The sequence below is a fragment of the Enterococcus sp. 9D6_DIV0238 genome, assembly GCF_002174455.2.
GTDB classification, from domain to species: domain Bacteria; phylum Bacillota; class Bacilli; order Lactobacillales; family Enterococcaceae; genus Enterococcus_L; species Enterococcus_L dunnyi.
In genome coordinates this window covers 2,031,615-2,262,300 of record NZ_CP147246.1, presented here as the reverse complement: position 1 = coordinate 2,262,300, position 230,686 = coordinate 2,031,615, and the positions used below count along the sequence as shown (strand labels likewise).

The window sequence follows — 230,686 nt, the reverse complement described above, 5'->3', positions numbered from 1 at the left end:
AAAAGCATAACAGTCAATCCATCAGTTTGGATATTCAACGCGTTGTTTTCTTCGACACCTTCTGCTTCATACAGATCGACCATTTTTTCGATGATCGTATTTTGAATCGCAGCTGGTTTCTTCGCATTACGTAACTTCACTTCTTGACGCAACTGGTCCGTGATCTTGATTGCTGTATCAAAGCCAACATCGGCACCGATCAAGGTTTCTTCCAGCTCTTCAAAAAAGTCTTCATCAACGGAACGAAAATTAGCAAATAATTCATTTAAACGTTCGCCAAAGGTTTTTCGAGTTTTCTCCAGTCCTTTTTCATACTTTTCCTGTACAATGATCTCTTCCTGAATTTCTTCAGCTGCTTCTGTTTCAGGGACCTCTTCCGGTAGCACGTCATCTGTCATAGGCTTTGGTTCTAATTCAATTTCAAGTTCTGGTTCTACTACTGAATCGACATCTATTTCTGCTTCTAGTTCTGGCTCAGATTGCTCTGATAAAGAATCAACATCAGTCTCTTCTGGAACAGAAACTTCTGAGCCGGCTTCTGCTTCTTCTAATGTCTCATCTGTTTCGACTTCAGCCGGTTTCGTTTCTTTTTCATTCATAAAAGCTTTTTTTATTTTGTCAAAAAATCCCACTTAATTTCCTCCTTTCAATGGTTCTAAAACAAATTTCTCTATTGCTTTAGCCACGCCATCATTATCATTCGTATCTGTGATCACATCTGCTAATTCTTTTACACGAGGGACCGCATTTTCCATAGCAACACCTAGGCCAGCATATTCGATCATCGGCAAATCATTCTCCTCATCACCGATCGTCATGATCTCTTCCTGCTCAATAGCTAAATCTTTAGCTAATAGAGAAATACCGTACGCTTTTGTGATTCCTTTCGGCATGAATTCTAATAAATTACTTCTCGTTTTGATGACTTCGTATTTATCATAGAATTCACTAGGAATTTTCTTGATTTGTTCGTCCAGATAATCCTCATCGATTGCTACGACCGCTTTGTTGTATATGCGTTCAGCTGTCAAATCAACCAATTCAACAGGTTCGAAGGTCAATAGATTATTTAGCTGACTGTATAAGGAAGTGTATTCTTTAGAAACTGGTAATTGAAGAACTATTCCATCAGATAAAATATCCAAAGGGACATTCAGAGTTTCAGCTAATCCATGCAGAACGTGAATATCTTCAAGCGGCATTGGATTTTTTTCAATGATTTCACCCGTATCATTTTTTTGGACTAGTCCACCATTGAATGTAATACTATAATCACCATTATCACGCAGATCCAATGTTTCAAGATATCCTTCTATCGCAGCTAACGGACGCCCTGTACAAAGAACGACCTTAACACCTGCTGCCTTTGCTTGTGCTAAAACAGCTTTATTCCTAGATGAAATTTCCTTCTTACTGTCTAATAACGTCCCATCCAAATCAATGGCAACCAATTTAATCAAATAAAAACCTCCTTAATTTAAAAGCGGAACAGGCTCTTCAAGCTCTGACAGAAAAATAGGAAAAATCGATTGAGACGCTTTTTGTCTCACTCTATTTTTATCTTTTTTCCGAAGAGCTAGCCTGTGTAGCTGGACAATTTAAAAGCGGAACAAATCGTCTAATCCTGTAGAAAATTAGGAAATTGACTTTGAGACGCTCTTTGTCTCACTGGCAATTTATCTATTTTTCTAAGGATTGATTTGTCTAGCTGGATAAGACAAAGGGTCAACACTTTCTTTCCAAAGTCTTGTACTATTCTATATCAGCTTTCCGCCACGATCGCTCCGCCTTCTTTGACTTCTTCCAATCGAACCGAAACAATTTTAGACACACCTGATTCCTGCATCGTAACCCCGTACAGTACATCAGCAGCCTCCATTGTTCCTTTACGGTGCGTGACAACGATGAACTGAGTATCGTCTTCAAACTCACTTAAGTAGTGACCAAATCGTGAAACATTCGCATCATCCAACGCCGCTTCCACCTCGTCAAGGACACAAAACGGTACTGGACGTACACGGATGATCGAGAACAACAAGGCAATTGCTGTTAAAGCACGTTCTCCACCTGAAAGTAAACTTAAATTCTGCAGCTTCTTGCCTGGCGGCTGCGCTTCGATTTCAACACCTGTATTCAGCAAATCATTAGGATCTGTCAAAATCAACTCTGCCCGACCACCGCCGAACATATTTGGAAATACGACTTTGAATTGTGCACGAATCGCTTCAAATACTTCACTAAAGCGTGTTTTAACTTCTTCGTCCATCTCACTCATCGTTTCAAATAATTGATCTTTAGCATCCAGCAAATCATCTCGCTGTGAGACTAAGAATTCATGGCGTTCATTGACTTGCTCATACTGTTCGATCGCATTCAGATTGACTGGTCCTAAACGTTCGATCTCTCGTTTCAATCGTTTTACTTCGATTTTAGCCTGATCCTGCTCCATCGTTAGTTCATAATCTTCAAAGGCGCGTTCAAAAGTTAAGCTATATTCTTCCTGCAAATATTGCAGAGAATTATCCAATTTGATTTCAGAACGGTTCTTCTCGACTTCGATCTTTGTTTGTTCTGTCAATAGATGCTGTTGTAGTTTATTTTCTTCAGCTAAACTAGTATCGATTTGATCGACCTGCTCTTGCAGTTGCTGACGATTCGTTTTAGCTGTTTGAATGCTGTTTTGCAGCTGTTCTCTTTTTCCAGCTAACTGTTTCATTTGAATTGCCAAGCTCTCCTCGGTGACTTGGTGATCCGTCGAGTTGTCATTCAATTGCTGTAATTGTTGCCGTAAAGCTGTTTCTCGTGCTAAAAATTCATCTAGCTGTGCTTGCTTCTCTGATAGTTGTTCATTCAAATGAGCAAGCTGCTCCGCCGCAACTGCCTGATCAGCCTGAATCTGATTGTATCGTTCAAACGCCTCTGCCCGTAAAGTTTCCATCTGGCTCGCTTCTTGATCGACCTGCTTTATTTCCTGATCTAAGCTGTTTCTCTGTTGATCAAGTTTTTGCTGTTGTTCCGTCAATTCTTCTTTTTTCGCTTGATATTCCGTTAAAAATTGATGCAGCTCGCGTGCTTCAAATTCAAAAAGACGCTGTTCTTTTGTTAAACGAGTGATCGTTTCTTCCTGATTGGTCAATTTATTTTGAAGTTCCTGCTGTTTCAAACGGCTGATTTCACCCGTTGAACGCAATTGCTCAAGCTCTTCATTCAACTGCTTGACTTCATCTGTCAGCTGCTGCACTTCTTTTTCAGTCGCTGCCAGCTGTTTTTCCACACGTTCCATTTGTTCAGTCAACGTTTGAAGCTCTTGTGTTTGAGAAAACAGACTCCCTTGATTGCCGCGCTTATTTGCACCACCGGTCATTGAACCGCCGGAGTTCATGACATCTCCTTCTAAAGAAACCACGCGATATTGATAATTGACCGCTTTTGCTAGCTGATTGGCGCTTTCGAGATTTTCCGCTAATAAAGTCACACCCAAAAGATTTTGGATAACGTTGCTGACTTCATCGGGAAAACGAACCACTTCACTCGCAATTCCTAAAAACCCTGTTACATTGCCAACACGGTCACGAACAGCACTAGAGACACTTCTAGGCTTGATTGTCGTTAATGGTAAAAAGGTGGCACGGCCGCTATGCTGTTGCTTTAAAAATGTAATTCCAGCACGGCCATCTTTTTCCGTTTCAACCACGACATGCTGTGCCGCACCTCCTAAAGCTGTTTCGATCGCAACTGTATATTCTTTTGGAACATCGATCAATTCTGCTACAGCGCCAACGATTCCTGTCAATTGCTCTTTATGTTTTAAAACTGCACGAACACCTTGATAAAAACCAGAGTAATTTTCTTGGATTTCCTGCAAGCTTTTTTGACGAGCTTTGACTTGTTGGACTTGATTCATTGCTTGATACATTTGTTTTTGTTTAGCTGCCAACTGACCTTGCTTTTGATCCAGCTGATGTTTCAGCTGAGCATATTGCTCTCTTTGCTCCGTTAGTGACTGTTCTGAAGCCGCTAAATCAGCAGTCACTTGTTCTTTATCAGCTAAAGCTTCCGTCATTTGTTTTTCTAACGCTTCATGCTTTTGGATCGATTGCTGATTTTTAGCTGTTTCCTGCTGATATTGGCGTTCCAAATACTTCAAATCATTCGTTGTATTTGCTTGTTCCTGCATCACTTCAACATATTGACTACGCAGTTCTTCCAGTAATTCTTTTGACGATTTGCTATATTTTTCAACTTCCAGCTCTGAAGCATTGATCGCTTCAACGAATGCTTCACGTTGAGCTTTTTTTTCTGCTACTTTATTTTGCAGCTCCTGCACTTCTTCACGATAACGAGTGATTTTTTCAGCATTTTCTTCTAAAGATTGCTGATATTCACTTGTTGTCTGCAACGTGTGTTTTGAGCGTTCGACTAAAACGTCTTTTTGTCCTTCTGTTTGCTTCAATGCTTCTGTGATTTGCAGCAATTGCTGCTGCTCTTGTTCAATCTGTTCATCCAACTTATTGCGTTTCCCTCTAAGTTGGAACAACTCATCTTCTGAATCACGGATTTTTTTACTTGCTGCATTTAGCTTACTTTCGATTTCCGTCAATTCTGCTGTTTTGACTTCCCACACAGCCTTGGCCGACTCGATTTCTGTGACGGTCAAGCTTACATCGATTTCGGTCAATGTCTCTTTCAGCTTTAAAAACTCCTTCGCCGCTTCGCTTTGGGCAGCTAGAGGAGTCAGTTGGTCTTCTAATTCATAAATGATATCTTGAACACGGCTTAGATTATCTTCTGTTTCAAATAATTTCTGCTCGGCTTTTTTCTTACGCTGCTTGTATTTCAACACACCCGCTGCTTCTTCAAAAATACCGCGGCGGTCCTCTGGTTTACTATTAAAAATCGCTTCGACTTTCCCTTGGGAGATGATCGAGAATGACTCTTTCCCTAATCCAGAGTCCATAAATAAATCATGAATATCTTTTAAGCGGCAGGCTTGTTTGTTGATGAAAAAATCACTCTCACCTGTCCGGCGAAACCGACGTGTTACACTGATTTCAGTAAAATCCAATGGTAAAAAATGATCACTATTATCCAATACAACCGTTACTTCGGCTATATTCAATGCTTTACGACCTTCTGATCCGGCAAAAATAATATCCGGCATCTTTCCGCCGCGAAGACTTTTTGCCGATTGTTCGCCTAAAACCCAGCGGATCGCTTCGGTGATGTTGCTTTTTCCACTGCCGTTTGGACCAACGACAGCAGTCACTCCATTTTCAAATTCTATAACGGTTCGATCCGCAAAGGATTTAAACCCTGCGATCTCAATTCGTTTTAAATACACGAATAATACGGCTCCTTCCAAGCTTACTCAGGATGTTTTTTCAGCGCTCGTTCAGCGGCATCCTGTTCTGCTAATTTCTTCGACTTTCCTTGTCCCGTTCCAATCAATTTTCCATCGACATACACTTCGATCGAAAAAATCCGATCATGTGCGGGTCCTTCTTCATTGACTAAACGATAGTCGATCGTTACATCTCCTTGACGTTGTAATACTTCTTGTAGATGTGTTTTATGATCCATCTCATGTGAAAAAGCACCAGCATCGATTTTTGGGAAAATCACTTCAGCAATAAATTTCTTCGCTGCGCCAACTTTTTGATCTAAGTATAATGCTCCTAAAAAGGCTTCAAATAGATCACATAACAAGGCAGGACGTTGACGGCCGCCAGAATTTTCTTCCCCTTTTCCTAAAAGGATATATTGGTCGAAATGACATTCTTTTGCAAATTTCGATAAACTGTCTTCACGAACGATCGCTGCACGCATTTTCGTCAATTTGCCTTCCGGCATTTCTGGAAATTGCTGATACAAATATTGAGAGACTAATAACTCCAATACTGCATCTCCTAAAAACTCTAATCGTTCATTGTCAGACAACTTTAAATAGCGATGCTCATTCACATAGGATGAATGCGTAAAAGCTTGTTCTAATAGGTTGACATCATGGAAAACAATGCCGTAACGTTCTTTTAGTTCGGTAGTTAACTGATTGTCCATTTTCTACATTCCTTTAAGTTTATTTACAACCTTCTCTATTATACTTTTTTTTCCAGTATTTTTAAATGGTTAGGGGAGATTTGCCGTAAATTCACACAAGGATTCATCAGATTCGAATGGTTTTTTCATCATTTTTTGGTTTCAAACAGCTTTTCTGCCATTTTTACGATAAAACATCCTGTCTCTCTTCTAGATAAAAAGAAAAAGCGGATAGGATTCTCAAATCCTATCACGCTTTGTAGTCTAGCTAGCTGCCAAAAAACCGATTGATTTCGATACGAGCTGCTTCTAGGGAATCTGAAGCATGGATAATGTTATGATAGCTATTATTACCATAATCTCCACGAATCGTCCCAGGTGCAGCTTCCAAACAATTGGTCGCTCCAATCATCGTTCTAACTGTCTTTATGACTGAGTCCCCCTCTAAGATGAGGTAGACCACTTCAGAAGATGTCATATACGTTATCATATCTTCAAAGAAGTCAAATTTTTTCACATGGGCATAATGTTCCTCTGCTAAATCCCGAGTCATTATTCCCACTTTCAGTTGGCGGATAATCAACTGCTTTCTTTCAAAGCGCTGCAGGATTTCTCCCACTAATTTACGCTTCACTCCGTCTGGCTTGATAATGATCAATGTTTGTTCCATTCAACTTCCCTCCAATAGTTACAACGCGATAATGAAAACGCTTAACAAAGAGATTACCACCACTCTTGGAATCTGTCTAGTATATAAGTGACAAAAAAAGAGTAGCGTCTTGTTCGGAATGACTACTCTGTATACCTTTTATTCATGTAAATAAACACTAAAGGGACGAGCAAAGCCATAAAACGGCTCTGTTCATCCCTATTAGTTACTCTTTAGCGTTTTTCAGCTGTAAGTTCAATCCCATAAAAATCTCTTGTATCTTCATAGTTCCAAGTGAAAGATTTTACACGATTATTCACTGGCATAACTTCGTTTCTGTATAGTGTTGGAATAACTGGTGCTTGTTCAAACATATACTCTTGCCAAGCGTCATAGGCTTCTTTCCGTTTTGTATCATCGAATGATTCTTTTGAATCAATTGCGCTCAATAATTTGTCATTTTCTTCTGAAACAAAACGTGAATAGTTGAATGCCGCATTTCTACTGTATAATCCAGCTGGCGAAGGCGCGCTATTTACACTCCAAGCTGCTTGGAATACATCGATCTCAGGATCATCATTTTTTACTTTATCATAAAATGCTTGGAAATCGATCAAGCGGCCGGTAGCCAATTTCACATCTAAACCGATTTCTTTCCATTGTTGTAAATAGTAATCAGCTAATGGTTGAGCCGTTTCCCCACCTGCCATTGAAGCAAAATTGATCGTTAATTTTTTACCATCTGGATCTTCTCTTAGGCCATCATCATCCGTGTCTTTATAGCCTGCGTCATCCAAAAGTTTTTTCGCTTTTTCTATATCATATTGATAACCTTTGATATCAGAATTGTGCAATGTTTCAAAAATTGGCGGGATCAATGTTGTTGCTCCTGAACGCAAGCCGTTGTAGAATTTTTGTCCGATCGCATCATTATCTACCGCATAGCCCATTGCTTGACGTAATTTCACATCAGCCATTTTTGCGTCAGGGTTTAGAACGGATTCACCTTTATCTTTATCGTATGTTCCTAATTTGAACCCAATATAGGTATACGCTAACTCTTCACGACCCAGCATTTGATAATCTTCCGTATCTTTATATGTTGGGTAGTTATCTGTTGGCATTGAGTAAACCATGTCATATTTTTTCGCTTTCAGCGCTTCAACGATTGAAGCTGTCGGTACATTTGTAAATACGATTTTATCTAGTTTAGGTTTACCTCTATAGTAGTGTTCATTCGGTAAATATTCTACTGATTCACCTGTTACGATTTTACTAATATAGTATGGACCGAAAGTGACAGGATTTTTTCTGACCGCATCACTTTTTTCTTGGTCTTTGATCGGTATATCTTTAAAGATATGCTTTGGCATTGCATTCGTATAGACGCCGCCGCTCAACTGTAGCATACCTGGGTTCATCTCTTTGTAAGACACTTCAATTGTTTGATCATCGATTTTCTTGATTCCAGAAATCGTATCTGCTTTACCATCATGATATTCTTCCATTCCGACAATATTGGTAAAATCATCATCGTAACGAATACCTGTATATTCTTTATTCCCGATCACTTCATAAGGATAGATCAGATCATCTGCTGTCACAGATTCGCCGTCTGACCACTTGATATCATCTTTTAACGTGATCGTTGCTTTTTTATTATCGACATCTAAATCTAAGGTCGCAGCGCCATCTTTCGTAATAACAAAGTCTTTATCATACGAGAATAGCCCTTCATGAGATGGTCTCATGTAATAATTATCATAAGCATCTTGATAGTAAACTTCAGAAAACAATCCTTTAAATTGTGTATCTGATGCTACAGCAACTTCCAATGTTCCGCCTTTGATCGGATCCTGATCATTTTTTACTACCATCGTAAATTTACTGATGTCTTCTGTATCAACGTTTTTATTCCCTGAATCAGATTTTTTACTGCCACCGCATGCGGTTAATGTCATTGTTAAAGCTGCAGTTACAGTAAGTACGCCCAAAAATTTCTTGTTTATCACACTTTTTCCTCCTCATTTTAGCCTAAACGTTGTCTGGCATCCGCTGAACGCTTAAACGCTTGACCGATATAATTTATACATAACATCATTACTAAGATCAGCACTGATGCTGGTACCCAAATCCATGTTTTATTAGCCAAAACATCTCCATTACTGGCATAACCGATCAAAGTCCCTAAACTAGGAACATTGGTTGGCAAACCAAACCCTAAGAATGTCAATGTCGTTTCAATACCGATATTCGCTGCAAAGTTGATCGTTAAATTCGTAATGATCAACGAGCTTAGATTCGGCATGATTTCACGAAACATAATTTTGAAATCGCTTGTACCTAATGTTTTAGAGGCACTAACGTAATCTCTGCGAACTTCCGACAATGTTTTACTTCTAAACAACCTGGCTTTTGCAACCCAATAAAAGGCACTCATAATCCAAATAAACGACCAAGCATTATATTTAGGTATTATCGTCACAAATACAATGATGATCATCATGATCGGTAAAATCATGATAAAGTCCACGACCCTCATCACAGCGTTATCAAAGAACCCACCATAATAACCAGAAATGATCCCAATTCCAACACCAATGATCGATGTGATGATCGTGATTGCAAAACCGATCACTACTGAGTTCCGGGCACCGATGATCAATTGCCCAAATACATCACGGCCGCCTTCATCTGCCCCTAATATGAAATTACCGCCTGGTTCAGCATATTTATCTAAAATACTAACGGTCATTACCTTATCTTGATCAGTCAACAATGCACCTATAAAAACAACCAGCAAAATAATGATCAATAACGTCAGCGAAAATATAGCTAATTTATCTTTTTTAAATTCTCTTGCGATCATGCGAAAGCCCATCGGAGGAATTTGTTCAGTAATTACTGTTACTTGTTCATCTTTTTCCATTTTATTTCATCCTTTCCTTAAAATTGATTTTTACTGCACCCGAATTCGCGGATCTACAATACTCATCACGATATCTGAAACCAGATTTCCGATAAGCGTCGCAACACCTAAAATCAATACTAAGGATGTAATTACTGCATAGTCCCGTTGACCGATCGAATCAATAAACAACTTACCTATACCTGGATACCCAAAAATCCGTTCAATAACGACTGATCCACTGATCAAAGCTGTGATCTCATAACTTAATTGAGAAACAATAGGCAAAGAAGCATTTCTAAAAATATGTCGAGTATAGACTTTATTAGTAGGCACACCTTTGGAACGAGCAGTACGCACATAGTCCAATGATTGCGAATCGATCACTTCATTACGCAAATATTGAATCGTTATCGCGGTCCCTAATAAAGCTTGAGAAAGTGCGGGTAATATCAAATGATAGAAACGGTCCCAGACATATCCTGCTGTTCCAGGATCAACACCACTAGAAACAGAGCCTGTTGTTGGAAACCAGTCCAAACGATAGCCAAAAATAAACAACATCACAAGTGCAAAAATAAATGGTGGTACAGCAAAACTAATAAAATTATAAATAACGACAAATTTATCTAAAATAGAATTTTGATAGCGACCCGATAGAACCCCAAGCGGTAAAGCGATCGCATACATGATCACAACCGTCAATAATGACAAAAGAATCGTATTGACTGCACGATTACCGATCAAAGTTGCTACTGGTAATTTAAAAATAAAACTCTCTCCAAAGTCACCATGGAAAACATTTCCGATCCAGCGAATATATTGTGTTGTCCAAGGATCGTTCAACCCTGCAGCTTCCCGCATTTTTTCAATGACTGCTGGGTCCGTGTTCGGATTGATCAACCCAGTAAATGGATCGCCCGGCATCATTTTAGCAAGAACAAAAATCAAGACACTTAAAATCAGGATTTGAGGAATCATGAAAAGTACTCGTCGTAAAATCGTTTTCCACATTACACTGCACCTCCATCTTTCAACGCCACTTGATGTGTTGGACTGATTTTACGCAAATCATAAACACGGCCGTTTTCATCATAATACTCACTTTGACGAGCAATATACTCCTGCTCAACTTTACGACGCTCTGCCTTGTGTTCTTCTCGATGAGCAACATCGATTTTAGGGATCGCAGACAACAGACGCTTTGTATAAATATGCTTTGGATCATTATAAATGTCTTCACGGGTCCCGATTTCTACAAATCGGCCTTTATACATGATCGCAATATTGTCACACATATGTTTTACAACACCTAAGTCATGAGAGATAAACAAATAACTCAGCCCGTATTCTTCCTGAATATTTTTCATAAAATTCAATACCTGCGCTTGAACAGATAAATCTAATGCTGAAACTGGTTCATCCGCAATGATCAATTTGGGATTAGTCGCAACCGCACGCGCCACTCCCAGACGCTGTCTTTGACCGCCTGAAAATTCGTGCGGATATTTATATAATGCGTCTTCAGGCATTCCAACGATATCTAGTAATCCTTTGACTTTCTTTTTCTCTTCTTGATCACTTAAACGTTCAAAATTTCTGATCGGCTCCGCAATAATATCCAAAACTCGTTTCTTAGGATTTAAACTGGACATTGAATCCTGAAAGATCATTTGGACATCTTTGTTGTATTTCATTGCTTTTCGTGTTCTCGCTTGTGTTACTTCCTTATTTTGATAAAGGATACTGCCGCTAGTGATTTTCTCCAAACCGATAATCGCTTTACCTGTTGTGGATTTTCCTGAACCAGATTCTCCAACCAAACCATAAGTCTTGCCTTTTTCGATAATAAAATCGACACCATCAACTGCTAAAACATGATCTGTCACCCGATTAAAGAAGCCGCTGCGAATAGGATAGTGAACTTTCAGATCTTTGATTTGAATAATTTCCGCCATTACATTTCCTCCTGTTCATCTCTAAATTGAAAATGTTGATAACAGGTGCAACGAACGAAATGATTTTCTTCAACCTCATGCAAAACAGGGGTTTCTTCATGCGCATCTTCCGGTATCCAAGGAATTCTGGGAGCAAAGCGACAGCCTGTCCGCGGTAGTTTACTTAACGAAGGAACAACTCCTTCGATCACATGTAATTGACTATTTTCAGAATTTTCTTGTGGGATCGACTGTAGTAGTGAGCGAGTGTATGGGTGCTTTGGATTGTCAAATAGCTCTTTAGCAGAAGCTACTTCTACGAACTGCCCTGCATACATCACAGCAACTTTATCCGCCATCTCAGCCACGACGCCTAAATCGTGTGTGATCAAAATAATGCCGGAACCTGTTTCTTCCTGTAGATCTTTGAGTAGGTCCAAAATTTGTGCTTGAATCGTCACATCCAATGCTGTGGTCGGCTCATCTGCAATAATGATTGCTGGTTTACAAGCGATCGCAATTGCAATGATCACACGCTGACGCATTCCGCCCGAAAGTTCATGAGGATATTGTTTGCCTACTCTTTCAGGATTAGGTATGCCAACTTGTTCAAGTAGTTCGATCACGCGTGCCTGCTTTTGTTCAGCTGTCATATCTGTATGATAGGTTAGACTCTCTTTGATTTGATCTTCGATCCGCATTAAAGGATTCAATGCAGATAAGGGATCTTGAAAAATCATTCCGATATCGTTCCCGCGAATTTTATTATACAGTTGCTCATTAAATGTTGTTAAATTCAAATCTTTATAGATGATTTCTCCGTTTATGCGTGTGTTTTTCGCATCATGAAGTCCCATGATCGTTGTTGCTAATGTACTTTTTCCACAACCTGATTCACCTACGATAGCTAAAATTTCATTTGCTCCTAATTCAAAAGATACATCATCTACTGCATCATAATACTCGTCCTTTAAACGAAACGCTGTATGCAGGTGTTGAACATCTAGAAGTTGATTTTCCTTACTCACATTTGTGCACCCCTCTATAAATTACCTACTTTAAACTCTTTCTACATTACACGAGGATTTATGCTTTTAATCTTCCTGTAATCATTTTAACCAATTGTATATAACTATTGAAAGAATTGCAACATTTTGGCAAGAATAAGAATATATATACTAAAAAAGCGAAACAAAACGGATATCGTTTTGCTTCGCTTACTTTTGTTAATTATTATAAGTGATTCATAATATAATCTACAGCAGCACCAACTGTTTCGATTTGCTCTGCGTCTTCATCTGAAATTTCTGTACCAAATTCATCTTCAAGCTCTAAAACAAATTCCATTACACTAATCGAATCTGCATTCAAGTCATCTTTAATGTTTAATTGATCTGTCACTTTTTCAGCTTCAATATCAAAGTGGTTTGAGATAATCTTCGCTACTTTTTCCAATACTTCTTCACGAGTCAACTGTGTTCACCTCCACTGTTTTTGAACAACGTTTTGCTTTTAGTGTTAAACGCTATGATACATTGTACTCACAAATGATCGATTTGTCCATCTTTTTTTGCAACTTTATTACAGAATGGTTGCATTCTGGTTGCGAACCCTCTTATTCTTTTGTTTCATAATAGCTTACAAGCTGCGGTACAACCTCTGTTTTCAGCATTGTATGAATTTGACGGATCGTATAACGAACTGCTTCCGGTCCGGTCGATCCATGCGTTTTGATGACAGGTGCTTTCAATCCGAAAAGTACTGCACCGCCATGTTTTGAATAGTCCATTTCACTTTTCATCCCACGCAAAGCATTCTTTAAGAGCAGTGCGCCCATTTTCCCTTTAACACCTTCAGCTAAAATAGACGTTTTCAACAAGCTCATCATGTTTAGTGCTGTTCCTTCGATCGATTTGAGCACCGCATTCCCTGTGAAACCATCAGTAACAACAACATCCGCAGCCCCACTCAATAAATCACGCGCTTCGACGTTGCCAATAAAATTGATCCCTTCTTCTTCTGAAAGCAGCTCAAAAGCCTTTTTCGTTAGCTCGCTGCCTTTTGTGGCTTCTGTTCCATTGTTTAAAAGAGCTACACGGGGATTTTTTACATTTCTTACTTTTTCGGCATAAAAAGAGCCCAAAACTGCGTATTGTACTAAATGCTCCGGCTTATTATCAGCATTCGCTCCTAAATCCAGCATATCAAATCCGCCATCCGCCTGACCCATTATAGGCAAAGTCGACATCAACCCCGGACGCTCAACATTTTTGATCCGTCCGACAATAAATAATCCCGCAGCTAGAAGTGCTCCTGTATTCCCTGCAGAAAAAATCGCATCTGCTTCACCATTTTTTACTGCCTGAGCAGCCAAAACCATCGATGCTGTTTTCTTTCGACGAATCGCCTTGACCGGTTCATCATCACTACTGATTTTTTCATCCGTATGAATGATCGTGACATTCTTTTCATCTGTTACATATTTTTTAATTTCAGTTTCTTTCCCATAAAGTAAAAACTCAACATCAGGAAAATCCTGTTTAGCCAGCATAACACCTTCAACAATAGCCTGAGGTGCATGATCGCCTCCCATTGCATCAACAGCAATCTTCATAAAAATAGTCCCTCCTAGATAAGTACAGTAAGTAGTATAACATATAGAAAAGCGGAACGAGCCGCTTAGACCTTGAACAAATTAGGAAAATGATGGAAAGATGCTTTTTATCTTTTCAACATTTTATCTATTTGTTGAAAGGTCTGGCTCGCGCAGCTGAATCATAGAAAAGCGGAACAAAGCGTTTTACTCTCTTGAAAATTAGGAATCTGGCACTGAAACGCTCTCTGTTTCATTGACAGATTATCTATTTTCCTTGAGAGTTGCTTTGTGTAGCTGGATCACGAAAAGCGGAGCGAGCCTGCTTAGTCTCAAAAGAAAAATAGAAAATGATGATTGAGACGTTCTTTGTCTCACTCCTCATTTATCTTTTTTCCGAGAGACTGGCTCATGCAGTTGGATCGAGAAAAGCGGAACGAGTCGCTTAGACCTTGAACAAATTAGGAAAATGATGGAAAGATGCTTTTTATCTTTTCAGCATTTTATCTATTTGTTTAAAGGTCTGGCTTGTGCAGCTAGATCATAGAAAAGCGGAACAAAGCGTTTTACTCTCTTGAAAATTAGGAATCTGGCACTGAAACGCTCTCTGTTCCATTGACAGATTATCTATTTTCCTTGAGAGTTGCTTTGTGTAGCTAAATCAAAAAAGAAGTGCAAGCCCATTTAGTCCTTAAACAAATTAAGAAAAAGACAAAAAGAAGTTCTCCATCTTTTCCTATTTTTTCTATCTATTGAAAAATCTGGTTTGTTCCATTCAGGTCATTTATCAAAAAATTCTAATCAAAAAACTGTTGCTCCGCTTCATGAGGTTTAATTTTCTCAGCCGCTCCACGATACTCCGGCAGCAGCCACCACTGTTCTTTTTTCCAAATCGCACTTGCTTCCTGCCGTGCTACTTCCAGAATATTGAAATCTGTGACGATATCACCGACGGCAAATTGCGGAATCCCAGATTGTCTCGCACCGAATACTTCTCCCGGTCCACGCAACTCTAAATCTTTTTCACTTAGTACAAAACCATTATTCGTTTCCGTCATGATCTTCATTCGCTCAACGCCCATTTCATTCTTAGGATTGGCGACTAAAATACAGTAGGATGCATCCGAGCCACGACCAACACGACCACGCAGCTGATGCAGCTGCGCTAAACCAAAACGATCTGCGTCCATGATCAACATGACCGTAGCATTTGGGACATTGACGCCGACTTCGATTACCGTCGTGGAAACGAGTATCTGCAGATCATTCTCTTTGAACTCCTGCATGATCTCATCTTTTTCTTGGTTCTTCATTTTTCCATGAAGCAAACCAACTTGATAGTCAGGATTGAAAAAAGCAGACATGTGTTCAAAAATCTCTGTTGCATTCTTGACGTCCAGTGCCTCAGATTCTTCGATCAAAGGACAAATGACATACGCTTGATGACCGCGCGCGAGTTCTTTTTGCATCCATTCCAATACCGTATCTAACTGTGGCGGGCGGATCCAACGTGTTTCGATCGGGATTCGTCCAGCGGGCATTTCATTGATGATCGACACATCCATTTCCCCAAAAGCTGTGATAGCCAACGTTCTAGGGATCGGTGTCGCTGTCATAAATAGAACATCCGGCTTCAATCCCTTTTCTCTAAGTATCCGCCGTTGATTTACACCAAAACGATGCTGCTCATCTGTGATCACTAGTCCTAAACGATGAAAAATAACATCTTCTTGAATCAATGCATGTGTGCCAATGATGATGTCGATTTCTCCTGATGCCAGTTGTGCTAAAATGTCACGTCGTTCCTTTGTTTTCGTCGAACCTGTCAATAAAGCTGTACGTACCTCCAAAGGATCGTATAGTTGTTGGAGACTTTCCATATGCTGCTGAGCTAAAATTTCAGTCGGCACCATCAGTGCGCCTTGAAAACCAGCTGTCATCGTTGCATACAAAGCAATCGCCGCAACGACTGTTTTCCCGCTTCCTACATCTCCTTGAAGCAAACGCTGCATATGGTTGGCACTCATCAAGTCTCGGCAAATCTCATTTGTCACTTTCTTTTGTGCCGCAGTCAATTCAAATGGTAATTTTTTTGTAAATTCCTTTAAACGTTCAACATCATATTGAATACTTAACCCGTTCTTCTCTGCTTTCTCCTGCCGTTTCAACCCTTGCATTTTTAACTGGAAAAAGAAAAACTCTTCAAAAACAACTCGACGCTTAGCTTGATGACTTTCCTCTGGATCACGCGGAAAATGCATCGCAAAAATCGCTTCTTTTCTTGAAATCAGGCGATATTTCTCTAACAATTCTTCTGGTAAAATTTCCTGGATCAGTTCTCCATAGCTATCAAAACCAGCACGAATAAGCTGGATCAAACTGCTTTGCCGGACCTTTTTGTTCACATGATAAATCGGCGCAAAATCTTCCCCTTCATTTTTCGCAGCTAAGATCTTCATGCCGTTCAATGACTTTCTTTTTGCATCCCATTTTCCATAGACTGCAATCTCTTCTGACATTACGATTTTGTCTTTTAAGTATGGCTGATTAAAAAAGGAAACGTTGATCACTGCATGGTCCTGCATCATCCGGAACATCAGACGGCTCTTTTTGTACCCATATCGGCTAACAACAGGTTCAGAAACAACGAGGCCTTTAAGCGTCACTTTTTCTTGATCCTGAATGTCATTTAACTCTTTTTCCTGAATGTCTTCATAGCGAAAAGGATAGTAAGTCAGCAGATCTTCGATCGTTTGGATCCCCAGCTCTTTCAAATTCTCAGCACGCTTTGGTCCTACACCCGATAAGACACTGATGTCATCTGATAAATCCACTTACGTCCCTCCTCTCATCTTTAAAATACGAAATTTTTCTTCATTGATATTAATATAGCATTTTTATTCCTTTAAAAAAAGGGACTGAGACATAACTCTACGAGTTACAACCCAATCCCTTTAAAATGAATGAATGACGGAAGCAGAAGTAACTACTTCGCTGCGCTTCGATCATATCAGCTAACGCATCCAGCTTCACTATTGTTCAAACAGCAAAGTGAAACGAGCAAAATTCTAAGTGCTAAAGCACTAAGAGTCGAACATTTCTGTCCCATTCTCTTTTAGATTTCTTGATTATTCAGCTGAAAACAAGTACGGATAAACCGGCTGTCCGCCTTCGTGAAGTTCTGTTTCCAGATCTTCAAATTCAGCAGTCAACGCTTCTGCAAATTGCTCAGCTTCCTTCATTGTTCCGCCTTCACCGACAATGATCGTGACGATTTCAGTATCTTCGTCGATCATACGTTTTAGCGTATCCAATGAAGCTTTGGCCATATCTGGCTCGGAAACGACGATTTTTCCATCGATCATTCCTAGGTAGTCATCTTTTTTGATCTCAACGTTATCGATCGTTGTATCACGTACAGCTGTCGTAACTTGACCACTGACAACACTTTCGATCATTTCTGTCATCGTTGCTTTATTCTCTTCAAGAGATTGTTGATCATTGAAAGCAAGCATCGCTGTCATTCCTTGAGAAATTGTCTTCGTAGGGACAACGGCTACAGGAATATCAGCTACTTCAGCTGCCTGATCGGCTGCCATAAAGATATTTTTATTATTTGGTAAAATAATCACTTGATCAGCATTGACTTCTTTCACTGCTTTCAAGATATCTTCTGTACTTGGGTTCATTGTTTGACCACCGCTGATGATGTAGCTTGCTCCAAGGCTGCGGAATAATTCCTGAACGCCTTCTCCAGCTGCGATCGCAATTACCGCATAAGGAACACGTGCTTTTGGCGCAGCTGCAGCTTGTGCATCATGCTCAACCAATGTTTCATGTTGTAAACGCATATTATCAACTTTGATTTTAACTAATGATCCGAATTTTTGTCCGTAGTTCATGACTTCACCAGGATGTTCTGTATGAACATGAACTTTGATGATTTCATCGTCGTTGACAACCAGTAAAGAATCGCCTAGTTCATTCAGATAATTTCTGAATGTGTCATAGTCGAAATCACTATCTACAGTTGGACCTTCACCGATTTGTACCATGATCTCTGTACAATAACCAAACTTGATATCTTCTGTGGCAACGTGTCCGCTAACCCCGCGATGATGTTCAGCATTGACCATTTCATCCATTTCGCCTGGTGTTGGTTCATATACTTCTGTAGCTAAAAAGTTACCAGATAATGCTTCTAAAAAGCCTTCATAGATAAATAGTAACCCTTGACCTCCACTGTCTACAACACCGACTTCTTTTAACACAGGTAAAAGATCTGGTGTTTTAGCTAACGCGCGTTTAGCACCTTTAACAACAGCTTCCATCACTTCAATACAATCATCTGTTTCTTTTGCCTTACGTTCACCTGAACGGGCAGCTTCACGAGAAACAGTCAAAATTGTTCCTTCTACAGGTTTCATTACAGCTTTATAAGCAGTTTCTACTCCATGAGTAAACGCTGCGGCTAGGTCTTGTGCATTCAGCGTAACAACGTCTGGAATTTGTTTAGAAAAACCACGGAATAATTGCGATAAAATAACCCCAGAGTTTCCTCTAGCGCCCATCAATAATCCTTTTGAAAGGACTGTTGTTAGTTCTCCAACTTTTTCAGAACGAGAATCTGCTACAGCTTTTGCTCCACTTGTCATGGATAAATTCATATTTGTTCCTGTATCACCATCCGGCACAGGGAAAACATTCAATGAGTTGACATACTCTGCATTGACATGCAGACGACTCGCACCAGCCTGAACCATTTCTTGGAACTGACTTGCACTGATTTCTGTTACATTCACCTAAAAATCCTCCTTTAGATTGCTGCTAATAGACGAAAAGTATTTCTTCTATTTAACAGTCGGCTGCCTAGTCAGGTAGCACACGAACACCTTGTACAAAAACGTTGACAGAATTAGCAGTGACACCAAGTAATGTCTCAAGGTTGTATTTGACTTTTTCTTGTACATTTCGAGAAACTTCTGAAATCTTTGTTCCATAACTTACGATTGTATATACGTCGACCGCTACGCCATTTTCTTCTTGACGTACGACTACACCTTTAGAGAAATTCTCTTTGCGCAAAATGCCATTTAAATTATCTTTGATTTGGTTTTTACTAGCCATCCCGACGATTCCGTAGATATCTGTCGCAGCTCCGCCAACTACAGTAGCGATAACCTCATTGGTAATCTCAATGGTGCCTGCTGGTGTTTTTATTTTTACAGCCATTGATGAAAGCCTCCTTAAAGAGCATAATTGCCCTATTTTCTTCTATAATATTTTAACATAGCAATCTCTCAATGAAAAGGAAGTTAATTAGAATATTATAGAGTGTCTCACCATATTCGCCAATATTTGTATAATTTACATCGTTTACGGTAAATTGTCAATTACACAAAAAATACAAGAACTGACTCTATTCATCAGATCTTGTATTTACATTTTTATAAATTTTTCATTGCTCTCACGGACACTAAACATTCTTCACCATTACTCATCTCGACGATCCGCTCACTTTTTATAACTTTATTGATATGATTCCGATTGATCAAATAGGATTTATGACAGCGGTAAAAGTCGGTACATTGTTCTTCGATATCTTTTAAAGAACCATAAAATTCAATCTCTCCATTTTCCAAATGGAGAACGATTTTATGAGAGGCAGAAGAAGATTCAAAAAAAATGATTTCTCCCATATCCACAGAACGAATCGTGTCACCATCCTTGAGCTTAAATAATCTTTTTTGGTTGCCTCGCTCATTGGTCACCCGTTCGTGGGCTAATTGGATATTTTCACAAATTTTTCGCTGAAGATCATCTTTATTATCCTTGATGATGTAATCCATAGCCTCGACTTTATACGTAAAAGTCAGATATGATAGTTCCCCATGCGTAGTAACAAAAACAATTTTGCCTAAATCGTCATACTTTCTGATTTCAGCTGCTAGTGTTAATCCTGACATCTCATGCTGTAGATCAACATCCAAAAAATACAGACCGATGATCTTAGGATTACTTTTGACAAACTCGATTACTTCTAAGGGATTCCCTGTAGAAAATGCCAATTCCATATCCAGACTTTCCATCATTATATAATTTTTGACATACATCTCAATCGTTTGGCGTTGCCGCCAGTCATCCTCACAAATAATAACAGATATCACTTTACTCACACCCTTTCACTATGTTCTATTGTTAATTTTTGTGTAAACATTCCATCACTGATGGACGTAGCCAGCCGAACATTTTTCAAAGTTCGAATCAGCTCTTGAACATTGCTCAATCCCTCTCCTCTGCCGGCACCTTTTAGTGAAAATCCTCTTTGCTTGAGTATATGAAACTTAGGTAAATCTGATCTACAAGAATTTTGGATGATGATATGAACAGCCGATACATCCTTGTAGACTGCCACTGCAAGCTTACCTTCACCTAAAAATTCAAGTTCTTCTATAGAATTATCTAAAAAGATACCTAAGATTCTAACTAAGGAAATTGAGTCGATCGATAATTCTTCTATGATTTCATTCACTTCCAGCTGTGTATCAATTCCTTTTTCCTGCATTGAAATCAATTTAGAGGCAAGGATACTTTTTACTTCTCTAACTCTGATATTCCCAATCGCTTCCAGCTTGAAATCATTTTGATCAATAAGTGTCGAAGTCTTTTTTATTTTGTTAAAATAGTAATCACTAAGACCTTCATAATCCCTGTCTACAATAAAATCTTCTAACGAATTCAGTATATTTTTATAGTCATGCCGAAATTTCCGGATTTCCTTGTATTGATTTTCCATTACCTCCATGTACCGTTGATTTTCTAAATATTCTCTTTCTTTTTGTTGCGTATCATATTTATTTTTCAGTGAGCTGATATACATAAAAAAAGAGACCAATGAAGCGGCTAAATATAATAGGAAGAAGATCAAATTGACGGTTACGATTTCATTATTATTTCCTAGATAAACACCGAAAAAAATACTCACATAGTATATGATCATCGTAACTATTCCAATCACATGAATCAACGGAGCACTTTCGTTAATGACAGGAAATTTTTCTCCTAGCCTTTTTGCCTCTTTAGCAATCATGAATGTGATGACTACAGACAGCAACAAGCTAAGCACTACTTGTATAAACATATTTAAATTCCCAGAAGAGCTCATTTCTGTACCGAATATATTTTTTCTTATAATTGACACACAATGATCACTTATAACTGAAATAATAACCACATAAGAATTCACACCTAGCACCTGAATAAGATTTTTAGAAATAAAATGGTAGCCTAAGATCGTTATACAAAAAAACATAAATATGATGCCGTAAACACCTAGAATAGAGAACACTTTTCCATTCAGGATAGTAACAACTACTAAGCTTAGGATTTCAGAAAAACGAATCTTTTTATTAAGCATCAGTAATTTGAAGTTTATGTAGTTAAAAATCACCTGTAACATCGCCATAACATTACTTATAATAAAGATGAATTCCAATACATTAGAACCCCCTTACATTTCTATTAGTAAAAAAATTATATACTCTAATAAACTGTAAAGCAAGTATTCTTCAAAAATCAAAGAGAGCCTGGAACAAAACTAAACATCAGTTTGTTCCAGACTCTAATTCCGAATAAATATGTCTCGGCCTTTTTTTAGTTCGATTCACTTTCTTTGATCAAAAGGTCAGGAACTTCAGGCTCGTCATAAAAGAAACTACAACACATTGCAATATTCATTGTTCCATAATTTCTAAAAAACCTTACCAAAAATGCTTTCATATTTTATCTACTCCTTTAAATTTATTTGGTATAACATACATACTGGCAAAAAACATCCCTAAAACAATCAAATTTTCAGTTAGTGCAGATGCTGTAATCAAATATAGACCATTCAGCACGCCCCAACTGACTATAGATTTAACTCGCAACGCCTTCTTCCGATTCGATTTTGATAATTTGTTTTTGTCGGTAACACCTGGAGAGAATTTTAGCAATACGACTAGCGATAGTAGTCGTATGTAAAATAATAGATAGGTAGGAATCAAGATCCCACTTTGGCAGAGCACTGGTAACCCTACAAATAAAAGCAAGCTGCTTGATACACATCCTAAACTCGTCTTCGCATGTTTCCCATAGGAAAAAGTTCTTATCAAAAGAAAACTTGCGTGAAAAATAGAAGTAGCAATAGCGACCTTAAAAAGGAGAGCCGCCGTATATACAATCAAGAACTTTGTTATATTGATAACAAACGCTTCTAATCCTAACTTGCATTTTAGAAAATCGATTTGATCCATTTCTTCCTTAATGATCAAGTTCAATATTCTTTGACTCACTGTTCGTTCAATATTCCATAAATTCCATATATTCGCCATATCCTCTCCTCCTTCGATACTATAATTTTATCAAGTGTTGATCACGACAAACGTTTTTTGCCTAAATTAGCTTAAACAGATCATAATTGTCAGAATATTCTTTCTTGTTCGCCTAAACGTTTATTTATTTTACTCAAGTGTCAACAGACTAAAACGCTTTGATTTTTGTAGAGGCTACCTAAAATCTGAAAAAACACTATAAAAAAAAGGCTGTTTCTTCAGCAACTTCCTAAAAACCGCGCAATGCATAAAACACATTGAGCAGTTTTTAGTTTAATTACTCAGATCCAAACGATTTTTATTACACTTTATTTTCCCCTGAGGATACTAATAGCCTAAATCTGTTTCAAGCATTCGCACAATCCTCATTCCTTCTAGCGTAGTTACAGGAATTTTCTCCCTTTTGACCTCTCGGTAACTTTGTCCGAAGAATGTCAATATATTTTGAATTGCCTCTACATATTTGTCTACAGCAATAGAGGCTAGGTCTTTTTTCAAGAACATCACATATGTTTTACTGGTATCTAATAGTCGGTGTTCTTTATCAAAAACCAAAATATTATTGGAATATGGGTCTTTTTTATAGAGACGATCTTCTAATAATAAAAATATTTGCCAGGTATTTTTTTCAACAGCTTTCTGCTTCATTTCATCTAGACATTTAAAAATAGCATAAAACAAGACTTCTTCTCCATTGGCTGTTTGAATCATTTCTAACGTCTTATAGGGAATGATCGCGACTGGCTTTTTTTTATATTTATCGGGCATAATACTTTCCTGATTTAAACGCTCTTTTGAATACATTGGTAAGCTTATCTCCGCTATAGATAAATACTCCGCCTTGATAAACACTTTTTCCTAGAAGCGCTAAAATCACAGTAAATGCTATATTGATGCCCATTGCCAGAATAAATGCATTTAGAGATGCATCTCCAAGCATATACCGAGCATACATTACGATTGGTGATAAAAACGGCACATATGATGAAATGATAATGGCTTGGTTACTTCCAGATCCTGTCGCCAGAATAACTACCATAAACAAAGCAATGAATAAAGGGATGATCAAGATATACATCAATTGCTGAACCTCTTGAACAGATGAAACCACTGAACCTAGAATAGCCGCGGCAACAGAATAAATCAAATAGCCTAGAACAAAGCAAACAATAGCTAAAATGATTGCTTGACTGTTCTTGCCTTCATTCAAGAATTTAAACAGTCCTGTACTATCCCCAAAGATTTTATAGGATGCATAGGCAGCAGCCCCGACCGATGCTGCCTGGGTCATTCCCACCAAACCTATGCCAATGATTTTACCTGTTAAATGCTGAACGGGCGTAATCGTTGTTAATAAAATTTCCATTACTCTTGAACTTTTCTCTACTGCGATATCTTGTGCGACCATAGTAGAAAAAAGCATAACCGCAATGTATAGAATAAATCCTACAATATAGACTAACAATAAAGTCTGCCCAGAGTCATCTTGGTTTCCAGCTAAGGATTCTAAGGATAAACTTGTACTTTCGTTCAGAAATTGCTGCTGTGTATCATCAAGATTTAATCGATATAGTTTAATTGATTGATTGACGGCAGTTACAATGCTTTGCAGTTGTTCAGAAATATTATGTTGAAGGGCTCCCTCGTAATAAATTTTCCCTTGATATAGGCCCGCGTTGTTCTTCTCAAGTTTTAAAATAGTTTTACTCTCTGTCTCCTTCAGTTCTTTCTTAGCGTCTGCTAAGCTTTTTCCACCGTTGACAAAATTCAACTCGGCTCCTTTACCGATTTCTTTCAATGTCGTAACGATTTCTTTGTCATTTGAGGCAACAAGTATGGTCTCTTTACTCGGTTCAGCTCTTTTAAAAATCCCTTCATAATTCATGCCAAAAAATGTGCCCAGCACCAAAATCAACAGCATGACAATGAATACTTTTGATGTGACTTTTTGTTTGTATGTTTCTAAAATGATCGTTAGTGTATTTTTCATTTTTACTCACCTACTCTTTCTAGAAAAATATCGTTTAATGACACAGGCTCAATTCTGAATTGTTGAATATTTTCAGATTGAAAAATAAATTTCTGAATTTTTTTTGCACTAAATTCATCTTGTGCATAAAATGAAACAACATTATTTTTTTCTTTATAAGAAGCTATTTCAAATTCTCGTTTGAGTGCCTCTCTTTCAAAATCAGCCTGCACAATGACTTTTCTCTTATCTGTTCCATTCTTGATCTCCTGTAAATTTCCTTTTAACAGAACTTCTCCCTTTTTGATCATACAAATATTTTCACAGATTTCCTCTACATTCGCCATTTGATGGGAACTAAAAATAATCGTTGAGCCTTTTTCTTTTAAAAAGAGAATGGCTTCTTTTAATTGATTCGCATTGATTGGGTCTAAACCAGAAAATGGTTCATCTAAAATAACTAATTCTGGACTGTGGATGATCGAAGCGATGAATTGAATTTTTTGCTGGTTTCCTTTTGATAACTCGCTGATTTTCCGGTCGATGTTCTCTTTTATATCAAAAAAATCAAGCCAAAACGCTATGCTTTTTTCGATTCCTCTTTTATTCATCTTATGAAGTTTGCCAAAGAAGGTCAGTTGCTGTTTTACCGTTCTTTTAGGATATAGTCCACGCTCTTCTGGAAGATACCCGACTTTTGCGGCATCGAAACGGTCGATTTTACGGCCCTTCCATGTAATTTCTCCTGAATCAGGTGTGTAAATTCCCAAAATATGTCGAAAAATAGTTGTTTTTCCGGCTCCATTCGCTCCTAAAAAGCCGTAAATTTCTCCTTCTGGAATAGTTAAATCGACTCCTTTTATAATGTCTCGCTCATTCATTCTTTTTTTTAGTTTTTTGATTTCTAAACTCATCTTTTCTTCCTCCTTCTTTTAAACAATCGTATAACCGTAATCTACAATGATGTTTTGCCCTCTAATAGCTTTACTGCGGTCCGATAGTAGAAAATCGATGGTTCCCACAACGTCTTCTAGCTGAACAAATTTTTTCAATGGTATTTTCTTTAATAATTTTTTTCCTTCAAAAGATTCTGTCAACAGCTGTTTATTACTCTGATTCAAAATATAGGACGGCGAAACGACGTTCACCTTGATATCTTTTTCTTTATCCTTTTCAAAATCCAAAGTCAAATTTTTAGCTAATTGAATCAATGCTGCTTTAGATGGTCCATAATCGATCCTCTGTTCATGTCCAACAACACCATTTTGAGAACCGATCAAAACGATCGCCACTTGCTCTTTAAACAACGGATAAAATTCTTTGATCATGAATACAATGGATTTTAGATTCACAGAAAATGTATGATCCCACATTTCTTCATCAATACTATAGAAACTTTGAATCGGGTTAATCCCTACTGAAAATAACAAGCCATCTAATTTGACCCTTTCTTGTTCAAGCGCTTGTTTTATTTTACGAATGCTTTTTAGATCGGTTACATCTGCAACAAATTCCTTTTTCATAAAATCTGTACAGATAGTATTTTTTACTTTATCGATTCCCCAAAAATGATAGTTGTCTTTATTTTCTTCTATATAGGATTGGCCTAAATAGCCGGCAGACCCGATAACCAATAAATTTTTCATACTTTCGCTCCTTTCTTTCTTCGTTTAGAGAAACAACTGTACCAACTGTAGCACTCCCGTTAGAATGATATAGAAAATAACACTAACATTCACTAAAGACAACAGAATTTCTGATCGTTTGATGTCCTTCTTTTCTCTTTTGAGCCAAGATTTAAACGAGCTCATATAGTCCTGAGAATCAATTAGCAGATTAATGATCCAATAACCATCTGTCTTTATAAAAGGAACCAGATTGATCAAAATATTCAAGACATTCAAAAAAAACAACAAAGTTAATATGCGTGAAGAAACATAGAGCATCAGTAAACAGATGATTCCACTGATCATCAGCTGAATTTGCACACCGGCCAGCATGATTTTCAGCTGTTTTTTCTTTGACAGCTGATCCATAAAATTTACATTCGTATAAAACATGAATAAGAAAAAATATCTTAATAAAAAGCCAAAGCGAAACTGATCCGAACGAATATATTTCTGATAATAATAATAATGTCCGAGCTCATGGATCATCGTGATCATCAATTGACTGATATACACGATCACCAACACTTTCCAATCGATTCGTTCTATCTCTGTAAAATAGTCCGCGAGTCCTCTTTGAAAAAATAGCGGTAAAAGAAGAATACCTAGTCCGGTCAAGATCAATCGGATCGTTGTTACAGCGGGTGCATCCATAAATTTTAAAAATACTGAAAAAAATGTTTTAGAAATAGAAAAACCTTTCAATTTGAACTCTAGTAATTTTCTTTTTCCTGCACCAAAAATGAATTTATCAATAGCAGGATCATTTGTATTATTTCCCGGCTCATACTCTCTTAAATAGTCAATCATTTCACTTGTCGATTGGACCATTCGTTCATTGTTTGTATTAAAGATATATACCTCTTCGTCACATTCTATATAGTCAAAAAGAACTTGCTCAACCTTTAAATGACGCACATCAAGCATACGATTTCACCGCCTTAGCTATACGTTTTAAGATCTGCTGCATCTTTTTATGATCTGTATAAAATGATGGCATCAGCGTAAGCCCATTATCTTCCACAGAATTGAAATATTGATAACACAATATTCCAGCCTGCTCTAATGACTGCATGATCAAAGACAGCGCTTGTGGATCATCTATCGGCACTGCAAACATACAGCCGATTCCTCTAACAGAGATGCCATTAAAGCTCATTTCAGCTAAAATAAGTTCATTTAGTTTTTGGATATTTTGAGCAATCTCTGCTTCATGCTGCTGATAGTAACATAACGTTTCATGTGCACTGATCACACCAAGCAAGTTACCATTTTGTGTAGAAAAATGCTCTAGCTCTTCTTTTTTCAATTTACACACAATGTCATTAGACAACAAGACCACACCAAATGGTAATATCCCATTATTGATTCCTTTACTGAGATTTATCATATCTGGTTTAAAATCTAAATAGTGAAAATAAAATGGTTTCCCAGTCCGATAAAAGCCCGTTGCTACTTCATCAAAAATCACTGTGATCATATATTTTTGGAGTAATCTTCCCAGTTTATTCAAAAAACGAATCGAAGACACTTTTACTCCTGCAGAGCCTAAGATAGGTTCAATGATCATTGCACCGTACTCCCGATGATGCTGTTCAATATGTTCAAAAAAGGCTTTCTCTTCTAGATCATTCTCTGGTAATTTCATAAATTCCATATTACTCAATTTAGGCGAATAAACTTCTGTTACTTCTTGATCTAATCCGCTGATTGACATGCCGCCCCAAAAAGTCCCATGATACCCTTGAGAAAAAGCTAATGTTTTTTTCTTTCCTTTGTTGATTTGTCGCGATAATTTTAATGTTAATTCTGTGCACTCAGAACCGCTATTTGTATAAATGATTTGCGTATATGTTCCTTCTTTATCAACAAATGTGGAAAGTCCCTCCGCATATTCTTGATAAAGCGGATGATGAAAGGAATGGATATCCAAGTAGGTTAAATTTTTTAATAGCTGATTTGTGAATCGTCGGCTGATTGCTGCATGCAATTCCTTTTTATAGCCTAAATTGACATTCCACAAACCACTTCTTAAATCTACAAATCTCTTTTGTTCTCCGTCAAATACATACTCCTCTTCTGCTCGAACAATAGTGATTTTATCGTCGTTGACGGTTGTAATATCGCCCATTGGGACTAGATAATCATACCTCATTTTTTGCACCTCCATCATGACGTAATCAGGTCGATTTTTTATGATGTTTGCCATACAGCCAACCTCTTCACTTAAGCGCTTGATTTGATCGATGGTATAAATATTTTTTACTGAGTATCCTAGTTTTTTACTGCCGTCAGCTGTTTTCGTGTAAATATTATAGATAAACTTTTTCCCTTGAACAAAGTTTCCAGACATAAATAACTGATTTTTGATTTTATCGATAGAAACCGCTCCGTCTAACTTATCGATCTGATTTGGATTGATGAAGTCAAAGATGATCTTGCCATCACTAGCTAACACTTTTTTTGCTTCATATAAAAAATTTGTAAAGCATTGCTCATCAAACAATGAAACAGATGTGGCCGGAATAATAATGTAACGATACTTTGAAACATGATCGAACTGGGCTATATTTTCAATGCCTCCAACATACACACGGGACTTTTCTTCTTCACTCAAAAATGCCAGCATCGCCTGTTCTGGTTCGATTCCGTAGATATCGATTCCCCTCTGCAGCAAGGGCTTCATGACTCGACCATTTCCTGTTCCTATTTCCAATACTCGATCACCTTTAGAAAAAATAGTTAAATAGTATTCAATATCTCCACTTATGGATTCATGCGCCACTGCTTCATAGTATTCTGCAAATTCAGCTTCTTTATAGATATTATCTGTAATATCTATTTGGTTTTTATTTTTCAACTTCTCTTTAAATGTTCCGAAAAAGACAGCCTCCTCTTTATACACTGAGCATCAACTCCTTTTGTTCTTCAATTACTGTATCTGTGATTTCTCCATTTTTACTTTTAGCTAGTTCAATGCATTCTTTGATTTGAGCTTCGAAGATTTCTACAAATAACTGATTGACCTCAAACGTTCGATTACTGGGTACGTGTAGCGCAAAGTAAGTATCGCTTGCAGAAAAAACTATCCATTCACTCGGGTAATTCTCTAGCTGGATGGAATCAAATCGATGTTTATTGAATGGCGTAATAAATGTTAGATGCATATCTTCCAATGATTTAGCGATGCTTACTAATAATGGATAAACTTCATAAAGTCCGTTCTTTTTATTTTTATGACTCAATCTACTGTTTGCTAATTCAATTTCTGAAAATGTAGAGTTAATTAGAGACGATAACTTGCTCGTTCTTTGATAATCTAAGTAGATTCCATCAGTATAGATAAATAGCCTGCGTTCTAATCCGAGTGACAGCATTTGAGCATAATCAATGATTCCATTTTTCCGTTCTTGCCAAGCGATAGTTCCATTTTCCTGAAAATTTTCTAATTGCTTTAGTAACTCTTTTTCGGAACATTCTTCTAATTCACTTTCTTTGCTAAAGGTTTGCAAAGAATCTTTAAATGTAATAATACTTGGGATTTCACTGCTCCAATCTTTTTCCAATTCGTCGATATACAATCCATGATTGATTGCGCAATTGAGATACACTGATGAATGAAGATGCTCTACATCCGACAATTGTTCAAAGTAAATATGTTTAATTATATTTTTTCTAAATATTCTCGGATAGATTCCTGTAAAGAGTGCCATTAAACCATTTTTTAAAATTAGTTCCGATGAATCACTTTTCTTTTCGTAATTCTGTAGTTTGGTTCGATCAACGTATTGATCCGCAAAGTTGCCTCCATCTTCTATAGAAATAGAATGAAATCTAGTTGACTCACTGAATGTGTTCAAAAAAGAAATGATTTTAGGTACTCGTTTTGACTTAGAAAAGTTGACAAAGATATAGTCCGTGTACTCTTGAAACTCTGTATATTCTAATAAGTCCAAAAAAGTGTTTGTATCAAAATCATACGTATCAAGACTCAATTCTTCTATAGAAACATCTTCTTTCACAATATCTGACAGTGCTGCATCTTCAACATTTCTTAAAACATGATTACTTTCTTCTACTAAGGTTATTCCAATCATTTCGACCACTCCTTTTATTTAACTGACCTAATTATAGCGACGCAATATGCGCTATTGACATTTTCTCTTAAGTCCTTAAATTTTTGTCCGCACTGTTTTTTCAGACGTTCATGAATGCTTAAACGTATAAGAAAGATCAATTTCAAACGAATAAGGGAAGGAAAAATGAGTTAAAGAAAAAGAAGAAATTATTCTCCAATTCCTCCTATACTTTAAGTGTGCACAACAAAAAAATATTTAGGAAAAGAGGAAACAAGATGAACAAGATTGAATTTAAAGAAACAGAAAGCAAAGTAGTAAATGGTTTTTGGCAAGGTGTGGGCGTTGGAATTGGTATTGGTGTCGTTGTCGCATTGACATAGGAGGAAAAACAGATGAACAAAATCAAGTTTGAAGAAACAAATAGTAAGGTATTGAATGGTTTTTGGCAGGGTGTTGCTGGTGGAACAGTCGCCGGAGTAGTGATAGGTTCTATCATTGTTTTAACTTAATAGATAGCCGCATTAATTGATCAGGAGGTGAGTCAACATGAGATGGATTTTTCCTATTTCAATTATCGTTCCGCCAATTTGGCGGTTTTAAAAAGGAAACACGCTGTCATCAGCAAAAAAATTCACATTATAATAGGAGTATCTTAAAATGACAAACATTCACTTTAAAGAGATTACTACAAAAACACTTAATGGCGATGGACTACTCTTATGGGGCGGTTTATCCGGACTCGGACTAGGTTTTGCTACTGGAGCAGCTATAGCGATATTGACCTAATAGCCAATGAAGAAAAGAGGAACGATATGTATTTTAAAGAAAAGGAACTGAAACGATTGACGAGTAATTATGGAGATTACCTTGGGATTTACTTAACAGCTCTAGGTGTAGGTTTTGGCATTGGCATAGCACTTACGTAACCATAAAAGAGGGAGGTTTTCTAGCGATGAATCGAAAAGAAATAAATTTTGTCAGTCTATTTCTACTTCTTTTAGGAATTGGCGTACTTCTTATCAGCCTATTGGAACATCGGATCATTTTTGTTTGCTCTGGAATCATGCTTCTCTCTTTAAGTATCGCAATCAGGTCTTATTTACTCAAAAAATAAAGAGGCTACATTAGAAAGGAGCAAAACATTATGAAATGGGCTATATATCCAATTTCCATCATTCCGCCAATTTGGTTTTGGAAATTCTAAGCATTTTCTATATAAAATATTACAATTAATAGGTGAAAGGAAGGTATAATAATGAAATTAATCAAATTTGTAGAGGTAGATCAAAAAACATTGAATTCACACGGCACTGATTTTTGGACTGGTGTTGGGATTGGCGCTGGCGTTATTGCAGCTGGTGCAGGCTTAGCCGTTGTGTTAACTTAATCGATGAGGAGGAAACATATATGAAAGCAATCAAAATGACTGAATGTACCGTTAAAAATCTGAATTGCGGCTGGTGTATGGGTGCTGGAGCACTTGTTGGAGCTGGCGCAGCTGTTGGGGTCGCAATCATTGTCACGTAAAGATGAAGAAAAGAGAAAGAGGGCGTTCACTATGGACCAAAAATATATTCCTGTAATAATTGGCATATTATTTCTACTTATAGCAGCAACGATTTTTGTTAAACCAATAGCAATAAAAGTGATACTGGCTATTATTACAGTTGTTCTTAGCGGCTATTTTTGCTCTTCATGTTTATCGATCGGATCTATAAAAAAATAGTATAGCCTAAAAAAAACAGTGATCCAGCTTAGATCACTGTTTTTTTATACTTAAACTTATTTTCTTTTTTTGTTACAGACCAAAAAATACGCTTGCCAAAATCTACTTTCTATGATAAATTAAGTTAGTATGAGCTGAAAACTATCGCTCCGAGATCAAAGCAAAGGAGGAAACTAAAAATGGCAAAAGTATGTTACTTTACTGGTCGTAAGACAAGCAGCGGCAATAACCGCTCACATGCAATGAACGCTACTAAACGTACTGTTAAACCTAACTTGCAAAAAGTTCGTGTATTGATAGACGGTAAACCTAAAAAAGTTTGGGTGTCAACTCGTGCTTTGAAATCTGGTAAAATCGAGCGTGTTTAATAGAAAATAATGCAAAAAGCTGAACGTTTCCGTTCAGCTTTTTTTATTTAAATCTCTGCTTTGAATCACAGCGATCATCCCTGAATCAAATGAAAACGATGCGCTGTTACCTACAAACTCATTACTGGCATAGGATGTCGGTATCGGAACATCCACATGATCCAAAGTATATTTGCTTTCTGTCAAGGTTAAGTTGTTGACTGGTGTCAAACAACAATAAGCGAGGTACGTCATTCCAACTTCTTTTGTGATCGAATAGCTTCCAGGACCGTAATACGTAATACTGTTTTGCCGATCCTTCAACTGAATTTGTGAAGCAAACGCTTGAAATTCCGGCTCTAACGGCAACCAAAGATTTGAAAGAAAATGATCCGCTCTGCCGCCTGTCGCACCAATGATCGTCATTTCCGCTTCAGGAAATTTTTCAAACGCCCTCATCAACGCTAGCTGAGTATCTGTAAAATCCTTTTCAGCTTGTGCCTGCTCGATTTCTCTTACTTCTTTTTTTACACGTTCAAACTCTTCCTGCCTCAACGAATCGAAATCGCCTACAGCTAAATCAAGTTTCCAGCCACGCTCTAAGCTATACAAACTACCACGATCGATCCCTATGATAAAATCAAACTGCTCGAGCGAAAACTGCGGCCATTCTTTCGGCGAGCCGCCAGCCACAAGTAGTATATTCATCAGTCCAATACAGCTCTCAATGCTGCAATTCTATCTTTAGGACTTTCAGAGTTATAAATATATGATCCCGCAACAAAGACATTAGCGCCCGCTTCTTTGCAGCGTCTCGCTGTTTCCGGCTCGATTCCGCCATCGACTTCAATATCATACGTATAGCCTTTTGTATCTTTCCATTCTTTTAGCTGGGCAATTTTGTTTAATGAACTTTCAATAAAACTTTGACCACCAAATCCTGGGTTCACTGTCATGATCAATACTTGATCCACTAAGTCCAACACATATTCAATCGCTGATAATGGCGTTCCGGGATTAATAACGACTCCAGCTTTTACACCTGATGCTTTGATCATTTGGACAGCACGATGAATATGAGGTGTAGATTCTTGATGAACCGTGATGATATCTGCACCCGCTTTAGCGAATTCTTCAATATAATTTTCTGGTTGAACGATCATTAAATGAACATCCAACGGCAATTTTGTAGTTGGACGGATCGCAGAAACTACATTTGGGCCTAAAGTGATATTGGGAACAAATTGCCCATCCATCACATCAACATGGATATAGTCCGCTCCTAATTTTTCAACCAATTGAATATCTCTTTCCAAATTTGCAAAATCCGCGCTTAAAATCGATGGTGCTAATTTCATAAAAAAATCCTCCCTCATGTTCTGATTACGTGATTTGGTTATTTCTTTTTATACATTGGTTTGCGATTCTCGATCTCTGATAAAAACTGGAGATAATTATCATAACGTGTCTGCGCGATCTCACCAGTTTCCACGAGTGCTTTTACCTCACAGCCTGGTTCTTTTCGATGCATGCATTCACGAAACTTACATAAATGTGCCGCTTTGACAAATTCAGGAAATTGCTTTGGCAGCTCGGTTGTTTCCATTTCTAAAAAGTCAATTGAACTAAATCCTGGAGTATCGGCAACTAAACCATCAAACAACGGTAAAAGTTCTACATGGCGCGTCGTATGCTTTCCTCGCCCTAACGCTTCAGAAATTTCATTCGTTGCTAATTGCAGATCTGGAGAAATTTTGTTCAGTAATGTTGATTTTCCGGCACCAGACTGTCCCATAAATACAGTCAGTCGTTCTGGGAAAAACTGCTCCAATTCACGAACGGCTTCTTCATCTCCTGTACTTGTTGCTGCAATCACTGAGTAAAGCTCACCATATACTTGTTGAATGTCTGCTACCTTGACTGTCTCATCGCCAGTAAGCAAGTCGATTTTCGTTAAATAGATGATCGGTGTGATTTCCTTCTCCTCAAGCGTCACCAAAAAACGATCCAGCAAATTGTATGAAAAATTCGGTTCTACCATACTCATAACGATGACACCTTGATCCACATTTGCAACAGGCGGACGTACTAATTCATTGTGTCTGGGAAAGACTTCCAATAAATACCCGTCTATTAAACTATCACTTTCAAACATCACCTCATCACCGACTAATGGTGTGATTTTACGGTTCCGAAAGTTGCCGCGTGCTCTTGTTTGATATGTCTGACCGTCAGCATAAATGTAATAAAATCCGCTTAATGCTTTTCTTATTTGACCTTTCAGAAATGCCACCTCCTTAGTTTTTGTTGGTTTCATTTTACCACATTCCCAAAAGTTATTGAACTTCTTCTCATATCGATATCATTCATTACTCAAGAATGGTTTCTTTTTACTTTTTAAGAGTTTGTAGACATACTATATTTATGATTCGTTGTATAATTGTTTTATTATCAATTAGCTTGGAGGAAAACATATGTGCACAAGTTTAACTTTTGAATCAACACAAAAAAATCATTTCTTAGCTAGAACGATGGATTTTGGTTTTGAGCTTGACGGAAGACCGATCGTCATGCCTAGAAATCATGCTTGGACAACTCATTTCGGACAAAAACAGCAGTCACCATACGGATTTGTCGGTACCGGCCGTAAATTGGAAGAATATTTCTTTGCTGATGGTGTGAATGAAAAAGGGCTTTCCATTGCTGAGCTATATTTTTTAGATGAAGCAAAATACGTACCTGAACCTGTAGAGAACAAACTAAATCTTGCTCCTCACGAATTCATTCTTTGGGTTCTTGGTGAAATCGCAACGATCGATGAGCTAAAACAACGTATAGATGAAATCGTACTTGTGAATGCACCTGTCTCTCTTTTAGGGATCACCGTTCCATTGCACTTTATCATTACCGATCGAACAGGAAAATCAGTTGTCGTAGAAACAAATAGCGGAACGATCGAGATCAAAGATAATCCGATCGGCGTAATGACGAATAGTCCTGAATTTGAATGGCACTTGAAAAATTTGAATAATTACATTTTTATCAAACCAACAAATAACCCAGCGACTTCTATTGACGGCTATGAGCTTAAACCTTTTGGACAAGGCTCCGGCACTTTTGGTTTACCTGGAGGATATACCTCACCTGAACGATTCGCCCGAACTGTTTATACACGTCATTTGACTGAAAAAGGCCAAACAACGGGAGATGCTGTTAATGCCGTTTTTCACATTTTAGATAATGTCACGATTCCAAAAGGCGTCAATATCAAAAATGATGGATCTGTTGATTATACTCAATATCGAGCGATTATGGATGTTGATGATCTTGTTTACTACTTGAATCCTTATAGTACCCAAGATGTATTTTCAGTTACCTTGACTGAAGAGCTTTTGACAGCAAGCGAGCCTACGGAATTTGGTATCGAAGCTACATTTAAGGCAACTTCTTTAAACTAAAAAATGAAGCAATCCTCTGAAAAGAGATTGCTTCATTTTTATTTTAGCTATTTTCGTCGCTTATAGTTTCATAATTCACAGTAACTGTTTCACCTTTTTTTAGTGTTCCGCCAGATCCTGGTGATGTGCTGATTGCTTTTCCTTTTGCTGCATCTCCAGAGCCAATTGCGTAAACAAACCCGCTGCTTTCGATCTTAGCTTTAGCCTCAGCAGCAGTCAAACCGCTGACATCTGGTACCGTCCCGTTTCCACGACCGGAACTTACACGTAGAATAACTTTATCGCTTTTAGTATCAAACGAAGCTCCTGACTTAGGTTCTTGCGAAATAACGACGCCTTCTTCTACCGTATCGCTTGCTTCGTCGACTTGTTCATACTTGATTCCAAGTGCGACTAAATCAGCCACCACATTATTGTAAGAACGTCCTTCGTAATTATCTAAAGAAATTTTACTTGATTCAGAGGAGCTTGTTTGCGTCGTTTTATCCGGTCCAGAGCTGACCACTAAGGTGATTTTGCCTTTTTTCGGATTAAATGGATTACCTGGTGCTGGATTTTGTTCCATAACAAAACCTTTTTCTACTGTATCACTAGCCTTATCCACACGTGTGATCTGATTTGATTTGATGCCGTAGCTCAACAGTTCTGCAACAGCACTATCATAACTGTAGCCTAGACTTGCATAGTCTGCCAAATAAACATCTTCCGGTCCTTCACTAACGACTAATGTCACTTCATCTGTTTTCGGATCGACTTCTTCACCAGCTTCCGGCGATTGACTGATAACTTCATCCTCATCTGCATCAGTATCTGTCTCTCTAGTGATCTTGATTTGGTTTTCTTTGAACCCTTGTTCACCTAACTTTTCGATAGCATCTTTATAACTATCGCCTGTCACGTCAACTAGCTTGATTTTTTTATTCCCAGAGCTGATATAGAGCTCGACTTCTCGATTTTTCTTGACTGTAGAGTCCATCTCAGGATTTGTTTTGACTACTTTTCCTTCTTCGATATCATCACTTTGTATTTGCTTCGATTCTGATTTAACTTTCAGACCAGCATCTTCTAAAGTCGTTCTAGCTTGCGCTTCTGTTTTACCTGACACATCTGGAATTTTGACTTCACTACTTCCTTGACTGGCTAGATACACAACTCCACCAATCAATAAAACTAGAAGAAAAATGACAAATACAATGATTCGATTTCGTTTTCTTTTCTTCTTTTTCACTTGTGCTTCTGCTTCTTGCTGCTCGATTTCTTCATGTTCATTGCGTTCTTCTGGAGGTGTCTCCATCGCAGCAAATGCTGAAGGCATGCTCATTTCATCAGTGATCGGCGTTAAGATCTTTGTTTCGCCAATCAAGCCCGTAGGTTCCCACTTTGGTTCGTTCAGACGATTTGCCGCAAGTACCGTATATAGATCTCGGGACATTTCTTCCGCAGTTTTATAACGATCTGCTGGATCTTTTGCTGTTGCATGCAACACCACATTTTCTAATGATTGCGGAATGTTTGGATCGACCATTTTAACAGAAGGGATTTCTTCTTGAAAATGTTTTAACGCAATCGTCACAGCTGATTCTCCATCAAAAGGGACATTTCCAGTCAGCATTTCATATAAAATGATCCCAACTGCATACACATCGGATTGGTTTGTTGCCATACTACCTCTGGCTTGCTCTGGTGACAAATAATGAACAGAGCCCAGCATCGTGTTTGTCTGTGTAATCGATGTTTCAGTCAAAGCAATGGCAATCCCAAAATCGGTGATTTTCACTACGCCACTTTCATCCATCAAAATATTTTGCGGCTTTAAATCTCTATGAATGATCCGATGTTCATGAGCCAGAGAAACTGCTGATAAAATTTGCTCCATGATATCTACGATTTTTGCATATGGAATCGGATATTGTGTCTGGATATATCGCTTTAAGTCCATTCCTTTGACATATTCCATGACTAAGTATTGAAGCCCATCTTCTTCACCAACGTCATACACACTGACGATATTCGGATGAACCAATTCGGTAGCTGCTAAAGCTTCTCTTTGGAAACGGCGAATCGCTGCCTGATCGTTTTGGAAGTCAAAACGCAGTACTTTGATTGCGACATCACGATCCAAAATCAAATCATGAGCTAAAAAAACATTCGCCATTCCGCCACTACCGATATTGCCAATAATGTGATATCGACCATTTAATTTTCTGCCGATTTCGATCATTGGTTTGCCTCCTTCTGTTCGTCAAAATGGATTACTAAAACGGTAATATTATCCGCTCCGCCTGCTTCATTGGCTTGAGTGATCAACGTTGACACTTTTTCTTTTAGTGGTTTATCTGAAAGTATGATCGCTAATATATCCTCTTCAGAAACCATATTCGTCAACCCATCTGAACACAATAAAATATAATCATCCGGCACCCAAAGATGATTCGTTACATCTACTTCGACAGTCCCCGGCATGCCTAACGAGCGGGTCAAAACATTTTTCCGCGGATGATTGGCTGCCATTTCACGGGTAATTTCACCAGATTTTACCAATTCGTTCACTAATGAATGGTCTTCTGTCAGCTGAACCAACTGCTCATTACGTATTAAATAGGCACGGCTATCGCCAATATTCGCCAGTACAAAGGATTGCTCCAACAACACTGCGCTGACGATCGTTGTCCCCATCCCTAAATATTCTGGTTGAGACTGTCCTTTTTGATAGATCCGCTCGTTTTCATCTTGAATTTCTTTGATCAGCCACTGTGCTGCTTTTTCTGATGTTTCAATTTGACTTTCCTGCCAGCGTGCCCCTAGATTATTCACTGCCATTTGGCTAGCAACATCACCAGCTTGATGGCCGCCCATTCCATCAGCCAAAATCGCTAAAGCTAGACCTGTCTGATTCTCAAATAGACCAGCATAATCCTGATTCGTATTTCGTCTCCGTCCGACATCTGTTTGAAAATTGATTTCCACTCTGCTTCACCTCGTTTAACAAACTTTCTGCATACAACAAATAAAAAAGCCATCTGTCCCTAATTGATGCGGATATAATGTCAGCATTTGATCTTTAACAGCAGTCTGTACAAGGTCATTGGCTTTCACTTCGATTTTTTTAAATTCAGGGTGCTTCTCTAAAAATGCTGCAACAACTTCTTGATTTTCTTCTTCGGCAATCGTACAAGTGCTATAGACCATTATACCCCATTGTTTCAATGTTGGGGCAACACTTTCCAGAATTTCCAGCTGGATTTTTGGCAGCTGTTCAAAATCTTGTGCTGATTTATGGTACTTGATATCCGGCTTTCTGCGCATCAAACCTAACCCAGAACAAGGTGCATCGACTAAAATTCGATCAAAATAGTCAGCAGGAAACTCTTCGCCAACCTTACGTGCATCTAGTTTTTCAGTGTCTACTACCTCTTTCACATGAAGACGTTCTGCATTTTGTTTGATCAATTTTATTTTATGATCATGAATATCTAATGATTTTACGCGTCCACCTTGCTTAGAGTCTAAAAAGGTAGCAATATGAGTCGTTTTTCCTCCCGGTGCTGCACATGCATCCAGCACAACATGATTTTTTTCGATTTGCATCGCTGGTGCCACCAACATTGAACTTTCGTCCTGAATGGTCAGCTGTCCAGCGCCAAATAGATAGCTGCCGGCTAAAAAACCTTTGTCCGCCACCACACCATAAGGCGAAACCCGACTCGCTGAAGCTTCGATATGATCACGTTTCAACTCATCCAATGCCTCTTCAACGCTGATTTCATTTGTATCAACACGGCCGCTGACATGGCTTTTTTCAAACAGAGATAAGCCCAACGTTCTTGTTTCTTCCACGCCCAATTGCTTGATCAGTTTTTCTGTCAGCCATTGCGGCATACTGATCTCGATCGACAAGCGTTTGATAGGATCTTGGATTTTCTCTAAGCTTGGCGCGCCTTCACGTTGAAACGCCCGCAATACACCATTGACAAATTTACCGATGCCGCTATTTCCACGATGTTTTCCAATTTCGACAGCTTCATTGATGATCGCATGATCGGGTATTTTATCTAGAAAAACGAGTTGATATACGGACAAACTAAGCAAATTCTTGACCCAACTATCGACCTTTTTAGGGTTTTGAATAAAAGGTGTTAAATAGTATTCTAATAATAATTTGCGGCTGATCGTGCCGTAAACAAGCTCTGTAAATAAACGACTGTCTTTTTCTCCTAATGCAGAGCTATTGATCATTTCATTTAATAATAGATTGGAGTACGCTCCTCCATTATCCACACGTTCGATGGTTCTCAATGCCACATAACGTACGGAGTTCTTCACTCGTGCTGGTATTTTTTTACCCATTCTGATCAGCCCACCTTATCTGCTTCTGCTACTGTTTGACCTACGCCATTCAAGAAATCTTGAACAGAGAGTTTTCCTTTACCAGAGGGCTGAAGGACATTCACAGAAAGCACTGTGCCTTGACCACAAGCGATCCATAGCTCTTTTTTACTACGTTTGACCACCGTTCCAGGAGCAGCTTTTGTCGTCTCCGTTAAAGGTGTAACATCCCAAATTTTCCAATTGCTCTCTTTATACGTAGTGAAAGCTGTCGGCCAAGGACGCATTCCACGCACTTGATTATCTACTTGTTCAGCTGTTTTATTCCAGTCGATCCGTTCTTGCTCTCTTGTGATATTTGGTGAGAAAGTCACCTGATCTTCTGCCTGAGGTATCGGCGTGATTTGGTTGTTTAAGAGTTTTGGTAATGTGTCCAGCAATAATTCTTTGCCTACAACACTTAAACGTTCAAACATTGTACCGACATCATCTGATTTAGTGATCGGAATAGCTTTTTGCGAAAGGATGTCCCCAGCATCCATTTTTTTTACCATTTCCATGATCGTCACGCCTGTTTCTTTTTCTCCTTCAATAATAGAATAATGAACAGGTGCTCCGCCACGGTATTTAGGCAGTAAAGACGCATGAACATTGATCGCACCAAATTTAGGTGTTTGTAGAATCTTTTCTGGTAAAAACTGTCCAAAGGCAGCTGTGACAATTAAATCCGGTGCCAGTTCGATGATTTTATCCATCTCAGCAGATCCTGAGATTTTTTCCGGCTGTAAGACAAGCAATCCATGTTTGACTGCAGCTTTTTTGACTGGTGTTGGCGTGATTACTTTTTTCCGTCCTACTGGGCGATCAGGCTGTGTCACGACTGCTTGGATCTCATAGCCATTTTCGATCAAGCCTTCTAAAATAGGGACTGAAAACGCTGGTGTTCCCATAAATATAAGTTTAGTCATCTAAATGTTCCTCCATATATGCATCTAAATCTTCCGGTTTGATCGGTTCGATGATCTTATCGATAAATAATTCTCCGTTTAAATGATCGATTTCATGCTGAAAAGCTCTAGCTAAATAACCATAGGCAGTTACTTCGATCTCATCTCCTTCACGATCGAAATACCGAACCGTGACTTCTTCTGCCCGCTCAACCGTTCCATAGGTGCCCGGAATGCTTAAGCAGCCTTCAACATCGACATCCGTTCCTTTACTTTCAATGATTTCAGGATTGATCAATTCAAACAACCCCGTTTCCTCGTCGACTTCGATCACTGCAAGTTGAATATTTTTACCGATTTGCGGCGCTGCCAGACCAATTCCGTCATGAGCAATCATTGTTTCATACATATTTTCTAAAATAGTGATGGTTTCATCCGTGATCATAGTGACCGGCATTGCTTTTTGCATCAAACGTTCATTGGGATGTATCACAATAGGATAGCGCATAAAAATTCCTTTCTATTTGACTGACTTCATTTTTGTACTCAGTCTTTTTCTTTTGATTAACAGTTAGCTTTTGAAGCCCTAGACAACATCAGATAAAATTCATCGGTTCTGCATCGATCGATAGTTTCAGTCCGTGTGCTGTAGCCTTTTGAGTATCTGTCAGTATTTTCTTTAACATATTCTGTAAATTAGGCTCATGCTTATATTTGATGATCACTTGATAGAAGTAACGATTATTGACACGCATGATTGCATTCGGCGTTGGTCCCAGCAAAATACTTTGATCAGATAGACCAGCCTTTAACTCCTTAACGATTTCAAACATCTGCTTTGCTGCTTGGTTTTCCTCTGGATGGCTGGCAGTGATTTGGACGGTAAAATAAAAGGGCGGATAGTCGCCACGATGACGAACATACATCTCTTTTTGATAAAAGTCTTCATAATCTTGTGCTTTAGCCAGCTGAATTGCATAATGTTCTGGATTAAAAGACTGGATGATCACTTCACCTGGTTTTTCAGCTCGGCCTGCTCGACCACTGACTTGAGTCAATAGCTGAAACGTTCGCTCACTGGAACGAAAGTCGGGAAGATTCAATGCGGTATCAGCATTCAATACACCGACCAACGTAACATTCGGAAAATCCAGTCCTTTAGCGATCATTTGAGTTCCTAATAAGATGTCTGCTTCATGGTTGCCAAATGCTGTCAAAATTTTCTCATGGGCGCCTTTACGTCGAGTTGTATCGACATCCATTCGTAAAATTCGACTTTCCGGAAATAACTGCTTCAATTCTTCTTCTACCTTTTGCGTCCCAGTTCCATAGTAACGAATCTTATCCCCGTCACAATTTGGGCAGCGGTGTGGAATCCGTTCTTCATGACCACAATAATGACACTTCATTGTTTTCGTATCCATGTGCAAAGTCAATGAAATATCACAATTTGGACAAGGTAAAACATACCCGCAATCACGGCACATCACAAAAGAAGAATACCCTCGGCGATTCAACAATAGAACACTTTGTTCCTTTTTAGCCATACGATCCCGTAGCTTTTCTTGAAGCGCTAATGAAAAGGAAGAGGTGTTTTTCCTTTGTACTTCTTCTCTCATATCTACGACTTCGATCGTCGGCAGGGATGCGGTCTGGTTTGCTCTTTTCGTTAGGACCAAGCGTTCATAGACATTTTTTTGTGTCCGTGCTCGAGACTCTAAGGACGGTGTCGCACTCCCCAAAACCACTGGACAATGATGATACTCCCCACGCCAAATTGCTAAATCACGTGCATGATATCGCGGCGTTTCTTCCTGCTTATAACTAGCTTCATGTTCTTCATCGATAATAATGACACCAACATTTTCTAACGGTGAAAAAATAGCTGAACGTACACCTACTACTACTTGCGCTTCACCGCGTTCGATCTTACGCCATTCATCATATTTTTCCCCTTGAGATAATGCACTGTGCATCACTGCCACTTGATCACCAAAGCGGCTCTTGAAGCGTTGGACCATCTGTGGCGTCAACGAAATTTCCGGTACAAGCATCATTGCCGTTTTTCCTTGATGTAAAGCTTCTGCAATGATTTGTAGATAGACTTCTGTTTTACCACTTCCAGTAATTCCTTCTAACAAGTAGGTCTTACTTGTTCCCTGATTCATCGAACCCAATACTTGATCAACTGCGATCTGTTGTTCTTCATTCAATGATAATGCCGTTGTTTGTTCAAAGGTATGATCTGCAAATGGATCACGATAAGCTTCGGTTTCAACAAAAATCAACCAACCTCGTTTTGCTCCATCATTTAACACAGCTGTACTAAAACCCAATTCTTTCATTTCTTTGACGGTCGTTAGCTGTTCTGTGCCCAACTGCTGTAAATAATTGATCAGCTGTTCTTTTTTTTGTGCCCCTTTTCTAAGCGCCATTCGCGCTTCTTCCAGCTGTTCAAAGCTTTTGGTCGCTTGGATCTGCCGAATCGTTTTGACTTTGTTTCTAGTATTGACTTCATAACGAATATCGACTTTCTGCAGCTTTCTAAGCTGCATCAGCTGAGGCAAAATATTGCGTGCTTGTGCATCTTCCCAAGCGATTTCATCTAATCCATAGAATAGTTCATCCTGCATTGCTTCTTCTAATTCGTCAGTCAAATATATGTATTTTCGGTAATCTGCTCTCATCACACTAGGTAACATCGTTTGCAGGCAGGTGATTTTAAAAGCGAATGTTTTTTCCTTCATATAGTCTGCTAAGGCTAATAACTCTGTATTTAGTACGGGTTTCAAATCTAATACAGAAAGGATTTCCTTCCATTGAAATGTTTGCTTTGCTATTTCAGCTTCAGAAACGGTTCTGATTTCTAGAACAAACCCTTGCAAATGGCGATTTCCATTGCCAAAAGGAACTGCTACCCGCATTCCTACTGAAAGTTGTTCTTCTAAGTCTAAAGGAATCAAATAAGTAAACGGTTGATCCGTCTGCATCGTTGGAACATCAACAATGACCTGCGCCGTTTTTCTCATGTCCATTCCTCCTTTTATTCTTGTCAGTTGATTCTCTGTTTTCGCTTTTCTTTGCTTATTGTACTAAAGAATCCTTGATTTGTCTTGCTCCTCTGATTTCTATTGCAAAAAATTAACAGATAATAACGGAACATGTGTATACATAATCATATAAAGAGGGTATCTGAGTAGTCCTGAACATTGCAACTGGTCGATACATCACTTAAATCAAAAAAGTTCTGAATCATAATGGTTCAGAACTTTTTATTTCTCTATTTAGGCGGTCCTGCTTCATTTTGAAGATCAAAACGACCAATTTCTTCCAGTGCTTCGCCGGTAAAATCATCTGCCTCGTTTAGCTGAATGGTATATACTGATGTTGTATCCAGTGCACTGAAATCGAATGAGATGTTTATTTCACCCTTTTCAAGATCATATATCATCTGATCCACTTGATTTTCACTTTTGACACCGTTCTTAAAGAGTGTTACTGACGGATTACTCTGTTCATTTAATGGAGCAATAAATTTCACAGACGTTTGCAATGCATCATTTTTCACTCTGATATCAGTAATATTGTTGATATTCGTAATGTTCGTTTTCGCTGTTTGTGTCAATGGTTTATACTCAATCTCAAAGCGCCAATCTCCCTCATACTCCAAGGCTGTATCTACGCTAAACGGTTGTGGATGAACCGGATCTGCAAAAGCTGCTGCTTGTGCAGCCATGAAATCATCATTATCCTGCCACCATAATCTATTAATGACCAATGTCAACTTTGCATCATCAGGGATTTTTTCTCTTGTAAATGTCGATACTACAGAGCCATAAAACATATTTCCTTCAATGCGGAAAGTAGGATATTGTGTTACCCCTCCAAACAAATCTTCTGAACTTCCTTCAGCAAATAGACCAAAATCAATAAACTGCATGCTATTCCCTACTGCAATATCTTTTTCTAATAACGCCCTCAATTTTTCATCATTCAGTTCAAATTGATAATCAAACGCATACTTCTTCTTCGTTGAGACAAATTTTGTCAGCTTGATTTCTCTGCCGTTAGAAACGCTTGTTAGATCCAGTTGTGTCGGAATCTGATTGTTCTCTACTATTTCAACACCAGAATCTTTGCTGATTCCAAAGGCTTGCTCGATTGCTGCACCAACAGGCGTTTTCGTTATGATGAACAACAACGCGAGCGCTGCAAGTGCGATTGAAATGATGATTTTATACATATAGCTTATTTTGATTTTTTTATCTTGTTTTATTTTATTATTTAAAATAGCTGTTCGACTATATGTCAATTTTTCCATAACTTCTTTTGGAATTTCTTTTTCGTTTTTAAGTGTATCGATTATTTTTTTATCCATTGTTTTCCTCCTCCAATAGATTTTTTAATTTCACTCTGCCACGCATCAGTCTTGTTTTCACTGTGTTCGTTGACATTTTTAATTGTTCTGAGATTTCTTTGATGCTAAAACCTGCGTAATAGTATAAAACAAGCGGGATTCTATAGTTCTCTGATAATGCATTCAATTCTTGGATTAAATCAGGTATTTCACAATCGACTATTCCGTTTTGTACATGCTTTTCTTCGAATTCGATTCCTTTGACTCTCTTTTTTAAAATATCTTTCGCACTGTTGACCATGATTCGAAAGATCCACGTGTTAAATGCAGCTTCGTTTTTTAAATTTGTAATTTTCTGCCAAGCACGAATTTCAGTTTCCTGTAAACAATCAGCAACATCTTCATCATTTAACAACAGCTTATAAGCTGCATTATATAAAACAACTTGGTACATCTCGCAAAGCTGTACAAAGGCGTGCGCATCACCTTTCTTTGCTTTTTTGACCAGCTTGATTTGCAAATCTTTTTCCATTTTTCTCCTCCCTTACACCTATTAGACGGCAACTTTGTCCTAAAGGTTTCAAAATAGTTTATTTTTCTTCATTATTTTTGATCAGGTCTTCTAAGCTTCTAAACTTTACAATAGAATAGAAAAATTTTCATCCTTTCTGGAAAATAAAAAAGTTTGAACACATTCCTTTCGGTATGTTCAAACTTTTTTTATTCAATCAAACGTCAAAATGTAGCCTTTTGAACGGACTGTTCGGATCGGCTTGGACGTTCCTGTCTCAGCTTCGAATTTCTTTCGTATATGAAAAATCAAATTACTGATGCGATATAGCTTCCGGTGTTCACTTTCTGGATCTCCCCAGATTGCATTATAAATTTCTTCATAGGTAACTGTTTCACCCATATTCTGTACTAAAAGATCCATCGCTTTATATTCAAGATTCGTTAATTGAACCTCTTCATTATCATTAACGATGACACTTCTATTTTTAATATTTAAAACAAGCCCATCATTACTCGTTTCACCTGATTCTTTTTCTCTTATTTTTTGCGGATGATTTTTTTTGCGCCGTAAAGCATTGGACACGATCAAGGTCCATTCTTCTAAACTTATATTTTCTGTCATCACACCGTCCGCGCCAAGTCTTAAATACACCAATCGATTCATTTCATTTTGCGTCTTTGACCAAATCCAGATCAATGAACCTGTTTCTTTGTTTATCTGTAGTAATCGAGCGCAAGTTGCTCCAACTTGTTCCAGCGTGTTTTCTAGCAAAATGAGCAGATCAAAAATAGTCTCTTTATCCAAAACTGCTTGATGCAGTTCCCAATCATTCGGCAGTTGCGCCTGTAGCTGCGCCCATTCTGCCGCATCGCCTTCAAAGTTTACCACACCAATACGATACATACTTTCTCCTCCCATAGAAAAAATTCACATTTACTTGATACCTTTATCGGTAGCTTCTGATTTGATAAAACGGCCACCAGCGCAATTCAACTGTTCCTATGATCTTCTTTTTATCAACAACTCCATAATAGCGGCTATCTGTTGCATATCCACGATTATCACCGAGAACAAGATAGTGACCATCCGGAATGGTCCCATCATCCGTTTTGAGAATATCAGTTGAATCAAAATCTTTTGTGATCACTTCATCAGCCAATTTTGCTTGAGCCAATGACTTTTGTAAAAAACGTTCTACTACTAGTCGATCATTTATATACAGATCATCATTGGTGTAACGCACCTGTTCTCCCGGCAAGCCAATGATTCGCCGAATGGCTGTGCCTTTTCCATCCGGCTGCTTAAAATAAATCAAGGAAAAACGCCGCAGTTTACCTAAACGATTGACATAAACACGATCTCCATCCCTTAGACTGTTCATCATTCCATACCCAACATTTTCAGGCAAGGAAAATACAAATCGTGAAAGCAATAGTCCGATCAAAATGACGATCAAAAAAGTGATCGCTACTTCTCTTCCAAGTTCTTTGTGCTTCTGACGTTTACGATTTTTCTTATGAATTATTCTTTTTCTATTCATTTCAGCCACAGCCATTTCCTAAAACACTATTTCTTTTGCTCAAGTGCCGATTCGTTGACGTTAAAATAAACAAAAATCTTTTTTTGAGTCGCTTGAACTTTTTTGATATCTGCTACATAATCATCATAAATTGTTTTTTCTTGTAAGCTTTCAGCAGATTGATTATTCAAATTCAATCCCAACTCTTTCATTTGAGAATAATAGCGATTTAACAGCTTTTGTCCTTCTAAAGTAAGTCGTGGATCTGCGTAACGAACACCAAAGCCGGATAATTTAGCAGCCAGTTCCCGTAAATTTTTACTTGTCTTTTCTTTATTCGTCGTTTCTTTTACTGCTGCCAGCTGCTGCTCTGTTTTATTTAATAAAAAATACCCTTCTACAATCCCATCAGAATCTCGATCACTTAAATTTGTTGCTTGGTGATAACGGGAAAATACGGTCCCTCCCGCTAAAAGCCCTCCTAGCATGAAAAGGATCAGACCTGACCGAAGTCGTTTTTTCCGTCTTTTGCGTAATTTAAATATCTTCTTTTTAAGAAACTTCCTTTTTTTCTTGCTTTTAGGTTTACGTTGTTCTAACTGCTTGATTTTTTTTCGTATAAAGAAACTAGAGACAAAAAAGGCACTAGCGAAAATCATACAGAGGATAGCTGTCGAAAGTATCCCAATAAATAGCCCATCCAGTATCGTCATGTTTCTATCCTCCAATATTCAACAAAATCAAAGAACTGTTTGGGTCATTCTGCTCTTTTTTTTCTTGGTTTCATTCCTTTGCGCCTTTTCTTCGCTCTTTTTTTCTTCCGATTTAAGAAATGCACCACAAAGAAGATCCCCAAAACCATGCTTAATGCACCAGCTACCAAAATTAAGATCAACGGCCAGTTCACACGACTTTCCTGCAGTAAACTCACATCTTCTTGGTTGAACTTATCTGCTTCTTCATCTGTGATCGTAAATTCTTGCTCCCATTCCCATCTACCATCATTGTCTGTTGTGACCAATACATGTGCCCGATAATCACCAGCTACCATTTTTTCACCATTCATCAAGACAGGAAAATTGATTTGAGAATTCGGAGCCATCCGCATTTTATTTTGTTTGGTGTCATATAAGACTTCATCTGAACCTTTTGCCATAATTTGAACATCAACTGTCATGTTATCGATATACGCCTGCTGAGTGTTGGAGTAATTGATGAATACAGCATTGCGGTAGTTCTGCTGTTCTGCAAAAACTTTATTTAATTGCAGCGATGGTTTTATTGCTATGTCTGTTTCCGTTAAGATCATTCCAACCAAATAACCATACTCATTTTTGATCATCGCTTCTTGATCCTCTGTTTGTCCCTTTTGGATCATATAAATACCACCAGAAATCACACCATCAAATTGAGTTGCCGGCATTTTGATCGTCAGTGGATAATCCACACTTTGCTTTGCTGGAATCTTGACCGTTGTATCCCCTTTGACTAAATCAGCAAAATCATATTTCAGTGATTTGTCCTTTTCCAATTTCGACGGTCCGTATTCGATGACTCCATTTGTATTTGTTTTGGCACTATTCAATGAAACATTTACAGTGATCTCTTTATCAGAACTATTATTCATTTTGATTATGACTGTTTGTTCCTGATCGGGTGTCATCCGTAAATCGAAATAACCGACTTCTTTATTATGTTGGTTTTCTGGCTGAATTACTTTGTAAGTGAAGCTGCTGCCGTCATCGTCTGATGCCTGAGCAATAATAGATAAAAAGCCACTATTGATCCCTATGTATAGAATAACGATCAGCCACATTGAAAAAAATTTTTTCATTACTACTGCCCTTTCCTCTCAAAGAGAATCAGGGTTCGGACAGAAGTAATCAACTTCCGTCCACCCTTTTTTCAGGCATCTAAGGACAAAACATAAGTGTATTTGTATTCGTCGCCTTATTCTCTTCTTAAAATTTGACTCGATTTATCTTGCGTCTGCGATCGTCCAAGTGATCGTTGAAGAATAACCACTGTTTGTTGATAACTTGTTCCCTGCTGAAGGAACCCATAATTTTACAGAGTCTCCTGCAGTATTATCAGCTACATCACCGAATTGAAGAATAAATTGACCAAATCCTTTATCTGCTGCATCTTGTGTGACAAAGGTCGTCGGTGTTGTACCATCTGTTTCAACCGTTTGAGTTGCTGGAACTCCTGCAGCATTTACTTGATTTTGATCTGCACCATTGACTAATTTGATATTATTGAATTTTAATTGAGCAGATTTCAATTCGTTTTTATCCGTATTCGTAAAGGTCGTCGCTTTAGCAGTCAATGTGTGTTTATTTGGTTGATTGTCTGCACGTGTATCTTTAAATTGAACGAAGTTAGGACTAGCTACTTTCACGCCGTCTTTGTATTCTACTTCAGCAGCAGCGGCTGTATATTCCCAACCATTTCCTGTCGCTGGTGTTACTTTGTTATTTCCGAAGTTTAAATCAGTCACTGCGATCACTTTTAACGGCCCTTTAGCAGGGTTTACCGGTGGGTTAACGATTGGATTTTCAGGATCGACTGGTTTCGTTGGATCTGTTGGATCGACTGGTTTATCCTCTCCATCATCTTCGCTGAAGTTGATCGTTCCTTTACCGCTCCATTCCAATGGATTCTCAGCAGCAGATGCTCCTGTTGGGAATGCTGCAGCTGCTCCAAATGCTGCGACTAAAGCTGCAGCGCATAATTTGTGTGTGAATTTCATGTGTGTTTCCTCCTAGAATTGTTTGATTTATGGTAGCTCGGATAAAATCCAAGTTAACACCGTTTGATAGTTGCCAGGCTCTTTTGCTCCTTTTGCAGGAATGAATAAAGAGACGGCTTGATTCTCGTAAATTGGTTGATTATTAAATGCTGGATCCAGTATTGGATTATTTTTTTCATCCAGTTTAGGTCTCAGTGTATCTGCTCGATTTTTATCGTTCGACACAGATGCGCCGAAAATGATCGACCACGTTCCTTCACCCTTTTGCGGTTTCGCTTCAGCCAAATTGTATGTTTCTCCAATATTTAACAGGCGGATGACTTCTTTAGAAACAGTCGGTGCTGTTGCTGGATCATTCAATGAATTCGACCAAGATTGGTCAAACGATAAGACTGCACCTTTCAGCTTTTGATTTTTCGCTGATTGATTCTGAAATTGTGTCTCCTGTTTGATCTGCAGCGCCCAACCTGTACTCTTGTCTCTAAAATCCGATACTTGAATGAAATTTCCGCGTGCACCTGTATCATCTTTAAAAAGTTGTGCATGGCCATAGTATGTTTGATCAGTATCACTAATTTCCGCTTCTCCAAAATTTATTTGCGGAACAAAGTCAAAACGCAGTTGGCGATCCGTACTGGGACTATCACCAGGATCAGCGGGATTTCCGGGATTTTCTGGATCCATCACTTGTTTAGGATGGTTCCCAGTGAATTGAACTGTCGCATCGCCAGAATAGGAGGTTGCCGTTGCCGCAGTATCTAACGGCTTCAACAACAGGCTGACTATCGATAAAGCCAACAATAAACCTGCTTTTTTCATACTAGTCTCCTCTCCTTTCGGCATTCCCTTTTAAGAAAAGCAACGACAGCGTGACAATCAAGACGATTCCTCCGCTAATGAGTAAACTGATCGTTACTAAATCCCCTGTTTGCGGCAGGCGACCTACTGGTTTTTCTTTCGGTGTCAGCGGTTCATTTGATGAATCACTCGTTTGGCTTGACGTTGTTTTAGCCTTACGCAGAACAACACCAGCATTCGTTTGTACTTGTCCACCCTCCTCAACAGCCCAAGCTTCATTGATTGTTCCAAAAGATAGGGCAAGAAAAATGATGGGGAGTAGGACGAACTGAATCTTATTTATTTGCTTCATCACAATCTCTCCTCCATCAATATGCTTCTTCGATCTGCCAAGTAAGAGTCGTTTCATAGTTTCCAGTTTGTTTGATAGAGCCTATCGGTGCGTTAAAGCGTAATCCTTGTTTATTCGGTCCCCAGGTCTCTTCGCTGATATCATATTTTCCAGAAGCTTGATGCTTGGAACGAAAGACTTCCTGAGCCTCTGTAGAGATTATCTTTTCTGCATCCGCCGTTTGGTAACTCAACGCATTCGGAAGTCGTTGTTGCTCATCTCCTGTAAGACTAAAATCCTGCGATTGTTTTAAGGTTATTTTCCATGTACCTAACGTTGAGCGGTTGTCCCAGATCACTAAGTGTTGATCGTAGATTGGATCCGTAAATTTTTTATTTTGCCCACTTACTTTTTGATCGCCAAAATCGATCGTATTCGGTGCTGACTCGATAAATAACGTTCCTTTAAAGGTATATTTCCGTGACACTCCTTCTGGTAAAATCAATAGATTCTTCTCATCAGATGGTGTTGTATCTTTGACATAATTTAATGCTTTTACAGCATTCAGTTTTTCCAAAAGTTCCTGATTTTTTGTTAAATCGATTTGTTCTGATACATTTGCTTCAAATGAAAAATCTTCAATGATCGGCTGGTCATTTTCGTCAACAAAGCTAATTTTAACGGTGGCAAAGCTTTGTATCACCGTAACATTCAATGGCTTTTCTACTTTCTCTACACCAGTACCGTAAAATGCGGTGATTGGATATACTCCTGGACCTGCTAATGCGGGCGGTTTGGGCAACGTGCCCAGTGAAAACGTCAATTGAGTGCTGTCTAATTCATTTGCTGCTACAACATTGTATTGCCAAAGCCTAAGTGCTCCTCTTTGATGAATAAGCGTCTCTAAATCTTGTTGTGTTTTCGGATACTCTTTCGCAGTTACACTGAGATCTTTTCCTTGAATAATATACTTATTGCTTTTGACCGTTGTTTGATCTTCTATAAAGAGTGGGATCGTTATATCACGAGCGTTTCCCTTTTCGTCTGTAAGCGTCAGTATAAAACTGCTAGGACCAACAGCGCTAACTATCTTTTCAATATCCTGTCCTGTTTTTAAACGAATATCGATATTTTCCTTAGAGCTATAATCATCCTGATAATCCCAAAAGAACGGATCATACTCTTTCGCTTCAGTGATTGCTTGTGTATCTCCGCGTTCAATAAACGTTAGCTTCCCTAGACCAACCGGCGGGTCCAAGTCGTAGTTGATATCGTAGAATACCTTTTTCTCTGAGATCACATTTTTAGCCGTTGCTTTTGCAGTAATCCCTAATTTCGCACTGGTCGTCAGTTCAGTATCCTTTACTTTAAACTGAATATCGATTTTACTGTCGGCACTTGATAGATCTTTTCCTAACGAAAGCTCCAATGTATTATTAATATAAGTAGGCGTAACGGCTGCCCCATTTAAACGAAATGTTCCTTGCTGATAGACCTGATTTTGGTCTAATTCAAATGAGAATACAGGTTTTATCATGTTTTGTTTACCACCATTGTATTGACCTGTGTAATGAACAGTCACTTCAGAATCTTGTGTGATACTTTGAATTTTCTGGCCATTATTATCCATGAAATCCACATTTTCAGTATAGTTGACTAAACCTGGAACTGATTTGAATGCAACGATCGCTTTTTCCGAAAGAGCACCAGTAGATCCTGTAAAGCCCCAATACACATTATCCGTACCGAAAGTATCTTTTGTTATTGATACTGTGACAGGATCTAGATCCCCAAATGTATACGTAAGCTCACCAATATTGCTTGCATTCCATGCTTTCCATTGCAGCTTCAATAAACGCCACTGCCCATCTCCAAGCTTAAACGTTGGATACTGCAGACCCAAATGGTTAATTCCTGTAATCGTTGTATAAGGACTTGTATATTTATAGGAAGAAAGCTTATCTGGAAAAGAATAGGCAATATGTCCTTTATCCGTATTTTTGTTAAGTCCAGAGTCATAGCTATCGCCGTTATAATATGTGTCAAATTCAATCGCAAAACTATTTTTCAATTGTTGTCCACCGATTTTATTGGGGGTACCATAAATAACTCTATCCCCATAAATCGACAAACCATTCCCAACTAAGCCTGAAAAGTTAATCAGTTTTTCAGGATCATTGTGCATCACAAACGCGACACCATCTGCGTCTCCATCAAGATAGACGTACATTTCTGAATAAAAGTCTTTAGTCAAATCGATTTTATTCTGCTCTGTTGAAAAGATACTTCCGATTTGGCTAGCCTTTTTATCAGTGATCACTACATTATTTCCTTCAACATAGCTATTCGCGCCTTTTGGTGTGACAAAAATCTGATCTAGAGGTATACTTTGAGGCGCATCAACATAGCCTAAAGCTTCTGCTTTTAATGGCACACATAAAATTCCTGCAACTATAGCCACAAAGAAAGCTTTTTTGATTTTCTCTAACACTTTTCATTTTCACCTCCTTTCTATAAAAGGTGGTTCCAATTTTGTACATAACAAATAAACCTCCTTTAATCAGAATAATTGACTTCAATAAGTGTCTTTGATTAAATAAATAAAAGATTCTTATTTTTAAATCAAACGAGAAATGTAGTGAACCATTCTTGATCTGCAGGCATTCATTGATCAATTTGACGACGATTTTGACGGCGTAGAAAAATATATTCCAATATACTATGTGAGTTGCTTCATTACATTCAGGCTTTTAAATAACATTTGTTATTTAAAAGCCTGAATAAATCTACTTTGGCAAAAAACACCCAATCTAGAGCACTGCTAATTTATCGATTGCCGCTCGTTGTTCTTCAAAAAAGGAATTGGTATACGTATCCAAGGTTAGTTTTATTGATGAATGACCTAACAAAGAACTGATCGCTGCAATGTTTACCCCCAATTCGACACACCGAGTCGCAAATGTATGGCGTAACGCATGGAAGGGTACATTTAATAAGCCTATTCTTTTTTTTATTTGTTCAAACCTATAACTAACCGTTCTTGGTTCAACAGAACCTTGACTGCTTGTTACAACAAATTCAGAAGTAGATCGTTCTTTACATCTCAATAATGCTGTTTTAACTTTGAGCGATAGCGGGATCAATCGATCGGCGTTCATTGTTTTTGGTACTGTCTCGATGATTTTTGTACGCATTTCTGATGATTTCGGCATGGCAATCCGCTGTTTCGTCCGTTGAACGTGAATCACTGACTCTTCAAAATCGATATCTGACCATTTTAATGCACAGATTTCACCGATCCTCATCCCTGTTTCTAATGCTAATAAAATTGGTAATCCTTTTTCTGACTTCATGCTTTCAGCCTCTACCGCTTTTTGCTGTTTACGTGTCAAAGCATGAACTGTTTTCTTTTGGCTTTTAGGCAGTATTGTCCGTTCACAAGGGTTTAAGTAGATATAGCCGCGTTCTTTGGCAGCTTCCAAGCAACTTTTTAAAATTCGAAAAACAATCTGAATGGAACTTGCAGATAGTGAGCTAGAGAGCTGATTTACTAATTTATCCATATCGAACGGTGTCACTTTTTCTAGTGGACGATGTCCTAACATGGGGAAAATATGTATTTGAAGATTATTGCTATAGCTAGCATATGTGCTCTCTTTTAATCTAGGCGTCATGATATCATTTAGCCAAATATTCGCCCAATCACCGAGGGTTCCGCGAAATTTTTTAGAAGAACCTAAATAAAACACAGTTGTCTGCGCTTTTTTCTCAATCAATTGTTCTTTAACTAAGCGGTAGGAACGTGCGTAGATATAGCCATAATGAATCGAGCCGTCTTCTTTACGCCCTTTAGGATAGCGACCTTCCCAACGTCCATCTTTCCTTTTATAAATATTCTCACCTTTAGCCATAATGATCATGCCCCTTCATAAAATAGTGACGGCGGATTTGACGGCGGGAAAAAATACTCGCTCCAGAACTGAAAAACCGCCCGTTTTATCATTTTTTTAATAAAAATCGTAAAAAAATGATAAAATAATTGATTACTTTCTCTCTTTAAGCTATTGATTTATTTTTAACAAAGCCATACAATGTACTTAGCTTGTGATTATTTATTCTCAAATAAAAATGTTTCTCGTTTGATTTAAAAACAAGAAATATTTTATTTTTTTACAAAAAAATTTAACTTATTATTCTTATCTAACGAATAAGCTATGAATTCTCTTTTTTAAATCTAAAAGCAAACCCATAACAATGATTATATAACAAAAAATAATAAATAAAATATCGTTTCCTGTCGTTTCATGTCAACTTACAAAAATGATAGATGCAGATATGCTTAAAAATAAAAAAACGAAGAATGAAAATCATAAAAAGATTTTCATTCTTCGTTTTTTAATCTTGAAACTTATTTTTAAGTTTAGGTATATTAAAGACTTTTCTCTTCGCGAATACGATTTTCAAGTTCCTTTTGTTCTTGTTCATGTCTCATTTTTTGTTCTTCTTTTGCTAGACGCATTCTTTCACGCTTCTCTTCTGGTCTAGGATCATTGATCACTGTTGCTGCATCGATTTCTTCAAGTGCTTGTCCAACGCTTTTTACTGATTCAAAGCTTTCCAGTGTTGGCTGTGCTCCTTCGTCTAATTCGTGCGCACGTTTACTCGCTAAGATCACTAGTGAGTATTTTGATGGTACTTCTTTCAATAATGAGTCAATAGATGGTTTTAACATCATGAGGCTACATCTCCTTCAACATTTTAATATATTTGCCAATTACTCGATCAACACGAAAATGTTCACTCGCAATAATTTCCTTGATGCGTTTTACAGCTTTGGGTACTTCGTCATTTACAACTGCATAATCATATAATGCCATCATTTCGATTTCTTCACGAGCAACACGCATGCGCTCTTCGATCACATCATGAGCATCTGTCCCACGTCCGACGATTCGTGATTTTAGTTCTGCTAAATCTGGCGGCGTTAGAAAAATAAAGACACCATCCGGCACTTTCTCTTTGACCTGTTCGGCTCCTTGAACCTCGATTTCTAAAAAGACATCTTTTCCTTCATCCAGCGTTTGATTGACGTAAGATAGCGGTGTCCCGTAGTAATTCCCTACATATTGGGCATACTCCAGCATCTCACCTGCTTCGATCATCGCTTCAAATTCCTCTTTCGTTCGGAAATAGTAGTCGACACCTTCCACTTCTCCTTCCCGCATTTGACGGGTCGTCATAGAAACTGAATACTGAAAATCATTCTCTTCACTATCAAAAATTGCTTTACGTACGGTGCCCTTCCCCACTCCAGAAGGTCCTGATAGTACAATTAATAATCCACGCTCTGACATGATGACTTCCTTTCATTAAAAACTATACAAACTCTGTTCATATAGCTAGACAATTTAGCATTATACTAGCAAATGCCAGCAATTAATAAAGTATTAGTTCTATAATGCACTTTTTTCCCATAATTTTCAAGACTTTATGATTAAGGTTTGCTAAGAAAAAGATATTTTTCCTCATATAGACAATTTCTCTGCACTAGATAAAAAAACATAGATTGATTAAAAATTTTTAAATGACTTTCTAAATTCTCAAAAAAAGTATGCATGAACCCCATTTTTCTAGTAAAATGAATATAATATGCATTGAAACAACAGAATAACCCACCTTTATTATATAACAAAAATAAGAAAGGAATTACACCATGCTTACGCCCAAAAAACAATTACCTCTAATCATTTTTTTCTCATTGCTCCTTTGCTTTTTGATTGGAACTTTCCAGCAAACAGTGGAAGCTGTCACTAACGAAACAGATTTTACAGAAAATCCTAAATATCCTATCAAGGACGGCTATCGGCCAAAAGCCTCGATCGTTATCGACGCCGGCTCTGGACAAATCTTATGGGAAGATCAGCCTGATTTATCTTGGAGTCCGGCAAGTATCGCGAAAGTCATGACCATGTACTTAGCATTTGAAGCAATGGAACAAGGTAAATTCTCACTAGATACCACTGTCACAGCTACAGAAAAATATGTAAATATTTCTCAGCTTTACGCTTTGAGCAATAACAAAATTTCTTTAGGCGTTGAATATCCTGTTCGAGATTTGCTGACCATGATCGCTGTTCCTTCTTCAAATGTCGCAACATTGATGCTGGCAAATCTAGTAGCTGATGGTGATGAAACAAGCTTCATTCATCGAATGAATGAAAAGGCAGCTGAGTTAGGTATGGAGAATACGACTTATTTTAACTGTAGCGGCGCACAAATCAGTGCTTTTGACGGATATTACCAAGCAACTGGAATCGATCCTGATGGCGATAACAAATCAACTGCACGTGATTTGGCTATTTTAGCTTATCATCTAATCAAAAAGTATCCCGATGCACTGCAGTTCACAAGCAAACCTGTAGTCACAACGATGGAAAATACACCCTACGAAGAAACATTTGAAACCTATAATTATTCTTTACCAGGTGCTAAATATGGCTATGAAGGAGTCGACGGGCTGAAGACCGGTTCAAGTCCAACAGGCGGCTTCAACTATATTGCTACCGCAAAAAAAGGAGAGATTCGTCTCATTGAAGTTATTTTAGGAGTTGGTGATTGGTCAGATCAAGAAGGAGAATATGAACGTCACATTGCTGGAAATGCCATTTTAGATAATACCTTTTCTGCTTACGAGTATAAAAAATTGCTGAACAAAGGTCCGAATACAGTCAATCAAAAAGAAATCACTTTGGAGCAGGATTTTTACGGTTTCGTAAAAAAAGGAACCGAACCTCACTTCATCACAGAAAATGGTGCCTTGAGCCTTGCAAGCGAATTGGGACAAGTTTCTCCAAAACTACCCGTTCAAACTGTCAGCTACCAAGAAAAACAAACGGCCGTTCAAGAAAAGACTAAGAGACAGCAAAAACAAACGAAAACCTCCCTCTTCCCGTTTGAGAAAGATAAAATCAACTATTGGATCAGCGGCAGTATGACCTTTTTAGGGGTGCTATTCTTTGTGCTTTCCCGCTTATGTAGAAAACGTGTTTCAGGACCACGACGGGGTAGTCGTACAGTAGGTACGTTTATGACTCGTTCATTCGTCATTTTCGGCTTTCTCTTTATCATTGGCGCTGTCAGCGTTTGGTTCTTTTTATAGACTGGAATATCCAGAGAAAAAGTGGATCGGGCTCTTCTTATGTTGCCGTATGTCCTTTTGACCATTTTATCTCTTGGGATCATTAGAAAAAGGGGCTGGGACATAACTCTACGAGTTACACCCCAGTCCCTTTGAAAACGAATAAACGGTGGAAGCAGAAGTAACTCCTTCGGAAATAAGCTAAAATTCACAAAAATTTGAAGAACAATTTTCGTGAATTTCTTCTTATTTCTCGGAGTTGAACACTTCTGTCCCATCCTCTTTTCTTATAGGATTTTTTTTATGCCTTAAAAGCCCATATTTGACAATGTGTTCACAACACCCATGATTTCGTCATGGCGTTTGATTTGTTTGTCTACAGGTCCTTCGACTTCCTCTACATCGATTCGAACAACAAAACGACGATTCAATGATACGAAAGTATCTTCATTGATTCGGATATTCAGCATCTCATCTGTAAACGACTCACAAGCATCCTGCCAGACATCAAACGTGTCTTTTTCTGATATAATTTCTCTTTTTACAACAGACTTCCCACTTAATTCATGGAAAGTAACATCATAGTAATTCGACATACACTTTCACCTCTTCTTCATTATACTGCTAATTGGCTTAATCACCAAAAATTTATCTTATTCGATATTTTGAATTTGTTCACGAATTTTCTCTAGGATCGTCTTCATCTGAACCACAATGTTCTTGATCTCGATCGGGCTTGATTTCGAACCGATCGTATTGACTTCACGGTTCATTTCCTGGATCAGAAAATCTAGCTCTCGACCAACAGGCTCTTCCTGCAATAATAGTGTCTGCATTTTGTCGATATGGATCATTAAGCGATCCAACTCCTCATGGATATCCCCTTTTTCAAGAAGAATCGCCATTTCAGTCAATAGACGGTTTTCATCGACTTGAGTACCTAGCCAATCATTTAAGCGGGCTTCAAACTTTTCTCGATAGTCTTTTTCATAGACATCGACAAATCCAGTCAATTCTTTGACTAACTTGATAAATTCCTGCCCATAACCAGTTAGTACTTGCTGAATTTGTTGTCCTTCCTGCAGTCGACTAGCATCGATCTTCTCTACTGCTTGTTTCACGATTTCTAAGACAAGTGTGCCGAACGCTTCGTCAGCCTCCTGTTTTTCTGTTACTTCAACATAATCAGGATTGTTTAGCAGCTGTTCAATACTTCTACCAGGTTCAAAAATCGCTTTTGGGTATGTAGCAGATAACTCCTGTTCAATTTCACTTAACAGCTGATGAATCAGTTTCCAATGAACTTGTACCTCTTGATTACTACTACCTGTTTGTTTGATAGTGATATATGCTTCTACTCTACCACGCTGTAATGTTTGCTTCATTAACTGACGAATCGCCATTTCATGCGGATTGAGTTCTTTAGGCATCCGTAATTGGATATCTAAAAAGCGTTGATTGACGCTCTTGATCTCTACATCGATTTGATAGCGATCATTTAAGAATGTTTCTTTTCCGAATCCAGTCATACTTTTCATTGACAGGGTGTCCTTCCTACATAGATTTTATTGCATTAGATAGGGCTTCAAACTCCTCGTTGGTCAAGGTGATACCTTTTCCCATCTTCTCATGACCCGCAGACCAATCTCTTAAATCAAATTTTGGCGGGCGTCCGTTCCAGCTGACCAAATTTAATTCTTTACGCCAACCTTTTTGATTTTCAGATAGTACGGCGATTTCTTCTACGATTTCATATGAAAATTCTTGTGCCATTATTTACCACTCCTTGTTTGAATAAATTCGATCATCAATAATTGTAATACTTGAACAGGCAGTTTATCCACTAAAGTTGCTAACCATTGTGCTTTTTCCTGTTCATTTGATGCAAGTAAACTGGTTAGTGCGGCTAATTGCTGCTTCTCAGATAATAAAAAATAATCATCATAATACTTTTTCAGCCATTCTTGTACTGAAATCATACCGATCGTCTCAACTAAATCAGTCTTCATTTCTTTTTTCTGCTGTAAAATTCCGATCATTTCTTCGATCGTATAAAGCTTGGCCGCAGAGATTCCCTGATTTTTTGCTAACAACTCCACTAACACTAACCCAATATTTTCAGTGAACACCCTGTCTTTATAAACTTTACGCATTTTCTTACAGATCTTATTTTTTTGTTCAACTGACAGCCATAATTTCAGCTGATAGGTCTCTTTGATATACGTAAAAAACTGTTGCTGAAACTGTATTAGGCTATCGAATGTCTCATCAAAAGTATACCAATGACCTTTATACTTTTCCCCGATTATTTTCATCGTTTCCAAATAGCCCAGCTTAATATTCTGAACAGAGCGTGCACCATCAAATAAAAGCACTGCCCCCATTGACCAAGGTGTCTGTAAAGTCAGACAGGTGATTTCATCACGAATTTTTACAGGCTTCGTGATACCTGGCCCCTTGACATCAACAATGATACATTCTGTTGCTCCATGTTCGATAGCAACATCCACTGGAATATTGTTGCGGTAACCCCCATCAACATAGTATTTATCTGCTATTTCGGCCGCGGCCATGGCTGGGAAAAAGGAGGCTGATGCTAAAAGCCAATTTTGCCATTTGGATTGTTGCTTCCCGTTAAACCGGATCACTTTTTCCTGAAAGTTCGGCAGCTCTGTGGTCACTAAATAAAAATCAGTACTCACCTGCTGCATTTTTTCCGCAGAAAAAGTATCCCGGATCAATTCTTGTAAGGGTTTTGTAGACACACCTTTTGTTTGAATCGCATTTATCGTGAAGGCTCCTACCTGACTAAGCACACCACCAAATGTATCATTAGTGGTTTTATTGACGGGAAAAGCTAAAATCTTTTTAGTGTCAATTTCTTCCCACATCTTTTTAGCCGCTTCAAAATCCCCTTGTAGGATCAACGCTCCATTTAATGCCCCGACAGAGGTTCCAGTAATAAGTTCGATCGGTATCTCTAATTCTTTCACCGCTTGCCAAACACCGATCTGATATGCCCCTCTAGCACCGCCGCCACCTAACACTAAGCTTGTATGATAGTCCAGCACCTTACTAAAACGATTCTCCTCTATCTCTTTATATCCATGCATTAAAAAGAGCTCTTTTAAATGAAGTGTAAGATGATGTGGAAAATGAAAGCTGGCTGATCCCTGAAACGTCCGTTTAAATAAGTGCTCGATCACTGTGAAAATAGACGACCAACCTGTTTTTACCGTTTCCTGAAGCAGCAGTAAATTGGTTACCCGCTCTGATTCAGTCATTATAAATAGATAGGGAACTTTCCCGGCATAAGCAACATAAGCATGTCCAGTATTCTTACGCACACTTCTAGTAAATACTTCTCTTGCTGAAGAATGTGTCTCAAATAAAGGGAACAATTGGCGACTTTCAGCTACCTGAGCGGCAAAGTTATGCCATTCAGATGCAACCATCGTTTCAATTTTCATCAACAGCACCTCCATCTCTTTAAAGTATACCAAACTTAACTGGAAATTACTTTTTTCGAGGAATCGTTCGTTAAAGTACCTATAGCAAAAAAATAAAGGAGGAGCTTAGTTTCCTGCAATCATTACTTTTTATTAAAAATCGCCCAAAAACGTATCTCTTTCATTCATTTTCACGTAAAATGAAAATAGTTACTTTTATAATATTTTACATATTGTTGGTAAGAAAGAGAGTTTTGTGGGCATAATAAAGAGTGATTTCGCACATAAATTAGTGATGTTTTATATTGAAAAAAATAGAATCGATTGTCTGCACGATTATGTTGTCCTTTTTCTAAAAAAAAATTTATTTTCGGACAACAAGAAGTAAAATCTGTTACAATACATTTTTGAACACACATAATTTAGAAAAAAGAAAATTCAGGCTCCAATTAGAATGACATTTAAAAATATTCGGTCGCTTTTAGCTGAACCGGAGGAATAACAAAGGATGTTTATATTTATTATGAAGAAAAAAACAATTTTATTAAGGATAAGCACTCTGCTTTTAGTCTTTGGTTATGCTGCAAGTATTTTTGCTGCTGTAGATGCTTATGCGGAAGAAGATATATTGACGATCACCCAAAATGCTGGCTACGAAACAAGCGATTATTATAAGCCTAAAGCCTCCATTGTGATCGAAGCTCATACGGGACAGGTTTTATGGGAAGATAATCCTGATCTTGCTTGGAACCCTGCCAGTATCGCTAAATTGATGTCTGCTTATCTTGTTTTTGAAGCAATCGCCCAAGGAAAATTCACTTTAGATACGACGGTCAAAGCAACAGACAGTGATCAGGCGATTTCACAAATCTATGAGTTGAGCAATAATAATATTGTCTCTGGCGTCGATTATCCTGTTCGCGATTTACTTTATGCTGTAATGGTACAATCCTCAAATGTTGCCACGGTGATGCTCGCAAACCTGGTCACAGCAAATGACGAAGCAAAATTCATCCATATGATGAACGATAAAGCAAAAGAGCTAGGTATGACTAAATCGACGTTTTATAACTGTAGCGGTGCTGACACAGCTTCATTCAATGGCTATTACAATCCCGCTGGCATCGATCAAAATGCAGACAATGTTTCAACTGCACGTGATTTGGCGATTTTAAGCTATCATTTGTTGAAGGAATATCCAGAAACAGTGACATATACAAGCCCCACCCAAATCACGATCATGGAAAACACACCTTACGCTGAAGTGCTGGAAAATCATAACTACTCTTTACCAGGACTTGCTTACGGTTACGAAGGCGCAGATGGCTTAAAAACTGGATCAAGCCCAACTGGCGGCTTCAACTATGCAGCAACTGCTGTCCGCGGTGAAACACGTCTGATCGAAGTGATCCTCGGTGTCGGTGACTGGGAAGATCAAAACGGCGAACTACAACGTCATGCCTTTGGTAACGCCATTTTTGACCGTGCTTTTTCAACTTATGAATATAAGCAGCTGCTAGCTAAAGGAGAGCAAACCATCGATCAGGAGGACGTTATCTTGACACAAGACCTCTATGGTGTGATCCAAAAAGAAACACAGCCGAATTTTACCTTGTCTGCCAATCAAGTGACTTTTGATAATGGGCTTAGCCAAGTATCTTCTACAATTTCTGCCCCAAGTGTTGAATTCCAGTATGCTAAAAAATTAAAAGCTCTACAACATTCAACCTTTTTAAAAAATGCGAACCAAAAGAATGGACTATCGACTTTCTTCGTAAATGGTTTGTTGATTATTTTAGGCTTACTATTCATGGCTTTATCAAAATTATTTAAAAAGGAACCTGCCGCAGGAAGTGCTAAAAAATTCAATCCTTTATTGATCTTAGGCGTTCTTTTAGCTCTTGCGGGAGTTGGTCTAAGTATTTATACATTGATTGTTGGACCTTGGCTTTAAATGATAGAAAATGCAAAACGCAGTTGCTTTTTATGACAACTGCGTTTTGCATTTTTAAAATCAGACAATAATCTTAAAGCCACTATCACTAAAAAGTTATTAATTTCAACTCTTAGTTATCTCCTCACTTTGATTGAGCTATTCTTATCAAAGAGACCTTATTTTGCTCTCAATTTGTTCTATCTAGAAATGTTATTTACAAATTTTTTTTATTCTTATCATTCCACAAAAATGATACATCTTTCATGTCAATCTCTTTTACTATAATATTTTTGCAAACTATTTCCATTGTCATAATTGACAAGTCAATCACACATTTTACGAATTCGGCCTCTTCAGAATACGATTCTAATAAAATATCTTGACCATAATAAACCAATTGGCCACCGCTCATAATCTCTACTTCATCTATTCTTCTCAGATAAAATTTTTTAGAATGTTTTTTGTATTGCTGATAAGCATATGAGCATTCTTTGTTCCAACGTTCACTTACTCTAGGAAAGTCATCAGCCCTAACTCATCTAAATTCATAAATTTCTTCCTTCTCATACTTTAATTATGGTATTAAAAAATCACACCATAATTAAAGTATAGTGAATATTATTTAACTAGCAAAAACGAATGTTTTTGGAAAAGATATTTTTATAGACAAAATAGGATAGATAAATCCTTTATCCTAAACTTTTATTTTAAGCAACTCTATTGGACTCTCCCTTAACAAAAAAGCACCATGATTTTCATCATGATACTTTCGTACTTTAAAGTTGGATACTCGTCATAATCTACATTTGATTTCCATTCAAAATTAACGCTAAAAAACTACAAGTATCAGTTTAAAGCAAAAATATAAGCATAAACAAAAATTAAAAAGTTATATAATGAATGAGAAAATATATTGTACCATATATTTCTTTTGTGGAGATAAACATAACTTAAAAATAAGCTTGAAACAAATACTGGAATAAGTGAAATTAAATTATAATTTACACTTGCTAAATGACCAGTTGAAAATAAAATACTTGATAAAATAATACATAAAAATTGAACACTTATCTTTCCTTTCAAATTTATAAAGCAGTACCTATACAAGCTCTTCTATGAAAGGAATAATTATACTTGATTGTAAAATTTCTAAGAATCCGTAAGAATAGTATCGAATTATAACTGGCTTAGACAGTAACATTGCATATGAAATGTCTATTAAATACATTATAAAGGTTATTCCTATCACAAATCCAAACATTTTTTTAGTGCGAGCATTTTTTAACCCCTTAAGTAAATCTTGTTTAAAAAATAAAAAACCTAACACTGCTAAAAATAAATTCTGAAAAAGGACAATATTACTATCAAAAATATCCCAACTTGCTCCTACGGCTGGGATAAATTTTTTAATAAATAGATATATCGCAATATAGATTATCTTGTAAATCTGTATATTCATCAGCTTCTCTTAAATTCTTACGTAATCAGTGTATGAAGTATTTGAAGTTACCGTCTTAGTATCAACATATTTGTTATCAACTTTTCTATATCTCTTGTACTTTACTGTAATAGTACAATTCTGTTTATATTTTTTAAATTTTCCACTTTCAGAGTATTCATTTTTCAAGTTCACAACTACTGGGCCAGCAGTAACTTTTACGCCTATTGTGGATTTTCTGTTTGTAGTATATGTACCTAAGTATGTTCTACTACCATTTTTGATTTTATAGCTCTGTGTTTTTGCCCATGTTCTAGACTGAATACCTGAATTGTCATCAATAACATAATAAAATTCATCATCCTCAGGCAGTAAACCTACTGCTACTTCATTAATAATTTCTGGTTCAACAGCTTCTGTGATGAGGTCATTTCCTATGACCACAAATAGAAAACCACTACAAACAATACTAAAAATTAATTTTTTCAAACAAAGCACTTCCTTTCATTAATTTATTTTCAATAACATTAACATCAAATACTCTATTAGTCAACTTTTTTTTCCATATTGATTAACAACCAATTCAATAGACGATCAATACAAATTGATCCCTTACATTTATTGGGCGTTTTGACATCATTTCTTTCTCGCCTTTTTTAAAACGCTATCAATATGTTGAATATAAAAAAACTGTAGACATCATCCCTTTTTCGGGACTTTGTCTACAGTCTGACGCAGTTACTTTTTATGGTAATTGCACTTTTCTCTTCGTCAAAATGACTTAACGAACAGTTACTTTTTATTATATTCACACAAATTCGGGTAAGAAAGTTGAAATTTAGTAAGTCTGTTTAAAAGATATTATTTGTTTTTCTTCAATTGTTTGATTTCTTTTTCGATTGCATCGATTTGTTTACCTAATGCTTTTTGCTCGTTTTTATCACGAGAAACTTTTTTCTTGTTTACTAATTCTTGTTTTTCTTGGATCAATGCTGCGATTTTTGCTGCATTATCTTCTACAGGTGTAGATGGTGTTGTTGAACTTCCAGTTGAACTACCTGTTGAGCTGCCGTTTTTCAATGCTTGGATTTCACGTTCGATTTCACCGATACGAATTCCTAGTGCTTGTTGTTCTTGCCAGTTCGTGCTGATTTTTTTCTTGTTGATCAATTCTTGTTTTTCTTGGATCAATGCGTTGATTTTTGCTGCTGTATCATTAGCAGGTGTAGATGGTGTTGTTGTGCTTCCAGTTGAACCACCTGTTGAACTGCCATTTTTCAATGCTTGGATCTCACGTTCGATTTCGCCTAGACGGATGCCCAAAGCTTTTTGTTCTAAACTATTTCTGCTAACTTTCTTCTTATTGATCACTTCTTGTTTTTCTTGGATCAATGCGTTGATTTTTGCAGTTGTATCTGCAGATTGAACTGAAGCTGCATGTGCTTGAGTTGTTACAGCTGTAAATCCTGCTCCTCCAATTGATAACGCTACCCCAGCAACTAGTAAACCTTTTACAAATTTGTTCATTATTGATTCCTCCAATTTATTTTTCGTTCGAATACTACTGTTCATAAAATAATAGTTCCGATACACAGATTATAACCACTCTTTTTAGAAAAGTAAACTATTATTTTATAAATAATAGTCAAAAGTTTTTCGAAAAATGCTCTAACTACTGATATATATACATTTTAGAGCTAAAAATATTTTTTATAAAAAAGAAAAAACCAGCTTTTCCGCTCAAAAAAGAGCAAAAAGTCTGGTTTTTCATTCTGGTTTATCTTTACTTTTTTACATTGATCCTTTAAAAACATCTACATTTTTTACGAAATAATCAACACCTGAATAGATTGTAAAGATCAAACAGATGTATAGCATGATTAAATCAACTGGCAAGCCAATAGCCGTAAATGGAATATTATTGATCAATAATAGAATGATCGCCACCATTTGCGTCGCTGTTTTGATTTTACCAGGCCAGGCTGCGGCCATCACTTCGCCGCCTTCAACCAACAATAGACGTAAGCCAGTAACTGCTAACTCTCTACAAACAATGATCGCAACGACCCAGGCTGGTGCTTTTTGCTGTGCAACCAACACGATAAAAGCTGTCATCACTAACATTTTATCAGCCAATGGATCTGCAAACTTACCAAAGTTTGTTACTAACCCACGTGAACGAGCAATTTTTCCATCTAGCCAATCTGTGATACTAGCAACTGCAAAAATCACAGCACCAACCAGCTGAGTGATCGCTAACGATGCTCCTCCAAAAGTAATCGTGCCCCAATCCATCGGAACACTAACAATAATAATAAAAATCGGAATCATAAAAATTCTAAGAACAGTTAATTTATTTGGTAAATTCAATGCTTATTGCCCCTCTCTTTTCCTACTCATTTTACGGTATCTAATGACGACTGTCACGAAAAAAGTCATTTCATAAATAACTTATCTATTCTCTCCGTCATCGATTTCAATAAATGAGCGAGAAAACATCTACGATGAGCTTTAGCTCTTCTGTAAATTCTTCCCGCTCATTCTATTGAACCAGCCTTCTTTTATTATGCTGGCGGTGTTTGTTGAACTTGTTCTGATGACTGTGACGATTGCTGTGTTTGTGCATACTCAAGACTCATGTTGATATTTCTAGGACCAATGCCTGTATTATTCGGATTGAATACAGCAGCTTGTCCATCTACTTTAAATTCCATGTACTCAGAAGCACCCAAACTGATCGTAAACTGAGTGGTTCCCTCTGGAATCTCTACAGATTGTGTTTGGCCTGGCTGAACTGTTTGTTGGAAGAAATAACCATTGTCATTATTTTCAGCTGTTGGGATATATACACCAACCCAGCAAGGAGCTATAATTGCTGAAAAATCAAGTTTAGTCGGCGTCGCAGCATTTGTCGCACTCATATTTACAGTTGTACCCGATTCACCCAAAAAGCTGACTACTGTCGGTTCTTTAGGTTCTGACGAACTAGAACTAGTTGTAGAAGATGATTCTGTCGTACTTGAAACAGGTGCCTGACTTGACTCAGTGCTAGAATCAGACGAAGATTCTCTGATTATCGCAGTATCCGGCTTTTGAATGATTGGATTTGCCTGACGGTCCTGCCAGGTAATATAAAAAACAACAACTGCGATCGCTAGACCGATCAAAGAAAAAATAATTGCCGGCAAACTACGTGTAAAGCGTTTAAATGAGCTTTCTTCATCATACATCTGCGTACGTGACTCATCAAGTGTCTCATACTGAATCGATGATTCCGCTGCTGCTGCTTCCGTTTTTCCATCATAAACTTCAACTAATTCATTTCCGTCTAAACCAACTGCACTAGCATATTGGCGAATGAACGCACGCACGTAAAAAGTGCCCGGCATTGAGTCAAAGTCATTTTCTTCAATTGCTATCAAATAGCGTTTTTGTGTTTTTGTAATTTGCTGCAGCTCGTCTAAAGACATATTGCGCTGAAGCCTTGCATCTCTTAATTTTTTTCCTATATTTACGCTGGCCACTCGTCCATCTTCTCCAGTCTCTCTAATTTATCGATCGTTTCTTTTGGTATTGGTGAAGGGATTGCTTTGTCCACATTCACTCTTTTTATAGCGTTTCGATTTGTCTTATTGACTTTTAGTAGTAAATCGCTTAGTGAAATAGTCACATTTTTCGATTATTCAACTCTTTTAAGAATACCACAAAAAAATACTGATGAGGATAACATTTTTGAAAGTTTTTAACGAAATATCGGACTTTTTTTGTTTAAGATAGAAATATTTCGACTCCTAGTTTCTAGTACGAGGAAATCACTTCTGCTTACTCTTTCATTATTTCTTTGGGTGCATATAAAACCGGCTCAAGCCTTTTTGATCAATGAATTTTTCAGCCAGCTCTTTTATATCAGATAATTGAATGCTTTCAATAACTTCAGGTGTATCGAACAATGTCGTTTCTCCATAAAGTGATTGTGAAAATTGATTGGCAATATACTCAAGTGAATTTAGCGATTGGAAATACTTACCGATCATTTTTTTCTTCAATAAAGAAAGATTTTCTTCTGTCAATTCCTCACTTTGAGCAACAGTCAACAGAATTTCTTCAATTCGCTCTGCCAATTGCTCAGGATAATCACTATCGCCGCCAAAATCAGCAAAATGGAAACTTCGATCTAAGCTAAATTCGTAACCAAAGCTGTCGTCCAAAAGACCTTCGTTATACAAAGTCAAATAGTTTTGAGACGTGTTTCCGAATAATAATTGCAGCAATAAATTCGCTGTTAGTTTGTATTTCAGTAACGCTTTGCCCTCTACAGGTACCTCATCCAGCCCTTTTAGCCCAACAATCACTTTTGAACGACTGATCGGCATTTCGATCGAACTTTCCTTTAGGATATCTTCTGCTGTTTCTTTTGGAAAGTGACGTCTGATCGGTACTGCTTGCGCAAATGTTTTTTCTGCTTGATTCTCGCGAATAAAGGTCATCATTTCTTCCGGTTCCATTTTACCAACGACAAATAACGACATGTTACTTGGATGATAAAATGTGTTGTAGCAAGTATAAAGATCCTCCGCAGTAATTTCATCGATGCTTTCAACAGTCCCAGCGATATCGATATGGAGCGGGTGTTTAGGGTATAAGTTACCTAATATGCCGAAAAACAAGCGCCAGTTTGAATCGTCCAAATACATTTGGATTTCCTGACCGATGATGCCTTTTTCTTTTTCGACCGTTTCTTCTGTAAAATAAGGCTCCTGAACAAAATCAAGTAATGTCTTCAAGTTCAGTTCCACTTGATCTGTCGTTGAAAAAAGATAGCTGGTTTTCGTAAAGCTCGTAAAAGCATTGGCAGATGCACCTTGACGGCCAAATTGTTGGAACACATCGCCGTCTTCTTTTTCAAACATTTTATGTTCAAGAAAATGAGCGATCCCATCAGGAACTTTGACAAAATTTTCTTGCCCAAGCGGTACAAATTCATTGTCGATCGATCCGTAATTTGTTGTGAATAAACCATACGTCTTATTATAGTCTTGTTTCGGAAGCAGATAGACTGTTAGCCCATTTTCTAAGATTTCTGTATAGAGAACTTCGTTGATTTGAGGGTATTCTTTTTTATGCATCCGTTTTTTCTCCTTCCAAAAAGAAAATAGCTTGCAGCTGGATTCGCTTAGCCACTCGTTGTACATCTGCTAACGTGACAGCTTCCATGCGACGGATCCATTCGTCGTCTTCTAAACGTAAATGAGGGATCAAATCATCCAGATACTCCGTTTCCAAGACAGCTCCAGCGTTGTCTAAAGAAAGTAAATATTGGTTTTTCAGCATCGCTTTCGTTTGTTTGATTTCAAGCTCAGTCACATTTCCTTGACGAATATTTTCTAATTCCTGTGCGATCAAGTGCAGTACTTGATTCCGGTTTTTACCATCAATCCCTGTTTGGACACTTAAAAAACCACGAAATGTATCGATACTGCTTGAGGCATAATAGGCAAGATTTTCTTTTTCACGTACATTCATAAATAGCTTGGAATGTGGAAAGCCTCCAAAAACACCATTAAAAATCTGCAAAGCAAAGTAATTTTCGTCCCCATAAAAAATATCCGTGTGATAGCCTAAATTTAGTTTGGACTGTGCTAATTTTTCTTGTTCTGACCGTTCTTCGATCACATTTCTAGAGGGTTGCGTATAGAAAATATCTGCTTTACCAGCACTGCGATCTTCAAAAGGTAACGTTTTGAAAAGAGCGGCAACCGTTGTTTCATCCACATCTCCCAAAACAAAAATGTCGACTTGATCTTCCTTGAGCATTTGCTCGTGATATGCTGCGAGACTTTCAGCCGTTTCGAGTTCTAAATCAAAACGCGTTCCAAAGCTAGGGATTCTTTGATCCGCTGATTGGCTAAAATAAAGGTTTTGCAGTGCTAAAGAAGAATAGACTTGTTTATCTTCTGAAACACTTTCATAATAGGCAAGCAAATTTTCCTTTTCCCGCTGAAACGTTTCAGCTTCAAATTTACCATCAATGATATTTGGGTAGAAGATGATTTCTTTGATAAAATCAACTGCATCTTCTAAAACATGCGTATTTTCTAAATAACGATCATTCACAAAATTCATTGAAACATTCAGCCAGTGCAGATTACCTTTTTTGTTGACGTTGATTCCAAAGCTAGCTCCGTATAATTCTGCTAACTTACCGCTTAATTTCACCTGATCAGGATAATTCAGGCTATTTGTTTCTAATAAACTAGATAAAAGTGTTCGTTTAGTGATTGTTTCTTTATTTAAACGCGTATTGAAACGAACCAAAATACGTACCGTCTTATATTTTTCTGTTGGGACAACATGTAAGTTGACTCCTTGTGCTAATGCAATCGGCATCTTGTCAGCTCCTCTTTGTTTTTTCATCATAATAAAGCCCAGCATGAAATACAATCATCTGGCTGTTTTTAAACCTTTTTTTAAGATTTTCCGCATCTATTCAATTATAGCACAGCTCTGTAGTGTTTCCTTGATGTAAGAGTCTTTCATTTCAAAATTTTTCATTTTTTCTGTATACTGGATTTGAGAAAGGGAGGATGATCTTATGATCAAAGAATTTAAAGAATTTATTATGCGCGGCAGTGTCCTTGATTTAGCCGTTGGGGTCGTGATCGGTTCTGCTTTTACTGCCATCGTCACAAAAGTCGTTGATGGGTTGATCACACCTCTAGTTAGTCTAGTTTTTGTCATGACTACAGGCAAACAAAGTGCTGATGATGCATTAGGTGCTTTAGTCTTTTCAGTCAAGGGTGTACCTTTTAAAATCGGTGATGTGATCAGTGCTATTATTACCTTTTTAATTACTGCGTTTGTATTATTCCTAATCGTGAAAGCTGCGAATCGAATGAAGAAAAAACCAGAGGCTGAAGCAGATAAGACAGAAGAGATCCTGCTTACGAGTGAAGATTACCTTGAGCAGATCCGTGATTTACTAGCTGCACAAAATGCTGAAAAAACATCAGGTTCTAGTAAAGAATCACCAACGAGCAATGAATCATTAAATACCTAAAAAAATTGGCAGATACTTTGCTGACCTCTAAAGAGTTAAATCAAACCTTTAACTTTTTAGAGGTCTTTTTATATGTCGTAAATCATTTTTGAAACTCACTCAACTCATAAAGCCTTTCTTTGAAATAAATCTGCTACTACTCACTATTAAAGAGACTATTTTTTCCCTAGGACCATTTACCCAATCATCATCACTATAAAATTTTTCTTGAGATCGTTCCAACTGTTCTAAGCTATCAAATTCTCTTATTAGACAATAGGAATCTACATCGTGTAACGATTTTGCACAATATATTATTTTAAGCCCTTTACGTTTATGCAACGGAACGCTCTCTTCGGTCATAATCTTATGAAATTCATGTCCTGTATTTTCCTTCAGTTTGTAGATCAATATTTCTTGCACCTTATTTTCCATGTGTAAACCTACCTTTATATTTTTTATGATCGTTTTTAGAAAATCTCGAATAAGTTCCCAACACTGAATATAAGCTCTCTTCCACTCTTGAATCACTACGATCGAATCAGTTACTATTATAGTAAATTAAGGCTACTACCATTAGCAAGAAGAACATTGGCTCCAATTATGCAAATCATTTTTAAGAATAACGGAGTTTTCTTTGGTGACCTTTTTTAAAACTGCAGCTTGTTTTAATATTGGAGCCAAAATTCGTGTGATTTCTTTTAGAAGAGAATAAACTGCTAGTGAGACATTATCTCAACGGGTTGCATGATCACTTGCCTTTCCTTCTTATGATCATATTCGTCCTTTGGAAACATCACAAGAAATCCATCTACTATACTTAATTCCATATAGCCTTTATCTGATTCAGAAGAAGAATTAACAAATACTATTTGTTGTTCTAATACATTTCCCACTAGTTTGTATTTAATTTCATCAGGCTTTTTATAGTCGTTTATCGGTTCACCTTTATCATTAGAATAGATTTTGTCCGCTTCGAGAGTTTCTTGACCTGTTTGTACATTAAGATACGATAAACCAATCTCATTTCGATAAAATCTATGAACAATGACCTCTGATTCGACTACATCCATTTGAAGTTCACCTGATTCAGAAGGCAACAAAGGGACCCATGCGTAATCCATTAATAATTTTTGAGTAATTTTAGTATTTTTTTCTAGTTTGATCGGTTTGATCATTTTATACTCTTCACTGTTGCCGTTATACTCAATCTTTTTAGGTGTTGTCTCACTGGTCTCTCCATACGTTTCTTTTGTTTGCTTTGCCCCAAATATAGCTTCGATTGCATTGGTTACTGGGGAACTAAACATTATAATGACCGCGAGGCACATTACTGTAACTAACTTAACTACAAATAGATATCTTATTTTTCTTCGTTTGCGCTTTCCGAGGGACACTCCTTCTTCTATAGCATTGTAGGTACTCTCTTTTGGAACATCTATACTAGAATTAATTTTTGTGATTAGATTTTTAGTATCATTTTTCAAAATAATCTCCTCCTAATATTTGTTTTAATTTTTGCTTACCTCTAGATAGATTTGTTTTTACTGTTCCAGATGGAATTTCTAGAATATTACTTATTTCTTGAATCGTAAAATCTTGATAGTAATAGAGTTGCAAGACATCTGCATACTTTCGTTCAATTTTATTGAAGGAATCATTTAAATCTATCTCTTGTTCTATTTCGTTACTATAATCAATATCCGCTACCAGTGACGTCTCATCTTCTATTACTATTTTTTTAGTTTTACTTCTCATTTTATACGCCGTTCTGATCAATATTCGAATATACCAAGTATAAAAATATTGATCATTTTTAAGCTTTCGTAATCCTTGATAGGCTATGGAAGTAGTTTCTTGAATAATATCTAGAATCTCAAATTCAGATTCAGCATAATGATAAGCTGTCCGATAAATGTATTCATATTGATCTTTTAAAAGTTTCTCGAACGCGTTATCATCTCCCTTTCTCGCTTTTTTTACTAATTCTAGAATCTCAGTTGTCATTTTTACCACGGTTTTTGCTCCTTTCATAATATTAGTGCAAAAAAGTGCGATAAAAGTTTCAATTCATTTATGGTTATTGCTCATTAAATGGAATAATTTTGACTCAGCTAGCTTATATCTACTGTCAATGCATAAAGTGATTAGGATATGGGCATAAAAAAAAGAGTGGTCAGCCCACTCTAATAATTCTAACTGCTTGAAGTTTCTACAGATTCCATCGGCATTTTTATTTTCTCATCTTCACATGAGGAATATCATCTTCCAAATAAACCTCTGAAATTTCTTTGAAGCCAAATCCACCATAAAAATCGGTCAGATGCGCCTGAGCCCCAATAATGATCGGTTTCTCTGGATATCTTTCTGAAATCACGTTTAGCGTGTTCTCTAAAAGAAGATTTCCTAACCCATGCTTTCGATAATTAGGATCGATCAGCACTCTACCAAAAGATACCGTCTCACCATTATCGATGATTCGTGTATAACCAACGATATCCTTCTCTTCCTGCAACCACGTATGCAGTGCATGCTCATCGATATCATCGATCTCTTGATACGGACAATTCTGCTCGACCACAAAAACTGCAGTCCGCAACTTAGCAATCTCAAAGAACTCTTTTGTCGTCAGCTCTGAAAAATCCTTTACGTGATACTTCATCTCTTAGCCCCTTGCTTTATTCATTCATTTTTAGTGATCCTGAACCTGAGCGATACATGATCTTCACGCTTTCACTGTCCATCGCTGGATACAAAAAGTCTACCAAAACGATATTCCCTTTTGTTTTAGACTCTTTGCCTAATTGAATCAACGTACCTTCTTCTGTTTGTTTAGAATCTAATGTATACACGTAACCCTCTTTTTCTCTTAAATACTCGATATACTTTTGTAATTCTTTTTCACTGATACTGCCTGCTTTATACGTCAGTGTTGTCATTCGTACTTTATTTTTCACTTCGCTATTTGTACCAACGATTTTTTTCTCTCCGATCACTGAGTAAACAGATGGAACCTTATCATCATTCACTTCAATATTTTCGGCTGTATTGGATGCACATCCCACTAATAAAAATACCAAACCAGCCCACAGTATAACCTTAACAATTTTTTTCATTTCAATCCTCCTTTTTTTATCTAAAATAATTATAGCATAAATAGAAAAAACACCTAAAACCTGTTGCTGACAAGCTTTAACTGTTTTTCTTCCTTAGATAAATAAGCGAAACCCATTCCAAACATTCAACAGTAACACAAGTAAAATCACTACTTGATAAATCTGAGTCACTCGTTCAGAGGAGACTTTTCCACTGATCAGTGCTCCTATAAAACCACCAATGACTGCCGCAGGAATCACATAAAGCAACAAGCTCAAATCAAAACGTCCGAAACCACTTCCTTGTGCGATCGTTATTAACTTCGCGGCTTGTGAAAAGAAAATCGTAATGATCGAATAAACAGTCGCTTCTTTGATCGGTATACCAAAGCATAACATCAACAGAGCAACATTGATCGGTCCTCCGCCAATCCCTAATAATGTAGAAATAAATCCTAAAAACACTCCAGTTATCACATACCAAAAAGAATGGCTCAACTGCAGCGTCCGTTCCTTACCAAATTTGGTGTAAATGAAGGCAAACAGCAACGTCATGATCGTTAAAACAATCTGGATCAGCTGCACATATTTCTCATCCGAGAACCACTTAAGTAAAAATTCGAAGCTACTATTTCCAGCAATACCGCCAATAACGGATCCCAAAGAAACAAGTAGAGCAATCTGAACGCGTAACGTCAATCCATTCTTTAATTGCCTTAATGTCGAAACGATGGACATGGTGAAGACTGCGACACTAGAATAAAATGAGATTGCCGCTAAAGCGTGAAAATGAAAAGCATCTAATACCGGCTTGATGATCACACCGCCACCCATACCGGAAATAGCCCCAACTGTATTCGCGAATATAATCACGAGAAAATAGATAATCCCTACATACAAAGCGTGTCATCCCCTAGCTATCCATACCTTTTTAAGCTTTTCTTCGTCTAGCAAAATCAACAAACTTAAACTTATCTAATCTATGCCTAGATTCAGTGTACTCAAAGCAACGAGTATCTTCCAAACTGACCACACTACGGACGACGACAATATATGTGTCCTCATTTAAGTCCATCAAACGCTGATCATTTTCTGTCACTGCTTCAACTGTAATCTCTTTTTGAGCATAACTAATCTCTAAGCCCAGATCATTTTCAAAATAATCATAAATCGAATCTGCCGCACGCTCTTCCGGAAGCTCTGCAATGATTTCTTTTAAAAGATAATCAATATCGATGATCACAACTTCTCCGTCGATTTCCCGCTGCCGTACCAAGCGCCAGACAGCTGCATCTTTTTTCCAGCCCGTTAAGCGTGCCAAAGCGTCATCAACTTTTTCTTCTTTCAATTCGACTACTTTTGTCACACTATGTATTTGCTGCGCTTTTTGTAACTCTTTATAACTGATCACTCCGGAAATCGGAAAATCAAACTTTCTTACATTCAATACGATAGAGCCTTTGCCCTGTTTCTTTTGGATATACCCTGCATTGATCAAGAGGTTCAATGCTTTGCGGATCGTCTCTCTTGAAACAGAATAGTGTTCAACTAATTGATTCTCACTTGGTAATAGTGTTCCCGGCGGATAATCACCTTCTAAAATACCTTTTTCCAATTCTAAAAATATATCATGAAATTTGTTCACTTTCAGCCCTCCAACCTAGGATACTCAATCAAAATGATAGCATATTCCACCTTAAAAAAATAGCATCTGCCGTAACTAAGCCTTTTATTTTAGGCAATTCTTTTCTATTACCACACTTGTATTTACAAGCGTTTCATACTATAATGAACACAACGCTAACATGTCTATACAAGTTAAGAAAACTCTTTAAGGAGCGACAACTATGAACTTTCTACTTTTCACCTTCACTAAAAGCAACTTGACCGTTCAGGAAAAACAAATGGACCAACTTATATCGGAGCACACACTGCCACTTACATCAATGATCTTTCCTCAATCATTTGAGTCGCTAGCACTGCAGATCAAAGAAAAATCCCCAACGATCATTGGTGCTGTTTGTGATGGATTGTCTGCGGAATTTTATGCTGCACAACCTCAGCTCTCTCCTTTAAACGCAGGAGCTGAAGCTATCACCAAACTTTTATCCGAAACATTGAACATCCCTGTGTTGACCGCTGAAGAATCAGCTTCAGCAGATGATTTAGAACAGGCATTCAAAGAAAAAAAAGAACAGCTATGCTGGAATTTAGATTATTTTGGTTATACTCCAGGTAAAGAAGAGTATTCTGTAGAATCTTTATTGACGATCGGAAATGGTTTTATGGGTTTACGCGGGACAACTCCAGAAATGAGCTTGTCAAAAGACCACTATCCTGCAACCTATATTGCTGGACTTTATAATGAAGAAAAATCAGAAGTTGCAGGTCAAATCGTTGAAAATGAAGACTTTGTCAACACACCAAATAACCAGTATATCAGTGTTCAGGTTGAAGGTTCAAACGAGTGGCTAACTTTAGAACATTCAAAACTAAACGCTCTGCATAGAAACTTAAACTTAAAAAATGGGTTGTTCACTGCTCATATGCTTATTGAAGATTCACAGCAGCATCAGCTAGAAATTACAGCTTTAAAGATCGTCAATATGGCAAAAATGAACAATTATAGTATCAAGTACATGATCAAACCGATCAATTTCTCTAAGAAGATCATTGTTAAAACAATGACTGATGGTTCTGTCTATAATTTTAACGTTGAGCGCTATCGTAATTTAACAGCAAAACATTTTCATATCACTGAATTAGCTGCTGATCAGAACAAAACAAGTATCACGGTCCAAACGAATCAATCTAAAATCGATGTTCAGCAAACTTCTGCTATCATGGGCGATTTCTTTACCGCCAACGAAGTTACAAATACAGTGAACGAAGAAACGATCGAACAAACAATGACTTTTTATGCTGAACAAGATGTGCAATATACCCTTGAAAAGCATGTTCAAGTAACTACATCGATCGCTGAACAAAGCTTCAAACAACCAAGTCCATTGGCAACTTCCTTTGATATTGAGTTTGCTGAAAGTACAAAAGCTTGGGAATCATTGTGGGAAAAATCTGATATTCAAGTATCTGGCGATTTAATGTCGCAAAAATTACTAAGGATCCATACCTATCATCTTCTAGTTTCTGCTTCTCCTTTTAGTAACAATGAACTGGATGTCTCAGTAACCGCCCGCGGCTTGCATGGTGAAGCATACCGTGGTCATATCTTCTGGGATGAAATTTTTATTTTGCCGTTTTATATTCTTCATTTCCCACAAACAGCGAAACAGTTGTTAATGTATCGGTATAATCGTTTAGGGAAGGCAAAAGAAAATGCGATCGAAAGTAATTATGAAGGCGCCATGTTCCCTTGGCAGTCTGGACTTGACGGTAGTGAAGATACACAAAAGCTTCATTTGAATCCTCTAAACGGCGAATGGGGTGAAGATCATAGTATTTTGCAACGGCATGTCTCACTAGCGATTGCTTATAATGTCTGGATCTATTGGAATAACACAGGTGATGATCTATTTATCAAGGAATATGGTGCAGAAATGTTACTGGAAATTGCGAATTTTTGGCGCAGTGCAGCGACATTCGATAAAGAAACAGGCCGTTATTTCATCGATAAAGTCATGGGTCCTGATGAATTTCATGAAGCCTATCCTGACAGTACTGAAAGCGGCCTAAAAAACAATGCTTACACCAACTTGATGGTTGTCTGGTTATTTGAAGAGATCGAAACGATTCTTTCATTATTAAATACGCAAGAACAAGCGAAATTATTTACTAAAACAGGAATCACACAAGAAAATCTAGAAAAAATGAAAGATATCCGTAAACACTTGGGGATCGAAATAAATGAAGATGGGATCATCGCGCAATATGAAGGCTATTTTGATTTAAAAGAAATCGATTGGGAACAAGCAAAAGCAACTTACGGTAATATTTACCGAATGGATCGTATTCTAAAAGCAGAAGGTCAGTCACCGGATGACTATAAAGTTGCGAAACAAGCGGATACGTTGATGCTGTTTTACAATCTAAATAAGGAAAAAATCGATGAAATCTTAGATGAATTAGGCTATGAGCTTCCTGCCGATTATCTAGAGAAAAATCTTTTATACTATTTAAACAGAACATCTCATGGTTCTACTCTTTCAAGAATCGTACATGCCCAGCTCGCAGAAGAGGTCAAGTTCCATGATCTCTCATGGAAACTATATCAAGAAGCCTTATACTCGGATTATCAAGATATTCAAGGCGGAACAACTGCTGAAGGTATTCATACTGGTGTGATGGCTGCAACGATCTATGTCACATTGACTACGTACGCTGGAATCGATATCAAAAAAGAACAGCTTTCCATCAAACCAAATCTGCCTGAACACTGGACAGAGATGACCTTTAATCTGTCCCGCAAAGGAATCGATTATCAATTGACTGTGAATAAAACAGCCGTTCAAGTTACAGCGTCTAAAGATACTGTACTGACAATAAATGACCAACCCTATCCGTTACACGGAAAAGAAACTCAAACAATCAACTATTAATCAATATGACTGGAGAATGTTCATGAAAAAAGGATTTGTTTTTGATTTAGATGGCGTTATCACTGATACCGCCAAATTCCACTATATCGCGTGGAAAGAATTAGCTGAAAGCTTAGGCATTACGATCGACGAAGTATTCAATGAATCTTTAAAAGGCATCAGCCGAATGGATTCTTTAGATAAGATCCTGGCTTATGGTCAAAAAGAAAATGACTATTCTCCAGCAGAAAAAGAAGCTTTAGCTAAACAGAAAAACGATGAGTATGTAAAATTATTGGCTGATCTGTCTGCTGCTGATCTTTTGCCCGGCGTCCATGATTTTCTGATGGATGCCAAAGCTCACCAAATCCCTTGTGCGATCGCTTCAGCTTCAAAAAACGCGCCCATGATTTTAGAAAAACTGGGGGTCCTAGACTTTTTTGGTCATATCGTCGATCCTGAATCATTAAAAAAAGGGAAACCTGATCCAGAGATATTCGTAAAAGCCGCACAAAGTATCGCTGTTGCACCTGAAGATGCAATTGGTTTTGAAGATGCACAAGCGGGAATCGAAGGAATCAAAGCTGCTGGCATGTATGCTATAGGAATTTCAGCAACAGAAACGCTAGCCGGTGCAGATTTACAAGTTGGTTCGATGACTGAATTAAGTGTTGAACAACTTATCGAGCGTTAAGTATTCATTAAAGTCAAAATAAAACCAGTCGATGCTACACGCGTCAACTGGTTTTTTATTTTATCCATCTCTCGACTCTGATTCATTCTGTTTTCTCTACAGAACGACTTAGAGGTTCTTTTTCATGATCAAATCGATCTGTTCATCTGTGCCCATAAAGAAAGAATGCTGCCCAGCTTGTACAAAACCCATTTTTTCATAAAATGCAAGTGCTGGAACGTTCTTCTCCCATACACCTAGCCAAAGAACCTCTTTTTTCAATTCTTTCGCTCTAGAAATAGCTTTTTCATATAGCCTTTTTCCTAATCCAAGTCGCTTAAACTGAACATCGACATAAATACGCTCGATTTCCATTCCATTATCAGCGATCGGCTCTGTTTGTGCCTCACCTACATTCAGTTTTAAGTAACCTGCCAATCGATCATTGGTGTATATAAAATAAAATTCTGATTCTTTCGCCGCTAGTTCTTTGGATAATTTTTCATTAGAATACGCATTTATCAGGTATTCATTCAGATCATGAGGGTCATTGTCTTTCGCAAATGTATCTGAAAATGTTTGGATACTGATTTGCTTTAATTGTTCTAAGTCACCTGTTCCGATTTTCTTGATTTCTATCATGATACATGCTCCTTCAGAAGTCTGTCATACAATAAGATTCTATTCTTTAGTGTAACAATAACTTCTTATCTTATCAATTTCAATAGCATTATCACACTGAAAAACGTGAGCGATCAATAAACTTGAAAATCTTCCAATGGCAGGACTTTCATTTTCACTACGCCAACGATCATCTGAACATCCACTAATCCATAGTGACGGCTATCTGTGGCATAGGAACGATTATCTCCTAACAAAAGATATTTCCCTTTCGGAATCATTTGCTGAGAAATCATATCAGCAATCGTAAAGTCCTCGGTGAAATTCATCCCGTTTCGTTGACTTTCATTGACCTCATCGACAATGAACTTTTCATCTATCTTTTGCCCATCTACATAGAGATGATCCTCCCTATATTCTATTATCTCACCTGGAAGTCCGATCACTCTACGAATCTGCGTTGTATTTCCTTTTTTAAAAAGAACTAGATCAAACCGTTTGAGCTCTTTGGTCTTGTTGACGATCACAACGTCATCATTACGCAGAGTTGGGGACATGCCATAGCCTGTGATCGTTGAAAATTGGATAAAAAAAGAGACACCTAAAGGAATCAGCACACTTGCACCAGCAATTGCCAACAAAAGATCTTGAAGCAGCTGCAATCTTTTTTTCCGTTGTCTCTTTTTCTTTTTTTCTTCCAGCAAACGTTTTTTAGTGGGTTTAGTTGACTGTGTCTTCGTTGTTTTTTTTGATTTTGAACGGTGTTTCTTTCTTTTCTTCGACTTTCCCCATGGAAACAAATTACTTAAGCTTGTGATTATCGACGTTTTGTTCCGCTTCTTCCTCTTTTTCTTCATCTTCAATCAACCCATTATTTTTCTTCTTTCAACGTAGCTTCATCAACTTTATAATATTTAAATACAGGTTGCTCATAATTTTGTTCAATTTTCTTGATGCTTGCAATATACTCTTCTGATAATGCAGGATCTTCAAAGAAATTTTTGTATTTCATATTGGCGTTTTGCCCAAGTTCCATGATTGCTTTATAGTAACGGTTTAGCGCAAGCTGTCCTTCTTTTGTATTCACTTCACTTGCTTTTTTTGTGCCATAACTTGCCATGGATCTAGACAAATATTGGATATTCTGATTGATCTTGTCCTGATCATCTCCTTGAGTTTTTGCTAATTCTACTTGATCATTAAAATCTCGCAGAAGATAATATGCTTTAACGATCGAGTCAGAATCGGTTCCTGTAAGGTTCATCGATTGATAGTATTTCACATAAAAAGAGCCGCCTGCCATGATTCCGCTCATTATGACTAGTGTAATAAATCGTATCAAAGCGCCTTTTCTAGCTTTTTGTAATCTACGTCTTCTTATCGCGAATTTTTTATGCTTTTTGGGATTCTTGATCCTTTTACTAGGAAGTTTTTTTAAGTTTTGTGAATAGGCAATCATCCGCAAAAGAGAATAGATAGCAAAAATAATTAATAAAATCGTAGTGGCTATCCCGCCTATAAATATCCATTCTAGGATTGTCACATGATCCCCTCTATTCTACCTGTCTATGTTTTTTATTTATCTGATTACTGTTTGCTTTTTTTGTTGACCTTTTTATTTTTCTTTCTTGAGCTTTTTTTCTTTTTACGTAGGCTGTAGATCAGTAAGAATAATACAACAATGACTGCTAATACGCCGCCCACGATCGCAGCAATTATTTTCCAGTCGATCTCTTTTTCTTGGACTAAGCCAACATCTCGTTCATTGAATTTCCCAGCTTCTTCTTTTGTGATTTTAAAATCTTTCGTCCATTCCTTTTTGTATCCTTCGGAGCTGGCTAAAATTTTCGCTGTATACTCACCTGGAACCATCTCTTCCCCGTTCATACTTACAGGAAATTCTAAAAACGTATTTGGCGCCATACGCATTTCTTCTTTTTTCGCTTCATATAAAACAGTTTCACTGCCTTTTTTAGTCACTTGTACTTCAACCATCAGATCATTCACATAATCAGCCACAACATTAGATAAATTAACGAAAATCGTATTACGATAATTGGATTGTCCTGCACTGACACTATTGAGTTTCAACTCTTTTTCTAGTTTTTTGTCTGTTTCTGTAAGAACCATCGCGATCGCATAGGCATATTTATTGATCACGATCGAACCGCTTGCTTTTTTTTCTTTTTCTGAATCTTGTTTGATCATATAAATACCGCCCAAAATCACACCATCAAAGCTTGTTTCAGGCATTTTGATCTTCATTTCATAATCAATGGTCTTACCAGCTGGCACTTCAACCGTCTTTTCACCTGTTACGATATCTTCAAAAGGAAATTTTAGCGACGCGTCATTTTTTATCTCAACTGGACTATATTCGATCACGCCATTACGATTGGTTTTTGCACCAGTTAACGCGATATCTACTTTAATATCTTCATCACTTGGATTCGTCAGCGTCATCGATACTGTCTGCTCTTGTCCTGGAGACATTTTCAACTTATAATAACCTGTTTCTTCTATTTGATTTTCTGGATAATTGATGGAATAGGAAAATCCTGCCCCATTTGCTTCTTCTGCTGCAAAGACTTTCGCTGTAGAAAAATTGAACATGATCAGCAAACCTAAAATGATTCCTGTTATATATTTGGCTAATTGTTTCATCAGAATACCTCTGGCTTTCCATAATATTTAAAAAGTGGTCCTGGATACATGTATCCAGTCCCTATGTAAAATAGGCAAACCGGCGCAAGTGATCCGGTCTGCCTAAAAGACAACCTAAAGTTGCAGTGCTAAATGAATAATAATTATTGAGCAACCATTGTCCATGTAACTTTAGCAACGTAATCCCCAGTTGGTGCAGAAGCTGCTACCGCTGCTGGAACAGTCAATTTAACAGATGATCCTGTTGTATCTAATGTATTTTCAATACCGTCAACACCAACAAAACCAGCACTTTGTCCGTATTCTGCAAAGTATTCACCTTTACCAGCTCCAGCGTCTGCTGTAGCAACAACAACTGCTGATGCTGCTGGGTCTTCAGTCAATTGGAATACTGTAGCGCCCATTTTTGGCATAGTGCCTAATTGTGCAGTGTTGTAATTTAAAATACCATTTGAATAGTCGATCGTTGCACCAACTAATTTATTTGAACCGTTAGCAAATTGTTCTGTCATTTTAGCTTGGATTTGGTAGCCATTTCCACCATCACGCAAGTCTGCCCATTGAACATATTGACCACGTAAACGTTCGTCGTTCATATCAGCAGTCAGTTTTCCATCTGTAATAACTGGGTTGCCTAATGCATCTTTTTCAGCTCCGTAGATTTTAACTGGCTGTGAAAATTTTTCAACTGTTGCTGATTGTCTAGAGAAAGTACCAAAGTTTAAGTTAGATACAGCTTGGATGCCGTAAGGACCTTTGTTTGGTTGAGTAGTGATTTCTCCACCGCCACCATCTGTAATAGGTTCTGTTGGTTTTTCCGGGTCTTTTGTATCTGTTCCGCCGCCGACTTCCCCTTCTGTAACTGTTACTTTACCAGTTGAGTCTAATTCTGTTGCATCGTCTGCCGCAAAAGCTTGCGTGCTCCCTAGTGTTGATAACCCGATAACTGCTACTAATGAAGCAGCGCATAATCTTGTAAATTTCATTTCTTGTTCCTCCTAATTTCTTTTTGTGTTTTTTTCATCTATTGAGGTATCTCGGATAAAATCCAAGTTAACTCCGTTTGGTATTGGACCGGATAGATTTTCGTCGAATCCGGTATGCTCAGACTGATTGCTGAGTTTCGGTAAGCTTGCTTTTGATAGGTTTCATCAATCAGCGCTTTTCCAGCTGCATCGGTTTCTGGTGTGAGTGTGTTTGCTTGCGCTTTTTCAGTACCAGATGAGCCGAATTCTATCGTCCATGTGCCTGTTCCGCCGCCGGCATCTGCTCTGGCAACTTGATAGGCCTGTCCGATTTCATTGATCGCAATCGTATCTCTTGTCACGGTCGGTGCAATGCTTGCGCCAAATGAATTGGCCCAACCTTTATCCAAAGAGAGGACTGCTCCTGTAAGTTGTTGGTTCTCTTTATCTTGAATCACTGAATTCGTAAATTGAGTGGTTTGTTTCACTTGTAAGGTCCAGCCATAAACATCATCTCGTTCATCCGTGATTTGGATATAGCTGCCTCGTGCTGGTGTATCATCCTTAAATAATTGTGCCCTTGCATTATACGTTCTGTTTTTCTCCGTAATTTTGGCACGTCCGAAGTCTAGCGATGACGCATAATCGATCCGCAGTGTTCCTTCTGTAGAAGGTCCTTCACCTGGATCAACATCTGTTCCTGGGTTTTCTGGATCAACTGGCTTAGTCGTACCGCTTCCTTCTACAGTCACTTTACCTGTCTGATCTAGTGCATCTGCTTCTGAGGCAAATGTTATTTCAGACACAGCAAGGCTACTTAAAGTCATAAGAAGAATCAAACTTAGCTTATTCTTTTTATTCATTACTGCGCCTCCTTCTTTTGTCGTTTCTTATAAAGAAAGACAAGAAGAATCAACAGCAGCAATCCGCCGCCGATCAACCCATAATTTTTAACGAGCTCACCTGTGCTAGGCAGCTTTCCAACTGGCTTAGCTACAGCTTTTTCAGAAGTCACTGGTTCAGAAGAGCTTTGCTGCGGAGGCTGCGACTCTGATAAACTAGTTTCTGTTTCATAAAAGGTGATTTTACCTTCTGTAATGACTTGTCCGCCGACACCAGATTCGGCAAATGCCGTACTAGTGCTGAACAGTACCCCGACAAAAAGAACGGAGAAGATTGCGAATAAAACATTTTTTCTCATTTTCAAAGTTACTCCATCCTTTCGTTATGGGCCTGCTTCAAGAGACCAAGTGATTTCTCCTTGATACTCGCCTGTTTTCTGTGCATCTGCTCCAGCGACTGCAAGTTTGACCCCATCACCATCTGTGTTCCATTCTTGACTGATGTTGTAGTCTCCGCCTTTATCCTTTTTGAAGACTGTTTCCGCACTGGTTTCGCTCAGCTCAATATCATTGTCGCCGTATTGATAATGGATCGCATTTTTTAAAATATTCGTATCACCTACACGAGTCATTGGTTTCGTCACACGTGCTTTCACATCCCAAGAGGATTTTTTAGTTGAGCTTCGTGTGTCGCGAACCGTTAAATCTTTCCCCGTGAGCGTTGGATTTTTTACATGTACATCCAATGCGGTAAATTGAATCGTGCCGAAATCGATCATATCTGGTGCAGAGGCAAGGTAAACGATACCGCTATAATGATACTGAACAGTCATGTTAGAAGTGACCGTTATATTTCCTTCATTCGCTGGGCGTTGGGTGATTTTATAGCCATCATTTTCTAATGCAGTCAAAACAGCTTTGACGTCGTCATTTTTAGTTAAATCAATCACCGTTCCGGTAAGTGTATCGATCGTGATGGTTTTACTTTCATTGACGATGCCATCTTCATCGATGAACTCAATGGTGAGAATTGAATTTGTTTCACCTACTGTGATCGGTACTTTGATTTCTTTTGATACTCCTTGAGCTGTCGTGATCACTACGATGACTTCTGTTACGTCTCCTGTTTTAGAACCGGATGTGATTGCTCCTGTTTCTTTATACTTGATAGAAGTGATTTCATCTAATGGTGAATCCGTATCTACTCGTAAGTTCTTGATCAGTTCTGCTGGATCAGGATAGACTGTTTTGATGTCGATGTTTGGATCGACGGTCAAATCTGGTACAGGATCGGCATCAGGAATCCCTTCGTATTTGATCAGTGACATACTTTCTTCCGTAATATCTGATTTAGCTTCCGTTGTTTTTCCATTGAAAGTAGTTGTTAATGTTACTGTTGGTGTGGATGTTCCTAAACTATCCGATAAGAAACTGTTTTTCCCCATTTCAAGATGTAGATACCCATCTGTTGGATCATAACCATAGTCACTAAACACAAAATCAGCGTTTGGTTTCGCAACGACTTGATAGCGAATGTTTTTTCCATCAAATTCATCACTCGTTGAGTCTTTTGCTTTGATTTGCCATTTTTGATCTGAAACTTTGACTGGCGCTTCAAATAAATCAGACAAGTCGACTGTTTCATCTTCGTGTAAAACAGGTTTAACAGATTCAATGTCATAGCCTTTTGGTACATTTATCTCCATTACATAAGAATCTGAACGGTATTCTTTTGGATTGAATGCATTTAATGAATCGACACTAAATTTTAGTTTCGTGTAATCAGCTTCCGTATGGGTCGCATCATTTCGTTCACCAATGACTAATGGAATTCCGGCTTTATAACGTACTAGGTCGTTTTCTCCCAGCGGCCATACAAAGTTTATGCTTCCAGCAGAATTTGCTGTTCGCCACTCAGAAGTCCTAAAGCTTTGCTTTATCTCACTCTTTTGATTTATCATTCGCCCGAGAGATGTAATTGGTTCAGCGGTTGGGTATACTGCATCCCTCGAACCAGTTATATCCAGCTGACCCTCAGTTGTTGTCCGCCCCCAAAGTAAAGCATCATTTCTTATATACATATCTCCTAAACTTGCTTCATAAGGAGTCACCACCTTAGCCGCATTAATACGGTTATGCATCCATAATCCAGTTACCTCTATTGGTTCACCTGTCTCTGAGTAACTGAACTCCCAAGAATACTCGTAAATATCTGATTTCTTAGTATCTATGTTCTCGAAGACATACCCTAAGAAATAAGATCTTCCATAAATAGATGGAAACAAAGTTGTATTATAGCCATCACTTTGTACGATGGCTTTATTATAAAAATCATACGTTGGAGTATGAAAAGTTAGACCCTCAGAAACACCACTTCTCGCTTTTGGTATATGCTTAAAAGTCACATCTATATCTTTTCCTTTGTATGTCCCTGCATATTTTACTTTAATCCAAAGTTCTTTTCCTGCAAGTTTTCCCATCTGAGAAACAGTATAGGACTTCATCCCACCTGTCCCAGCTGTCTGCGTACTAAATTCTGGACTAGCTTCATAACTTGTTTTAGGATTAAGTCTCAGTTGAAGAGAATCCTCATAACCAAATTCCATCGGATTTGCAGGATCAATGACTGTAACTCCTGGCATATCAGCTAAATAAGTATAGCCATTTTTTGTCATATACTCTGGTGTCAAATCCGCTGCATATCCTTTTTCAGGGCGAATCCCCACTAAAACAGCCAGTAATGTCAAACTTGAAAGGATAAACAGTAACATTTTTCTTTTTTTCATTGTCTCACCTCCTTTCAATTGACTCAGATAAATGTGGATTTTATAGGTAGATACCTTAGTCTAAATGCATTTTGTAGCCGATACCGTGTGCGGTCTGAATGTATTTGTCTGCCGGATAGCCATTCCTATCTAACTTTTCTCTCAAACGGAAAACGACATTAGCAACTCTTGGCTTTTGATCGTTGTAGGCCTTTTTCCAGATCGATTGGTAGATTTCCTGATGGGTGAATGGCTTGCCTATATCACTTTGTAACAAAGATAGTAGCTTATATTCGATACGAGTCAGGTTAACTTTACGCTCAAGCTCAGAAATCGGCTCTAATCGATTGTCCATTGGACTATCTTTATAAAACGTAGGCGTCCGTCGTTCAAATTCGATCAATCCAGATGATTTATCCGCGCGATACTTCATTTCATTTTGAATGATCAGCTGTACTTCCTTCGCTTGGGATTCTTCTCCAATATTCAAATTCGCTCCTAATTGTAAATAAACTAGTCGATTGACCATATCTGTTTCTTTTTGGTAGATCACTATGTATGCATTCGTTATTTCTCGAATTTTAATGATTGTTGAGCATGTAGTACTCATTGAAAAAGTTGAAGAATCACTGAGCATAAACACTACATCTATGTCCGAAAGTTCTTGTGTAAGATTCTTTATATCTAATCTTAAAATCTTACAGTCAAGTCCACCAAGAAACTTAGTGGAAAGTTCTTCGATCTCTTCTTCTGAGTATGTCTGATTTAGTACACCGATTTGATGCATCTTTCTTCCTCCTCTGCTATTGAAAATAGGGGCAAACTAACTTATCTCACTGATCTTGTCAGTCGAATCATTTGTTTCTTTAATTTGATTCCTTTATACTTATTTTTGTACCTTTTGATAAAATTATTAAAAAGGCTCATTTTATAAAATACAAAATAAAAAAGAAATAATACGTGCTGTTTTTTTGAAGATAAGCGATATAAATATTAGAATTTTAACTTTTTATTTCGTATTACTATTACTAATAAGTAGAAAACACAGAATCCATTGATAGCTAACTATCTATCAGAAATTTTGACTACAGTGTTGACGGCTAATGAAAATAAAAAAAAGAAAACTTCGATCGTTTTCCTTTTTTTATTTCTTAGTTTATTCAGTTGAAATCGTGCGAATTATTTTTGAGATAATAAATTGTCTACTTTTTGCATTTCCTTTTCTCTTTGTTCAAATAACGAGTCTGCATATGTGTCCAATGTCAATTTGATCGACTGGTGCCCCAAGATCCTGCTTAAGCTGGCAATATCCATGCCCTGTTCTAAACACCGAGTAGCAAAGGTATGACGAAGGGAATGGAAATGAATAGCTGAAAAGCTGGTCGAATCAATCATTTTTTTAAATCGATAATTGATTACTCTCGGTTCTGCGAAGCTGTTTTTACTTCTAATAATATAAGGGCTAGTCGCGTGTGCTCTTCTTGCTAGTAAATAGTTTTTTAAATTTTTAGCAAGAGGAATGATCCGTTTGGATTGTGCTGTTTTAGGTGATCCTGCAATCAATTCTGTTTTAGCTTTGGTGCTATTCTCGTCTATGACACGAGTGATCGTTCGATTGACTCGAAGCAAATTTTGTTCAAAATCGATATCCTGCCATTGCAGACCGCTGATTTCTCCGATCCGCAATCCTGAATAAAGGGCTAAAATAACTGGTGAACACTCTGGATCTTTGAAGGCTAAAGCCTCGAGCTCTTGTTGCTCTTTTAAGCTTAGCGCATGGACGGCTGGACGGGTTTGTTTAGGTAGTTGAACGAAATTACTGGGGTTGTTGATAAGATATTTTTGCTTGATTGCTTCATCAAAGGATTGTTTGACTAAATTCATTACTAGCCGAATCGTTCCAGCCGATAAACCTTGTATTATCAGGAGATCCACAAAGTATTGAATATTTTCTTCTTTGATTTCTTGTATGTATTTTTCTCCTAAATGAGGAATGATATAACGCTTGGTCAATCGAAAATAGTTGGTATAGGTCGTAGGTTTCACTTTACGTTTGACCGTGATCGATAACCAGTTTCCAAGCCATGTTTCGTAAGTACCTTGATAGTGGCTAAAATCATAGGAGGTGTGTAATCTTTTTGCTTTTAACACTGTCAGCTTGTCTTTGACATCTGTGTATTTCTTTCCATATACATATCCGTATATAATTTTTTTCTCAGGTGTCCGCTGCTTCACATAGCGACCTTCCCAACGCCCATCTTTACGTTTGTAAATGTTCTCCCCTTTTTTTACGATCGTAATCAGTCCTTTCACTTTTGACGGTTTTTTTGACGGCTATCAAAAACTAGATATAAATCGCTTAAAATCGTCAAAATAATTTATTAATTTTTATATTTAGAGACAAAAATTAATATTAAATAAAAAAAAGTCGTTGACATCCACATTTTTTTTATATAATATTAATGTGAACTAACATTTATCAAAAAAAATAAGCTACTTCTTATTAGTAATAGTAATAAGAAGATAGCAACTCGTTTCAGCTGAAACTGTTTCTCATAATTTATCATTTTTATATCTTTTTCGCTAGTTTATTTGTGTAATATAAAATTACACAAATAATTTTATATTCTAAAGATATATATAATTAGAATCTACAATTTAATCACTGCACTCTGACGTTTATCTATATATTTTATACAAATAAAAAGAACTTGGAACACGACGATATGATCGTGTCTCAAGTTCTTTTTTTCTGAAACGACCTATTGATAGATTCTCTTTAGCAAGTTCCTTATAATACACATGCACGTATTTTTTATAAGGGGGATCTTTATTATGTATGCGTTTTTTGATCGCGAAACTAGAACGATGCTGACACTATTACGGACTTTATATCTTGAAGAGCATTGGTGTTCAACAGAAGAGTTGATGGAGTGGGCCAAATTAGACAGAAGAACGGTATTAAAATATCTAAAATTGCTGCAAGAAATTGCTCAAAATCATGAGCATAAAGGATTGATTGATACAAAAAAAGGGGCAGGACATAAGTTTGTTGGAACAAAAATAGAGTATCGAACGCTAACATTTCAACTCATTACTATGTCTATCCCTTTTTCATTTATTTCTGATCTTTATTTTCTAAAAAATATTGATATTATAGATTTTTGTGAAAAGCATTTTGTCAGTGACACTGTTGTTAAAAAGATCATCACTGACCTAAACAGTTTTTTTTCACCTTATCACATTCAATTGGTCGTAAAAAAAGGAATTGTGACTGTAACTGGCGAGGAAGTTTCCATTCGCTATTTTGCTTATCTATTTTTCTGGGGCTTATTTAGAGGAATCACTTGGCCTTTTGATTCAGTTATTTCAGAGCAGGACATAGATAAATTTCTAAAGAAGCAATTTCCAAACTGGACTCTTACAAAAAAAGTCTCACGTTCACAATTTGCTTTTATTCTTGCTATCAATCTTAGCCGTATTAAAACCGGACATTCCTTATCTTATGAGCAATTGCCACCTTTTACAAAAGATTTGAATAGAGAGGTTTTCTTCTCTACCACTAGTCAAGTTGATTTTGAAACGCTGCATTCCGAATTCAATCTGCTTTTTGATATACCTGAAGCCGAAGTTGATTATTTCATATTAGTAGCTCAAACTCGTGTTCAAATGTATCTATTGAATGACTTTCTGAGTAAAGCACTTGATTTTCACAAGAACAATCAAACAGTGACTTTTGACATATTCAATTTGATCAGTGAACAATTTTCAGTAAAAGCAAAAATTACTGATACAGAGACATTCAATATCATCACCAGCTTGATCCTGTCTACTTGTTTAGCTGTCATTCTTTTTCCTAATTTTGATACAACGATCACTAATTATGATTATAACAACTACCTCTATAATACTTATCCATTTCTAAAAGAAGAAATGAAAAAAAGATTGAATAAAATAAACGAATCAGTAGAGTTATCGTATCTTTCTAATCATTCTTTATTGGTTCCCAGATTATGTGAGTTATATTGTTTAGTTGGACACCCAACTGACTTTAATCCCGAAATCGTGATAAAAATGGAAACAGATCTACCCATTGTTATGGAAAAGATCCTTTCAAATCAATTACATTCAACTTTATCTCCCTTTTTCAGGACATCCTTTTTATCACCAATAATGCCAAATGAAAAGATTACACCCGATCTGATCATCGCTTCAACTAAAATTCATGGAATTGAAAATTCAGAGATTTTTGTTAGCTATATCAATCCATCCTTTGGTACGAAGGACATAAAAATAATTGTAGATAAAATCAATTTGATCAATACTATAAAAGTAAAACAAGAACAATACTCTAATCACTTAGAGTAGATAAGAAAGCTAGGCTGATCTAATAAATGCATGCTTGAGAAATTGCTATATACGTTATTTCTCAGGCTTTTTCTTATGAATAAGCCAAACAAAGATACTGAGGAAGTTAACAGAGAAAAGGTTATTCGGATAGAAGGATCGCTCTCATCACACCTATCGCACAATTCTTAAGATATTCTAAAATATTTCATTTTCATTTCTAAATAAAGACATTTATGTTACGATATCATTACAAAAAAGGAATTGGAGTTATGAAAATGAAAAGGAAACTGTTTAGCGAACTATCACCATTGACTTACGAGATATCGATCCAAAAGAATATTCTGCAGAGAAAGCTGCAAGACTTTATTGTCGCAGAGCCGCTTGCTCAAACAAAGCAGCATGCGCTGTTACCTGTATCCGTTTACAAACACACCTCACTCATCCGTAGAAAGTTAGGGAATACAGACCTGACTTTACAGGAAAATAAAGCTATCAACCTTCGGATTGCTGCACCTAAGGTATCGAATATTCTGATCAGACCAAACGAAACATTTTCTTTTTGGCATCTTGTTGGTAAATGCTCAGAAAGTAAGGGCTATAAAAATGGTGTGACCATTTTTAACGATACCGTTCGTCCTGGTCTTGGCGGCGGTCTTTGTCAATTTACAAATTTGATCCATTGGATCATACTTCATTCACCACTTGAAATTACGGAGCACCATCATCACGATGGGCTGGACCTTTTTCCAGATTACGGTCGTAAAATCCCTTTTGGAACAGGAACATCGATCGTTTATAATTATCTAGATTACCGTTTTAAAAATAACACTGAAAATACTTATCAGCTCGTGATTTCCGTCAGTGATACTCACCTCAACGGCGAACTTCGCTCAGATAATGAACAAGCATACAGTTATCATATTCGTGCTGAAAATGAATATTTTTCAAGAGAAAATGGAGACGTTTTCCGAAATGGTCAGATTTTCAGAAAATGCATTGATAAACGTACTGGAAATGTATTGGAAAAAAGGATGATCAAGAATAATCATGCTCGTGTGATGTATGACACGTCAGATCTGACTATCATAGAAACGAATTGATTGAACGAATAGAATCATTTAAACAGAGCAGATACCTAAAAATCGGTCTCTGCTCTTTTCATTGATTCGCTATTTAGGTACTGTTAACTTTTTCCACTTTCTGATTTTCGTTCGAAAGTTAGTAAATGGAGCTACTGTATTGATGTGTACCCATTTATAAACTGGCCACATGGCCTTTGTTGTAGCCCAGCTTCTTTGTCCTGGTTCAAATACCTTTTCTTTCGAGAGTGTTTCCAGCCAAGTACATAGTTCATCTACGCTGTTTTTCAATATCTGCCTCTGCTCGATCAATGTATAGCTTCCATAGGTTTCATATGATGGAAAAAAAGGACAACACGTTCGAACGATGCCATCAATTTACCGATCGAAACAAAATTTATGTATCCAAAGACTGTACTGTCTTATCGTCAAACGGTCACTTCTTATTATCAAGAAAATGAGCTCTGGGAAACATTATTTTCAACGATTCCAAAAGAAGATTTTGCTGAACTAGGTTCTTCTATCGCTGTCTTTCATAATAAAAAAAGTGAGCCAATACAGTAAAATCTGTCTGTTATTCAGACGATTCGCTGTTTTTGGATCACTTTTTTTTGACGATCGATCATATATAGCATTGGCTGACTATAAACATACACATAATCGTATTGTCTTTTTTTTCGTTTTCGATAGATATGTGTCGCCAACTGCTCAATACTTTGTTCATCATTGCCAAAGACAAAAATAAAAAGATTATTCTCCTTATAAATCGTATAATTACCGCTTTGCAGCTTTTTCACTTTATTATCATAGGCTTCGATCAAATTAAACAAGGAATGCCAGTTTGCGATCGAAATACCAACTTTTTTCTGATTATTATCCGGCAGCGGCAATTCTACACGCAAAATACCTGTTCCGTATTTTTTCTTGATCACTTCTAAAATTTGTCGATCATCGTGAACACTGATGTCATCTAGCTGCAATACCTTTAATACGCTCTCTTTTAACGATTGTGTCACTTCTATACCGATATCTTTTGCTGGATTTTGAATATCAGGCTTATCCAACAGACGTGCATCACGATACTTGTCCGGCTCTGCTTTTTGAAGAATATCTAGCGCTTTTCGTTCATCAGGACGTTCCATCGGTTCCATGTATTCACTCCTTGCGTTGACTTGATATAGATACGATATACTAAACTGAGAAATAACGCAATGTAAAATCAAGCCGCTCAAGGCTATATCTTCTGCGTCCAAAACTTGAGATGAGTACAGCAAAAAGCCTGCATATCAATAACTGCAAGCTCTTTACTATCTGATTTTATTGATTTGTAAGAGATTTCTTAGACCAGCCAGCTAATGTTAGAATCAGTAACATCAGCCCTACTGCTAAAATCCAACTTTCTTGGCTTGCTTCATTCGTTGCCGGCAATTGCTTGCCTGTAGGTTTTGTCGTTCCAGCTGGCTTCGTAGAACTGATTGTCCCATCAGTAATCGTAACCTTGACTACCTGAGCAAGTTCTTGGATGGCAAACTCATAGCCTGGATATTTTTCTGACAGCTGCTTCATTGTTTCCTCTGACCAAGTATACGTATAAGTAAATTCCGTCGTTCCAGCTTTTAGTGCTTTCCAATTGCCGTCTTTATCGATTTCGATGATCGACGGATCTTTGATTGAGAATGTGAACAAACCTGTTGGATTTTTCATTCCTTCGATTGGTTTGACTTTTAGCTGTCCTGTATCTCCGACTTTCCCTTCAATAGAAGCAATATCAAGCATCGGTGTAATATTCATTGTACCCACAGGTGTTACTTCCGCTTTGATTACTGTAGCAATCGAATTGGCTCGTAATATACTTCCAGGATTTTTATCTTGGATCGCCTTGTATGATTCATCGGAAAGTTTATAGTCTAAAACAAATTCTGTTGTTCCAGCTTTTAATGCTGTCCATTTTCCGTTTGCATCTACAGAAATAACATCTTTGTGCTCATCCTTGATGTGTGCTGTAAACGTTCCTTTAAGGTCACTGACACCGCCCATTGGTTCTACTGTAAATTGCCCTGTGTCTCCAATTTTAGCTTTGATTGCACTTACATTATATTTAGGCGTTATTCCTACTATCTTTTCTTCTGCTACTGTTACAGGTACTTCCTTGGCAATTGATTTTTGAGCTAACTCATGCTCTGGAAATTTCTCCTGAATCTTTTTCAAGGAATCCTTTGACCATTCAAAATCGATTGTGGCTTTAGTAGTACCAGCTTTCAGTCCTTGCCAAATTCCTTTTTCATTGATAGAAAGAACGCTAGGATCTGCTACTGTGACTTTAAAGGTTCCTTTGAGATCTTTGATCCCTTCTACTGGTTTCACTTCAATACTTCCTTTTTCACCGACAGTTGTTTTGATGGTTGAGACAGTAAATTCTGGTGTAATGTCCAACACTTTAGCTTGTTTCTCTGTTTGTACAGTACTTCCAGAACTTGTTGTCATTAGCGTTTCTGTAGAAGAACTAGCTTCTTCTGCGAATGAACGACTTACAAACGACAGTGACACAGTGCAAAACAACAATCCCAACATCAAACATTTTTTATTGCTCATCTTACTCCTCCTTAAATTCTCATTATTGAATCCAAGTCAATCGTAGCAAATTTCTAACATCCAGGCAATCTTAATTTTAGCTAATATGAGTTGGAAACATAAAAAAGCAAGAAATAAGACGCGTGTATGCTTATCTCTTGCTTTGTTTTAATATTTTATTTTGGCATTACATCTGCTGGTATAGCTGATTGATATTTTTGACCACCAACCGTTACTTGATGTTCTGCTTTTGCTTTTTCAACTAATTCAGGATTCGTCAATAAATCGTATGCTGTTGTAGCGATCGTTTTACCAGCAGCTAACAACCCTTTATGAGCTACAGACGACTTTCCATTTGCGACCCATTGCCATGAATGAGGCGGTGTTCCTTGCGGCTCACAGCCGATCAAGACTTGTGCTGTTGGACAAACCCAGCTGACATCCCCGACATCTGTCGAGCCTGATGTTGCATTTGAAAAGGCCAATGGTCCAATTTGATCTAAAACTGGTAGTGTTCCTAAGCGTTGGATTTCTTCTTCGCTTGCTGTTGGATTCATTTGACGAGCTCGTGTGATCAACCCAGCTTTAGTAGCATCGTCTAGGCTATCATAATATCTTTGGCTATATTCTTGATCCTCTTTCGTTAAGTTCAGATCACCGAATTCTTTTAGATTTTCATACATTGCCGTTGTCATTGCTTGGTTTGGCAAGTAGTTAGCGCAGGCAGAATCAAAAACGATTTCTAGTTCTGTTTCTGTCATCAATGCTGCACCTTCTGCGATTTTATTGACACGTTTATAAATCGCTTCAGCCTGATCCAATTTTGGTGCGCGGATAAAATAATAGAGGCTTGCTGTTGGTTGAACTACATTTGCTGATTCACCCCCAGCATCCATGAATGCATAATGGACACGCCCTTCATCAATGATATGCTCACGTAAAAATTGGACGCCGATATTCATCAATTCTGCAGCATCTAATGCACTGCGTCCTTGTTCTGGTGCTGCAGCGGCATGTGCCGATCTTCCTTTAAAATTATAATAAATTTGATAGACTGCTAAGCTGCTTAACCCCCAAGCCATACTTGTATCCATCGGATGCCAAGCCAATGCGACATCTAAACAATCAAACACACCGTCTCTAGCCATGAATGCTTTTCCGTAGCCGCTTTCTTCTGCTGGACACCCAAATAATTTGATCGTTCCAGTTAATTCTTCCTGCTCCATCAAATCCTTGATACCGACCGCTCCTGCCAAAGCGCCGGTTCCCAATAAATTATGTCCACAGCCATGACCATTGCCGCCCTCATGTTCTGCTTTTTGTTCGCCAAGATCTGCAACCTGACTCAAATTTCCTAAAGCATCATATTCCGCTAAAATACCGATAACAGGATTTCCGCTGCCATAAGTCGCGACAAACGAGTGCTCCATATTCGCAAGACCTGTTTCAACTGCAAATCCTTCTTTTTCTAAAATTTCTAAAAATGGTTTCACTGATTCAGCCGTCGCAAATCTTGTCTCCGGTGTTCCCCAAATTTGATCCGCTGCAGCGGTAAATTGTTCTTTTTTCGCATCGATCAGTTCTGTGATCTTTTGTTTTGCATCCATCATATTCTTCCTTTCTTTTTTTAAATCAACATTTCTTTACCCTAACAAAAACTCCTTTAACGTTCAATCCCAAATAACTCTTTTGCGATTCGTTTACCCGTTTTGGTCCCAGCTAATCCGCCGATCCCAGTTTCCCGAATATCTGCCGGCATACTGCGGCCTACACGATACATTGTTTCTACCACTTCATCTGCTGGAATCTCGCTTTCAACGCCTGCTAGCGCCATCTCCGCCGCACTGATTGCATTCGAAGTGCCTCCTGCATTTCGTTTGATACATGGAATTTCCACCAGTCCTGCAACAGGATCACAGGCTAAGCCAATCAGATTATTCAACGCGATCGCAAAGGCATGGCTTGCTTGTTCCGGCGTACCTCCTGCCATTTCAACTAAGGCTGCCGCTGCCATTCCTGAAGCCGAACCGATTTCTGCCTGACAGCCGCCTTCAGCTCCTGAAATCATGGCGTTATTGGCTGTAACGAAGCCAAACGCTGCTGCAGTGAATAAAAATTCCAGTTGTGTTTCTTGACTCGCCTGCAGTTTTTCTCTAAAAGCTAACAGCACACCAGGAACGACCCCAGCAGAACCGGCTGTCGGCGTTGCACAGATCATCCCCATTGCTGCATTGACTTCATTCGTCGCCACTGCATAACACAGCGCTTTAACAAAGGTAGTATCTGTCAACACTGTTTTGCTATCTAAATAGGCTTGTAGTCTTTTTGCATCATAACCAGTTAAACCTGAATGAGAGCGTACCCCTTGAATCCCTTTAGCCGCAGTTGCTTCCATCGTTTCCAAATTCAAAGTCATCTGATTCATGATCTCTGTCCGGCTACGTCCGGAGGTTCTGATCTCCTGTGCGATCATGATTTCTGCGATCTTACACTGATTTTTTTTTGCTAATTGTACTAATTCTTCAATCGATCCAAACAAAAAATTCACGTCCTCTAATTTAGCCGGTCGTCGGCATTACTGCTGTGATGCCCGGTATTTCTTTGATTTTTGCTACTAATTTTTGACTAATGTCACTGACCGTTTCTACAAAAAAGACAGTCTCTTGATTCAACTGCTGAACTTTTACAAATTCAGGGCTTTCCAAAGCATTTTCAACACAAGGAATTGCTGTGTTCGGCTGATCCGCAGTAAGAACCAATCCGTTCCCCTGTTCTTGGTTCAAAATGGTGGAATGGTGATTGATTTCTGTCAATTGAATGCTGCCGCCGCCAATCGAAATGGCTGTTAAATTTAGCTTCTCCTGCTCATCGATCAATTCTAAATTGACAGTATTCGAATGTTCCGTTTCTTTCGCACTGACAAGGAATTCAATTTTTACTCCCTGTTCTTCCGCGATCTCGATCGCGTCTGGAATCCGTTCATCATGTGTTTCAAACCCAAGAACACCAGCGACGATCGCAACTGCCGTTCCATGTCCTTTATAGGTTTCTGCAAAAGATCCGAAAAACGTCACGATCAATTTTTGAGGCGTATGCTTATAAAGTTCCCTTGCCATATTACCGATCCTGACTGCTCCTGCTGTATGTGAACTAGAAGGTCCGACCATGATCGGACCTATGATATCAAAGGCACTTTTATATTTAAATTTTCTCTCTGACATTATGCTTCTTTTTTCACTCCTAGTACGCAAAGTCCGCAAAGTAAGCTAGCTGCTGCCATAAAGCCGAAAGCTAATGTAAACGAACCGCCTGCAGCTTTGATCAATTGACCTAAGATCATTGGTGCCAAAAAGCCTCCTAGTGTTCCTCCGGTATTGATGATCCCGATAGAAGAACCAATGATCGACTGATCCATGATTTTGTGCGGCCATGTAAAGATTGCTGTAAAAGCGCTGACTGAAACCATGCTGACTGCGATCAAGCAAATCATGGATAAGACTAGATTATTCGAAGCAACAAAAGCAGCAACTAAAATCGCAGCTAAAACAGTAGCGCTAATGATGAAGATACGTTCTTTTCCTAAGAAAAGTTTTGATAAAAGAGCCCCGGCAAACATTGTTGCTGCTGTTTGGAATACAGCATTCACCGCTAGTAAATAACCGATCGTTTTAATATCGATCGCAAATTTCTGTGCTAAATAGCTTGGCAGCCAAGACATGTTTCCATAAAGCAGGAAATTCAGCAAGAGCATCGCTACAAATAAAACCAAAACATTTCTGTTAGTGATCACCTGACTAAATGTAATTGCCGGTTTATCCTTTGCCCCAGTTTTTGCACTGGCTACTTGATTAGGTACAAAAAGTCCTACTAAAACTAAAGCGACAGCGAACAATGTACCTAACGCCAAATATCCGTAACGCCAGTTAGCATTGATCAAGTTTGTCCCTAAAGTAAAGGCTAAAATCCCACCGATCCCAGACGTAGAAAGAATCAAAGACTGTACGAAGGTTCTACGCTCCTGTGGAAAATTATCAGCAATCGATTTAGAACAACTTGGTGGATAACCACCATGACCGATCCCCGCAAAAAAGCGGATGACCATAAACAACATCAAACTACTGACGGCACCGAATGCGAATGAAAAAATTGAAATAATTGCTAGTGACAGCATCAATACTTTTTTTGCCCCGATTTTATCTGCTAACCAACCACCTGGAATTTGCATCAACGAATAACCAAGGAAGAAGAATGACATGATCATCCCTGTTTGTCCTGCGTCTAAATTAAATTCCTTGGTGATCGGTAAGACAGCGGTAGAAATCATACTCTTATCCATATAAATCATCGAATAACCCGCCATCAAAGCGAAAATCAGCCCAACACCACTTTTACTTGTTGTTTTTTCAACTTGTGTTTCCATTTTTTTCCTCCATTACTAAAATATAAGAAAACGTTTTCTATGCATTCATTATATAAAAGCCTCGGCACATAGAAATTACTTTAATTGCTCGATACAAGGTCAATATTATTGATTTTTTGATAAAGAACAAAAAAAGAGCAAAAATAGCGATGCTACTTTTGCTCTTCGTTTTTATTCTCAGTACAATGGCTGCAATAAATATAGTTGGCAAGCATTCAACGTCAGCGTTGCCTCCAACTGATAGCCAGTGTTGGTAATCGATTCTTTCTTCAATTCAAACTTTGGGGCAATTTTCTGCTCTAAATAGCTTTGCAGCTCCCTGTCTAATTCAGCTTGACCACCAATTCTGATCCAGTCATTATAAATTCCGCCATGATCTTTGTCCAACACATATTCTCTGATCAAATAATTCCCCTGCGGCAATCCATCCAACTGAATCAACAGCTTTTTCGTTTGGTATCTCACTTGAAAGGTATCCACCGAATAAAGTGGATCTAAATAGCTAGAATTGTAGAGCAACAATTGATATTGTCCCTGATTTTGAGTCAGCATGTACCCAGAACCACTCGCTACTATCTCACCTTTCAAATGATTTAAAAATCGAAGTGAAAAGAACAGTGGACGACGCAGTCCTTCATAAAAAAAGACAGATAAGCTACTATCTTCCCGTACATAAGTCTGCCGCTCCTTCACTTTAATATTCAGCCAAAAAGCAATCCCCGTTACTTCTTTAGATAATTCAAGGATCGATTCTAGAATCAGAGCCGAGCGGAAAAAGGTTCCTGAAAAGGTGTTGCCTTCACCAACCAGCGTATTCCAATCCGTTAAAAATAACTCCGGCTCCCAAGTAGATGCCTCCTGCTTTTTTCCTTGTGCATAAGTTGAAACCACTGACTTTACACGTGCAAGCAGTTCCTGCTGATAGTCTTTAAAATGCAGTGCGTGCTCGTCTTTGATAGCTTCTGTTGCATACGGATCTGCATGAAAGCTAATAAAATCAGGTAAACAACGTTGCTTACTCTGCTCCTCAACAAATGTCTGATATTGTTGATATTCTTTTTCTGCTAACGAACGCAAGGACATCAAGCCAATCTTGACTGAGGGAATCAGCTGCTTCAATTTGCGGTAAAAATAGTGATAGCCCCATCGATTCTCTTCACTCCACTGACCACTGTCTTTTGGAAACGACCACTGAACATACCATTGCCCCACTTCTTCACGACCATAACGATTCAAAAAATGCCGAATGATTTTGATTTGTTTATCACACCAGAGCTGAACCTCTTTTTTATCCGTATAATCCTCTGGTAAAAGTAATTGGATCATTGGCTTCAACTGAATCTTGATCAAAAAATCAAACCACTGGTTATTTAAAATATACTCAGATACCAACAGGACATCATTTTCAAAATTGGTTTCTTCACAAAAGCCTTCAAATTGAACAAAATCAAAAGCTAACTCTTCTCGTAAAATACACAGCTCTCTTTGAACACCTCTGGCTAGACCCTCACTAGCTGGACCGATCTTGATGATTTTTTTACTAGCTTGATAGGCTGATTCCGGCGTATCTGTCACCGTCAATTCCAGTTTTTGTTCGATTGTCGCATTTTCATCTTCGATATCTTTTTCGACTAGGTATTTTGCCAACTCCTGCAATGCCGCAGCACCAGTGATTTCTTGGTAATCTTCTGATTCTATGGTTTGATCCTCTTGAGTTTTTGCTAAAGAATATTTTTTTCGGTAGCTTGCCGGCGTTACTCCATGTTGTTTTTTAAACACTTGATGAAAGTGTTTAGGATTTGAAAAGCCGCTATCCATAGCAATTTTGATCACCGAGTTTTTTGTTGAGACTAAGGCCTCCGTCGCATGCATCAAGCGAATTTGATTCAAATAATCTGTAAAGGTCATTCCTACCTGCTTTTTGAACAAACGAGACAAGTGATAATAAGACATTCCACTGTTTTCAGCAAGTGACTCTAGAGAAATCGGCTGATCATATTCTTTTTGAATTTGTTCCAGCACTTCATTTATTCTGTCATCAGTTGTTTCTTGCTTAAGCTGAGGAAGTAGATTTCGATCTTTTTTAAACGTCTTCACCAAATAATTTAATACGCTGAATAGATGCTGATACACTTCAAGCTCATTTTCGCCGCTTTTCTTAAAATAGGCAGCCATCAAATGAGCCAGTAAGGCCCGTAGCTTATTAAACTCCTCCTTACTTTTGTCTTCCGAGCTTGAACAATCGATATACGGCAGCCAATTTTCTTTAAAATTAGTAGTCAGTGGTTTTCTGGAAATACGTAAATATAGCAGGAGGTTTTTGTCAGAGCTCTTCACCTGATACTGATGCAGCGGATTGATCACTAATAGATCATCTGACTCTAGTCTATATTCCTTTTCTCCGGTAGTTACTGTCATACTTCCGCTCAGCATAAGAAACAGTGTTAAATCTTCACTCATTCGAGCCGGTACATCACTCACTTTCATTAGTGATAGATGAAATGGACGTTGGTTATCTTCTCCCATGATCTTGACCTTCCTTATTCGCTCTAGTTTATTGAACAAAATATATCATCAAACGGAAGGGGAAACAAGTTGTCCTTTTTTTACTATATTGTCTATACTAAGAGTACTTTAACAAAATAATCATACGTATAAGGAGGAAGTCATGAAAATCAGTCAAGGAGATATTTTCAGAAGGCGGGAGCAATTGATCGATTATTTACAGCAAAAAGAACAAGCTTCAGTCATTGAATTAGCTGAATATTTTAATGTTTCAACGGTTACGATCAGAAGAGACCTGCTCTTTTTGGAAAAGAAAAAAATGATCGAACGTTTTTATGGCGGGGTGAAATTGGTTCCTGTATCGCAACAAAAAATCGACCACACACTTGAAAAAAGTCATTTTCCAGTCACTGCGTTCATCGATAAATTATCACCATTTTTAACTGATCGGCTACAGCTTTTTGTTGGTGCTGGACTATTTTCCACCGAGATCATCCATGCGCTATCTTATTTCGACATCCTTATTCTAACAAACGATGCATCGGCGATTTCTATCTCTCATCCAAATAAAAGAGCCCTGATTTCCATTTGTGGGGGTGAATTAGAAAAAAATACCCATGCACTTGTAGGCGATTTTGCTACCTACGCATTCACGAAAGTCGAAGCAGATCTTTGTATCATTGAAGCAGCTGGTTTCAATACTCATGAGGTCACGACAAATACATTGAATGAATCATTTGTTTATCGCACAATGCTCCAGCATACGAACGGACCTAAAATCGTTTATACTCCTGCTGGCAATCTCGAAACCGTCGGATCGTTTATGATCGATCGAACCTTTCTATTTAGTCATCTTTACACGGATGCATCGATTCCAGAGGCTATATTAAACAACTACATGACACACTCGATCGCCATTGACGTCTTAACTGAATAAAAAAGGTATACTAAAGAAGCTTGTTTTCTTATGACATTAGATTCCTTTTGAAACTCTCGAACTGTTCATAAAAATACTTTCATGAACAGTTCTTTTGATTGCATTGAATTCCCTGGACCAATCGCTTATTCTAAGTTCAAAGAAAACGCTTTACAAAAATAATAGATTGGAGACACTTATGACTACATTTCCTAAAAATTTCCTATGGGGCGCATCGATTTCCGCCCATCAAACAGAAGGTGCCTATAAAAGCGACGGCAAAGGCCTAAGCGTGCAAGACACACGCCAAAGAGATAATCATGATATTGCTGATTTTACGGTCGCAGTTGACCATTATCATCATTTTAAAGAAGATATTCGTTTATTAGCCGAAATGGGCATCAAAGTTTTTCGTTTTTCAATTGCCTGGACACGAATTTTTCCTGAAGGTCGAGGCGAGGTCAATGATTTAGGATTGCAGCATTATAACGATGTGATCGATGAGTTACTAAAATACGGGATCCAGCCTTACATTACCTTGAACCATTTTGATTTGCCCCAAGCGTTAGAGGATGAAGGCGGCTGGAGCGTTAGAAGTACCGTCGATGCATTCGTCCATTACGCAGAAACAGTTTTTGAAGCTTATGGTGATCGAGCAAAACACTGGCTGACGATCAACGAGCCGAACATCATGCTGCTAGTCGATAAAAAAATCTTAGGGAAAGAGATTCCTCTACAAGAAAAATATCAGCAGTTTCACCATTTGATGATTGCAGAAAAATATGCATTCAAACGTTGCCACGAGCTGATCGAAGATGGGAAAATCGGACCAGTACCGAACATCTCACTTGTTTATCCAGCAACTAGTAAGCCAATGGACAACCAAGCAGCACTTTATTTTAACAGCGTCAGAAATTGGGCGTATCTCGATTTTTCTTGCTTCGGCCGCTACAATGCCGTATTCAAAGATTATCTGAACCGTAATGATGTATCGATTTCTTTTGCACCTGAAGATCAAGAATTGATGGAAAATCACTTCCCAGATTTTGTGGCGATGAACTTTTATACGACAGTTACCGTAGAAAAACCAACAGAAAGAGATGGCATGGCTAACGGCATCAGCGATCAGCAAAGTGAAGATATCATGGAGTGGGGCTTTTATAAAGGCTTTACTAATCCTTATTTGAAGAAAAATGAGTTCAACTGGACGATCGATCCGGACGGGTTGAAGACAACTTTACAGACATTGTATGACCGCTATCATTTACCCATCATCATTACTGAAAACGGCTTAGGCGCCAAAGATGAACTTACAGAAGACGGTAAAATCCACGATGCCTACCGAATCAACTACTTACAGCAACATATCGAACAATGCGGCTCAGCGATCGAAGCTGGTGTAGAGCTGATTGGCTATAGCCCTTGGTCAGCGATCGATTTGGTGAGCGTACATGAAGGAATCAGCAAACGATACGGCTTTATTTATGTCGATCGTACAGAACATGATGCAAAAGAAATGACTCGCTACAAAAAAGACAGTTTCTACTGGTATCAAACGTTGATCGAGACAAACCAACTGCCCTCATAAGGAAAGGAGAAAAAAATGAATAAAGTATTTACCTTCTTGGAGACTAAACTAATGCCGCCGTTGAATAAAGTTGCAAATCTGCGCTTTATTCGAGCAATCATGCAAGCCGGGATCATTACAGTGCCATTTACAATTGTCGGATCGATCTTCTTGATCATTAATAATTTACCTCAGATCATTCCGCCATTAGCGCCATTTTTTGAGAACACGATCCTGAAATTCGCACCGATTTACAGCGTGGCAACAACCATGTCGATTGGTTCGATCGCTATTTTTTATTGTTTGGCCACTGCCTATTATTTAACAGACATTTATCGCAAGGAAGAAAATGATGGTTTGAGCAGTTTTGTCGGCGCAATTCTAGGGTTGTTCGCATTCTTGATGACGATCGTTCAAACAGATATCGTCGATGGCAGCGCACAGCTCATACAAAATCAAAGTGAAACGGCCATTACGTACAACGGGATCGCACTTGGCGGCTGGGTCACTCGTTTTGGCGGAGTCGGCATTTTCATCGGGATCATCACTGCTGTCATCGCTACTCAAATTTACCGCTTATGTGTAAAGAAAAATATCACGATTCGGATGCCGGAAGGCGTTCCAGATGGTGTCAGTAAAGCTTTTGCATCACTGATTCCAGCTATTTTCATTGCTTTTGTCATGTTGTTTATCAATACGATTCTAGCTGTTTTCCACACTGATTTGCATGGATTACTTTCAAAACCCTTTGAATTCGTAAAAGAGTTGACTGGTTCTTGGCTGGGGATCATCGTGATCATGTTATTGATCCATTTATTATGGGCAGTCGGCGTTCATGGGACGGCTGTCATTAAAAACAGCTTCATCAATCCGATTTTACTTGTTGCTTTAACGGAAAATATCGATGGCGGATCTAATATTTTCGCTGGTGATTTCGTGAATATGTATATTTTTATTGGCGGCGCTGGAAGTACCTTAGGATTAGTTTTGTTGATGATTTTTGCGGCAAAATCAGATCAACTGAAGGTTTTAGGCAAAGCGGCTGTTTTACCTGGCCTGTTCAATATCAATGAACCAGTGATTTTTGGGGCACCGATCGTCTATAATCCTTACTTGATCATTCCATTTATAGTGACACCTTTGATCAATGTTACGATCGCTTATTTTGCCACTTCTTGGGGATTGGTCAATAAAGTCATTACTGGGATTCCTTGGATCTCGCCTGTGGGGATCGGGGCATTCTTGGGAACTGGCGGCGATTTTCGTGCGGTGCTAATTGGGTTTATTAACCTAGCCGTGTCGATTATTTGCTATTACCCCTTCTTTAAAATGTATGATGGAAAATTGTATGCGGAACAGACAGCTGATTTAGAGAAAAAATAATTTAGCCACTGTATTCACCATTATAAATAAGTAATATTTATAAAAGCTTCCTGATTTCATAAAAAAATAAAACCTAGAGGATGATCCTCTAGGTTTTATAGTATTTGATCTGATATTGATCTTCCCACTAATGATATTTATTTTGAAATCAATCATGGCTAATACAAAACGGCTTTTATTTCTCTCTGACCCAAAAAGCATCATCTGAAAGTAAGTCATTTTGTGGCTCCATCATTTCTTCAGTAAATTTTCCAAATGGATAGTAATGATCAGATGGATAGAATATGAAGTTAGCATCTGTATTAAAATATGTTTCTTGCATAAATAGAAGATTGTCATCTCCATTAGAATTTACATAGTGATTGACACTCAATTGTCTTGGTTCTGTGTTTATCACATTTCCAGCTAATTCAGCAGTGTAATAATAATTAACAGTAGTAGCTCCCGAATAGTTTTCATCTACAACAAAAGGATCATCCGAGGATAAATCATTTCTTGGCTCTTCCATAACCTCAGTAAACTTTTCAAATGGATAGTAATGATCAGATGGATAAAAGTTGAACCCAACATTGATGTTGAAATATTGTTCCTGCATAAACAAAACATAGCTTTCTCCATTAAAATTGACATAATGATTGACCGTGAATTGTTTTGGCGCTTGAAAATCAGTCGCCTCCAGTTTTTCATTTCCTAATTCTGCTACGTAATGGTAATTGATTACCTCATTTGTTTTTGTCGGTTTATTAGCTTCATTTGCATAAGTTTTGATTCCTAAAATCGATAACACTGATAGAAGTGCTAATCCTAAAAACAAATATTTCTTTTTTTTCATAACTTCTCCTCCAAATAGATATATATTTAATTATTTTATCATCAACATTTCTTCCCAGCAATACCAATTATCAAAATAACATTCTATTTAGATTGAAAATAATAACATATGGAGAATTTTTAACTTGTGCTATTTTTAATTTTAAGCTAAATATGCCCCGCATACTAAATAGTACGCGAGGCATATTTACTTATTTACACATTCACTTTATATAATAACTCTTAGCGATGTTTCGTTTCAAACAATGGACTTACTGGTTTATTTTCATGAATACGTTTGATTGCATCACCAATCAATTCACCAACGCTGACTTCATCGATTTTCTCGATTTTACGGTCATCTGATAAGTAAATAGAATCTGTTACCACTAAACGTTCAATAGCAGAATCTTCGATACGCTGTAAGGCAGGACCAGATAATACTGGGTGTGTACAAGACGCATACACTTCCTTCGCTCCTGCTTCTTTCAATGCGTTCGCTGCTAGTGAGATAGTACCAGCTGTATCGATCATGTCATCGATCAAGACACATGTTTTCCCTTCAACGTGTCCAATAATATTCATCACCTCAGCAACATTTGCTTTCGGGCGGCGTTTATCAATGATCGCGATCGGTGATTTCAAGTACTCAGCTAACTTACGGGCACGAGTCACACCACCATGGTCAGGTGAAACGACAACCACATCATCGCCTTTGATGTCACGTTCTAAGAAGTAATCTGCAATTAATGGCGCACCCATTAAATGATCCACTGGGATATCGAAAAATCCTTGGATTTGAACCGCATGTAAATCTAGTGTCAACATTCTTGTTGCTCCAGCTTTTTCAAGCATGTTTGCAACAAGTTTAGCTGTGATCGGTTCACGAGCACGAGCTTTACGGTCTTGACGTGCGTAGCCATAATACGGCATAACCACGTTGATTGTTTTTGCACTTGCGCGTTTCAATGCATCGATCATGATCAATAATTCCATTAGGTTATCATTGACAGGACTACTTGTTGATTGGATGATGTAGACATGTGAACCACGAATACTTTCTTCGATATTCACTTGAATTTCACCATCGCTGAATTGATTTACAGAACATTTTCCTAATTCGACACCAACAGCTTCTGCAATTTTTTCTGCTAAAGGACGATTCGAGTTAAGAGAGAAGATTTTCAATCTTGGATCAAAATAATGTTTTGACATGGGGACCTCCGCTTTCTTTTACTGAACAATAGTTTCCTTATAAATAGTAGTCACTTTTCTGAAATAAATCAAGTGATTTTAAAGGATTCCTCAAAATTAAGAAGATTTTCTAATAAAAGCAGAACTTAAGTCGTTAGAAAAAAATACCCAAAATATAAATATGTTAAATTTGCCATTTTCTTTTGAACTTTTATAGGATTTTCTAATGACAGCACTTAAAATATATATTACTATTTAGATGAGTTCCAAAAATGAAAGCGCATTATATTTATGGGGTGTTTTTTATTATTTATATTTTTGCTGAGAATCACAGTGAGAAGAATTTAACTGATGATGAACAGTACAAGATATTTATTTGAAAGTATCGACCATTTGTCATTATCTAGCTGTACAAATCAATCCTTATGAAAACAGACAAATGTTCAGTGAGACTGAAGGCGTCTCAATTCTCATTTTCTACTTTTCTATAGGATCAAACGATTTGTTCCGCTTTAAATTTAAGGAGGAATTTTGTGAAGAAGTCTGTTTTGAAGAAAGTTCATCTAGGGTTACAGGTATTAATGGTTTCCGCATTGCTTGTAAGTACGAGTGCTCCAACCGTACTGGCAATTGAAAACACTTTAACTAATGATACAGGGACGACAGAAACTGCAACAACTGAAAATCCTACTGTATCAAACGCTACTCAAAGCGAACCACTTGCAGAGCAACAAACAGCAGATGTTGCTGAAACTTTACAACGATTAACTATTTTGGGAACTTCGGATGTCCATGGGCAATTATGGAACTGGTCATATGAAGATGACAAGCAAACACCTGTTGGTCTTTCTCAAGTCAGTTCAGTCGTAGCCAATGTCCGCTCAGAAAATCCTAACGGCACGATTCTGATCGATAATGGGGATATCAATCAGGGAACGATCTTAACTGATGATCTGTATAACAAAGCACCACTGATCGATCAGCCAAATCCAATGATCAAAGCAATGAACTACATGAATTATGATGCAATGGTTTTGGGGAACCACGAATTCAATTTTGGGTTAGATTTGATCAAGAAACTGAATAACGAAGCAAATTTCCCTATTTTGTCTGCCAATACGTATGTTAAAGAGACGAATAACCGCTTTGTCGGCGGAACCATGAAAAAAGATATTGATTTAGATGGCGATGGTACGAAAGATTTAACTGTCGGCATCATCGGTTTGACCACCCCGCAAATTCCTTTGTGGGACGGTGCTAAAGTCGATAGTCTTTATTTCAATCCTCTAAAAGATGAGGCGGAGAAAGCCGTTGCTGAATTACAGGATGACACCGATGTCATTATTGCATCGATCCACGCAGGTCGTGAAAATTCCGACCCGACAGCTGCTGCTGATCAGGTAATCAATAATGTTGCTGGAATCGATGCGTATATTTTAGGGCATGATCATCGCTCATTCGCAGAAAAAATCCAAGGACCAAATAGCCTAGTTCCTGTCGGCGGACCCAAAGATACAGGAACTGAACTTGTTCGAATCGACCTTGACCTAACAAAAACAGAAGACAAATGGCACGTTGCCAATAGTACTGCTGCAATCGTCGATACAAAAACAGTCGCTGCAGATGAAACGCTCAAAGAACAAACAAAAGAATACCACGAAACTACAAGAGCATTTATTTCTGAAAAAATCGGAACAGCTACAGCTGACTTTTTACCGCCGGAAGAAGTCACGGGAATCCCAGAAGCTCAATTACGCCCAACAGCAATGATTTCGTTGATCAACAACGTTCAACGAAAAGCCACAGGTGCACAATTAGCTGCTTCTGCATTGTTCAAAGCTGACAGTAAGCTAAACGCTGGCGATATTTCTTATTCAAATATTTTTGATATTTATAAATATCCGAATACATTGGTCAGCGCGAATATCACTGGAGCAAATCTGCTAACATTCATGGAGAAACAAGCAGATTACTACAATACTCCTGGACCGGATGATTTGACGATCAGTTTCAACTCAAATATTCGTGTCTACAATTATGACATCATCTCTGGTGTTTCGTATAAAATCGATATTTCCAAACCAAGCGGTGAAAGAATCATAGATCCAACGATCGATGGTCAGCCGATCGATCCAAATGCAAAATACACAATGGCAATGAATAATTACCGCTATGAGGGTCTGCTGGCACAAGGCTTGATAACAGAAGAACCTCTCGTATCGACAGACCCAGAAACATTACGAGGGTTGATCGCTGAGTATATTCGAGAAAAGCAAACACTTGATCCAGAAGAAGAAATCGAAAAAAACTGGGAAATCATCGGATACAACTTTGACAAAAAGTGGCGCGACCTTGCTGTTCAATTAGTCAACGATGGTATTTTGCACACTGAACCTGCTGCCGATGGACGCACACCAAATGTCAAACCGATCACGAAGCAAGATGTAGTAAACGCTGGTTATGAACCAACTTCGATCACGATCATGCATACCAATGATGTCCATGGTCGTTTAGAAGGCAATGGTAAAGATGTTTTAGGTATGGCTCGTTTGAAAACATACAAAGAACAGATTCAGCCTGATTTGCTTTTGGATGTCGGTGATGTGTTCCAAGGATTGCCGATCTCTAATTTCTCAAAAGGCATGGACATGGCTAAAGTCATGAATGAAGTCGGCTACGATGCGATGGCTGTCGGAAATCATGAGTTTGATTTCGGTTTTGACACAGCAATGGCCTACAAAGATGTCTTAGACTTTCCGATCCTTTCCAATAATACATTCAAAGATGGTAAACTAGCCTTTGACCCGTACAAAATTATTGAAAAGAACGGTAAAAACTACGCTGTCATCGGTGTTACTACTCCAGAAACAGCAACTAAAACACATCCTAATAATGTTGTGGGTGTAACATTTGCTGATCCGATCGTAGAAACAAAAAAAGCGATCAAAGAAATCAACGAATCTGGAAAAACGATCGATGCTTATGTCGTGATCGGTCATTTAGGCATAGATGAAACAACACCGCATGAATGGCGCGGAGATACTTTGGCTGAAAGTCTAAGTAAAGAGTTTACTGATTTGAACATCACGGTTTTAGACGGTCACTCTCATACTGCAGTCGATGGTGGTAAACGCTTCGGTAATGTGATTTATACTCAAACTGGAAACTATTTAAACAATGTTGGGCTAGTAGATGTCGACTTAGTTGATCATAGTAAAAAGACAGCTTCTTTGACCGCTGCAGAAACTTTAGCAGAGTTGCCGGAAAATCCTGCAGTCAAAGCATTAGTTGATGAAGCTAAAGCGAACTTTGAAGAATGGGGCGCTAAAGTCGTTATTGAAAATAATCCTTATCAGTTTAATGGTGAACGTGATAATGTACGAACTAGAGAAACCAATTTAGGAAACTTGATCGGTGATGCTATGCTTGATTATGGTCAGGAAGGCTTTAACCATCAAACTGATTTTGCAGTAACGAATGGCGGTGGTATTCGTGCTAATATCGAACCAGGAAAAGTAACATTAGGTGACGTGATCGCTGTATTGCCATTTGGAAATAGCATTTCTCAAATAAAAGTAACTGGCGCACAGGTGAAGGATATGTTTGAGTTGTCTCTTCGTTCTATGGCGCAAAAAGATGAGAATGGAACGATCATTCTTGATGAATACAATCAGCCAAAACTAGGAGCAAACGGCGGCTTCCTACATGTTTCAAGTACGATCCGTGTATATTATGATTCAACTAAAAAAGGTTCATTGTTGCCAGCAGATGAAGGAAATGGCACTGATAAGACTATCGTAGGAGAGCGTGTCCTTCGTGTGGAAGTACAAGACCGAAAAACAGGAGAATTCGCACCTATAGATGAAGGAGCAACCTATTACATGGCAACCAACGACTTTTTAGCAGCCGGTGGAGATGGCTATGATATGCTTGGTGGCGAACGTGAAGAAGGACCTTCGTTAGATACTGTTTTGATCGATTATTTAAAACAAGCATCCAACTTGCGGTTATTTAACGCTGCGACAAATATCGATCTTGCTCAATATAAGGAAGCTTTCCCAGGTGAACGAATCGTTTCGATTTCAGAAGCTGATTTCAACGAGAAGTTCAAACCAGAACCAACTCCTGAACCAAAACCTGAGCCCAAACCAAAACCGATTCCTAATCCAAATCCAAAAGATCCAGAAAAAGAAAAAACTCCGGATAAAGAAAAAACACCTGACAAGAAAACTGCTGACTATCCAAAAATGGGTGAAAAAGTGGCAGCTTATGGAAGTTTAGGTGTGATACTCATCGGACTTTCTGGATATGGTGTTTATGAATATAACCGAAAACGTAAAGCAAGTTAAAAAAAAGAGAAGTGCTGTTATTATACAGCACTTCTCTTTTTTTATTCATTCATATAAGGAAGCTTTTTCGCATACCCTGCTTTATTTTCTTGTCTCGCTCTAGCAATGGCTAAATCGTATTCCTTTACATCTTCTGTAATCGTCGAACCTGCTGCGATCACTGTGTTTGCCTCAATTTGAACAGGTGCGATCAAGTTCGTTGCCGAGCCGATAAAGGCATGATCGCCAACCGTAGTGCGATGTTTATTTTTCCCATCGTAATTCACAAAGACAACACCACAGCCCACGTTGATATCTTTCCCTAAATCTGCATCACCTACGTAGGTCAAATGCCCCACTTTGGTATGCTCTGCAATCGTTGCATTTTTCACTTCTACAAAATTGCCGACATGAACATGTTCACCGATCTCAGCTTTCGGACGAAGATGAGCAAATGGACCGACATCTGCATTTTTACGTACAATACTTTCTTCAACAACTGATTGAGTGATCTTAACATTGTCTTCAATGATACTATCAACGATCTGAGAATGTGCCCCAATGAAGCAATCCTCACCAATGACTGTTTTTCCTTTTACATGAACACCAGCTTCTATCACCGTATCAGAGCCGATCACAGCACCTTCATCGATATACGTTGTATCAGGATCGACAAATGTCACTCCATTCATCATATGCATCTTATTCAAGCGTTGGTACATGATTTTATTAGCCAAAGCTAAAGCCACGCGGTCATTGATTCCCATCGCTTCTTCAAAGTCAGACATTTGATAAGCCGCGATCGCTTTACCTTCTTTTTTCAGAATTTCAATAATATCTGTTAAATAGTATTCCCCTTGCGCATTGTTCGTATTGATTTTAGATAGAGCATTGAACAGCGCTTCATTGTCAAAACAAAACGTCCCTGTATTGATTTCCTGAACACGCGCTTCTTGTTCTGTAGCGTCTTTTTGCTCGACGATTTTTTCAACGATCCCAACATGATCACGAATAATACGTCCATAGCCTGTTGGGTCTTCTGCATGAGCAGTTAAAATCGTTGCGCTGGCATTTTTTCCTTGATGATAGTCAAAAAGATTCGTCAATGTTTCAGCGGTCAAGAGTGGTGTATCCCCTGTAATGACTAACGTTGTCCCAGTTTTTCCTGCTAAAAGTGACTCAGCTTGTAATACAGCATGTCCTGTCCCTAATTGTTCTTCTTGTAAAGCATATTGGCTACGCTCACCTAAATGGCTTTTGATTGCTTCAGCCCCATGTCCAACGATCGTTACGACTTCACTTGGATTCGTTTTTTCTACTTGATCCATAATGTGTTCCACCATTGGCTTACCTGCGACAGGATGTAATACTTTGTATAGTTTTGATTTCATACGCGTTCCCTTACCGGCAGCGAGGATGATGACATATCTGTTTTCCAATTGCTTCACTCCTAAAAGTTGTTTTATGTTCATTTCATTACTTCAATCTTCATTCGAATCATGTTTTAGTTTAGCTTACTCCTCGTTCTTTTTCAACTGAACCAATTTGTTTTTTACTATACCAATTAGGCGAAAGTGCGTTATAATAGGTTAAAATTTGTAAAAACTGCTGAATAGCTTGTTCCGTTTTTGCTGAGAATCACAGCGAAAAACTAAGCTGGATAATCCAGTTGCTCAAGCCAGCCTCTCGGAAAAAAGATAAAAATAAATTATGACAAATAACGCCATATTTTATTTTTCCTATTTTTCTGTCAAGGCTAAACGGCTTGTTCCGCTTTTATTGCTATCCAGCTACTCAAATCAATCCTTAGGAAAATAGATAAATTATCAGTGAGACAGAAAACGTCTCAATGTCAATTTTCTAATTTTCTACAGGATTAAGCGATTTGTTCCGCTTTTATTTTAAGGGGGTGATAATATGATACTAATTCAAACACGCGTATCTCAATCAAAAGCCCAGTCTTGTTGCTGCATATAAAGTACTTTGGTTGGTTTAAGGATCTCCTTTGACACAAAGTACTTTATCACTTGACTGATAGAGAGGAAATCCATTATGACTAAAAAAATACAACCATATCAATTTAATTTTATAAGAAAACAAGCGAATATTTTACTGCAGGCTCATTTATCTGTAAATGATAAAAATACAGTAAAAACACTCCAAGCGATCGTTCTTGAAAAAATCAATGAACAATTTGGGGAAGACCAGGAAGAATTTCAACCACTGCTGGATGGTTTTTTAGACGCTGCAACTTCAAAGCCAAAACTTGATCAATTTTTAGAAGGTCTTAAAGAAGCTGTTCTGCCGTTTTCACCACCATCAAAACAGCAATTGACAAAGCTATTCAAAAAAACAAAGAAATTAAAAATCCCTGAATGGGATGAATTAGATCTTAGAGACTATACTTTTTATAGCTGGAATGACAGTGGCAAGCAGCAAAAATTTATTGTTGCTTCGATCGACGGAAAATTCGTAGGCGTCCAAGGAAGTATTTCACCGACTGTCCAAAAGGGCATCTGCCCGATCTGCCATGAAACATCTGAAGTTTCACTTTTCATGTCTAAAGTAAAAGAGTCTGGTGATGGCATGTACACGAAACGTGGAAACTATATCTGTTATGACAGTGACAAATGTAACCACAATATTGAACGAAGAGAAGAATTAGAAGCATTTGTTCAGAACGTGCTGTTTACAAAATAATTCTGATATTCATAAAGGAGGCTGAGACAAAAGTGATTAGCTCCGAGAAATAAGAAGGAATTCACGAAAATTGTTTTTCAAATTTTTGTGAATTTCGGCTTATTTCCGAAGGTGCTGCTTTTTTCTCGCCGTTTATTCAGATTTAAAGACCGAAACAAAACTGATTTTTAGTTGTGTTTTGGTCTCTTTATTTATATTCTAATCATTTTATTCTATTTTAAATCCTCTTTCGTTCAGTTATACTTAATTCTAACGAGTATAGCAATAGGAATGAAAGAGGGTTTTTAGGTATGTCAGAATCATTCTCTGCACTAACTGACTGGTGCAAGAAAAACAAAGCACTCCTGCTTATGACAGTGATTATCTATCAAGCAGTGACAGTGGCAATTGGAATCGTCAATTTCCCATATATGGATGACACCGTTCGTCAGCGCGTTGGCAACACAGATTTCGCCAGCACCTATTCAAGATGGGGCAGTGAACTAGCTTCTTGGTTCGTGCAGGGAAGTCGTCATTTAACAGATATGGGGCTTTTCACGCACATTTTGACTGGATTCATATTAACAGTCGCCAGTGTTATCGTCGTTTACACCTTGAATAATAAAAAATTAAGTGCTCTCTCTTTGATCGTTTCTACGTTGATTGGATTGAATCCTTGGTTTTTGCAAAGCATCAGTTTTAGATTCGATAGCCCTTATATGGCATTGAGTATTCTATTTTCTGTCCTGCCGTTCCTTTGGTGGGAAAGTAAGGCACGGATCTTTTTTATTCTATCAGCTTTCAGTATTTTCATGATGTGCAACACGTATCAAGCTTCTTCAGGTATCTATATTGTTATGGTCTTAGCACTTTCCTTAAAAATATTATTGGCTGGCGGAAAAATAAGTCCAGTGCTAAAGAAGAGCCTCTTATCAGCAGGAGCTTACGTCGTTGCTATGATCGCGTATTTGATCGAAACAAAATTCAACCCTGATTTGGCAAACCGCGGAGGTAACGTTGCGATTGCTGCTTTCAAAGATATCCCCAAAACTTTGGTTGCTAACATATCCATGTATCTGCACAGCATCATCGATCAAAGTACAAAAGTTTGGGTGATTTTATTCGTTCTTTTGATTGTACTATTCATTGTAGTGAGCTTTGTTCAGGCTAAAGAGCGGTCGTTAAGTCTTCTGTTTATCGGTCTTTATCTGGTCTTGGGAGCCATTTTAAGTTACGGTGTATTTTTGATTTTCCCAGAAAAATTAGCACTTGCTGCACCTCGATATGCTTACGGCTTTAGTGTTTTCACAGCAATTACTTTGATTCTGCTTTTAGATCATAAACTGTCTCCACAATGGAAAAATATGGCAATAAAAGGAACGATCAGCTTATTCTGCTATTATTTACTATCCTTTCCATTTGTTTATGCTTCGGCGTTACACTACCAAAAAGACGCCTTTGTACGTCAAAGTATGATGCTGGCGATATCTTTAAAAAATCTAGTTACAGCAGATACGAAACAAGTGTATGCAACAATGTTGTTTAAAGACTCACCCGTTTTTAACAACACGAAACAGAATTATCCTATTTTACAAGAAATGGTTCCACCCAATTCAGCCATCTTCTTTCCTAATCAGGTAGTATTCAAAACCTATACAGGCATGGATATAATGATCGAATCGTTTGATTTTACTACCTTTGATAAAGAACATAGTGAGTTGAAATCTTCTGACTACTATTATGATATTTACGAAAAAGATAACCAGCTTTACGTCTTAGTAAAATAGTTAAAGAGTGCGGGACAAAACTAATAATCAGTTTTGTTTCGCACTCTTTAACGTAATAAACGATAGATAACTGGCAGATTCTTCAATAACTTCCCCAAAAGTCGAACCTGATCGACAGTTATCTCAATCTTGCTCTTGTTCTAAAACATCACCAGTTTGAGCATTGATCTTCACCGTATTTTCTGACAATAGACCTTTTTTTACAGTCACTTCCCAGTAAGTCGTTGCTAATTCTTTCTCCAATGACCACTCGATCGCTTCCCCATCTTTCACTGTTCCTTCAGCTATTTCAGTCGCTTCTTCCAATGAAATGAGATCTTTCAGATCCAAAGCATTATCTTCTCCTTGATCGTCACGATCAACCGTTTCTTCACGCTCTTTTGTTACTTCGCCTGAATCTGCATCCACTCGAATATCAAATTCTTTCGTTCCCTCAATCCCTTGTATTTTATAAGAATATGATCCAAGAGAATCTTCTAAATCAATTGAAGTGATGGCTGCACTTGGATAGATTTCTTCAAACGCTGCGATTGCATCCGGCAAACTGATTTTGATCGTTTCCAATCGACTACCCACTGCAGTACTCGTCTCATTTTTTGTTTCCAAATTACTTGTCCCAGTCTCTGTTTTGTTGTTGTTCGCACAAGCACCTAGTGTCAATAACATCAAGGCCATGGAAATGATTATTTTTTTATTCATTATTTTCGTCCTTTCATATAGGTTACGCATTTCTACTTGTCATTTTCGGCTTATTTATACTTTTGATCATTTAAACCAAATTCTTTACCAACACCTCCTTTAATGACCTATCTCATTTAATTTAGTGTTCAAGCTTGTTCTAAACTACTTTTTAAGTGCCTCTAATTTTTAATCTTTTCAGAAGCGTAAACGCCTGAATCAACTCGCCTTTTGCATTTTTTTCGAAAGTCGATAAAGGTCCTTACCATTCCACGAATGATCGTATACATCGGAAGCGCGACAATCATTCCTAAGAAGCCTAAAAGATTTCCTGCAATCAACAATAGAAATACAGCAATAATTGGGTGGATCTTACTTACTTTGTTCATTACGATCGGTGATACCAAATAAGATTCACCGAATTGAATAGCTGTTATAAATAGGATCAACAATATGGCCGTTTTCAAATCCTGACTCAACGCATATAACAGTGCTGGGATAACACCGATAAATGGGCCAAAATAAGGAACGATATCCATCAATCCGCAAATCAATCCTAACAAAAGAGCATTGGGCAACCCAAGTATTTTAAATACCAGATAGCTGCTGACGCCTACGTACGCACATACCATCATTTTTCCACTGATATAAGTAGAAGCAGCGTTATGAAAATCCCGACACCAATCCTTGACCAACTGCTGATAGTCTTCAGGTGTTATTTCCTGCAGCTTACTTGGAATTTTTTCACCATCTTTAAACATATAAACTAGTAATAACGGGATTGTAAAAATAATGATGGCGGAATGAGAAATGACCTCTACGATACCGCTCAAACTCGATCTCGCACCAGAAATCACTTGAATAATGACTCTCCCCATTTGATTTAAGTCCAAAGATTCCAGCAAAGGAGCCACTTTTTCTTCCAATACAGAGCTTTCAACCAGCTGACTGATCGAATAAATAATCGTCGGAATTTGAGCTACAAATTTACCAATTTCTGTAATGATCATAGGCATAACAACTTGGATCCCTAGGAAAACTACCGATAAAATCAATAAAACGATCAAAAAGACGGATAGATTTCTTCGTTTAGTTATTCGTTCCAGCTGCTTAAAAATAGGTAAGAATATATAAAAGATAAACACTGAAATCAAAATAGGTAGTAAAATACTTGATACGATCGCCTCTAATGGTCTAAAAATGAACGCTACTTTGGAAAATATAAAGATCGTTGTTCCGATCAAAATTAAGACAGCCAGTATAGCAACCATTTTTGACTTTTTTAAAAGATCCATTTGTACATCCTTTCCCTATCATTTATGTAACTATTTTTTTGAACCACCCTATTGTTCCCCTATACCATCAAAATGATTTCAGATTTACACAAGACTGAGTATAAATAGTTACTTTTTCACTCATATTTCCAAATAAAACTCCCACTATTTACTACATCACAAACGCTTCTTATCTACTTCAATTTGACTCGTTCTAGTGCCCCATCTATTATCTTTTAAAGTCAATAACGCATAAAAGCGAACTAGATGGATAGTAAAAAAGTGAAAAATACCATATAACGGTGCTAATAAGTAGCACAATGGGTGTTTGAACATGTAATGAACATTCCGAGCATATGCAGAAAGACAAGCCAACAGTAAAAAGAACAGCCAGTCTTTCAATGTTAAATTACCGAAATGCCAAATGATATTATATGAAATAGCACCTAAAAATACGATCCAGAGGAAAATTTCGGTTATTGACCAAACAAAAACCATCGGACGTTTTCTCAACAATTTCATAGACAGAAAGCTTTCTCTAAAGAACGATTTACTCCATCTTGTTTGTTGTTTTAAAAACACACTAATTTTTTCTGGAACGTCAGTGATACATTTAGCTGACTCCTGATAAACTGTTTTTCCACGTTCATTCGCGTAATTTGTGAGACACCGATCGTCTCCTACATGGGCAAGTGAGCCAAATACGGTTTGATTCAAATAGCGATCCAAATTGTTCATCACAACAGTGCGTCGGTAACAACTGATCGGACCAGAGCAGACCAAAATATTTCCTGTGACAGATTGTGACGCTCGTTCTACACGAAAGGCATTATCATACCTCATATCCAATAGATACGATAATAATGAATTCTTTCGGTTTCTAGCGTTGATATGTCCTGTCACAGCTTGAACGTTTGTATCCTTAAACGGACGCATCAACTCATATAACGTCGAAGGAAAAATTTCTCCATCTGAATCCATCGTGAAAAAAATGTCTCCAGTGCTACGCTCAAACGCATATGCTTGCGCAAATCTCTTCCCTTGGTTATGAGGCAATTGTCCGACAAAAACTTTTTGAACAAAATCTAAAGGAAGTAAATGGTGAATTTCTTCTAAAACAGTATCCAATATATATCGTTGACTACCATCATCAACAATAAATACTTCTTTGATCGGATAGGTTTGTTTCGATAGGCCCTCTAATAACTTTAAAAGCGCTGATTTTGATTCATTATAGACTGGAATGACTACGGTCACTTCTAAGTCCGGTGGTGTGCTGGTATCTACCCGATAAAACATCGATAAGCCTGTCTTGATAACTAAATATGTGATCATAAACCAACCATATATACTAAATGCACTCGAAATATGACCTGTTCTCCAAAAACCAATCAATCCTATCAATAAGGCGCAAAACAGAAAAGTAATACACGACAGTATGATATGCTCTCTACGTTTCTTCTTAAATTCCACTAATTTTGCTCTCCTTGATCCTAAGTTTTCTACGTAGATGATGGTTAGATGACCCGCCACCTATCCTAAATACTTTTTCTTCATTTATCGTATACGTTCGACTCATATCGACGATCGCTTTACTTTCGCTCAACAATAATTGATAGTCGATCGAATCATGTTTTGTCAAAATAACGACACAATCATAGATCGAATACATACAGTTATTTTCTTGCATTACCGAAATTATTTCTCCCTGTGAATCTCTAAATGAAGGAACAAATGGATCAAGAATATCTATTTTCGCATGTTTTTGCTTCAATTTTTCGTAGATGTCTAGTGATGGAGATTCTCGAATATCACCAACATTTGGTTTGTAAGATAGACCTACTATCAATATCCGAGCATTTTTGATCGATTTTCCTTGTCCGTTTAAGCTCTCTTGGATTTTAGTTAGTACATTGAAAGGCATGTTCATATTAATATCCTGAGAAAGTTCAATAAACTTGTTGAAAAATTTATTTTGTTTTCCTTTCCAATAAAGATACATAGGATCTAACGGAATACAGTGCCCTCCAACGCCAGCGCCTGGATAAAAAGGCATAAATCCAAACGGCTTAGTTGCTGCTGCATCGATGGATTCCCAAATATCGATACCCATCCGCTCACACATCATAGCCATTTCATTAATGAAGGCAATATTGATACTTCTAAAGGTGTTTTCAAGCAGCTTACTCATCTCCGCTGTTTCCGGGGAGCTAACTATGATGACTTCTTCTATGATTGAGCCATAAAGAATTTTTCCAAGTTCTGAGCTTTCAGCAGTTATCCCACCTAACACTTTAGGGATGTTCTTAGTTTGAAATTTAGCATTCCCTGGATCGACTCTCTCTGGTGAAAAACATAAGTAATAGTCTTTCCCAATTTCCTTATCCCCTTGCTCAAATTTCTCATAGAACAATTCTCTTGTAGAACCTGGATATGTAGTACTCTCAACAGAAATCAACAACTCAGACTCCATATACTTCTCAATTTTGTTCGCTGTAAATTCTAAAAAACTAATATCCGGCTCTTGATTTTGATTCAAAGGAGTCGGCACACAAACACTCAATGCATCCAACTTACAAATATGTTCAAACTCTGTTGTCGCAACAAATTTCCCTTCTTCTACTGCAGACGCCACTACCTCTTCATTTATGTCTAGAATGTGGGAGTATCCATCATTCAAGCTCTGGACTATCTTTTCATTGGTGTCGATTCCGATAACCTCAAAACCTGCGGATACAAACTCCATTGCTAACGGCAATCCGACATAGCCTAACCCAATTACACCAATTTTAGCTTCTCTATTGTTGATTTTCTTTACTAATTTTTCATTCAATGGATCGAGCTCCTATTCATTTTAATTTAGGAAATAAAAGAAATATTGTAGGTAATAAAAAATAATAGAATAGTTGCCCGCTCTTTTTTTCAAGTGACTTTCCTTGTTATTCAATTATGTTTATTTCATTTGAGACTAAACCTAAAAACTTCATCTTAACTTTCCGTATGTATTCTCTTGTATCTGTTTTTCACTTTCGATTTCTTACCTCTTGACGTTACTCAAGCTCCAATGAAAATCTACTTTTCCAATCATATTTTCAGCCGAGATCAATCCGTATACTCGACTATCCGCAGCATACGGTCGATTGTCTCCAAGTACTAAGTAGTAACCTTCTGGAATTGTTTTTGTCGAAGTCAGATCCTCACTCGTAAAATCTTCAGTGAAATTTTTACCATTGCGTTGACTTTCATTGACTTCATCTACTATGAATTTTTCGTCAACAGGCTGATCATCAACATATAACGTGTCCTCTTTATAAACAATTTTTTCACCTGGTAGTCCGATAAGTCGCCGAGCCTGAACATTATTTTTTTCATTCATAAAAGTAACTAGATCGAAACGCCTCAAGTCCGTTCTTTTTTTGATAAGCAATATATCTCCATCTCTTAAATTGGGAATCATACTATGTCCCTGAACAGTCGTCACTTTAAAGAAGATGGAACCGATCGCCAGCGATAAAAAGATCGTAAAAACGGTAGTGAGAATAATGTCCCGAAGTACCGTCTTCTTTTTCTTTCCATTCTTCCTTCGAATGGATCCTTTCGTCTTCCTTTTTCGTTGATTTAAGGACTTAGAGACTTGCTTTTTCTTGTTATGTTGATGTGTATCAGACGTTTTTCTTTGTTTCTTTTCTTGATTCATTCTTTTTTTCATCGCAAACAACTCAAATCATTTTTCTTCTGAAAATGCGTCTTCGTTGACCTTGTAATAGGCAAATGCAGCCTGCTCATATTCTTGTGCTTTGGCAATATCCTTCAAAAATTCTTCGACTAATGTAGGATTGTTATAAAAATTCTTCGTCTGTGTACTTGCATTCATCCCTAATTGTTTTGTGGCATTATAATAACGATTCAACACAAGCTGACCTTCTTGAGAATTGACCGTACTAGCTTTTTTCGTTCCATAACTAGCCATGGCTGTAGCAAGGTAACGGATATTTTGCTGTAGCTTTTCTTCTTCATCGCCTTGATCCCTTGCTAAAATCAGCTGCTCTTCAAAGTCTCGAAGCAAATAATAGCCTTTGACAACAGAATCAGAGTCATCTGCGGTTAGATTCATCGATTGATAGTAAGAAAGATAGCCCGAAGCACCTGCAAACGCCACACTTATGATCATTAAAAAAATCATTAGTTTCAAACTGCGTTTTTTCTTTTTTTGAAGGAGTTTTCTTTGTCCCGCAATTTTTTTATTTTTCTTTTTGCTCTTAAATTTTTTCTTTGGTAGTTTGGCAATTTTTTTCTTCTGTGTAAAGTACTGAAGCAAGAAGAGGAGGCTGCCGATAAGTGCCAAGATTGCTGCTGCAACTCCTCCTATAAATATAGTTTCCAAAATAGACATTTGCCTCAGCCCCTATTCATCTAGCGGTCGCTTTTTACTCTTGGTTCCGTTCGCTTTTTTCTTTTTTCGTGCTAGTTTTTCTGCTTGTTCTTTCTTTTGCTGTTTTTTACGTAGAAATACGATCAATCCGTAAACTACTCCACCTAATGCTAAAACAGCACCAACGATCATTACGATCAACTGCCAGTTAAAGCCTTTTTCCTGTACTAAACCGACATCCCGTTCATTAAATTTATCTGCGTCTTCCTGTGTGATTTCGAACTCTTCTTTCCACGCCCACTTTTGATCACCAGAGGTTACTAAAATATTGGCCACATAAGTACCTGAAACCATTCTTTCCCCGTTCATACTGATAGGAAATTGGATAAAGGAATTTGGCGCCATGCGCATTGCGGTTTGTTTACGTTCATATAAAACAGCTTCATTCCCCTTTGCATTGATTTGTGTCTCTACTGTCATATCATTTAAGAATGCTGGGATCACATTCGAAAAATCCACGAAAATCGCATTTCGGTAATTATTTTGTCCGGCAAATACTTTATTCAGCTTCAAGTCTGGCGTCAGGTCCTGATCCGATTCTTGAAGTAAAAGACCAATGATATAGGCGTATTGATTAATAATTCGAGAACCGCCTTCATTAGACACATTTCCATCCTGGTCAGCTTTCATCAGCTGGATTCCTCCAGCAATCACTCCTTTTGTTCCTGTTTCAGGCATCTTGATCTTGATTTCAACTGTTTTTGTTTCACCAGCTGCTAAGTCAACTGTTTCTGGACCTGAAACAATATCTTCAAAATCAAACTGTAAAGAAGCGTCATTTTCTATTTCCGAATCACCATATTCGATCACACCATTTTGATTAGTAACAGCGCCATTCAAGCCAATATTGACCGTAATTTTTTCAGCACTAGGATTCGATAAGGTGAGCGTAATCGTTTGTTCCTGTCCTTTATTCATCTTTAATTTGTAATAACCAATATTGTCTTCCATTTGATTTTCTGGAAAGTTAAGGCTATAGGTAAAACCTGTAGCACCGGCAACATCGTCTGCCGCTTCACTACTGTCATCTGCATAAACCGAACGACTAAAAAGAACACTCGGCAAAAACGTCAACATGATCAATAAAACAATTCCTATTACTCTTACTCTTTTTTTCATCTCTATAACCTCATGTCTTTTTATTTTTTCTATGTATATTACTATTGATTCGAATCATAAGCCCGAATAAACGGTGAGAAAAAAGCAGCTACTACGCTACGCTTCGATCACATCAAATTCTAAGTGCTAAAGCACTAAGAGTTGAAGGCTTCGGGAATAAGCTGAAATTCACAAAAATTTGAAAAGCAATTTTCGTGAATTTCTTCTTATTTCTCGGAGCTAAACGCTTTTGTCTCAGCCTCTTTAGGAAAAGCTGATATTATTGAGCAGCTACGACTTTCCAAGTCACTTTAGCTGTATATGTGTCAACAGCCATGTTTGATGCTGTTGCTGCTGGAACAGTTAATTTAACAGAGTTTCCTTCTGTAGCATCTGTACTGTTACCAAAAGCCATGATATAACGTCCTTTTCCTTCTTGTGCTGCTTGATTTGCAGTCACAATTGTTTGAGCGCCACCATTTTCAGTCAATTGGAAAGCTGGTGTTAGATTTGAAGGAATTGCATTTGTGTTATCGCCTTGCGCTGCTACAAATCCATTACTGAAATCAATAGTAGAACCGCTTAATGCGTTTGAGCTAGCCCCCGTAAATTGTTGTGTCATTTCAGCAGTTACAGTGTAGCCAAATGTTCCCCCAGCACGGATATCACGCCATTGTACATAAGCACCACGTGTTGCTGCTTCTGGGCCTTCACCGAAGCTTGCTGCTGTTGCATAAGCTGTTACTTCGTTTGCTGAAGTTTTGATTGTGCCAAAGTCTAAGTTAGAAGTTCTTTCAATCATCAATGGTCCTAAATCTGGGTTTACAGTTTCGCCTGGTTCTGGATTAACAGGTGGTAAAACCACATCTGGATTTTCTGGATCGACAACGCCTGGGCTTTCTTCGTCGCCACCTTCTTCAACTTTTACAGTTCCAGTTGATTCTAATTCTGTTGGAGCTGCCATTGCTGCTGTCGGCGCTAAAGCACCTAGTGTTAGTGCAGCTACGATCGCTGCTGATGATAGTGTTGTTAATTTCATTTGTATTTCCTCCTGTATGTTTCTATATAATTTATTTGATAACCTGGACGAATCCAGAAGTATCACATGGTTAAGGTAACTCGGCTAAAATCCAAGTCAGTTCTGTTGCATATTGTACTGGGTAGATTTTTGTTGCATTCGGAATAGCCAATCGAACAGCAGAATTGCTATAAGCCGGCTTTCCAGAAAAATCATCGATCAGCGCATTGCCCGATGAATCTACCACTGGAAGTAATGTTGTCTCCATATTGTTGCTATTTGTTTCAGAAGCGCCAAACGCAATCGTCCAGACACCACGGCCACTGCCTGGGGAAGCTGTTGCTAAGTCATAGGCTGTGCCGATTGAGTTTAAAGCAATCGTTTCCCGGGTAACCGTAGGGGATTCACTTGTTCCACTACTATTTGCCCAGCCTTTATCTAGAGATAAAACGGCGCCATTCAACTCTTGCTCATTGGCATTTTGAATCACTGTATTTCTAAACTGATGATTCTGTTTGACTTGTAAGGTCCAGCCAGTTGAATTGGCACGCTGATCAGTGATTTGGATATAGCTGCCTCTCGGACCAGTCTCACTTCGAAATTGTTGTGCTAATGCATGATAGGTGCGGTTTGTACCTGAAATTTTAGCTTTGCCAAAATCAAGCGACGACACATAATCAATACGTAGAGGCCCTTCTGTGGACGGCCCTTCACCAGGATCAACGACTTCTTCAGGATTTTCCGGGTCTATCGGATTTGATATTGCACTGCCTTCAACAGTTACTGTCCCTGGTTGTGTGATAGAACTATTTGTCGCTTGAGCAGATGAACTAAAAAACGTTAAGCTTGTCAACATAATGATCATGCTGGTAATGATTTTAAATTTCTGTTTCTTCATCTATTTCTCCTCCTTTACTCGTTTGCTTACTAAGAGTAAAAGAAGGAAGAGCACGAGCAGACCTATTCCGACAAAACTAAAGTTACGGATAAGTTCCCCTGTACTTGGAAGCTTGCCAACTGGTTTTACGACGACCTCAGACTCTTGTTCAGTGGATGACCCTACTTCTGGTAAATTTTCACTTGGTTCGAGAGAATCTTCATAAAACGAGATCTTTCCCCCCGTAGTTACTTGTCCGCCAGCTCCTTCTGTTCCATAAACAGTCGAAGGTACTACGGCTATGCTGATCAGCAAAATCAAAGAGCTGAGTAAAATAATCAATTTGTTCATTCTCATTTTCTCTCCTCTTACGGCTGTCCAGCCATTACTTTCCAAGTGATCACACCAACATAGTTTCCTGTGTGGACAATATCTGATGATTCAATTTGCAGTTTTACACCGTCTGTGCCAGTTTGTGATCCCCAGCTATTACTGATATCGATGCTTCCAGCAGAGCCGTCAGCATTTAGAAAGACTGTTTGTGCATTCGTATCTAAAATCGTTTCTTTCCCTCGATACACGTAACGCAAAGCATTAACCAACTCTTGTCCTTCTGTATTTCTCATTGGGGTCGATAGTGACGCTGTTAGTGTCCAGCCATTTGCTGTATCTGCTCTTGTATCAGTAACGATCAACGGCTGGTCGATCGATGGATCATCCACACGTTTTGTTGTTGCGTTGTAAGTAAGTGAACCAAAATCTAAAGCATTCGGTGCTGACGCTAAACTCAAGATACCTTGTAGTTTGTATCTGACCGTTACTTCTGTATTATTGATCACTACCTCCGTCTCATTGTCAGGACGTTCGGCGATTTCATATCCTGCACTTTCTAAATCAGTTAATTGTTTTGTCACACGCTCTTCTTTAGTCAAATCGATTTTATCTCCAACCTGACTGTCGATCGTGATCGTATAGCCAGGAAGTACTTGACCGAGTTCATTGATAAATTCGACCGTCAATACAGCATCTACATCGACTACTGTCACTTTGATCGTCCCAGTAATATCTTGTGCTAAGCCAGAATCTGCAGCTTTAACTGTTAATGTGACTGTATATTCTTTAGGCTGGATATTAGCGATGTCATTTAACCCGCCAAAATCAGTGACTGTGACCAACTGACTTAAATCTGTTCGTACTCCTCCAGAAAGCATAAATGCTTCTGCCTTAGAGTTCTCCAGAATATAGGTAATCAATTCCGGTTCGGATAGGTCACGAATATCGACGTATGATGCTTCGAAATCTGACCCAGAAACACCAGCACCCTCATCGTATACGATCAAAGTTGAATCAACTACTGTCGTATTAGGATCAGCTTGCCCATCAGCATTGACTGCACGATCTGAAACTTTGATTTTAACTGTATGTTCTCCAGGTGTCTGTGCAGCTTGCGCGGCAGTCTCAGGATCGTCATAAGCAAAATCAAATCCTGTATTAATTGGACTGGTATCTGCCACATCCTTGACCATATCTTTTGGATCAGGTAATCCATCATTTAAAGAAATGTAATAAGTCACTCCTGACGCAGTTGGCGGTGTTTTATCAAGAACCGTTTGTGTCACTTCTTCTGCCTTCAAACTAGCAAAACCGTAAGCATGAATAACAGATCCTGCTGTAAAATAATTTCCAGAAGGAACGGTGATCGACCAGTCTCCGTTAGCATTAGACTGCGTTGTAAAGTTGTTTCTAAATTCTATTGGCGTCGTCGTATCCTCTACTGGTGAAACCACCTTATCTGTAGATGGATCCAATGCAGGTGAAATAGAATTATCAACAGGTACATCCCATAGACGAATATAAGCATTTGGGATTGCATAACCATGAACAGTTATTGAACTTGAATCTCCATGATTATCTGTAGCCACACTATGAATGGCAATATTTGGATCAGGAACTCTCGTAAAAAGAACTCGCTGTGCTTGTGTTGTAAAATTCTGATTGAAATTATTCAATATTGCACTGGTCATAGCATTGGACAGAGTGATTGTCGGCTGTGCATTTCCCCCATAAGTAAGACGCATATTACTCATTGGTTCATATTGAAAATCTGATCCACTATCATCTGCAGAACCATTCATGTTGCCATAATTCCATTGATAAACATTTTGGACAGATACGTCCAAAATTCCTCCGGAGGAAATCAATCCGCTACTTGCATTATTAGTCCCTGTTAGAGTTCCATGCTTTTGTAAATTTACTCTAACTGCGTCGCTAAATTGGAATTTCGTTGTTGTTGCTGTTCCTCCCATATATATAAGGTTCTGAACATAACTCGTACTATCACTTTGAACATCTAATGAACCTTTTGCATTAATCGTAAATGTAGATGCTGCATTGGCATGAATTAAATTCGTATTAGAGGCTCCCATGTTTTCACCTTTAACATTTAATGAGCCGTCAATTGAAATTGTTCCACCACTCATCCAGATCGGCGTTTGAGAAGATCCCGTTCCCGTCCCGGGATTTGAATTACCAGTCCCGTTATATGCGGTTGTCAAAACATTCAACATAGCGCCTTCTTTTACTGTTAAAACAGACGTTGTTCCTTGAAGATTAATCACTGTTCCATTGGTCGCGTGGTTATTGATCATGTTTACTGTTGCGTTTTTACCAACAGTCAGTGCAGCAGAATTTCGTAAAGTTACGTTTGTATTCCCGCCTTCTGCCGTAGTAACCGCATTGCCACGTTCAAATGTTACTTGTGCACCTTCTCCTACATCAAAGTTTCCGCCATTTATATCTAAAACATTACTTCCCCGTGATGATAGATAGAACTTGGCATTATCTAAAACTTTGGCAGATGACACACTCAATGAGGATTGGCGTTCATTGTTTACCGACCAGGTTCGTATTGTATCGCCATTTTTGCCAATCGACGTATACGTAGCTTGCTGCTCTAAATGAGTGTCTCCATCAATATATAACTCTGTCGTACCAGCTTCCATAAATTGAGAACCATATCCCTGATAGTCCTTCAGCGTCATCTTACCGCCTGAATCATAAATCAACGCTCCCCAATAGTTTCCATGATAAACATCCATATTATTGAAGCTGATGTCCCACGAACGCCCACCATTATTATTTGCAGAAACAAAGTGATGCACGATCGCACCAAAATCCAATGTATAGCCATTGCCCTCTACAACTACTTTTCTTGCTGTACCAGCAATGTCAAAATAGTTATGCACCATTCCACCACTCGTATTTGCCCGCGTCGTACTTCTAAATATTTGTTGAGAAGCACCTCCAGATGGACTAAATGCAAAATAACTTGTAGCAAATGTACCTGCTGTAGTAAATAAATCTGCTGTAATTTCAATGTTTGGTACATTATAGTCATGAAGTGCGACTAAATAACCAAGCATTGTCTCAACTTGACGAGTGTGGGTGGCTTCACTGCCAAAATTTATTTGAGTATTTGTTCTTGCCGCACCCGTCAATCCATTCGTTGTCGCACTAGCTGCTGTATGAGAGGATTTATAGATTGGTCCCGAAAAGTTTTTCGATATGACATCAATATTTACAAAATCAAAAATCCAAAAACCTTGAGAACTGCCTGTAGTAGAGGCATTCAGTAATCCTATTGCTAAATTTCCAAAGTCAAAGGTATGACCATTTCCGTTAATTGTGATACTACGGGAACTCGCAGCCTTATTAATATAGAAATATACATTCTCTGCACTAGCCATATCCACAGTATCTGTGCTAAATAGACCATCGTAATTTTGTAAAACACCTGACAATCTAATATCATTCTGTAATGAAATCGTTGTGATAGACGTATCCGCTAAAGCTTCAACAAAACTTTGCCAATCTGTGATTTCAGCTGTGTTCTCAGCATTCGGGCTAACTGAAACTTCGTCTGCTAAGGGTTTGATTCCCTCGAGTGCTTTTATTTCCGATGATTCCTCGACAGAAATTTTCAACTCTTGTCGTTTCGCCGAATCTATAGTGTCACTCAATTCAAATGTATATTCACCACTAGCATCTGCGGTAAGCATCAATCGTACATTTTCTTGTTCTACATCCATTGAAATAGTCAATACTCGTTTTGTTTCATTCCAACTAAAAACTGGCAGTTCACTTTCTTTTTCTTCTTGAAGCATATTCTCTTCAGCTTCAATATCAAAAGTTATACCTTGCGGAATGAATAGATTTAGTTCTCTTTTGATTTCTGCCGGAACTTGTTCTATTGCATCTGACTTTTCTTCAACAGTCGGTTGAGGTATCTCTAACTCTGTCTTTTGCCCGAGTTCCTCCATATCTCGTGTATCAGAAATATCTAAATGGAAAGCTTGATTTTCACTAACCTTTTCTTCTACCAACGTAAGAGAAAGGGGCTCTTTAGCAAATAGCTTAGTCGCTGAAAAATAAACCTGTCCAAATACAGCCAAACAAAGAATTGAAACTGTAAGGATGTTGATATACATTAATCGTTTTTTTCTTGTTTTATTCATTTCATTCATTTTCCCTCCTTGTATCTTAAATTTTTAGCTATTATACGCGACCACCTCCTTTAAAAAATTCGTATCTTTATTTGAATCAAGTAGATATCCAACTGAACGAACCGTGCGTAAAATCTTTGGGTCAGCACCGCCTTGCTTTAGCTTATTTCTTATATGGAAAGCAACATTTGCTATACGATAGGTTTTTATAGAATTATCCACTTCTTCCTTCCCTCCCCAAACATAATCTGAAATTTCTTCATATGTAAATGCCTGATTGACTCTGCTCGCTAACAAAGACACCATTCGATACTCCAAACGTGTAAGGCTCACTTCTGACTTATTCGGTAGTTTCATGCTACAATTTAAGGAGTTCAATTCGAGCTCATTGCTGGCTTTTGATTCACCTATGTTTTTTTCGTCTGTTCTGTGAATCAATTTTAATGTGTTCTCAATGATGACAAACATTTCATCATCCGATATATTTCTGCCAAGATTACCTAACACACCTAATTCAAGGTTGATTTTCTTACTGATTTCATTGTCAGTCTTTGATTTCACCCATATCGGTAAAAGTGATTGTCTTTTGATCGATAGAATCAATTCAAGGACTTGATTTTGATTTTCCTCTGAGCTGTAAATCAATACGCCGTGCATCGTATCTAATTGCGCCAATAATTGTTGTTCATCAGAAAAGTGAAAGTCACATATTTTAATAGAAGTTGGTATGAAATAGTCTTTAGTATTAAAAATTGCCAAATTATACATAATTTGATTTCTCCTTTCTTTTGTTTGTGCACAAAAAATATATTATATTCCCCTTTTTTACACAAACTAGGTTTGTCTAGCCAAAGGACAAATCAAAAAGAACAAAAACAGCCGATTCGAACCAAAAACTCGTCGTTTTTTAATTATTATTTAATTTAAATATATTTTTTTAATAAAAATATGAGAATTTTCTTTATGTTTTTTCTTCAAGAGGAGAAATTTTAGATAAAATCTGCCTTACTTTTTTTGTTATGATTCTAGAATATTATGATTTTGGAGGAAATAATATGAATGAAATAGGTTATAAATTATTATTAGACACATCAACTAAACGAAAAATTACTATTTTAAATTTATTATTGGAATCGGAATTACCTATTCTAATTTCTGAATTAGCTGAAATATGTGAAGTTTCTCAAAAAACCTTAAGAAGGGATATTCAAGCCTTAAGTAAGCTGTTTCCAGATTCATTGATTTTAGAAAACTCTTCATTGATTCTAAATATCTCGACAGATATGAATCCGATTTTGAGCTATATCGAAGAAGAGGTGAAAAACAATATTTTATTTTCTATCGTGGAAGATACTTTCTATGGTCGTAGTGAAACGATCGATTACTTATCAGAAAAGTTCTTCATCGCTGAATCTACTCTTCGTAAATATTTATCTGTTTTAAAAGAGGTATTAGAGGATTTTGATTTGACCCTGAATCTTTCACCAATTGAAATACTTGGAGATGAAGTCAATGCTCGTTACTTTTATTTCCATTTTTTTGAACAAGTGGCAGAATACAATCAACATTCTTATTTAAAAAGTAGGCATATGGACTTGTATGCGATATTGAGGAGTCTACTCCATAATTATGGCTTGATCCTTAATGTTGACTATCATCGATTCGTCCGCTGGATGACCGTCAGTGAACAAAGAATACGGCAGCAAAAGTTAGTCTATCTAGACGCAAAAATTTTAGATAAATATCGCCATAGTGATACATTTATTATGTTGAAAGCAGCAGCGAAAAAATCATTACGTCCAGATTCTTACAACTTGATTACGGACTCTGAAATCGTGTTTGCATTTCTGATTTCCTTAGACACGATCGTTTATGATGAGAAAAGCCACTTTTTGCCAAATAGCTTTTTACAGGCAACAGAGGATTTCGAGCACTTAGTCACTAAATTTTTCCAACATTCCGGTTTGAGTTACCCCTTAAATGTTGAACTAAAAGCAATCATCAAGGCCTTTCTGGTGAATGAAAAAGCATTACAGGAACTTTCTCCTTTATTTCAAAAAAATGATTCTAAATTCAAAGCCTTGATGGAAAAAAAATACCCAAAAACAATCGAAACTTGGACGACCATTCTTAAAGATAATCATGATTTCTTATATAAAGAAGATTTAGCGATCAGCTTAGCTTCCTTAACTGAAGCGAAAGTCAATCGTAGTAGTAAAATCCTTTTTGCTTTGAGCGGAACTTCTGCTGAAACAGCTTATTATAAATATTTGGCGCATAAATATGTACCGAAAACAGCGGAATTGGCTTTCGTATTCAACCAGCCGATCGACAATAATTTGATCGAACGGCTGGATATCGATGTCTGTATTTGTAATTTTCCTTTGCCTTCATCGGATATTGGCTGCACCTTCTTTAAATTTTCTAGTGTGCCTTTAGATCGGGAATGGGAAATCTTAGCTAAAAAGCTGACCACTATCTAAGGTATTTTCTACAGCTAAAAGGGACTGGTACATAACTCTACGAGTTACGCCCCAGTCCCTTTTAAAACGAATAAACGGTGGAAGCAGAAGTAACTACTACGCTTCGCTTCGATCACATCAAATTCTAAGTGCTAAAGCACTAAGATTTGAAGGCTTCAGAAATAAGCTGAAATTGCTGTAAAACACAACGAGGAACGAGTTGATGTCGCACAGTACCTACTTGGTCACAAAAATTTGAAGAACAATTTTCGTAAATTCCCTCTTATTTCTCGGAGTTGAACACTTCTGTCCCATCCTCTTTCTGATTTTATCTATTAATTGCTATCATTCAAACGATAGATCTCTGCCAAATCCTCCTCATCAAATGGTCGATCTTTATAATAAAAGGCACGATCTCTACTATTGATTTCCCGCAACACTTTACACGGATTCCCAACAGCAACTGAATTAGCGGGGATATCTTTTGTTACAATACTACCTGCACCGATCACACTATTTTCACCGATCGTCACGCCAGGACAAATGGTTGTATTTGCTCCGATCCAACAGTTATCTTCAATAGTAACTGGATCTGCATACATCAACCTTCGATGATCCGGATGAATCGGGTGCCCAACCGTAGCAATCGTTACTCCTGGTCCAAACGCTACTTTATTTCCAATAGTAATTTTTCCATCATCAATAAATGTACATCCCATATTCAAATAGCACTCTTCACCTAACTGAATATTACGGCCGTAACAAAAATAAAATGGTGGTTCGATCCATGCATTGACTTTTGTCCCAAAAATGTCATCCAAAAGTTGAAAACGTTCTTCTATTTTATCTGGTGACAGCTGGTTAAACTGCCTCATCTTCTTTTTGGCCTGCATCCGTTCCTCCGGCAGGTTTTCACAGTTATCTAAAAACAATTTTCCAGCAAGAATTCTTTCTCTCATCCTCATAAAAAATGTCCTCCCTTATGTACCCATTCTTTAGTATACGCTATCATTTCCATTAAATACGTGTTCATCTACTAAAAAAGAAGCAAAAGAAAACTTCTGCTCCACTTTAACAATTGTTTTCAATTAGATTGTCTGCTTGACCAAGCCAGGGTGAACGACCATCACCTGTCTTAAAAATGGGAATTCGCTGACCATTTGATCAAACTCATCACCTGAATCAAGAAACTCCGTTGTTCCTTCAATATAAAAACCAGCACCAGCACCGATCGTGCCTTGAACCTCTCTAGAAGCTAATGTTATTTTGATTTGATTATTTATCGCTAAATCTGCTTGTGTTGAATGCATGCCAGCCATTGGCAGTAAAATACGATCATCTTCTGTCAATTTCAAATAACTATTCCACGTATTCGTCACGTGCGCATCATTATTCGCCCATGTCGTCAAAGAAACGGGTCCTTCATGTGCTAAAACTTCTTTAAATTTTTCATTGAACATACCTTTTCCTCCTATTTATATATTGATAAAAAATAAGAATAAACCATTATTCTAAGAGTACCACAAAACGTTGATTTTAAAAGGCGAACAAAAAGTAAAATAATCAATAGCTATTTTAGCAAATACATGATAAATGATCTTCTCTTTAAACAAAATAACTGCTAATTAGTATGACGTAAAAAATAACCTTTAATATCTTCCAGCATGAAATCCTTAATTAAGGTAACCTCCTGTATTCGAGCACCTTTTTGCAAAACCTCTTCACAAGAAATAAATGACCAGTTCTCTTCATTGCCGCGATATTTAGGATTATTTGCATAGACAACTCCTGTGATTCCTGACCAGATAATTGCTGAACTACAGAGTGGACAAGGTTCAAAAGTAGAATAAAGCCAGTAATCTTGAGGGAGTTTATCTACGTTTAACTTATCACAAGCCTCCCTTATCGCATTGATTTCGGCATGTGCAGTCGGATCATGGGTTTCGGTCACCGTTGTCTCACCCTGTGCGATGATATTCATTTTTTCATCAATAACTGCTGCGGTAATCGAATGGTTTGTCCATTGATTGTGGATCAACTGTGTCATTATTTTTTCATTGGGATGTTCAGACATGTTTTCATCACACTCCTATACTTTTGTACTGATTGTCTTTACGAATTTCTTCTGCAGCATTCTCATGGTATGCTGTTCCCATTAAGTAATAATACATATCCGTATTCTTTTCAGACTGCGGCATGTTCTTCAAACCATCTTTCGCATAATTTTGAATTTCTTCGACACTAATTTCTAATTTGTCTAATAGTAATTCGTTTAAAAATTTGACACTTAACAATTCCATTCTAGCTCTCGAATTTTTTCGTCCATCTCTATCGCCTCTTTCCATGTAGCTAACGCTTCATACAATCGCAACCGTTTGTATCCTTTTTTCGCCGATATTGTTCTAAATGTTACTTCTATTATCATCTTCAAATTTCCTACAACCACCTTTTCCTTAATGATGTATTTTCTTTTTCAACAATCTAGTTACCTTTAAACCTTCCTCAATCTCTTCTTTTGCTACTTCTCTTTCAAAATTTTCATAAGATAAAATCAATTTAATTGCATTTTTCAGTATAATTTTCTGTTATTTCTAGAAGTTTTTTATTATCCAATTTTATTCTCCTATTCATCACAACTGAAGGAGGAAAACAGAGTGAAAAAAGGGGAGTCAGCGTGTTGATATTTATGATAGGTTTTTCTCTATTAGTAATATTCAGTGTTTTATTGATGAAACTATCAAATTCTGATTGTCTAACATGCGTTGGGATAATTACTCCGTTTATTTTGCCGATTGGTGCTATAGGAATTATATTAGTGATTGTTTCATTTGTTAAAGCAAAGAATATCAAAAACGATCCTTTTTGACAACTTACTCACCAATCAGAGTTCCTTGATGAAAGATCATTTTCCACTCACCAAATTCATTTATCCATACATTGCTCCTCATTGAAAGACTATTATCATTATCATCTTTAAGTTTGTAAATGGATATCACTGTCTTGTCATCAATGATTTTTATATCATACTCCAGAATCACAAAATTTCTAACCCCTTGGTCTAATTTCTTTAGCTCTTTATAATCCTCATAGTGTTTTAATTTTCCAGAAGAAGTAATTTCACTAAATCTACTATCTAATAAGCCTAGAATAGACTTCATATCATGTCTAACATCGCTGTCAAGGTGCTGAATATCTAATTTTAAAAAAAGTCTTTCTCCATAGCAATATTCCTTTCAAGTTGACGTTTTTACTGAAAAAAACAAAGTGTTAACGCCTGGAGTTTATTTTAGATTCTTTTTGATAACTGCTATTTCTACTTTAATTTCAGAAATTCTATACTAATTCATCACAGATTATTTAAATTTCAATTGTATTATATATTCATAATAAACAAATAGCCCTAACAAACAAAACTTTTTCATTTTTAACTCCTTTTCCTACCTTACCTAAAGGTAGGTCTCTTTTTTATAAAGAATTATTTATTTATTTAAAATTGACAAAGCTACTTCATTCACTTAACATTGAATAGAAGAAATTGATCTTTTATACCAAAAACGAGTGTTTTCGATAATTTGCTTAATTAATAATTCAATGAATATAGAATACTGATATTGCTGGAAGTTATCCTAGTTTTGGGACAGCTTTTTTATTTTGCCAAAAACGGCGTTTTTGGTAATCCTCAGAACGCCCACTCAAGATAATACCTCAGTTTATAAACTGAAATGATCTTAGAATCGCTCTGCAATAACGTAGGTTTACGATATATAGATTTAGTTATAAGTTTTGGTGATTTTTTAGCTTTTTTTACTGACTATAAGTATTCAGTATTATATTCTGTATATCCTTCATAGTAATAACTAACATCGATACCTTTCATGTATGTTTCCCGATCGCTTACTAAAGACATTAGTGCTTGCTTGATTAAAAAAGCAATTTCCAAATCATTGACCGGACTTCTTTCCATTGCAGAAAGATAGTCTCTTTGTTAATCAGATTCCAATCAATGACTTTTTTGATTTATTGTTTAAGAATCAAATACAGCCATATTCTTGTACTACGACCATTCCCCTCACGAAAAGGATGTGCAATGTTCATCTCAACATACTTTACTACAATTTCATCGATTGTTGATTGAGGCATTTGATCAATATGATCTAACGAGACGTTCAAATACATTACTGGTGCAAACCTAAAATTTCCTTTATCAATATTTACCATTCTAATTTCACCGGCAAAATCAGAAATATCAGAAAAAAGGTATCGATGAATATCTGCTAGTCCTTTGAAGGTTCCTACTTCTAGTTTATCAATATTCCCACTATCGTATAATTTCTTTGCATTCGATTTACTGATCTTTTCTTCTACTCTTGCCAATTCAACTTGATTTGTAACGCCTAATTTATTCGTTAACATCTTTTCCCTCCTGGTCTTCTCCTTTTATCTCAGAATAGTAGCAAACTATTGATAAATAGATCGCAGTCACTTTTTCAAATGAATGATTCTTGGATCCTACCCAAAAAGGGTTATCTTTTCATATTTGCCAAAAAAATGACGTGTTTCTTCTATAATTACTATAACGTATTATAATAACTATTAGAAAGGAGTTTTTTTATATTAAACATCCGAAAAATTGAAGAGGAACTTGAAAAAATTCTCTCCAAAGAAAAACGCTCTTGGGTTCGATTATTTGAGTTGATCCGTGTAGTAGAAATTGGTTCTCTTTGGAAACCAGAACATAAATCATTTACACACTGGATTCAACACTTAGCTTATGAGTCTGGAGTAACAGAATCTTTAATCTGGAAAAGAAAAAAACTGGAGAAGTTTACTATGAGTACCAAATGAAGGGCAAAGGTGTTACTGTACCACGTATTGAAGACGTTGATATCAGTCCAGATAACTTTGAACTTGTGAGAAAATCAGTTAAGACAATTCGGCAGGAAGACGAAGGCAGCATAATAAAAAAGAATAGCCACACTGAGATTGGCTACTCAAGAGAAGAACAACATTTAGCTTTATCTGTTGCAGATATTGCGATTTCATCAACATACAATTCTTGGTTAAAGGATTTTTCTAATTTGAATGTCGATTTGCTTACAAGTACTTCACAAAAAAAGATATATAAACTTTTACCAAATTTTTCATTTTATTCCTCTCTAAGTGATCGAGTACAAACCATAGACTTCTTATTACTTGAAAACCACACTAGTGAACCTCATCAACTAAATTTGAATTCGATCGAAGTCGTACTCTCTGAAGAGTAATTGCAGCGCTCTTTCAAAAGCCAGCAATACTATCAACACGTGAATTATTTATGGTTTGCAATTCCTTCTGTAAAAATAGCAGACATTGGTTTTAAAATATCTGGTGAATATGGCATACTTGAGGTAAAAGAAGGGATGGTGACTTCTGTATGTAGAGAAGTTCCATATGTGGAAGCTTCTAGTAAAATAGATGTCTATCAGGAGGCGTTAATCAAATCATTCCAAAGATAGTACAGAGCAATCAATAAAAATATAGCCTATGGAAGTCCACTTATATAGAATTAATCCAACCAAACATAAAGACCAAGCTATGTAAGCAACTGCTCACAATGCTTGGTCTAATTATTTTTGATCAATATAGCTTCTCTCATTTAGGCGTAATATAAGTTAACATACTTACATAGTCTACTGGAATTATACGTGTAGATACAATCCCTAAACCAAGAACATTCATTTCAGATATACTAATTGATCCATCCTCATTTACCTGTTCCACAAAAGCTACATGACCATAGACTTCATCTGCTCCCAAAAATCCTGCTGAAAAAGATACTGCACTACCTGCTCTAGGAGTATTAGTTACTTCAAACCCTCTTTCCTTTCCAGTAATTCCCCAATCTTGACCATTTCCCATCGTTAAATCAATGTCCCCACCTAATTGAGTAATCCGATTATACACATATTGTGTACAATTTCCTGAAGCATAGCTATTGTAGACATCGTGATTCACTCCATCAAATGGTTTGAAATCACTACTACTACCTAGTATCTCAGACGTTTCCGCATTATCATATTGAGTAAGGTTGTAGGCTTCAATAATTCCATTCAACTTTTGATTATACAAGACATCAGTAGCATATGTTCCTGTTAATGCTAATGTCGCATTATCATAGGTATTAGCCACACTTTTTCGTGTACTCTGATATAATTCATTATTCGTTAATAGTTGTGCATAATCTGTTATGCTTTCATTCATACTGGGATATTGTCTAAAATTTGATTCAACTTGATATAAATTTCCTGTACCATCATCTTCATACGTTGGAAAAACAACAAATTGGCCTTCAAAATCCCCTTTAATTCCAAATAAATTATTGTATGGTTGCTGACTTAACTGACTACTTCCAGATCCCGACTCTAAAATGGCTTGTGCTATCATTACAGATGCAAACAAATCATATTCTTTCCCGATATTTTGAGCTTGCTCCCAAATGCTATTAATAAATGTTGATGTCGCTTCATCTTTCTCATAATGAATGCTCCCTACTTCTGAAAAAATAATTGTACTTTCAGACTCTGTTTCAGAGAATTCTTCTGTTATTTCTTCGTTATTATTGATTGCCGTAGATTCATCAATAAGTGCACCTTGCTCAATTGATGTAGTAGATGGAACTTCTTCATAACTAATTGTAGCTTCTTTGTTTATAGATTCATCTGCAAACTCTTGCGATTTCAAATCTCCTATTTCAGCTTCTTTTGATTCCACTTCAGAATCTTCTTTCACTCCTTTCAGATCATTCTTAATATTGTCGGTGTTAGTTGTCTCAATTGGATAATACTCTATATTAGTCTTTTCAGAAGCCAACACTACATGACTTGATCCAACTGCTCCTGTAAAAGCTAGTAGGGCTATTGAAAGTAGTGACATTGTTTTGTTCATTTAAATTCTCCTTTATTTTATTAATCAATAACTCATTATGAAACTCTTTTATTACTGATAAATCTGATCCATCAATGATCAATACATCTAATTCTCTTTAGAATTCTTTATTTGATAATTTTATAAGTTAAAGAGGTTGGTTTCCCTTATACTTTAAAGCAATGCTAATATTTGAAGTAGTTTCATAAATATGTATCAATATAATACTAAGTATAAAAGAAATATAGCCTTATTTTCAGTCAAAAAATATAATACATGACAAATCTTTTGAAAAAATGTCGTTTATAATACTAGCTGATTACTTTTAACTTAAATTCAAATCTATGTTTTGTTATACAAAAAGACCCCCAAAAAGTTAGATTTTCAAATCTGACTCTTTAGGGACGGCATAATTATTAAAATAGTGCTCCAGCTTCTTTGTTACTAGTAGGGGAAATAAAATTCTGCAGTATATCCGACTGTTGTAAGCCCTTTTTTAATTACATACGTTTGACAGGCAATTGCTTTTCTATTTACATCTTTCAATTCTCGCTCAATGTAAGCATTAATTGATTTAGCATCTTTAAATAACTTCAAAGAGTTACTTAACATTGATTTTGGAACGCCTACTGATTGATAGTTAATCTCACCCGTGAATGTTCTGTTATCTCTATATGACATTTTTCCCATGTAATCGATTCTTGTGTAACTTTTCTTAGGAACTAATTTTACTTCAATTGCTTCTAGTCGATAAGAGTATTTTGATGTTCCTGAAGGTATTCCACCTTTTTCCCAACCCATCCAACCAAATTCTTGAGCGTGAACACGATAAAATACATCATATACTTGGCCCAGTTGACCTGTTAGTTTAATTTGAATCGCCTCTAAGCGTTTTTTCTGCCCTGATGTTCCTGATGATTGACCATTTTTCTTCCAAGTTTGCCACCCGATATCTTGTACATGTGTACGGTATTCAATATCTCCGCTGTATGGTGAATTTTGAACTTTCAGTTGAATGGCTTCCAAACGTTTTTTTTGACCTGATGTTCCAGACACTTGTGCATTGCTTTTCCATCCTTGCCAACCAATATCTTGTACATGTGTACGATAAGTAACTCCTGCCGATAATGCAGCACGCTCTTTTGGAACAAAAGCTTCATTTATTTCTGAATCATTACTTGACAGAATATCTACGCTCTGTATTTCTCCATAGGGCTCTGTTGTAATTTTTTCTGTAGCCTTAGCTGTTGTTGTTCCACCAATTAATGACAGCGAAAATGATACTCCTAACAATAATAAACTAATTTTTTTCATTTTCTCACTTCCCTTTCTTAGTTATAAAATAAGTGTATCTATAATAGATTATAGCGAACAACTTGCCCCTATTTCTACTATGGGATCCATAAATATATATTCTATTTATATCACACTATCCTTTTGGACATTCCCCCACGTTGCTTCATCACGTTTCTCTAATTTAAACTGTTGTGCTTCAGCCCAATCAGTTGGTTTTTGCTCATATGTTTCAAAATCAAGCTTTGAAACAAGCCATTCTTTATTGTAGTTATCATAAGTTAACGCAACTATTGCATTTTTACTATCATCTTGAATAGAGGTATTTGAATCGCTCCATTCCTTTTTTAACTCAATAGAAATTTTTCGATCAATGTACATATCAAAATAGACAGTTTGCTGATTTTCATCAATTTTTAAACTCTTACTGTCCATCACAACAGTTTGAAAACTTTGCGAATAACTTACAATATATGGCTGTATTGTGCTCATCATTTCATTTAACTCACTTCTTAGATTTTCACTTGCTGACGAAAGTGAATTAAAATCTAGCCCTTTCCGTATACAGACATTATAGGAAAGATAAAAATCAGAAACAACAGTAACTAATTTTTTTTGAAATGATTGATCACTTAAAAATGTCATTCTATCGGTTAAAACTACATCCCTATCAGTTTCCAATGATACCTTTTCTTTTTTCAGTATTTTCCCCAATGTTGGATGGTCAACCTCAAATTCAAATGTGTATTCATATGGAATTAGTGGTCCTAGTGTAGTGCTATTTAATTGTAGTTCCTTACTGTCTTGGAAAACAGAAATCTTTTCATAATCGCTACCAGTTTCTAAATTAATATACCTTTTTTTAGGCAAAAATACTGTTTGCGCTAGATAGTTGTTCGTTTTTCTCGTTTCAAAATTAGAGGTGTTCAATAAAAAGCTAATATCCTTTGTTTTAGACATCTGTTTAAACATCAACATATAGCTTTCTTCTGAAATAGTAGAACCATCTACATACTTAGGAATGATTTTTTTTGCTGTTACAAAATCATCATTAGTAACAGCTGTAACAAGACGAGTCGCTGTAGTTTTTGGCGATACATAATTTGACCACATTACAAATACAACAATCCAGAACAAAAAGATACTAAAAAAAATACCACCAACTAAATACTTTTTCTTATCCTTCATTAAGAGTTTATATCTCCCATAAATGCTTTTTTAAGTGACTTAAACGAATAATTATCACTGGAATCTGAGGTGTCAACCTTCCATTTCCCATTTTCTTTTGTGAAGTGAATTTCATAGCCCTCACCACTAAAACTATCATTAGAACTCACTGAAGTCGTTTCATATTTTGAGGGTAATTGCTCTAACAAATATTTTTCTGCATCTGTTTCAGCTTTTTCATAATCTGAATATTTCCCCTCATTTTTATCAACAAATTCAGAAATAATTGAATCTGTATCTAAATTATCAAAATGAATCGTCTCAGGTTTAACATAAATAGTTGCAGATTCAGGATAAAATTCTTTAATAGAATAGTCTATTTTTGCTTTTTTAGCATTTGCATTTTTAAATGCATCAATATTAGTCATCAGTTCCGCTTCAGAAGGCTTGTAATAATAGAATTCTTTTTCTAATGCTTTAGAAAACATGACGTTAAACGAAGTTTTTTCTTCTTCAATATTATTTGCAATATCTTTATTTTCAGATTTCTTATTTAAGAAAACGTCATTAACAAAGCTTTCAGCTATTTTTTGTATATCTAAAGATGTATCTTTATATTTTTTTGTTTCTACTTTTATTTGAATGTCCTCTTTTTTATCATCCAAATAACTGTTTGGTGTATAGTGAAGCTCATATTCCTTATTTTTATCAACCTTGAAAATTACATAACCATTTGTACTTTTTCCACCAGAAATTGATTCAAATTGAAGTTTTTTGAAGTTTTCATCATCAGTGTAAATATCTTTTTGAGAAATTTTGTTATCATCCTCATCATAAAGATTAATTTCTTCCAAAGATAAATTTAATGTATCTTTACCAATGTTATTGATTTTAACATCTAATGCTAAATAACCAGTATTTTCTGTCACATCTCCATCCTCTGGAAGAATATACGTCCCATTTTCAATCTCAATAGATGCAACTTTACTAGAAGCAATTGCTTTTTTGGAACTATCTTCTTTCATATTTTCTTTACTACAAGCACCTAAAGTAAAAACGACACAACATAGAAGTAATCCCAATATTGTACCCCTCTTTTTTTTCATATATTTTCTCCTCTAAGTTTTTTTATACTTACTTTCATCATGTAATTATTTAAAAATCTGCCAATCTAAAAGTAGAATCGGCGAGATCTTTAAATAATATACTAAATAACTTTGTTTTTTGATTATCCTTTATTCTTTTGTTTTTCTTTTTTTGAAAAACAGAGCAATTATAAGAAGTGTTCCACCTAAAATACTCATTAGGAAGTTAGTATCTTCACCTGTTGAAGGTAGTTTTGAAGTTTGTAAACCGTTTTTCCCAAATAAAGTTTGTGAATTATTCTTCCCTTGGTCTTTTGGCTGATCTTTTGGCTGATCTTTTGGTTGATCTTTTGGTGATTTTCCTTTATTTTCCAAAACTGTAACCGTTACAGTATCAGTTGCTTCTCCATTGGTATACGTTACTTCATATACTCCCGGTTTGCTGGTATCAACTGTCGTCACTTCTTTTCCTGTTGCTTTGTCTACGATCTTGTCTACCATATCTTTTGTAAAGGTGACTGTATTCCCATCTTTGTCGGTCGCTGACACGAAGTTGTCTTCTTTATCCCACGTGCTTCCCACATAGATCGTTGAGTCTTTTCCTTCTACTGCTTCTTTGTTTTCTAGAACTGTTACGGTTACAGTGTCAGTTGCTTCTCCATTGGTATACGTTACTTCGTATACTCCCGGTTTGCTGGTATCGACTGTCGCTACTTCTTCTCCTGTTACTTTGTCTACGATCTTGTCTACCATTGACTCAGTAAAGGTGACTGTGTTTCCATCTTTGTCGGTCGCTGACACGAAGTTGTCTTCTTTATCCCACGTGCTTCCCACATAGATCGTTGAGTCTTTTCCTTCTACTGCTTCTTTGTTTTCTAGAACTGTTACGGTTACAGTGTCAGTTGCTTCTCCATTGGTATACGTTACTTCGTATACTCCCGGTTTGCTGGTATCGACTGTCGCTACTTCTTCTCCTGTTACTTTGTCTACGATCTTGTCTACCATTGACTCTGTGTAAGTGACTGTGTTTCCATCTTTGTCGGTCGCTGACACGAAGTTGTCTTCTTTATCCCACGTGCTTCCCACATAGATCGTTGAGTCTTTTCCTTCTACTGCTTCTTTGTTTTCTAGAACTGTTACGGTTACAGTGTCAGTTGCTTCTCCATTGGTATACGTTACTTCGTATTCCCCTGGTTTGCTGGTATCGACTGTCGCTACTTCTTCTCCTGTTACTTTGTCTACGATCTTGTCTACCATTGACTCTGTGTAAGTGACTGTGTTTCCATCTTTGTCGGTCGCTGACACGAAGTTGTCTTCTTTATCCCACGTGCTTCCCACATAGATCGTTGAGTCTTTTCCTTCTACTGCTTCTTTGTTTTCTAGAACTGTTACGGTTACAGTATCGGTTGCTCCTCCATTCGTATACGTTACTTCGTATTCCCCTGGTTTGCTGGTATCGACTGTCGCTACTTCTTCTCCTGTTACTTTGTCTACGATCTTGTCTACCATTGACTCTGTGTAAGTGACTGTGTTTCCATCTTTGTCGGTCGCTGACACGAAGTTGTCTTCTTTATCCCACGTGCTTCCCACATAGATCGTTGAGTCTTTTCCTTCTACTGCTTCTTTGTTTTCTAGAACTGTTACGGTTACAGTGTCAGTTGCTTCTCCATTGGTATACGTTACTTCGTATACTCCCGGTTTGCTGGTATCGACTGTCGCTACTTCTTCTCCTGTTACTTTGTCTACGATCTTGTCTACCATTGACTCTGTGTAAGTGACTGTGTTTCCATCTTTGTCGGTCGCTGACACGAAGTTGTCTTCTTTATCCCACGTGCTTCCCACATAGATCGTTGAGTCTTTTCCTTCTACTGCTTCTTTGTTTTCTAGAACTGTTACGGTTACAGTGTCAGTTGCTTCTCCATTGGTATACGTTACTTCGTATACTCCCGGTTTGCTGGTATCGACTGTCGCTACTTCTTCTCCTGTTACTTTGTCTACGATCTTGTCTACCATTGACTCAGTAAAAGTGACTGTGTTTCCATCTTTGTCGGTCGCTGACACGAAGTTGTCTTCTTTATCCCACGTGCTTCCCACATAGATCGTTGAGTCTTTTCCTTCTACTGCTTCTTTGTTTTCTAGAACTGTTACGGTTACAGTGTCAGTTGCTTCTCCATTGGTATACGTTACTTCGTATACTCCCGGTTTGCTGGTATCGACTGTCGCTACTTCTTCTCCTGTTACTTTGTCTACGATCTTGTCTACCATTGACTCAGTAAAAGTGACTGTGTTTCCATCTTTGTCGGTCGCTGACACGAAGTTGTCTTCTTTATCCCACGTGCTTCCCACATAGATCGTTGAGTCTTTTCCTTCTACTGCTTCTTTGTTTTCTAGAACTGTTACGGTTACAGTGTCAGTTGCTTCTCCATTGGTATACGTTACTTCGTATACTCCCGGTTTGCTGGTATCGACTGTCGCTACTTCTTCTCCTGTTGCTTTGTCTACGATCTTGTCTACCATTGACTCTGTGTAAGTGACTGTGTTTCCATCTTTGTCGGTCGCTGACACGAAGTTGTCTTCTTTATCCCACGTGCTTCCCACATAGATCGTTGAGTCTTTTCCTTCTACTGCTTCTTTGTTTTCTAGAACTGTTACGGTTACAGTATCGGTTGCTCCTCCATTCGTATACGTTACTTCGTATTCCCCTGGTTTGCTGGTATCGACTGTCGCTACTTCTTCTCCTGTTGCTTTGTCTACGATCTTGTCTACCATTGACTCAGTAAAGGTGACTGTGTTTCCATCTTTGTCGGTCGCTGACACGAAGTTGTCTTCTTTATCCCACGTGCTTCCCACATAGATCATTGAGTCTTTTCCTTTGACCGTTTCTTTGTTTTCTTTTGGAGTCAGAGGAATTTTAAACTCATTTAGGGCAGTATCTTCCACAATTTTAAGTTCTTTGCCAGCCAAATATTCATCTGGAACAGTATAACCATCTGGGACTTCTGTTACTACTAAGCTATAGTTACCTGTTCGAATTCCTGTAAGAGCCTGAAGTCCAGCTTCATCTGTTGTGTACGATACTTCTGTTCCTGTATCGAGATTTTTCAAGATGAATGCTACATTCCCTAAGGGAGCTTCTGTAACTGTATTGTATGAAAGTACTTTTCCTGATACCAATTTTGTAACCATATCTCCTGCTACATATTCAATATCAACGCTATTACTTAGCTTACTTAGTTGATAGTTATCATATCCAATCAAGCTGTCTGATTTTACCGATGTAGTCGTAGAAACTTTTCCAGACTGAGAGGAGATTGAATTGTAAGTTAATGTTACATTTTCTGTCAATACATATCCTTCTTTGAACTGGATAGAGATCCCTGTCCCATCTGCTTTTGGAACAATAATGTATTCATCTTCAGGGATAGTTGCTCCAGAACTAGTTACGATTGCTATAGAAGCCGTTTCGACTACTGCTTTACTTGACCCAGAAAGAGTGATATCGAATGACGGACTAATCAACTTATATTTATCTGCATCCACATTTTTTGTTGTAAATGTATGTTGAACTACATTTAAGAACGTATCATCTTTTTCAAGTACAGATGTATCTATAGGAGTTACGGGCGTTGTTTGAAACGATTGAGTAACCGTTTCTTCTTGTCCTGTTACTGTTGATTCAATTGTATCATTAGACCTATTGACCCAGTTATTCGTTCTTTCCCAAACAATTAGATAACGATTAGACGTCTCTCCAAAATCAAACGTATAAGCTTCCTTATCCTTATCATAAGTAACTGTAGGATAGTCAGCATCCCCCAACTTCACCTCAGTATTAGTCAATAAACTTGAATAATCGTAAAGCTTCCAGTCTGGATGTGCAATTGATTTTACTTGATCATTAGAAATATTATATATTTTGTAGCTCGCTGCTGTATCTTCCATCCTAGAAATATCTGATGTTACAATCAATGAATCATAAGAATCATTACGTGCATTCACTAAAAACCCTACTGAGTTTACATTCCCAACAGATTGAAGAGCTGCTTCACTATAATCTCTTTCTTTTAAGTAAGAGTGAACTAACACAGGTGGGATATCTTCATACCCATCGACTGAAAATGTGACAGTAGATTCTACTGCACTATCACCACTTGGAATAGTCTCTGTTTTATCTAACCCATCTGGAACATAATTGAAAACTAATGAATAATCTATGCTACTGGTGATAGGTGTAGTAAATGCAATTATTGTTTCTGTGTCACTAATTTTTTCTATAGTATAATCCTTGCCAAGGGTATAGCTTTTTGGAGATGATCCCAACGATTGCATTTCTCTAACTGAAAAATAGGAAGGGTGATCAATTTTGATTTTGACATTGTTTAGAGGTTCTGAAGTTGTTCCCTCCAAATGAATCTTAGCATTTTTGGAATTAGTACTTGCCGCATTACTATTTCCCCACGCTGTTCCGCCAAAATCAGCATTGATTACAGAAATTTTCTCAATGTACGGATTGTATAGTACTTCATATTTTGCTCCAGCATTAACCATTGTATTCTCAGCAGATAATACAACTGCTTCTTTATTTTGTGGAACAGTTGCTTCAACATACATCTGACTCAATACTATATCTTGTTTTGCTCTGATTGTGAGAACGTTTTCTGATCCTGTAGATACAATTTCAAAAGAAGATTCTGCTACATTTGTATTATTTACATCATAGATGCTTAATAAATAATCAGTAATTGGTTGCCCATTATCGCTTGTGATAGTAAAGGTATCTCCTGCCTTGACGGCGTATTTAAACCGATCATTCTTATTTAACAAGTCCACTCTATATTTATCTCCAGAAATGAGCTGCGCAGAAGTCATCGTTCCAGCTATACCATCATTTTTTAAATTCTGACTTCCTTTATTACTAATATTTGCAGAGTAATATGACGAAAGTACAGAACTAGAATCAGCGTTATAGTAGGTTAAATTTCCAGATGACCATCTTCCTAATGTTTTGTCTGGTGCAGTATACTTTGATGCCGTAGTTTCTTGGAGTGCATACTCTTTACTTGTTGATACAACATATGTTTTTTCTTGGTCCATATTTGTCACTTTAACTGAAAGCTTCTTATCACTGTTTTCAACAACAACATAATCCGTACCATCAACTAAAATCTCTTCAGTATCTAAAATAGGATTCCCTTTAACATCCACATAATAAGACTTTACGGTAATACCCTTATCTGGATCTGTTAAAGCCAGTTGAATTCCGTTGTTTTCTATAGTTGTAAAAGCACTATTAGTGATATTTAAAAATTGTTCTCCTGAAAGTGATCGAGATAAGTTATAAAAAATATCTCCAGAAATTCCCCATACATTTTTATCACTAATAAACTTAATATCCTCTACTTTTTCATACGCATTAAACGTATAAGTTTTAGCTGTCTTTCCAGCTGTATCAAGAGTTACAATTGGTTTGATGCCAGCCTCTACTTTTAGATAAGTTAAAATGTTGATTGTAAAATTAGGGTCTGTAGTCGTTTCTGTAAAGGTAACCACTAATTGACGATTGGCTGCGTCCACTGTTGCTTTAGCTGATGTACTTCCTGTAAGTGTTATATCAATTCCACTTAATCCGATGTAATCAGGTAGTGGTACCGTATACGTATCTCCGCTTTGATACGTACCAACTTGATTGAAATCCAATTGCAACTTAACTGCTGCACCATTTTCTATACGATTTATACCATTAGTATTGTATTCAGCGCCTACATTATCTGTCATATTATAAATTTTAATTTCCTGAAGTAATTCATCTGTAATCTCCATACCAGCTGGTACTGCTCTAGCATGCGGCACCACATTTTCGTCGACATGTTCTTCTTCAACTGGAACGTCTTCACTTTCAGACGAATCCTGTTGAATCGGTGTTTCTGTTGTCTCTTCCGTAGCAGTCTGTTCTGATTCAGAGGATTCTGATTCAACAACTTCTGAACTAGTTACGTCTTCCGTTTGTACATTTTTTTCTAAGACTTCAGCAGCTGCTGATAATGGTAATATATTTTGTGACAATAATGCTGCAAGCGTTATACATGTTAACATTCTATTTTTTTTCATAAAATAATTCCTCTCTCTTTAAAAAAACTTCTATTTATTTTTTTGAATACTATTAATTATTCATACTCAACAAATAGAGTGCGTTCACAACTATTCTTTATATACATAACCGATTGAACGAGTTGTTTTAATAAAATTTGGTTTACTTGGATTTTTTTCAATTTTTTTTCGTAATTTTGAAATAAGATTGGCGATTCTATAATTTGAACATTCCCTTTGATATAGTTCATCAGGCCATATTGTTTGAAACAACTCTTTGTAACTAACCGTTTGATTAGGATGATTTTTAAGTGAATAGAGCACTTTGTATTCATGAGTGGTCAACAAAATCTCTCTTCCATTCACTATCACAGAAATGTTTTTTTCATCTAAAACTAAAGATGTTTCATTGGTTTGTTTTCTAACAAAAGTTTTTGTCAGAGCAATCTGATGTTTTTGAAGTGTATTCTTTACGAATTTCCCTATACTTTCAAAAGAATAATTATTTGTTACTATTCCAGTTACTCCTATAGAAGCATACAGATCAATTATTGATGATTCAGCTTCTTTCATATAAATCCAGACCATCGGTAGTGTTTCTTGTACTAGCCATTGAATGATCATCAACTCTTTGGTTGGGGAGTACCCTGATCCATCAATAATCAGAGCATCCAATTCTTTTCTAGCATCTCTATCAGGAAGTCCTACAAATTGAACAACTGAAATAGATTCTAATTTTTCCATATCAACATTTTCAACTGAGTTTGCCGCTGACATTTTAATCCAACCAACTTTATACATACTCACTCCTCCTTTTTTCATCATCATTAACATGAGTCAATACTTTTCAAAATATAAGTTTTTATACTATTTATTATAAAATGAAAATCATATCAATTTTCTGCAATATATATACTCCACAATAAAGTTTTTGACTCACATTTTTTATTCTATAGTATATAAATTAAGCAATTCACAATTCAAGCGGTCATATAAAATCTATACCCTCTAGAACGAACTGTCTGGATATATTCATGACTTACTCCGGCTAATTTGAACTTTGTTCGTAAATGAAAGACCACATTTGCGACTTTCGTTTTCATATCTTTTAAATCCACATTTCTTTTCTTCGATTCACAATTCCATATCTCATTAAACAGTTTTTCATAGCTAAAAACAGTAGCTTTGTCAGAATAGATTGTAGAAAGCAACTTGTATTCGATTTTTGTTAATCCAACTTCGACTTCTTCATTTAGAAGTACACTTCGATTCCCCTCATCTAGTTGAAATGAAATTTCTCCTAGTTCTTTTTCCTCACTCTCAAAATTCAATTTTAAATTTAAATTATTTTCTGCGGTAAGTACAAGCTCCTCTACATCATAATCCAAATCCACAAAAGCAGTCACTCCCATTTTTAATAAAATTAAGCGGTCTATCTTAGATACAGAGTTGATCATGAATATTATTGGAATCATTTTCTTTTTCCTGATTTTCAAAATGCAGTCACAATACTCACGAATATCCAATTTGTCTTTATCATATACATAGATTATCTCTGTTTGTTCTATAGGCAGTTCTTCTAGATTTTTTAAAGTTACATGTATAAATTCAACCTCTTTATTAGTATAATTCTCTATTTTTTTAAAATCAGAATTTTCTGACAAACTAATGATTCCTATCCTCATTCGAATCATTCTCCTTTTCAATATTGAAATAGTTAGTGTTAATACTTTGAGCAATCCGTCCTATATCTCCAAGTACTGAATAATCCTCAATAATATAGACAACAGCATTACTAATGCCTTCCAGATAATAATCTGTTACAATGATATCAGGCTGTTCAACGAACGATTGAATGAAGAGAATAGGATAAAATATCAATTGTGCAAGCTTTTCTTCTATAATTTCTTTGTTTCTGTCTCCAAATTTACTGTAAACTAGTAATTTTAGTGTCCTTCCCTTCTTTTTTAACACTTCATTAAACAGTACCTGCAACGTTCCTATTCCCAAAGGAATCTCTTTTTGAGTATTCATTTCAAAATACTCTATAAACTTAGAGTAAAGTTCATTTAACTTTAGCGATTCTACTGTTAAGCTGTATTCCAAGTCTGCAGAAATAAAAAAGAGTGCCTGTTTTTTCAAAACCAAGTACAAATTAGCAATTAGATAAAAGTATTCATCCGGATGAAACTCTATGTCTATAAAGTGGCCCATATGATAAACAATTAGATTTGCCATTTCAAAAGCTTGATCCTTGATTGTACTAGGTGTTAAATAGGCAGAGACATTTGATACTGTCTCCATGTCGAGTAAATTATTTGTACTTATAAAAAAAAATAGGCTAGCTAGTTCTCTATCCAAATCCTCTTCTGACAACATTGTCAAGTAATACTTACGTATCATAGTTGTGAATTTTTCTTTTGAAATTAATCTATTCATAATCAAAAAATCTCCACTATTTGATTCAACTAAATAGCCTTTTGATGCTCTCAGTTTACTAATACTAAAGTATAGAATAAAAGAATCTATAGAATTTTGAGTCATTTTAGGGTATAACATTTTGAATGACTCGCTTATCTTCGATACTATTACTCCGTCCTTTGGAAAACTTCGACTGGCACGAAAGAGTAGATAGTAGAAATAACGTATTCGTTCTTCATTCCCATCTAAGTAATACACACCATTACTCTTAATTATTTTCATCCCTAACTTTTGAATAAATGTCCTTAAGTGTCTGAATTTCCTGGCTAACGATGAATTACTTATAAAAAATTCTTGGGTATATTTTTCTGTGGTTATTGTTTTTCCATAAAACAAATCCTGAAGTATCTGGAAATACGTACTCTTTTTTATCATTTTGCTGAAAAATAAATCTAAAGAAAAATTCTTTCCTTTTTTAAAATAGTAAATATTCTTGCCAAGTACATTTACTTCCAAATATTCTTTAGTTCCAAGCTGATCAATCTCATCACTCAATTCTTTTATTACCTCGCTCATAGTAATTGGTGATAAATCAGCTACAGTAACCAACTCCTCATAGGTCAATTCAGAGGTTGTTGATTTGCTGATATATTCTATAATGTGACACAAAATTTTATCTTTCTTTTCTAAAAGATTTAATATGTTTTCTTTGTTAAGAATCAATCTTTCAACACCCTCTAAAAATCAAATATCTATCTAAACGATTTGATGATCTTCATCTCCTTTATTTTTGTTTTCTTAATATAATCATAATAATATAATTACCAAATGTTTTTGCGTCAAAAAATATATGAAAAAAAATAATTTTTGACACAAAAAATCTTATAGTCTATTATATTAGCCATTTTCACTATAATAAAAACAACATTAGGTAATTTATTTTATAAAATTTTTATGCTTTTTTTAAATAAAAAATCACACATAGTTTCAAATAATTCCATTATTATGTATACTTAATATAGATTTGTAGAATAGGCTTACAGGAGGAATCTACTATATGCGTAACATTTTATCTAAATCTTTGCAAAGACGTTTAAGTTTAATAGACTATTTATTTGTTTACCGTTCCAATAGTTTAAAACGTATAGAAAATGAGCTAGGTTATAATACTGTCACTTTGTTGAAAGACATTTCAGATATTAATGAAATGATATCTCCTTGCAAAATAACTAAAGCACCAAATAATGAATATATGATTTTTTTCCCTAATGATACCAACATAGAGTATATTTACTCTTGTTTTCTAAAAAATAGCCCCGAGTTCTCATTACTTCACAAATTGATAACTGGCTCTTTCGATTCACTAGAATCACTTTCTACAGAACTGTTCATTAGTGAATCTACTCTAAGAAGACTGATTCGACGAATCAATTCTCATCTGCAACCTGATTACCATTTTGAAATAAGTACTTCTCCAGTTAAGTTTGTCGGTGATGAGAGCAGTATCATTACTTTTACTACTTATTTTTTGAAAGAATACTATCTGACTTCTGAGCAAATGCTTCTAAAAGACCAATTAGACATACTTTCAGAGCTTTTTAAGATATTTTCCCTTTCATCACATCCTGTACCACTAAACCTTTTAGACGCTGATAAATTTAATTTCTATGTATATAGTACTTTACTTCGATCTAAACAGATTCATCGATTTGAATCCTCTGACCAAGAGTTATTATTTTTTAAGGAATTTTTACCTTTAAAAATTCCTTTCAAACGAGCATTTAATGTTGACTTAACTTACGATTTAATTTTTAGAATAGAATTACTAATCAACAATGACAATTATATGCTTACTTATAATGAGCTAATTGCAGCAACTCACTATGATAAAAACAAATCTATGATTGTGAAACAATTAAATGAGCTGATTGATTATCTCTGTGATACATTAGGTATTCAATGTACAAATTACGATAATCTTTTATTAACTTTATATAATTTTACAACCCTTACCTACGGTATGGAATTTGTTCTTTTTTCAAGATACAAATTTTTTTTAAATGCCATGACAGACTATTATCCTTCTTTTTTCAACTCAATAAAGAATAAAGTAAATGAACTTTTGTCATATACACATTTAGAAAAAGCTCATGAATTTGTGTATTACTTACTATTGAACTGGATTGAGCTTCAGAAAGCTTTATACAAGTTCAATCCTAAAATGAATGTTGGTATCTATTTTTATACAGATATAGATCATAATTATTGGATGAAACAATTCCTCAAAGAACATTTTTCAGAAAAATTATCAATAACAGTGCTCTATGAAAAACAGAGCTCCATTATCCGACAAAACTTCAAAACATATGATTTAATATTAACTAATCAACCTCTTCTTGCGAAAAAATATAGCAATGTTCTCTGTTGTTCTGTCTTTCCTACAGAAGAACAACTAGCCAAAATCAAAAACTTCTATACTTCTTGGATCCAAAATCACATATAGGAGGATACGACAAAAGTGTTCAGCTTATTTTCGAAGAAGTTACTTCTGCTTCCACCGTTTATTTGTTTTTAAAGGGACTGGGTTGTAACTCGTAGAGTTATGTCCCAGTCCCCTATATGGGTGCTGAAATCAAGTTCCAATTAAGGGTTCCCTCATAAGTTCCTTGAATCATTGAATTAGTTGGGTTAATATAGAATCCATTTTCTCCCTCCTGATCCAAAGTGTACTCACCATCTGCATCCTCTTTACTCTGTAAAATATCAGTGGGAGTAGTTGTTATCGAAAATTTTTCTCCATTGATTTTATAGTATAAAAAAGAGTCATGCGCAAAATAATTTTGACTTGTTACATTATTTTTATTAACAAAGTTTGAACCTACTAAATTCACTTGTAATTTCCATTCTTCATTAAATAGACGTTGATCCAAAACAGTGACAGGACTCATATCTTCCACCTTTACATCACCACCTCCAATTTTAATAGGACCACTATTAAAAGAAGAGGGAAATGATGTAATTGATAATGTACCTTGAATAAATAGATCATTCAATCTAGCAATATCCGATTCATTTTCTTCAGCATCTACACCCCAAAGTTCAAAAGTATATTTCCCAAACTCTAAATTTGATGTATCAACCTCCAATGCTACATCTTTTTCTTCTAACTGTGACAGCTGATATATACCAAAATCAATCAATTCATTATTCGATAGTTTTCCGAAAAGCCTAATTGATTCACTATCACGATCTGAAATCGATACGTTTAAAGGTATCCTTTCTCCAACAGTAAAGATTGACTGGTTTTCTAAAGGCGAAATAGATACTGTTGGTGCATTCTGTTTGTATAATGCGATTTTGGCCGAAGAAGTTGCTCCTGTTTCTTGATTTGTCACATTGTAATGAAGGTTAAATTGGCCATAAGGTAGTTGAAGAAAACTTTCAAATATATCATATGTAAAACTACCACTTACTTCTATCTCTGTCCCTTCAAATTCTTTGATCAGCTCAAACTGTCCATTTTGCTCCAGTTGTATAGAGTGGGTTAACAACAGACTATTCTCATTGGTCCAGCCAAACTCTACTAAAAAAGAATCGATATCGTTGTCAAGGATAACTTCATCATTTTGATGAGAAAGAATTTTTGCTTCAATAGTGACATCGGCTACATTAAAATTGAAAGGAACTGATTCATAAACTGCATTTCGTCCAGCCAACCTACTAGTTATACTCTGTGAGTAAAAATCATCGTTAATAATCTTTGCTTTAAATGTAATAGAAGCTTTGTTTGTTGGATTATTATTGTGTTCTCCTAAATTAGGAATAATCCCTGATGGAATGTTTAAGCTGTTGTCTGCCCAAATAAGACTATCTTCGATTATTTCATCATTGACTTTAGTCGTATTCTCAACCAAATTCATTCCATTTGGAATAATTGTAGTTAAATCAATGTCTGTCCAATTCTGTTTACCACTCAGCCATTCAGCTTCAATAGCAATTGTCACTTCAGAACCACCATTGACTGTCCCGTTTTCAAGGATTTCTTGTCCATTTCCATCAAACATTCTAATGGATGTGTCTGCATTTACTAAACCAGGAACTCTTTCAAAAATCACTCGCTGGTCTGCTTTATAGGTTGGTCCAGTTGAACCTGTAAATCCCCAAAAAGCTTCTGAGCTTAATCCATTTTGAAATATTTGAGAATTTAAATATTCTGGGCTAATTTGTATAGGTTCCTGATCATTTATTTTAAAAGTCAATATTCCTTTTGTATAATCTTGTTCATTCGCCTTCCAATTCAATTCTAACCTTGTCCAATTTCCACTCGCTAAATTTACATTTGTGATTAATGAATGATGGTTAACATAACGTGTAGAACCAAATATATTAAAGTTATCCGTATACCCCGTCGAGGTTCCTGGATATACGACTGCTATGTGATTATTATTAAATGGACCAGTAATTCCATTATCAAAAAAGCCATCTGCAGAAGCTTTATTACCATATAAATCGAATTCAATCCCAATCGAATTAGGTATGCCCAGAGCACCTTGATATCTGTTCTCTCCCAGAGCACCCATTGCAGCACCAGACGAAGTAAAGGTATTACCAGCACTTTTTAACAGAAATACTAATCCATCACCAGAAGCTGCAGCTGCAGCTCCTTGATTTACATATGAAACCATATTAAAATCCTGTGTAAAGTCTAACAAATTCTCTGGTGTACTCCATAATGCTCCAACTTGATTAGCAGAACCATTAGTGATGATTGCTGTATCATCAACTACAGTAGCAGAATTACCTGAAACACCTACATCGGACGTAAATATCCCATCAAGTGAAACTCTATCAGGAATATTGGTAGATGCTTCAGACTGAAATCCCCATGAAAAAAAAGGTATTGACAATAGGATTCCCAGTAACATACGTTTCAACATTTTCATCCTCCATCTCCTTAGTTTTAATACTTGTTATGTCTCTTCTGCTCCTTAGTTCCTATTCGCCAACTGGTAATGCTGATAATGACCATGTAAACGTACTGTGATAGGCTCCAGCAACATTTCCATCACTTATTGTAACTTCTGCATTTTGAAATTCTGTGACCCAAGTTCCTAGTCCCTCACCTGACTCAGCAACTACAATCGGACCTGCATCGAGACCATTAGTTGTGTCAACAATACCTTGTATATTGTTTACTATGCTGGGAGCATTTGAGGCATTCCCATTCACAGGGCTAACTGAGACTGGTATAGACATAGTCATTCCTCTAAGAGCTGTACCATTACTTTTAAATGGTGAAATATTCAAGCCTAAACTCCAACCTTCTCCTGTCCCTCTTCGATCAGTAACTTGCGCATTACGGGTATAATTTGCTGCTGACTGGCTAGCTGTCAATGTATCAGTGAATGTACCTGACAATCCTTCCCCTTTAAAATCAAATTGTGGAACAGCGTCAATTGTCAATAATCCTGTTTGCCCAGTGCCGCCAGAATTGTCTGGATCTGGAAGTATAGGAGCTACAGATCCTGCTTCTCCTTCTTCTAACGCTTCAAGAGTTGCCGTCCCTTCTGTCGTTACTGACTCTACTGCCATCACCTGTTCACTACCTACAAATACACAACTTATAAGTAATGATGTCAATATCATTTTTTTCATATCATTGTCCTCCTAAATCAAAAAATATTTATTCAAAAAAACTAGTTTTTATGCTTTTTCAATTGTATTAAGATAAGTAAAACAGTGATACTTATTATCAATACTATTGTTAGCAATAACCAATTTATTTGCGTTTTTTTACGATCAATACTTTTTTCTAATACTTTATCCTTTGCATCTGATTGAATTGTGAACTTTTTTTGTAATTTCCATTGTTCTTCTCCACGAGAATGTATATCTATTTTCATAACATACTCGCCAGGGTCAAGCTTAGAATTATCTATCCGTTCTGGTAAGCTGAAAATACTATTAGGTGCCATAGAAAAGGTATCTTTCCTAAATTTGTGAATCGTTTCTCCTTGATCATTTTGTATTTCCCCAAGTAAGGAATAGAACGAAATCAATTGCGACGCATTATTATGAATATCGGTAACAACTGTAAAGTATCCTCCATAATTATCAAGATATATTTTTTCCAAAGAAAAATTTTTCTTAACACTCTCTTCTGACATTCGCATTTGACATCCAATAATCATTGAAAATTGATTCGCTATATGTATTCCTTCCTTTGAACTTACAGTTTCTTCCTCATCAATTTCTTGAATATAGAAACCGCCCAAAATAATTCCTTCAAATGGCTTTTTTGGTATTTTAATAGTAAAAGTAACAACCTTTTCAGAATTTCCAGCCAGTTCAACAATTTGTTCCTTAGAGGTAATCTCTTCAAACGATGCTATTAAGTTAGGTGTATTCTCTAATTCCATTCCGGAATAGTCAACAGTTCCATTTGACGTAGTTTTAGCCGTGTTTGGACTAACTTTTAGTTTAATCATCTTGTCACTTGCATTATTAAGTTTAATGGCTACTTGTTGCTCTTCTCCTGGAGTAACTAATAAATCAAAATACGACTTTTTTTCATCGATTTGATTTTTGGCTGGTATCATTGTTGCTGTATAAGACAGCGTTGAAGGCGGTGTTGCATATACGGTGTTAGTTATTCCTAAAAAGAGTACTAGTAGTAATCCATATATCAATAAACTATATTTCCTCATCTATTCCCTTCCTTTCTACCATGAAATTAATTAAGTATCTGACCTTGTAAATATAGTATCAAAAAATTTTATCAAGATTCTTTCATTAGCTTTTGAGTGAAGTTTACTTTTTGACTCTTGACTTTTTTTACAACTCATCAATTTTTATACAAAAAAATTGAGACTATCAAAGAGACTATTCTTCTTTTTTTGACACAGTCTAAGATGATGAAAGTATTACTCCACCTGATATTCTGTCTTCAATTAATGTTTTTGAGTTAAAGAAAACACCCTGAATTTTTTCATGATGTTTCCCCTCCTTTTTGCTATGCCAAAAACCAATGTTTTTGGTATAGATGCTTTAACACACAAAATAGGATAGAGAAATTCTCTATCCTGAATCTTTATTTTGAACAACTCTATTGAACAAACAAAAAGAAGGTATAAGAATATACTCATACCTTCAAAGCCTTAAGATATCAAATTTTATTTTTTGACAAGTTTTATTTCAAGTGCTTCTATTCGAAGTTTTTTTCCACTAGTTCCAGACATTTGATTATCTTTAGAATACGCAGTCCAACCAATATCTTGAACATGGGTTCTGTATTGAACTGAATATTTTTTTGAAAGATCTCCAGTAAGCCTAATCTTTATCGCCTCAACTCGTAACTTTTTACCATTGGTTCCTGCCATTTGTCCGTTTGATACCTCTGGCTGCCAACCAATATCTTGAACATGAGTACTATATGCTATTCCGCCCGAAATACCACTTGCTAATCCGGATACATTAATCTTAATAGCTTCAACCCTTAGACCTAAACCAGTTGTTCCTGAAAGCTGCCCATTTTCTACCGTCGGTAGCCATCTTTTATCTTGTACAAAAGACGAATATGATACTGCCGGTTTCATTTCTTGAAAATTATACATTGTATAATACCACTCATATTTATCTTCTCCTAAAAAAATGTAAGGTGAATTACTGGAAACAACGAATGTATCTTCCCACCAAGGATTCCAATAATGATAGAATGGTTTAAGGGAGGGATTTCCCTGTACTGCTGTATAGCCCATTTGAACAATTGAATGAGCTTCTGTTGTATCAGATTTCAAATTTGTAATAACAGGCCTATGATTATCTATTTCAGCTTTTACTTTATCAAATGATAATAGACCTGGAGTTCTTTTTAGGTCTTTATCAAACGTTTTATTTACATAGTTCATTGATTCATTCACACTATTACTAATAATCCAACTAGTATCTTCTTTCTGCTCATCTGTTGCTTGCGGATATGTGCCATCAATAATTTTTTTTGCTGAAGTAATTTCTTTTCCAGCTTGATTATTTATGACCGCAGCATACGTATAATATTGACACCAAGGTTTATCTGTTTGAGTTTCATATACAGTCCACGGCAATATATTACTATCAATTTCTGTTGATAATCTAGCTTTTCGAGTTTTCGGAAACGCAATTTTTTCTGTAATATCATAAACAGAACGTGTTGAAGGAAGTATTTTTTTATCAATAGTATCTTTCTCACCAGTGATCAATAGTGAGTTAATTGTATCTTGATACGTATAAAAGATATTTTGATTTTCTCCTTCTAGAAAAATAGCTTGATCCTTGTTAGTCACAATTCCTGTACTAAGTTCTTCTAGCTTTGCTGCCAAAGCTTTTGAAAGAATGTATGTCTCTCGATTTTGGTAATCTGATTGATCCATCTGCAACGTATATTCAATACGTTTCTCTTTGTTATTGATAATTGGGAAATTATACTTAATATTTTTGGAATAGCTAATAGTAAAGGGTGTTCCTAGGTAATAGTCTGAAATATTTTTATCTTCAGAATAAATCATATTCGATAAGTACTCTTCCCATGATTGAGAAGCGAGTTCTGTTGCCTCCTTTGGAATCTCAGTTAATTCAACATATAATGAAGCTGCTTCTGTTTTTAAGGAAAAAGTTCCTAGAAAAATAGTACATGAAAATGCTGCCACCAACCCAATTTTTTTCATTAGTTTCATTTTTTCAACTCCTCGCTTTTATTTTGTAAACCCGTATAGTGTTGAAATCCAGCTGTAGGTAACATTTGCAGACGGATCTATTTGGCTTTCTTTAATTAATAATGGTATTGTATTCTCATTACCACCATATATAGCCCCATTTCCATGGTTCACACTTTGATACATATACACTACTTGAGAAGGTCTCCCTGGAAAAGTCACCTTTTGATAGCCATAGATAATTATAGACGATTCTTGTTCTATCCAATAGTCACCATTTGCTGATAAATACGCAATAACTGGACGTCGGTTTGAAAGCTCCTCCTTCAATAAAGACATATCTAATTGTCCAGGATTAATTTTGGTTTTATATCCCTGACTATTCAAAAAACTATTTGATTGTTCCAGATTTGCCGTTACAGATTTTAATTGAGCATCACTATACTTAGGATAAACATATTTAAGTAATTGACTTGCCTGCCTAGTCGTTGATCCTTCCACAAAATTTAATACATTAACTACTGATAACGGTGTAGGTTGCAAGGTAAAAACTTGCTTTAGTGGCTGATTATACTCAGGAATCATAACTGTCTCTATTTCAGGTGGAACAAAATCAGCTTCAGCAACCTCATTATGCATAATAATAGTGCTAGTCCCTAGAATAAACACACATAGAACAAAAAAATTGTTTGCCCATTTTTGAATTTTCATATTAATTCTCCTTCTTATATGAACTTAATTTAGAAAAGCCTAGTTTATAAAATAGGGGCATAGAGATCTCATATTCCTTTGCATTGGAATTTCAAGTTCTCTATGCCCTTATTTATCAATTTCCATTAATTTTTAATTATTTTGATATCGCTTAATTAAACGATAAACACAAGCTAATAAAAGAATCACTGCACTAATCAATGATTGTATTGCATGACCTACAAATAGATAGGAGTATAGGAAAAACAATGCAACCATAAAAAATAATAGTGTCAACCAATTATACATTGGGGACATCTTCACCCGTCCTTTTTGACTATTTCTTTTTTAGTAAGTCTAACTATACAAACCATTACTAATATTGAAAACACTATGATACCAAATATAGAGTTCCAATTCCTATTTCCACTTACATAATCACTAAGAAGGTATATAAGAACTAGTGAATATATACCTACTGGAATGAATCTTTCAAGTTTCCTCATACTCTTCTTTCATCTCCAAATTACTGATATTCCTTGTAGTGTAAATAATTAAATAATTAGGTCTTTGCTATCTATTTTTAATAAGTCTTGTTATCAAGACTATTAGTAAAATTGAAAACATTACTATACTAAATAAAAGTTGCCAACTTTTTCCAATACATAAGTAACTATAAATAGCATATAACAGAACTAAAAAGATAATTACTTCTGGAATTACTTTTTTGAATTTCATTTTGATTGCTCCTGATTATTAAGTATCTTAGTTTTTATAAACAAAGTACGTCTAACTCCAACAGCTATTAATATGATTTCATTTCAAGTGTTTTCTTACTATACGATAACCACAAACAACAAAAAGAAATATCGCACATAATAGAAATTGAATTTCGTGCCCTACATAAAAATATGAGTACATAAGAAATACTACTAAAATCAAAAGAGACAAGGTTATCAAACTATCCATTTCTTTCACTTCCACTCAGTCTACTTTAAATTCTTCAATCTTTTTTTCGAAATAAATAAATTGAAACAAAAAAATATATCATGGAAACAAATAGGAATGTAAAGAATGAATTTACGTATACATACATGTATAAAAATATTAATGCTGCTATAAAAAGCATAAAACTCACAATTTTATTCGTTTTCATAATTAGTTTGGATATACAGAATATGTTGGTACCCAGTTATTTATATCTACTGATATACCTTTTTTATCTGTCCCCTTATCTATTTCACCTTGTATTGAATTTGCAATCATTCCATCATATGCTCCTGATATAATAGGAAACACTGATAATACTGCTGCCGGAGTAAAGGCTAGAATAGCAACTACAGCACCTTGAACTAAAGTACTATTTAAAAACATAGTTTTCAAATCTATGGTTCCTTTTGGTCCAAATGATTGAAATTTTATCCCCCACCAATGAGAAGTTAATTGATATGGTTTTTCGGGGGCCGGTTTTCTCACTGCTAAAGTATTTTTCCCAATTCCATTGTCAGCAGTTACGTGAAAACTTCCACCTGCTAACTTGGCATTCATATCTTCAATATTTTGTGTAATATAGTTGAAATACTCTGCACCTGAAAATTCTGAACCAATTTCTAAGCTGATTTGACTTTCATTGTTAATTAAGACTTCTTTAATTTCCTCTGGATCATTAAGAACAAATTTCTTCCCATCAAAACTGATCTTACTGTCTACGAAACTCTTAAAATTTTCAAAAGTACCTTGTGAGTTATCAGCTGTAGATACCTCCACTCTCGATTGAGGTACCGATTGTTCACTTGCTAAAGATACTGTTGGTGCTACAAATCCTACTGCAATTAAAGTACCTAATACTAGACCTAACATTTTTTTCAATTAACTAACCTCCATATTTTTATTATTTGTAAGCGTTGTACATAATATAAAATAACATTAGTTAAACTAAATGTAAATATTAATCAAAAAAATATGCTTATTAGAATAATATTTTTATCTATAAGCATGGTTTGACATTTATTGGAAATTATATAAAGAGTGGTTAGCCAATGAAAATCACATTAAATGTTTTTTTTTATGTTAGATCTGACTCAACAAGGTTATGTCAGATCTCAACTGTTTTACTTGGATACTTTACACAAAAAAAGTGATCACTATGCAGTAGCATGTAATCACTTTTAACTATATTTCGTTGTATACTATTGCTTATGATAGCCAATCAAATCGAAAATGATCCAAACGGCTAATAGACTAAAAATTGTTAGAATACCTGTAATTAGAATAATTGGAGAAGCCTCCCCTTTTACTATTGTTCAAGTTTATGAAAATACACCAAAGTTGTAAAGCTTTTTTCATTGATTCTAAAAGTTTTCTTATTTTATTTGTATAGGTATTTTTTACACTTATTCTTTACTCAATGTTTTTTGCATTGACACTTTATTATACAAAACAGGAAAGAGAAATTCTATTAAACATCTAAAATCCTTATCATAGTTACACTCTCACAATGTTCAACTGCCTATACTCTATCGAGGACGATTGCTACAAAAAAGCCATTCAATATCATTGGGATATATCTTAGATAAACAACTGAATCGCCATAAATTTTTCCAAAACAACTACTACACTTCTTATTTCAGAGCTCTCAGAGCTACTATTTTGATTTTCTCCTTTTTGATGCTGTTTATTAGCAAACTTTTCAGCCTCTTCTCTAAGATCATTGGTAATTTCTAATGACTGGTCTTTATCCATTTTTTCAGCAATATATTGAACATAATCATACGCTTCATAAGGTACCTCAGACGTATCATTTTCTTTTTGATATTTCTCTACATAATAAATATACTCATTCACTTCTTTTTCTGTCATTGCTCGGTTGATCTGAGTTGGCGCATTTGGATCATCTTTAAAGTCTTCTTTTTCCTCTTTCGTCATCTCTCTGTAGAGATTAGGATGCATCAGTTCACCCGTGCCATTTAAAACATGATCTTTCATGGAATCAAAACTTGCTGCATTTACTTGGACTTCAAAAATTAGAACGCCCATACAAATCAATCCAAAACTTATGATCAGTTTATACCAATTTTTTCTCATTACTCTTCTCCTGTCTCTCATATCATTCTACGTATTTTGAATCTTGAAGCTGCCAATTTCCTGTAACAAAATCATATACAACTATTGATTGATCATCTTCCCACTCATGTCCATTTTTATACAGCCTTATAGCTATCCTATTCGTTCTTTTGGGATCGATTTTAGAGTTGGTTGTAAGGATCGTTACTCCGTTTAATACCGTTGTCCGACTCGCATTCTTTCTACTGACAAGCATATCAGATTTTCCATTCGATTGTTAGTAATTTTTACATAATGTGTATAAATGATTATGGGTACCCCTGTCGTATTAGAAAATTTATTTTTTCATCAATATTATTCTATAATTTTAGCTTTGGCTTATGCTATTCTTGATCTACAAAGGAGAACGCTATGCTAGAAAACAGACAAATCGTTTATAACTCACAACTAGAAATCGAAGCGCTAGTCTTTGATGGTATCCAGCAAAAATTTCCAAATCATTTCCATGACTACTATGTGATTGGTTATATTGAAAAAGGCAGCAGAAAATTATCTTGTAAAAATAAAGAATATATTCTTAAAGAAGGAGATTTTATTTTCTTTAATCCGTATGATAATCATGAATGTGAATCCATAGATGGTAAACCGCTGATCTATCGAAACCTGCATATTCGCCCAGAGATCATGGAAAAACATGTGCAGGCACGACTATCGTTAACCAAAAATCCGATTTTTACTGTAACTGTTCCTGAAACAATGCAAGAAAATCAATTATTTTTACAATTACACGAACGGCTGATGAATGAACGGGCAAATGATGCTTTTGAAATCGAAGAATTATTTACCTTGCTGTTGAATGATCTACTATCAAATTATTCAAGTCTTGAAGAATCAAAACATCCGACCATTCCACACAAAATCAATGAAACAAAAGAATTCATTGAAGAAAACTATGCACAAAAGCTTTCACTTGCTGAATTGAGTGTATTCGCAGAAACGAATCAATATACATTCATTCGGCTATTTACAAAATACTTTGGTTTGACCCCTTTTCAATACCTGATCACGACTCGGATCAATCAGGCCAAACGATTATTAAAAAGCGACATTTCCATCACTGAAATCGCTATGGAAACTGGTTTTAGTGATCAAAGTCATTTTACTCGAGTATTCAAAGCGCAAATCGGTGTTACACCAAAAATGTATCAAAAAATTTTTATTGCTTAAAGAAAGAATGTACATAATGGTACCAGAACAAAAATGTGTGATGCTCATTGATGAAGCATTGCCTATAGGCTTGATTGCCAACACGACCGCTATATTAGGCGCAACGTTAGGAAAAGAATTTCCCGCTGGTATAGGCTCTGCTGTTTATGACTCTAATGATCAAGAACATCTCGGAATCGTTAATTATCCGATTCCTATTTTGAAATCCTCCGAAGAGTCATTGAGCACTCTTAGAACAGTTTTAAATGATGAGCGTTATTCAAGTTTGACTGTCATCGGTTTTTCTAATATTGCTCAAACCTGCGGCTCCTATGAACTATATACCGAGAATATGAAAAATACAGCTCCGGAACAGATCCATTATTATGGCTTATGTCTACATGGGAGCAAAAAGTTAGTGAATAAATTGACTGGTAGTTTGTCTTTATTACGTTAAAATACTCTAAAAGAGGTTTGCTATAGCTGCTGATAAAAAATTAGAAGTAAACAGCTTCTTTGATACTACACAAAAAAAGCTGCACTATCTGATCTTAAAACGTCAGATAGTACAGTTCTTTTTTTATTATCAAGCTTTTATTTTGAATTACGTTTATTGATCCAATCCGTCGATACATCCATCGCTGCTCGAGTCGCATTGCTTTGATCCATCGAATTGACCATAACAAAGTCATGAATCATTCCTTGGAATCTAATTTGTGTGACATCAACACCTGCTTCACGTAAATGGCGGGCATACTCTTCTCCTTCATCTCTCAATACGTCTGCTTCACCATTTAAAATCATTGCAGCAGGCAAGCCTTCAAGATCCTCTTTTGTAGCTTGCAATGGAGAAATCGTTTTGATCGTAGCGTCTTGTCCTTCTGGTAGATAGTTGTCCCAGAACCATTTCATTCCATCTTTTGCCAAGAAATAATTTTCAGCAAATTGATTGTATGATCCTGAATCAAAGGAATGATTTGTCACTGGATAGTACAATAATTGTTGACTGATTTTAGGGCCTTTACGATCTTTTGCCAACATCGTTAAGACAGTCGCCATATTTCCGCCGACACTGTCTCCTGCAATCGTCAAGCGGCTAGTATCGTATTCGTCATTAGCATCATCAACTAGTTTTAATAATGTTGCATAACATTGTTCGATCGCTACTGGATATTTTGCTTCTGGTGAACGATCATATTCAGGAACGAACACAATAGAATTTGTTCTAACAGCTAATTCTCGAACTAACTTATCATGTGTATGTGCACTGCCTAATACCCAGCCTGCACCATGAACATAAAGGATCACTGGGAGTTTTCCTGTTGCTTCTTTTGGTTTTACGGTGCGTACATTGATCGTACCATGATCACCTAGATCCCATTGCTGATCGTTGATGTCAGCTTCAAGTTTTTCCACTGGTGAACTTTGGACTTCTTCAAGTAAATCGCGTGCATCATTAACTGGGAGCTGATAGATAAATGGTTCTTTTGCATTTGCCTCACTGAATTCAAGTGCTGATTGTTCTAAAGAAATTCTTTTTACCATACTGCTACCTTCTTTCCAATGTTATACCCTCATATTAAGCCCATATTATAACTAGTTCAAATAGTACGCTTTATTAAAAAAAAATACAAGCAGAATTTAATAGAATTCTGCTTGTATTTTAAGCTATTATGCTAAATAGACCGTAGCCATTTCTTTATAGATATCGATCATTTCCAAATAGTTATCAATATCGACATATTCATCGACTTGATGGGGTGTTTCATTGCCTGGACCAAAAATAATCACAGGAAATGCTTGTTTCCCTTTTGTAAATTCTGCCGCATCTGTGGTTCCAGACACACCGACCATCGGAATATCTACATTTACTTGTCTTTTAGCTACTTGCTGCGCAATTTTAGCAATATCCGAGTTCTTTTCACTTTTCACCGAAATTTTATTGGCTTCGATCGTTAGCGTTAACCGATAATTTTCTTTTTGATTCAACTCATCGATCAGCTCATTCATTTTTTTGATGACTAAATCATTATCATACCCTGGAATCGTTCTGATATTCCCTTCCAGACTCGCTTCACTTGGGATACTGTTGATTTGTTCCCCGCCAGAAATCATCGTCACATTATAAATGAAGTCGCCTAACACTTCATCAGTGTGTGTTTCACTGCGGAATAATTCATTGGCTCTTGTATAGAAATCATTTAAATGATCGATTGCATTCACACCTAATTGCGGCATAGAACTGTGGGCATTTTTCCCTAGAGAAGAAACTTTAAAATTGATCGATCCTTTATGTGCATAAACGATTCCGGCATATCCAGAAGGTTCACCGATGACCATAGAAGTCACATCATCAACATATCCTTCTTTGGTCAGCTGTTCAGCACCAAGCTCACCCACTTCTTCACCGACTGTGGCCAATAAGCGTAAACGACCATTAAAGTCAGCTGCTTCTTCTTTCAACTCGATCATAGCAATTGCCATAGCTGCCAAACCACTCTTCATATCACAAGTACCGCGTCCAAATAGCTTCCCATCACGAATTTCTGGTTTAAATGGATCTGACGTCCAGTCTGCAGCATTTCCAGCTGAAACAACGTCCATATGTCCTGAAAAAGCTAAGACCTTCTCACTTTTCCGATTGCCGATTTCAACAATCAAATTATCACGATCCTTATCATATTCTAAAAATGAAGAATCGATCCCATGCTTTTTAAATAGCTTGCTTAAATACTCTGCAACTTCCTTTTCATTACCGTTGACTGATTTGATTGCAACAAGGTCTTTTAAAATTTGAATCTTTTCTTGTTTTTCCATTGTGTATGCCTTCTTTCATTAGATACATCCAAGGTTCTTCATTATGTGTGGAAAAAGGTTGGATATTCCATTTCACACATCTACTATACACCTATTTAAGATTTTTGTTAAATTAAAAAAGGCTTTACTAAGTACCATTTGTACTTGAGTAAAACCAAAGTCAAAGCTATTTTTCTTCGTCAAAATAATTCCCAGGAACTACATTGATCGTCTTCGTTTGAGTGTCTACATCTTTCACATACAACAATGAAGTATAATCTTCGATTGCCCGTTGACCATTGAATTTTGATTCTGCAAAAACAGTGATGCCAACAAGTTCAGCTTCAAACTCTTCGATCAAGCTCTTCATTCCGTTGACTGTTCCGCCACCTTTCATGAAATCATCCACAACCAAGACTCTAGAACCGCGTTTCAAGCTGCGTTTTGATAATTCCATTTTTTCGATCCGTTCAGAAGAACCAGAAACATAATTCACACTAACCGTTGATCCTTCAGTGATTTTTGAATCGCGGCGCACGATTACAAAAGGTACATTCAAATAGTAGGAAACTGCTTGAGCGATCGGTACACCTTTAGTCGCTACAGTCATTACTGCATCTACCTGCTCATCTAAATACTTGGAAGCAATGATTCGTCCAACCTGACGCAATAATTCCGGCTGTCCCAATAAATCAGAAAGATAAACATATCCTCCCGGCAGCAAGCGATCCTGTTCTGACAAGCGATCACACAAAGATAAAACCAATTCCTTAGACTCTTCAAATGGGATTTCAGGAATAAACTGAACGCCTCCAGCAGCGCCTGGAATCGTTTCAAGAATCCCTGTTCCACGCTCTTTAAATGTTTTTTTGATAATTGCCAAATCTTCACTGATCGATGACTTTGCTGACTTGTAGCGTTGCGCAAAATAAGTCAATGAAACCAATGTATGTGGATGCTCTAACAAATACTGCGTCATATCGATCAAACGCTCACTTCTCCGAATTTTCAAATCCGTCACTCCTTTTTCTTTTTATAGATCTATTCGTCATGCTCTTTATGAGTATACCTGCTTAAAATTTAATGGTACGTCCTTTCAATCTATCGTTCCCTATTATAAGGTGTTTGATGAAAAAATTCGAGCATTTTTTGAAAAAAATGAAAAATAGTTCGCAATTTAGAAAACAAAAAAGAAGATAGGAGAAAAAACTTTCGTTTTTCCTCCTATCTTCACTAAAATAAGTTGTAATCAACCTCGGCTCATCTTCTTATTTCGCTGTATCGTCACGATGATCTTTTTGAATACACTGACCAATATAAACAATCCAATAAAAATCAATGTGATGCTGGCACTTGGCGGTGTCTCTAAATAATAAGAACCCGTCAATCCTGTTAACATGCCAATCAATCCCATGATCACACTAATGATGATCACTGTATTAAACCCTTTACCGATCCGCATACCGATCGCAGCCGGCAATACCATGATCGCTGAAATCAACAACGCTCCAGCAATCGGAATCATCACTGCGATCGCAACCCCTGTGATCACGTTGAACAACATCGACATCCAATGGATCGGAAGACCATCGACATGCGCTGTATCTTCATCAAAAGTCAGTACATACATCGGTCGTTTGAATAAACAAAATAAGACCACTAAAACAACAAATAAAACTGCTAAAATAATGACCTGCTGCCAGGTGATCGTCACGATCGAACCAAATAAATAGGACTGGATGCTGGCTGCAGAATTACCGCCGCTCAAATTCATCAGCACAAGCGCTAATGCCAGACCTCCTGACATCAAAATAGCAATCGAGATTTCAGAATATGTGCTATAGATCATCCGTAAATATTCCAAGATCACTGCTGCGATGATCACGACAACCAATGTCATGATATCCGGGTTCCAATTCAGGAAGAATCCTAAAGCAACTCCTGCTAATGATACATGAGATAGTGTATCTGCCATCAGCGATTGTCTTCTGATCACAAGAAATACCCCCAGCATTGGAGCTATCACTGAAATGAAGGTCGCCGCTAAAAAGGCTTTTCTCATGAACTCATATGAAAGCATCTCCACTGTGAATCCTCCTTCCGAACCAAACGAATTTGTCGATCCGCGTATGATTTTATATCTTCATGGTCATGAGTGATCATTAAGATCGCTTTGCCATGGTCGTGCGCATTATGCCTTAACAGGCGATAAAACTCGTTTCTGGACGTTTCATCCATTCCTGTTGTTGGTTCATCTAAAATAAATAAGTCCGGATCTGTCGCAAAAATACGAGCTAAACTGATTCGTTGCTTTTGTCCGCCAGAAAGTTCCCCGATCCGTTTATGACGCATTTCCCACATACCGACAGCTTTTAATGCTTTTTCTACATGCTGATGATCCCGTTTAGTCAATGGCTTGAACCAGCGACCACGCGGAAAACGACCTGATCGGACCAATTCGATCACCGTACTTGGAAAACCCGCATTAAATGAGGCGACTTGCTGAGGAATATAACCAATACTCAGCTTTTCCCCTTCACTATTTTCTTTAGAAATCGTGATCGTCCCTTTAGTTGGTTTCAACAGTCCTAAGCTACTCTTGATCAAGGTTGATTTTGCTGCGCCGTTTTCTCCAGTCAAAATCACAAATTCACCTGGATCGACATGATAAGATACACCTTCTAGTACTGGCTCATCATCATAATAAAATGTGAGATCTTTAACTTCTAGATAATGCATGATCTTGCTCCTTTTTGAGGTTGGAGCAGAAGTATCCATAAGAAGAAACTACTTCTGCTGCCACCGTTCATTTGTACTCAATAGACTAGATGGTATCTCATCTATTTAATGCTTTTTTTCAAGGCTTCAAGATTGGCTTTCATAACAGAAATATAATCTTCCCCTTGTTCTTGTTCTTTTTTCGTGATGCTTTCCAATGGATTAAGTACTGAAAGTTCCACACCTGTTTCTCTAGATAATGTTTCCGCTACTTTTGATGAAGCTGAGGATTCAAAGTAGATGACAGCAACATCATGTTCTTTGATATATTTTTTTAATTCAGCTAAACGACTTGGTGAAGGCTCTTGATCTGGAGAAATTCCTGCAATCGATTCTTGTGTTAAACCATATTGTTTTGCCAAATAACCAAAAGCAGCATGCTGAGTCACGAATGTTTTGTTTTTTGCATCAGCAAAAGCCTCTGTATACTCTTTATCAAGAGCAGCAAGTTTTTCAAGATACTCTTTTGTATTTTGTTCAAATGTTGCCTTTTGCTCTGGGTATTTTTTGATCAATGCATCTCGGATGGTTTCAACTTGCTTTTGAGCCAATACAGGATCCAGCCACACATGAGGATCTAATTCGTGATCATGATCGTGTCCTTCATGATCTGATTCTTCTTCCTCATGGTCATGTGCCGCACCTTCCATTAAATCGATAGAACCAGCAGCTTCAACAACAGCTACTTTTTTTTGATCGACATTTTCCAAGACAGCTTCGACCCATGTTTCTAGTTCATGACTATTATAAATAAACGCATCTGCATCCGTTATTTTAGCAATATCCTTAGCACTTGGTTCATAATCATGCGGTTCTGTTCCTGCCGGGATCAATAATTGAACGTCACCAGCATCCCCCACAACATTTTTTGCAAAATCGTACATTGGATAAAAAGTTGTGACAACTTTTATTTTACCATCTTTTGCTGCTTTATCAGTTTCTTTTGTTTGTTCGCATGCAGTCAATGTCGTAACTGCCGCTATCAAAAGAATTCCTGCCATATATAGCCATTTATTTTTTCTCATTTCGTATCCCCATTTCGATTTATCTTATTTAAATCGTAATATTTACGATTTGGTAGCAAGAACTAATTTAACAGAAGGAAAGGAGTACGTCAAGAGAAAATAGTAAAGTAAAAAAAATCTGTAACCGATAGTGGCTACAGATTTTTTCTCTATTTCAACGTTCTCACAAGATAAACCTCATCACAAAAACCTTTCAAGCCATTGTAAATTCGCTGAGCACGCGTCTTTTTCTCACATAGAGCAAAAACGGTCGGTCCGCTACCGCTCATCAGTGCTGCATCTGCCCCATAATTGATCATTCGATCTTTGATTTGCTGAATGACTGGATATCGTTTGATCGTCACACCTTCTAGAGCATTACCGATTTTTTCAGTCATCAATTGATAATCGTCTGTTTCCACTGCCTGTCTGATCCCAGCAATATCAGGATGTTGAATACTGTTGAAAGACAAGCTGCCAAAAATCGAACTTGTCGAGACACTCATCCTTGGCTTTACTAAAACAACCCAACATTGAGGCATCGAAGGTAAAAACTCGATTTTTTCTCCCCGACCTGTAACAAAAGCTGTCCCGCCATGAATACAATAAGGAACATCTGAACCGATCTGACTACCTAATTCAGCTAATTTTTCCAACGATAGATCCAGATTCCACAATCGATTCAACCCACGAAGTGTCGCTGCACAATCGCTGCTGCCGCCAGCTAAACCTGCAGCAACTGGGATTCTTTTTTCTATTGTGATTCTGACCCCTTGCGTCAGATCAAACGTTTTCTTCAACAGCTCTGCTGCTTGATAGACATGATTTCTTCTATCTACAGGTAAAAAAGAACTGTCTGTTTCGATCACGATCTTATTTTCCGACAGCTCTTCAAATAGCAGTCGATCTGCTAAATCCACACTAGCCATGATCATCTCTAATTCATGATAACCATCTTTTCTTTTATAGAGAGCATCCAACCCCAAATTGATTTTTGCGGGTGCTTTTTCTATGATTTCCATTATTTTCACCTATCTAACTCTGTTCCTTCAACCAACTTCACAATCTTTTAAATTCTAACATATGTTGTTTGAGATGTATAGATTTGTAGAAAAGTATTCAATTTTCCTCAGAAAATACACCCTTTCTTTTATACAAATAAAAAACCTAAAACAACCAAACTGAGGTTATCTTAGGTTTCATTACAGATAGATAGTCAAATTATGACATTTTCACTTTTACTTGATTTCACTTCTATTTTTAATAATTTTATTTACGATCCCATACTCTAGAGCCTCTTCAGCGCTCAACCAATAATCTCTAGCGGTATCATTTCTCACTTGTTCAATATCTTTACCAGTTTCTTTCGAAATCAGTTGGTTGATTTTTTCTCTTGTACGGATAATTTCCTTAGCAGTAATTTCCATATCACTGGACTGACCTTGTGCGCCACCTGAAGGTTCATGAATCATAAAACGGGTATTAGGAAGACAATAGCGTCGTTCCTTTTCGCTGGATAAATAAATAAGTGCTCCAGCACTGACCACCCAGCCTGAACCTATGATATTTACTTTTGGTTTGATAAAATTGATCATATCAAAAATCAGATAGCCTGAATCAACATGACCTCCATTACTACTAATAAACAAATTGATTGGTTCATCATTGATTGACTCTAATAATAGCAGCTGATTACAAACTTCTTTCGCCATCTGCTCATTTATTTCTCCAGAAATGATCACGGTTCTCGTTCCAATCATTTTTTCAGTCAATACATCTTGTTGTTTTGTTTCTTGCTTGGTGTTTTCTTGCTCATTCATCGCATATCCTCCTTTTTTACCTACCACAATACTACCATAATTCTCTTTACTTATCATAAGTATTACGGAAAAAGAGAGGAGATATCACTCTTTGAGCGATATCTCCTCTCTTTAAATTCCAGATAAACGATGGTAAAAAAGTAATGATTGCTTGAAGTTAAGCACTTCTGTCTATCTTCTTTGAACTATTTTTAGACAGCTTCACTAACAAACTCAATTTCGACTGTGCGAGTCAGCACATCAGAGTAACTATAAGAAACTCGTTCGAATGAGTTTTCATCTGGATCTAAATCTACAACGAAGACAGATGGATACGTTTCTGTCAAAATACCTTTACGTTCAGTTTGACGCTTTCTGCCGGTCTGAGCAACTAATGTGATTTTGCTGCCGATACGACATTCTAAATCTTTCTTAATTGACGCTAAAGTTGTTGGCATTGCATTCACCTCAAACTCCATTGTAACACATACAGATAAAAATTTCAAGTTTACCATAGCAGAAAATGAAATGCAACTAATTCTATCTTATTTTTGATAATTATTTCATGTGAATTTTTCTATAAATTCTCATTTTAATCATAAATAATTGATTTCAATTTCTTTTTTGCTCGATCATAAGCACTTCTGACTGTGACTTCGCGGCTTGCAGTTGCCTTTGCGATTTCTCCAATCTCTTTACCATTCATAAATTCCTGAAACGTCGTTCGTTCAAACGGTGACAGAATCTGAGGTAATTCTTCCAGCTTTTCTCTGATGATCATCTGTTCCAATGCATCTGCAGCTTCAACGCTTGCATAATCAAAAAAAGATTCTCCCTGACTTTCCATTTTTTGATCTAACGAAATGGATTGCACATCTACAGTCCGTTTCACTGCACATTGTTTTCGCACAAGACTACGAATATGATTTTCAAAGTTCGACTTGAAAAATTTCCCGATCGAAACGCTATAGGTTTCTTCATATTTTTCCAAAGAACGGTAAAAAATGATCCGCCCTTCCTGCAGCCAGTCTTCTTTGTCGAAATCTTTCAAATAGTACTTTTTTCGAAAGTTGTATACAAGCGGATGATACTTTCGATACAACCGATCAAACGCTATTCCATCTCCTTTTAAAATGTGTTCATACTTATCCATTCCCTTTTCTCCTTCCAAACATTTTCTTTTGCGTAAAATGTTTGGAAAAATCGTACCATTAACCCCAAAAAAGATAGAAGCGAACAAGTGTTTAATCTTTCTTTTTAGACAATTCGTCCATTTTTTCGGACAATTTTGACAATTGCTCCAAATTCCAAGGAGAATTTCTACGAAAATCTTGAAAATGGATATCTGTTGCATGAATCGCTATCGTACGCTCAGATTTTTTTACGCTTTTATACAACTCATTTGCAGAGGTTCGTAAAGCACCCTTAGAAAAGACTAACCATTGCTCTGCCAAATCACTTGTTGCCACGGTGACTTGAGTTAAACGATCATTTTTTTCTCCTGCAATTCGTTCAATATAGCTATCGGCCGTTTCATCTTCTTTAGTGAAAATAACTGTTAATCGATACTTTTTATAGGTTTGCTGGATTCCTGGAACCAGCTGAGCATCAAAGACAACAATCACTTCTAGATCTTCGTATTTTGCATAATTAGAGAGACGATGCAGCAAAGCTTCTCTAGCATCTTCTAGTTTGTTTTGATTCTTCAATTTCACTAGTTCAGGCCAAGCACCGATCATATTATAGCCATCAACGATGAGTAATTGCTTTTTCATCTTTTATTTTCACCTTCTTTATCATTAGAATAGACGGTCGAAACAATTTTTTTCAGCGCTTGATATAATTTATAACGGATTACGTCCACGATACACTTCATACATCAATAATCCCGCAGCAACTCCCGCATTTAAACTTTGTACATGTCCAGTCATCGGGATCGTCAATAGCTCATCTACTTCTTTATGCAATCCCTGACTCATCCCACGACCTTCATTGCCAATGATCAATGCAATCGCTCCTTGAGTATTCCACTGGCGGTAGTCCGTGCCTTTCATATCTGTGCCAAAGATCCAAAAATCATGCTCTTTTAAGGTTGCGATACTTTGCGCTAAATTCGTCACACGAGCAACTGGAATATATTCTACAGCGCCTGTTGATGCTTTGGTCACGACTGGCGTGATGCCAACTGCCCGATGTTTCGGGATGATGATCCCATCCACTCCTGTTGCATCAGCTGTTCTTAAAATAGAGCCGAAATTATGCGGATCTTCCAAACTATCCAATATCAAGAAAAATGGTGTCTCAGTCTTTTCTTTCGTCTTTGTTATCAAATCATCCAGTGTCAAATATTCATAGGCTGTGATCGCCAATACGATCCCCTGATGCACACCATGATCTGTCAATGTATCTAATTTTTGTTTAGGTACCCATTTTACTGGTACTGCATGTTCTTTTGCCAATATTTTAAGCTGCTCGACTTTTTCGCCTTTGCTGTCTTCTTGAAGGAACAATTTGTTGCCGCGTCCTTGCTGAATCGCTTCGATCGTCGCATGGTTTCCGAAAACAAAATTATCTTCAACGGCTTCTTCAGTTGGTTTACGGTCTTTTTTGACGACTTCTTTTTTAAATGACGGCTTTCTTTTTTGTTTGCTATCTTTGAATGAACGTTTTTTATCATTACGCATCTTTTTCACCTACTTTTTTGATACACCAGTCGATCAATTCTTCTAGGCGCTCTGTTTGTTTTGTTAAATGAAGATACCCCATCAATGACTCAAACCCTGTAGCTATACGGTATGTTGTGATATCTGCATTTTTTGCTGAGGTATGGCTTTTGGTATTACGCCCTCGTTTATACATTGTTTCTTCTGTTTCATTCAAAAGCTTTTCTTCCAGCATCGCCTGAATCAAAAAAGCCTGTGCTTTAGCTGATACATAATGTGTCGCCATCCGGTGCAGCGTATTGGGTTTTGTTTGACCTTGCTCTACTAAATAATCTCGAATGTAGATTTCATAGATTGCATCGCCTACATAAGCCAGCGCTAAACCATTCAATTGTGTATAATCTCTCATTCACTTCTTCTCCATCTAGTCCCCTGGGCAGTATCTTCCAAGGTTATTCCTTTATCCTTCAATAAATCACGAATCTCATCACTGCGGGCAAAATCACGGTTCTTACGTGCCTGATTCCGTTCTTCGATCAATTGATCGATATCGTCATCCAGTAGTTCATCTGAGAGGAAATAAATCCCAAAAATACTCAACCATTGTGTAAACTGATCTAGCGCCTTCTCTGTAACTATTGCTGATACAGTTTCTTGTTCGCTATATTGGTTTAGCCATTTTGAAAGCTCATAGACCACTGTGATCCCATTTGCTGCATTGAAATCGTCATCCATCTCTGCTGTAAAACGAATTTCCAGCTCAGCCAATTCCTGTAAGCGACGTTCGTCTTCGTCTAATTGGGGAGCTGCATTTTCTTTTCTGAAGGACAAATTCTCAAATGCATTTTTCAGTTTCTGAAGATTGACACCAGCTTCTTTGATCGTTGCTTCACTATAGCGGATCGGACGGCGATATTGTGTCGTCGCCATAAAGAAACGCAGGATTTGCGGATCGATCTGTTTTGCTAGTTCATGCACAGTTACAAAATTTCCCAGTGACTTACTCATTTTTTCATCATCTTCGCCAATTGTTACATAGCCGTTATGCATCCAATAATTAGCAAATGTCTGCCCTGTTTTTGCTTCACTTTGAGCAATTTCATTTTCATGGTGAGGAAATTCTAAATCTTGACCACCGCCATGGATATCAATTGTATCACCTAAATGCTTCGTTGCCATTACAGAACACTCGATATGCCAACCGGGGCGTCCTGCTCCCCATGGTGAATCCCAAGAAATTTCGCCTTCTTTAGCACCTTTCCATAAAGCAAAATCCAATGGATCTTCTTTTAATTCTTGTTCTACTCCTGTACGCTGACTGGCTCCGACTTCAAGTTCATCGATCGATTGGTGACTAAGTTTTCCATAACCATCAAATTTACGTGTTCGATAATAAACATCACCCTTTGATTCATACGCATACCCTTTGTCGATCAACGCTTGGATAAACATCAGGATATCCGGCATATGATCCATCACCCGAGGATGGCTAGTTGCCGGCTGCACATTTAACACTTGTGTATCTTCTTCAAATGCCTGAATAAACCGATCTGCCACTTCCGGCGCTGTTATTCCTAATTCATTCGCCGCACGAATGATCTTATCATCGACATCGGTAAAATTGGAAACATAGTTCACTTCATAGCCGCGGTATTCTAAATAACGTCTAATCGTGTCGAATGCAATCGTACTTCGGGCATTGCCAATGTGGATATAATTATAAACTGTTGGTCCGCAGACATACATCCGGACTTTGCCTTCTTCTATTGGTTGAAAGGTTTCTTTTTCCCTTGTTAATGTATTATAAATTTGAATCATCGTTCTCCTCCATTCTCTTTCCCTTGATCCTAACGACTTTCGCCGGTACTCCTACTGCAGTTGCATCATCAGGAATGTCAGTCAATACAACCGCTGCTGCACCGATTTTTGCCCGTTCCCCGATTGTGACAGGTCCCAGAATCTGTGCATGTGCGTGGATCATTGCCCCTTTTTTGACTGTCGGATGACGTTTCCCTGTGTCTTTTCCTGTACCGCCTAGGGTAACGCCATGAAACAATACAACATCTTCCTCAATTTCCGCTGTTTGACCGATCACAATACCCATACCATGATCAATAAAAACTCCTGATGCAATCCTTGCTCCCGGATGAATCTCTATCCCCGTTAAAAAACGCCAAAACTGTGCGTGGATTTTTGCCAGCAAATACAGCCGATGCCGATAAAGAAAATGTGAAAAACGATGCCAAAACAATGCATGCAGCCCTGGATAGGTAAGCAATGCTTCCAATGTTGAACGTGCTGCAGGATCATTTTTTTTGATTGCTTCAACCGCTTTTTTTAACCAACCCATAACTTTTACTCCTTTCCTTTTAATATCAAAAAAAGCGTCTTTTAAACGAAAATCATTCGTTTAAAAGACGCTTTTGCGTGGTTCCACTTTTTTTCGCAGGTCTCCCTGCCTCAAAACAGATAACGGTTGTTGGCCGTTTTCAGCTACTTGTCGCTGAAACTATTCAAAGATGCATTTCAAAAAGAGCTGACAACTGTTCTCACCATCCACAGTCTCTCTAAAGACACGCGCTTTTTTACTTCTTCTTCTCAATATATTTTGATTATAAAACTTTGTTTAAGTGTTCTAACGCTTTTTCTTTTCCTAAAAGCTCAATTGTATCTCCTAGTTCAGGACCATGCATTTGGCCTGAAACTGCTACACGAATCGGCATGAATAAGTTTTTACCTTTGACACCTGTTTCTTTTTGAACAGCTTTGATACCAGCTTTAATATTCTCAACATTTACAACATCCATTGCTTCCAGTTGCGCTTTGAATGCTGCTAGTACTGTCGGTACTGTTTCTCCTGCCAAGACTTCTTTAGCGGCTTCATCTAATACTGGATGCTCATTGAAGAATAAGTTTGATACTTCAACGATTTCTGCAGCATAACTCATTTGTGGCTGGTATAGACTAACAACTTTTTTCAGCCATTCAATTTTTTCTGCACTTGGATCGGCTTCAATGCGTCCATCTGCTACTAAATAAGGAATACACATAGCTGTAAGTGTATCAAGATCCAATTGTTTCATGTACTGGTTATTGACCCATTCAAGTTTCTTGCCATCAAAAGCAGCTGGCGATTTACTTAAGCGTTCTGGATCGAAAATTTTGATCAATTCTTCTTGTGAGAAAATCTCATCTTCGCCAACAGGTGACCAGCCTAATAATGCAGTAAAGTTGAACATTGCTTCTGGTAAGTAGCCAAGCTCACGATACTGTTCAATAAATTGTAAAATCGATTCATCACGTTTGCTCAATTTTTTACCTGTTTCAGAATTGATGATCAATGTCATATGTCCAAATTCAGGAGCTGTCCAGCCAAACGCTTCATAAACCATTAATTGTTTTGGTGTATTCGCGATATGGTCATCTCCGCGTAAAACATGTGTGATTTTCATCATATGATCATCAACAGCTACAGCAAAATTGTACGTCGGCATGCCATCGCGTTTTTGAATAACGAAATCGCCGCCGATATTATCTGATTCAAAAACAATTTCACCTTTGACCATATCGTTAAATGTATAAGACGTATTTCTTGGTACACGGAAACGAATAACTGGTGTAAGTCCTTGCGCTTCTTTTTCCGCTTGCTCAGAAGGTGTTAAGTCTGCACATTTACCAGAGTAATGTGGCATTTCCCCACGGGCACGTTGCGCTTCTCTTTCCGCTTCTAATTCTTCTTCTGTACAGTAGCATTTATACGCACGATTGCTGACTAATAATTGATCGATCAACGGTTGATAAATTTCGCCGCGTTCTGATTGGCGGTACGGTCCGTACTCACCAGGTTTTTCGGGAGACTCATCCCAATCCATCCCTAGCCACGCTAAGTTTTCTAATTGGCTTTTTTCGCCGTCTTCAATATTTCTTTTTTGATCAGTATCTTCAATACGGATGATAAAATCGCCATCATTGTGACGAGCAAATAAATAATTGAATAGTGCTGTTCTTGCATTTCCGATGTGTAAATGTCCCGTTGGACTTGGTGCGTAGCGTACACGTACTTTTGACATTGTGCATTCCTCTTTCTATTTTTCAAGTAAAGCGACCGCGATCGCTCCCATACCTTCTTCATGACCAATAAAGCCCATTTTTTCCATTGTTGTTGCTTTTAAATTGATTTGGTTTGTTTCAATCTGGCAGGCAGCAGCAATATTTTCTTTCATTTTATCTAAATGCGGCTTCATTTTTGGTTGTTCAGCTAAAATTGTACAATCAATATTGCCAATAGTAAAGCCAGTAGCTAAAACTTTTTGATTTGCCTCTCGCAGCAGCTTGATCGAATCCGCATCTTTAAACTCTAGATCTGTATCTGGAAATAAATGACCAATATCTCCTAAGCCAGCAGCACCTAAGATCGCATCCGTTATTGCATGTAATAAAACGTCTGCATCAGAGTGTCCTAATAAGCCTTTTTCAAATGGCAGTTCGACACCGCCGATAATCAAATTGCGTCCTTCTACTAATTGATGGACATCAAATCCCTGTCCAATTCGTATCATTTTTTTCACCTAACTTCTTTTTCTTTTCACGATAGCTTCACCGATCAACATATCTTCTGGTGTAGTAAGCTTAATGTTTTCATAGCTTCCCAATACCATAGAAACAGGTAGGCTACTGTATTTTTCGATCAACGAAGCATCATCCGTCCCTAAATATTGCTCTTTTTCCGCTTGTTCATGAACGGCCATTAAGTCAGTCCCATAAAAAGCCTGTGGTGTCTGTATTTGCCATAATGTTTCACGTGGAACCGTTTCTTGAACGAATCCGTCAACGACACGCTTGATCGTATCTTTAACTGGAACACCTAAAATTGCAGCTCTAGTTTCAACAACCTTGCGATGGAGTGCTTTTAACTGTGCCAAAGTAACAAAGGGTCTAGCACCATCATGGACCATCACGATATTCTCTGGGTCGATCAACATCTTTAGTCCGTTATGAACACTGTACTGACGCTCACAACCGCCTGGTACGATCGTTACAGGACAATGCTTTTTCTTGGTTTCTTTTTTGACCATAGCCGTTAATAAATCCTGCTCATCTTCTTGCGTCACTAAAATAATGTGCTTACAAGCTGGATCATTTAAAAAAGTTTCTAACGAATAGGAAATGACAGGCTTGCCGATTAGATGAAGCAAAATTTTATTACGGCTTGCTCCCATTCTCTTACCTTGCCCTGCCGCCAATAAAATGACTTCGTAATCCAGCGTTTTGTCTCTCGTTTTAGCTCTTTTCATGGGCTTTGTTTTCTTCTCTACTATCATCGATTCCTCTGCCGGAATGTGCTGGTTTTGCGAAAATCATCCGACCGGCAGCCGTTTGCAATGCACTTGTTACAACTACTTGGATATGTTCATTCATATAATGCTGTCCATCTTCCACGACTACCATTGTACCGTCATCTAAATACGCAACGCCTTGTTGACGCTCTGTTCCGGCTTTTACGACCATAACATTCATCGTCTCACCTGGAATTACCACTGGTTTGACTGCATTAGCTAAGGCATTGATGTTCAAAACAGGGACATTTTGAAATTCAGAGACTTTATTCAAGTTATAATCATTCGTTACAACAACACCATCTAATAGTTTTGCCAATTTGATCAGCTTACTATCGACCTCAGAAATATCTTCAAAATCACCATCGTACATTTCAACAGAAATGCCATCTTCTTTTTGTAAAGCATTTAAAATATCCAGTCCACGACGTCCGCGCACGCGTTTCAAGCTATCACCAGAATCGGCAATATACTGCAATTCATATAAAACAAAGTTAGGAATCAAAATAACCCCTTCTAAAAAGCCTGTTTTAGCAATATCGTAAATTCTACCGTCAATAATGACACTTGTATCCAAAATCTTATACTTATGGAAACGATCTTCCACTTTGCGCTCTAAAACTTCCCCGTCATTTTCATTCTGCAGTTTCTTTTGTTTCGGAGTAAAAATCTTGCGCCATTCATCGATCCGCGTAGTTCCCATCCGAAAACCAAGATATCCAAAAATGATCATGACTAAGATCGGCAGCACGCTATTCACAAAAGGAATATTTAAATTGTACATCGGAATCGAGATGATCGCTCCAATGATCAGTCCGATGATCACACCGACACTACCAAATAAAAGATAAGTCAAGCTCAATTCATTCAATGCTGCTTCTATTTTTTTGACACCTGATACAATATACTTCGCTAACCCTAACGATAAAATAAAGAAAATAAGTGCACCAATCAAACTGTTAGTAAAGTTATTGTTCAGCCATGTATTATCCGCTTGCTGCGCCATTTCCCAAGCCATCGGTAATAACGAAATACCCAGACTTGCGCCAACGACGATCATCAGCAACGTGACGACACGTTTTTGCATAGATCCATCCTCCAATATAGTCTTATTTAAAGAATACAGGCAGCCTCCGTCTAAATAGATAAACCGAGCGCTACCTTATACTCTATTGAAATACTTTTCTTAATGTTTCACCGATCGTAGCCACACCGACGATTTCGATGCCTTCAGGCGGTGTCCAGCCGCCTAAATTATTTTTTGGTAAATAGATTTTAGTAAAGCCCAGCTTTTGCGCCTCACGCACACGCTGTTCAATACTATTTACACGACGAATTTCACCTGTCAAACCAATTTCACCAATAAAACACTCTGTCGGCTTTGTGCCATTTTCTTTATAACTTGAAGCAATACTGACGGCAACAGCTAAATCGATCGCTGGTTCATTGATTTTCACACCGCCGGCAGCTTTCAAATACGCATCTTGATTTTGTAATAATAATCCTGCCCGCTTTTCCAAAACAGCCATGATCAATGACACTCGATTGAAATCTAACCCTGTCGTCGTTCGTTTGGCATTTCCAAACATCGTTGGAGTAACTAGCGCTTGAACTTCAACTAAGATCGGTCGTGTTCCTTCCATCGCTACGACGATCGCAGAGCCTGTCGCATCAGCTAAACGCTCTTCCAAGAAAACCTGAGAAGGATTGGCGACTTCTTCTAGTCCGTGTTCTCTCATCTCAAATATTCCGATTTCGTTTGTAGAACCGAAACGATTTTTAACGGCTCTTAAAATTCTAAATGTATGATGCTTATCTCCTTCAAAATACAAGACCGTATCAACCATATGCTCCAACATTCGAGGACCGGCAATCGAACCTTCTTTCGTCACGTGACCTACGATAAAAATAGCGATACCGTTGGTTTTTGCTAGCTTTAAAAGTTCTGCTGTCGTTTCTCTCACTTGACTGACACTGCCGGCGACACTGGTCACATCCGGCTGTGTCATCGTCTGAATAGAATCAATGATCACATAATCTGGTTCTAATTTTTCAATTGCTCTTGAAATTTCATTCATATCAGTTTCTGCATATAAATAAAACTCTGTATCGATCGCACTTAAACGCTCTGCCCGCATTTTGATCTGCTCAGCACTCTCTTCTCCAGAGACATACAGCACTTTCCCGCCGCTTTCAGCGAGTTGCTGAGAAACCTGTAGAAGTAACGTGGATTTTCCGATTCCCGGATCGCCGCCGATCAAAACTAATGACCCTGGAACAACTCCGCCGCCTAACACACGATTCAGCTCCATCAATTTTGTTTTGACTCTCGGTTCTTTTTTAGGAACGACCTCAGCCAATCGCTGCGGCTGTGTCTTTTTACCTGTCAAGCTTACTCGAGCTCTGCGGTCTGTTGTATCCTGAATGACTTCTTCCGTCATTGTATTCCATTGTCCGCAGTTCGGACAACGTCCTAAATATTTTGGGGAGATATATCCGCAAGTTTGACATTCAAATTGAACTTTTGCTTTTTTTGCCATCTGTCTATCTCCTCGTTTGTTCTATTCCTTTATTTTATCATACAATAGGTACCTTATACTAAGACTAGCCACCAAAAAGTTGATCGAAAAAGGAGTACTCATGATTGTTATATATCCACTGATCTAATTTTTACCGGAAGAGCCAAATCCGCCAGTTCTTTCTTTGTCTACATTATCGATATCAGCCAATAGAAATGGTTTAAATATTCCTTGTCCGATCCGTTCACCTTTTTCGATCACCATATCTTCATAGCCAAAATTAATAAACTGGAACATGATATGTCCTTCATTACCTTCATTATTATAATAATCGCGGTCGATCACACCAACACCATTGGCCAGCATCAAAAAGCGTTTCAGCGGATTAGAGGAACGACTCACTAACTCTAAATACTCATCTTCTGCCATGTAAGCTTTGATCCCAGTTTTCACCAAAACTGGTTTTGGAGCAGTTCCTTGTGCTTGTAACTTCCAAATGCTTGGTACTACTACTTGTTCTGCTGCTTCAAAATCATAGCCAGCAGCGCCTTTTGTTGCACGCTCCGGAAGTGATATCCCTTGATCTTTATAGCTAGAAATAATTTCAAATCCTCGTTGTTTCATTAAAAAGCTCCTCTGCTTGTAAACTATTTTTATTTTACCATATTCCCCATGCACCTAGGCTAGTTTTATAACATCTTTAATATTCTCACATGCTTTTTTACTGTTTTCACATCATTCAAGATGATTTTGTTCTATTTTTGTACCTGAATTGTCTTTGATTACAATAAATCCAATGATCAAAAAGAACAGCATGAGACCGATCAAGCTAATGACATGCACTGTTTCAACAAGATGAACAGCAGCCAAGCTTGCCGTTCGATGTCCCGTGATCTGCAGTACTGTTTTTACTGGCAGCTCCTCTTGTCTAGCCAATATCCACATCAAACTCATCATCAACAGTTGATGTGTCACACTTCCTTTCGTTTGTGTACTGTATTTTGTGATGATCCGCTGATCTTGAGGCAACATTTCATCTTGATAATAATTTCGATTCAAAAATGCACCTGTTGCATTGATCGTACAACTCAACAGAAAAATCCCTACTGGAAATAGCGTTGAAGATAAAAGAAACATCAACGACACTATATAGCTGCCTAAATGAACGATTTTTGGATCGACTGTAGAAAACAGACGGTACAAAAGTTTGATAAAAGCAGCTGCACCAATGATACCCAAAACATAGGGCAAATATAAATTTACTAATAAGCCGTTTGCTCCTAAGCGTAAAGCTACGTAAAGCGTCCCAAACAGCATCAAGAAATTCATACACATTCCATTAGCAAACGTCAACAGATTCAGCCATAACGGTAGTTTCCAAGCCTTTCTTTGACGATTCAAGTACCATGCGGCAATCACAAACAACACTGAAAAGCCAATGATCCCAATATCTAAAAGCTGAGAATCAAAAAGTAAGCGTGCTGAGCGAATGAATAACAATAGAATAAAAAAGCTGATGAATAAAAAGAACTCTTTGACTGAAATGACTTGCTGGTCCACCTCATTAAAATCAATTTCATAATCAGGATAATGTCTCACTGCATAATATGCAGATGCATAAAGTAAAACATACTCACCTAGAACTAAAGAAGTCCGCCATTCTTTAGTCAGCGTCAATGAAGCAACGATACCGCCTAAAATCAATAAAATAAACACATATTTCCGAGCGATCGGTGTCGAATGCCCTTGATACTTCTCATGATAATTGACTGTTGTATTAGCGGCTGGAAGCCAAGAAGCACTAAGCCCAATCAGGACAGCTGCCAGCAAATAAGCCGGGAAATAAATCTGTCCTAGAACACCAATGAAACAGCCTATCCCACCAATTAAAATAGAAATGATCAAAACATTAAAACTCGTCAGTGCCAACTTAAAGCTTTTCAATAGAAAAATTCCTGTCATCCGAAATGTATAAAATAGGACAAAGGGCAATGCCTTCTCCCACGTTAGTCCATCATTCAAATTCAAAAATAGAAAATAAGGGATAATAATAAGTGTATTTGCTAAAATAAACGGCGCTACTTGTACAGCACTAAGCGCGATTTCTTTTAATTTCGTCATGTTGCGTTCTCCTTTAAAACTGTTTGTATGTAGGTAGTCTACCACGTTCATCAGAAAAGTAAAATCAATGACGGAGCAAATTTACTCAGCTACTGATAGATACGTAAAAATAGAAGGTTTTCATTTTACTTTGACAGAAATTTTGGCTTTTTTTACTCCTTTTGAAAATATTTGTGAAAAAAATATCGAAACTTACTTTTTAATCTTTTTTTAATTTAAGCTTTCTGTTATAATGGTTTTCACATTTACTATACATAATAGTGAATGAAAGAGCATATCAAAGGAGAGATAGATGTATGAAAACTGTTTATAATTTTTCAGCTGGTCCCGCCGTTCTACCAAAAAGTGTTTTGGAAAAAGCCCAATCCGAATTGGTGAACTATGAAAACAGCGGCATGTCCGTAATGGAGTTGAGTCATCGTTCCTCCCTTTTTGAAGCTATTATTGAAGATGCTGAAACTTTACTCAGAGAATTGATGAATATTCCCGATAATTATAAAGTACTATTCTTGCAAGGTGGTGCTAGTACACAATTTACGATGGTTCCTTTAAACCTTGCGCAAAACAAGAAGGCCTTGTACGTCAATACAGGATCTTGGGCGAAAAAAGCGATCAGTGAGGCTAAGAAGATCGACAATGTAGCCGTTGAAGTGATTGCTTCTAGTGAAGACCAAAATTTCACTTATATCCCTGAAATCCGTAGAGAAGATATCCCGCAAGATGCTGCTTATGTGCACATCACAACGAATAATACGATTGAAGGAACAACCATTTATGATTTACCAGATACTGGTGATGTTCCTATTGTTGCCGACATGTCATCAAATATTTTATCTATCGATTACAATGTAGCTGATTTTGGCTTGATTTACGCTGGTGCACAAAAAAATATTGGTCCAGCTGGTCTGACAGTTGTGATCGTTCGTGAAGATCTGATCGGTCAGGCAGACGTCTTAAGCGCTATGTTAGATTATGATATTCATGCGAAAAATGGTTCTATGTACAATACACCGCCAACCTATAGTATTTATATGGCAAAGCTTGTCTTTGAATGGATCAAAGAACACGGTGGAGTTAGTCAAATGGAAAAACAAAATAAGGAAAAAGCCGCACTTTTATATGACGAGATCGAGGCATCTAGCCTATTTTCTTCTCCAGTTGTTAAAAAGGACCGCTCGATCAATAACATTCCATTTGTGACTGAAGACGAAGTTCTTGATAAAAAGTTCAATCAAGAAGCTTTGGCAGCTGGATTTGAAAACCTCAAAGGACATCGTTCTGTCGGCGGTATGCGCGCTAGTCTTTATAACGCATTTCCCAAAGCAGGTGTTGAGGCCCTAGTTACATTCATGAAAAAATTTGAAGCAGAAAATGGAGGAACGAACTAAATGTATGATATTAAAACATTCAATGCCATTGCTCCAGTTGGGCTAGCCCGTTTTGATGAGCAAAACTTTACGATAAATCAAACTGAAACCCCTGCTGGTATCATCCTGCGTAGTCAAAAACTTCATGATTATGATTTTCCTGACTCTGTGCTAGCAGTTGCTCGAGCAGGTGCAGGCACTAACAACGTCCCTGTTAAACAATGTACAGAAGACGGAATCGTCGTCTTTAACACACCTGGCGCCAATGCTAATGCGGTAAAAGAGTTGGTCATCGCCTGCTTATTATTATCTGTCCGCCCGATCCTAAAAGGGGCAAACTGGGTCCAAACCTTAACAGGAGCAGACGCCGAAGAACAAGCAGAAGCTCAAAAAAAGCAATTTGCTGGAACTGAGCTTGAAGGAAAAAAATTAGGTGTCATCGGGTTAGGCGCCATTGGTGCCATGGTCGCTAATGACGCTTACCGCTTGGGGATGGAAGTAACAGGCTTTGATCCTTTCGTTTCTGTTGATACCGCGTGGAGTATTTCTCGACGGGTCAAACGAGCGCAAAGTATGGAAGAAGTATTAAAAACCTGTGATTTTATTACTATTCATGTTCCATTATCAGAAAATACCCATCATTTGATCGGCAAAGAACAATTGAAGCAAATGAAAAAGACAGCCGTTCTTTTAAACTTTGCCCGTGGTGAGTTAGTTGAAACATCTGCGGTTCTTGATGCTATCGATCAAGGAGAAATCAGCAATTTTGTCACTGATTTCGCAGACGAACGTTTATTGAACAACGAAAACATTTTAGTTTTACCTCACTTAGGCGCTTCAACAGAAGAAGCAGAAGTTAATTGTGCTAAAATGGCGGCGCGAACATTGAAGAAATTTTTGGAAACAGGCAATATCAAACGTTCTGTCAACTTCCCAACGGTAGAAATGAGCTTCAATTCACCTTATCGTTTAACGATCATTCATAGAAATGTGCCAAATATGCTTGGTCAAATTTCAACCAGCATCGCTACATTAGATATCAATATCGACAATATGATCAATCGCAGCCGAGATGATTATGCATACACCATTCTTGATATTGCTGAAACAGATGAAGAAAAAATTGCAGCTGCGGCCGCAAAAATCCAGTCATCAGAAAACATCATTCGTGTCAGAACCATCAAAAATACTGAGGCGGTGAGTTATTAATGGTCATGATCCATCCATTCAAAGGGATTCGTCCTTCGGAAAAATTTAGCGCACAAATCGCTACGCTGCCTTATGATGTTCTAAGCTCTCAAGAGGCAAGAGAACTGGGAAAAAACAATCCCTATTCTTATCTACACATTGATAAAGCTGAAATCGATTTGCCTGAAAGTTTGTCTCCTTATGATGATCAAGTCTATGCAAAAGCTGCCGACAACTTACAAGCCTTTTTACAAAAACAATGGCTTATACAAGATGATCAGCCACTCTTCTATCTTTATGAATTAACCATGAATGGTCGAGCTCAAACAGGGCTTGTCGCTTGTACAGCAATCGCTGATTACACTGATGGAAAAATCAAAAAACATGAATTTACACGACCAGAAAAAGAGGTCGATCGCATCCGTCATATCGAAGCTTGTGATGCAAACACCAGCCCGATTTTTCTAACCTATCGCCGTAATCAAACGATTCAAGAATTGATGGACTTCTGGAAAAAAACACAAACACCAGTCTATGATTTTACTGGCTTCCACGATGTTATTCATCGAGTATGGCTGATCAATGATACCCATGTGATCGAGCAACTAGAAACAGCATTTGCCCAAGAAGTTCCTGCATTATATATTGCTGATGGTCACCATCGGACAGAGTCCGCAGTCAAAGTAGGACAAAAGAAAAAAGAAACACAACCTAACGCACCTGAAACAGCAGAGTTCAACTATTTTTTATCAGTGATTTTTCCAAAAGAAGAACTCGAGATCCTAGACTACAATCGAATTTTGAACGTTCCGATCAAGGCTGATTTCTTTACGCGTTTAGAAAAGATATTCACTGTAGAAAAAGTTGAAGCAGGTAAACCTGATCAACCAAAAACATTTGGCATGTATATAGCTGGACAATGGTATCAATTAACAGCCAAAAACAGCATCTTGTCAGACGATCCAGTAGATGGATTAGATGTTTCTCTACTTCAAAATCACGTATTCGCCGATCTTTTCGGGATTCAGGATATCCGAACAGATAAACGAATCGATTTTGTTGGAGGCATTCGCGGAATGAAGGAATTGGAACAAGCGGTAGATAGTGGTGAATGGACAGTTGCTTTTTCAGTTTATCCGACAACGATGGATGACTTGCTGAATGTGGCAGATGCTGGAAAAATCATGCCGCCAAAATCAACTTGGTTTGAACCAAAATTATTAAGCGGATTATTTGTTCATGATTTAGAGACAAAATGAGCAGAAAGCTGTAAAATAGAATTAATTTAGATGTTGAGACAAGACGAACCGTTTTGTCTCTTCATTAGTATCTATGTGAGGTCAATCATGCGAAAACAATTAAAAGAAGCAAAACGAATCGTGATCAAAGTCGGAACAAGTACTTTGATCTACCCGAATGGAAATATCAATTTAAGTGCCATCGACCAACTGGCGTTTACCTTGACTGATTTACAGAATCAAGGGAAAGAAATCATCTTGGTTTCCTCTGGTGCCATCGGGGTCGGCTTAAATAAATTAAATATGGACAAGCGTCCTCCAACCATCCCGGAACAACAAGCGGTGGCTGCTGTAGGACAGGCTGAGCTGATGAACATTTACAACCAACGTTTTTTAACATATAGTCAGCAAATTGCTCAATTATTATTGACACGAGATGTCATTGAATTTCCAGAAAGCCGCCAAAATGTGATCAATACGATGGAACAATTGCTTAAAATGGATATCATTCCGGTCATCAACGAAAATGACACTGTGGCAATCGATGAATTAGATCATTTAACTAAATTCGGAGATAATGACCAGCTTTCAGCTATCGTTGCACAACTCATTCAAGCAGATGCCCTGATCATGTTATCAGATATCGATGGTTTCTTTTCTGACAATCCAAATACGAACAAAGAAGCCACTCTTTTTTCAGAGATCAACGAAATCAACGAGGAACTTCTAGAATTGGCAGGCGGTAAAGGCAGCCGTTTTGGTACCGGAGGCATGTACAGTAAATTGAAAGCTGCTGAACGAATCCTTGAACACAATGGTGCGATGATTTTAGCAAATGGCAAACAACCCAAAATAATTTTTGATATTTTAGACGGCGAAATGATCGGCACATTATTTATTTAGTTTGAAAGGAGATTGCTTTATGACTGACCTAAATATATTAGGAAAACAAGCAAAAGAAACAGCTTATCAGCTCAGCCTGATGGACACAAAAGTAAAAAATGAATTATTGCTGCATATGGCGGATGAACTAGAAAAAAATACTGACATCATTTTGACTGAAAATCAAAAAGATTTGCTTCAAGCCAAAGATAACGGTATCACTGATACCATGTTGGATCGCTTACGTTTGACTAGTGATCGGATCAAAGAAATGGCAGAAGGCATTCGCCAAGTTGCCACTTTACCTGACCCGATCGGAGAAGTCGAGAAAATGTGGAAAAATGAAGATGGCCTGATGATCGGAAAGCAACGGGTTCCATTGGGCGTTATCGGAATCATCTATGAATCTCGGCCAAATGTCACAACGGATGCTGCCAGTCTATGCTTTAAAACGGGTAATGCTGTTATTTTGCGTGGAGGTAAAGAAGCGTTCCACTCAAATAAAATTCTAGTCGAAGTATTACAACATGCGCTAAAACAAAAAAATGCTTCTCCTTTTGCGATCCAATTTGTTGATGATACTTCTCGTGAGACAGCACAGCAGTTGATGAAGTTAAATGACTATCTTGACGTGTTGATTCCTCGCGGCGGTGCCAACCTGATCAAAACTGTCTTAACAACAGCTACTGTTCCCGTGATCGAAACTGGTACAGGGAACTGCCATGTTTATATCGACAAAGATGCACAACTAAAAATGGCAACAGATATCATCGTCAATGCCAAATGTCAACGCCCTTCTGTTTGTAATGCTGCAGAAACGTTGTTGATCCATCAGGATATCGCTGCTGAATTTTTACCAGTGATCGAAAAAGCGCTAGCTGAATATGAGGTCGAATTACGTGCGGATGAACGAGCAGGAGCGATTTTTTCCCGTTCCATCCCTGCAACGGAAATCGATTGGGAAACAGAGTTCAATGACTACATCTTAGCTGTCAAAGTCGTGGATTCTTTAGAAGAAGCCATCCAGCATATCAATCATTACAATACAAAACATTCTGAAAGTATTGTTAGTGATAATTATTTTGCGACACAGCAATTTTTGAAGCAAGTGGATGCTGCAGCAGTCTACGCAAATGCCTCAACTCGTTTTACAGATGGCTTTGTTTTCGGATTTGGGGCAGAAATCGGGATCAGCACTCAAAAGCTACACGCTAGAGGACCAATGGGCTTAGCTGAGTTGACCTCTACGAAATATATCGTTTATGGCGATGGTCAATATCGCAAGTAAGGATTTACGCATATCTGAGTAAGAAAAAAGTGCCAGACAAACCTAAACATCTATTTTGTTTCGCACTCTAATTCCGAATAAATGGTGAGAAAAAAGCAGCTACTACGCTTCGGTCACATCAGCTAACACATAAAATTTCAAGTGATGATCACTACGTTGGGAAGGCTTCTTATTTCTCGAATCTAAACGCTTTTGTTTCAACCTCTTATTTAACAAATGATCAAGGAGGATTTTTTTCATGAAACGAGATGGACATACACATACTGAATTTTGCCCTCATGGCAATGTCGAGGATACAGAACTGTTGATTCGCAGAGCTATCCAATTAGGATTCAAAGAATATAGCATCACTGAACATGCTCCTTTGCCTCCAAGCATACAGGAAAAAGCAGCCGGAGATCCTTTAGTGTGGACAACTGCTTCAATGGCTCTTAACGATGTGGATAACTATTTTAAGAAGATGAATTTATTGAAGAAAAAATATGCCTCTGATATTCTTATCCACATTGGTTTTGAACTAGATTATTTTTCTGATTATCAGGACTGGACAAAAGACTTTTTAACAGAGTATGGTCCCCTAACAGATGATGGTATTTTATCTGTTCACTTTCTTGAAGGCAAGAGCGGGCTGCGCGGAATCGACTATTCTTTCGAGGAATATAGAGATGGTATTGTAGAACACTCGGGCAGCTTTGAACATGCGCAAACTCTTTATTATCAAACAGTTTTAGCCTCCTTAGAAGCAGATTTAGGACAATGGAAGCCTACGCGTTTAGGACATATCTCTCTATGCCAAAAGTTCCAAAATTTCTTTGATGAAGCAACGGACTATTCTTTAGAAAACCAGGCACTTGTCCACACCCTTTTGTCCCGAGTAAAGCAAGAAAATTACAGCCTTGATTTAAACACTGCGGGATTTTATAAACAAGGTTATCAACAGAGTTATCCACAGGTGTGGATAATTAAAAAAGCCCTTGAACTAGGTATTCCTTTGGTTTACGGATCTGATACCCATGCTTTAACAGATATAGGTCGTAGTTATTCCGATGTGGAAAACTTTCTTTAAAAAGTAAACAGCATTTTCTGTATGGAAACAGAAAATGCTGTTTTTATTTTGATTAGATAGCATGTGCATTATCATAATGTTCTTGAATTTCTTCAGGTAATTGATCCGGCAGCATTGTTGCTATGCGCATTTCATCTCCATCTTCAATAGCTATATCATAATACCAGCATTTGTATTTAAGCATATCCAGTACTTTTTCTAATTTTTCTATTTCATTTTCAACTACTACACGCTGCTTCTCAAACAGCTCTTTCCGTTGGGCATACGTTTGACTGCCTTGAGTACTCCAATCCATAAATTTTTTGATATCTTTTATTTCTAAACCTGATTTTTTTAAGCATTCGATGACCCTTAATGCTTCTATTTCTTTTTCTGAAAACCGTCTTGCACCAGACACTCTTTGCATATTAGGGAATAGACCTTCTTTATCATAGTATCGTAACGTCGATATTGGTAAATGAAACATTTCTGACACCTGTCCGATCGTAAACATCATTTTTCCTCCGTTTTTCATTTTCTCCCTTGACCTAAAGTCAAGTTTAGGTTTTATCATTTTAATATACAGAAAAATCACTGTCAAATACAGTCAAAGGAGAAATGATATGATGGAACATTTAACAATGACACAAAGCTGGGACAAAGTTTTTCCGAAAAGTGATACGGTCGATCACCGAAAAGTAACTTTTCATACGCGATATGGGTTAACCTTGGCTGCAGATCTTTACGAGCCCAAAAACTCCACTGGTAAATTAGCTGCGATCGCTGTTGCTGGACCGTTTGGAGCAGTTAAGGAGCAATCGTCAGGATTATACGCACAAACAATGGCTGAAAAAGGGTTTTTGACCCTTGCGTTTGATCCGTCTTTTACAGGTGAAAGTAGTGGTCAGCCCCGCTACGTTGCTTCTCCTGATATCAACACAGAAGACTTTCAAGCAGCAGTCGATTTTCTTTCTACACTAGACCATGTCGATCCGGAAAAAATCGGTATCCTCGGAATCTGTGGCTGGGGCGGTATGGCATTGAATGCAGCTGCCATCGATACACGAATCAAAGTGACTGTTACCGCGACAATGTACGATATGTCTCGTGTAAATGCCAATGGCTATTTTGATGGGATGAATGAAGATGCCCGATATGATCTGCGTAAAAATTTAAATGCACAACGAATAATAGATTACAAAAATGGATCTTATACAAGAGCCGGCGGCGTGATCGATCCGCTACCTGAAGATGCTCCATACTTTGTCAAAGACTATCATGACTATTATAAAACTGCTCGCGGCTATCACGAACGATCCCTCAACTCAACGGACGGCTGGAACATTACTTCATCGCTTTCTTTTATGAACATGCCTCTTTTGCAGTACAGCAATGAAATTCGCAGTGCTGTTTTAATGATTCATGGTGAAAAGGCCCACTCTCTCTATTTCAGTCAAGATGCGTTTAAACGATTAACTGGTAAAAACAAAGAGCTGCTGATTCTACCAAATGCATCCCACACAGACTTGTATGACCAGTTGGAGGTCATTCCATTTGAGAAAATTTCAGCTTTTTTTGAGAAACACTTTGATTAAACGTTTATAAAAAATGATAAAAGAGGAAGATATTACTCTGCAAGTTTATCTCCCTCTCTTTATTCTATTTAGGTATTCCTTTTACAACAACTAGCTCCTAAAGACGATCTTTAGTTGCCTTTCTTTATAGCCAAATACTTTTCACGTGCTTCTTTTGATTCTTCTTTCATCGTTGGATAAGCTTTTTTTATATCATTTGCGGTAATGAAAAAGAAAATAATGGCTATAACTTCAATCGGAAATACTGTTAATCCAATTAATATTAAAGATGCATCACCTGTTCCACCCATTGCAAGTTCTGACATCATTACGATCGCCAAGATAAGACCAACTATTTCTGCAACATACATCAATATCGGTGCGATATACTTTTTTTTGGATACCAAATTTAATTTACTTACGCCAACATGAGCTAAAATAGTAAACGCAAGTATAATCGTGCCTACCGATTTTATATTTATTCCTAAAAAAGATAACACGAATACTACTATGATAATTAGAGGGATCGAAATATAATAACCGTATATTTGATACGGTCTCATTTTCTCTTTCATCTCTTGCTTTGCATTCCTCAACTCTTCCTTCAATGTTTCTAGCTCCTTTGATTTTATTAGGATCAATCATTTAATCCTGCCTTTTAGTATAGAATTCTTTAAGCTATTATTTTATCATATAAAAACAGTTGTTCTTATCTATTTATTAGGGAAAATCCTAATTTTTTGACGTTAATTATTTTTAATCGTTAGGAGATTTTCTGCTACAGTTAGACAAAGCACAAATAAACGTTTAAATTTTTTTAGATTTTCTACCTCAAGCAATCAATTTTTCTAGGGATATGCTACACTATAGTTAGTCTATTTATTACGTTGTGAGGTCGATTATGAAGAAAAAAATTCGTGCATTTACCAAAGAAAACTGGCCTTATATGACCGCCAGCTTTTTCATTCCTTTTTTTGTAATGGTCATTGTTTATCTAAGTCTTGGTATCTATCCAGGGAGCAGCCGCAGTGTGATGGCGAGTGACTCCTTTTCACAATTTTCTAATTTTCATGCAAGCTTCAATAATGTTCTTCATGGAAAACAAAGTATTTTTTATACATGGAATGCTTCTCTAGGTCTAAATTATCTTTCTTTGATTTCTTATTACCTTGGCGGACTTTTTACACCGCTTGTATTACTTTTTAAAAATCAAAATATTCCTGATGCACTCTATCTGATTACCTTACTAAAAATTGGATCAGCGGGTCTGTCTTTTTGGGTCTTTGCAAGAAATACCTATAAGATGCCAAAATGGGGCCATGTCATGCTTAGTGTTCCTTATGCACTAATGTCATTTGCCACTGCTCATTCTGAGATCATCATGTGGCTGGATGCCTTTACATATTTACCGTTGGTCATATTGGGGATTCATCGATTGATGGATAAACAAAAACCAACATTGTTATTCGTCAGTTATTTGCTATTGTTCATCTCTAATTTTTACATGGGCTTTATGATCGGTGTCTTTTCATTCCTTTATTTCATTGCTCGGACATTGACCAATTGGACGCTATACAAAAAAAGGATCGTTTCTTATGGGCTGACCTCTTTACTAGCAGGCGGCGCATCGATGATTTTAGTCCTACCAGCTGTCCTTGATTTAAGAGCAAATGGGGAAACCTTGTCTCAAGTGACTCAATTCAGAACAGAAGCAACTGCTTTTTGGGATATTGTCATGAAAAATATGATCGGTGTCTATGACACGACTAAATATGGCTCGATCCCTTTCATTTATATTGGTTTACTTCCATTGATTTTCTGTGTCTTTTATTTTGTCACAAAAGAAATTCCTTGGAAAAATAAAGTGCTGTTTGGTAGTTTATTCGTTATTTTGATCGCTAGTTTTTACATTACACCACTGAATTTATTTTGGCATGGGATGCATGCACCGAATATGTTTTTATTCCGTTACAGCTTCTTATTCTCTTTTCTGGTGGTGCTTCTAGCTGGATATGGCTTTGAAAAATTCAAACAGGATGATTTAGGTTTGCTGGCAGGAACGACGATTATTTTGATCGCTATCTTTGCTTTAGCAGAAGGTACAAAAAGCGCAACGAGCTATGACTATATTCCGATCACTACGTTTATCTTGACGGTCGTATTTTTACTTTTATATTTAGCTGGGATCGTTTTTTACCAATTGAAAAAAATTCCGATGAACTATCTGATCATCTTATTACTATTATTGGTATCAACCGAAGCATTTATCAATACAAATGCCATGTTAAACGGTATTTTGGAGGATTGGAACTATGCTTCCCGCAGCTTGTATAGTGAGCCGTATCCGTCACTCAAGCAGCTAGTCGATAAAACAAAAAAAGACAATGATTCCTTCTATCGTCTGGAAAACCTGAACCCTGTTTCATCGAATGATAGTATCAATTACGGCTATAGTGGTGTCAGCCTGTTTTCTTCAATAAGAAATCGTCATTCCTCTTCTTATTTGAATGACCTAGGTTTTAGAGCAAGGGGAACTGCACTGAATATTCGTTATCCGAACAACACACTATTGATGGATTCATTAGTCGGGATCAAATACAACATTTCTGAAAGTGATCCTTTGAAATTCGGCTTTTCCCCAACGGATAAAGCTGGAAAATTCTCATTATATGAAAATAGCAATGCACTGCCTTTAGGCTTTTTAGCAGACAAAGACATTTATTCTGTAAAACAGCCAGCCAATGACAATTTAAGTAGTCAAACTAATTTATTCAACGCATTAGCTGACCAGAAACAAAACTATTTTACATTTTATCAACCAACGATCCTCAATAAAAACAATGTGAAGATCGAACAAAATGGAACATCTGTGACTTACCGAGAAGTTCAAAATAACGTCGCTAAAGATATTACATGGACGGTCGATGTACCAGCAAACACACAAGCATACCTTAGCTTGTTCCCGACAGACTTTGCTCAGCTTGAAAGCTCAACAGCAACTATGTCGGTAAATGGGACAAGTCAAAAATCTCAAATCAACATTACTGGACAATACTATAATCTAGGATATTATGACACTCCTACAACGGTCACATTCACGGTCAGCTTCTACGGTACAACAGCTGTGAGCTTTATGGAGCCAAAAGTGGTTGGAATGGATACCAAGGCCTTTGAACAATCTGTTCAGGCGATCCAGGATAAAGGTGCTGATCTATCTGCTAAAGGCCGTAAAGCAACTGGAACGGTCACCGCAGATAAAGACCAAGTGCTTTTAACAACGATTCCATATGATAAAGGCTGGAAGGCTTATGTCGATGGCAAAAAAGTTCCTGTAAAAGCATTTAAAAAGGCCTTTGTAAGTATTCCTGTAACAAAAGGTGAACACACGATCAAATTCGTTTATTTACCGGAAGGCTTTATCCTTGGTACAATTTTATTCGTTACCTGTATTGGTGGTTTTGTATTTTATGTACGCGTGATCAATAAGCCTAAACTGGCTTTGGTCAAACCTCGGAAACGGAAGAGAAAATAAAAAAATGGGACAGTATTCGAGGAAAACTTGATTATTGTCTCATTTTTTATTGAAAGGTACATAAAAACTCACCATCTTAAACTATTTTGAGTAATTTTATCAAACCTCTGAAAGTATTGTTCTAGCAACAGTTTAAATTTTTTCCATTTCACACTAGATAAACGAGAAGATAAATTTTTCTAAAGAACATAAATATTATATTTTTTATAACAAGTAACTTATTTTTTGAAAATAAATATTTACATCACTTAGTTTCATCGGTATGATTAGATTATAATTAGAAAAGGAGGAGTAAAATGAAACTAAAAAGTATATTTACTAAATTGTCAGTTGCGGTTTTACTTTTTTCATCATTATCGTTTGGGGGGCAAACTGTTTTAGCTGAAACTAGTTCACCCACTGAAAATGAATTGGTGGAAGTCAATGAAGAAACAGTTTCCAATCTTGCTTTAGAATTAGCAAAAATAATTAAGCCAGAAGTAAAGGTTACTATTGCTGATATCACAAAACTTTATGATAAAAATGAATCTGCTATTGGGTTTGTTGTTAGCTATAAGTCAGAGGAAACACCGTATGGTTATGCTGTATATGATTTCCGAGTACCTGGATACCTAATGGAATGTTCAATAGATGAAAATGTTGGTGATATTGTAGACAAAACAGTTGAAATGGCAGAAGCAAAGGGAGTGGATGTTGACTCAACTGTTGAAAATAAGGATGTAAAAGTTATTGAAGTTGAGCCCTTAAAATATTCTGTAGAAGTTAATGATACTGTTACAGTTACTTCAGATAATGAAATTTTGACAACAGAACAAGAAGTCATTGAAATGGAAAAGAACGCTGAAGATGTTACAGTAACGAACTCAGAATTTGTAACAGATTCTGAATTGGATCAATTGGTTTCTACTAGTAAATATGACAGCCAAGATAAGGTATTACTGAGAGAAACAGCTAGAGGGCTAACTAATATTCAATTTAGAAGCTGGAGACAGTTCATTCCTAGTATTGAGAGTGAAGTTGAAAGCCAAACGGGCATTTGGGGCTGTGCAGTTTCTGCAATGGATATTTTGGCTAAAGGAACGAATTTGGAACATAATACTAAAGTTGCCTACCCTAAACTTTGGAAATATGCAAAAACAACACAATATAAGGTTCAGAATGGCATTAAATATGGTTCTACAAATAATGGAAACATTGGTGCTGGGTTTGCTCAGTTTGCTAAAGAGAAGAAAAAAAATATTTCATATCAAAATATTTCTTCACCTAGTTTTGGACAGTTTAAATCAGCGATTGATAATAAAAAGCCAGCTATTTTTGCTTATGGGATTATAAAAGCTAATACTAAAGAAAGAACAGGCCATGCAGTGGCAGTTGAAGGCTATATGTCGTCTAAACAAGCTAATTATTTAGTAGTAGCTGATGGATGGTTTGCAGCTGCAAAGTATGTAAATTATATACCAGGAAACTTTTTAGACACATACGGTATTATTTGGTCAGGAATTCAAACAATTTAAATATGTAAAGGAGTATTTCATGAGACTATTAAAAATAAGTATTCTATTTTTAGTACTCTGCTTTATCACCGTAGGTTGTGTCAACAAAAAGGAGGAGGAAAACTTGAACGATAGCTCCGGAGAAAACTCTGCACATATAAATCATTTAATTGGGTATGTTAAAGAAATAAGAAGTGAGTCTTTTGTAATTACAACAATTGAAGAAGCAAGTTCTACACAAAATTCTGATAGCTTAGATATTCCGCGATCAAGTAAATTATATGTTTTTATACCATTTGAAGATACCTATGAAGAGATACAGAGCAAAATAAGAATTGGAGATAAGATACAAGTTTCTTACACAAATATTGCAATAACTAATGGAATTTATACATTAACCATGATTGATAGTAGCCAGTTAGTGATAAAGGATAAATAATAAATGATGCCAGAAGAATAGTTCATCGGAGAAAATTAAGATGGATTATTCTTTTGGCATTTCTATTGTATAGTAGGAAACATTGGAGAAATGTTTTTGTTTTTTCAAGCTTTGCAACAACACCATGATTTCTTCCGTCTAACCGCAAACAAAAAAGAGCTGGTTTGATTACCAGCTCTTTTCATTACAACAATTATTTTGTTTAATCTAGTTTTATTTAGGATCTTCAGCAAATTTCGCTGATTGTGTACCTGCTTGACGTCCAAACACTATAATATCTGCAACAGCATTCCCGCCAATTCTATTTTGACCATGAATTCCACCAGTAACTTCACCAGCAGCATATAATCCATTGATCACAGAACCATCTTCTTTTTCGACTTGCGTATCTGTATTGATTTTCACGCCACCCATCGTATGATGGATCCCTGGTGCAATTTTAATTGCATAAAATGGCCCTTTTGTTAAATCATAATCCATTGCTGTTTTACGTTCAAATGCAGTATCAGATTGACTTTCTACTGACTTGTTCCATGTATTCACTGTATTTTCTAAAGTCTTAGCATCTACATCGATTTTTCCAGCTAATTCCTCAATTGTTTTGCCTTCAACGACTACTCCTTGCTCTTTATAAAAATCAACTTGTTTTGCACGTTTTGCCAATTCTGAGTCAAATATCAAATAAGCATAGTGCTCTGGAAGTGCAGTGATTGCAGACGAAACATTATCACGTGTTTCAAGTTCATTGTAGAAACGCTCGCCTTGCTGATTTACAAGAATAGCACCTTCACCACGTACTGTTTCGCTAATAAGCATACCTGTTTCTTGAACAACGGTTGGATGCACTTGAATTTGTTCCATATCGACAACTGCGCCGCCAAGCGACTCGATCATTTTGATACCGTCTCCTGTGCTTCCTTCTGAATTCGTGCTGACATATCCTTTTAAATCTGGACGATATTTTTCGATCATTTCTTCATTGGCACCAAAACCACCTGTTGTCACAACAACTGCTTTTCCTGAGATGACTTTCTCTTCCCCATTCACTTTAGCAGTTACTCCGTTCACTTGACCGTTCTTTTCGTTTATTTTTACCACATCAGTGTTTACAAATAAAGGTATTTCTTTTTCGTGAATATTTTTAATCAAGCCATCTACTAAATAAGTGCCGACTGCGCCTCCATCATGTGGTCTGTGGATACGCTTCTGACTGGCACCGCCACTATAACTAATGTTGTCTAGAGTAATTCCCATAGAATCCAGCCAATCAATAGCGGAAGCAGAATGATCTACTAAATAATGTAGTAGCTCTTGATCATTAGTGCCTTTTCCACCTTTTAACGTATCGTCAAAAAATGATTGATTACTATCTTCGATTTTTTGTTCTTTTTGAAATTTTGTCTCTGAAGCATTCATTCCGCCTGAAGACTTCAGTGTATTGCCGCCTGCAACTGGTAATTTTTCAAGAATGACTGGATTCATACCCGCATCTTTTGCAGACAACGCTGCTGCCATACCCGCACCACCAGCGCCGACAATAACAACATCATATTCGTCTTTTAATTTTGATGGGTCTGTGTATTCTTGTGCAGAAGCCCCAGAATTCGCTTCAATAGAACTTCCTGTGCTCTTTTCTGTGCTTGATTTACTTGTTGAAGAACTATCTCCTCCACATGCACTCAATGCTAGAACCATTGTTAACCCCACAAAAACAGATTTCATTTTGTTTTTTTTCATGATTATCCTCCTAAATCAATTACAGCTATTCGCTTGAGAAACAGTGAACAAGTATATTTAAAATAAAATATCCCTTTTTACTCAATACCGTTTATCAAATAAAAAATTTGTTCATCATTTCACTATTTATATTAAGTCATTTAATAACATAAATCAATGCTTTTATCACAAAAATAAGATCATTCTAAGCGATTAAAAATCTCTTAGAAAGTTAAATTTTATCAAAAGAAAACTATTTCAATCTACTTTATAAATCAATCGAAAAACAAACTAAAATTTTTATTTTATATGTATAAAATATGAAAGTGTGTCCTTAGACCGTCCTCTTCTTAATAAGAATTAGTGATTCAATGAACTATTAGTGCTAATCATTTCACTATGCTTAAATCTTTAGAAACTATTTTCCCATTGACATTCTAGTTCACTTCAATGTTATCATTTTGGCATAGGAGAACAGGAGGTCTTTATATGAAAATAAGTGAACTATCTAAACTTACAGGGATCAAGAAAGAAACCATAAGATACTACGAGTCTATTGGTTTACTTACGCCTGATCGAAATACAAACGGCTATAGAAAGTATACAGAACAAGAATTAAAAGATCTTAGCTTCATTTTAAAGCTCAAACGTTTATCGATTCCATTGAATGAAGTAAAGATGCTGATGGATATAAAACGTCAGAAGACAAGTATCGCATGCAAGGAAGAAACACTGCACTTTTTAGATCGTTACATCAAAATAAGTCAGGATAAATTAGCATTTTTAACAAAATCCATTGATATTTTAGTTGATATCAAACACATTGTTGGTAAAAATAACCCGAATGAGGAAAATGAAATCATTCAACGCTTAGCATTATTTGAGGAGGAATTCTAAATGAAGCTTATTCTAAAACTTGAATCTATCTTCCTCCTTCTCATTGCTTTATTCTTCTACTTTTCTGTCTTTAAATTTAGCTGGGTAACTCTCTTCGTTTTTCTATTTGTACCTGATCTATCGATGATTGGGTATCTCTTGAGTGATCGAACGGGCGCGTATATCTACAATATTATTCACAATTTAGTATTACCAGCGATTCTGCTTGCACTAGGTCTTTTTTTCGATTCTTCATTTTTATTGATGTCATCGTCGATCCTCTTCATTCATATTTTTATGGATCGTTCCTTAGGCTACGGGTTGAAGTATTTAGATAGCTTTCACCACACTCATTTATAATGAATACATTAAAAAGTCCGAGAAAAACTAGAAAACAGTTTTTTCTCGGACTCTAATTCTTAAAAAACGGTGCCTAAAAGTCAGGTGCTTCTCTTTCCTTAAATGCATTTCCCTATCGCATCAAAAAACCATTGTTTAAACTGACCACTATCTAAATCCACACAAACACGGCAATTCGCAGTTTTTTCTAAATAACCATTCAAATCAACCAATGTCGCACCAGCAGTCAGTGCACCTTGTGTTTCAACCGCCACATAGGTCTCTCGCACGTCAAACATTTCTGGTGCTAGTAAATAGGCAATCGCACAGCCATCATACATATGCAGCCCAACATCCAAGTTACCGCTGCGGTAGCTTTGAAACAGCTGATCGATCATCTCTCCTGTCTTATTCATCTTCTTAAGCTTCTTGCAATCTACAGCTGAGATCAATGCTTTTTCACCAACATCTAAACCAACCATCGTCAAAGGTAAACCACTCTCAAAAACAATTTTAGCTGCTTCTGGGTCTGCTGCGATATTAAACTCCGAAAGAACACCAGTATTTCCTCTTGCCAAAGAGCCGCCCATCAAGACAAGCTCCTCGATTCTTTCAGAACATTCCGGGTACATTCGAAGCAGCAACGCGATATTTGTCAATGGTCCAATGGCGACAATCGTCGTCTTTTCTTTTGTTTCCATCAAAGTCTTATACATATCGATCACTGCATGATTTTTCGTCAACAGTTCATATTTAGATTCTGTAAATTCATAACCATCCATCCCTGTACTCCCGTGAATTTCGCTCGCATCGATCGCATCGCAAAGTAACGGACGGCCTGATCCGATCGCCACTGGAACCTCTTTATCCCAAAACGCCAACAGCTTCAGTAAATTTTTTGTCACCTTATCTACACTGACATTTCCTGAAACCGTTGTAAATAATTTTACATCCAACCTTTCATCAAATAATGCAGCTGCAATCGCGACTGCATCGTCGATTCCTGGATCTGTGTCGATAATTATTTTTCTTTTTTTATTCACTCTACCTTGTCCTTCCTTTAGACCTTAGCGCCATCAAGCCCTTCTCCCAAATAACCTTAACTTAGCCAAAGCACTCCTTTTTGTATAAAAAACAGGAAACAAAAACATATCTGCCTCCCATCTCTTTCTATTTTTAATAATCCAATTGTTTTAAATGTAATAAAAATGTATCTGCCTTTAGATGTTTGATCGTATATAAACGTTCAATCTGTCGGCGGAGTTTTTTATCTTCTTTCGCAGCTGGATCAAACGCTTCCAATAGCTTACTGATCCCATATTCAAATAACACACCGCTGCCGCCACTGCCAATAGCAAAGCCGATCGATTCCGTGTCATTTAGCTGACCTTTTTTTATTTCTGCCACTGTTTTGGTAAAATCACCTTCAACGATTATTTCATCGATTTTCTTATCTAATGCGGCAATTAATTCCGCCTTTGTGCATACCTTTACTTGCTCTATGATCATCATAAAAAACCTCCTTTTTTAATTATTATACGCTATTCTATCATTTTTACTAGTCGTACTTAAGACTGAAAATAAAAAAATTTCTCCGATTTCTGTCTTTTATTCGGTACAAAAAAAGCCAAAGACATAACTTATTAAAAGCTGTCCTCGACTTTTCTATTATGAAATGATCATTGCTTCTTCGACAAGGGAAACTCTTTCACCCTTCCCACGCTCGACCAACAACGCTAATTGGATACACGCAAAGAGTACATTGCTTTGCTTAGAGTATGCATAATATCTTGCTTCCCAATGGCTGACATAGCGTTCTTTTTCTTGTCTTGTATCTTTAAAACCATATACCTGATCACCATATTTATAAAAAATATTGACCAAACGTTCTTCTAAAAATGAATATTTTGTTTCTCCCACATTTGAAAGCGGTGCTGTACCTAAATCGATGATTTGGTAGCCCTGTTTCTGATACTCTGAAATGAAATGGGTCAAGATAAAGTCAGTTAGATGCTCAGGTGCCTCGTTAGAAAAACGTAAAAGATCATAAGAAACCTTATATTTTGGCTGGATCGGTTTCGCTGTAATAAAACCAACAACCTCATGATGTGCATTTCTTACGATACCCACATCACTCAATGACAAATACTCTCGATCAAAGCTGCCGCCGACAAAGTTCCGTTCTCGTTGACTGCCCAACCATTCTTCAGAAACGTTGGCCAACGCTTGAAACAACTCCTCAGATACTGGATCATGATACATCGTGAATGTATAACCCAAATTAGATAAATGCTGTAATTCCATGCTGTTCGTTGCCAAAGAGGTCGGAATCAAGTCAGAAGAAGAGAAGTCAACCAGACCTTCTTCCCCTATCTTCATAAAATTATAGCCTAAATCATGTAAAATCATCGTGTATTTCTCACCAATTCGATAAAAGGCTGCCTGATAGCCAAGTAAATCCGCTGCATCCATAAATGCCAGCGTAGCTTCTGCCCATTTTTGCTCATTACCGATCGGATCGCCTAAAATGAAACATTTATTCGCCTTTATTTGATAAGCGAACAAAACTTCATCCTGGTTGTTTTCCTGATAGTAAAAGTATTCATAGTTTTTTAAATAAAGGAGATGACTGCCTTCTGTACCGCCATATTTACGAATCAGCTGGGTCAACCGTTCTTCCTGAAAAGGTTCGCCCAAACGCATAGACGTATCTGCTAAATATTGATACAACGTAATCAAACCGATCATTGATATCCCCAACCCGATAAGTCCTGAAAACCAAACATCGTCTGATGGAAACAATAAAAACATATGCGGCAACGGACCAGTCTTATCTGGGTGAGAGCTATAATATCCTGCGACTGCATAAATAATAAAGAGAAAACTGAACAACACTCCGTCTAAAACTAATGCGCCCCAAGAATAAACAAATTTTTCTCGATAAAATTCTTTTCTTGCTAAAAATACAGCGGAAAGAATCACAAGGTAAACCAAGATCAGCTGCCATGAAGCTGTTCTCGAAATCGTATTGACGATTCCAAAGATCAAAAGACCGATCGTTGGTCCGTAAGCCTTTTTTACCTTCATCGAAATCCCTCGAGCTAGTCCCAGCAACAAAAAGCCAATCAGCATATTAAATGTTTGATCTAAGAAATCAAACGAAAATGGCAATAAAAATTTAAATAGTCTGCTGACATTCGATAGATTCGTAACGGTGGACAGTAAGACCATCATGATCCCAGCAAAATAAAGGGCAGTCACTAAAATAAAATGTGCTACTTTTTGTGAAAAGATCTGTGGTAAATTATCAAGGAACCGATTGATTTTCACACCTGTTTGATGGACAAATAAAAGAATTCCCGTGATAAATGGCAATACATAATAAAATAAACGATAAAAAATCAGCCAAACAACCGCTGTCGATTGACTCACGCCAAGTTGGGAAAGCCCTAAGATCATCAATACATCAAATGTTCCCATACCACCTGGCACCATCGTCAGCATCCCTATCAAGGTCGCAATCACAAACATTGGGTATACAGAAATCAATGAAACTTTGACCTGCATCAGTGCCCCAACACTCAAAAAAACGAACATCGCACCTAGCCATTGACCTAATGAAGCACCAAATAAGAGAAAAATGCCTCTTGGAAAAAAATCCTTAAATAATGTATATTTCTTTAATTGAGTAAAGAAAAATAATGCTGGTGCAATCAAGCTTCCTGCAAGCAGCCACACCCAATATTCTCGAAACAAGCTGTCTGGACGTATAAAAAAAACATCAATAAATGCAATAAACGATAAAATCGATAAACCAGAAATCATGAATAATGCTACTTTAGAAACCGTAGCAACAACTTTTTTTCGAGACGCATCTTTTCCATAAAAATTGGCCCGAAGCGTTGCGCCAACAACTCCGCCGAAACCCGCCAGATTATTGATCGTATTTGTGACCCATGCAGAAACAAACCACTCCCAGCGATTCATTTTCGGTTTTCCTTGCTCCTCAAGCACATTGACAACGACTAGATCATAAAGCAGCATCGGCAGTACTCCGATCATCCCAACTAAGATCATCCCTAGTAGACGAAACCGATTTTGCTGTCCCATCGTCTGAAACACATCTTGCCATGTCATTCCCTGTACGATATGAGTAACTTGGTTCGCAACAAAAATCAAAACCGAACCAAGAAAAATCAATTTCAATAATAAACTATGCTCCTTCATCCAATGAAGTAGCTGATTGAATCTCCTTTTCATTGATTCACCGCCTTTCTAATAAACATCCACTTCCCCATTCAGCTCAGCAGCCCAATGAGGTGTCCTAAATACTCATTTTTAGTTTTCTTTTATATGTTAGCGTAAAACCGCTTATTTTTCCACTATTGCTTAAAATGCAAAAAATATGATAGAAGCGCATCAGCACACTTCTATCATATCTTTTCTTTTTATGTTGTCCACTTACTATGTTATCTAAAGATACACAAAACAAATAGGCATTATGGCTTTAGAATATATCCTTTGGATCTGATCGTTTGGATCATATATTTTTTATTCTCAGGCAACTTGTTTCGGATGTGAAAAATGATATTCGCTACGCGATAAATCTTCTTATCCTTCGAGCCATTCCATAAGTATTGAAATAACTCATCATAAGTGACTGTATCATTCATATTTTGATATAGAATTTCAAATGCGCGAAACTCTTTTCTTGTAAATGCGATTTCCTGCTCCTTATCAACAACAATACACTGCTTATTGTGATCTAAAATAAGTGAATCCAAAGCATCTTTTGGCAAACTGTCAGATAAAGCACAGCCAGTGCACAGATAGTTGTGCATCGTCAATAACAACTCCTTCATTTCTGTTGTTTTAGATATGACCCCGTTAGCACCCAATTGGAGATAAATCAGTTTCTCATCTGTGACATAGTCTTTAGCAATCACCCAAATAGGCAACTGTTGTTCCTTGAGATTAAGTAGATATTCTATCGTTTTAGAAACATCATTTTCTTTGTTTTTATCTATTAAAATGATATCGATTCCTTCTACGTGATCACTGCCTTGAACCTTCGTAGCTTCATAGCCATTTTGAATCAACAATGTCCGTAGATCTGTATCATAGCTAGATGTTGAAAGCAAGCCAATACGTGTCATTTTTTTCTCCTTTGTAAAAGATATCAGTCTTCGTCAAAATGTATCTTCACTTGTTCTAAAAATTTATAGTGTATCCTCCAAAGTCCAAGTCAATGTACCATTATAAGCACTTCCGTTGACCTTTGTCAGCTCTTGAATCTTTAATCGAATATCATTGACTTCAAGCGCATAGTAGCCCGAAGCGCCTCCGTTTTTGGCGGATAATATCCCTGTATCCGTTTCAGTACTAGAAAAGTTGGAAGGGACGAGTGAGTTTTCCTTTAGTCTATCTGACGGTTCAATGATCGTTGTTTGACTCGGAGGAATCGAGACATCATCAGTATGATATTCTTTTAATTTATTATCTGTAAAAAGATACTCCACAGTCTCTAAACTATCGCCTGATTTACTCTCCGTTAAATGTGAAGCCGTTAATTGTACTTTCCAGCCATTTGTCTCTTCGGTCCCTCTCATATCACTTACAACTACATATGCCGGCAACTTGGTCGTTGTCTTAAATGTTTCTTCTAAATCAGCTAAATGATGCGAGCCAAAATCAAAAATATCAGGAACCCACAGCAAACTCAGTCCAGCTTTTTCCTCTTTGATTATTTCCACGGTGAATTTATCTGTATCATACAAGCTAGCGGAAAGAATCGATCCTTCAAATGATTCGCTTTCCATCGCTTGTTCAGCTTTACTATTTTTAAAATGGATTTTGACCGGAAAGTTTTTGATATCTTGAGCATCGATCCCAGTAACGAGAACTGCTCCGCTTGTGCTCAGATCCACTCGGGCATTACCAGTAATATCCTGCCCGTTCTGTTCGATCCATAAATCGCCCAGCGTCAATTTGTCAGAAGGATAAGCAATGGTAAGCTGTGCATCTTCTAAATTGAGCTGATCTTCACTCGCAGCAACATCTGTCACGAAATCGACTGCTGTATCTCCTTGTTTCGCATAAATATCATGAATATCCAGCATCACTTGATTCACAGGCTTTTCTTCTCCTGTAAATAAGACCATGTTGAATGCAACAATATCTGTCGTACCTGAAACAGAAGTACTTGAAGGGATCGTCCAATTCAAATCGGCAATACCTTGATAAAAACCCGGCATCAAAATAGTAGCTGGCGCCGATGGATCACCGATCGTAATAGAAACCTTTTTCTTCATAAACGTTTCAGGCTGAGAAAAAATATTCCATTGCAAGCCCCAACTCGGTGTATAGGTTTTGTGCATTTGATAATACATAGAATGATCTGCAGGCTGTTTCAATACAATGTATTTGTATAATGTTTTTGTATCTTCACTCGTCATATCCTCATCCCGATAAAACTGATACTCATACGTTTCACCTACATTCAAAAATCGATCACTATACTTTTCGTAATCAGGAAAAGCATACAATAGCATCTCTTTAGGTAAATTAGCTCTGACAGCATCTGTATCTGAACTATATAGATTACGCAGTGAAGTTAAAATACCTTTAAACATACTATTGCCGGAAAAACTATCTGTTTCAATTCTTTTTATCACTGGAAGTGCAATACTGGTCAGTGCGCTTCCCGCACTAGTACCGGATTTCATTGAGAAAATAGAATGACCGATCACTTCAACTTTCTTTACGAGTAAACGTCCTAAAGAAGAACAATTGTAAAAGGCTTCGTCACCGATCGATTTTGCTTCTGGTGCACTTATTTGCATGAGTTTTGTACAATTATAAAAAGCTCTAGCAGGAATAACTTTTAATTTAGGTAAAAGAAGAGGATCACCGCTTGAATTAAGACTAAACCCGTAGGCATTTCCTCCCGTTAGATCGGCACATTCTTCAAAGGCGCCTTCTCCCATTTCAACTAAACTATCAAGAGTAAGATATTTTAGAACCTTGGCATTTCTAAATGCTTGCTTTCCAATTTTCGTTACTTTTGGAAATGATAATAGTGTCGTTGAAGTCGTACCGCTCTCATCCGGACTAACCAATGTACCGCGTAATAATGATTGACCATGAAAAGCATAATCACCGATTTCCTCAACTTTTGGTGCATAAATACCGATCAGCTTGGCATTGACATTAGCTGATGGCGGTGTGATCTCACCTGCAACCACAGCAAAAGAATCACCTATTCTTTTTATTTTAGGCAGTATTAGGTTAGCAATAGGTACACTCGCAGTAAGACTCTTTAAGACACCGTCTCCCGCTACCATATCCGGAAAAGTCAGACGAGCCATATTTCTAAAATAAGCTGATTTATTTGCTAGTATCGTTACGATTGGGCTTCTATCATAAGCAGAAAAATCCGCAACCGCAATATTAGATACTTTGATCGATTGGACTTGTGCCAAATCAAATTGACCACCAGCCTGACGAGTAGCCTCAACCAACGCCGTAAAAGCATCTTCTAAATATGTATTTGCTTGCGCCTTTTTATCCGGATCCTTTAAGTCTAGGTCGATCAACGTTTTGGCCGCTTCTGGAGCGATAACTTCTGCAGAATAAATTAAACTATTCGTTGTAACGGGAGTCATATTTACACGATACGTCTCCTCATGTACGACAATAGCATAGCTTAGCGTATTAGTTGCAGCAGCTCTGACAGCGGCCTGTTTTGAATCCTCGATATTTGTAGTACTACTTATTTGGGTTTCTTGATCCCCCTTAGTCACTGATTCAGTAGAATCATCAACACTCAGCTCACTTTCGCTCGATTCACTCATCGTTGTCGCTGTCGTAGCCTGTAGATCTTGGCTGTTCATTGTTTCTTCTTGTCTATCGGATGTATCAGCTGATACTGCTAAATAACTTTCCTGACTGGAAAATGCCAGAACAACAAATGCTGTTCCCAATAAAACATATAACCCTCTATTCATACTCACACCTCTTTTTATCACAATTCATCAGCTCATCAATTGACTTCTTATTACAATGAAGGTATACATGCCCAAAGCAATCCAGCCAACAGATAAAGCCGTTAGAAACAAACTAACCACAAGTTCTTTAGAAAGTCCTTTTCGTCCGGATGCTATCCTAATAACCAAAATAAGCGAAGTAATAAATAGTATTACGCCAAGTATCACGGGTAAATAAATCCATATATTCATTGTATTTTTCCTCCTACTAAAACACTCAGATTTTCCGTCTTAACCTTTTGAATAAAAACAATCCTAGAAAAATGAGCAGTACACCAAGTAAACCAAAAAATTGGCTTTTCTTCTCTCCAGTGTTAGGAAAATTCTTTTTTCCGCTCCCAGAAACATCTGACGGCATTTTACTTTCAGAAGTAGCAACAGTAGTGGAACTTTGTTGAGTACCCGTGAATGTGATACCTACGTCAGTAGGATCGTTTTGAGAAGCCGAGGCAAAAAGAGGACTCGCTTGAAAAATGATGCTAACGATCCCTACAATCAATGGATATAAAAGTTTACGTCTCATGCGTTTTCCTCTTTTCTCTTTTTCCTTTACGTTTATCTATTTTCTTTTTTTGTTTCTTTTTATTCTTAAGCGAGAAAAATTGTAACAAAGCAATTGCTGCTATAGTTAGACCTGCCAATAGAGCAAACAAATAATTATACATTTTGGGTAAGGTCAATTTATACACTGATTTTTTATTCACTTCAGATGCTTGCTTTGGACTGACAGTAAATTCTTCATCCCAATTCCAGGAATCTTGATCATTTTGAGCAGTGATTTTCACCCTATAGGAGCCTGCTTCAAGATTACCTAAGCCTAATTGAATAGGAAAATCAAAAGATGTGTTAGGCGCAATAGACATATTCTCTAAATTCTTTTCTCCGATCACTTTACTACTGCCTTTTTTATACAGCTTTGCAGACATCTCCAAGTTTTGAATCACATATGGATTAGGATTTTGAAAATTGACTGCTGCTGTTTTATAGCCATTAATAATTTTTGCTGCTGCCGTTTTATAGAGTAAATCACCACCGACATTGTATGGCTTTTTATCCTCTGTTAACAAAATGCCTATAGTATAGCCATAATTTGTCGCAACGCCTTTATTTTTTTTCCCTTCATCTAGATGTTTCAATACTCTGATCGCACCCAGCTTAACACCTGAGAAAGCCTCTGCTGAAGGACTGATTTTAATTTCAACGACTTTCGTTTCATCCTTTTTTAAGGTCAGTGATGGATCAGCGATCGATACCAATTTAGTCAATGGCGTTTTTAAGCTCTCATCTAATTGGGCGTTCACCTGACTATAATCGATATTTCCGTTGATGCTGGTTGAAGCATTCACTATATTAAGATCTAAAGCAAGCTTTTCACCGCTAGTATTTACTATTTTTAGCTGTAAAATTTGTTTTTCACCAGGAACGACTGCCGGATAAAAAAAGCTTAAGCTTGGATCTACTTGTGTTTCAGGACGAATAGCTTGAACAGAAAAACCTACATTTTTTTCTACAACTGTATCTTTTTCGGCAAAAGTAAAAAGCGGAAACCCGCTGCCTAAGATAAAAACTATTGCTCCTATAAAAAGAGTTCTTTTTATTTTTGAATTCATAATACTTACTCCTAAGTAAAAGCTAAGTGAGCTATCAAGACAGCTCACTTAGTTCTAAGATATAATCAAAATTACAGTGTATCTTCTAGTGTCCAAGTGACCGTACCAGTATAATTTCCTTCTTTTGCCTGACTTTGAGGAACTTGCAGCGTAACATTTCCAAATTCAGCTGCATATTTCCCGTTTTCAACAGCAGAACCTGTTGCTGTCATTACTTCTTGTGCAGCACCGCCAGCAGCTAACTGGATGTTCGATGAAACTGTCACATTTGACCATGAACCCGGTGCGTCAACGATTGCTCCAGTTGACTCTGGGACAACAGTATTATCTGTCGGTGTATATTGTTTTACTGCCGTATTTGTGATATTGATTTGTGCTCCAGCTAACGAATTAGAACCAGATTTCAATTCACTTGAAGCAGCTTTTACAGTCCATTGACCGTGAGCATCTGTTCTTTTATCTTCAACGACTGTATATTTTGGTAATGGATTTTGCATTTCGTACGATGTACTTGCAGTCGCATTATCTGCCACATCATGATTACCAAATTCAAACGTTGTTGGAACCCAAATCAAATTCAAGTCGCCCTCTGGATTAGGATTTGGTGTGTGTCCAGAAAATTCGATGTGTGTGTCTGTACTCATTTCACCTTGAGGTGCTGCTAAAGCCTTAGTTCCTCCAACACTAGCTAAAATCACTGTTGATAAAAGTAGTGAAGAATAAATTGCTGTTTTTTTCATAAAAAGTCTCTCCCTATTTGTGTTTTTTTTGTAATTTCTATTACAATTTAATTATACAAAAGTTATTTCATTATAAAACGCCGTTTCACGCAGTAAAAAAGGCATTTTATGCATTTACTCGGTACAAATCCTTTAATTCTCTTTTAAGTTTCAACATCACTTTTGTGCTAAAATATATTTTTTGTTGATCTAAAAATTCAATATAATTATCATCTAAATTTACTTTTTTTACTTTATTAAGATTAATAATATATGATTTTAAATCTTTATAAATTTGTTTAGATGATATACTCTCTTTTAATTTCCCTAAGGTGCCTTTCGCAATGTGTTTACCATGTTCTGTGTAAACCATCATATAATTACGTTCCTCTTTGATTGTCTCGATAAACGTAATCTCCTCCCAAGGAATAATGATATCTTCTTGTTTGTAGCTGATCAGCAAATTATTGTTACTACTCATGCGTTCCAGCAGATTCTGCTCTATTTTTTTTAATATTTTTTGAAATTGACAGCTGATATCCTGTGTATTCTCAAAGATAATAAATGATTCCTCACTATATCCTTCGTTCACCATTTGAACTAGGTCAAACCCTTCTTTACATATGTAAATAAATTGGAAGGAACACTGCATTCTTTTAATTTTACTAGTCAGCTTTTCCCATCCTTTTTCAGTTCTCATCAAGACGATCGTATTTCCTTGTGCAACGTTTACTCTTTTTAAAAACTTGTCTGCAGAGTCATCAAAATACGCTTTGATTTTTAATCGACCATTATAATCGGCCAAGTGCTTTGCCAATTTTTCCTGAGCAGTTTCATTTTCTTCAAACATATACAAATTACACTTCACCTGCTCTAGCATTTTCTCAACTCACCTCATATTTTTTTATTTATCTCATTTTCTTAGATACAACATGAAAACATGTTTATAGTAAATTCCAAAAAAATAAAAGTAAATATTTTTCAAGAATTTACTATGCCAAGTTTCTTGGCACCGCGGTATTATAAGGGTTTTTAGAAAAATTAAATATTTTAAAATAATAAAAATATTATAAATTTACATTGACAAGTTCATTTCGATTTGATAGATTATTAAAACATTCTAAATAAAAATAAAGGATATTTTTCATGAAATTAGGAAATTATTTGAAAGAAGAACGAAATAAGAAAAATTTGACCCAACAACAAGTTGCTGAAAAGATCCATGTTTCTAGGCAGACGATCTCAAATTGGGAAAACGAACATAGCTATCCCGATTTAGAAAGCCTGGTCTCTTTAAGCGATTTATATGAAGTTTCATTAGATCGATTGCTAAAAGGAGACCAACAAATCGTCACCTTTTACAGTGATTTAGCAAAGGTGAATAGAAAAACGACAATTATTTTTTATTTCTTTTACTTTCTTAATGTACTTCTAGCTCCTATGACTATTTTTTTTGACTTTTTTTATGATAATACTGGAGTAACGCCCTTTTCAGTATTGTTACATGGGGGCTTAACGATCAATCTCTTTTTTCTAATTATGTTTAAATTACTACTAACTTCAGATACTTTTTCTAAAATAAATATTCGCAATAGTTTATTCTTCATAGGGATATTTAGTGTCATTCTGATTTCATTTGCCTATTTCTCTAATTTAGAAAATAGTATAGATGACTATATTAAACTTGGCTTTTCTTTAGGAGAGTATGCCTTTATGTCTGTCAAATCTTTAAGTGTTCTGATGCTCTTTCTTTATCCTCGCAGTATCAAAAAATAACTGCCCCATGCTAAAAATATTTATTCTATATAAGGAGTTTATAAAATGTTAAAAAATAAATTATCTATCCTTTTCTTTACGCTAGTATCTGTTTGCTTTTTGATCTTAGATGCTAAACCAACTTTCGCTGCCGCTGAAGGAACCCTGAACATTCATGTACAAAGCTCTAATGCCGCTCATCCAATCGAGGGATCTTATTTCACAATCACTGGGATCACTGACCCTTCCTATTTCCAATTAGTGAAAACAGACACTCAAGGCAGATTGTCACTTCCACTTCCTGTTGGTGATTACACTATCCGTCAAATTGCAACGACTTCTGCTAGAGAAAATGTAGGTATTTCTTCTATTGGCTACAGTAGAACCATTTTAGCTGGTCAAACGGCTACCGCAGAAGGAAGTGCACTTTATATCGGTGGAGATTATGCTTTTGTAGATAGCCCCGATATTGTCTATTTAAACAAAGGGGATTATTTTGATTCAAGTATTGCTGCTCAGGGAATTAGAGCCTTCAATCTCAATTTTGGTCCCGTTTTGGGTACAGAAAAAAAAGCAGGTGGCACATTCTTTGAGTACTACAACAATGTGAATACTGCTGTTCCTGGTGAGTATATTTCTGTTTATCTTGCGCTGCAAAATTCATTCAGTACAAGAACCACGCATGTCTTAAAAGTGGTCGTTTTAGATACTCCTGTAGTAGCTGGTGATGTAACGATCAAGTATCTTGATCAAAACGGAGATGAGCTTATTCCTGCTCAGACAATCAACGGTAACGTAGGGGACACTTTTGATACTTCCACAGATCAATACCAGTTAACTATTGATGGGTATTCTTTAGATACTTCGAAACTTCCTTTTAATATGACTGGTACGTTTACTGATACTCCACAAACTGTTTCTTATGTATATACTAAAAATCCTGTTCCTGCTGGCGATGTTACTATTCAGTACCTTGATCAAAATGGTATCGAAATCAGTCCTGCCCAAACTATCAATGGGAATATAGGCGATTTCTTTGACGCTTCCACAGATCAGTACCAATTAACTATTGACGGGTATTCTTTAGATACTTCAAAATTGCCTTTTAATATGACTGGTACGTTTACTGATACTCCACAAACTGTTTCTTATGTATATACTAAAAATCCTGTTCCTGCTGGCGATGTTACTATTCAGTACCTTGATCAAAATGGTATCGAAATCAGTCCTGCCCAAACTATCAATGGGAATATAGGCGATTCCTTTGACGCTTCCACAGATCAGTACCAGTTAGCTATTGACGGATATTCTTTAGATACTTCGAAACTTCCTTTTAATATGACGGGCACGTTCACTGACACTGCTCAAATTGTTTCTTATGTGTATACAAAAAATCCTGTTCCTGCTGGTGATATTACTATTCAGTACCTTGATCAAAATGGAAAACAGATTCATTCATCTCAAGTTGTTAGCGGAAATATTGGAGATATTTTAGATACTTTAAAAGACACCTATCAACTAACGATTGAAGGATACTCCTTAGATTTTTCTCAATTGCCTAAAAATATTACTTTCAATGAGCATACTCAAATAATTTCTTATGTATATACAGAAAATTCAGCTCCATCACCAATCAATTCAAAAACAAATTCAAATACAGCAATTGTGAATACGTCCCTTGCTCCAGCACAGGCGAAAGCACAGTTGCCTAAGACAGGGGAAAGTGATTCTCCTACTATAAAGATTATTGAAATGCTATTTCTTTTGATTCTTACTTTTTTTACCTTTATCCGGTGGAAAAAAATAGCTAAATAGGCATAAAAAATAAACACGCTAAACTAATACAGGCGATCCCTATTTTAGTCTAGCGTGTTTATTTTAATATGATTTAGTAGAGCCAACTCTCTCTAGTTGCTTTGTTGTTTGTAGGAACTGCCGATCTTGTCTGCAACAATGATTGCTGCCTTTACTTGTTCAACAGAAATCGGAAACGGCATCGAATGAATGGATTCTTCTGGAATACATGATTTTTCTGCCACTTCTGTCAATTCAGCATCTGTAATTTCTTTTACACCTAAATCTGCTAAACAAACAGGTAACCCAATGGATAAAGCAAAGTCCAACACTTCATATAATTCTGCTTTTGGTGCATTTTCCAATACTAACTGACAAATCGTGCTAAATGCAACTTTTTCCCCATGTGTGGCACCATGAGCATCATGTAAAATCGTCAAACCATCATGAATTGCATGGATTGCTGCTAATCCAGCACTTTCAAAGCCTAAACCTGAAAGTAAGATATTCGCTTCGATAATGTTTTCTAATGCTGGAGTCACTACATTATTGTCTGATGCTTCTTTGGCTTTTAATCCATCTTCTAAAATCGTTTCATAGCATAATTTTGCTAAAGCCAACGCAGTATTTGTTCCTTTAGCAGGCGGACAAACCCCTTCACGAGCGCCGCACGGCAAACCTGCATTGACATTGGAATAAGAATTATGTGTTGCTCTTGCTTCAAAATAAGTAGATAACGCGTCTCCCATACCAGAAACCAAGAAACGTGTCGGTGCATTTGCGATCACCACTGTATCGATCAAGACCACACTTGGACTTTGAACAAAATAAGCATAATCATCAAATTGTCCATCTTCTGTATAAAGAACAGCAGAGTGACTTGTTGGTGCATCTGTTGCAACGATTGTCGGAACAATGATCAAATTGTGACCTTCAGCCACACATTTTGCCGTATCGATCGCCTTACCGCCACCCAAGCCGATCACACAGTCACACTCATTTTCGGTAGCTACTTTTTGTAAACGAGCAACTTCCACTCGTGAAGCTTCACCATGGAAATTACTTTCTACAAAAGATACATTGAATGTTTCCGCTGTTTTATCCAGCTTATCTTTGACTCGTTTCACATCTTCTGGATGAGCGATCAATAACGCTTTTTTACCGAATGTTGTAACAAAATATCCTAAATTCAACAACTCATCTTCACCTTGAACATACTTTGTGGGGCTAATAAATGCTTTTCTCATGATTCTAAAACTCCTATCCTCAACTTATTTTATTTTTAAGGGCACTAACTGCTCCTCAATAGCCTCTAGCGGTGTATCTACTTGTAATAAAGCGGCAGCTGTATACGCACTTTCCACCAAAGCAGTATCAAATAACAATACTTCTTTTTCTGTCATGTCGATGGCCATCTCCAAATTCATTTTGGCACTGCCCAAATCGTAAAAAGCTAAGAGCTGCTGTGCTGGATTTTCTTCAAACGCTGCCATGATCCTTTCAAAGGATGTTCCTACTTCTCCCTGATCTAAGCCAGCTGCCACAGTGATCGGAACGTCTTTAGCGACTTCTTTGATCAAACGGTCCACACCTTCTCCAATTTCCTTTACATGTGAAACAATCACGATACCACTAGTCATTAAAAACACCTGCTTCCATTAATGATTCAAAGAAATAAAGACTCGACATCGCGCCTGGATCAATATGACCGACAGAACGCTCCCCTACATAAGAAGCACGTCCTTTTGTTGCTACGATATCTTTGGTTTTATCTACAGCTGACTGTAAATCTTCCAATGTTACATTTCCTGATCGTACAGCTTCGATCGCAGGCGCCCATAAATCAAGCATTGTTTTTTCACCCGGTTGGCTATTGCCGCGTTTTTCGATCCCAGCTAAACCTGCTTCTAAAATAGGCAGTGCTTCAGAAGTTGTTGCAGAAGCTTTTGCCATCTCCATCATAGCCGTTCCATAGAGCGGACCGGAAGCTCCTCCGACTTTACTGATCAACGCCATTGCAGTCAATTTGAATACATCTTGGATCGTTTCAGGAGCTTTACCTTGAAGACTCTCACTGACAGCTTCCATTCCCCGAGACATATTATTCCCATGATCTCCATCACCGATAGGCGTATCAAGTTCACTCAAATAGTCTTTATTTTTATCGATTTTGTCTTTAAATAGCTGTAAAGCTGTCTTTAAATTTTCAACAGTAAACATAGAATGACCTCCTTATTTATAAGTAACAACGTTTCGCTTCACTATATCTTGTACTGTTCTACATCACCAAGCAACTGTATCTACTTCTTCTTTCAAAGCTTCGATCCATTCATCTTCAACTTTCAATAACGTAACAGAAAGTCCCGCCATTTCTAATGAAGTCATATAGTTTCCAACTTTTGAAAAGGCAACTTCAACGCCATCTGTCTCTAATAAACGCATGGCATCAGCATAAAAAATGTATTGCTCCATCAATGGTGTACTACCTAATCCATTCACTAGAATTGCAAAACGATCGCCTGCTTTCCAGCCAAAAGCTGTTTTCAGTTTAGAAATCAATTCTTGTGCCATTTCTTTCGAAGGTTTGATTTTTTCACGTTTATAACCGGGTTCGCCATGGATACCTACACCAAATTCGATCTCATCATCAGCTAAAACAAATCCTGGTTTTCCTACTTCCGGTACAGTTGCACCTGTTAATGCCACACCGATCGTTTTCAAATTTTCGACAACCTTTTCACCAAGTGTCACTAGTTCTTCTACAGAAGCGCCGTTACGAGCTGCCGCACCTAATATTTTATGCACCAAAATCGTTCCGGCTACCCCACGTTTTCCCTGTGTATACGTACTATCCTCTACTGCGATATCATCATCTACAACGACTGTACCGACCTTGATCCCTTCCATTTCTGCTAGATCTTTTGCCATATCGAAATTCATGATGTCACCAGAATAATTTTTTACGACCATTACAACTCCTTGCCCTTGGTCGATTGCCTTGATTCCTTCAAAAATTTGATCTGGTGTGGGTGAAGTAAATACTTGTCCGCATACCGCTGCCTGCAGCATTCCAGAACCAACAAATCCAGCATGAGCTGGCTCATGACCACTCCCACCGCCGCTGATCAATGCAACCTGCTTTTGAATTTCCTTTTGTTTCAAAACAAATGTGTCTGGTACTTGCTGAATATTCTCTTGATGTGCACGAACAAAGCCTTGTACCATTTCTGGAACGACGTTTTGTGCTTGATTGATGATTTTCTTCATAGTATGTTCCTCCTATTTTGTTGATTCTAACGAAACTAGTAACCGACATCCACCTTTTGTATACGTTTACAATACTCGCATATTAAAAAACTTGCAACGGACAATACACAAAATGTGTCCGCTTTCATTTTATTCTTTATTAATTTGATAGTTTTCAATGCGGACTCAGCGTATAATAGAAACAGACTATATCAATGAAGGAGCGACTGCTCATGAAACAACTGATCAACACCAGCGGGCAAATAAGACAGCAATTACTCGCGGGATTAACATATACTTATAATGACAAGTTAAATTGGCAGCCGGAAACTGGCATCGTCACCAAAAAAGTCATCAATGAACAAAAAGTTGTATTGATCAGCGGCGGTGGCTGCGGCCATGAGCCAGCTCATGTCGGCTATATTGGCGATAACATGTTGGATTGTGCCGTTATGGGAACGATTTTTGAGCCTCCAAGTAGTTCAGAAATCCTTCAAGCAATTGAGCAGACGTATAATGGACGCGGAACGTTATTGATCATCAAGAATTTTGAAAAAGATGTAACATGCTTCCTTGAAGCGGAACGGCTGGCAAAAGAAAAAGGATTGCATATTTCTCATGTCATTGTAGATGACGATTGTTCCATCGAAAGCGGAACCTTTGAAAAAAGGCGTCGAGGAGTGGCAGGTACTGTGTTTGTCCATAAGATCCTAGGAGCGGCCGCAGCAGAAGGGAAAACACTTGGTGAGCTGCAAACACTAGGAGAAACATTGATTCCTTTGATCAAAACACTTGGTGTGGCTTTTTCACCTGCTTCACCGATCGGGATGATCCCGCAACAATATACATTAGCGGAGGACGAAATGTACTTTGGTATCGGCATCCACGGAGAGCCAGGCTATCGCATCGAAAAAATGCAGTCCTCGGAGCGGATTGCAATAGAACTCGTCAATAAGTTAACGCAGCAATATACAAAAAGTGAATTGAAAAATACCGCTGTTTTAGTTAACGGACTAGGCGGCACGCCGCTACTTGAACTGGGCATCTTCATGAACGATGTCCAACAATTATTAGAAATCGAAGATATTCCTGTGACCTATAAGCAAATAGGTAACTTTTTGACTGCGTATAATACAAATGGTCTGTCGCTCACACTTCTGAACCTAAAAGATGATCAATGGCTAAATTACTTAAAATTGCCGACAGATGCTTTTGGCTGGAAATAAAGAAAGAGAGCGAAACAAAACTAAAAATCAGTTTTGTTTCGCTCTCTAAACCTGAATAAACGGCGAGAAAAAAGTAGCTACTGCGCTTCGATCACATTAGCTAACGCATACAGTTTCACTATTGTTCAAAGAACAAAGTGAAGCTAGCAAATCTCCACGTACTAAAGCACTAAGAGTTGACCATTTCTACTCTAACTACTATTCTTTTTCATCAAAGCCCATCAAAAATGCGATCCTCATTTGCTTCGCAAATTGTTCCGAACTAACTGGACAGCCTCCAATGAGCCATTTTGTCGTCATCGAAACAAAAGCTGTCGCATAAAAGTCTTCTAAAAATAATTGTTCCTGATGCTCTCTCTCTTTTTCAGTACCAGCTTTAACGATCAGAACTTGTCTGATCAGTGATTTCAAATGCTGTGTATAGTATTCCTGAAACGAATTTTGACCGTCAAACTGCAAGATTTTTCTATAAAACAATTGATTTTCTTCAAAATAGACAAACAGATTCTCTACGATGGTCTGCCAGCCCTCATAAGCCAAATTATCTTCGATTTTTTCAATTGCTTCTTGTTGAAAAATCCAGTCTGCCAATTCATATTTATCTTGAAAATGATCATAAAATGTTTGCCGTCTCATCTTACTTTCCTTCATGATTTTCGCAATCGTGACTTTTTCAAATCCGATTTCTCCAACCAGCTTTTTAAAGACCTTAGCAATTTTCTTCTTTGTAATCAATGATCCTGTCATCTATCTGCACCTTTAAACACTTTAGTGTTTTCATTGTACCAGTAATTTGCGATTTATAACATCTATGTACTAAAAAAGCTGAGGATCACTCCCCAGCTCAAGGTTCTTATAAATTTTGTTTTTCTAATGTTCTTAATGAAATATAGCCAAAGACCACAATTGAAATGACCATTAAAAGTAATTGAAGGATATAACTTCCAGTCACACTAAAATTAAAAGCAAAGCCGATCGAGCTCAATAGCCCTGTAACAAAAGTGTTAATTATGTTGAATCCGATGAATAATAGGAACGATAGGTTCTTTCCTTTCATGATGATACAAGCAGTCGCAATGATCATCAGCATATTCAAATAGCTCAACAAGCCAGAAAAAATCAATTTCCCTAAGTTTAGATCGGTATAATAAAACATTGAATTGATTCCTTCAACAAAGCTATCCCAGCCATCCAGCTGAACGATTTTTACTAAAAATAGAATCATCGGAATCAATGCGATCAGTATCATCAATGCAATCGTACAAACAAAAATCGCACCAATTTTTGCAAAGAATAATTTTCTTCTATTTACGCCAGAAGCGACCATCATCGCCATGACATTATTCTTATAATCCATTGAAATCATATGGAATGGATAAACATAAGCAAAAATGACATTTCCCAGAATAACAATAAAGCCGACAATTCCCATCGTTGCAAGCAAAGTTGCCGCAGCACCAGATTCATAGTAATAATCTGTGAAGACCGACGTAGCACTCAATGCAAATAAGGTCAAAATAATGTTCAACACCCCGATCACTCCAGCTGTGATCAAAAAGCTTTTATCTCGTAAAAATTTAAATAACTCCATTTTAAAAATCAGTTTCCCAGTCATGTTCACCCCTCCTAATTCAATTTCTCATCTAAAATTTTCACTTTAGATAATTCAGAAATTTCAATCGATTCCTCTGCTAAACGCTGCTTGATCTCAGCCCAACGTTCATCAGAAATATCCAGTTTCACGCCGCCTTCTTCGTCTACCTGATAATAATAATTCGCTTCATCCAAGAACTCTTTCAGACGATCATTATTTGTTGTGTCGACACGGCGAATTTGTTTTTCTTTTTCAGCATTGATATCGATCGTTTCAGCGATACGACCGCGATCGATCACGTAAACGATATCACATAATGCTTCCAAATCATTCTGAACATGACTGGAAATAACTAGGGTCAACCCTTGTTCTGTCAACTGTTTCAAATATTTCTTAAACCATTTTACTGTATCGATATCTAATCCGCGGAAAGGCTCATCTAAAATCAAGACTTCCGGTGTATGCATCAACGCAATCAACAAAATCAGTTTTTTCTGCATGCCATACGAATAACTTTTTACCTTTTGATCTAATACAGCAAATAAATCCAGCTCTCTAGCTAAATCCTTTGCTTTTTCCTGATCAAAACTTCCACGCAAGCCAGAAAAATACTCAATATTGAACCAACCTGTACGATTCGTATAAACAGACATTCCGTCTAATACGATCCCAACATTTAGTAATACTTCATTGTGCTGTTTAACAGACGTTTCATCGATCAAAATATCGCCTTGATAATTCGAGATGATATTTGTCATACATTTAAACAATGTCGTTTTACCTGCACCGTTATGACCAACTAAGCCATAAGAAGTACCCTTTTCAAAGTCTAATGAACGGATATTCAATACTTCTACACGACCATAGCGCATAACTAGATCTCTTACTTTAATTTCCATAGTAAACTCCTTTTATTTTTTGTTTTCCCTTTTTTTCAATTTCAATCCCCTAATAATAGAAAAAAATGAACAATATTAGTGTATCATGTTTTTTATTTTAGAGGGAGATTATTTAAAAAGGAGACCATTTTCATCATGATCCCTTTACTTTTTCTTACGTTTTCTCAAAATATCGACTGCCAAAAATAAAATCGCAAACAGAGCGATCCCATAGCCGATCATGCCCAAAATAGAAACGAAATTACTCGTAACACTTTGGTTGAACTCAACCAACATGGATGACCCTATGATCAGTGCCGCTAAAATCAACCCAATAACTAAGCGATTGATCATCCCTTCAATTCTATCCAATAATTCATTTTGTTTCTTGAGTTCCAAATTGATTTTTGTTTTTCCTTTAGCAAAATCATCTAGTACATCTAATGTTCTCGACGGGATTTTCGGAGCAGCTTTAGCTGAATAAAGCAGATCTAATCCTGCTCGCTTCAATTCAAATGACCAATCGATTTTTTCAGTAAAATATTTTTTAGCAAATGGCGTTGCGATTTCCACTAATGAAATTTCAGGATCCAGCTCGCGAATCATTCCTTCAAAAGTTGCCACTGCTTTGACTAGCATGGTTACTTCCTGTGGGACCTGTAAATTATTTTGATGACAGATCGCTATGATTTGAAAAAATAACGTTTGTAAATTGATATCGCCAATACTAACACCATAATTATCCTCTAAAAGTGGTGTTAATTGTTCGAAAAATACTTCTTCATCCATCGGTCCGACTTGTTTACATAATCGCAAAATTGCCTGACCGATTACCTTAGCGTTATTTCCATATAAGCTATCCATCACTGCAGTCAATTTATGGATCATCTCTTTATCCAGTCTGCCCATCATGCCAAAATCCAAGAAGACTAGACGATACGGAGGTAACTCTTGGTCTTTTGTATACTCAAACATAAACTGATTAGAACCAAGCTTTTTTTCAAGATGCTGATTCTTCACTTGTGCAAACTCTTTCTTTCCTTCTTCTGAGAATGGGAGCATCTGAACAAAAATATTGCCTGGATGAGGATCTGCATGGAAAAAACCATCCTCAAAAACTTGCTTCACAAAATTTTTGACCAGCGTATCACCAAAATACTTTTTCATTTTTTGATGCTCTTGCTGCTGCTCATCAGTCTCATTTACTTCATCCTTCACAAAACGTTTGATACTCTTTCCTTCCATAAATTCCATCACCAAAACTTTTGATGTAGAGTATTCCTCATAAATCAACGGTGAACGAACAATCTGCCAACCGTTGTTCTTTTCATAAAATTCTTTCCCATTTGCTGCTTCTTTTAGCGAATCCAACTCATTTTCAAGAGATGTTTTGATTTCTAGAAAGATTTCTTTTGGATCGACTACACTAGCTTCTGGGATGTATTTGATCAACGGCAGTGCCTTTTCAAATAAAGATAAATCCAATGTAATCGCTTCTTTGATTCCTGGGTGCTGTACTTTCACTGCTACGATTCGACCATCAGGCAACATGGCCTTATGGGTTTGTCCCATAGATGCTGAGGCAAACGGCTGCTCTTCAAATTTAGTAAAAATATCGGTCAGAGGTAATCCTGTCTCGGCTTCAATAACTTCTTTTACCAAAGAAAAATCATCTGTTTTAACATTATCTTGTAATTTTTTCAGCTCATCAATATATGCGGGTGTAAGAATATCCGTCCGTACAGATAGCATTTGTCCGATTTTAATAAATGTTGGTCCTAAAGCTTCCAATGCTTCTCTAACTTTTTCAGGCTTCTCTTGTTTTGATAAATTTCCCAGTACATTATAAGCTAAAAAAACCTGCATGATTTCTTTAAAACGCGCACTTTTACTTTTATCCTTTTGTGTGTGAGCAGCTTTCGATACTGTTGAAGATTCTGTCATCGTCCTCTCCCCCTTTTCTTAATAGTAATCGTTATAAGAAATTAGAGCAACTCGAAACATAGACCAAGAGGGAGGTTGAGATAAAAGTCGAGCAGGTTCGAGCAATTGTCTATTATGTTTAAAAATGCGGGATAAAACCTAAAGATCAGTTTTGTCCCGCACTCTATTTTTTTCATTTTATATGCTCTCTTGTCTTGCAATATACGTCTCTAAATATTCACTTAAAAGCTTATAGCCTTCCATTTTTTGTTCAACTTCTTTGGGACAATAGATCCATTTACCCATGACTTTTCGTTTTCTAGATAGAACTTCGACCTCTTCTAAAAAATCAGCCAAGTCATCGACCAGTTGTTGGCAGCTCAGTTCATTACCGAGTAAAATATCCTTCTTCTCTTTTTCATAGACTGTTCCCCATAAATATGGCAGCACTTCGATTTGGCGAATATTTGCGTAAAAATCATCTTTCGCCATCATCCCCTTATGCCCTACACTTCGACCTTTTTGGAAATAGGTATGAATATCCCATTCTAGTTTTTTCAACCGACGTAGAGAAGGTCCTTGTTGATCCTGATAATTCTCTTTACTTTGTTCGTAGCCTTCTGCGACTGTCCAAGATCTGCTAGATTCTGAGATCGGATGCTTTTCAGACACACGATCCAGCATTTCCTCAATTGCCAGTGTGACTGTTGGGCGTTCTTCGATCATATCGGTTGTCGGTCTTGGTCTACTTGCTTGTAAGAAAGACTCTTTTGTTGGAAAGCCTCTATTAGCAGTTGAACTATTTGACGCTTTCGGTGGAGCTGGTGGGCCAACAAACGTATTATTGGTGCTTGTGTCGATCGGCTTTGACGGTACTTCTACTCTTACTGGTGCCTTTTCAATCACAGGTGGAGCTTGGCGGATTTTTTGCTCTAATTCTGCGATTTTCTGATGCGCCTTGATCAATTGAACGTCCACTTTTCCAACCGTTTGAGTCAATCGTTTGATTTCAGTGGCATTTGATTTTAATTGTTCCTGATCCTTTTGATGCTGTTCCGCCATTTTTTTAGCATGATCACTTTTCGTTAGTTTAGCATGAGGAATCTTTCTTTTCTCTTTACTTACATTGACTAGCTCAGATTCGACTGCTTGAAGTTTCGCAGTCAACTGCTCGATCACTTGATTCAATTTGATTGTTTCAGAAGCAGTTTCTTGTATTTGACCATGATCTTTTTCGATCCTTGCCAAAGCTTCAGAATCTGGCTTGGCATTCAAAACATTTGACTCCATCGTACTCAACTTATCATCTATTTTTTGGAGCTTATGGGCAATAGCTGTCACTTCGTTACTAGTTGATGCAACTTTTTCTGCTAACTGATTTCGTTCATGATCCACTTTTTTTGCTGTAGAAAAACTTAATTTTGGATGTTTCTTTTGTTTTTCCAATGACTGATCGATTTTCGATACTTTTTGATCCGAGTCATTTAGTCTTTGTCCTAATAAATCGATTCGTTTGAGCGCCTCTTCTAAACGTTCTTCGACCGTTGGACCGGACTCACCTTCAGATGAACCAAACATGATTTTAAATTTCGGCGGTGTTTTAGGTTTAGGCAAAGATTCTAGCTTTTGATTTACCTCTGTTTTGAATACTGAAAATTCCTCTACTAACTTAGTCAGTGTCTGCTCCAAGCTCTTTATTTGTTGCGCGTTGGCAGCTTCCTGTGCTTCTTTGGCAGCTACTTTACTTTGGATAACTTTTACTACAGGAGGGGTTTTCTTATTTTTGACTTCCTGAACTTCTTTGTATATATCATTTAGATTGTCGCTAAATTGATTCATCATTTCTGTCAAAAGTAGTACTTCACTGTTGGTTTCCTGCAGTCCCTTGACCATTTCTAACGGTACCGCTTCAGAAAATGCTGTTGTATGCTCTAGGCTTAGTTCTGGTACTTCTAAACCGCTGATCCATGTCCGCAGATCACTTATTTGCAGCTTGCTCAGTGGATGTGCTAGAGCTAAAAGCAACGTGATATAGACAGCTTTTTGTGTTACTCGAACATATAGATTTTTAACGACACTATCTTCAAATTCATGATTGAATTGTTCTGGTAAATCCGTCAAAAGTGCTTCAAATTGCTCTGGCTGATCATAATCCTCCGATAGCTCAAACTTTCTTAATAAATAAACAGAGTACTGGCTTAAAACATCATCTGAATAAAGCTCTTCCCCAAGTCTACTTTCTTCTATTTCTTTTCGGAAAAAAACTTTTTTATTTCCCGTTGTTTTATTTGTCTGGATTCCTTTTTCCATATGTACTAACGGCTCCTTTTTTTGCTAATTCCTTACTTCATAATGAACATTCCTTTTTATAACCAGTGAAGGTTTGGAACAGAATTTTGAATTTGCAACGATCAATCATCTACTTGTTTTCTTTTAATATCCTAAACTGACATGCTGATAATTGCTGAAAACGTTGTAGTCGTTATTGATATTTTCGTCTTACTCCTACCATTTTTCTAATTCTATGTTTAATACGTCCTTTTTTACACAATCATTTCTAATTTTACCTTAAAATACACCTGTTTTGTTTTCATAAAATGTTTAATACGTCTAAAAAAATGAGAATATACTTTTTTTATAACAAAAATAGAGAGCGGAACAAAACTAAAAATCCGTTTTGTTTCGCTCTCTTAATCCGAATAAACGACGAGACAAAAGTATCTCTTTTGGAAATAAATACTTTTGTATCAGACTCTTATCAATTCTACAATTTATTCATTCTTTGTATTTATTTTCAATGCGGCGATCAGGAATGATCCACATAATCAAGCTACTAATATTTAAAACCAAGACAAAGTATGGATGAATCAACCAGCCAAGAGCCAATCCTAAGAGATTTAAAAAAATCGTGATGTACGATTTATTA

Annotated in this window: 205 protein-coding genes, 3 pseudogenes and 1 other annotated feature (2 of these 209 only partly in view); of the genes and pseudogenes, 39 read left to right on the top strand and 169 right to left on the bottom strand. The window is 37.1% G+C overall.

Annotated elements, in window-relative coordinates:
* The 26 genes from ftsY to A5889_RS10390 all read right to left on the bottom strand — a co-directional run.
* Positions 1-632: the 5' portion of a signal recognition particle-docking protein FtsY gene (gene ftsY / locus A5889_RS10515; protein WP_087641844.1), read on the bottom strand. The gene continues 613 nt to the left of window position 1, outside the view; 632 of the gene's 1,245 nt are visible here — the first part of the coding sequence; its start codon is at positions 630-632; its stop codon lies beyond the left edge, outside the window.
* The gene (locus A5889_RS10510; RefSeq protein ID WP_087641843.1) at positions 633-1,460 is read right to left on the bottom strand and encodes a Cof-type HAD-IIB family hydrolase; all 828 of its coding nucleotides are present in this window, start codon (positions 1,458-1,460) and stop codon (positions 633-635) included.
* 302 nt (positions 1,461-1,762) lie between these two features.
* Positions 1,763-5,341, bottom strand: coding sequence for a chromosome segregation protein SMC (gene smc / locus A5889_RS10505; protein WP_087641842.1), 3,579 nt, complete (start codon positions 5,339-5,341; stop codon positions 1,763-1,765).
* 23 nt (positions 5,342-5,364) lie between these two features.
* Positions 5,365-6,057 (bottom strand): ribonuclease III, encoded by a 693-nt coding sequence (gene rnc / locus A5889_RS10500; protein WP_087641841.1) that lies wholly within the window; start codon positions 6,055-6,057, stop codon positions 5,365-5,367.
* 247 nt (positions 6,058-6,304) lie between these two features.
* The gene (gene ndk / locus A5889_RS10495) at positions 6,305-6,706 is read right to left on the bottom strand and encodes a nucleoside-diphosphate kinase (RefSeq protein ID WP_087641840.1); all 402 of its coding nucleotides are present in this window, start codon (positions 6,704-6,706) and stop codon (positions 6,305-6,307) included.
* 212 nt (positions 6,707-6,918) lie between these two features.
* On the bottom strand, positions 6,919-8,694 hold the full coding sequence (locus tag A5889_RS10490) for an oligopeptide ABC transporter substrate-binding protein (protein WP_217884298.1): 1,776 nt from the start codon (positions 8,692-8,694) through the stop codon (positions 6,919-6,921).
* A 20-nt stretch (positions 8,695-8,714) separates the two neighbouring features.
* A complete protein-coding gene (locus A5889_RS10485) occupies positions 8,715-9,614 on the bottom strand; it encodes an ABC transporter permease (RefSeq protein WP_087641838.1) in 900 nt (299 codons plus the stop codon).
* A gap of 30 nt (positions 9,615-9,644) precedes the next feature.
* Positions 9,645-10,607 carry an oligopeptide ABC transporter permease gene (opp4B, locus tag A5889_RS10480; RefSeq protein WP_087641837.1) on the bottom strand — a complete coding sequence of 321 codons (963 nt, stop codon included), beginning with the start codon at positions 10,605-10,607 and terminating at the stop codon, positions 9,645-9,647.
* Positions 10,607-11,551 (bottom strand): ATP-binding cassette domain-containing protein, encoded by a 945-nt coding sequence (locus A5889_RS10475; RefSeq protein WP_087641836.1) that lies wholly within the window; start codon positions 11,549-11,551, stop codon positions 10,607-10,609. The genes opp4B and A5889_RS10475 overlap by 1 nt, the downstream gene beginning before the upstream one ends.
* The gene (locus A5889_RS10470; protein ID WP_087641835.1) at positions 11,551-12,558 is read right to left on the bottom strand and encodes an ABC transporter ATP-binding protein; all 1,008 of its coding nucleotides are present in this window, start codon (positions 12,556-12,558) and stop codon (positions 11,551-11,553) included. The genes A5889_RS10475 and A5889_RS10470 overlap by 1 nt, the downstream gene beginning before the upstream one ends.
* Positions 12,559-12,763: 205 nt before the next feature.
* Positions 12,764-13,003, bottom strand: a complete 240-nt coding sequence (gene acpP / locus A5889_RS10465; RefSeq protein WP_087641834.1) for an acyl carrier protein — start codon at positions 13,001-13,003, stop codon at positions 12,764-12,766.
* 142 nt (positions 13,004-13,145) lie between these two features.
* Positions 13,146-14,144 (bottom strand): phosphate acyltransferase PlsX, encoded by a 999-nt coding sequence (gene plsX / locus A5889_RS10460; RefSeq protein ID WP_087641833.1) that lies wholly within the window; start codon positions 14,142-14,144, stop codon positions 13,146-13,148.
* A 776-nt stretch (positions 14,145-14,920) separates the two neighbouring features.
* Positions 14,921-16,957 carry an ATP-dependent DNA helicase RecG gene (gene recG / locus A5889_RS10455; protein ID WP_087641832.1) on the bottom strand — a complete coding sequence of 679 codons (2,037 nt, stop codon included), beginning with the start codon at positions 16,955-16,957 and terminating at the stop codon, positions 14,921-14,923.
* A gap of 294 nt (positions 16,958-17,251) precedes the next feature.
* Entirely contained in the window at positions 17,252-18,925 is a 1,674-nt protein-coding gene (locus tag A5889_RS10450; protein ID WP_087641831.1) for a DAK2 domain-containing protein, read from the bottom strand.
* A gap of 67 nt (positions 18,926-18,992) precedes the next feature.
* Positions 18,993-19,355, bottom strand: coding sequence for an Asp23/Gls24 family envelope stress response protein (locus A5889_RS10445; protein WP_087641830.1), 363 nt, complete (start codon positions 19,353-19,355; stop codon positions 18,993-18,995).
* Positions 19,356-19,570: 215 nt separating this feature from the next.
* The gene (locus A5889_RS10440) at positions 19,571-20,290 is read right to left on the bottom strand and encodes a LytR/AlgR family response regulator transcription factor (protein ID WP_087641829.1); all 720 of its coding nucleotides are present in this window, start codon (positions 20,288-20,290) and stop codon (positions 19,571-19,573) included.
* A 5-nt stretch (positions 20,291-20,295) separates the two neighbouring features.
* Positions 20,296-21,618 (bottom strand): GHKL domain-containing protein, encoded by a 1,323-nt coding sequence (locus tag A5889_RS10435; RefSeq protein ID WP_242585402.1) that lies wholly within the window; start codon positions 21,616-21,618, stop codon positions 20,296-20,298.
* A gap of 158 nt (positions 21,619-21,776) precedes the next feature.
* Positions 21,777-21,902: an AgrD family cyclic lactone autoinducer peptide gene (locus A5889_RS10430; protein WP_207114598.1), complete on the bottom strand. Its 126-nt coding sequence runs from the start codon at positions 21,900-21,902 to the stop codon at positions 21,777-21,779.
* On the bottom strand, positions 21,899-22,495 hold the full coding sequence (locus tag A5889_RS10425) for an accessory gene regulator B family protein (RefSeq protein WP_087641827.1): 597 nt from the start codon (positions 22,493-22,495) through the stop codon (positions 21,899-21,901). Before A5889_RS10425 ends, A5889_RS10430 begins: the two co-directional genes overlap by 4 nt.
* A 327-nt stretch (positions 22,496-22,822) precedes the next feature.
* Positions 22,823-23,263, bottom strand: a complete 441-nt coding sequence (locus A5889_RS10420) for a hypothetical protein (RefSeq protein WP_140405345.1) — start codon at positions 23,261-23,263, stop codon at positions 22,823-22,825.
* The gene (locus A5889_RS10415; protein WP_087641825.1) at positions 23,253-24,485 is read right to left on the bottom strand and encodes an ABC transporter permease; all 1,233 of its coding nucleotides are present in this window, start codon (positions 24,483-24,485) and stop codon (positions 23,253-23,255) included. The genes A5889_RS10420 and A5889_RS10415 overlap by 11 nt, the downstream gene beginning before the upstream one ends.
* Positions 24,486-24,487: 2 nt before the next feature.
* Complete coding sequence (locus tag A5889_RS10410) at positions 24,488-25,378, bottom strand: ABC transporter ATP-binding protein (protein ID WP_087641824.1); 891 nt, start codon at positions 25,376-25,378, stop codon at positions 24,488-24,490.
* Positions 25,379-25,396: 18 nt separating this feature from the next.
* Positions 25,397-26,110 (bottom strand): SDR family NAD(P)-dependent oxidoreductase, encoded by a 714-nt coding sequence (locus A5889_RS10405; RefSeq protein ID WP_087641823.1) that lies wholly within the window; start codon positions 26,108-26,110, stop codon positions 25,397-25,399.
* A gap of 24 nt (positions 26,111-26,134) precedes the next feature.
* Positions 26,135-27,058: a hypothetical protein gene (locus A5889_RS10400; RefSeq protein WP_087641822.1), complete on the bottom strand. Its 924-nt coding sequence runs from the start codon at positions 27,056-27,058 to the stop codon at positions 26,135-26,137.
* The gene (locus tag A5889_RS10395) at positions 27,051-29,036 is read right to left on the bottom strand and encodes an aminotransferase class III-fold pyridoxal phosphate-dependent enzyme (protein WP_254909572.1); all 1,986 of its coding nucleotides are present in this window, start codon (positions 29,034-29,036) and stop codon (positions 27,051-27,053) included. The genes A5889_RS10400 and A5889_RS10395 overlap by 8 nt, the downstream gene beginning before the upstream one ends.
* On the bottom strand, positions 29,029-30,228 hold the full coding sequence (locus A5889_RS10390; RefSeq protein ID WP_242585401.1) for a hypothetical protein: 1,200 nt from the start codon (positions 30,226-30,228) through the stop codon (positions 29,029-29,031). The genes A5889_RS10395 and A5889_RS10390 overlap by 8 nt, the downstream gene beginning before the upstream one ends.
* 639 nt (positions 30,229-30,867) lie before the next feature.
* On the opposite strand from A5889_RS10390, the gene A5889_RS10385 reads away from it, so the two are divergent.
* From A5889_RS10385 to rpmB, 4 genes are all read left to right on the top strand, one after another.
* The gene (locus tag A5889_RS10385; protein ID WP_254909571.1) at positions 30,868-30,996 is read left to right on the top strand and encodes a hypothetical protein; all 129 of its coding nucleotides are present in this window, start codon (positions 30,868-30,870) and stop codon (positions 30,994-30,996) included.
* 166 nt (positions 30,997-31,162) lie between these two features.
* Positions 31,163-31,324, top strand: coding sequence for a hypothetical protein (locus tag A5889_RS10380; protein ID WP_176372882.1), 162 nt, complete (start codon positions 31,163-31,165; stop codon positions 31,322-31,324).
* Positions 31,325-31,465: 141 nt separating this feature from the next.
* Positions 31,466-31,597, top strand: coding sequence for a hypothetical protein (locus tag A5889_RS10375; RefSeq protein WP_254909570.1), 132 nt, complete (start codon positions 31,466-31,468; stop codon positions 31,595-31,597).
* A 518-nt stretch (positions 31,598-32,115) separates the two neighbouring features.
* A complete protein-coding gene (gene rpmB / locus A5889_RS10370) occupies positions 32,116-32,304 on the top strand; it encodes a 50S ribosomal protein L28 (protein WP_010761898.1) in 189 nt (62 codons plus the stop codon).
* Between the two features lie 33 nt (positions 32,305-32,337).
* Here the strand turns inward: rpmB and A5889_RS10365 are convergent, their stop codons facing one another.
* Genes A5889_RS10365 through rsgA form a run of 3 tightly spaced genes read right to left on the bottom strand, consistent with a single transcriptional unit; the run spans position 32,338 to position 34,576 of the window.
* Positions 32,338-32,991, bottom strand: a complete 654-nt coding sequence (locus A5889_RS10365) for a thiamine diphosphokinase (protein WP_087641820.1) — start codon at positions 32,989-32,991, stop codon at positions 32,338-32,340.
* Entirely contained in the window at positions 32,991-33,641 is a 651-nt protein-coding gene (gene rpe / locus A5889_RS10360) for a ribulose-phosphate 3-epimerase (RefSeq protein ID WP_087641819.1), read from the bottom strand. Before rpe ends, A5889_RS10365 begins: the two co-directional genes overlap by 1 nt.
* A 38-nt stretch (positions 33,642-33,679) precedes the next feature.
* Positions 33,680-34,576, bottom strand: coding sequence for a ribosome small subunit-dependent GTPase A (gene rsgA, locus A5889_RS10355; protein ID WP_087642064.1), 897 nt, complete (start codon positions 34,574-34,576; stop codon positions 33,680-33,682).
* Positions 34,577-34,757: 181 nt separating this feature from the next.
* On the opposite strand from rsgA, the gene A5889_RS10350 reads away from it, so the two are divergent.
* Complete coding sequence (locus tag A5889_RS10350; RefSeq protein WP_087641818.1) at positions 34,758-35,741, top strand: choloylglycine hydrolase family protein; 984 nt, start codon at positions 34,758-34,760, stop codon at positions 35,739-35,741.
* Between the two features lie 43 nt (positions 35,742-35,784).
* Here the strand turns inward: A5889_RS10350 and pknB are convergent, their stop codons facing one another.
* The 19 genes from pknB to gmk all read right to left on the bottom strand — a co-directional run bounded on the left by pknB (position 35,785) and on the right by gmk (position 56,639).
* On the bottom strand, positions 35,785-37,962 hold the full coding sequence (gene pknB, locus A5889_RS10345; RefSeq protein ID WP_087641817.1) for a Stk1 family PASTA domain-containing Ser/Thr kinase: 2,178 nt from the start codon (positions 37,960-37,962) through the stop codon (positions 35,785-35,787).
* Positions 37,959-38,708: a Stp1/IreP family PP2C-type Ser/Thr phosphatase gene (locus A5889_RS10340; protein WP_087641816.1), complete on the bottom strand. Its 750-nt coding sequence runs from the start codon at positions 38,706-38,708 to the stop codon at positions 37,959-37,961. Before A5889_RS10340 ends, pknB begins: the two co-directional genes overlap by 4 nt.
* A 15-nt stretch (positions 38,709-38,723) precedes the next feature.
* Positions 38,724-40,088, bottom strand: a complete 1,365-nt coding sequence (rsmB, locus tag A5889_RS10335; protein WP_087641815.1) for a 16S rRNA (cytosine(967)-C(5))-methyltransferase RsmB — start codon at positions 40,086-40,088, stop codon at positions 38,724-38,726.
* 5 nt (positions 40,089-40,093) lie between these two features.
* On the bottom strand, positions 40,094-41,035 hold the full coding sequence (fmt, locus tag A5889_RS10330) for a methionyl-tRNA formyltransferase (RefSeq protein WP_087641814.1): 942 nt from the start codon (positions 41,033-41,035) through the stop codon (positions 40,094-40,096).
* The gene (gene def / locus A5889_RS10325) at positions 41,028-41,522 is read right to left on the bottom strand and encodes a peptide deformylase (protein ID WP_087641813.1); all 495 of its coding nucleotides are present in this window, start codon (positions 41,520-41,522) and stop codon (positions 41,028-41,030) included. Before def ends, fmt begins: the two co-directional genes overlap by 8 nt.
* An 88-nt stretch (positions 41,523-41,610) precedes the next feature.
* Entirely contained in the window at positions 41,611-44,043 is a 2,433-nt protein-coding gene (gene priA, locus A5889_RS10320) for a primosomal protein N' (protein ID WP_087641812.1), read from the bottom strand.
* A 251-nt stretch (positions 44,044-44,294) separates the two neighbouring features.
* Entirely contained in the window at positions 44,295-45,392 is a 1,098-nt protein-coding gene (locus A5889_RS10315) for a hypothetical protein (RefSeq protein WP_087641811.1), read from the bottom strand.
* A complete protein-coding gene (locus A5889_RS10310) occupies positions 45,385-45,903 on the bottom strand; it encodes an RNA polymerase sigma factor (RefSeq protein WP_087641810.1) in 519 nt (172 codons plus the stop codon). The genes A5889_RS10315 and A5889_RS10310 overlap by 8 nt, the downstream gene beginning before the upstream one ends.
* Before the next feature lie 192 nt (positions 45,904-46,095).
* Positions 46,096-46,788 (bottom strand): winged helix-turn-helix domain-containing protein, encoded by a 693-nt coding sequence (locus A5889_RS10305; RefSeq protein ID WP_176372881.1) that lies wholly within the window; start codon positions 46,786-46,788, stop codon positions 46,096-46,098.
* A gap of 43 nt (positions 46,789-46,831) precedes the next feature.
* Positions 46,832-47,425 carry a signal peptidase I gene (lepB, locus tag A5889_RS10300; protein ID WP_087642063.1) on the bottom strand — a complete coding sequence of 198 codons (594 nt, stop codon included), beginning with the start codon at positions 47,423-47,425 and terminating at the stop codon, positions 46,832-46,834.
* 26 nt (positions 47,426-47,451) lie between these two features.
* Positions 47,452-48,117, bottom strand: a complete 666-nt coding sequence (locus tag A5889_RS10295) for a hypothetical protein (RefSeq protein ID WP_087641808.1) — start codon at positions 48,115-48,117, stop codon at positions 47,452-47,454.
* Between the two features lie 44 nt (positions 48,118-48,161).
* Positions 48,162-49,238 (bottom strand): DUF916 and DUF3324 domain-containing protein, encoded by a 1,077-nt coding sequence (locus tag A5889_RS10290; RefSeq protein ID WP_087641807.1) that lies wholly within the window; start codon positions 49,236-49,238, stop codon positions 48,162-48,164.
* Between the two features lie 144 nt (positions 49,239-49,382).
* Complete coding sequence (locus tag A5889_RS10285) at positions 49,383-50,156, bottom strand: WxL domain-containing protein (protein ID WP_087641806.1); 774 nt, start codon at positions 50,154-50,156, stop codon at positions 49,383-49,385.
* Positions 50,157-50,183: 27 nt separating this feature from the next.
* Entirely contained in the window at positions 50,184-50,975 is a 792-nt protein-coding gene (locus tag A5889_RS10280; protein ID WP_087641805.1) for a WxL domain-containing protein, read from the bottom strand.
* A gap of 1 nt (position 50,976) precedes the next feature.
* Positions 50,977-51,306 carry an LPXTG cell wall anchor domain-containing protein gene (locus A5889_RS10275; protein WP_087641804.1) on the bottom strand — a complete coding sequence of 110 codons (330 nt, stop codon included), beginning with the start codon at positions 51,304-51,306 and terminating at the stop codon, positions 50,977-50,979.
* 16 nt (positions 51,307-51,322) lie between these two features.
* Positions 51,323-53,776, bottom strand: a complete 2,454-nt coding sequence (locus tag A5889_RS10270) for a lectin-like domain-containing protein (RefSeq protein WP_087641803.1) — start codon at positions 53,774-53,776, stop codon at positions 51,323-51,325.
* Positions 53,777-54,095: 319 nt separating this feature from the next.
* A complete protein-coding gene (locus A5889_RS10265; RefSeq protein ID WP_087641802.1) occupies positions 54,096-55,196 on the bottom strand; it encodes a tyrosine-type recombinase/integrase in 1,101 nt (366 codons plus the stop codon).
* Between the two features lie 518 nt (positions 55,197-55,714).
* A complete protein-coding gene (rpoZ, locus tag A5889_RS10260; RefSeq protein ID WP_176372880.1) occupies positions 55,715-56,020 on the bottom strand; it encodes a DNA-directed RNA polymerase subunit omega in 306 nt (101 codons plus the stop codon).
* Between the two features lie 4 nt (positions 56,021-56,024).
* Positions 56,025-56,639, bottom strand: coding sequence for a guanylate kinase (gene gmk, locus A5889_RS10255; RefSeq protein ID WP_087641801.1), 615 nt, complete (start codon positions 56,637-56,639; stop codon positions 56,025-56,027).
* Positions 56,640-56,998: 359 nt separating this feature from the next.
* On the opposite strand from gmk, the gene A5889_RS10250 reads away from it, so the two are divergent.
* Positions 56,999-58,444 (top strand): DUF1958 domain-containing protein, encoded by a 1,446-nt coding sequence (locus A5889_RS10250; RefSeq protein ID WP_087641800.1) that lies wholly within the window; start codon positions 56,999-57,001, stop codon positions 58,442-58,444.
* A gap of 137 nt (positions 58,445-58,581) precedes the next feature.
* Here A5889_RS10250 and A5889_RS10245 read toward each other — a convergent pair.
* From A5889_RS10245 to A5889_RS10225, 5 genes and pseudogenes are all read right to left on the bottom strand, one after another.
* Positions 58,582-58,701: pseudogene (locus A5889_RS10245) on the bottom strand (DUF3788 domain-containing protein); the annotation flags it as partial.
* A 30-nt stretch (positions 58,702-58,731) separates the two neighbouring features.
* Positions 58,732-59,019 (bottom strand): hypothetical protein, encoded by a 288-nt coding sequence (locus A5889_RS10240; protein ID WP_087641799.1) that lies wholly within the window; start codon positions 59,017-59,019, stop codon positions 58,732-58,734.
* Positions 59,020-59,076: 57 nt separating this feature from the next.
* Positions 59,077-59,961, bottom strand: a complete 885-nt coding sequence (locus A5889_RS10235) for a YicC/YloC family endoribonuclease (RefSeq protein WP_087641798.1) — start codon at positions 59,959-59,961, stop codon at positions 59,077-59,079.
* Between the two features lie 16 nt (positions 59,962-59,977).
* Entirely contained in the window at positions 59,978-60,196 is a 219-nt protein-coding gene (locus tag A5889_RS10230) for a YdbC family protein (RefSeq protein ID WP_087641797.1), read from the bottom strand.
* Positions 60,196-61,893 carry a patatin-like phospholipase family protein gene (locus A5889_RS10225; protein WP_087641796.1) on the bottom strand — a complete coding sequence of 566 codons (1,698 nt, stop codon included), beginning with the start codon at positions 61,891-61,893 and terminating at the stop codon, positions 60,196-60,198. Before A5889_RS10225 ends, A5889_RS10230 begins: the two co-directional genes overlap by 1 nt.
* A 502-nt stretch (positions 61,894-62,395) precedes the next feature.
* Between A5889_RS10225 and A5889_RS10220 the strand changes: the two genes are divergently transcribed.
* Positions 62,396-63,826: a DUF1958 domain-containing protein gene (locus tag A5889_RS10220; RefSeq protein ID WP_087642061.1), complete on the top strand. Its 1,431-nt coding sequence runs from the start codon at positions 62,396-62,398 to the stop codon at positions 63,824-63,826.
* An 828-nt stretch (positions 63,827-64,654) separates the two neighbouring features.
* Here the strand turns inward: A5889_RS10220 and A5889_RS16490 are convergent.
* The 8 genes from A5889_RS16490 to yfmF form a co-directional block, all read right to left on the bottom strand.
* Positions 64,655-64,891: a type II CAAX prenyl endopeptidase Rce1 family protein gene (locus A5889_RS16490; protein ID WP_422389700.1), complete on the bottom strand. Its 237-nt coding sequence runs from the start codon at positions 64,889-64,891 to the stop codon at positions 64,655-64,657.
* A gap of 16 nt (positions 64,892-64,907) precedes the next feature.
* Complete coding sequence (locus A5889_RS10215) at positions 64,908-65,267, bottom strand: hypothetical protein (RefSeq protein WP_339087769.1); 360 nt, start codon at positions 65,265-65,267, stop codon at positions 64,908-64,910.
* A 9-nt stretch (positions 65,268-65,276) separates the two neighbouring features.
* On the bottom strand, positions 65,277-65,735 hold the full coding sequence (locus tag A5889_RS10210) for an LMxysn_1693 family intestinal colonization protein (protein WP_087641794.1): 459 nt from the start codon (positions 65,733-65,735) through the stop codon (positions 65,277-65,279).
* 372 nt (positions 65,736-66,107) lie between these two features.
* Positions 66,108-66,773 (bottom strand): hypothetical protein, encoded by a 666-nt coding sequence (locus tag A5889_RS10205; RefSeq protein WP_087641793.1) that lies wholly within the window; start codon positions 66,771-66,773, stop codon positions 66,108-66,110.
* Positions 66,774-67,037: 264 nt separating this feature from the next.
* Positions 67,038-67,616, bottom strand: coding sequence for a CDP-diacylglycerol--glycerol-3-phosphate 3-phosphatidyltransferase (pgsA, locus tag A5889_RS10200; protein WP_207114597.1), 579 nt, complete (start codon positions 67,614-67,616; stop codon positions 67,038-67,040).
* Positions 67,617-67,810: 194 nt separating this feature from the next.
* On the bottom strand, positions 67,811-68,770 hold the full coding sequence (locus A5889_RS10195) for a helix-turn-helix domain-containing protein (RefSeq protein ID WP_087641790.1): 960 nt from the start codon (positions 68,768-68,770) through the stop codon (positions 67,811-67,813).
* Positions 68,771-69,079: 309 nt separating this feature from the next.
* The gene (gene yfmH, locus A5889_RS10190; protein WP_087641789.1) at positions 69,080-70,372 is read right to left on the bottom strand and encodes an EF-P 5-aminopentanol modification-associated protein YfmH; all 1,293 of its coding nucleotides are present in this window, start codon (positions 70,370-70,372) and stop codon (positions 69,080-69,082) included.
* Positions 70,365-71,633, bottom strand: coding sequence for an EF-P 5-aminopentanol modification-associated protein YfmF (yfmF, locus tag A5889_RS10185; RefSeq protein WP_087641788.1), 1,269 nt, complete (start codon positions 71,631-71,633; stop codon positions 70,365-70,367). The genes yfmH and yfmF overlap by 8 nt, the downstream gene beginning before the upstream one ends.
* 205 nt (positions 71,634-71,838) lie before the next feature.
* Here yfmF and mscL point away from each other — a divergent pair, with 205 nt between their 5' ends.
* Entirely contained in the window at positions 71,839-72,303 is a 465-nt protein-coding gene (gene mscL, locus A5889_RS10180; RefSeq protein WP_087641787.1) for a large conductance mechanosensitive channel protein MscL, read from the top strand.
* Positions 72,304-72,402: 99 nt separating this feature from the next.
* On the opposite strand, the gene A5889_RS10175 is transcribed toward mscL, so the two are convergent.
* From A5889_RS10175 to treR, 7 genes are all read right to left on the bottom strand, one after another.
* Positions 72,403-72,717, bottom strand: a complete 315-nt coding sequence (locus tag A5889_RS10175; RefSeq protein ID WP_087641786.1) for an NIPSNAP family protein — start codon at positions 72,715-72,717, stop codon at positions 72,403-72,405.
* 284 nt (positions 72,718-73,001) lie between these two features.
* Positions 73,002-73,769 (bottom strand): hypothetical protein, encoded by a 768-nt coding sequence (locus A5889_RS10170; protein ID WP_087641785.1) that lies wholly within the window; start codon positions 73,767-73,769, stop codon positions 73,002-73,004.
* The gene (locus tag A5889_RS10165) at positions 73,759-74,289 is read right to left on the bottom strand and encodes a sigma-70 family RNA polymerase sigma factor (RefSeq protein ID WP_242585433.1); all 531 of its coding nucleotides are present in this window, start codon (positions 74,287-74,289) and stop codon (positions 73,759-73,761) included. Before A5889_RS10165 ends, A5889_RS10170 begins: the two co-directional genes overlap by 11 nt.
* A gap of 226 nt (positions 74,290-74,515) precedes the next feature.
* The gene (locus A5889_RS10160) at positions 74,516-74,944 is read right to left on the bottom strand and encodes a GNAT family N-acetyltransferase (protein ID WP_087641783.1); all 429 of its coding nucleotides are present in this window, start codon (positions 74,942-74,944) and stop codon (positions 74,516-74,518) included.
* A gap of 16 nt (positions 74,945-74,960) precedes the next feature.
* The gene (locus tag A5889_RS10155; RefSeq protein WP_087641782.1) at positions 74,961-75,398 is read right to left on the bottom strand and encodes a hypothetical protein; all 438 of its coding nucleotides are present in this window, start codon (positions 75,396-75,398) and stop codon (positions 74,961-74,963) included.
* Positions 75,399-75,491: 93 nt separating this feature from the next.
* The gene (locus A5889_RS10150) at positions 75,492-76,277 is read right to left on the bottom strand and encodes a sulfite exporter TauE/SafE family protein (RefSeq protein WP_087641781.1); all 786 of its coding nucleotides are present in this window, start codon (positions 76,275-76,277) and stop codon (positions 75,492-75,494) included.
* Between the two features lie 31 nt (positions 76,278-76,308).
* On the bottom strand, positions 76,309-77,022 hold the full coding sequence (gene treR / locus A5889_RS10145; RefSeq protein WP_087641780.1) for a trehalose operon repressor: 714 nt from the start codon (positions 77,020-77,022) through the stop codon (positions 76,309-76,311).
* Between the two features lie 202 nt (positions 77,023-77,224).
* Here treR and A5889_RS10140 point away from each other — a divergent pair, with 202 nt between their 5' ends.
* Together A5889_RS10140 and pgmB are read left to right on the top strand one after the other, a co-directional pair.
* On the top strand, positions 77,225-79,933 hold the full coding sequence (locus A5889_RS10140; protein WP_087641779.1) for a glycoside hydrolase family 65 protein: 2,709 nt from the start codon (positions 77,225-77,227) through the stop codon (positions 79,931-79,933).
* Between the two features lie 22 nt (positions 79,934-79,955).
* Positions 79,956-80,606 carry a beta-phosphoglucomutase gene (pgmB, locus tag A5889_RS10135; RefSeq protein ID WP_087641778.1) on the top strand — a complete coding sequence of 217 codons (651 nt, stop codon included), beginning with the start codon at positions 79,956-79,958 and terminating at the stop codon, positions 80,604-80,606.
* Positions 80,607-80,714: 108 nt separating this feature from the next.
* Here pgmB and A5889_RS10130 read toward each other — a convergent pair whose 3' ends face one another.
* The 10 genes from A5889_RS10130 to A5889_RS10085 form a co-directional block, all read right to left on the bottom strand.
* Positions 80,715-81,227 carry a GNAT family N-acetyltransferase gene (locus tag A5889_RS10130; RefSeq protein ID WP_087641777.1) on the bottom strand — a complete coding sequence of 171 codons (513 nt, stop codon included), beginning with the start codon at positions 81,225-81,227 and terminating at the stop codon, positions 80,715-80,717.
* A 113-nt stretch (positions 81,228-81,340) separates the two neighbouring features.
* A complete protein-coding gene (lepB, locus tag A5889_RS10125; protein WP_087641776.1) occupies positions 81,341-82,063 on the bottom strand; it encodes a signal peptidase I in 723 nt (240 codons plus the stop codon).
* Positions 82,064-82,077: 14 nt separating this feature from the next.
* Positions 82,078-82,749 carry a hypothetical protein gene (locus tag A5889_RS10120; protein ID WP_087641775.1) on the bottom strand — a complete coding sequence of 224 codons (672 nt, stop codon included), beginning with the start codon at positions 82,747-82,749 and terminating at the stop codon, positions 82,078-82,080.
* A gap of 44 nt (positions 82,750-82,793) precedes the next feature.
* Positions 82,794-83,870: a DUF916 and DUF3324 domain-containing protein gene (locus A5889_RS10115; RefSeq protein ID WP_087641774.1), complete on the bottom strand. Its 1,077-nt coding sequence runs from the start codon at positions 83,868-83,870 to the stop codon at positions 82,794-82,796.
* Between the two features lie 143 nt (positions 83,871-84,013).
* The gene (locus A5889_RS10110) at positions 84,014-84,856 is read right to left on the bottom strand and encodes a WxL domain-containing protein (protein WP_087641773.1); all 843 of its coding nucleotides are present in this window, start codon (positions 84,854-84,856) and stop codon (positions 84,014-84,016) included.
* 38 nt (positions 84,857-84,894) lie between these two features.
* Positions 84,895-85,698: a WxL domain-containing protein gene (locus tag A5889_RS10105; RefSeq protein ID WP_087641772.1), complete on the bottom strand. Its 804-nt coding sequence runs from the start codon at positions 85,696-85,698 to the stop codon at positions 84,895-84,897.
* A complete protein-coding gene (locus A5889_RS10100) occupies positions 85,698-86,036 on the bottom strand; it encodes an LPXTG cell wall anchor domain-containing protein (RefSeq protein ID WP_087641771.1) in 339 nt (112 codons plus the stop codon). The genes A5889_RS10105 and A5889_RS10100 overlap by 1 nt, the downstream gene beginning before the upstream one ends.
* 24 nt (positions 86,037-86,060) lie before the next feature.
* Entirely contained in the window at positions 86,061-88,463 is a 2,403-nt protein-coding gene (locus A5889_RS10095) for a hypothetical protein (RefSeq protein ID WP_087641770.1), read from the bottom strand.
* A 55-nt stretch (positions 88,464-88,518) separates the two neighbouring features.
* The gene (locus A5889_RS10090; protein ID WP_087641769.1) at positions 88,519-89,229 is read right to left on the bottom strand and encodes a winged helix-turn-helix domain-containing protein; all 711 of its coding nucleotides are present in this window, start codon (positions 89,227-89,229) and stop codon (positions 88,519-88,521) included.
* Between the two features lie 392 nt (positions 89,230-89,621).
* Positions 89,622-90,755, bottom strand: a complete 1,134-nt coding sequence (locus A5889_RS10085) for a tyrosine-type recombinase/integrase (RefSeq protein ID WP_254909569.1) — start codon at positions 90,753-90,755, stop codon at positions 89,622-89,624.
* 522 nt (positions 90,756-91,277) lie between these two features.
* On the opposite strand from A5889_RS10085, the gene A5889_RS10080 reads away from it, so the two are divergent.
* Both A5889_RS10080 and A5889_RS10075 read left to right on the top strand, forming a co-directional pair.
* A complete protein-coding gene (locus A5889_RS10080; protein WP_207114596.1) occupies positions 91,278-92,810 on the top strand; it encodes a helix-turn-helix domain-containing protein in 1,533 nt (510 codons plus the stop codon).
* A 257-nt stretch (positions 92,811-93,067) separates the two neighbouring features.
* Complete coding sequence (locus A5889_RS10075; protein WP_087642059.1) at positions 93,068-93,892, top strand: VanW family protein; 825 nt, start codon at positions 93,068-93,070, stop codon at positions 93,890-93,892.
* Between the two features lie 69 nt (positions 93,893-93,961).
* On the opposite strand, the pseudogene A5889_RS10070 reads toward A5889_RS10075, so the two are convergent.
* Positions 93,962-94,207 (bottom strand): annotated as a pseudogene (locus A5889_RS10070) (ClbS/DfsB family four-helix bundle protein); the annotation flags it as partial.
* A 63-nt stretch (positions 94,208-94,270) separates the two neighbouring features.
* On the opposite strand from A5889_RS10070, the gene A5889_RS10065 reads away from it, so the two are divergent.
* Positions 94,271-94,435, top strand: coding sequence for a hypothetical protein (locus A5889_RS10065; protein ID WP_176372877.1), 165 nt, complete (start codon positions 94,271-94,273; stop codon positions 94,433-94,435).
* Positions 94,436-94,449: 14 nt separating this feature from the next.
* Here A5889_RS10065 and A5889_RS10060 read toward each other — a convergent pair whose 3' ends face one another.
* From A5889_RS10060 to A5889_RS10030, 7 genes are all read right to left on the bottom strand, one after another.
* A complete protein-coding gene (locus A5889_RS10060) occupies positions 94,450-95,022 on the bottom strand; it encodes a hypothetical protein (protein ID WP_087641766.1) in 573 nt (190 codons plus the stop codon).
* A gap of 166 nt (positions 95,023-95,188) precedes the next feature.
* Positions 95,189-96,463: an LPXTG cell wall anchor domain-containing protein gene (locus A5889_RS10055; RefSeq protein WP_087641765.1), complete on the bottom strand. Its 1,275-nt coding sequence runs from the start codon at positions 96,461-96,463 to the stop codon at positions 95,189-95,191.
* A 155-nt stretch (positions 96,464-96,618) separates the two neighbouring features.
* Positions 96,619-98,049, bottom strand: coding sequence for an amidohydrolase (locus A5889_RS10050; protein WP_087641764.1), 1,431 nt, complete (start codon positions 98,047-98,049; stop codon positions 96,619-96,621).
* A gap of 56 nt (positions 98,050-98,105) precedes the next feature.
* A complete protein-coding gene (gene sdaAA / locus A5889_RS10045; RefSeq protein WP_087641763.1) occupies positions 98,106-98,981 on the bottom strand; it encodes an L-serine ammonia-lyase, iron-sulfur-dependent, subunit alpha in 876 nt (291 codons plus the stop codon).
* Positions 98,982-99,000: 19 nt separating this feature from the next.
* A complete protein-coding gene (sdaAB, locus tag A5889_RS10040) occupies positions 99,001-99,663 on the bottom strand; it encodes an L-serine ammonia-lyase, iron-sulfur-dependent subunit beta (protein WP_087641762.1) in 663 nt (220 codons plus the stop codon).
* On the bottom strand, positions 99,663-100,862 hold the full coding sequence (locus tag A5889_RS10035; protein ID WP_087641761.1) for an MFS transporter: 1,200 nt from the start codon (positions 100,860-100,862) through the stop codon (positions 99,663-99,665). The genes sdaAB and A5889_RS10035 overlap by 1 nt, the downstream gene beginning before the upstream one ends.
* A 177-nt stretch (positions 100,863-101,039) precedes the next feature.
* Positions 101,040-103,388, bottom strand: a complete 2,349-nt coding sequence (locus A5889_RS10030) for a helix-turn-helix domain-containing protein (protein ID WP_087641760.1) — start codon at positions 103,386-103,388, stop codon at positions 101,040-101,042.
* 142 nt (positions 103,389-103,530) lie between these two features.
* On the opposite strand from A5889_RS10030, the gene A5889_RS10025 reads away from it, so the two are divergent.
* From A5889_RS10025 to celB, 3 genes are all read left to right on the top strand, one after another.
* The gene (locus A5889_RS10025) at positions 103,531-104,304 is read left to right on the top strand and encodes a DeoR family transcriptional regulator (RefSeq protein ID WP_087641759.1); all 774 of its coding nucleotides are present in this window, start codon (positions 103,531-103,533) and stop codon (positions 104,302-104,304) included.
* 178 nt (positions 104,305-104,482) lie between these two features.
* On the top strand, positions 104,483-105,871 hold the full coding sequence (locus tag A5889_RS10020; protein WP_087641758.1) for a glycoside hydrolase family 1 protein: 1,389 nt from the start codon (positions 104,483-104,485) through the stop codon (positions 105,869-105,871).
* A gap of 15 nt (positions 105,872-105,886) precedes the next feature.
* On the top strand, positions 105,887-107,233 hold the full coding sequence (gene celB, locus A5889_RS10015; protein ID WP_087641757.1) for a PTS cellobiose transporter subunit IIC: 1,347 nt from the start codon (positions 105,887-105,889) through the stop codon (positions 107,231-107,233).
* 175 nt (positions 107,234-107,408) lie between these two features.
* On the opposite strand, the gene A5889_RS10010 is transcribed toward celB, so the two are convergent.
* Together A5889_RS10010 and A5889_RS10005 are read right to left on the bottom strand one after the other, a co-directional pair.
* The gene (locus A5889_RS10010; RefSeq protein ID WP_087641756.1) at positions 107,409-108,065 is read right to left on the bottom strand and encodes a hypothetical protein; all 657 of its coding nucleotides are present in this window, start codon (positions 108,063-108,065) and stop codon (positions 107,409-107,411) included.
* 221 nt (positions 108,066-108,286) lie between these two features.
* Positions 108,287-109,258 (bottom strand): ribose-phosphate diphosphokinase, encoded by a 972-nt coding sequence (locus A5889_RS10005; protein ID WP_087641755.1) that lies wholly within the window; start codon positions 109,256-109,258, stop codon positions 108,287-108,289.
* 512 nt (positions 109,259-109,770) lie between these two features.
* Between A5889_RS10005 and A5889_RS10000 the strand changes: the two genes are divergently transcribed.
* Entirely contained in the window at positions 109,771-113,586 is a 3,816-nt protein-coding gene (locus A5889_RS10000; protein ID WP_087641754.1) for a 5'-nucleotidase C-terminal domain-containing protein, read from the top strand.
* Between the two features lie 41 nt (positions 113,587-113,627).
* Here the strand turns inward: A5889_RS10000 and glmU are convergent, their stop codons facing one another.
* Complete coding sequence (gene glmU / locus A5889_RS09995; RefSeq protein ID WP_087641753.1) at positions 113,628-115,004, bottom strand: bifunctional UDP-N-acetylglucosamine diphosphorylase/glucosamine-1-phosphate N-acetyltransferase GlmU; 1,377 nt, start codon at positions 115,002-115,004, stop codon at positions 113,628-113,630.
* 613 nt (positions 115,005-115,617) lie between these two features.
* Here glmU and A5889_RS09990 point away from each other — a divergent pair.
* The gene (locus A5889_RS09990) at positions 115,618-116,265 is read left to right on the top strand and encodes a FusB/FusC family EF-G-binding protein (RefSeq protein WP_087641752.1); all 648 of its coding nucleotides are present in this window, start codon (positions 115,618-115,620) and stop codon (positions 116,263-116,265) included.
* Between the two features lie 290 nt (positions 116,266-116,555).
* Positions 116,556-118,031 carry a glucosyltransferase domain-containing protein gene (locus A5889_RS09985; protein ID WP_087641751.1) on the top strand — a complete coding sequence of 492 codons (1,476 nt, stop codon included), beginning with the start codon at positions 116,556-116,558 and terminating at the stop codon, positions 118,029-118,031.
* Positions 118,032-118,154: 123 nt separating this feature from the next.
* Here A5889_RS09985 and A5889_RS09980 read toward each other — a convergent pair whose 3' ends face one another.
* From A5889_RS09980 to A5889_RS09925, 12 genes are all read right to left on the bottom strand, one after another.
* On the bottom strand, positions 118,155-118,730 hold the full coding sequence (locus A5889_RS09980; RefSeq protein ID WP_176372876.1) for a PepSY domain-containing protein: 576 nt from the start codon (positions 118,728-118,730) through the stop codon (positions 118,155-118,157).
* 161 nt (positions 118,731-118,891) lie between these two features.
* Entirely contained in the window at positions 118,892-120,004 is a 1,113-nt protein-coding gene (locus A5889_RS09975) for an AI-2E family transporter (protein WP_087641749.1), read from the bottom strand.
* Positions 120,005-120,160: 156 nt separating this feature from the next.
* On the bottom strand, positions 120,161-121,456 hold the full coding sequence (locus A5889_RS09970; RefSeq protein WP_087641748.1) for a glycosyltransferase family 2 protein: 1,296 nt from the start codon (positions 121,454-121,456) through the stop codon (positions 120,161-120,163).
* Positions 121,446-122,816 (bottom strand): nucleotide sugar dehydrogenase, encoded by a 1,371-nt coding sequence (locus A5889_RS09965; RefSeq protein ID WP_207114595.1) that lies wholly within the window; start codon positions 122,814-122,816, stop codon positions 121,446-121,448. Before A5889_RS09965 ends, A5889_RS09970 begins: the two co-directional genes overlap by 11 nt.
* 204 nt (positions 122,817-123,020) lie before the next feature.
* Positions 123,021-123,692, bottom strand: a complete 672-nt coding sequence (gene lepB / locus A5889_RS09960) for a signal peptidase I (protein WP_087641747.1) — start codon at positions 123,690-123,692, stop codon at positions 123,021-123,023.
* Between the two features lie 15 nt (positions 123,693-123,707).
* Positions 123,708-124,376: a hypothetical protein gene (locus tag A5889_RS09955; RefSeq protein ID WP_087641746.1), complete on the bottom strand. Its 669-nt coding sequence runs from the start codon at positions 124,374-124,376 to the stop codon at positions 123,708-123,710.
* 12 nt (positions 124,377-124,388) lie between these two features.
* Positions 124,389-125,534: a DUF916 and DUF3324 domain-containing protein gene (locus A5889_RS09950; protein WP_087641745.1), complete on the bottom strand. Its 1,146-nt coding sequence runs from the start codon at positions 125,532-125,534 to the stop codon at positions 124,389-124,391.
* A gap of 259 nt (positions 125,535-125,793) precedes the next feature.
* On the bottom strand, positions 125,794-126,552 hold the full coding sequence (locus A5889_RS09945) for a WxL domain-containing protein (RefSeq protein WP_087641744.1): 759 nt from the start codon (positions 126,550-126,552) through the stop codon (positions 125,794-125,796).
* Positions 126,553-126,622: 70 nt separating this feature from the next.
* Positions 126,623-127,429: a WxL domain-containing protein gene (locus A5889_RS09940; RefSeq protein ID WP_242585399.1), complete on the bottom strand. Its 807-nt coding sequence runs from the start codon at positions 127,427-127,429 to the stop codon at positions 126,623-126,625.
* On the bottom strand, positions 127,430-127,759 hold the full coding sequence (locus tag A5889_RS09935; protein WP_176372875.1) for an LPXTG cell wall anchor domain-containing protein: 330 nt from the start codon (positions 127,757-127,759) through the stop codon (positions 127,430-127,432).
* Positions 127,760-127,776: 17 nt separating this feature from the next.
* Positions 127,777-131,931: a pectate lyase-like adhesive domain-containing protein gene (locus A5889_RS09930; RefSeq protein WP_087641742.1), complete on the bottom strand. Its 4,155-nt coding sequence runs from the start codon at positions 131,929-131,931 to the stop codon at positions 127,777-127,779.
* Positions 131,932-131,955: 24 nt separating this feature from the next.
* Positions 131,956-132,678 (bottom strand): DNA-binding response regulator, encoded by a 723-nt coding sequence (locus A5889_RS09925; RefSeq protein WP_087641741.1) that lies wholly within the window; start codon positions 132,676-132,678, stop codon positions 131,956-131,958.
* Between the two features lie 287 nt (positions 132,679-132,965).
* Between A5889_RS09925 and A5889_RS09920 the strand changes: the two genes are divergently transcribed.
* Entirely contained in the window at positions 132,966-134,393 is a 1,428-nt protein-coding gene (locus tag A5889_RS09920; RefSeq protein WP_207114594.1) for a helix-turn-helix domain containing protein, read from the top strand.
* Between the two features lie 314 nt (positions 134,394-134,707).
* Here A5889_RS09920 and A5889_RS09915 read toward each other — a convergent pair whose 3' ends face one another.
* The 7 genes and pseudogenes from A5889_RS09915 to fic all read right to left on the bottom strand — a co-directional run bounded on the left by A5889_RS09915 (position 134,708) and on the right by fic (position 138,785).
* Positions 134,708-135,337 carry a sugar O-acetyltransferase gene (locus tag A5889_RS09915; RefSeq protein WP_087641739.1) on the bottom strand — a complete coding sequence of 210 codons (630 nt, stop codon included), beginning with the start codon at positions 135,335-135,337 and terminating at the stop codon, positions 134,708-134,710.
* Between the two features lie 123 nt (positions 135,338-135,460).
* Positions 135,461-135,832: a pyridoxamine 5'-phosphate oxidase family protein gene (locus A5889_RS09910; RefSeq protein WP_087641738.1), complete on the bottom strand. Its 372-nt coding sequence runs from the start codon at positions 135,830-135,832 to the stop codon at positions 135,461-135,463.
* A 161-nt stretch (positions 135,833-135,993) separates the two neighbouring features.
* Positions 135,994-136,446, bottom strand: a complete 453-nt coding sequence (locus tag A5889_RS09905) for a nucleoside deaminase (protein WP_087641737.1) — start codon at positions 136,444-136,446, stop codon at positions 135,994-135,996.
* 7 nt (positions 136,447-136,453) lie between these two features.
* Complete coding sequence (locus tag A5889_RS09900) at positions 136,454-136,672, bottom strand: hypothetical protein (RefSeq protein WP_087641736.1); 219 nt, start codon at positions 136,670-136,672, stop codon at positions 136,454-136,456.
* Positions 136,660-136,797 carry a hypothetical protein gene (locus tag A5889_RS09895; protein WP_176372873.1) on the bottom strand — a complete coding sequence of 46 codons (138 nt, stop codon included), beginning with the start codon at positions 136,795-136,797 and terminating at the stop codon, positions 136,660-136,662. The genes A5889_RS09900 and A5889_RS09895 overlap by 13 nt, the downstream gene beginning before the upstream one ends.
* Before the next feature lie 445 nt (positions 136,798-137,242).
* The gene (locus A5889_RS09890) at positions 137,243-137,530 is read right to left on the bottom strand and encodes a hypothetical protein (RefSeq protein ID WP_207114593.1); all 288 of its coding nucleotides are present in this window, start codon (positions 137,528-137,530) and stop codon (positions 137,243-137,245) included.
* Positions 137,531-138,183: 653 nt separating this feature from the next.
* Positions 138,184-138,785 (bottom strand): annotated as a pseudogene (fic, locus tag A5889_RS09885) (protein adenylyltransferase Fic).
* A gap of 428 nt (positions 138,786-139,213) precedes the next feature.
* On the opposite strand from fic, the gene A5889_RS09880 reads away from it, so the two are divergent.
* Positions 139,214-139,636, top strand: a complete 423-nt coding sequence (locus tag A5889_RS09880; protein ID WP_087641733.1) for a hypothetical protein — start codon at positions 139,214-139,216, stop codon at positions 139,634-139,636.
* Between the two features lie 367 nt (positions 139,637-140,003).
* Here the strand turns inward: A5889_RS09880 and A5889_RS09875 are convergent, their stop codons facing one another.
* From A5889_RS09875 to A5889_RS09840, 8 genes are all read right to left on the bottom strand, one after another.
* Positions 140,004-141,296, bottom strand: coding sequence for a glucosaminidase domain-containing protein (locus A5889_RS09875; RefSeq protein WP_087641731.1), 1,293 nt, complete (start codon positions 141,294-141,296; stop codon positions 140,004-140,006).
* 423 nt (positions 141,297-141,719) lie between these two features.
* Positions 141,720-142,589 carry an Ig domain-containing protein gene (locus A5889_RS09870; RefSeq protein ID WP_087641730.1) on the bottom strand — a complete coding sequence of 290 codons (870 nt, stop codon included), beginning with the start codon at positions 142,587-142,589 and terminating at the stop codon, positions 141,720-141,722.
* A gap of 105 nt (positions 142,590-142,694) precedes the next feature.
* Positions 142,695-143,756, bottom strand: a complete 1,062-nt coding sequence (locus A5889_RS09865) for a hypothetical protein (protein WP_087641729.1) — start codon at positions 143,754-143,756, stop codon at positions 142,695-142,697.
* Positions 143,756-144,841, bottom strand: coding sequence for a DUF4352 domain-containing protein (locus A5889_RS09860; RefSeq protein ID WP_207114592.1), 1,086 nt, complete (start codon positions 144,839-144,841; stop codon positions 143,756-143,758). Before A5889_RS09860 ends, A5889_RS09865 begins: the two co-directional genes overlap by 1 nt.
* 129 nt (positions 144,842-144,970) lie before the next feature.
* The gene (locus A5889_RS09855) at positions 144,971-150,928 is read right to left on the bottom strand and encodes a bacterial Ig-like domain-containing protein (RefSeq protein ID WP_339087768.1); all 5,958 of its coding nucleotides are present in this window, start codon (positions 150,926-150,928) and stop codon (positions 144,971-144,973) included.
* Between the two features lie 90 nt (positions 150,929-151,018).
* Positions 151,019-151,708, bottom strand: a complete 690-nt coding sequence (locus A5889_RS09850) for a winged helix family transcriptional regulator (protein ID WP_176372871.1) — start codon at positions 151,706-151,708, stop codon at positions 151,019-151,021.
* A gap of 179 nt (positions 151,709-151,887) precedes the next feature.
* The gene (locus A5889_RS09845) at positions 151,888-152,592 is read right to left on the bottom strand and encodes a winged helix-turn-helix domain-containing protein (RefSeq protein WP_176372870.1); all 705 of its coding nucleotides are present in this window, start codon (positions 152,590-152,592) and stop codon (positions 151,888-151,890) included.
* A complete protein-coding gene (locus A5889_RS09840; RefSeq protein WP_087641726.1) occupies positions 152,573-154,051 on the bottom strand; it encodes a helix-turn-helix domain-containing protein in 1,479 nt (492 codons plus the stop codon). The genes A5889_RS09845 and A5889_RS09840 overlap by 20 nt, the downstream gene beginning before the upstream one ends.
* Positions 154,052-154,385: 334 nt before the next feature.
* Between A5889_RS09840 and A5889_RS09835 the strand changes: the two genes are divergently transcribed.
* Positions 154,386-155,831, top strand: coding sequence for a helix-turn-helix domain-containing protein (locus tag A5889_RS09835; protein WP_207114606.1), 1,446 nt, complete (start codon positions 154,386-154,388; stop codon positions 155,829-155,831).
* A 112-nt stretch (positions 155,832-155,943) separates the two neighbouring features.
* Here the strand turns inward: A5889_RS09835 and A5889_RS09830 are convergent, their stop codons facing one another.
* From A5889_RS09830 to A5889_RS09795, 8 genes are all read right to left on the bottom strand, one after another.
* Positions 155,944-158,271: an L-type lectin-domain containing protein gene (locus A5889_RS09830; RefSeq protein ID WP_087641725.1), complete on the bottom strand. Its 2,328-nt coding sequence runs from the start codon at positions 158,269-158,271 to the stop codon at positions 155,944-155,946.
* Between the two features lie 52 nt (positions 158,272-158,323).
* Positions 158,324-158,983 (bottom strand): WxL domain-containing protein, encoded by a 660-nt coding sequence (locus A5889_RS09825; protein WP_087641724.1) that lies wholly within the window; start codon positions 158,981-158,983, stop codon positions 158,324-158,326.
* A gap of 41 nt (positions 158,984-159,024) precedes the next feature.
* A complete protein-coding gene (locus A5889_RS09820) occupies positions 159,025-160,035 on the bottom strand; it encodes a DUF916 domain-containing protein (protein ID WP_087641723.1) in 1,011 nt (336 codons plus the stop codon).
* A gap of 465 nt (positions 160,036-160,500) precedes the next feature.
* Positions 160,501-162,039: a C47 family peptidase gene (locus tag A5889_RS09815; RefSeq protein ID WP_207114607.1), complete on the bottom strand. Its 1,539-nt coding sequence runs from the start codon at positions 162,037-162,039 to the stop codon at positions 160,501-160,503.
* An 18-nt stretch (positions 162,040-162,057) separates the two neighbouring features.
* Positions 162,058-162,729: a hypothetical protein gene (locus A5889_RS09810; protein WP_087641722.1), complete on the bottom strand. Its 672-nt coding sequence runs from the start codon at positions 162,727-162,729 to the stop codon at positions 162,058-162,060.
* A gap of 1,137 nt (positions 162,730-163,866) precedes the next feature.
* On the bottom strand, positions 163,867-164,577 hold the full coding sequence (locus tag A5889_RS09805) for a hypothetical protein (RefSeq protein WP_207114608.1): 711 nt from the start codon (positions 164,575-164,577) through the stop codon (positions 163,867-163,869).
* 699 nt (positions 164,578-165,276) lie between these two features.
* Positions 165,277-165,792 (bottom strand): hypothetical protein, encoded by a 516-nt coding sequence (locus A5889_RS09800; RefSeq protein WP_087641719.1) that lies wholly within the window; start codon positions 165,790-165,792, stop codon positions 165,277-165,279.
* A 22-nt stretch (positions 165,793-165,814) separates the two neighbouring features.
* Positions 165,815-166,027 (bottom strand): hypothetical protein, encoded by a 213-nt coding sequence (locus tag A5889_RS09795; RefSeq protein WP_087641718.1) that lies wholly within the window; start codon positions 166,025-166,027, stop codon positions 165,815-165,817.
* A gap of 155 nt (positions 166,028-166,182) precedes the next feature.
* On the opposite strand from A5889_RS09795, the gene A5889_RS09790 reads away from it, so the two are divergent.
* Positions 166,183-166,998, top strand: a complete 816-nt coding sequence (locus tag A5889_RS09790) for an AraC family transcriptional regulator (RefSeq protein ID WP_087641717.1) — start codon at positions 166,183-166,185, stop codon at positions 166,996-166,998.
* A gap of 16 nt (positions 166,999-167,014) precedes the next feature.
* A complete protein-coding gene (locus tag A5889_RS09785) occupies positions 167,015-167,434 on the top strand; it encodes a DUF2000 domain-containing protein (protein ID WP_087641716.1) in 420 nt (139 codons plus the stop codon).
* A gap of 137 nt (positions 167,435-167,571) precedes the next feature.
* On the opposite strand, the gene A5889_RS09780 is transcribed toward A5889_RS09785, so the two are convergent.
* The 22 genes from A5889_RS09780 to A5889_RS09675 all read right to left on the bottom strand — a co-directional run bounded on the left by A5889_RS09780 (position 167,572) and on the right by A5889_RS09675 (position 187,993).
* Positions 167,572-168,522, bottom strand: coding sequence for an alpha/beta hydrolase (locus A5889_RS09780; protein WP_087641715.1), 951 nt, complete (start codon positions 168,520-168,522; stop codon positions 167,572-167,574).
* Between the two features lie 126 nt (positions 168,523-168,648).
* Entirely contained in the window at positions 168,649-169,794 is a 1,146-nt protein-coding gene (locus A5889_RS09775; RefSeq protein ID WP_087641714.1) for an ArgE/DapE family deacylase, read from the bottom strand.
* Positions 169,795-169,960: 166 nt separating this feature from the next.
* Entirely contained in the window at positions 169,961-170,785 is an 825-nt protein-coding gene (gene purR, locus A5889_RS09770; RefSeq protein ID WP_087641713.1) for a pur operon repressor, read from the bottom strand.
* Positions 170,786-171,022: 237 nt separating this feature from the next.
* Positions 171,023-171,853 carry a metal ABC transporter permease gene (locus A5889_RS09765; protein ID WP_087642055.1) on the bottom strand — a complete coding sequence of 277 codons (831 nt, stop codon included), beginning with the start codon at positions 171,851-171,853 and terminating at the stop codon, positions 171,023-171,025.
* Complete coding sequence (locus A5889_RS09760) at positions 171,832-172,512, bottom strand: metal ABC transporter ATP-binding protein (protein ID WP_087641712.1); 681 nt, start codon at positions 172,510-172,512, stop codon at positions 171,832-171,834. The genes A5889_RS09765 and A5889_RS09760 overlap by 22 nt, the downstream gene beginning before the upstream one ends.
* 101 nt (positions 172,513-172,613) lie before the next feature.
* A complete protein-coding gene (locus tag A5889_RS09755) occupies positions 172,614-173,576 on the bottom strand; it encodes a metal ABC transporter substrate-binding protein (protein WP_087641711.1) in 963 nt (320 codons plus the stop codon).
* Between the two features lie 149 nt (positions 173,577-173,725).
* Complete coding sequence (gene ispE, locus A5889_RS09750; protein WP_087641710.1) at positions 173,726-174,577, bottom strand: 4-(cytidine 5'-diphospho)-2-C-methyl-D-erythritol kinase; 852 nt, start codon at positions 174,575-174,577, stop codon at positions 173,726-173,728.
* 216 nt (positions 174,578-174,793) lie between these two features.
* Entirely contained in the window at positions 174,794-175,375 is a 582-nt protein-coding gene (locus tag A5889_RS09745) for an ATP-dependent Clp protease proteolytic subunit (RefSeq protein ID WP_087641709.1), read from the bottom strand.
* 191 nt (positions 175,376-175,566) lie between these two features.
* Positions 175,567-175,812, bottom strand: coding sequence for a Veg family protein (locus A5889_RS09740; protein ID WP_069663217.1), 246 nt, complete (start codon positions 175,810-175,812; stop codon positions 175,567-175,569).
* A 134-nt stretch (positions 175,813-175,946) separates the two neighbouring features.
* On the bottom strand, positions 175,947-176,507 hold the full coding sequence (locus tag A5889_RS09735) for a sigma-70 family RNA polymerase sigma factor (RefSeq protein WP_087641708.1): 561 nt from the start codon (positions 176,505-176,507) through the stop codon (positions 175,947-175,949).
* 91 nt (positions 176,508-176,598) lie between these two features.
* Positions 176,599-177,129, bottom strand: a complete 531-nt coding sequence (locus A5889_RS09730; RefSeq protein WP_087641707.1) for an NYN domain-containing protein — start codon at positions 177,127-177,129, stop codon at positions 176,599-176,601.
* Positions 177,130-177,198: 69 nt separating this feature from the next.
* Positions 177,199-178,047, bottom strand: a complete 849-nt coding sequence (rlmB, locus tag A5889_RS09725) for a 23S rRNA (guanosine(2251)-2'-O)-methyltransferase RlmB (RefSeq protein ID WP_412523582.1) — start codon at positions 178,045-178,047, stop codon at positions 177,199-177,201.
* Positions 178,031-178,426 (bottom strand): Mini-ribonuclease 3, encoded by a 396-nt coding sequence (locus tag A5889_RS09720; RefSeq protein WP_087641705.1) that lies wholly within the window; start codon positions 178,424-178,426, stop codon positions 178,031-178,033. The genes rlmB and A5889_RS09720 overlap by 17 nt, the downstream gene beginning before the upstream one ends.
* Positions 178,423-179,835 carry a cysteine--tRNA ligase gene (gene cysS, locus A5889_RS09715; RefSeq protein WP_087641704.1) on the bottom strand — a complete coding sequence of 471 codons (1,413 nt, stop codon included), beginning with the start codon at positions 179,833-179,835 and terminating at the stop codon, positions 178,423-178,425. The genes A5889_RS09720 and cysS overlap by 4 nt, the downstream gene beginning before the upstream one ends.
* A complete protein-coding gene (epsC, locus tag A5889_RS09710) occupies positions 179,819-180,367 on the bottom strand; it encodes a serine O-acetyltransferase EpsC (RefSeq protein ID WP_087641703.1) in 549 nt (182 codons plus the stop codon). Before epsC ends, cysS begins: the two co-directional genes overlap by 17 nt.
* Positions 180,368-180,427: 60 nt before the next feature.
* Positions 180,428-180,628: a binding site (T-box leader), on the bottom strand.
* 1 nt (position 180,629) lies between these two features.
* A complete protein-coding gene (gltX, locus tag A5889_RS09705; protein WP_087641702.1) occupies positions 180,630-182,087 on the bottom strand; it encodes a glutamate--tRNA ligase in 1,458 nt (485 codons plus the stop codon).
* A gap of 15 nt (positions 182,088-182,102) precedes the next feature.
* Positions 182,103-182,576: a 2-C-methyl-D-erythritol 2,4-cyclodiphosphate synthase gene (ispF, locus tag A5889_RS09700; RefSeq protein WP_087642054.1), complete on the bottom strand. Its 474-nt coding sequence runs from the start codon at positions 182,574-182,576 to the stop codon at positions 182,103-182,105.
* A 9-nt stretch (positions 182,577-182,585) separates the two neighbouring features.
* Entirely contained in the window at positions 182,586-183,311 is a 726-nt protein-coding gene (ispD, locus tag A5889_RS09695; RefSeq protein WP_087641701.1) for a 2-C-methyl-D-erythritol 4-phosphate cytidylyltransferase, read from the bottom strand.
* Entirely contained in the window at positions 183,298-184,440 is a 1,143-nt protein-coding gene (locus tag A5889_RS09690; RefSeq protein ID WP_087641700.1) for a PIN/TRAM domain-containing protein, read from the bottom strand. The genes ispD and A5889_RS09690 overlap by 14 nt, the downstream gene beginning before the upstream one ends.
* An 82-nt stretch (positions 184,441-184,522) precedes the next feature.
* Positions 184,523-185,893: a DNA repair protein RadA gene (gene radA, locus A5889_RS09685; protein ID WP_087641699.1), complete on the bottom strand. Its 1,371-nt coding sequence runs from the start codon at positions 185,891-185,893 to the stop codon at positions 184,523-184,525.
* Between the two features lie 123 nt (positions 185,894-186,016).
* A complete protein-coding gene (locus A5889_RS09680) occupies positions 186,017-186,496 on the bottom strand; it encodes a dUTP diphosphatase (protein ID WP_087641698.1) in 480 nt (159 codons plus the stop codon).
* A gap of 111 nt (positions 186,497-186,607) precedes the next feature.
* Complete coding sequence (locus tag A5889_RS09675) at positions 186,608-187,993, bottom strand: hypothetical protein (protein ID WP_087641697.1); 1,386 nt, start codon at positions 187,991-187,993, stop codon at positions 186,608-186,610.
* Positions 187,994-188,289: 296 nt separating this feature from the next.
* Between A5889_RS09675 and serC the strand changes: the two genes are divergently transcribed.
* The 6 genes from serC to hisJ all read left to right on the top strand — a co-directional run bounded on the left by serC (position 188,290) and on the right by hisJ (position 195,022).
* Positions 188,290-189,381 (top strand): 3-phosphoserine/phosphohydroxythreonine transaminase, encoded by a 1,092-nt coding sequence (gene serC / locus A5889_RS09670; RefSeq protein WP_087641696.1) that lies wholly within the window; start codon positions 188,290-188,292, stop codon positions 189,379-189,381.
* Positions 189,382-190,569, top strand: coding sequence for a 3-phosphoglycerate dehydrogenase family protein (locus A5889_RS09665; RefSeq protein WP_087641695.1), 1,188 nt, complete (start codon positions 189,382-189,384; stop codon positions 190,567-190,569). It abuts the gene before it with no gap.
* Complete coding sequence (locus A5889_RS09660) at positions 190,569-191,807, top strand: DUF1015 domain-containing protein (RefSeq protein ID WP_087641694.1); 1,239 nt, start codon at positions 190,569-190,571, stop codon at positions 191,805-191,807. The genes A5889_RS09665 and A5889_RS09660 overlap by 1 nt, the downstream gene beginning before the upstream one ends.
* An 87-nt stretch (positions 191,808-191,894) precedes the next feature.
* A complete protein-coding gene (gene proB, locus A5889_RS09655; protein ID WP_087641693.1) occupies positions 191,895-192,689 on the top strand; it encodes a glutamate 5-kinase in 795 nt (264 codons plus the stop codon).
* 19 nt (positions 192,690-192,708) lie between these two features.
* A complete protein-coding gene (locus A5889_RS09650) occupies positions 192,709-193,956 on the top strand; it encodes a glutamate-5-semialdehyde dehydrogenase (protein ID WP_087641692.1) in 1,248 nt (415 codons plus the stop codon).
* A gap of 238 nt (positions 193,957-194,194) precedes the next feature.
* Positions 194,195-195,022, top strand: coding sequence for a histidinol-phosphatase HisJ (gene hisJ, locus A5889_RS09645; protein WP_087641691.1), 828 nt, complete (start codon positions 194,195-194,197; stop codon positions 195,020-195,022).
* Positions 195,023-195,074: 52 nt separating this feature from the next.
* Here hisJ and A5889_RS09640 read toward each other — a convergent pair whose 3' ends face one another.
* Entirely contained in the window at positions 195,075-195,515 is a 441-nt protein-coding gene (locus A5889_RS09640) for a MerR family transcriptional regulator (RefSeq protein ID WP_087641690.1), read from the bottom strand.
* 109 nt (positions 195,516-195,624) lie between these two features.
* On the opposite strand from A5889_RS09640, the gene A5889_RS09635 reads away from it, so the two are divergent.
* Positions 195,625-196,596: an alpha/beta hydrolase gene (locus A5889_RS09635; protein WP_087641689.1), complete on the top strand. Its 972-nt coding sequence runs from the start codon at positions 195,625-195,627 to the stop codon at positions 196,594-196,596.
* A gap of 110 nt (positions 196,597-196,706) precedes the next feature.
* Here A5889_RS09635 and A5889_RS09630 read toward each other — a convergent pair whose 3' ends face one another.
* Positions 196,707-197,183, bottom strand: a complete 477-nt coding sequence (locus tag A5889_RS09630; RefSeq protein WP_087641688.1) for a hypothetical protein — start codon at positions 197,181-197,183, stop codon at positions 196,707-196,709.
* Positions 197,184-197,476: 293 nt separating this feature from the next.
* On the opposite strand from A5889_RS09630, the gene A5889_RS09625 reads away from it, so the two are divergent.
* The 3 genes from A5889_RS09625 to A5889_RS09615 all read left to right on the top strand — a co-directional run bounded on the left by A5889_RS09625 (position 197,477) and on the right by A5889_RS09615 (position 202,039).
* Positions 197,477-200,107, top strand: coding sequence for a YfhO family protein (locus A5889_RS09625; RefSeq protein WP_087641687.1), 2,631 nt, complete (start codon positions 197,477-197,479; stop codon positions 200,105-200,107).
* Between the two features lie 296 nt (positions 200,108-200,403).
* Positions 200,404-201,621 carry a hypothetical protein gene (locus tag A5889_RS09620; RefSeq protein ID WP_087641686.1) on the top strand — a complete coding sequence of 406 codons (1,218 nt, stop codon included), beginning with the start codon at positions 200,404-200,406 and terminating at the stop codon, positions 201,619-201,621.
* Positions 201,622-201,640: 19 nt separating this feature from the next.
* On the top strand, positions 201,641-202,039 hold the full coding sequence (locus A5889_RS09615) for a hypothetical protein (protein ID WP_087641685.1): 399 nt from the start codon (positions 201,641-201,643) through the stop codon (positions 202,037-202,039).
* Positions 202,040-202,252: 213 nt separating this feature from the next.
* On the opposite strand, the gene A5889_RS09610 is transcribed toward A5889_RS09615, so the two are convergent.
* Complete coding sequence (locus A5889_RS09610) at positions 202,253-203,776, bottom strand: flavocytochrome c (RefSeq protein WP_176372869.1); 1,524 nt, start codon at positions 203,774-203,776, stop codon at positions 202,253-202,255.
* A gap of 468 nt (positions 203,777-204,244) precedes the next feature.
* Between A5889_RS09610 and A5889_RS09605 the strand changes: the two genes are divergently transcribed.
* Both A5889_RS09605 and A5889_RS09600 read left to right on the top strand, forming a co-directional pair.
* On the top strand, positions 204,245-204,652 hold the full coding sequence (locus A5889_RS09605; RefSeq protein WP_176372868.1) for a MerR family transcriptional regulator: 408 nt from the start codon (positions 204,245-204,247) through the stop codon (positions 204,650-204,652).
* Complete coding sequence (locus A5889_RS09600) at positions 204,653-204,991, top strand: DUF4260 domain-containing protein (protein WP_087641683.1); 339 nt, start codon at positions 204,653-204,655, stop codon at positions 204,989-204,991.
* Positions 204,992-205,089: 98 nt separating this feature from the next.
* Here the strand turns inward: A5889_RS09600 and rihC are convergent, their stop codons facing one another.
* The 10 genes from rihC to A5889_RS09550 form a co-directional block, all read right to left on the bottom strand.
* The gene (gene rihC, locus A5889_RS09595; RefSeq protein WP_087641682.1) at positions 205,090-206,013 is read right to left on the bottom strand and encodes a ribonucleoside hydrolase RihC; all 924 of its coding nucleotides are present in this window, start codon (positions 206,011-206,013) and stop codon (positions 205,090-205,092) included.
* A 133-nt stretch (positions 206,014-206,146) separates the two neighbouring features.
* Positions 206,147-206,482 carry a hypothetical protein gene (locus A5889_RS09590; protein ID WP_242585487.1) on the bottom strand — a complete coding sequence of 112 codons (336 nt, stop codon included), beginning with the start codon at positions 206,480-206,482 and terminating at the stop codon, positions 206,147-206,149.
* 156 nt (positions 206,483-206,638) lie between these two features.
* On the bottom strand, positions 206,639-209,230 hold the full coding sequence (mprF, locus tag A5889_RS09585; RefSeq protein ID WP_087641681.1) for a bifunctional lysylphosphatidylglycerol flippase/synthetase MprF: 2,592 nt from the start codon (positions 209,228-209,230) through the stop codon (positions 206,639-206,641).
* 239 nt (positions 209,231-209,469) lie between these two features.
* Entirely contained in the window at positions 209,470-210,126 is a 657-nt protein-coding gene (locus tag A5889_RS09580) for a winged helix-turn-helix domain-containing protein (RefSeq protein ID WP_087641680.1), read from the bottom strand.
* Between the two features lie 63 nt (positions 210,127-210,189).
* Entirely contained in the window at positions 210,190-212,976 is a 2,787-nt protein-coding gene (locus A5889_RS09575; protein WP_087641679.1) for a leucine-rich repeat protein, read from the bottom strand.
* A gap of 27 nt (positions 212,977-213,003) precedes the next feature.
* On the bottom strand, positions 213,004-213,207 hold the full coding sequence (locus A5889_RS09570) for a hypothetical protein (RefSeq protein ID WP_087641678.1): 204 nt from the start codon (positions 213,205-213,207) through the stop codon (positions 213,004-213,006).
* Positions 213,208-213,232: 25 nt separating this feature from the next.
* Positions 213,233-213,538: an LPXTG cell wall anchor domain-containing protein gene (locus A5889_RS09565; protein WP_087641677.1), complete on the bottom strand. Its 306-nt coding sequence runs from the start codon at positions 213,536-213,538 to the stop codon at positions 213,233-213,235.
* Positions 213,528-214,625 (bottom strand): DUF916 and DUF3324 domain-containing protein, encoded by a 1,098-nt coding sequence (locus A5889_RS09560; protein WP_087641676.1) that lies wholly within the window; start codon positions 214,623-214,625, stop codon positions 213,528-213,530. Before A5889_RS09560 ends, A5889_RS09565 begins: the two co-directional genes overlap by 11 nt.
* A 71-nt stretch (positions 214,626-214,696) precedes the next feature.
* A complete protein-coding gene (locus tag A5889_RS09555) occupies positions 214,697-215,365 on the bottom strand; it encodes a WxL domain-containing protein (protein WP_087641675.1) in 669 nt (222 codons plus the stop codon).
* Between the two features lie 106 nt (positions 215,366-215,471).
* On the bottom strand, positions 215,472-216,224 hold the full coding sequence (locus tag A5889_RS09550) for a LytTR family DNA-binding domain-containing protein (protein WP_087641674.1): 753 nt from the start codon (positions 216,222-216,224) through the stop codon (positions 215,472-215,474).
* A 266-nt stretch (positions 216,225-216,490) separates the two neighbouring features.
* Between A5889_RS09550 and A5889_RS09545 the strand changes: the two genes are divergently transcribed.
* Both A5889_RS09545 and A5889_RS09540 read left to right on the top strand, forming a co-directional pair.
* A complete protein-coding gene (locus A5889_RS09545; RefSeq protein WP_207114609.1) occupies positions 216,491-217,120 on the top strand; it encodes a helix-turn-helix domain-containing protein in 630 nt (209 codons plus the stop codon).
* A 45-nt stretch (positions 217,121-217,165) separates the two neighbouring features.
* Positions 217,166-218,914, top strand: a complete 1,749-nt coding sequence (locus A5889_RS09540) for a MucBP domain-containing protein (RefSeq protein WP_339087767.1) — start codon at positions 217,166-217,168, stop codon at positions 218,912-218,914.
* A 92-nt stretch (positions 218,915-219,006) separates the two neighbouring features.
* On the opposite strand, the gene A5889_RS09535 is transcribed toward A5889_RS09540, so the two are convergent.
* The 4 genes from A5889_RS09535 to dhaK form a co-directional block, all read right to left on the bottom strand.
* Positions 219,007-220,140, bottom strand: coding sequence for a glycerol dehydrogenase (locus A5889_RS09535; protein ID WP_087641671.1), 1,134 nt, complete (start codon positions 220,138-220,140; stop codon positions 219,007-219,009).
* 24 nt (positions 220,141-220,164) lie between these two features.
* Positions 220,165-220,533, bottom strand: a complete 369-nt coding sequence (gene dhaM, locus A5889_RS09530; protein ID WP_087641670.1) for a dihydroxyacetone kinase phosphoryl donor subunit DhaM — start codon at positions 220,531-220,533, stop codon at positions 220,165-220,167.
* Complete coding sequence (gene dhaL, locus A5889_RS09525; RefSeq protein ID WP_087641669.1) at positions 220,526-221,113, bottom strand: dihydroxyacetone kinase subunit DhaL; 588 nt, start codon at positions 221,111-221,113, stop codon at positions 220,526-220,528. Before dhaL ends, dhaM begins: the two co-directional genes overlap by 8 nt.
* Before the next feature lie 63 nt (positions 221,114-221,176).
* On the bottom strand, positions 221,177-222,160 hold the full coding sequence (gene dhaK, locus A5889_RS09520; protein WP_087641668.1) for a dihydroxyacetone kinase subunit DhaK: 984 nt from the start codon (positions 222,158-222,160) through the stop codon (positions 221,177-221,179).
* 212 nt (positions 222,161-222,372) lie between these two features.
* On the opposite strand from dhaK, the gene A5889_RS09515 reads away from it, so the two are divergent.
* Positions 222,373-223,365, top strand: coding sequence for a dihydroxyacetone kinase subunit DhaK (locus A5889_RS09515; RefSeq protein ID WP_087641667.1), 993 nt, complete (start codon positions 222,373-222,375; stop codon positions 223,363-223,365).
* Between the two features lie 198 nt (positions 223,366-223,563).
* Here A5889_RS09515 and dhaS read toward each other — a convergent pair whose 3' ends face one another.
* The 6 genes from dhaS to A5889_RS09485 form a co-directional block, all read right to left on the bottom strand.
* A complete protein-coding gene (gene dhaS, locus A5889_RS09510; RefSeq protein ID WP_087641666.1) occupies positions 223,564-224,112 on the bottom strand; it encodes a dihydroxyacetone kinase transcriptional activator DhaS in 549 nt (182 codons plus the stop codon).
* Between the two features lie 106 nt (positions 224,113-224,218).
* The gene (locus A5889_RS09505) at positions 224,219-224,980 is read right to left on the bottom strand and encodes a hypothetical protein (protein WP_087641665.1); all 762 of its coding nucleotides are present in this window, start codon (positions 224,978-224,980) and stop codon (positions 224,219-224,221) included.
* Between the two features lie 11 nt (positions 224,981-224,991).
* The gene (locus A5889_RS09500) at positions 224,992-225,858 is read right to left on the bottom strand and encodes an ATP-binding cassette domain-containing protein (protein WP_087641664.1); all 867 of its coding nucleotides are present in this window, start codon (positions 225,856-225,858) and stop codon (positions 224,992-224,994) included.
* A gap of 144 nt (positions 225,859-226,002) precedes the next feature.
* Positions 226,003-227,781: an ABC1 kinase family protein gene (locus A5889_RS09495; protein ID WP_087641663.1), complete on the bottom strand. Its 1,779-nt coding sequence runs from the start codon at positions 227,779-227,781 to the stop codon at positions 226,003-226,005.
* 177 nt (positions 227,782-227,958) lie between these two features.
* Positions 227,959-230,070 carry a hypothetical protein gene (locus tag A5889_RS09490; RefSeq protein WP_087641662.1) on the bottom strand — a complete coding sequence of 704 codons (2,112 nt, stop codon included), beginning with the start codon at positions 230,068-230,070 and terminating at the stop codon, positions 227,959-227,961.
* A 465-nt stretch (positions 230,071-230,535) separates the two neighbouring features.
* On the bottom strand, positions 230,536-230,686 hold the final stretch of the coding sequence (locus tag A5889_RS09485) for a TMEM175 family protein (protein ID WP_087641661.1). Its footprint extends 428 nt past the window's final position; the window shows 151 of its 579 coding nt (coding positions 429-579); its start codon lies beyond the right edge, outside the window — the gene reads right to left on this strand; the stop codon is at positions 230,536-230,538.

Excerpts from the sequence above, each read along its gene's own strand:
- rnc (WP_087641841.1), bottom strand. The coding sequence starts at position 6,057 with ATGGACAATCAGTTAACTACCGAACTAAAAGAACGTTACGGCATTGTT.
- ndk (WP_087641840.1), bottom strand. The coding sequence starts at position 6,706 with ATGGAACAAACATTGATCATTATCAAGCCAGACGGAGTGAAGCGTAAA.
- A5889_RS10485 (WP_087641838.1), bottom strand. The coding sequence starts at position 9,614 with ATGGAAAAAGATGAACAAGTAACAGTAATTACTGAACAAATTCCTCCG.
- opp4B (WP_087641837.1), bottom strand. The coding sequence starts at position 10,607 with ATGTGGAAAACGATTTTACGACGAGTACTTTTCATGATTCCTCAAATC.
- A5889_RS10475 (WP_087641836.1), bottom strand. The coding sequence starts at position 11,551 with ATGGCGGAAATTATTCAAATCAAAGATCTGAAAGTTCACTATCCTATT.
- plsX (WP_087641833.1), bottom strand. The coding sequence starts at position 14,144 with ATGAAGATTGCTGTTGATGCAATGGGAGGCGATCATGCACCTCAGGCT.
- A5889_RS10445 (WP_087641830.1), bottom strand. The coding sequence starts at position 19,355 with ATGGCTGTAAAAATAAAAACACCAGCAGGCACCATTGAGATTACCAAT.
- A5889_RS10430 (WP_207114598.1), bottom strand. The coding sequence starts at position 21,902 with ATGAAAGCATTTTTGGTAAGGTTTTTTAGAAATTATGGAACAATGAAT.
- A5889_RS10425 (WP_087641827.1), bottom strand. The coding sequence starts at position 22,495 with ATGGCGAATATATGGAATTTATGGAATATTGAACGAACAGTGAGTCAA.
- A5889_RS10420 (WP_140405345.1), bottom strand. The coding sequence starts at position 23,263 with ATGCCCGATAAATATAAAAAAAAGCCAGTCGCGATCATTCCCTATAAG.
- A5889_RS10415 (WP_087641825.1), bottom strand. The coding sequence starts at position 24,485 with ATGAAAAATACACTAACGATCATTTTAGAAACATACAAACAAAAAGTC.
- A5889_RS10410 (WP_087641824.1), bottom strand. The coding sequence starts at position 25,378 with ATGAGTTTAGAAATCAAAAAACTAAAAAAAAGAATGAATGAGCGAGAC.
- A5889_RS10405 (WP_087641823.1), bottom strand. The coding sequence starts at position 26,110 with ATGAAAAATTTATTGGTTATCGGGTCTGCCGGCTATTTAGGCCAATCC.
- A5889_RS10400 (WP_087641822.1), bottom strand. The coding sequence starts at position 27,058 with ATGCTTGATGTGCGTCATTTAAAGGTTGAGCAAGTTCTTTTTGACTAT.
- A5889_RS10390 (WP_242585401.1), bottom strand. The coding sequence starts at position 30,228 with ATGATTGGAATAACCTTAGTAGAAGAAAGTAATCATGTTTTAAGAAAT.
- A5889_RS10385 (WP_254909571.1), top strand. The coding sequence starts at position 30,868 with ATGACAAACATTCACTTTAAAGAGATTACTACAAAAACACTTAATGGC.
- A5889_RS10380 (WP_176372882.1), top strand. The coding sequence starts at position 31,163 with ATGAATCGAAAAGAAATAAATTTTGTCAGTCTATTTCTACTTCTTTTA.
- A5889_RS10375 (WP_254909570.1), top strand. The coding sequence starts at position 31,466 with ATGAAATTAATCAAATTTGTAGAGGTAGATCAAAAAACATTGAATTCA.
- rpmB (WP_010761898.1), top strand. The coding sequence starts at position 32,116 with ATGGCAAAAGTATGTTACTTTACTGGTCGTAAGACAAGCAGCGGCAAT.
- A5889_RS10365 (WP_087641820.1), bottom strand. The coding sequence starts at position 32,991 with ATGAATATACTACTTGTGGCTGGCGGCTCGCCGAAAGAATGGCCGCAG.
- rpe (WP_087641819.1), bottom strand. The coding sequence starts at position 33,641 with ATGAAATTAGCACCATCGATTTTAAGCGCGGATTTTGCAAATTTGGAA.
- A5889_RS10350 (WP_087641818.1), top strand. The coding sequence starts at position 34,758 with ATGTGCACAAGTTTAACTTTTGAATCAACACAAAAAAATCATTTCTTA.
- pknB (WP_087641817.1), bottom strand. The coding sequence starts at position 37,962 with ATGATCGAAATCGGCAGAAAATTAAATGGTCGATATCACATTATTGGC.
- rsmB (WP_087641815.1), bottom strand. The coding sequence starts at position 40,088 with ATGGGTAAAAAAATACCAGCACGAGTGAAGAACTCCGTACGTTATGTG.
- fmt (WP_087641814.1), bottom strand. The coding sequence starts at position 41,035 with ATGACTAAACTTATATTTATGGGAACACCAGCGTTTTCAGTCCCTATT.
- def (WP_087641813.1), bottom strand. The coding sequence starts at position 41,522 with ATGCGCTATCCTATTGTGATACATCCCAATGAACGTTTGATGCAAAAA.
- priA (WP_087641812.1), bottom strand. The coding sequence starts at position 44,043 with ATGAGAAAAACGGCGCAGGTCATTGTTGATGTTCCAACGATGCAGACG.
- A5889_RS10315 (WP_087641811.1), bottom strand. The coding sequence starts at position 45,392 with ATGGATAAAAAAATAATCGATACACTTAAAAACGAAAAAGAAATTCCA.
- A5889_RS10310 (WP_087641810.1), bottom strand. The coding sequence starts at position 45,903 with ATGGAAAAAGATTTGCAAATCAAGCTGGTCAAAAAAGCAAAGAAAGGT.
- A5889_RS10305 (WP_176372881.1), bottom strand. The coding sequence starts at position 46,788 with ATGTATCGTATTGGTGTGGTAAACTTTGAAGGCGATGCGGCAGAATGG.
- lepB (WP_087642063.1), bottom strand. The coding sequence starts at position 47,425 with ATGAATAGAAAAAGAATAATTCATAAGAAAAATCGTAAACGTCAGAAG.
- A5889_RS10295 (WP_087641808.1), bottom strand. The coding sequence starts at position 48,117 with ATGACGATACTGGATGGGCTATTTATTGGGATACTTTCGACAGCTATC.
- A5889_RS10290 (WP_087641807.1), bottom strand. The coding sequence starts at position 49,238 with ATGAAAAAATTTTTTTCAATGTGGCTGATCGTTATTCTATACATAGGG.
- A5889_RS10285 (WP_087641806.1), bottom strand. The coding sequence starts at position 50,156 with ATGAAATTCACACACAAATTATGCGCTGCAGCTTTAGTCGCAGCATTT.
- A5889_RS10280 (WP_087641805.1), bottom strand. The coding sequence starts at position 50,975 with ATGAAAAAAGCAGGTTTATTGTTGGCTTTATCGATAGTCAGCCTGTTG.
- A5889_RS10275 (WP_087641804.1), bottom strand. The coding sequence starts at position 51,306 with ATGAAGCAAATAAATAAGATTCAGTTCGTCCTACTCCCCATCATTTTT.
- A5889_RS10265 (WP_087641802.1), bottom strand. The coding sequence starts at position 55,196 with ATGGCTAAAGGTGAGAATATTTATAAAAGGAAAGATGGACGTTGGGAA.
- rpoZ (WP_176372880.1), bottom strand. The coding sequence starts at position 56,020 with ATGATGTTAAAACCATCTATTGACTCATTATTGAAAGAAGTACCATCA.
- gmk (WP_087641801.1), bottom strand. The coding sequence starts at position 56,639 with ATGTCAGAGCGTGGATTATTAATTGTACTATCAGGACCTTCTGGAGTG.
- A5889_RS10250 (WP_087641800.1), top strand. The coding sequence starts at position 56,999 with ATGCTTACGCCCAAAAAACAATTACCTCTAATCATTTTTTTCTCATTG.
- A5889_RS10240 (WP_087641799.1), bottom strand. The coding sequence starts at position 59,019 with ATGTCGAATTACTATGATGTTACTTTCCATGAATTAAGTGGGAAGTCT.
- A5889_RS10235 (WP_087641798.1), bottom strand. The coding sequence starts at position 59,961 with ATGAAAAGTATGACTGGATTCGGAAAAGAAACATTCTTAAATGATCGC.
- A5889_RS10230 (WP_087641797.1), bottom strand. The coding sequence starts at position 60,196 with ATGGCACAAGAATTTTCATATGAAATCGTAGAAGAAATCGCCGTACTA.
- A5889_RS10225 (WP_087641796.1), bottom strand. The coding sequence starts at position 61,893 with ATGAAAATTGAAACGATGGTTGCATCTGAATGGCATAACTTTGCCGCT.
- A5889_RS10220 (WP_087642061.1), top strand. The coding sequence starts at position 62,396 with ATGAAGAAAAAAACAATTTTATTAAGGATAAGCACTCTGCTTTTAGTC.
- A5889_RS10215 (WP_339087769.1), bottom strand. The coding sequence starts at position 65,267 with ATGAATATACAGATTTACAAGATAATCTATATTGCGATATATCTATTT.
- A5889_RS10205 (WP_087641793.1), bottom strand. The coding sequence starts at position 66,773 with ATGAACAAATTTGTAAAAGGTTTACTAGTTGCTGGGGTAGCGTTATCA.
- yfmH (WP_087641789.1), bottom strand. The coding sequence starts at position 70,372 with ATGCATAAAAAAGAATACCCTCAAATCAACGAAGTTCTCTATACAGAA.
- yfmF (WP_087641788.1), bottom strand. The coding sequence starts at position 71,633 with ATGCCGATTGCATTAGCACAAGGAGTCAACTTACATGTTGTCCCAACA.
- mscL (WP_087641787.1), top strand. The coding sequence starts at position 71,839 with ATGATCAAAGAATTTAAAGAATTTATTATGCGCGGCAGTGTCCTTGAT.
- A5889_RS10175 (WP_087641786.1), bottom strand. The coding sequence starts at position 72,717 with ATGGAAAATAAGGTGCAAGAAATATTGATCTACAAACTGAAGGAAAAT.
- A5889_RS10165 (WP_242585433.1), bottom strand. The coding sequence starts at position 74,289 with ATGACAACTGAGATTCTAGAATTAGTAAAAAAAGCGAGAAAGGGAGAT.
- A5889_RS10160 (WP_087641783.1), bottom strand. The coding sequence starts at position 74,944 with ATGAAGTATCACGTAAAGGATTTTTCAGAGCTGACGACAAAAGAGTTC.
- A5889_RS10155 (WP_087641782.1), bottom strand. The coding sequence starts at position 75,398 with ATGAAAAAAATTGTTAAGGTTATACTGTGGGCTGGTTTGGTATTTTTA.
- A5889_RS10140 (WP_087641779.1), top strand. The coding sequence starts at position 77,225 with ATGAACTTTCTACTTTTCACCTTCACTAAAAGCAACTTGACCGTTCAG.
- pgmB (WP_087641778.1), top strand. The coding sequence starts at position 79,956 with ATGAAAAAAGGATTTGTTTTTGATTTAGATGGCGTTATCACTGATACC.
- A5889_RS10130 (WP_087641777.1), bottom strand. The coding sequence starts at position 81,227 with ATGATAGAAATCAAGAAAATCGGAACAGGTGACTTAGAACAATTAAAG.
- lepB (WP_087641776.1), bottom strand. The coding sequence starts at position 82,063 with ATGAAGAAAAAGAGGAAGAAGCGGAACAAAACGTCGATAATCACAAGC.
- A5889_RS10115 (WP_087641774.1), bottom strand. The coding sequence starts at position 83,870 with ATGAAACAATTAGCCAAATATATAACAGGAATCATTTTAGGTTTGCTG.
- A5889_RS10110 (WP_087641773.1), bottom strand. The coding sequence starts at position 84,856 with ATGAAATTTACAAGATTATGCGCTGCTTCATTAGTAGCAGTTATCGGG.
- A5889_RS10105 (WP_087641772.1), bottom strand. The coding sequence starts at position 85,698 with ATGAATAAAAAGAATAAGCTAAGTTTGATTCTTCTTATGACTTTAAGT.
- A5889_RS10100 (WP_087641771.1), bottom strand. The coding sequence starts at position 86,036 with ATGAGAAAAAATGTTTTATTCGCAATCTTCTCCGTTCTTTTTGTCGGG.
- A5889_RS10095 (WP_087641770.1), bottom strand. The coding sequence starts at position 88,463 with ATGAAAAAAAGAAAAATGTTACTGTTTATCCTTTCAAGTTTGACATTA.
- A5889_RS10090 (WP_087641769.1), bottom strand. The coding sequence starts at position 89,229 with ATGCATCAAATCGGTGTACTAAATCAGACATACTCAGAAGAAGAGATC.
- A5889_RS10080 (WP_207114596.1), top strand. The coding sequence starts at position 91,278 with ATGTATGCGTTTTTTGATCGCGAAACTAGAACGATGCTGACACTATTA.
- A5889_RS10075 (WP_087642059.1), top strand. The coding sequence starts at position 93,068 with ATGAAAAGGAAACTGTTTAGCGAACTATCACCATTGACTTACGAGATA.
- A5889_RS10065 (WP_176372877.1), top strand. The coding sequence starts at position 94,271 with ATGTATCCAAAGACTGTACTGTCTTATCGTCAAACGGTCACTTCTTAT.
- A5889_RS10060 (WP_087641766.1), bottom strand. The coding sequence starts at position 95,022 with ATGGAACCGATGGAACGTCCTGATGAACGAAAAGCGCTAGATATTCTT.
- A5889_RS10055 (WP_087641765.1), bottom strand. The coding sequence starts at position 96,463 with ATGAGCAATAAAAAATGTTTGATGTTGGGATTGTTGTTTTGCACTGTG.
- A5889_RS10050 (WP_087641764.1), bottom strand. The coding sequence starts at position 98,049 with ATGGATGCAAAACAAAAGATCACAGAACTGATCGATGCGAAAAAAGAA.
- sdaAB (WP_087641762.1), bottom strand. The coding sequence starts at position 99,663 with ATGTCAGAGAGAAAATTTAAATATAAAAGTGCCTTTGATATCATAGGT.
- A5889_RS10035 (WP_087641761.1), bottom strand. The coding sequence starts at position 100,862 with ATGGAAACACAAGTTGAAAAAACAACAAGTAAAAGTGGTGTTGGGCTG.
- A5889_RS10030 (WP_087641760.1), bottom strand. The coding sequence starts at position 103,388 with ATGGGAGAAGATAACCAACGTCCATTTCATCTATCACTAATGAAAGTG.
- A5889_RS10025 (WP_087641759.1), top strand. The coding sequence starts at position 103,531 with ATGAAAATCAGTCAAGGAGATATTTTCAGAAGGCGGGAGCAATTGATC.
- A5889_RS10020 (WP_087641758.1), top strand. The coding sequence starts at position 104,483 with ATGACTACATTTCCTAAAAATTTCCTATGGGGCGCATCGATTTCCGCC.
- celB (WP_087641757.1), top strand. The coding sequence starts at position 105,887 with ATGAATAAAGTATTTACCTTCTTGGAGACTAAACTAATGCCGCCGTTG.
- A5889_RS10010 (WP_087641756.1), bottom strand. The coding sequence starts at position 108,065 with ATGAAAAAAAAGAAATATTTGTTTTTAGGATTAGCACTTCTATCAGTG.
- A5889_RS10005 (WP_087641755.1), bottom strand. The coding sequence starts at position 109,258 with ATGTCAAAACATTATTTTGATCCAAGATTGAAAATCTTCTCTCTTAAC.
- A5889_RS09990 (WP_087641752.1), top strand. The coding sequence starts at position 115,618 with ATGACTAAAAAAATACAACCATATCAATTTAATTTTATAAGAAAACAA.
- A5889_RS09985 (WP_087641751.1), top strand. The coding sequence starts at position 116,556 with ATGTCAGAATCATTCTCTGCACTAACTGACTGGTGCAAGAAAAACAAA.
- A5889_RS09980 (WP_176372876.1), bottom strand. The coding sequence starts at position 118,730 with ATGAATAAAAAAATAATCATTTCCATGGCCTTGATGTTATTGACACTA.
- A5889_RS09975 (WP_087641749.1), bottom strand. The coding sequence starts at position 120,004 with ATGGATCTTTTAAAAAAGTCAAAAATGGTTGCTATACTGGCTGTCTTA.
- lepB (WP_087641747.1), bottom strand. The coding sequence starts at position 123,692 with ATGAAAAAAAGAATGAATCAAGAAAAGAAACAAAGAAAAACGTCTGAT.
- A5889_RS09955 (WP_087641746.1), bottom strand. The coding sequence starts at position 124,376 with ATGTCTATTTTGGAAACTATATTTATAGGAGGAGTTGCAGCAGCAATC.
- A5889_RS09950 (WP_087641745.1), bottom strand. The coding sequence starts at position 125,534 with ATGAAAAAAAGAGTAAGAGTAATAGGAATTGTTTTATTGATCATGTTG.
- A5889_RS09945 (WP_087641744.1), bottom strand. The coding sequence starts at position 126,552 with ATGAAATTAACAACACTATCATCAGCAGCGATCGTAGCTGCACTAACA.
- A5889_RS09940 (WP_242585399.1), bottom strand. The coding sequence starts at position 127,429 with ATGAAGAAACAGAAATTTAAAATCATTACCAGCATGATCATTATGTTG.
- A5889_RS09935 (WP_176372875.1), bottom strand. The coding sequence starts at position 127,759 with ATGAACAAATTGATTATTTTACTCAGCTCTTTGATTTTGCTGATCAGC.
- A5889_RS09930 (WP_087641742.1), bottom strand. The coding sequence starts at position 131,931 with ATGAATGAAATGAATAAAACAAGAAAAAAACGATTAATGTATATCAAC.
- A5889_RS09925 (WP_087641741.1), bottom strand. The coding sequence starts at position 132,678 with ATGTATAATTTGGCAATTTTTAATACTAAAGACTATTTCATACCAACT.
- A5889_RS09920 (WP_207114594.1), top strand. The coding sequence starts at position 132,966 with ATGAATGAAATAGGTTATAAATTATTATTAGACACATCAACTAAACGA.
- A5889_RS09915 (WP_087641739.1), bottom strand. The coding sequence starts at position 135,337 with ATGAGGATGAGAGAAAGAATTCTTGCTGGAAAATTGTTTTTAGATAAC.
- A5889_RS09910 (WP_087641738.1), bottom strand. The coding sequence starts at position 135,832 with ATGTTCAATGAAAAATTTAAAGAAGTTTTAGCACATGAAGGACCCGTT.
- A5889_RS09905 (WP_087641737.1), bottom strand. The coding sequence starts at position 136,446 with ATGTCTGAACATCCCAATGAAAAAATAATGACACAGTTGATCCACAAT.
- A5889_RS09900 (WP_087641736.1), bottom strand. The coding sequence starts at position 136,672 with ATGGAATTGTTAAGTGTCAAATTTTTAAACGAATTACTATTAGACAAA.
- A5889_RS09895 (WP_176372873.1), bottom strand. The coding sequence starts at position 136,797 with ATGATAATAGAAGTAACATTTAGAACAATATCGGCGAAAAAAGGATAC.
- A5889_RS09890 (WP_207114593.1), bottom strand. The coding sequence starts at position 137,530 with ATGAAGTCTATTCTAGGCTTATTAGATAGTAGATTTAGTGAAATTACT.
- A5889_RS09880 (WP_087641733.1), top strand. The coding sequence starts at position 139,214 with ATGAAGGGCAAAGGTGTTACTGTACCACGTATTGAAGACGTTGATATC.
- A5889_RS09875 (WP_087641731.1), bottom strand. The coding sequence starts at position 141,296 with ATGAACAAAACAATGTCACTACTTTCAATAGCCCTACTAGCTTTTACA.
- A5889_RS09870 (WP_087641730.1), bottom strand. The coding sequence starts at position 142,589 with ATGAAAAAAATTAGTTTATTATTGTTAGGAGTATCATTTTCGCTGTCA.
- A5889_RS09865 (WP_087641729.1), bottom strand. The coding sequence starts at position 143,756 with ATGAAGGATAAGAAAAAGTATTTAGTTGGTGGTATTTTTTTTAGTATC.
- A5889_RS09860 (WP_207114592.1), bottom strand. The coding sequence starts at position 144,841 with ATGAAAAAAAAGAGGGGTACAATATTGGGATTACTTCTATGTTGTGTC.
- A5889_RS09855 (WP_339087768.1), bottom strand. The coding sequence starts at position 150,928 with ATGAAAAAAAATAGAATGTTAACATGTATAACGCTTGCAGCATTATTG.
- A5889_RS09850 (WP_176372871.1), bottom strand. The coding sequence starts at position 151,708 with ATGTATAAAGTTGGTTGGATTAAAATGTCAGCGGCAAACTCAGTTGAA.
- A5889_RS09845 (WP_176372870.1), bottom strand. The coding sequence starts at position 152,592 with ATGAGGATAGGAATCATTAGTTTGTCAGAAAATTCTGATTTTAAAAAA.
- A5889_RS09835 (WP_207114606.1), top strand. The coding sequence starts at position 154,386 with ATGCGTAACATTTTATCTAAATCTTTGCAAAGACGTTTAAGTTTAATA.
- A5889_RS09830 (WP_087641725.1), bottom strand. The coding sequence starts at position 158,271 with ATGAAAATGTTGAAACGTATGTTACTGGGAATCCTATTGTCAATACCT.
- A5889_RS09825 (WP_087641724.1), bottom strand. The coding sequence starts at position 158,983 with ATGAAAAAAATGATATTGACATCATTACTTATAAGTTGTGTATTTGTA.
- A5889_RS09820 (WP_087641723.1), bottom strand. The coding sequence starts at position 160,035 with ATGAGGAAATATAGTTTATTGATATATGGATTACTACTAGTACTCTTT.
- A5889_RS09815 (WP_207114607.1), bottom strand. The coding sequence starts at position 162,039 with ATGAAACTAATGAAAAAAATTGGGTTGGTGGCAGCATTTTCATGTACT.
- A5889_RS09810 (WP_087641722.1), bottom strand. The coding sequence starts at position 162,729 with ATGAAAATTCAAAAATGGGCAAACAATTTTTTTGTTCTATGTGTGTTT.
- A5889_RS09800 (WP_087641719.1), bottom strand. The coding sequence starts at position 165,792 with ATGAGAAAAAATTGGTATAAACTGATCATAAGTTTTGGATTGATTTGT.
- A5889_RS09795 (WP_087641718.1), bottom strand. The coding sequence starts at position 166,027 with ATGCTTGTCAGTAGAAAGAATGCGAGTCGGACAACGGTATTAAACGGA.
- A5889_RS09790 (WP_087641717.1), top strand. The coding sequence starts at position 166,183 with ATGCTAGAAAACAGACAAATCGTTTATAACTCACAACTAGAAATCGAA.
- A5889_RS09785 (WP_087641716.1), top strand. The coding sequence starts at position 167,015 with ATGGTACCAGAACAAAAATGTGTGATGCTCATTGATGAAGCATTGCCT.
- A5889_RS09780 (WP_087641715.1), bottom strand. The coding sequence starts at position 168,522 with ATGGTAAAAAGAATTTCTTTAGAACAATCAGCACTTGAATTCAGTGAG.
- A5889_RS09775 (WP_087641714.1), bottom strand. The coding sequence starts at position 169,794 with ATGGAAAAACAAGAAAAGATTCAAATTTTAAAAGACCTTGTTGCAATC.
- A5889_RS09765 (WP_087642055.1), bottom strand. The coding sequence starts at position 171,853 with ATGCTTTCATATGAGTTCATGAGAAAAGCCTTTTTAGCGGCGACCTTC.
- A5889_RS09760 (WP_087641712.1), bottom strand. The coding sequence starts at position 172,512 with ATGCATTATCTAGAAGTTAAAGATCTCACATTTTATTATGATGATGAG.
- A5889_RS09755 (WP_087641711.1), bottom strand. The coding sequence starts at position 173,576 with ATGAGAAAAAATAAATGGCTATATATGGCAGGAATTCTTTTGATAGCG.
- ispE (WP_087641710.1), bottom strand. The coding sequence starts at position 174,577 with ATGGAAATCATAGAAAAAGCACCCGCAAAAATCAATTTGGGGTTGGAT.
- A5889_RS09745 (WP_087641709.1), bottom strand. The coding sequence starts at position 175,375 with ATGAATGAGCAAGAAAACACCAAGCAAGAAACAAAACAACAAGATGTA.
- A5889_RS09740 (WP_069663217.1), bottom strand. The coding sequence starts at position 175,812 with ATGCCAACAACTTTAGCGTCAATTAAGAAAGATTTAGAATGTCGTATC.
- A5889_RS09735 (WP_087641708.1), bottom strand. The coding sequence starts at position 176,507 with ATGGATAAGTATGAACACATTTTAAAAGGAGATGGAATAGCGTTTGAT.
- A5889_RS09730 (WP_087641707.1), bottom strand. The coding sequence starts at position 177,129 with ATGAAAAAGCAATTACTCATCGTTGATGGCTATAATATGATCGGTGCT.
- A5889_RS09720 (WP_087641705.1), bottom strand. The coding sequence starts at position 178,426 with ATGAGAGATTATACACAATTGAATGGTTTAGCGCTGGCTTATGTAGGC.
- cysS (WP_087641704.1), bottom strand. The coding sequence starts at position 179,835 with ATGATTCAAATTTATAATACATTAACAAGGGAAAAAGAAACCTTTCAA.
- epsC (WP_087641703.1), bottom strand. The coding sequence starts at position 180,367 with ATGGGTTGGTTAAAAAAAGCGGTTGAAGCAATCAAAAAAAATGATCCT.
- gltX (WP_087641702.1), bottom strand. The coding sequence starts at position 182,087 with ATGTCAAAAGTACGTGTACGCTACGCACCAAGTCCAACGGGACATTTA.
- ispF (WP_087642054.1), bottom strand. The coding sequence starts at position 182,576 with ATGATACGAATTGGACAGGGATTTGATGTCCATCAATTAGTAGAAGGA.
- ispD (WP_087641701.1), bottom strand. The coding sequence starts at position 183,311 with ATGAAAAGAGCTAAAACGAGAGACAAAACGCTGGATTACGAAGTCATT.
- A5889_RS09690 (WP_087641700.1), bottom strand. The coding sequence starts at position 184,440 with ATGCAAAAACGTGTCGTCACGTTGCTGATGATCGTCGTTGGCGCAAGT.
- radA (WP_087641699.1), bottom strand. The coding sequence starts at position 185,893 with ATGGCAAAAAAAGCAAAAGTTCAATTTGAATGTCAAACTTGCGGATAT.
- A5889_RS09680 (WP_087641698.1), bottom strand. The coding sequence starts at position 186,496 with ATGAAACAACGAGGATTTGAAATTATTTCTAGCTATAAAGATCAAGGG.
- A5889_RS09675 (WP_087641697.1), bottom strand. The coding sequence starts at position 187,993 with ATGACGAAATTAAAAGAAATCGCGCTTAGTGCTGTACAAGTAGCGCCG.
- serC (WP_087641696.1), top strand. The coding sequence starts at position 188,290 with ATGAAAACTGTTTATAATTTTTCAGCTGGTCCCGCCGTTCTACCAAAA.
- A5889_RS09665 (WP_087641695.1), top strand. The coding sequence starts at position 189,382 with ATGTATGATATTAAAACATTCAATGCCATTGCTCCAGTTGGGCTAGCC.
- A5889_RS09660 (WP_087641694.1), top strand. The coding sequence starts at position 190,569 with ATGGTCATGATCCATCCATTCAAAGGGATTCGTCCTTCGGAAAAATTT.
- proB (WP_087641693.1), top strand. The coding sequence starts at position 191,895 with ATGCGAAAACAATTAAAAGAAGCAAAACGAATCGTGATCAAAGTCGGA.
- A5889_RS09650 (WP_087641692.1), top strand. The coding sequence starts at position 192,709 with ATGACTGACCTAAATATATTAGGAAAACAAGCAAAAGAAACAGCTTAT.
- hisJ (WP_087641691.1), top strand. The coding sequence starts at position 194,195 with ATGAAACGAGATGGACATACACATACTGAATTTTGCCCTCATGGCAAT.
- A5889_RS09640 (WP_087641690.1), bottom strand. The coding sequence starts at position 195,515 with ATGTTTACGATCGGACAGGTGTCAGAAATGTTTCATTTACCAATATCG.
- A5889_RS09635 (WP_087641689.1), top strand. The coding sequence starts at position 195,625 with ATGATGGAACATTTAACAATGACACAAAGCTGGGACAAAGTTTTTCCG.
- A5889_RS09625 (WP_087641687.1), top strand. The coding sequence starts at position 197,477 with ATGAAGAAAAAAATTCGTGCATTTACCAAAGAAAACTGGCCTTATATG.
- A5889_RS09620 (WP_087641686.1), top strand. The coding sequence starts at position 200,404 with ATGAAACTAAAAAGTATATTTACTAAATTGTCAGTTGCGGTTTTACTT.
- A5889_RS09615 (WP_087641685.1), top strand. The coding sequence starts at position 201,641 with ATGAGACTATTAAAAATAAGTATTCTATTTTTAGTACTCTGCTTTATC.
- A5889_RS09610 (WP_176372869.1), bottom strand. The coding sequence starts at position 203,776 with ATGAAAAAAAACAAAATGAAATCTGTTTTTGTGGGGTTAACAATGGTT.
- A5889_RS09605 (WP_176372868.1), top strand. The coding sequence starts at position 204,245 with ATGAAAATAAGTGAACTATCTAAACTTACAGGGATCAAGAAAGAAACC.
- A5889_RS09600 (WP_087641683.1), top strand. The coding sequence starts at position 204,653 with ATGAAGCTTATTCTAAAACTTGAATCTATCTTCCTCCTTCTCATTGCT.
- A5889_RS09590 (WP_242585487.1), bottom strand. The coding sequence starts at position 206,482 with ATGATGATCATAGAGCAAGTAAAGGTATGCACAAAGGCGGAATTAATT.
- mprF (WP_087641681.1), bottom strand. The coding sequence starts at position 209,230 with ATGAAAAGGAGATTCAATCAGCTACTTCATTGGATGAAGGAGCATAGT.
- A5889_RS09580 (WP_087641680.1), bottom strand. The coding sequence starts at position 210,126 with ATGACACGTATTGGCTTGCTTTCAACATCTAGCTATGATACAGATCTA.
- A5889_RS09575 (WP_087641679.1), bottom strand. The coding sequence starts at position 212,976 with ATGAATAGAGGGTTATATGTTTTATTGGGAACAGCATTTGTTGTTCTG.
- A5889_RS09570 (WP_087641678.1), bottom strand. The coding sequence starts at position 213,207 with ATGAATATATGGATTTATTTACCCGTGATACTTGGCGTAATACTATTT.
- A5889_RS09565 (WP_087641677.1), bottom strand. The coding sequence starts at position 213,538 with ATGAGACGTAAACTTTTATATCCATTGATTGTAGGGATCGTTAGCATC.
- A5889_RS09560 (WP_087641676.1), bottom strand. The coding sequence starts at position 214,625 with ATGAATTCAAAAATAAAAAGAACTCTTTTTATAGGAGCAATAGTTTTT.
- A5889_RS09555 (WP_087641675.1), bottom strand. The coding sequence starts at position 215,365 with ATGAAAAAAACAGCAATTTATTCTTCACTACTTTTATCAACAGTGATT.
- A5889_RS09550 (WP_087641674.1), bottom strand. The coding sequence starts at position 216,224 with ATGCTAGAGCAGGTGAAGTGTAATTTGTATATGTTTGAAGAAAATGAA.
- A5889_RS09545 (WP_207114609.1), top strand. The coding sequence starts at position 216,491 with ATGAAATTAGGAAATTATTTGAAAGAAGAACGAAATAAGAAAAATTTG.
- A5889_RS09540 (WP_339087767.1), top strand. The coding sequence starts at position 217,166 with ATGTTAAAAAATAAATTATCTATCCTTTTCTTTACGCTAGTATCTGTT.
- A5889_RS09535 (WP_087641671.1), bottom strand. The coding sequence starts at position 220,140 with ATGAGAAAAGCATTTATTAGCCCCACAAAGTATGTTCAAGGTGAAGAT.
- dhaM (WP_087641670.1), bottom strand. The coding sequence starts at position 220,533 with ATGACTAGTGGTATCGTGATTGTTTCACATGTAAAGGAAATTGGAGAA.
- dhaL (WP_087641669.1), bottom strand. The coding sequence starts at position 221,113 with ATGTTTACTGTTGAAAATTTAAAGACAGCTTTACAGCTATTTAAAGAC.
- dhaK (WP_087641668.1), bottom strand. The coding sequence starts at position 222,160 with ATGAAGAAAATCATCAATCAAGCACAAAACGTCGTTCCAGAAATGGTA.
- A5889_RS09515 (WP_087641667.1), top strand. The coding sequence starts at position 222,373 with ATGAAACAACTGATCAACACCAGCGGGCAAATAAGACAGCAATTACTC.
- dhaS (WP_087641666.1), bottom strand. The coding sequence starts at position 224,112 with ATGACAGGATCATTGATTACAAAGAAGAAAATTGCTAAGGTCTTTAAA.
- A5889_RS09505 (WP_087641665.1), bottom strand. The coding sequence starts at position 224,980 with ATGACTGGGAAACTGATTTTTAAAATGGAGTTATTTAAATTTTTACGA.
- A5889_RS09500 (WP_087641664.1), bottom strand. The coding sequence starts at position 225,858 with ATGGAAATTAAAGTAAGAGATCTAGTTATGCGCTATGGTCGTGTAGAA.
- A5889_RS09495 (WP_087641663.1), bottom strand. The coding sequence starts at position 227,781 with ATGACAGAATCTTCAACAGTATCGAAAGCTGCTCACACACAAAAGGAT.
- A5889_RS09490 (WP_087641662.1), bottom strand. The coding sequence starts at position 230,070 with ATGGAAAAAGGAATCCAGACAAATAAAACAACGGGAAATAAAAAAGTT.